Source organism: Bradyrhizobium forestalis (genome assembly GCF_002795245.1).
Taxonomy (GTDB): Bacteria; Pseudomonadota; Alphaproteobacteria; order Rhizobiales; family Xanthobacteraceae; genus Bradyrhizobium; species Bradyrhizobium forestalis.
In genome coordinates, this window is the sequence record NZ_PGVG01000007.1 from 1 (window position 1) to 229,675 (window position 229,675).

The following is a 229,675-nucleotide window of genomic DNA, read 5'->3' on the forward strand; positions in this document are numbered from 1 at the left end:
CTCGTCCGCACAAATCTCATGCACAGACGGCCGATCAACAACTTGCTCGAACTACGGCAATCCGTCCCAATCAACCAAAATCAGTTGAACCTTGGACTATACTTCCAATGAACCGGACAGCCGTGGGTCAAGCCGGGGCATGACAGCGGAGGGCTTGGCACGGCCATCGTACCCCAACGCCGCCCCTTACTCCGCCAGCGCCTTCATCTCCTTGTAGAGATCGGACTTGCCTTCGAAGCCGATGCCGGGGAGATCGGGCATGGTGATGTGGCCGTTCTCGACGCGGATACCGTCGGGGAAGCCGCCGTAAGGCTGGAACAGGTCGGGATAGCTCTCATTGCCCCCTAAGCCGAGGCCGGCGGCGATGTTGAGCGACATCTGGTGGCCGCCATGCGGGATGCAGCGGCTCGGCGACCAGCCGTGGGTCTTCAACACCTCCAGCGTGCGCTGATATTCGCACAGGCCGTAGGAGAGCGCGCAGTCGAATTGCAGCCAGTCGCGGTCGGGGCGCATGCCGCCGTAGCGGATCAAATTGCGGGCGTCCTGGTGGCTGAAGAGATTCTCACCTGTCGCCATGGGGCCGGGATAGAACTCGGCGAGCGCGGCCTGCAGCGCGTAGTCGAGGGGATCGCCGACCTCCTCGTACCAGAACAAGGGATAATCGCGCAGCATCTTGGCGTAGGCGATGCCGGTCTCGAGATCGAAGCGGCCATTGGCGTCGACCGCGAGCTGCGCGTCGTTGCCGATCTCTTCCAGCACGGCCTCGATACGCTTACGGTCCTCGTCGATGTCAGCGCCGCCGATCTTCATCTTCACGACATTGTAGCCGCGGTCGAGATAGCCGCGCATCTCGCCACGCAGCATCGATAAGCCCTTGCCGGGATAGTAATAGCCGCCGGCCGCATAAACGAAGACGCGCGGATTGGCTGTGACGCCGTGGCGTTCGGCGAGCAGACGGAACAGCGGCTTGCCGGCGATCTTCGCCACCGCGTCCCACACCGCCATGTCGATGGTGCCGACCGCAACCGAGCGCTCGCCATGGCCGCCGGGCTTCTCGTTGGTCATCATCGCGGCCCAGACCCTGTCGGGATCGAGATTGTCGCCGGCGCTGTCGAGGAGCGACTTCGGATCGGCCTCGAGAATGCGCGAGGCAAAGCGCTCGCGGATCAGGCCGCCCTGCCCGTAGCGGCCGTTGGAGTTGAAGCCGTAGCCGATGACGCGCTTGCCGTCGCGGACGACGTCGGTGACGACGGCGACGAGGCTGGTCGTCATCTTGGTGAAGTCGATATAGGCGTTGCGGATCGGCGAGGAGATCGGCTTGGTGATCTCGCGGACGTCGACGATGCGGACGGACATGGGGGTGGCCTTTAGTGGTCAATAGAAACTTCGTGACTGTCTCCCCGTCATCCCGAGGTGCTCTCCGTGGGACGCATCGCGTCCCACGGAGGGCCTCGAAGGATGAACGGCCGAGGTGCAGCCGGGCCGTCGCCCTTCGAGGCTCGCCGAAGAGGCGAGCACCTCAGGGTGACGGATATGCATTTGGACGCGCCGCGCCTCTTCATTGTAATGACGGCTTCGCCGTTACTTCTTATCCCTGAAATACGGCTCGACCGGACCGTGCACCTTGATGGTCAGCGGGTTGCCGTAGCGGTCCTTGGCGTTGCCGGCGGTGACGCGGACCCAGCCTTCGCTGATGCAGTACTCCTCGACATTGGTCTTCTCGACGCCCTTGAAGCGGATGCCGACGTCGCGCGCCAGGATGTCCGCGTTGTAATAGGGGCTGTTCGGATCGACCGACAGGCGGTCGGGAAATTCGTCGCTCATGATTGTCTCGCTCACAACAGTGTTTCGATTTGCTGCCGCAACCCCTCGGGCCGGGCGGTCGGCGCATAGCGCGCGATCACCTTGCCGGCACGGTTCACCAGGAATTTGGTGAAATTCCATTTGATGGAGGCGCCCAAGAGGCCGGATTGCTGACGTTTCAGGTACTCATACAACGGATGCGCCTTCGGCCCGTTGACGTCGATCTTCTCGAACAGGGGAAAGGTGACGTCGTAATGGGTCGAGCAGAATTCCTGGATCTCGCTCGCCTGCCCCGGCTCCTGCGCACCGAACTGGTTGCAGGGAAAGCCGAGCACCGAGAAGCCACGCGGAGAGAGGTCGCGATAGAGATCCTCAAGACCGCGATATTGCGGCGTGAAGCCGCATTTGCTGGCGGTGTTGACGATCAAGAGCACCTGCCCCTCGAACCGGCGCATCGGCACCTCCTCGCCGGCGAGCGAGTTGGCCTTGAAGTCGTAGATGGCGGTCATCGCTAGCCCACGGGATCGATCGGCGACGGCGGCACGCCGCCGGCCTCGATCGCTTCGCCCGCGAGCAGGCACAGATCCTCGCGATAGCGGCCGGAGACGATGTGCACGCCGACCGGCGCCTTGCCGACGAGGCCGGTGGAGACGACGAGGCCGGGCAGGCCCATGAAGGGAATGGCGATCTGCGGCAGCTGCGCTTCCCAGACGCGCTTGAAGGATTCGTCGTCCTTGCAATCGAGATGATCGGGGAACGGCAATTCGCCGGAGACCGGCGTCAGCAGCACAGCGTATTTCTCGAAGAACAGCATCCAGTCGCGGGTGAAAGTGGCACGGCGGGTCAGCGCCTTGGCGTAGTCCGCCTGATCCATCGGCGTGACCCTGCCGCGGTTGCCGCGCAGGCAGGCCAGCGCACCGGGATCGCCTTCGCGCTCGGCCATCTCGACCTGCGCCTCATAACCGTCGCCGAGCCACAGCTTGATCTGCCACTCGACCGCCTCACGCATCGGCGGCGTGTCCTCGATGATGTCGACGGTCCAGCCGGCGCGTTCGAGGCGCTTGCCGGCATCGCTCACCGCGGCCTTCACCTCCGGCGTGGTGGCAAGGCCGCCCGGATTGAGGCAGAGCGCGGCGCGCTTCTCCCGTGCCGGGCCTTGCAGCGGCACCGGCACGAACCAGGGATCGCGGATGTCGCGGGCCGACATCGCTTCGAGCGAAATCCGCAAGTCGTTCCCCGTGCGCGCCAGCGGCCCGGCCACCGCCATGATCTGCGGGCCGATCGGGCGCTCCGGCAGCGCCGGGTTGAAGGCGGGGATGCGGCCGAGCGTCGGGCGCAGGCCGTGCACCCCGCAGGCATAGGCGGGATAGCGGATCGAGCCGGCGATGTCGGTGCCGTGAGCAATGTGGCCGATGCCGGCCGCGACCGCCGAGCCGGCGCCGCCGGAGGAGCCGCCCGGCGTCAGCGAGGCATCACGGGGGTTCCTGGTGTCGCCATGAATGAGATTGGTGGTGAACCAGCGGTAGGAGAAGGCCGGGCAATTGGTGCGGCCAAGCAGGACGGCACCCGCCTTGCGGAAATTGGCGACGACCGGATTGTCCTCGCGTGCGATCACGTCGCGCTGCAGCTTGAGGCCGTTGGTGGTGGCAAAGCCTTCCTGGTCGACATTGGCCTTGATGGTGACGGGTACGCCGGCGAGCACCCCGGGATCCTCGCCCCGCGCGATCGCGGCATCGACGGCATCGGCCTGCTTGAGCACGTCCTCCGGCCGGTGGTCGATCACGGCGTTCAGCGCGGGGTTGACCGCATCCAGGCGCGCGAGACCGGCCTTGGCGGCCTCCCTGGCGGACACCTTTTTGGACTTGACGAGGGTGGCGAGGTCGGCGGCCGACAGGCGCCAGAGATCTTGCATGGCTTGCTCCGTATGACCGGCGTCTTTTAGCGCCGGCAACGCGGCAAAGCCATGCGGATTTCGCGGGGGTGAAGGTGTTCACCTCTCCCGTAGGGAGAGGTCGGAGCGCATCGAAGATGCGATCCGGGTGAGGGGTTGCGGTTTCACTGCATGCTGCGGCCCCCCTCACCCGGATTGCTCCGCAATCCGACCTCTCCCCGTCGGGGAGAGGTGGGCACTGGGCGCTTGGCTCGCCCGTGGGCCTCAATGCTTCGTCGCCGACTGGTCCGGCAGGTCCAGCAGGGCCTCGGTGAAGGGAAACTCCAGCACGATCTCGCCGTCGGCGTCGGTCACCTCGATGACTGCCTCCAGCAGGGCCCGTTGGGTGCCTTCCGACTTCACGACTTCAAGGATCATCTGGCGCGCGACCTCCCAGGCGCGGTCGGGGTTGCGCAGGTCCTCGCCGTCAGGATCCACGATCAATTCGTCGCCGATACGGGTGTTGAAGAAATATCTGGGCATGCCTGATCCATTGGGGTCGCCTGTAGCCGAAGAGAAGCCGTCCCATACTCACAACTGGTTTATCCCGACAGGGATCACGACCTATCGGCAATTTTGCGTATGGCTTCGCTCATCTTTACGGCCGCAATGCGCTCTCTTTGCAGTGCAACAATTCTCCCAGCCTACTACCTAGGTCGGGAAAATTTCACTGGCGAACTTTTCCGCCAGCATTAGTTTAACGGGTGGGCGGATACGTCCCTAATTCCCAAGATGGAGAGCCGAAATGGCCTGGAAAGCCCCTAAGATCGTCGAAGTGCCCTGCGGCATGGAAATCAACATGTATGTGAGCGCCACCCGCAAGTAAGCGGTTGGTGAGATCGCGTTCTGCGCAGGTGGGTCTTTCGGTCACGATTCGTTTCCGGAAGACGGGATTGTGTCGGCCTGAGATCCACCTCGCGAATTCGCCTCCAGGAGACGGATCATGCTTCGCGTCGTCGTCCTGGGCGCCGGGGCCGGCGGCGGAATCCCGCAATGGAATTGCGGCTGCGAGGGCTGCCGAGCGGCCCGCAGCGGCGGCCACGAGCTTCAAAGGACCCAAGCCTCGGTCGCCTTCAGCGGCGACGGCGAGCACTGGTTCCTGATCAACGCCTCTCCCGACCTGCGGCAGCAATTGAACGCCACGCCACAGCTGCACCCGAAGGCGGGCGCGCTGCGCCACACGCCGATTGCGGGCGTGATCTTGACCAACAGCGAAGTCGATGCCGTCGCAGGCCTGCTGTCGATGCGCGAGGGCTCGCCCTTTACGGTTTATGCACACGAGAAGGTGCTGGCGATCCTCAGCACCAACAGCATCTTCAATGTGCTGAGTGAGAAGAACGTGCGGCGCCAGCCGATCGCTCTCCGCGAGCCGTTCGAGCCGCGGCTGCCGGATGGTACGCGCTCCGGCCTGGAGGTGCTGCCCTTCCCGGTGCCGGGCAAGTCGGCCTGGTATCTGGAAGGCAAGGTGCATCCGGGCGGCGAGAGCGGCGACGGCGATACGCTCGGCCTGAAGATCACCGACAAGGCCACGGGCAAGTGCTTCTACTTCATCGCGGCCTGCGCCGAGGTCACCGACGCGCTCAAGGCCGAGATCGACGGCGCCGCGCTGGTGTTCTTCGACGGCACGGTCTGGCGCGACGACGAGATGATCAGGGCCGGCCTCGGCCACAAGACCGGCAAGAGCATGGGACATGTCGCGATGTCCGGAGCCGACGGCGCCATCGCGCGGCTGGCCGACCTCAATATCGACAGGAAGCTGTTTCTGCATATCAATAACTCGAATCCGGCGCTGCTGCCCGGCTCGCCCGAGCGCAAGGCCACTGAAGAGGCGGGCTGGCAGATACCCGCGGATGGAACGGAGATCGTGCTGTGAATGCCGCATCATTGACTGGAATGACCGCGCTCTCGATCGGCAAGGATTTGAGGCTCAACTCGGCCGAGGAGCTGGAGGCAACGCTGCGCCATATCGGGGCGACGCGCTATCACAGCCTGCATCCGTTCCATAAGCTGCTGCATGGCGGCAAGCTGAACAAGGGCCAGGTGCAGGCCTGGGCGCTCAACCGCTACTATTACCAGAGCACGATCCCGATCAAGGACGCGGTGGTGATCTCGCGCTTCCGCGACCGCGCCACGCGCCTGGAATGGCGCCATCGGATCGAGGACCATGACGGCGATGTCGGCAGCGAAGGCGGCATCGAGCGCTGGCTCAAGCTGACCGAAGGGCTCGGGCTCGACACCGCTTACGTGGAATCGACCGAGGGCATCTTGCCGGCGACGCGTTTCGCGGTGGAGGCCTACGTGCACTATTGCCGCGAGAAGAGCCCGCTGGAGGCGATCGCCTCCTCGCTCACCGAGCTGTTCGCGCCAAGCATCCACGAAGAGCGCATCGCCGGCATGTTGCAGCATTACGACTTCGTCAATCCTGACATCATGAGCTACTTCAAGCGCCGCCTCACCCAGGCGCCGCGCGATGCCAATTTCGCGCTTCATTATGTCAAGACGCACGCCACGACGCCGGAGCAGCGCGCGCAGGTCTGCAATGCGCTGATCTTCAAGACCAACGTGCTGTGGGTGCAGCTCGACGCACTCCAGCACGCCTATGTCGAGGGCCACATTCCGCCGGGCGCGTTCGTGCCCAAAGCGAGCTGAAGGAGGATCGATGGCTGGGCCGCGGAACATCAGCATCAGCGAGGCAAGCCGCCCCGTGCTGCCGCGGCATGCCAAGCTGAAGTATGACGAGACCCGCAAGGTCTGGGTGATCCTGGCGCCGGAACGGGTGCTGGCGCCGGATGAGATCGCGGTCGAGGTCTTGCAGCTCTGCAACGGTGAGCGCAATGTCGGCGAGGTCGCCGATCAATTGGCGGAGAAATACGCCGCACCGCGCGAGGCGATCCTGGCCGACGTCATCGCCATGCTCCAGGACCTCGCCGACAAGGGCTTCCTGACCGAAGCCCGGGAGAAGACGTCATGAGCGACGTGCTCGGCAACATCCCGCCCGGGATCAGCGACAGCCTCGCGGTGCTGGAGAAGCAGCGCTCGACGGCGGAGACGTTCGGCATTCCGCTCGCCGTGCTGCTCGAGATCACCCATCGCTGTCCGCTGCAATGCCCCTATTGCTCCAATCCCGTCGAGCTTGACCGCTCCGGCAAGGAGCTGACCACGCAGGAGTGGAAGAAGGTGCTGAGCGAGCTTGCCGAGATCGGCGTGCTGCAGGTGCACTTCTCCGGCGGCGAGCCGACCGCGCGCAAGGACCTGGTCGAGCTGGTGAAGCATGCCAGCGACGCCGGCCTCTATACCAATCTGATCACCTCGGCGGTGCTGCTGACGCGCGAGAAGCTCAGCGAGCTCGCGGACGCCGGGCTTTGCCATGTCCAGATCAGTTTCCAGGGCGTCGAGGAAGGCCTTGCCGATCGCGTCGCCGGTTACAGGAACGCTCATCGCAAGAAGCTCGAAGTCGCGAAATGGACGCGCGAGGTCGACCTGCCGCTCACCGTCAACGCGGTGATGCACCGGCAGAACCTGCACCAGCTCCCTGATATCATCCAGATGGCGCTCGATCTCGACGCCGACCGGCTCGAGGTCGCCAATGTCCAATATTACGGCTGGGCGCTGAAGAACCGCGCCGCCTTGATGCCGACGGTAGCGCAGCTCGACGAGTGCACCCGCCTCGTCGAGGAGGCGCGCGAACGGCTGAAGGGCCGGCTGACCATCGACTATGTCGTGCCCGACTATTACGCGCTGCGGCCGAAGAAATGTATGGGCGGCTGGGGCCGGCAGTTCTTCAACATCTCGCCCGCCGGCAAGGTGCTGCCGTGCCATGCTGCCGAGAGCATCACGGGGCTCGATTTCGAATCGGTGCGCTCCAACCATTCGATCGCCTGGATCTGGCAGAATTCCGAGGCCTTCAATCGCTATCGCGGCACCGGCTGGATGAAGGAGCCGTGCAGATCTTGCGAATTCCGCGAGAGCGATTTCGGCGGCTGTCGCTGCCAGGCCTTCGCGCTGACCGGCGATGCCGCCAACACCGATCCGGCCTGCGCGCTGTCGCCGCTGCACGAGACCATCTTCAAGCAGGCCGAGCGCGAGGCCGAGGGCGAGATCAACCGCTTCCTCTATCGCAACTTCGCCGGCGGCACCCTGGAATCCGAGAATGACGCCTGACGCCGACGCGGCCGCATCTGGCAGACGCGCCGACCTCTTTGCGCCGCTGACCTCCGACATGCTCGATGTCGGCGACGGCCACGAGCTCTATGTCGAGAGCATCGGGCGCGCGGACGGAATCCCTGCGATCTATCTGCATGGCGGGCCCGGCAGCGGCTGCCAGCCCGATCATCGCCGGCTGTTCGATCCCGACCGCTTCTGCGCCGTGCTGTTCGACCAGCGCGGCTGCGGCCGCAGCCGTCCCAAGGGATCGCGCGAGCACAACACCACGGCGCACCTGATCGCGGACATGGAGACGATCCGCGAGAAGTTCGGCATCTCACGCTGGATCGTGGTCGGCGGCTCCTGGGGCGCGACGCTGGCGCTGGCTTATGCAGAAGCGCATCCCGAGCGGGTCTCGGGCATCGCGCTGCGCGCGACGTTTCTCGGCACGCGGGCCGAGGTCGAGACGGCCTTCACCTCGCGCCTGTCGGAGTTCCATCCCGCGCTGTACCAGGATTTCCTCAGCGTGCTGCCGCCCGAGGAGCGGGACCGACCGGTGGACGCCTATTGGCGCCGCATCCTCGATGCCGATCCGGCCGTGCACGGCCCGGCGGCGAAGGCCTGGCATGACACCGAGCGCACCTTGTCCGAGCACAAGCCCGCAAGGACGCGGCTCGACCTCGCCGCGCTGAACGTCTGGCGCACCTTGCCGGCGACGCCGTTCATGGAAGCGCATTATTTCGTCAACGACAGCTTCATGACCGAGAACCAGCTGCTGCGAAACGCCGGCCGGCTCGAAGGCATTCCCGGCATTATCGTGCAGGGGCGCTATGATCTGTTGTGTCCTCCCGCGACATCTCAGGCCCTTGCAAAAGTCTGGCCGGGTTCCGAGCTTCGCATCGTGGAAGAGGCCGGACATTCGCTCTATGATGGCGGCGTGAGGGACGCCGTCATGAAGTCGATTGCGGACCTTGCGTCGAAGGCCGCACGCTAATGCGCGAGAAAAGGACAACAAGAAAATGCCGCTCGCCGGGAATGGCATGCTGCTGACGTCGATGAACATCGACGTTTCAGACGAAGCCGATTTCAACCGCTGGTACGATCGCGAGCATCTGGAAGAGCGCGTCGCGATCGACGGATTCCTCGAAGCGCGGCGCTACGTCGCGCATGCTGCAAATCTCAAATATCTGTGCCTGTATTCGACCGCGACGTTAGAGGTGCTCGACAGTCCCGCCTACAAGGCACGGCTCGCGAACCCGACCGACTGGTCGCGGCAGACCATGGCGCGCTTCAAGGACATGCTGCGCGTGGTCGCGCGCATCACCATCAGCAAGGGCACCGGACGCGGGGCTGCGCTCGGCCTGGTACGGCTGCGCCCGCCCCCCGACAATGCCGCGTCCTGGCGTGATGCACTGCAAGACAGGCTGACGCCGGACAAGCGCGACGGTATCATCTCGATGCATCTGCTCGAGAGCGAGCCGGAATTGTCGGGCGCGACGGCGGAAATACCGGCGGCGCGCAACGAGGGCGCGCGCGACTGGTTCGTGCTGATCGACGGCACGCATGTCGGCGCGGTCTCCGCCGTCATCGCCGAGCGCTTCACCGGCCCGGCCGCTGCGCCCTTCCCGCTGCCCATCTCCGTCGGCACCTACTGCCTGACGTGGGACCTCGCGAAGAGCGACATCGCGCGCAGCTGAACCAGCATCCGCATCGCAACATATTGCACCGCACGCACATGGCGCGGGGGCCATTAATGCTGTGCGCGCTTGGCTCCCATGAAAGAGGGGAAGCGCGCAAATTTGCCGTTGTACTTCGGAGCGGTTCTAATAAGCTAACCCAATGACGTCATTCAGAAACCGGATCGAGGCGCAATAAGCGTCCGCCAAGCTCAAGAAAAGGCCGCGGGGTCTTTGAGCCTGCGCGGACAGGGTAGGAATGAAACCGACCGATATCGCGGCCCCCGACTACTTTCACAAAGTGGTCGATTGCCAGTGGGCCTGTCCTGCGCACACCCCGGTTCCCGAATACATCCGACTGATCGCGCAAGGCCGCTACAGCGACGCCTATATGATCAATTGGAAATCGAACGTGTTTCCCGGCATTCTGGGGCGCACCTGCGACCGTCCCTGCGAGCCGGCATGCCGCCGCGGACGCGTCGAGGACAATCCGGTTGCGATCTGCCGCCTCAAGCGCGTCGCCGCCGACTTCAAGGATGACATCAGGCAGCGCCTGCCGAAGCCCAGTCCAAAGAACGGCAAGCGCGTTGCGCTGGTCGGCGGTGGCCCCGCCTCGCTGACGGTGGCGCGCGATCTCGCGCCGCTGGGCTATCACTGCACCGTGTTCGATGCCGACCCGGAAGCGGGCGGCATGATGCGCACGCAGATCCCGAAATTCCGGCTGCCCAATTCGGTGATCGACGAGGAGACCGGCTACATCCTGGGTCTCGGTGTCGACTTCAAGGGCGGCCATCGCATCGAGAGCATGAAGTCGCTGCTGGCGGAGAAATACGACGCGATCTTCGTCGGCTCCGGCGCGCCGCGCGGACGCGAGCTCGACATTCCCGGCCGGAAAGAGGCCGCCGCGAACATCCATATCGGCATCGAATGGCTGGCCAACGTGTCGTTCGGCCATGTCGACAAGATCGGAAAGCGCGTGATCGTGCTCGGCGGCGGCAACACCGCGATGGATTGCTGCCGCACCGCGCGCCGGCTCGGCGGCGAGAGCGTCAAGGTGATCGTCCGCTCCGGCTTCGAGGAGATGAAGGCATCGCCCTGGGAGAAGGAGGACGCGATTCACGAGGACATCCCGATCCTGAACTACATGGTCCCGGTGGCCTTCAAGCACGTCGCCGGCAAGCTGATCGGCGTCACTTTCCAGAAGGTGAAGGCCGAATACGATGCCAAGGGCCGGCGCAACCTGGTGCCGTCGGGCGAGCCCGACGAGACGATCACCTGCGACGACGTGCTGGTCGCGGTCGGCCAGGAGAACGCCTTCCCCTGGATTGAGCAGGATTGCGGCATCGAGTTTGACAAATGGCACATGCCCAAGGTCGACCCCAAGACCTTCGCCTCGACCAACCCGAAAGTGTTCTTCGGGGGCGACGCCGCCTTCGGGCCGAAGAACATCATCTGGGCGGTCGCACACGGCCATGACGCCGCGCTGTCGATCCACAAGATGCTCTCGGGCGAAGACATCACCGAACGTCCGCTGCCGGAGGTGCAAATCTCCTCGCAGAAGATGGGCATCCATGAATGGAGCTATGACAACGACATCTCCAACGACAAGCGCTTCAAGGTGCCGCATCGCGACAAGGTCGTTGCGCTGAAGGACATCCGCGCCGAGGTCGAGCTCGGCTATGACGTCAAGCTCGCACTGGGCGAAGCCGAGCGCTGCCTGAACTGCGACGTGCAGACGGTGTTCTCGACCTCGCTATGCATCGAGTGCGACGCCTGTGCCGACATCTGCCCGATGGACTGCATCACCTTCACGGGCAACGGCGAGGAAAGCGATTTGCGCCAGCGCCTGAAGGCGCCTTCGGCCCATCCGGACCAGGATCTCTACGTCTCCTCGGATCTCAAGACCGGGCGCGTGATGGTGAAGGACGAGGACGTCTGCCTGCATTGCGGGCTATGCGCCGAGCGTTGTCCCACCGGGGCCTGGGACATGCAGAAATACTTCATCGACATGACTCACGCAGGTTCGACATGCCCGACAAAAAGCCGATCAGCAGCGTAAACGACTTCGTCGTCCGCTTCGCCAACGTCAACGGCTCGGGCTCGGCCAGCGCCAACGAGATGTTCGCACGCGCGATCCTGCGCCATGGCGTTCCGGTGAGCCCGCGCAACATCTTCCCGTCCAACATCCAGGGCCTGCCGACCTGGTACGAGGTGCGGGTGACGGAAGAAGGCCATCTCGGCGCCCGCGGCGGCGTCGACATGATGGTGGCGATGAACCCGCAGACCTGGGACAAGGACGTCGCCGGCATCGAGCCCGGCGGCTACCTGTTCTACGATTCCACCAAGCCGATGCCGTCGACCAAGTTCCGCGACGACATCACCGTGATCGGCGTGCCACTCACCGCGATCACCAACTCCACCTATACCGATCCACGCCAGCGCCAGTTGTTCAAGAACATCATCTATCTGGGCAGCCTCAGTGCGTTGCTCGACATGGATCCGAGGCTGATCGAGCAGCTGATCGGCGAGCAGTACAAGGGCAAGGAGAAGCTGCTCTCCTCCAACGTCCACGCGCTGCATCTCGGCCGCGACTGGGCGCTGCAGAATTTGAAATGCCCGATCGGGCTCAGGGTGAAGAAGTCCGACAAGGTCGGCGACCGCATCTTCATCGAGGGCAACAGCGCCGCCGCGCTCGGCGCCGTCTATGGCGGCGCCACGGTGTGCGCCTGGTATCCGATCACGCCGTCCTCGTCGGTGGCGGAGGCCTTCACCGCCCACTGCAAGAAGTACCGGCACGACCCTGAAACGGGCAAGGCGAAATACGCGATCGTGCAGGGCGAGGACGAGCTGGCTTCGATCGGTATCGTCATCGGCGCCTCCTGGAACGGCGCCCGCGCTTTCACCGCGACCTCCGGCCCCGGCATCTCGCTGATGACCGAGTTCATCGGCCTCTCGTACTTTGCCGAGATTCCGGCCGTGATCATGAACATCCAGCGCGCCGGCCCTTCCACGGGCATGCCGACCCGCACCCAGCAATGCGACATCATCGCCTGCGCCTATGCTTCGCACGGCGACACCAAGCACGTGCTGCTGTTCCCGGAAGACCCGGCCGAAGCCTTCGAATTCGCGGCTGCCGCCTTCGATCTCGCCGAGCGTCTCCAGACCACGATCTTCCTGATGCTCGATCTCGACATCGGCATGAACCACCGGCTCTGCCGTCCACTGAAGTGGGACGACGCAAGGCAATATGACCGCGGCAAGATCATGACGGCGGAGATGCTGGAAGAGGGCCGCGACTTCGGCCGCTATCTCGACGTCGACGGCGACGGCATCCCCTACCGCACCTATCCCGGCACGCATCCGACCAAGGGTTCCTACTTCACCCGCGGCACTTCGCGTGATCGCTATGCGCGCTATTCCGAGGAAGGCACGGTCTATGCCGACAACATGCAGCGCCTGGTGCGCAAGTTCGAGACCGCGCAGGACCTGGTACCGCGGCCGCTGCAGGCCAATGCGGAACGGCCGACCAAATATGGCGTGATCTATTTCGGCTCGACCTCGCCGGCGATGGACGAGGCGATCGGACTTTTGGAGGCGCGCGGGCATCAGCTCGATCGCCTGCGCATCCGTGCCTTCCCGTTCCATTCGAGCGTGGCGAGCTTCCTCGCCGAGCACGACTTCGTCTACGTCGTCGAGCAGAACCGCGACAGCCAGCTGCGCCAGCTCATCGTCAACGAGAACGGCATCGATCCCGTCCGGCTCGTTCCGATCGTGCATTACGACGGCACGCCGATCACCGCCCGTTTCATCGCCAAAGCCATTGGCGACCACCAGGACCACCTCAAGGTGACCCCGCTCCGCAAGGCCGTGTCATGACCTACATTGCTAAGCCGAAATTCCATCATCCGGGCCTGAAGAAGAACGCGCTCGGCTACACGCATCGCGACTACGAGGGCAAGATCTCGACGCTGTGCGCGGGCTGTGGCCACGATTCGATCACGGCCTCGATCATCGAAGCCTGCTACGAGCTCTCGATCGAGCCGCACCGGGTGGCAAAAATCTCCGGCATCGGCTGCTCGTCGAAGACGCCGGACTATTTCCTCGGCAATTCGCACGGCTTCAACTCCGTGCACGGCCGCATGCCATCCGTGCTCACCGGCGCCAACCTTGCCAACCGCGATCTGATCTATCTCGGCGTTTCCGGCGACGGCGATTCCGCCTCGATCGGCTTCGGTCAGTTCGCGCATTCGATCCGGCGCGGCGTCAACATGACCTACATCGTCGAGAACAACGGCGTCTACGGCCTGACCAAGGGCCAGTTCTCGGCAACCGCCGACCGCGGCTCGAAGAGCAAGAAGGGCGTCACCAACACCGACAACGCCATCGACCTCGTCGCCATCGCGCTGCAGCTGGGCGCAACCTTCGTGGCGCGCTCGTTCTCCGGCGACAAGAGCCAACTGGTGCCGCTGATCGCGGCCGCGATCGGCCACAAGGGCGCATCCTTCATCGACGTCATCAGCCCCTGCATCGCCTTCAACAACCACGCCGGCTCGACCAAGAGCTTCGACTATGTCCGCGAGCACAACGACGCGGTGAACCGGCTCGACGTGCTGGTCGGCCGCGATCCGATCGCGGTGGACTATGCGCCCGGCACGGTGCAGGTGGTCGAGCAGCATGACGGCAGCAAGATCGCGCTGCGCAAGATCGACGCCGACTACGATCCGCATGACCGGTTAGGGGCTCAGACCTTCCTCGCGCGGCACGCCGCCAAGGGTCAGATCGTCACCGGCCTGCTCTATGTCGACCCCGACGCCGAAGACCTGCACGAGCATCTCAACACGGTCGAAACCCCGCTCAACACGCTGGAAGCGGACACGCTGTGCCCGGGCTCGGCGGTGCTGGACAAGATCAACGCCAGCCTGCGCTGATCAACGGCGCCGCACTGGACCGGGCTGCCTGACCCGTACGGTGATCTTCTCGGACGCGACCGGCGGATCGAAGGGATAGTGCTTCGCATCGCCCAGCACCAGTTGCAGCGTGTGCGTGCCGGGCGGAAGCTCGAGAAACGTCTCGGTTTGCCCTGCTCCGAAATGCAGATGGGACTTGTCCTGCGGGATCGGTTCCTTGATATCGATGGGCTCGTTGACGTCGACCAGCAAATGATGATGACCGGCGTTCTGGTAGTCATCGCCGGCATGCGTCACGCCCATGTTGCGCAGACCGAACCGGACCCAGAACCCGCCACGGATCTTCTGTCCCTCCTGCGGAGTGATGAAATAGAGCTTTGCGTCTTTGGGAGCGGCCTTGCCCTGAGGGCACGCAGCGCTTGGCAGCAACGCGAGCGCCGCCGCCAGCGCGGCGCAGCGAATGATTCTCATCAAACCTACTCCAGCTCTAAAGCGCGATGCGATCAGGATGAATCGTCATCGCGCTTTAGGTTATCGCTTGAGCATGATCTTTTCGGAAAACCGCTGCACACTTTTCCGGATCATGCCTTAGGGACTGAGCGCGACGCGGAATCCATGCGTGGGGTAACGGACATTGGTATCATAGCCGTCGCGGTTGGACGTCCGAACATATCTCGAATCGTTCTTCCAGGAGCCCGAGCGCAGCACGTGCGATGAGCAGTCGCCGCCGGACCATGCCGAGCCGTCGACCGGCGCACCCTGATAATTCTTGTGCCAGCAATCCTCGACCCATTGGTCGACGCCGCCGCCCATGTCGTGGAGTCCGAATGGATTGGGCTTGAAGCTGCCTACCTTCGCCGGTTGCTCGGCCGCGAGGTCGCCGCAATCCTTGCATCCGGCCATGCCCGGCTGCAGCTTGTCGCCCCACCAATACTTGGTTTGCGTACCGCCGCGGGCCGCATATTCCCATTCAGCCTCGCTCGGAAGCCGGTATCGCTTCTTCGTCGCCTGCGACAGGAAGGCGGCGTATTGCTGCGCGTCAGTCCAGCTCACATTGCTGACCGGCGCATCGTCCTTGCCGATCGCGGTGAAAGAGCACGCGTTTGCAGCGGCGCATTCGTTCCACTCCCGCACCGTCACCGGATATTTTCCGATCGAGAACGGCTTGATCGTGACCTGGTGGACGGGACGCTCGGTCGGATCGTCGTTGCTCCCCATCGCGAAACTGCCGCCGCGAATGGCGATCATTTCGGGCTCGCGCACCGCTGGCGCCGATGGACTGGATGCCGGGGATGGTGAAGGCGATGCTGCGGGCGATGGCGTCGTTGTGGGCAACGGAGAAACCGCGGGTGCGGCTTGCGGCGCCGGTACCGCCGGGCTCGGTAACGACGGAACGGATTGCGGCGTCGGCGAAGCTGACGGCGCCACGATCGGAGGAGCGGCAGCCTGTTGCTCCACCCGGCTGCGGTGCTGCACCAGCACGTACCAAAGCACGTAGCCGGCAATCACCAGCAACGTCGTGATCAGAAGAAACAGCAGGACGCTCTCGCGCCGGCTTCTTGTCCTGCCGACCGCATCTGCATCCGGCAGCACGCGATAGACGCGCACGGGATCGGTGATGTTCTTGACCTTGCGGTCGCCGAGCGACTCATAGCCGCACACGATCTTGTGCTTGATCTGCTCGTAGATCGCGCCGGAGATGTAGACCTGTCCCGGCTCCGCGATGCCCTCGATACGCGTCGCGATGTTGACGCCGTCACCATAGATGTCGTCCGGCTCCACGATGACGTCGCCGAGATTGACGCCAATCCGATATTCGAGCCGGGAATGCCTGGGAACCGAGGCGTTGCGACCGACGAGATTTTGCTGGATGACGATGCTGCATCGAACGGCCTCCACGGGACTGTCGAAAATGGCGATGAAGCCGTCGCCGGTCGTCTTCACCAAGCTTCCATGGTGTTCGATGATGCTGGGCTGGATGAGATCCCGCTCGATCCGTTTGACGCGCACATGCGTGCCTTCCTCGTCGGCCTGCATCAACCGGCTGTAGGAGGCGATGTCGCCGACGATGATCGCGGCGAGACGACGAGGCATTCCGCTGTGCGGCGGCGGCTCATCCTGATTTCCGGATCTGAAGTTGCGAATTTCGCCCATGCGGGGGACTCCACAAACTTGCAAGGCAGCCCCAGCCTACGACAGCCAAAGGCGGTCGTCTGTGAAGGCTACCACATTGACGAACCGAGACAATGTTGCAGCGATCGCCGGCGTCGGGTTCCGGAGAATCGGGGCGTCACACCCATTGAACCTTATTGATCGCAGCCATGACTAAGGAGGCCGCTGGCCCGTATCCCCCGCACGGTGGCCGCACGCGCGACATGCGGAGGTTGAACGCGCTGCACTTGGCTCGCGTCTAACAGACAGCAGCACTGCTGTGCTGCGGTGAAACTATCGCGCCCGAGGCCGTCATGAAGCTCTCTGTCATTGCCGCCCTGACTTTCGCTGCGCTGATCAGCGCCGCCCATGCCGACGAGGCCGACAAGGTCCGGGAGACCACAAAGGCCGAAGCCGACGCCTTCAACGCGCGCCTCTATGCGGGCACGCTCACCGACAAGGCCTACGCCTGCTTCGTCCGTCGCTACGATGCCGAGCATCTGGCGCGGCATCCCAAGCAGAAGGTGGCATCCATGAAGCTGCTGGTCTCCGCGGAAACCGACAAGGAAGACAAGCAGCTGCACAATTCCTTCCGCCTGGGCTTCCGCTATCGGCATCGCTCCGGCGATTTCGACTCCAGTGGCTCGTGCGGCAGCCATGCCGTGCTGCTCAGCGAGGGGGACGAGGTCCGCATGGGCTGCGGCGTCGACTGCGAAGGCGGCGGCATCGAAGTGGCGCTGTCCAAGGACAACAAGTCGGCGATCATCCGCCTCGTGCAGATCCGGGTCTGGCAGAACAACAAGCCGGACGACGAGGCCGAGCAAGCGCTGGTCGCCGGCGCCGACGACAAGATCTTCCGCCTCGATCGCACCGACAACAGCGAGTGCGCCTCGCTCGTGACGGACCGCAAGGAACTCGCCGCACTGCGCCACAAGTGATATCTGTCGCGCGAGCTCAGTCCGTCGAAGGAGACTGCCCATGAACCGCCGGAACATCTTGTGGAGCGCCGTCTCGGCCCTGGGCGCGGCGCTTGGCGCCTCCGGCGCAAAAGCCGCGACCGATGCCGGCGCGAGCAGCAAGCTGAAGGTCGTCTATCATCTCAGCGACGCCGAGAAGGTCAATTTCGTGCTCGGCAACATCCAGAACCACATCGACGGCGTCGGCGGGCCCGAGCATGTGACGATCGCGCTGGTGATCCACGGCCCGGCGCTGAAGGCGTTTCACTCGGCTCAGGCCAGCCCCGACATCAGCAAGCGCGTCGGCGATTTCTCCAAGGACGGCGTCGAGCTTGCCGCCTGCGGCAACACGATGAAGGCGCAGAACGTCACGCTGAAGGAGCTGCTGCCGGGCTTCGTCAGCGCCGAGAAAGGCGGCGTGGTGCGTTTGGCCGAGCTGCAGTCGCAGGGGTATTTTTATTTGCGGCCGTAGCAGCCGGGAAATCGGTGCGCTCCCTCCCCCGCCTGCGGGGGAGGGTCGGGGAGAGGGTGTCTCCGCAACGGGATAGTCCCCTAGAGGAAAGAGCCCTCACCCGGCGCGCGGGACGATGCTTCGCATCGCCCGGGACGCGCCGACCTCTCCCGCAAGCGGGAGAGGTGTCCCAAGCCGCTTGACTCATCCATAACCCCACAGTTATGAGTACATCCATAACTTCCCAGTTATGGATCTTTCATGTCCGCCGCACCCGATCTCCTGTTCAGGACGCTCGCCGACCCGACGCGGCGGGCGATCTTCGAGCGGCTGTGCCGCGAGGGGGAGCAGACCGTCGGGGCGCTGACTGCGCGATCCGGAGTGTCCCAGCCGGCGGTCTCAAAGCATCTCGGCGCCTTGAAGCAGGCTGGCCTGGTGCGCGACCGCCATGAAGGACGCCAGACCCACTACAGCGCGCGGCCCGGTGCGCTCAATCCGCTGATCGACTGGACCGGCCGGATGGCCGGGTTCTGGCAGAAGAGGCTCGACGCCCTCGACGATCTCCTGAAGAGGATGGACCAATGAACGAACCTGCCGGGACTCGAACCGTCGTCATCGAGCGCGAATTTGCCTTTCCGGCTGAACGGATCTGGCGCGCGCTGACGCAGCCGCATCTGATCGAGGAATGGCTGATGAAGAACGACTTCAAGCCGACCGTCGGCCATCGCTTCAACCTGCGCGGCGAATGGGGCGGCGTGCTGGATTGCGAGGTGCTCACCATCGAGCCGCAGAAGACGCTCGCCTACACCTGGAATTTCTCGCACGAGGACGCCGCCTTCGATCTCAAGAGCGTGGTGACCTTCACGCTGACGCCGACGGGCGCGGGCACGCATCTGCGCGTCGAGCAGGCGGGCTTCAGCCCGACGCAGAAGCAGGCCTTTGGCGGCGCGCATGCCGGCTGGAAGCAGTTTTTGGCCAAGCTGGACGAAGTACTGGCGCGGCCGGATTGAGCCAGCCATGTCGATCATTGCAGAGGAGGTCCCGTTGAAGATGTGGATTCGACAAATCCATCGCTGGCTGTCCATCGCCTTTACTCTCGCGGTCATCGCGAACATCGTCGCCATGACGATGCAGCTCGATGCCGCCTGGATCGGCTTCCTGGCGCTCGTCCCGCTGATCCCGCTGCTTGCGACCGGGCTCTATCTGTTCGCGCTGCCTTACCTTGGCCGGCGTAGCGGTGCTCACAGCGAGGCCAGGTCATGACGAAAGCGGCGGCGGCGAAGAAAAGCAGCGCGAAGGCGGCGGACGGGGCCTCGCCCTCCAAGCTGATCGACGGCCGGATCAAGGAGCTCGGCGACTGGCGCGGCGAGATGCTGGCGCGGATCCGCGGCCTGATTAGGGAAGCCGACCCTGATGTCGTCGAGGAATGGAAATGGCGCGGCGTTCCCGTGTGGGAGCACGACGGCATCATCTGCACCGGCGAGACCTACAAGGAAGTGGTGAAGCTGACCTTTGCCAGGGGCGCGGCGCTGCAGGATCCCGCGGGCCTGTTCAACTCCAGCCTCGACGGCAACGTGCGGCGTGCGATCGATATTCGCGAAGGCGAGAAGATCAACGAGAAGGCGCTGAAGGCGCTGATCCGCGCGGCGGTGGGGCTGAATGCGTCGAAGGCGAAGAAGAAGCCGGCGAAGCGGTCCGCATAGCGATGCAGCAACGAACGTCTTTCCTTCTCCCCTTGTGGGAGAAGGTGGCATAGGCGGCCTGCAGCCGCCGTTCTTCAGAACGCCGAAGCAGAGCTTCGGCTATGGCGCCGGATGAGGGGTCTCTATCGGCAGGGAAGGTGTGGAGAGATACCCCTCACCCCAGTGAGCTTGTGCCTGCCAGCGTCGCTGCCCTCTCCCACAAGGGGCGAGGGCACATCAACGCGCATTTCGCCTTTTTGCCGGTAAGCCGCCTCACGCCACCGCCGCCGGTATCGGGCGCGGGCTCACGACATATTCGCGCAGGACCTTGTCGTTGGCGTCAACCTCGATCAGCGCGACGTCGTAGGTCCAGAGATCGGCGAGATGCTGCAGCACGCGCTTGGCGTCGGTCTCGTTGAGCTGCGAGCCCTTGATGACGTGGTGATGCAGGATCAGGCGGCGGTCGCCGGAGAGATCGACGTCGACCACCTCGATATTGGCGTCGATGAAGCCGACGTCGTGCTGCCGCGCCAGCTCGCGGCGGACGCGGCGGAAGCCGCGCTCGTCATGGATGGCATCGACCCGGATGCCGGCGCGCTCCTCGGGATCGTCGTGCAGGTGGAACATGCGGAAGTGCCGCATCAACCTGGGACTCAGGAACTGACCGATGAAGCTCTCGTCGCGATAATTGGCCCAGACGTCGCGCAGCACGCCCATGACGTCGTTCCTGCCGGCGATGTCGGGGAACCACTCGCGGTCCTCGTCTTGCGGCCTGGTGACGATGCGCTCGATGTCCTGCATCACGGCAAAGCCGAGCGCGTAAGGATTGAAGCCGGAGAAGCGGGGGTCGTCGAATTCGGGCTGGAACACCACGTTGGTGTGCGATCCCAGGAATTCGAGGAAGTTGCCGTCGCTGATGCGACCCTGCTCGTGCAGCTTGGTCATGATGCGATAGTGGACGTAGGTCGCCGTCCCCTCGTTCATCACCTTGGTCTGGCTCTGCGGATAGAAATATTGCGCGATGTGGCGGACGATGCGCAAGAGCTCGCGCTGCCAGGGCGCCAGCCGCGGCGCGCTCTTCTCCAGGAAATAGAGCAAATTCTCCTGCGGCAGGCCGAGCAGCTTGCGGCGGCGCTCGATGCTGAGCGCGGACCGGCTCTTGGTCGCGCCCTTGGGAACTGTACGCCAGAGATCGTTGAAGACCTCCTCCTCGTGCTGGCGGCGGCGCCCTGCCCGCTTCTCCTCGGCGCGCAGATCGAGCTTCTTCTTGCCGGGATAACGGTCGATGCCGTGCGACATCAGCGCATGCGCGGCATCGAGCGTGCGCTCGACCTCGATGCGGCCGTAGCGATCCTCGCATTGCATGACGTAGTTCTTGGCGAAGTCGAGATAGTCCAGGATGCCGTCGGCGTCGGTCCACTGCTTGAACAGATAATTGTTCTTGAAGAAATGGTTGTGGCCGAAGGCGGCATGCGCGATCACCAGCGTCTGCATCGTCGCCGTGTTCTCCTCCATCAGATAGGAGATGCAGGGCGAGGAGTTGATCACGATCTCATAGGCGAGCCCCATCAGGCCCTTGCGGTAGGACGCCTCATGGAACGCGAAGTGCTTGCCGAACGACCAGTGCTTGTAGAACAAGGGCATGCCGACCGACGAATAGGCGTCCAGCATCTGCTCGGCAGTGATGACCTCGATCTGGTTCGGATAGACGTCGAGCCCGAGATCCTTCAACGCCACCTCCTCGCAGGCATCGGTGATGCGCTGCAAGGTGTGAAAATCCCAATCGGCGCCTTCGAACAATCGTTCCGTCATGGAGCGGTCTTCTCCTGGGCAGTTTCGCGGCGCTGGAACAGGTCGTGGAACACCGGAAAGATCTCGCTGCGCTCCGAGACCTTGCGCATCGAGAGCGGTGCGCCGCTGCTGCGCAGGCGCTCATAGAGGGTCCAGAGCGAGGAGTCGGAGAGATCGAAGGCGCTGCCGCCGGATTCCCCGACCTCGAGATAGGCGAAGAACTGGCAGATCGGCAGGATCTTGTCGGTCAGCAGCAGCCCTGTGAGCTCGCCGTCGGAGTAGGAATTGTCACCGTCGGAGGCTTGCGCGGCGTAGATGTTCCAGTCCGACGGGTTGAAGCGCTCGCGCACGATCTCGTGCATCGCCTGCAGCGCGCTGGAAACCAGCGTGCCGCCCGAGGCCGGACCGTAGAAGAAGGTCTGCTCGTCCACCTCCTCGGCGCGATCGGTGTGGCGGATGAAGACGATCTCGACGTGCTTGTAGCGCCGCTTCAGGAACACGTAGAGCAGCATGTAGAAGCGCTTGGCGAGATCCTTCATGTGCTCGGACATCGAGCCGGAGACGTCCATCAGGCAGAACATCACGGCCTGCGCGACGGGCTTCGGCACCGTCTCGAAGCGCCGGTAGCGGATGTCGAGCGGGTCGATGAAGGGAATGCGCTTGGATTTCGCCTTCAACCTTTCGAGCTGAGCGACCAGCTCCGCGCGCTCGTCCTCGTCCGTGCATGCTTCGACCGCGGCTTCCAGCTCGTCGATCTCCTCCTTGCGGGGACGCTTGAGCGCGATGCGGCGCGCCAGCGCGAGCTTCACCGTCCGGCTCACCGAGATGTTGGCCGGCGAGCCCGACGTGGTGTAGCCGGCGCGCTGGATGCCCTCGCTCTCGGTCTGCGCGATCTTGCGCTTGGCGAGATCCGGAAGCTCGAGGTCGTCGAGGAAGAGATCGACGAACTCGTCACGGCTCAGCACGAAGCGGAAGGCGTCCTCGCTGTCGCCTTCGCCGGGGCCGGAATCCTTGGCGCTGCCCTGGCCGGAGCGCTGGAGATAGTCGCCCTCGACGAATTTCTTGTTGCCGGGCAGGACCATGTCCCGCGTTCCGCCCTCGCGGCGGAACCGCGGCTCGTGCATGCCGTCGAGCGGGATCGTGACCTCACCCCCCTCCAGGACGTCCTTGATGTCGCGTTCCTGCGAGGTCTTCTTGACGGCGCCCTGCACCAGGGATTTGGCCCGACGCAAGAACCGCTGGCGGTTCTCAAGACTCTTGCCGCCTGGATTCAGGCGCCTGTCAATGATGTGAATGGGCACTTTTCCATCCGCCTCCCATCCGCCTCAGCCGGCCTGCTTCACGCGCATGTACCATTCGACGAGCCGGCGAACCTGACGCTCGGTGTAGCCGCGCTCCACCATGCGTGCGACGAACTCGCCGTGCTTCTTCTCCGTCTCGCCGTCCTTCTTCGACCCGAAGGAGATGACCGGAAGCAGGTCCTCGACCTGGGAGAATATCCGCTTTTCGATCACATCGCGAATCTTCTCGTAGGAGGTCCAGGTCGGATTCTTGCCGGCGTTCTGGGCCCGCGACCGTAACGAGAATTTGACGACCTCGTTCCGGAAGTCCTTTGGATTGGCGATGCCGGCCGGCTTCTCGATCTTGGTCAATTCCTGGTTCAACAGTTCGCGATCCAGCAACTGGCCCGTGTCAGGATCCTTGAAGTCCTGATCCTCGATCCACGCATCCGCATAGTCAACGTAACGGTCGAAAAGGTTCTGGCCATAGTCGGTGTAGGATTCCAGGTACGCCTTCTGGATCTCGTTACCGATGAATTCGGCGTAGCGCGGCGCGAGTTCCGCCTTGATGAATTCGAGATAGCGTTTCTCGGTCTCCTCCGGCAGCTGCTCGCGGCGGATCGACTGCTCCAGCGCGTACATCAGGTGCACGGCGTCGGCGGCGACCTCCTGCGGGTCGTGGTTGAAGGTCGCAGCCAGGATCTTGAAGGCAAAGCGCGTGGAAACGCCGTCCATGCCCTCGTCGACGCCGGCGGCATCGCGGTATTCCTGGACGCTACGCGCCTTCGGATCGGATTCCTTCAGGCTCTCGCCGTCGTAAACCCGCATCTTGGCGAACACCGTGGAATTCTCGTGCTTGCGCAGGCGCGACATCACCGAGAACCGTGCCATCGTCTCCAGCGTCGAGGGCGCGCACGGCGCCGACGCCAGTTCGGAGCCCTGGATCAGCTTCTCGTAGATCTTCTGCTCTTCGGTGACCCGCAGCACGTACGGCACCTTGATCACGCAGATGCGGTCGATGAAGGCTTCGTTGTTCTTGTTGGCCTTGAAACTCGCCCACTCCGCCTCATTGGAGTGCGCGAGAATGACGCCGTTGAACGGGATCGCGCCGATGTTCTCGGTGCCGATGTAGTTGCCCTCCTGCGTCGCGGTGAGCAGCGGGTGCAGCATCTTGATCGGCGCCTTGAACATCTCGACGAATTCAAGGATGCCCTGGTTGGCGCGATTGAGGCCGCCCGAATAGCTGTAGGCGTCGGGATCGTTCTGCGCGTAGGTCTCGAGCTTGCGGATGTCGACCTTGCCGACCAGCGACGAGATGTCCTGGTTGTTCTCGTCGCCCGGCTCGGTCTTGGAGACCGCGATCTGGCGCAGCCGCGACGGCTGGATCTTGGCGACGCGGAATTGCGAGATGTCGCCGCCGAAGGCTTCCAGCCGCTTGTAGCACCACGGGCTCATCAGGCCGGTGAGGCGCCGTCGCGGAATGCCATACTTCTCCTCGAGCATCGGCCCGAGGTTATCCGGATCGAACAGGCTGAGCGGGCTCTCGAACACGGGTGAGAGTTCGTCGCCGGCCTTGAGCACATAGATGGGGTTCACTTCCATCAGCGACTTCAACCGCTCGGCGAGCGAGGACTTGCCGCCGCCGACCGGGCCGAGCAGATAGAGGATCTGCTTGCGCTCCTCCAGTCCTTGCGCCGCGTGGCGGAAGAAGCCGACGATGCGCTCGATGGTTTCTTCCATGCCGTAGAAGCCGGCGAAGGCCGGATAGGTGCGGATCGTGCGGTTCAAAAAAATACGGCCAAGGCGAGGGTCCTTGGCCGTGTCGATCGTCTGGGGATCACCGATCGCCGCTAGAAGTCGTTCGGCCGCGTTCGCGTATTTCATGGGATCGCTTCGACACGATTCCAAATATTCCGCCATCGACATGTCGTGCTGGCTTCTCGCCTCGAACGACCGAGCGAAAGCGTTGAACAGAGAATCGTTGTACATGATCCCTCTCCGCGTGAGTTCCGCTACAAGCTGAAACGAAAGCAGTTACCGGACCGTTCCTCAGGCCGTTTCGAATCAGCGTGAGCACATGACGATCATTGGACACCCGGGTGCCAACACGACGCAACGCACAACGTAGGCACTCCATGAGTTACGAACAGGCACATGCCTGTAATTTGTGCGAATCTCTATCTATATTGGCTCATTTCCAGAAAATGTCACTTGGTCGCAACATCCGGGCATTCCCGGGGCTCTGTCCATCCGGCAATGCAGCATAGCGATCCGGGAGCGGCGATCTTATGACACTTGTACGGCGAAGCTTTGGGAGCCGCGTTCATCTTCCTGCTGCAATGCGGTGTGCGCGCTGCTGGCGGCGTGACAGTCGCGACAGGCGCGCAGCAATGTATCAAAATCGGTCGCCAGGGCCTCCGAGCGGATGACGATGCAACCATCCCGCGCGCCCCGGGCCAGGGTGGGGATGGCGCACAGCTGGCGCCGCAATGCCGGCGACGGCGTCAGCACGATCGTCTTTTGGCCGCGGCATTCTTCAGCCGAAATCTCCGCGATCGACTCCCACGGCAGAAATTCATTGCCGATGCGGAGATCGCGGATGCCGTAGGGTGTGACGACCACCACCGCTCCTCGCTCGGCGGGAAGCATCCAGACCAGCCATCCGGTCACCAGGCCGAACACCATGACGCCGGCATAGCCGACCGTCGTGTCATAATTGCCGAGACCGTCCCATAAGTCGAAGGCAAGCCCCGCACTGAGCAGGGTCATGACAAAGCCCGCGGCGACCAGCAGCCGCAGCCGCGTCACGCATCGACTGATTTCGAGATCGCGGGATGCGTCGATGCTCACCGCGGACGCAACCGGTTGCTGGCTGTCGGCGACGACGACGGCCGAACCTTCATGATGGGCGTGCATGCTTTTCCCCCAAGCATGGCCATTCGCGGCCAAGCCACGACGCAACCGCGGATCGAATCCGCCGATGGCACTCCACGCAACCACTGGCTGACGAGGCGAGACGGCTGACGTTACGCAAAGCGACGTTACGCAAAGCGACGCTACGCAAAGCGACTTCGGCCGCGTTCTCCGGCCAAGTTTTACGCAACGCTGCCACTGTCGCCTGGATCGCCATGATCGCGACGGAGTTACACGTAGAGTATGACGCTCATACCCTTGATTGGTTCCCTCCCGGGAGCATGTACGCTACAGGATAGCGCGTCAGGACCGGCGCGGAAACCCCTCGCCCGCAGGCTTGGAGAGAAATAAGCATCATGAATCCCGTCAAAGAACTGGAAAAGCACGGACAAGCGGTCTGGCTGGACTTCCTGGCCCGTGGCTTCATCGCCAAGGGCGACCTGAAGCGGCTGATCGATACCGACGGCGTCAAGGGCGTCACCTCCAATCCGTCGATCTTCGAGAAGGCGATCGGCAGCTCCGACGAATATGACGCCTCGATCGGCAAGGCGCTGAAGCGCGGCGACCGGACCGTGGCCGACCTGTTCGAGGCGGTCGCAATCGAGGACATCCAGAATGCCGCCGACGTGCTGCGCCCGGTCTATGACCGCCTCGAGGGCCGGGACGGCTTCGTGAGCCTGGAAGTGTCGCCTTATCTGGCGATGGATACCGCCGCCACGGTCGCCGAGGCGCGGCGGCTCTGGAAGGACGTCGATCGCCAGAATCTGATGGTGAAGGTGCCGGCGACGCGCGAGGGCTTGCCGGCGATCGAACAGCTCATCGGCGAAGGCATCAGCATCAACATCACGCTGCTGTTCTCGAAGGCAGTCTATCTCGAGGTCGCCGAAGCCTATCTCGCCGGCCTCGAGAAATACGTCGCCGGCGGCGGCGATCCGTCGCATGTCGCGAGCGTGGCGAGCTTCTTCGTCAGCCGGATCGACAGCATGGTCGACAAGCAGCTCGACGAGAAGATCGCCCGCGCCAATGATCCATCGGAGAAGGAGCGGCTTGCTGCGCTGAAGGGCAAGGTCGCGATCGCCAATGCCAAGCTCGCCTACCGGGATTACAAGCGCCTGTTTACAGGTCCGCGCTGGGAGAAGCTCGCCGCCAAGGGCGCCAGGCCGCAGCGCATGCTGTGGGCCTCCACCGGCACCAAGAACAAGGACTACAGCGACGTCCTCTATGTCGAGGAACTGATCGGCCCCGACACCATCAACACCATGCCGCCGGCGACGCTGGACGCGTTCCGCGACCACGGCAAGCCGCGCGACAGCCTGGAAGAGGATGTCGATGACGCCAGGCGCGTGCTGGAGGAGCTGGAGCGCTCCGGCATCTCGCTCGATGCGATCACCGAGGAGCTGGTCAAGGACGGCGTCAAGCTGTTCGCCGATGCCGCCGACAAGCTCTACGGAGCGGTCGCGCACAAGCGCGCCACGGTGCTCGGGCCGGCGCTCGACCGCCAGCAGCTTTCGCTGGGCGACGGGCTCGGCAAGGCCGTCGCCAAGAGCACCGAGGAATGGCGTGCCACCGCCAAGATCCGCAGGCTCTGGCAGCGCGACAAATCGGTGTGGACCGGCACGGACGAGGACAAATGGCTCGGCTGGCTCGACAGCGCCGCCAAGGCCGACATTGCCGACTACGAGGATTATGCCGGCCGCGTGAAGGGCCAGAAATTCTCCGACGCCGTCGTGCTCGGCATGGGCGGATCGAGCCTCGGACCCGAGGTGCTGGCCGAGACCTTTGGCAAGAAGCCCGGCTTCCCGAAGCTGCACGTGCTCGACTCCACCGATCCCGCGCAGGTGCGGGCGATGGAGGGGAAGATCGACATCGCCAACACCGTCTTCATCGTCTCCAGCAAGTCCGGCGGCACCACCGAGCCGAACGCGATGAAGGACTATTTCCATGAGCAGGTCGCCAAGGCGGTCGGGACCAAGGTGAAGACCGGCCATCGCTTCATCGCCGTGACCGACGCCGGCTCGTCGCTGGAGAGGGCGGCGAAGAAGCTGAACTACGCCCGCGTCTTCCACGGCGAGCCCTCGATCGGCGGACGCTATTCGGTGCTCTCGCCGTTCGGGCTGGTGCCGGCGGCGACCGCCGGCATCGACGTCAAGACCTTCGTCAAGCATGCGCTCGCGATGGCCCGCTCCTGCGGGCCGGACGTGCCGCCATCCGAGAACCCGGGCGTGCAGCTCGGGCTCGCCATGGGCCTCGCCGGGCTCGAAGGCCGCGACAAGGTGACGATCCTGTCATCGAAGAAGATCGCCGATTTCGGCGCCTGGGCCGAGCAGCTCATCGCGGAATCGACCGGCAAGGAGGGCAAGGGCCTGATCCCGATCGAGGGCGAGCCGCCGGGCGATCCCTCGGTCTACGACAATGATCGCTTCTTCATCGACATCCGCATCGAGGGCGAAGCGGACGCCGCCCACGACTCCAAGCTTGCCGCGATCGAAGCGGCTGGCCATCCCGTGGTGCGCATCGTCATGAAGTCGATCGACCATCTCGGCCAGGAATTCTTCCGCTTCGAGATGGCCACGGCCGTGGCGGGCTCGATCCTCGGCATCAACCCGTTCGACCAGCCGGACGTGGAAGCGGCCAAGATCAAGACCCGCGAGCTCACCGCCGCGTTCGAGAAGACCGGCGCGTTGCCGGAAGAGCAGCCGGTGGTCAGCACGGATGAGGCCGATCTCTACACCGACGAGGCCAACGCGGCGGCGCTGCGCGCGGCCGGCGCCAACGGCGATCTCAGCTCCTGGCTGAAGGCGCATCTCTCGCGCTCGAACCATGGCGACTATGTCGCCCTGCTCGGCTACATCGCGCGTGACAAGGCGACGATCGACGCGCTCCAGGCCATGCGGTTAGAGGTGCGCGAGAAGCGGCATGTGGCGACCTGCGCCGAGTTCGGGCCGCGCTTCCTGCACTCGACGGGACAGGCCTACAAGGGCGGACCCGACAGCGGCGTGTTCCTCCAGATCACGGCCGACGATGCCAAGGATCTGCCGGTGCCGGGCCAGAAAGCCAGCTTTGGCGTCATCAAGGCGGCGCAGGCGCGGGGCGACTTCGACGTGCTCACCGAACGGGGCCGGCGTGCACTGCGTGTGCACCTGAAGGGCGGGCTCAAGAAGGGTCTCGCGGCCCTCAACGCGGCGCTTAACGAGGCGCTGAACTGAAGGAATAATGCAGATGCAACTCGGCATGATCGGCCTCGGCCGAATGGGCGGCAACATCGTTCGCCGCCTGATGCGCCAGGGACATTCGACCGTGGTCTACGACAAGGATACCAAGGCAGTCGCCGGCCTTGCTGCAGACGGCGCGGTCGGCTCGGCGACGCTGGAAGAGTTCGTCGCCAAGCTGGAGCGGCCACGCACGGCCTGGGTGATGCTGCCGGCAGGGCGCATCACCGAGACCACGATCGAGACGATCGCCGGCGTGATGCAGGCTGGCGACGTCATCATCGACGGCGGCAACACCTTCTGGCAGGACGACGTCCGCCGCGGCAAGGCGCTGAAGGAGCGCGGTATCCACTATGTCGATGTCGGCACCTCAGGCGGCGTCTGGGGACTCGACCGCGGCTATTGCATGATGATCGGCGGCGAGAAGCAGGTCGTCGACCGGCTCGATCCGATCTTTGCCGCGCTCGCGCCGGGCGCCGGCGACATTCCGCGCACCGAAGGACGCGAGGGGCGCGATCCCCGCATCGAGCAAGGCTATATCCATGCCGGCCCTGTCGGCGCCGGGCACTTCGTCAAGATGATCCACAACGGCATCGAATACGGGCTGATGCAGGCCTATGCCGAAGGTTTCGACATTCTCAAGAATGCCAATATCGAGGCTTTGCCGGCAGATCATCGCTACGATTTCGATCTCGCCGACATCGCCGAGGTGTGGCGGCGCGGCAGCGTGATCCCGTCCTGGCTGCTCGACCTCACCTCGACCGCACTCGCCGATAGCCCCCTTCTGTCGGAATATTCCGGCTTCGTGGAGGATTCCGGCGAAGGACGCTGGACCGTGAACGCCGCAATCGACGAGGCCGTGCCGGCCGAAGTTTTGACCGCGGCGCTCTACACACGTTTCCGTTCCCGCAAGGAACACACCTTCGCCGAAAAGATTCTCTCCGCGATGCGCGCCGGTTTCGGCGGCCACAAGGAGCCGAGGCAGCCGGGCGCCTCGAAACCAAAGTAACGAGTCAACCAAGCGAAGGCCGACAATTCGTGACAAAAGACCCGCAAGTAAAGCGCAAGCCGGAAAATTGCGCCTTCGTCATCTTTGGTGTCACCGGCGACCTCACCCATCGCCTGGTGATGCCATCGCTCTACAATCTCGCCGCCGAGCACCTGTTGCCGGAAAAATTCTGCGTCGTCGGCGTCGCCCGCAGGGGCCAGTCGGATGACGAGCTGCGCGACAGCCTGATGCAAGGCCTGCGCGAGTTCGCGACGCGGCCCGTGGACGACGACATCGCCAAGAAGCTGCTGGAATGCGTGACCTTCGTCGAGGCCGACGCAAAGGATCCGCCCTCCTTCGACCGCCTGCGCGCGCATCTGGATTCGCTGGAATGCGCGCAGGAGACCGGCGGCAACCGGCTGTTCTATCTGGCAACGCCGCCCGCCGCCTTCGCGCCGACCGCGCGCGAGCTCGGCCGCACCGAGATGATGAAGGAGAACGGCGCCTGGCGGCGGCTGGTCATCGAGAAGCCGTTCGGCACCGATCTCGCATCGGCCAAGGCGCTGAATGCCGAGCTGCTGAAGATCATGGACGAGCACCAGATCTACCGGATCGACCACTATCTCGGCAAGGAAACGGTGCAGAACATCCTGGTGTTGCGCTTTGCCAACGGCATGTTCGAGCCGATCTGGAATCGCAACCACATCGACCACATCCAGATCACGGTCGAGGAGAAGCTCGGCGTCGGGCATCGCGGCGGCTTTTACGATGCCACGGGCGCGTTGCGCGACATGGTGCCGAACCATCTGTTCCAGCTGATGTCGCTGGTGGCGATGGAGCCGCCGAGCCGTTTCGACGCGCATTCGGTGCGCTCCGAGAAGGCCGAGGTGCTCACGGCGATTCAGCGGCCGAGCCCGGAGGAAGCGCTGAGGAGCTCGGTGCGCGCGCAATATCTCGCGGGCCGCATCGGCGACGAGGAGATCCTGGACTATCGCAAGACCGCGGACGTCAAGCCGGGCAGCACCACCGAGACCTATGTCGCGCTGAAGCTGATGATCGACAATTGGCGCTGGGCCGGCGTGCCGTTCTATTTGCGCACGGGCAAGGCGCTGGCGCACAAGCGCACCGAGGTGGCGATCAAGTTCAAGCAGGCGCCGCTCTCGATGTTCTCAGGCACGGCGGTCGACCGCCTGTCGCAGAACTTTCTGACCATCGGCATCGCGCCGACCGAAACCATCGAGCTTCAGTTCAACGCCAAGATCCCGGGGCCGAGCGTCACGATCGACGGCGTCGAGATGAAATTCCGCTACGGCGACTATTTCCGGGCCGATCCCTCGACCGGCTACGAGACGCTGATCTACGACTGCATGATCGGCGACAACATCCTGTTCCAGCGCGCCGACGGCGTCGAGGCCGGCTGGGGGGCGGTGCAGCCGTTCCTGGACGCCTGGAAGAGCGCGGGCAACAACGGCATCGAGACCTATGAAGCCGGCAGCGACGGCCCCGGCTGCGCCGATGAACTGCTCCGGCGCGATGGGCGAAGCTGGCGGAAATACTCGTGATTGCCGCCGGCCAGCCGAAGCTGATCGTCGAAGCCGACGCCGAAGCTCTTGCCCGCGCCGCGGCCGAACGGGTGATGGCGCGGATCGCGGCCAATCCCGGACGGATCGCGATCTGTCTCACCGGCGGCTCCAGCCCGAAGAAGCTCTATCAACTGCTCGGCAGCGAGGCGTGGCGCGGCAGGATTCCATGGGACCGCGTGCACTGGTTCATCGGCGACGAGCGCTTCGTGCCCGAAAGCGATCCCCTCAACAACATGGCGGTCGCGCGCGCGGCGTTTCTCGACCGCCATGCGCCCGCCGGCCATATCCACCCGATTCCCACCACGGCCGACAATCCCGATGCCGGCGCTGAAGCCTATGCATACGAGCTGCAGGCCTTCTATGGCGCGGACGGGCTCGATCCGGGGCGCCCGCTGTTCGACCTCGTTCTGATGGGCGCGGGGCCGGACGGGCACACCGCCTCGCTATTTCCCGGTTATCCCGAGATCGAGGAGACCCGACGCTGGGTCGTCGGCGTCGCCAAAGCCAATGTCGCGCCGTTCGTGCCGCGGATCTCGCTCACCCTGCCCGTTCTGGCCTCCTGCCGCGAGATGCTGTTCGAGATTGCCGGGCACGACAAGCGGCCGATCTTGACGCGCCTCTTCAATGGCGAGAATCTGCCGGCCTTACGCGCGCGCTCGGATGGCGAGACCGTCTGGCTGGTCGATAGGGCCGCGCTTCCGGAGGAAATTCGTGGGCCGCGCTGAAGCACCTTGTGCATTGATCGTGATGGGCGTGTCGGGTTCGGGCAAGAGCACGGTTGCGAAGGCACTCGGCGAGCGGCTCGGCTGGCGTTTCGAGGACGGCGACAGCTTTCATCCCGCCGGCAATGTCGAGAAGATGCGGGCCGGCCATCCGCTCACCGACGAGGACCGCTGGCCCTGGCTCAACGCCATCGCCGACGAGATCGCGCTTGTGTGCGGACGCGGCGAGCACATCATCATCGCCTGCTCGGCGCTGAAGCACGCCTATCGCGACGTGCTGCTGCGCGGGCGCAGTGACGTCCGCTTCGTGTTCCTGAAGGGGACGAAAGAGCTGATCGCCGAGCGGCTCGCGCTGCGCAAGGGCCATTTCATGCCGCCCGGGCTGCTGACGAGCCAGTTCGAGACGCTGGAGCCGCCGGAAGCGGGCGAGCACGTCATCACCGTCTCGATCGACGAGACCGTCGAGGCGATCGTGGACGGCATCGTGCGGCAATTGAAACTGGGCGGCGCAATACCCAAGGTCCTGCCATGACGCAAGTCTCACTCGTGGTGTCCGACGTCGACGGCACGCTGCTGACCAAGGACAAGACGCTGACCGAGCGCGCGCGGAGCGCGGTGCAGCGGCTGCACCGGGCCGGCATCGGCTTCACCATCACCTCCAGCCGCCCTGCGATCGGCATGCGCTTCCTGATCGAGCCGCTGGCGCTGTGGCTGCCGGTCGGCCCCTTCAACGGCTCCTCGATCATCGATCCCGAGATGCGGCCGGTCGAGCAGCACCTGATTCCCGCGAGTGCGGCCGAGCGGTCCTTGCAGATCCTCCGCGACTACGGCGCCGACATCTGGCTGTTCACCACCGACAAATGGCTGATCGACAACCCCCGCGGCAGCTACGTCGCCCACGAGCAGCATACGATCCGCGCCGACCCCACCATCGTGTCCGATTTCTCACCGTACCTTTCGAGCGCCTGCAAGATCGTCGGCGCCAGTGCCGATGCCGCGGGGCTCGCGGCCTGCGAGAAAGCGATGCAGGAGGCGCTCGGCCGCGAAGCCACCGCGGTGCGCTCGCAGACCTATTATCTCGACATCACCCCGCCCGGCTTCGACAAGGGCACCTTCGTGCAGGCCATGGCCAAGCACCTCGACATTGCCACCGACGCGATCGCCACCATCGGCGACATGCAGAACGACCTCGCGATGTTCCGCGTCAGCGGCGTCTCGATCGCGATGGGCAACGCCGCCGACAACGTCAAGGACGAGGCGACGCATGTCACTGCGAGCAACGAGCAGGACGGTTTTGCCGAGGCGATGGAGATGATCTTGAAGTGGAACGGGGCTGGCTAGAAGCCTGGTGGCCCCAACTATCGCCTGTCGCACGGTATCCACCTCTCCCCGACGGGGAGAGGTCGGATTGCGCAGCAATCCGGGTGAGGGGCCGCAGCGGTCGGTGAGACTGAAACCCCTCACCCGGACCGCATCTTCGATGCGATCCGACCTCTCCCTACGGGAGAGGTGAAGGGCCAGCCGCGCCGATCTACTGCGACCGCTGCATCGCCGGCTTCTCGCTCTTCCGTCTTGCCGCCGAGAGATTATGCGCGGTGTTGATCAGGGCGATGTGGGTCAGCGCCTGCGGAAAGTTTCCGGTCTGGCGCCGCGTCTCGGAATCGTATTCCTCCGCCAGCAGTCCAACATCGTTCGCGACGCCGACCACGCGGTCGAATAATTCCTGCGCCTTGCCGAGGTTGCCCGACAGCACATAGGCATCGGCGAGCCAGAGGCTACAGGCCAGGAACGCGCCTTCGAGCGGCGGCTGCCCGGCAGGCAGCTCGCGCGGATCGTGTCGCAGCACGAAGCCGTCGCGCATCAGGCACTTCTCGACGGAAGCAATGGTGCTGTGGATGCGCGGATCCGATGGCGGCAGGAAGCCGACCGCCGGCAGCAGCAGCACGCTGGCATCGAGCAGTTTTGAGCCATAGGATTCGACGAAGGCGCCCGCCTTTGCGTCAAAACCCTTGTTGCAGACGTCGCGATGAATGGCCTCGCGCAGGGTGCGCCAATGCAGCAGCGGCGCCTTGAAGCCAAACGTCTCGGCGCTCTTGATGCCGCGGTCGAAGGCGACCCAGGTCATCACCTTGGAGAAGACATAATGCTTGGGCTGTCCGCGCCGCTCCCAGATACCATGGTCGGGCCGGTCCCAAACCTCGGCCAGATGATTGAGCACGGCGCATTCCAGCGCCCAGCTCTGCTCGTCGAGCTTGAGCTTGGCCATGCGCGACTGGTGGAGTGCGTCGATCAACTCGCCGTAGACGTCGAGCTGAAGCTGCGCATGCGCGGCGTTGCCGATGCGCACGGGCCGCGCGCCCTCGTAGCCCCTGAGCCAGCCCGCCTCCCATTCCAGCAGCCGCCGATGCCCCCAGATGCCGTACATGATCTGCATGTTCGCCGGCGAGCCGGCAGCGGCGCGCAGCAGCCAATTGTGCCAGGCCAAGGCTTCCTCGGTGTAGCCCGAGTTCATCAGCGCGAGCAGCGTGAAGGTGGCGTCGCGCAGCCAGCAGAAGCGGTAGTCCCAGTTCCTGCTGCCGCCGAGCTTTTCCGGCAGGGAGGTGGTGGGGGCCGCGACGATGCCGCCGGTCGGAGCGAAGGTCAGCGCCTTCAGCGTGATCAGCGCGCGCACGATCAGATCGTGATAGTCGCCGTCGCGGATGCAGCGGCTGCACCATTCCTGCCAAAATTTGTCGGTTTCCGCGAGCGCGAGCTCCGGGTCGATCGGCCCGGGTGGCGGCAGATGCGAGGGGCCGTAGGTCAGCACGAAGGGCACGGTCTCGCCCGCCTCGACCTCGAATTCGGCAATCGTCGTCAGGTCCTCGCCATGGGTCTCGACGGGTGTTCGCAGCACCGTCATGTCCTGGCCGCAGATTGCCAGCAGCGAATGATCCAGTCGCCGCACCCAGGGAATGTCGGCGCCGAAGCCGAAGCGGATGACGAGCTCCATCCGCATCTTCACGGTGCCGCTGACGCCTCGGACCAGCCGCACGATGTCCGAGGCCTTGCCGCGCGGCGGCATGAAGTCGATCAGCGCGACGGTGCCGCTCTTCGTCTCAAAACGCGTTTCGAGGATGAGGGTATTGCCGAGATAGCGCCGCGAGATTCGGAGCGCGTTCTCGCTCGGCGCGATCAGCCAGCGGCCGTTCTTGTGCGTGCCGAGGATGGCGGCAAAGCAGGCGTCGGAATCGAAGGCAGGCCAGCACAGCCAGTCGATCGAGCCGTTGCGCCCGACCAGCGCCGCGGTCTCGCAATCGCCGATCAGCGCATAGTCCTCGATCCTCTGAGACAATGTGGTGCAAGCCTAGCAATCCCGGCTGTCAACTCCCGCCGGGCAATGAACGTTCCCGCGTCGCGGCCGTCAAAGCCGCGAGATCGATCTTGGAGGCGATCTTGTCGAGCACAACAGGAAGGCGCTGGCGCCAGTTCGGATGCTCGTCGATCGTGCCGGGAATGTTGGGCTGGTCGATCACGCCGAGCAGGTCCTCCATGGACACCGCGAGCAGGCGCGAAGGCGTGCGCGACAGGAAGGCGAGCACGGAATAGAGGTCGTTGGCGCCGATGCCGTTCTGGCGCAGGATCTCGTCGAGCCTGCCGAGCGCGTCCCAGCGCGCCTGGTCGTTCTCGCCGGGATCGAGCCCGAGCGAGCGCTTCATCTTGAGATCGCTGAAGGAGCGCCAGCCGGCATAGGTGCACAGGTCATGCGTGTTCAGCGTCACCAGCGCATTGGGCCGGTAGTGGTCGACATTGCGGAAATGGCCGGCATCGTCGCGCTCGAACATCATGACGAGGTAGGACCAGATGCCGAAATCCTGCATGGTCTCGCGAAAGCCTTCCGGCACGGTGCCGAGGTCCTCGCCGATCACGATGCATTTGTGGGCTGCGCTCTCGCGCACCACGGCGGCGAGCAGCGCCTCGAACGGCATCTGCACATAGGCGCCGTTATCAGGCTTGAAGCCGCGCGGCACGAGATAAAGCCGCTTCAGCCCGAGCACGTGATCGAGCCTGATGGCGCCGGCATGGCGCATCGCCGCCGCCAGCATGTCGGCGAACGGCACGAAGGACTGCGCTTCTAGGCCGCCGGCATTGAAGCCGGCGAGGCCCCAGTCCTGGCCGACGGTGTTGAGCACGTCGGGCGGCGCGCCGACGGCGAGATGGCGGGAAATCGCCGTCTGCTCGTTCCAGGCATCGAAGCCATTGGACTGCACGCCGACGGCAACGTCGAGATAAAGCCCGACCCGCATGCCGAGCTGGCCGGCCAGTTCCTTGGCGGCATGCAGCTGGCTGTCGGCTGTCCATTGCACGAACTCGACGAACTCGACCTCGCGCTTATCAGGGCCATTGCGCAGCTCGGCGCATTTCGCCTCATCCGGCTGCTGCCATTCCGCCGGCCATTCCCACCAGGGCGCGGTGTAGCGATGGCGCAGCACCTCGAAGCAGGCAAAGCGGGACAACAGCGGCGTGCGGGCGGCGCGGAAGGCGTCAAACGCCTTGCGGCGCGCCTCGCTCGCGCTTTTCACGAAGCTGTTAAAGGCGGCGCGCAGGGCCAGCCATTTCAACGCCGCCATGTCGGTATAAGGGACGCGATCACCCTCGCGCAGACGGGCGGCCGTCGCGGCCGCGTCGGGCACGAGGTCTGCCGAGAATTCGGGAATCGCCTCGACGTCGATATAGAGCGGATTGAGAAACAGCCGGCTGTTCGGCGAATAGGGGCTGCAATCGGCCGGCTGGTCGTCGAACAACACGTGGAGCGGGTTGAGCCCGACACCGTCGGCCCCGAGCTGCTTGGCAAGCCGGACGAGACCGGCGAGGTCGGTGAAGTCGCCGATGCCCCAATTGCGGTCTGAACGGACGCTGTAGAGCTGCACGGCAAGCAGCCAGCCGCGATCGAAATCGCCGCCGAAGGCGCGCTCGGGCGCCACGATCATCGGCACCTCTTCGGTCACGCCTTCGGCATCGGTCAGCGTCAGGCGGTGATACCCAAGCGCCAGGCCCGCCGGCCAGGCGATCACGGGCTCGCGCGCCTCGCCTGTCGCGATCACATTGCCGTTGCCGAGGATCTTCCATTGCAGCGGTGGCGCGCCAATCGCCGCCAGTTCCGTGCGCGGATGTCCGAGCGCACGCACCACGACCGGCCCGCTGACGAAGCGGTAGACCCGCTTCTCCGGCAGGGCGTCGAGGATGGATTTGAGCGCCTCGGGCGCGGTGACCCGCAGCTTGCCGAGGGCATCGATGAATTCAGACTGAACGCCCTTGATCCGGGCTTGAGCTAAAAGATCCATTCGGCACGCAGCTTGCAGGCCATGGTTTGGCCAGGGGCATCGATTTTAACGAGGTCGCGGAAGAGGTTAGTCACGGGTAACTCGCAAACTGCGCTTGCCGTTCCCGAGGGAACCAATGACACACAAGCGGCTTTCTATAGTGGTACCAAGCGTGGGTTCCCGACAAGGGAAACGGGCTCCTGCTTTCTTGTCAATGGCATCACCGTGAACAAGACAATTCAAACTGTCGAAAGTGCCGCAGCCGGCAGCGCTTTCCTGATCGAGGACGTCTATCCCTTGATCGACGGCGGCCGCTTTGCCGTGAAGCGGATCGCGGGCGAACCGGTCGAGGTCTGGGCCGACATCTACCGCGATGGCGAGGCCGTGATCGCCGCCGCGCTGATCTGGCGTCGCGAGCACGACCGCGAATGGCGGAGCGAGCCGATGAGCCATCACGGCAATGACCGCTGGTGCGGCGCGTTCACGCCCGTTGAGCCCGGCCAATATGTCTATGCAATCGAAGCCTGGACCGACGAGTTCGCCACCTGGTCTCACGCAGTCGCGCGCAAGCGGCGCACGGGAGCCGATGTCAGCCTCGATGCGATCGAGGGCGCCGGGCTCCTGACCAAGGCGCATGGTGCGCGGCAGGACGCGGCAGCGGTCATCATCAGGCAGTGCGAGGATTATCTCAGGAACGGCGACGTCGCTTCACTGCTCGCAGCCGAGCTCGGCAAAGCCATGGCCGAGAGCCAGTCGCGGCCCGACCTCGCGCGCTCGCCGCTCTTCCCGCTGACCATAGACCGCGATAGGGCGCGCTTTAGCGCCTGGTATCAGATGATGCCGCGCAGCCAGAGCGCATTGGCGGGCCGGCATGGCACGCTGCGCGACTGCATCGCGCGCGTGCCCGATATCGCCGCCATGGGCTTTGACGTGCTCTACTTCACGCCGATCCATCCCATTGGCCACACAAGCCGCAAGGGCCGCAACAACGCGCCGGTGGCAAATGAGGGCGAGCCCGGCTCGCCCTATGCGATCGGCTCGGCCGAGGGCGGCCACGATGCGCTGCATCCCGAGCTCGGCACGATCGAGGATTTCCGCGCGCTGGTTGCCACATGTCTCGAGTACGGGCTCGAGCTTGCGCTGGACTTCGCGGTGCAGTGCTCGCCGGACCATCCCTGGCTGACGCAGCATCCGGAATGGTTCAAATGGCGGCCGGACCGCTCGGTGCGGATGGCGGACGGCCCCTATTCCGACATCGTCATACCCGATTTCGCCTCGGTGGATCGCGTCGGCCTGTGGAACGCGTTCCGCGATGCCATGCTGTTCTGGATCGACCATGGCGTGACCATCTTCGCCATCGACAATCACGACACCGCCCCGCTTGCGTTCTGGGAGTGGCTGACCCACGACATCCGCCACCGTCGCCCCGAGGTGATCCTGTTCTCCAAGACCTATGCACGGCCAAAGCTGATGAAGGGCCTCGCCAAGCTCGGCTTTGCGCAATCCTTCACCTATTTCCCCTGGCGCACGGAAAAGTGGGAGCTGGAGCAATATCTCGGCGAGCTGACGCGCTATCCCGAGCGCGATTTCTATCGTCCGCACATGTTCGTCAACACGCCTGACCTATTGCCTTTTCACCTCCAGAGCGGAGAGGCCTGGGCATTCAAGTCGCGCATTGCGCTGGCGGCGACGCTCTCGGGCAATTACGGCATCTTTGGCGGATTCGAGCTGCTGGAGCATGAGGCGATTCCCGGCCGCGAAGAATATCTCGATTCCGAGAAATACCAGATCAGGCAGCGTGACTGGGACAAGCCCGGCAACATCAAGCCCTACATTGCCGCGCTCAACCGCATCCGCAACGAGAACGCGGCGCTTCAGCAGACGGCGAATTTGCGCTTCCTCGGCATCGAGGATGGCGAGACGATCGCTTTCGTGAAGGAGGCGACAGATCCGGCCAACACCGTCGTCATCGTGATCGCACTGTCACGCCATGAGCGCGAATGCTGGCTTCCACTCGGTGACGTCACCGTTGACGCCGGCGGACAGCGACACCATGTGACGACACTCGAAAACCTCCTCACCGGCGAACAGTCCCGCGTCGAATGGGGCGGGGCCAGGTTGCGTATCGATCCCGACCGCGATCCGGCGCTTCTGTTCCGCTGCCTGGCGTAGGGGTTCACGCCATGAATGTTCTGTCTTCCGTCGACACCAAGAAAGTTGAGGCTGCCGAGATCGTGGACGAGCTCTGGTACAAGGACGCCATCATCTACCAGCTCCACGTCAAGGCCTTCGCCGACAGCAACAATGACGGCATCGGCGACTTCGCCGGACTGACCGAGAAGCTGCCCTATCTCCAGGAGCTCGGCGTCACCGCGCTGTGGCTGCTGCCGTTCTATCCCTCGCCCGGCCGCGACGACGGCTACGACATCGCCGACTACGGCTCGGTCAATCCCGATTTCGGGACGATGAAGGACTTCAAGCGCTTCATCCAGGAGGCGCAGAAGCGGGGCCTGCGCGTCATCACCGAGCTCGTCGTCAACCACACCTCGGACCAGCACAAATGGTTCAAGCGCGCGCGGCGCAGCCATCCGGGCTCCAGCGCGCGCAACTGGTACGTCTGGAGCGACACCGACCAGAAGTACCAGGGCACGCGCATCATCTTCACCGACACGGAGAAGTCGAACTGGACCTGGGATCCCGAGGCCGGCGCCTTCTACTGGCACCGCTTCTTCTCGCACCAGCCGGACCTCAATTTCGACAATCCCCGCGTGGTCAGCGCCCTCATCCAGGTGATGAAGCGCTGGCTCGATGCCGGCGTCGACGGCTTCCGCCTGGACGCCATTCCCTATCTCTGCGAGCGCGAGGGCACCTCGAACGAGAACCTGCCGGAGACGCATGCGATCATCAAGCGCCTGCGCCAGGAGCTCGACGCGTATTCCAAGGGCAAGCTGCTGCTGGCCGAGGCCAATCAATGGCCGGAGGACGTGCAGGAATATTTCGGCCGCGGCGACGAGTGCCACATGGCCTACCATTTCCCGCTGATGCCGCGCATCTACATGGCGATCGCGCAGGAGGACCGCTTCCCGATCACCGACATCCTGCGCCAGACGCCGGACATTCCGGCGAGCTGCCAATGGGCGCTGTTCCTGCGCAATCATGACGAGCTGACGCTGGAGATGGTCACCGACGTCGAGCGCGACTATCTCTGGACCACCTACGCCAACGATCCCCGCGCGCGCATCAATGTCGGCATTCGCCGGCGCCTTGCGCCGCTGATGGACAACGACCGGCGCAAGATCGAGCTGATGAACTCGCTGCTGCTGTCGTTCCCCGGCACGCCGATCGTCTATTACGGCGACGAGATCGGCATGGGCGACAACATCTATCTCGGCGACCGCAACGGCGTGCGCACGCCGATGCAGTGGAGCCCCGACCGCAACGGCGGCTTCTCGCGCTGCGACCCGGCCCGTCTCTATGCACCGCTGATCATGGACCCGGTCTACGGCTATGAATCCGTGAACGTGGAAGCGCAGTCGCGCAGCCTGTCCTCGCTGCTCAGCGCCACCAAGCGGCTGATCTCGGTGCGCAAGTCGACGCTCGCCTTCGGCCGCGGCACCATGACCTTCATCCGCCCGGCCAACCGCGCCGTGCTCGCCTATGTCCGGCAATACCGCGACGAGGTGATCCTCTGCGTCGCCAATCTCTCGCGCGCCGCGCAGGCGACCGAGCTCGACCTGTCGCCGTGGAAGGACCGCATCCCGCAGGAGATGCTCGGCCGCACCCGCTTCCCCGCGATCGGCGAATTGCCCTACATGATCACGCTGGGGCCCTACGGCTTCTACTGGTTCCAGCTGCAGGAACGCGACAAATCCGAGCCGGTGACGCCGCGCGCGGTGCCGGAGTTCGAGACGCTGGTGGTGCCGGTGAACTCGAACTGGGTGTCGCTCGCCCGCGAGCGCGGCGTGTTCGAGCGCGACGTGTTGCCGGGCTTCCTGGCGCGGACGCGGTGGTATCCCGAGCACAATCCCAAGCAGATCAAGACCGCGCTGACCTCGGCGGTGCCGTTCTGCGACATCGGCGACAACCGGCCCTGGATCGCGTTCTTCGAGACCAAGCAGGGGGACGCGGCCACGCGCTACGTGCTGCCGCTGCAGATCGAGTGGGTGCGCTTCGATCGCGAGCGCTTCAACCCCAAGGCGCTGGCCGCCGTGCGCCAGGGCGCGCGCGAAGGCACGCTGCTCGACGTCGCGACCGACCAGATCTTCATCGGCCTGTTCCTGCGCAATCTGTCGCAGAATCTCGTGGTGGAAGAGAACAATCTGCGGCTGGACTTCAAGCCCACCAGCCGCTTCGCCGATTACACCATCAAGGAGCCCGAACGCATCCGCGCCATCGAGCAGTCGAACAGCACCGCGCTGGTCGACAACCAGTACGTCGCCAAGATCTACCGCCGGCTCGAAAGCGGCATCAGCCCCGAGATCGAGATCGGCCACTATCTCACCGAAGTCGCGCGCTTCGCCAACACGCCGGCGCTGCTCGGCAGCGTCGAGCTGGTCGAGGGCAACCAGCGCAGCGCGCTCGGCGTGCTGCATGCCTATGTCGAGAACCAGGGCGACGGCTGGACCGTGACCACGGGATATCTCGATCGCTATATCGACGAGCAGCGCGTGGCGCCGGCCGATAAGATGCCACGCGAGACCCAGGAGCAGGCGCCGTATCTGCATTTCATCGCGCAGATCGGCCGGCGGCTCGCCGAGCTGCATGCCGCGCTCGCCGCGGCAAAGCCCGATGATCTCGCCCCGGCGCCGATCGACGCCGCCCAGACCAGGGCCTGGCTGTCCGACTTCAAGGCGCGTGGCGAGCGGATTCTCGAGCGGCTGGCCGACAGCCGCGACGGGCTGCGGGAGGCGGACCGGCCCCTGATCGACCGGCTCACGGCGATGCGCGCGAGCCTGTCCGACGGCCTGAATGCGCTCTTGCCATCCGGCATCGGCGGGTTGAACATCCGCCATCATGGCGACTTCCGGCTCGGGCAAACTCTGATCGTGAAGGACGATATCTTCATCATCGACTTCGACGGCGATCCGCGTGTGCCGCTGGCCAATAAGCGGCGCAAGGCGCCGGCCGCGCGCGACGTCGCCGGCCTGATCCACTCGATTGACCTTTCGGTCAGCGCAGCGCTGAACCGCGCGCTCACGGGCGCTTCCGACGAGCAAGACCGGCTTGCGGCCGCGCTCGACGAATGGCGCGAGCGCGCCACCGCGACCTTCCTGTCCGCCTACCGCGACGCCATGACCGATCGGAGGCTGTGGCCGGAAGATCGGCAATCCGGGGAAGGCCTGTTAAGGTTTTTCCTGCTTGATCAAGCGTTCGATGACGTAGAGTACGAGCTGTCCCACCGGCCCGAGGGGCTCCATGCGCCGCTGACCGGACTGCTTCGCATTCTGTCCAGTGCCGAGAGCGAAGCCCATGCCTAAACTGCCAGCCGAAGCCTACGCGATCATCGAGGGCCGCCACTCCGACCCCTTCCACTATCTCGGGCTGCATCCCGAGGGCGGCAAGAGCGTGGTGCGTGCCTTCCTGCCCGAGGCCACCAATGTCGAGGCGGTCGGCGAGCATGGCGAGGTCGCGCCGCTCGACCGCGTGCACGATTCAGGCCTGTTCATTGGCCCCCTGCCCAATGGCTCGAAGCACTATCAGCTGCGTGCAAAGTTCGGCAACAACGTCGTCGAATTCGAGGATGCCTACCGCTTTCCGCCGATCCTGACCGATTTCGATCTCTACCTGCTCGGCGAAGGCACCCATCAGCGCCTCTACGACAAGCTCGGCGCGCATCCGATGCGGCTCGAGGGCGTCGACGGCATCGGCTTCGTGGTGCTGGCGCCAAATGCGCGGCGCGTATCCGTGATCGGCGACTTCAACTTCTGGGATGGGCGGCGTCACCCGATGCGGGTGCGCGGCAGCGGCTATTGGGAATTGTTCATCCCGCATGCGAAGACCGGCGATCACTACAAGTTCGAAATCATCGGCCCGCACGGCCACCTGCTGCCGCTGAAATCCGATCCGCTGGCATTTGCCAGCGAGCTGCGGCCGAAGACGGCTTCGATCGTGTTCGACGAGGCGCGTCTGGCGCGGCCGCGCCCGGCGCCAGACGGCATCAACGCGCTGTCGGCGCCGATGTCGATCTACGAGGTCCATCTCGGCTCGTGGCGGCGCAAGAACGGCAATGAATGGCTGACCTATCGCGAGCTGGCCGAGCAGCTGCCGGCCTACGCCCGCGACATGGGATTCACGCATCTCGAATTCCTCCCCGTCAGCGAGCATCCTTTCGACGGCTCCTGGGGCTATCAGCCGACCGGCCTCTACGCGCCAACCAGCCGCTTCGGCCCACCCGATGACTTTGCGACACTGGTCGATGCCTGCCACCGCGAAGGCATCGGCGTGCTGCTGGACTGGGTGCCCGGTCATTTCCCGGACGATCCGCACGGGCTCGGACATTTCGACGGCACCTCGCTCTATGAGCACGCCAATCCGCTCCAGGGCCGCCACCTCGACTGGGGCACGCTGATCTACAATTACGGCCGCACCGAAGTGACGAACTTCCTGGTGTCGAATGCGCTGTTCTGGCTGGAGCGTTATGCGATCGACGGCCTGCGCGTCGATGCGGTCGCGTCCATGCTCTATCTCGACTACAGCCGGCCGCCCGACGCGTGGATTCCGAACCAGTATGGCGGGCGGGAGAACATCGAGGCGATCGACTTCCTGCGTCGTTTCAACACGGAAGTGTTCGCCCGCTTCCCGCAGGCGACGACTGCCGCGGAAGAGTCCACTGCCTGGCCTCAGGTCTCGCGCCCGGTCGAGTTCGGCGGGCTCGGCTTCGGCTACAAATGGAACATGGGCTGGATGCACGACACGCTGAACTACATCAGCAAGGATCCGATCTATCGCAAGCATCACCACGGCGAGATCCTGTTCGGCCTGCACTATGCGTTCTCGGAGAACTTCATCCTGCCGCTGTCGCATGACGAGGTCGTGCACGGCAAGCGCTCGATCCTCGGACGGATGCCCGGCGACGAGTGGCAGCGCTTCGCCAATCTACGCGCCTATTACAGCTTCATGTTCGGCCATCCCGGCAAGAAGCTGCTGTTCATGGGCGCGGAGATCGCGCAAAGCCGCGAATGGAATCACGACCAGTCGCTCGACTGGCACCTGCTCGAATACAAATACCATTCCGGCATCCAGGCGCTGATCCGCGACCTCAACCGGCTCTACCGCGCGGTGCCGGCGCTGCACCAGATGGATTGCGACCAGGCCGGTTTCGAATGGCTGATCACCGACGATGCCAACCGCAACGTGTTCGCCTGGCTGCGCAAGGGATTCGACGAGCACGCACGGTGTCTCGTCATCGTCAACTTCTCGCCGAACGTCTACCGGAACTATCGCGTTCGTGTGCCCCTCGGCGGCAAGTGGAAAGAAGTGCTCAACTCGGATTCCGCCCATTATGGCGGCAGCAACGTCGGTAACATCGGCGAAGTTCATGCCGAGAGCGGCGAGCTCCGCCTCACCATTCCGCCGCTCGCCGCGATCTTCCTCGTTCCGGAAAGCTGATCGATGCGCCTGACCGCTGGATCGCCCGCACGGCTCGGCGCAAGCTGGGACGGACGCGGCACCAATTTCGCGCTGTTCTCCGCCAGCGCGCAGAAGGTCGAGCTCTGCCTGTTCGACGCGCAAGGCCGCCGCGAGCTCGAGCGTATCGAGCTGCCTGAGAAGACCGAGGATGTCTGGCACGGCTATCTCAACGACGTCTCGCCCGGCCAGCTCTACGGCTACCGCGTGCACGGCCCCTACGAGCCCGAGCACGGCCATCGCTTCAATGCCAACAAGCTGCTGCTCGACCCCTATGCCAAGCGGCTCGCCGGGCGGCTGGTCTGGAGCGATGCGCATTTTGCCTATCGCACCGGCTCGCCGCGCGAAGACCTGTCCTTCGACCGGCGCGACAATGCGCGCGGCATGCCGAAGGCCGTCGTGGTCGACGAGACCTTCAACTGGGGCCGCCGCGAGATCCGTCCCAACATCCCCTGGGAGGACACCATCATCTACGAGGCCCACGTCAAGGGCCTGACCCAGAAGCGCAATGACGTGCCGCCGAATTTGCGCGGCACCTATGGCGGCCTGTCCTCGCCGGCGATGATCGAGCACCTGAAGAGGCTCGGCGTCACCACGGTCGAGCTGCTGCCGATCCACAGCTTCGTCGACGACCGCATCCTCGTGGAAAAGAAGCTCGCCAATTACTGGGGCTACAACACACTGTCCTTCTTCGCGCCCGAGCTGCGCTACGCCCAGGACAATGCGCTCGATTCCTTCCGCACCACCATGGCGCGGCTGCACGATGCCGGGATCGAAGTGATGCTCGACGTCGTCTACAACCACACCGCCGAGGGCAACCACCTCGGCCCGACGCTGTGCTATCGCGGCATCGACAACGCCTCCTATTACTGGCTGAACCGCGAGAACCCGCGCTACTACGACGACTTCACCGGCTGCGGTTCGTCGGTGAACCTCACCCATCCGCGCGTGCTGCAGATGGTGATGGATTCCCTGCGCTACTGGGTCGAGGTCTGCCACGTCGACGGCTTCCGCTTCGACCTCGCCACCACGCTGGCGCGCGGGCCGAACGGTTTTGACCGCGGCAGCTCGTTCCTGACCGCGGTCCGGCAGGATCCGGTGCTGGCGACCGTCAAGCTCGTCGCCGAGCCCTGGGACCTCGGCCTCGGCGGCTACCAGGTCGGCGCCTTCCCCTCGCAATGGTCGGAATGGAACGATCGCTATCGCAGCGCCATGCGCCGCTACTGGAGCGGCGAAGGCAGCCTGATCGGCGACATCTCCAGCCGCATGACCGCGTCGTCCGACCTGTTCAACCACGACGGGCGGCGGCCGCGCGCCAGCATCAACCACATCACCGTCCACGACGGCTTCACGCTCGCCGACCTCTTCAGCTACAACGAGAAGCACAACGAGGCCAATGGCGAGGACAATCGCGACGGCTCCAACGACAATCACAGCAACAATTGCGGTGTCGAGGGGCCGACCGACGATCCCAACATCATCGCCCTGCGCCGGCAGCTGCGCAAGAACGTGCTGGCCTGCCTGATGCTGGCGCAGGGCGTTCCGCTGATCCTCGCCGGCGACGAGGTCGGCAACTCGCAATCCGGCAACAACAACGCCTATTGCCAGGACAACGAGGTCGGCTGGGTCGGCTGGGACAATCTCGGCAAGGAGGGCGACGACATGGTCGACTTCGTCGCCCAACTCGCCGACATCCGCCGCCGGTTCTCGCAGCTCCGCAGCCATCGCTGGCTCGATGGCCGGCCGAAGGACGGCAGTTCCTACGGCGCGCTGTGGCTGACGCCTGAAGGCAACGAGATGACGGAGAGCGACTGGACATTCCCGGATGGGCGGTTTCTCTCCTATGTGATGGGGCCGATGGAACCGGGCAGGGCTGCGATCTTTATCGTATTGAACGCCGCCCCCGAAGAGATTGCATTCAAATTGCCCCAAATGGCCGAATACAAGAGCTGGCAGCAGATCCTGAACACGACCGATGCCAAATTGAACACGATGGACTTCCTGCCAGGGAGCGACAGCAAGGCGCCGCCGCGCTCCGTGCTCGCCTTCGCGGGGGCGCCATGAGGCCATCCTTCGGGGCGAGGCCGACCAAAGACGGCGTGTCGTTCCGGCTATGGGCGCCCGCAGCGCGCCGTGTCGACCTCCTGCTCGACCGCAGGCACGCGATGCCGCGCCGGCAGGATGGCTGGTACGTCGCCGACATCGCCGGCCTCACCGCCGGCAGCCCCTACAAGTTCAGGATCGACGACGCGATCGACGTGCCGGATCCTGCTTCGGCCTTCCAGCCCGAGGACGTGTTCGGCCCGAGCGAGGTGATCGACCACGACGCCTTCGTGTGGCGCGCGCGCGAATGGCGCGGCCGTCCCTGGGAAGAGACGGTGCTGATCGAGACCCATGTCGGCACCTTCACAGCCGAAGGCACCTACCGCGCCATGATCGACAAGCTCGATCATCTCACGGCGACCGGCATCACTGCGCTGGAATTGATGCCGCTGGCCGATTTCGCAGGACGCCGCGGCTGGGGCTATGACGGCGTGCTGTGGTATGCGCCCGACGGCGCTTATGGCCGGCCCGAAGACCTGAAGACGCTGATCGACGAGGCGCATCTGCGCGGGCTGATGGTGTTACTCGACGTCGTCTACAATCATTTCGGTCCGGAAGGAAACTATCTCGGCCGCTATGCGCCGACCTTCTTCACCGATGCGCACACGCCGTGGGGCAGTGCGATCGATTATCGCGTGCCGCAAGTGCGAGCCTTTGCCGTCGAGAACGCGCTGTCCTGGCTCAGCGACTATCGCTTCGATGGCCTCAGGCTGGATGCCGCCAACCACATCATGGCGATCCCGGGCGAGCAGTCCATGCTGCAAGACCTCAGCGTCGCCGCCGGCGAGCTCGCCAAGGCCACGGGACGCCACATCCATCTCGTGCTGGAGAACGGCGACAACCGCGCCAGCCTGCTCGACGCCGCACAGGAGCCGCCGAACGGAAAATATCGCGGACAGTGGAACGACGATTATCACCACGTCTGGCACGTGATGCTGACCGGCGAGCATGCCGGCTATTATGGCGACTACCAGACGCCGCGCATGGATCTTGCGCGCGCGCTGGCCTCCGGCTTCGTCTATCAGGGCGAGATCTCGGAATTCTGGGGCAAGAAGCCGCGCGGCGAGCCGAGCGGCAAGCTGCCGCCGGCGACCTTTGTCAATTTCCTGCAGAACCACGACCAGATCGGCAACCGTCCGCTCGGCGAGCGGCTGGAAAGCCTGGCATCGCCAAAGCAGATCGAGGCTGCGCTCGCGATCACCCTGCTGGCGCCGATGGTGCCGATGCTGTTTCAGGGTGAGGAATGGGGCTCGACGGTCCCGTTCCCGTTCTTCTGCGATTTCCAAGGCGGACTCGCCGACGCCGTGCGCAATGGGCGCAAACAGGAGTATGCCTGGGCTTACGAAAAATACGGCGATGAGGTGCCAGATCCGTTCGATCCGGCAACGCTGCAATCGGCCGTGCTCGACTGGACTGGCCGCACGGCGGAGCAGGACGCGCGGCTTGCGCTGGTGCGAGAGCTACTCGCGCTCCGCCGCAAGGAGATCATGCCGCGGCTCAAGGGCGCGAGCTTCGGCGACGCCGAGGCGGTCGACGACGGCCTGCTCACCGCGCATTGGCGTATGGGCGACGGCACGGTTCTGCGCTTGACCGCAAATCTCTCGGATCACGAGATCATGTCCGACGTCAGCGCGGGCACGCCGATCTGGGGCGGCGGGGCCGGCGAGCGGCTCCCGCCCTGGTCGGTGGTCTGGCGCCTCGGAGGGTGACATGCCTCCCGCCATTCCGCTCGCGACCTACCGGCTTCAGCTCACCGCGGATTTCGACTTCGACAAGGCTGCCGCAGTTGTGCCTTACCTCAAGGCGTTGGGGGTCACGCATCTCTACGCCTCGCCGGTGATGAAGGCGCGCAAGGGCTCGACCCATGGCTACGACACGGTCGATCACAGCCAGTTCAATCCCGAGCTCGGCGGCGAGCCTGGCTTTGCGCGGCTGAGCGACGCGCTCAACACGCACGATCTCGGGCTCATCATCGATTTCGTGCCCAACCATGTCGGCGTGCATTTCGCCGACAATCCCTGGTGGCTCGACGTGCTGGAATGGGGTCAGGCCTCGCCGCACGCGGCCTCCTTCGACATCGACTGGGATCAACTGGCCTATCGCGCCCGCGGCGGCGTGCTGCTGCCGATCCTCGGCACATCCTACGGCGAGGCGCTGGAGCGCGGCGACATCGAGCTGCGATACGATCCTGACGAGGGAAGTCTCTCCGCCTGGTATTTCGAGCATCGCCTACCCGTCGCCCCCGAGCGCTATGGCGAGGTGCTGCGGGTGGTCGTCAAGGAGGCGGACGCGGCGGAAACGGAGCCCGGCAAGCGCCTGCTGTCGCTCGCGGCGCGCTACACCGGACTGCGCCGTCCCAACCGCAAGGAAGCTCCCGGCTTCAAGACCGAGCTCAAGGAGATCGCAGGCGCCGCCGACATCATCGGTCGCGGTCTCGCCGCCTATCGCGCCGGCAAGGACCGCCCGGCACAGACGCTGACGCTGCATCATCTCCTCGAGCGTCAGCACTACAAGCTCGGGCACTGGCGGCTTGCCTCCAGCGACATCAACTATCGCCGCTTCTTCGACGTCAACGGCCTCGCCGGCTTGCGCGTCGAGGACGCGAGCACATTTGCGGCCACGCACCGGCTGGTGAAGCAGCTCATCGCCGACGGCAAATTGCAGGGAATCCGGCTCGATCACATCGACGGCCTGCGTGACCCCGCACAATATTGCCAGCGGCTGCGCCGGCTGGTGCGCGACGCCCAAGGCAACACAAAGCCCTTCTATACGGCGATCGAGAAGATCCTGTGCGAGCACGAGCGCCTGCCGCATTTCGCCGGCGTCCAGGGCACCACCGGCTATGAGTGGATGAACGTCATCACTCATGTCTTGGTCGATCCCAACGGCCTGGAAGCGCTGGACGAGACCTGGCGCCAGATCAGCAACCGGCCGCCGCGGCTTGCGCCTTACGTCAAGGACGCCAAGCGACGGGTGCTGGAGACGCTGCTCACCAGCGAGTTCACCGTGCTGACGCGCCTCTTGGCGCGCATCGCCAACGGGCACTACTCGACCCGCGATTTCTCCGCCGACAGCCTGCGCCAGGCGCTCGAGCTCTATGTGCTGCATTTCCCGGTCTACCGCACTTACCTCACGACCAGCGCGCCGACCGCACACGATCGCAAGCTGATCGAGGAGACCATCGCGCATGCCCGTGCGGAATGGTTCGCCGCCGACGAAGGCATTTTCGACTTCCTGCGCGATGCGCTGACCATGGACCTGCTCAAGCCCGGCCGTCCTCCGCACAGCACGCCGCGCGTGCGCCGGTTCGCGCTGAAGGTGCAGCAATTCACCGGGCCGGTGATGGCGAAGTCGCTGGAGGACACCGCATTCTATCAATTCCACCGGCTGCTTGCGCTGAACGAGGTCGGCGGCGATCCCGCGAGCGCTGGCCTCACCATTCCCGTCTTTCACCAGGCCATGCAGGCCCGCGCCAGGGAATGGCCACAAGGCATGACCGCGACGGCCACCCACGACACCAAGCGCGGTGAGGATGCCCGCATGCGGATCGCGGGCTTGAGCGAAATTCCCGGCGAATGGACCAGCGCGGTGGCGCGCTGGAAGGTTTTGAACGCGCCGCATCTCACACTCCACGGCAATTTCCGCGCGCCGTCGGCGACGTTCGAGTACATGCTGTACCAGACCCTGCTCGGCGCCTGGCCGCTTCAAGGGACGGCCGATGGCAGCTTCGTCGAGCGCATCCAGGCCTATGCGCTCAAGGCCGCGCGCGAGGGCAAGGAGGAGACGAGCTGGCTCAATCCGCATGAAGCGTATGAGAGCGGCATCCGCGACTTCATCGAGAAGATCCTCGACCCCGCCCGATCCGCAGAATTCCTGGAGGCATTGCAAACCCTGGCTCGCCGTGTCGCGCTGCTCGGCACGTTGAACTCGCTGAGCCAGCTCACGCTCAAGGCGACGCTGCCGGGCGTGCCGGACTTCTATCAAGGCACCGAATTCTGGGACCTGTCGCTGGTCGATCCCGACAACCGCCGTCCGGTCGACTTTGCCGCGCGCCATGCGGCGCTGAAATCATTGGAAGCGCCGGATTGGAGCGGCCTGATCGAGAGCTGGCCGGACGGCCGGCTCAAGCTGGCCTGGACACGGCATCTCCTGCAGTTGCGCAGCGAGCTCGCCGACGTCTTCGCGCAGGGCGACTATCACCCGCTGGCAGTACGGGGCGCACATGCCGGCCACGTCATCGCGTTCGCGCGTCGCCATGGCCGCGCAGTCGCGATTGTCGTGGTCGGGCGTCATTTCGCGCCGTTCACCCAAGCGGGCCGGGAATGGCCGGCATTGGAGGGTTTCGACGCCACGATCGACATCACCGGCTATACCGCGCCCGGCCTTGCCGGTAGCGACTTGCCGCTCGCGCAGGCCTTCCGCGATTTTCCCGCCTCAGCCATCGCGGCCCGAACGGCTAACGCCATCAGACCCCAGCGGGAGCGCGTGCGCGCCTGAAGTTACTTTCTCCCGTCCTTGGTCAGCAGCAATTGGCCGCGCTTCCTGATCGTCGCCTGCGCCATCTCGGCAAAGCGCTGCAACAGCCAGGGCAGCACCACCTCGACCCGGACCTGATCGTCGGCGACGTCGACCTGGCCGGTCGCGACCTGCCCGAGCGCACGGATGCGGAAGTTCATGCTGTCGCCGCTCCAGCGCTCCTCCTCGACCTGCATCACGGGAATGCTCGCCGCGGCGCGGCCAAGCCCTGCCTTGAGCCGGCGCACCGCCTCCTCGCGACCGAGACGATGCGGAATTGAGACGACAAGCGGCGCTGACATGGTCCTAATCCCCAGCTGACTGCCCCTCACCTCATCATGCCAGATGGAAGGGCAAAGGTTCCATGCGAGTTGATCCTGTGACCGGCCCTGTCATGGCCGGAACTATAAAACCTGCGGCAAGTTGCTCCCACACGACGGGACAGGTGCAAACGACCCTTTCAACAAAGGGCTGAGGAGATTCGCATGTCAATCGGCACGATCATTCTGATCATTCTGGTCATCGCCCTGCTCGGCGGCTTCAGCGGCATCGGCGGCGGTCCGTTCTATGGCACCGGCTATTATGGCGGCGGCGGCCTTGGACTTGTCATCGTCATTCTGCTGATCCTGCTATTGATGGGACGGATTTAGTCAGGCGGTCATTCCGGGGCGCGCGCAAGCGCGAACCCGGAATCTCGCGCCGCAAACCTCTGGATTCCGGGTCTGCGCTTCGCCCATCCCGAAATGACGTTTTGGAAAGCGCCTACTTCACCTTCCCCGCCAGCTTCTTCATTGCCGCCTTGATCGATGCGGCGGCATCGTCATAACCCTCCCACGCCTTCGATCGCGCTAGCAGGCCCGGCACGGTGCGCAGCGTGTAGCGCTTGGGATCGAGATCGCTCTTCACCTGCGCCCAGGTCAGCGGCATCGATACCGTGGCCCCGGCGCGCGCACGCGGCGACAATGCGGCAACCGCCGTCGACATGCGGTCGTTGCGCAAATAGTCCAGGAAGATCTTTCCGTTCCGCAGCTTCTTCGACATGTTGAGCAGATAGCGTTCGGGATCGTCATCGGCCATCCACTGGCAGACGCCTTGCGCAAACGCCTTGGCCTCCTTCCAGCTCACCTTGTCGCGCGCGCCATGGAGCAGCGGCACCACGATGTGCAGGCCCTTGCCGCCGGTGGTCTTGCAAAAGCTCTCCATGCCGACGTCGGCCAGCCGCTGCCGCATCTCCTTCGCGGCCTCCACGACATCGGCAAACTCGACGTCCGGCGCGGGATCGAGGTCGAATACCAGCCGGCCCGGCGTGTCATAGGCATGAGGCGCGCAATTCCAGGGGTGCAGCTCGACGCCGCCGATCTGCGCCACCGCAGCGAGCCCCTCGATCCGATCGATTTGCAGGTACGGCTTGCGATCGCCGGAGACTTTGGCGAGCTCGAGCAGGTTCGAGGTTCCCTGCATGGCGTGGCGCTGGAAGAACTTTTCGCCGCCAATGCCGTCCGGTGCGCGCAGAATCGAGCAGGGGCGGCCCTTGATATGCGCGATCATCCAGCCGCCAACCGCTTCGAAGAAGCGCGCGAGATCGAGCTTCGTGACACCCGCGCCATCGCCGCCGTCGGGCCACAGCTCCTTGTCCGGCTTCGAGATCACGACGCCCATCACCTCGGCGATGCCGGCATCCTTCGACCGTGTGCCTGTCTTCGGCACTGCGCGCTTCCTTGCCGAGGGCTTGGCAAGCTCCGTGTCGACAGGCGTCTCGGCCTCGACCTCCTCAGCGGGCTTGTCCTGCCGCAAGCCCTTGAACGCGGCCTGGCGGATATTGCCGTCGGCGGTGAAGCCGGCGAACTCGATCTCGGCGACGAGCTCCGGCTTCAGCCAGTGCACGTCGCGCGTCTTCTTCGGCGCGTTCTTGCCGCCGAACGGACTCTCCTTGACCTCCATCGCCTTCAGCGACGGCATGATGCGCTTCACCTTGTCGGCGCCAAAGCCGGTGCCGACCATGCCGACAAAGACGAGATGTTCACCGCGGTGCACGCCCGCCATCAACGAGCGGAATTTGCCGCTGGTGGTCTTGTAGCCGCCGATCACGACCTCGTGGCCGGCGCGGCATTTGGCCTTGGTCCAGCTCTCGGTGCGACCGGAGCGATAGGGCGAATCGAGCTTCTTCGAAACCACCCCTTCCAGTTCGAGCTTGCAGGCCGATTGCAACACGGCGTCACCACCGCTCTCGAAATGCTCGACATAGCGGATCTGGCTCGATTTGCGCTTGCGCGCCTCCAGCAATTCCTTGAGCCGGGCCTTGCGCTCGCCGAGCGGGAGCCGGCGGTAGTCCTGATTTTCCGCGAACAGGAGATCGAAGGCGAAGAAGATGAGGTCTTCGGTCTTGCCGTCCGACAGCGCGGCCTGGAGCGAGGAGAAGTTCGGCGCACCGTTGTGGTCGAGCGCGACGATCTCGCCGTCGATCATGACGTCCGGCAGTGACGTCGCCTCCTTCGCGATCGAAGCGAACTTGTCGGTCCAGTCGAGGCCCTTGCGTGTCTTCAACGTCGCTTCGCCATCCTCGACCCGGAGCTGCACGCGGTAGCCGTCGAACTTGATCTCGTGGCACCAGCCCGCACCGGCCGGCGGCCGCTCAACGGGTGTGCAGAGCTGCGGTGCGATGAAGTCCGGCATCTCCGCGACCTTCCTGGCGTTCGTGGCCGTCGTCGTCTTCTTTCCGGTCTTTCTGGCCTTCAACGCCGTGCGCGGCGCTGGCTTCACCGTGCGCCCTTTCGTCTCCTCGGCATGGTTGGATTGCCAGACTGCATCGGCCTTGCCCTTGGCGCCCTTGGCCAGCATGAACGGCTTCGGCGCGCGGCCCTTGCCTTCGGCGATCTGCTCCATGGCGCGGCCGGAGGCAACGGACCTGTCCTGCTCGAGAATGTCGTTGTCCGCGCCTTCGCGGACATAGTCGTCACGATGCTTGATCAGGAGCCAGTTGGTCCGCTTCTCGCCGCCGCGGTTGCGCATGCGCACCAGCACCCAGCTTCCCTGCAGCTTCTCGCCGTGCAGGGTGAACTTCAGGTCGCCCTTCCTAAAGCCGGCTTCGGGATCATCGGATTCCCAGGTGCCGCGGTCCCACAGCATCACCGTGCCGCCGCCATATTGCCCTTCCGGAATCGTGCCTTCGAAATCGCCATAGTCGAGCGGATGATCCTCCACCTCGACCGCCAGCCGCTTGTCGTGCGGATCGAGCGAGGGCCCTTTCGTCACCGCCCAGGACTTGAAGACGCCGTCGAACTCGAGCCGGAAGTCGTAATGCAACCGCGTCGCATCGTGCTTCTGGATCACGAAGCGCCGCTGCTTCGAGGGGGCCACTGCGGTCTTGCCCGATGGCTCGGGCGTCTTCTCGAAGTCACGCTTCTGTCGGTAAGTGGAGAGTTTTTGCAGCACGACCGGTCCCGCTTCTCTTTCGGCATTCAAGCCTATCACGGCAAAAGTCCCGCCCGGAACCAAAACCCTATGGGGCGGTTGGGGTTCCAAAACGCCTTGAAAACGCTGGAGAATGGAATGGCCCCGCGCGCCTATTGGAAGGGAACGTTGAAGCTGTCGCTGGTCAGTTGCCCGGTCGTGCTCTATCCGGCGACCACTGCGGCCGAGAAAACGCGGTTTCACCTGATCAACCGTGAGACCGGCAACCGGCTCAAGCAGCAGATGATCGATTCCGAGACCGGCGACGTCGTCGAGAGCGACCAGAAGGGGCGCGGCTACGAGCTGCGCAAGGGCAAATATGTCGAGATCGAGCCGGAGGAGCTCGAAGCAGTCCAGATCGAGAGCAATCACACCATCGACATCGAGAGTTTTGTGCCGAGCGAGGAGATCGATCAGCGCTATCTCAACCACCCCTATTACATCGCGCCGGATGGCAAGGCCGCGGTCGACGCCTTCGCGGTGATCCGCGACGCGATGAAGGACGAGGAGCGCGTCGCGCTCGCCAAGATCGTGCTCACCAACCGCGAGCATGTCATGGCGATCGAGCCGCTCGGCAAGGGCCTGCTCGGCACCACGTTGCGCTTCCCTTACGAGCTGCGCGACGAGGACCAGTTCTTCGACGACATCAAGAGCCCGAAGATCACCAAGGACATGGTCGAGCTCGCCGGCCATATCCTGCACACCAAGGCGGCGCATTTCGACCCCAGCAAATTCAAGGACGAATACGAGGACGCACTGAAGGCACTGGTGAAGCGCAAGGCCAGCGGCAAGAAGATCGAGCTGCCGGAGCCCGAGGAGCGGCCGAGCAACGTCATCAGCCTGATGGACGCGCTGAAGCAGAGCCTGAAAGGACGCGGCGGCAAGAAGACGGCGGCGAAGTCACATGCGCGGCGTGCGACCGGGCGGCATCGTAGCGCGCGGAAGACCCACCGGACCGCGGCGAGGCACAGGAAGGCGGGGTAGCAAGCCCACCGTCATTCCGGGGCGATGCGAAGCATCGAGCCCGGAATCCATCACGCCGGGCGCGACGAGCGGAGAAATGGATTCCGGGTTCACGCTGACGCGCGCCCCGGAATGACAGCGGGGCCTAATCCCCCGCCTTCAGCCGGTACCCGATCCCCGTCTCGGTCAGCACGTATTGCGGGCGTTCCGGATCGGCTTCGATCTTCTGGCGGAGCTGCCGGACATAGACGCGTAGGTATTGCGCGTCGGTCAATTCGTCCCAGAGTTCCTTGAGCAGGAAGCGGTGGGTGAGCACCTTGCCGGCATGCTGCACCAGCACGCGCAACAGGTCATATTCCTTTGGCGAGAGCTTCACGTCCCGATCCCCGACCTTGACGATGCGGCGGACGAGATCGACAGAGAGATCGCCGGTGCGGAACACCGGGCGCTCGCCCTTGACCTGAAGCTGGTGACGCAGCGCGGCGCGCAGGCGCGCCAGGAGCTCCTCCATGCCGAACGGCTTGGTCAGATAATCGTCGGCACCGAGATCGAGCGCCTGGACCTTGCCGGCTTCGTCGCCGCGGCTCGACAGCACCACGATCGGCACGCCGTCGTTGCGGGTGCGGATGGTGCGGAGCAGCTCATGCCCCTGAACGTCGGGCAGGCCGAGATCGAGGATGATCAGCGCCGGCTCTTCGTCGAGCTTCTCCAGCGCAGTCTTGCCGTTCGACGCCTCCAGGATCTCGTAACCTTGCGTCGTCAGCCCCATCCGCAGCAATTTGCGGATCGGCGGCTCGTCGTCGATAACCAGGACCTTGATCGGAGCAGCGCTCATGCGGCGGTATCCAATGCGTGGCTCTCTGCCGGAACGGGCAGGCGGATGGTGAGGACCGCGCCACTCCGCTCGCTGCGATTGGCAGCGGAGATCGTGCCGCGCATCGCCTCGACGAAGCCGCGGGAGATGGCGAGCCCGAGCCCGGTGCCGGGGCCGACGTGATCGCCTTTCTGCACGCGATAGAACTTGTCGAACACGCTCTCGAGCTCGTTAGGCGGAATGCCGGCCCCCTCATCCGCGATCTCAAGCACGACATGGCCGTCGTCGCGCCGGCCGCGGATCGAGATCGTGGTCTCGGGTGGCGAATATTTGGCGGCATTGTCGAGCAGATTGAACAGCACCTGCTCGAACAGCACGGCGTCGAGTTCGAGCATCGGCAGATCGGCCGCCAGCACCAGCTCGACCTTGTGGCGGTTAAGGATCTTGCTGGCACGCCGCAGCGCGCTGCCCACGATTTCACCGAGATCGTGCAGCGCCGTATTGGGCACGATAGCGCCGGATTCGAGCTTGGTCATGTCGAGCAGATTGGCAATGAAGCGGTTGAGCCGCTCGGATTCGTCGATCACGGTGGCGAGCAGGTCGCGCTTCTCGGTGTCGGAGAGGGCGCCGGCGAGATCGCGCATGGTGGAGGCCGCTCCCAACACGGAGGCGAGCGGCGTCTTCAGGTCATGCGAGATCGAGGTCAACAGCGCCGAGCGCAGCCGCTCGGATTCGACGGTGCGCTTGACACGGTCCATGTCCTCGACCAGCAGCACGCGCTCGATCGCGAGCGCGCCTTGGTCGACCAGCGCGTCGAGCAGCCGCCGTTGGTCCGGCGTCAGCAGCGGGCCGGTGCGGTCGTTGTCGATGCCGATCACCCCGATCGGGCCGCGCCCGGTACGCATCGGCAGAAACAGTCGTTTTGCGCCCGGCAACGTGTCCGAGCCGCGGCCGGCGGGGCGATCGTTGCTCCAGGCCCAGTTGGCGGCGGCAAGATCGGCCTGATCGAGCTCGTCCTCGGGCGGATAGCCTGATTTCACCGTGAGCAGGCCTTCGTCCGGCAACAGCAGCACCACGCGCACCTTCAGCATCAATGCGATCTGATAGGCGGTCGCCCACAGCACGTCGTCGAGCGTGGCGGTGCCGGCCAGCTTGCGGCTGAAGGCATAGAGTTGCTCGGTCATCCTGATGCGGCCGATCGCGGCATCGGCCTGCGTGCGCACGCGCGCTGCGACATTGGAGACGATCATCGCCACCACCATGAACAGGATGAAGGCGGCGACGTTGGTCGGATCGGTGATCGTGAAGGTGTAGATCGGCGGGATGAAGAAGAAATTGTAGCAGAGCGACGCCGCCACGGTCGCCAGCAGGGACGGCCATAAACCATAGCGCACGGCAACTGCCACGACCGAGGTCAGCAGCACGAGATCCACGTTCTCGATGCCGAAGTAAGGCTGGATCAGCTTGGCGGCGCCGAGGCCGATCAGCACGATCCCGAGCGCCTTCAGATAAGGCAGGGGGTTGAACGGCTCCGAGCGCGCAGCGGTCTGCACCGCAGTCATGGGCGCGGCCTCGCCGGGCAGCTCGTCACCGGCGATGACGTGGACGGTGATGTTGCCGGCGCGGCGCACCAGATCGTGCACGACGGAGCCGCGCGTCATCTCGAACCAGCGCGAGCGCGTCGACTTACCGATCACGATCTGGGTGACGTTGTTGGCTTGCGCGAAGTTGACGACGTCATCGGCGATGCGGCGGCCGACGGCGGGAATGGTCAAGGCCTCGCCGCCGAGCGATTCCGCCAGCCGCAGCGTGTCGGCCAGCCGGTCGCGCTCCTCGTCGGACAATTGCAGCGAGCGCCGCGTCTCGATCGAGATCGCGGTGAACGGCGCGTGCAGCCGGTCGGCCAGCCGCTTGGTATAGCGCACGAGGCCGGCCGCGCGCGGGTCCTCGCTGACGCAGACCAGGATGCGCTCACCCGCGGCCCAGGGCCCGGGAATCGCATTCGCCTGCATGTGAGTGAGCAGCTGCTCGTCGACCCGCTCGGCGGTGCGCCGCAGCGCGAGCTCGCGCAGCGCCGTCAGGTTGCCCGGCGAGAAGTAATGCTCCAATGCCCGCTCGGCCTGCTTGGGCACGTAGACCTTGCCCTCCTTCAGCCGCTGGATCAGATCGTCGGGCGTGAGGTCGATCAGCTCGATCGCGTCGGCGCGGTCGAATACCGAATCCGGCACGGTCTCGCGCACCCGGACATGGGTGATCTGGGCAACGACGTCGTTCAGGCTCTCGATGTGCTGGATATTGACGGCGGTGTAGACGTCGATGCCGTGGGAGAGCAGCTCCTCGACGTCGAGATAGCGCTTGGGATGGCGGCTGCCGGCCGCGTTGGTGTGGGCGAGCTCGTCGACCAGCGCAATCTGCGGCCGCCGCGCGATCACCGCGTCGAGGTCCATCTCCTCGACAATCTGGCCGCGGTAGTCCAGCCTCTTGCGCGGGACCACTTCCAGCCCCCGCACCAACACCTCGGTCTCGGCGCGGCCATGGGTCTCGACGAAGCCGACCACGACATCGATGCCGGCCTTGCGCTTGGCGTGGGCGCTTTGCAGCATCTCGTAGGTCTTGCCGACGCCGGGAGCGGCGCCGACGAAGATCTTCAGCCTGCCGCTCGCGCTCTCCTCCCGGCGCGCCGCTTCCAGCAGCGCCTCGGGCGACGGACGTTGTTCGGGATCGCGGCGCTCTCGGACCATCTTCCCAATATAATCACCTGTGCACTGCGAGCCTAGACCGCTACTTCGCCACCGCCCGATCGAGCGCGAGATTCAGCGCCAGTACGTTAACGCGGGGTTCGCCAAACAGGCCAAGCAGGCGCCCTTTGGTGTTGGCGTCGACGAGCTGCCTGAGCTGATCCTCCGGAATATTCCGTGCCTTTGCCACGCGCGGCACCTGAAATTGCGCTGCTTCCGGCGAGATGTCGGGATCGAGGCCGCTGGCCGATGTCGTCACGAGGTCGACCGGCACGGCCGCATTCGGATTCTCGGCCTTCAGCTTGTCCACATCTTCCTTCAGCCGGTCGGCCAGCGCCTTGCTGGTCGGGCCGAGATTGGAGCCGCCGGAATTGGCGGCGTTGTAGGGCGCGGACACCGTCTTGGTCGAATCATTCGGGTCCGGCGCCAGCGTCGCCGAGGGACGGCCGTGGAAGTATTTGGCGTCCTTGAATTCCTGGCCGATCAGGGCGGAGCCGACCACCTTGCCGTCCTTTTCGATGAGGCTGCCCTGCGCCTGCACGGGAAACAACGTGCCGGCAATGCCGGTCATGGCGAGCGGATAGGCCAGGCCAGTGATGGCGGTGAGCGCCAGCAACAGGACGATGGCGGGGCGGATTTCTCTGAGCATGTTGGTCTCCTAAATCTTCGTCATTGCGCGCGGCGGCTTGCGCCGCGCGACGACGGTCAAGCCAGGTGCAGGGCGGTGACCACGAGGTCGATCGCCTTGATGCCGATGAAGGGAATGAGGATGCCGCCCAGGCCATAGATCAGCAGGTTGCGCCGGAGCAGCGCGCCGGCGCCGACCGCCCGATAGGCGACGCCCTTCAGCGCCAGCGGGATCAGTGCGATGATAACAAGCGCGTTGAAGATGCTCGCCGACAGGATGGCGCTCTGCGGGCTCGACAGGTTCATGACGTTGAGCACGTTGAGCTGCGGGTAGAACGCCAGGAACATCGCCGGGATGATCGCAAAATACTTGGCGACGTCGTTGGCGATCGAGAACGTCGTCAGCGCACCGCGCGTCATCAACAGCTGCTTGCCGATCTCGACCACCTCGATCAGCTTGGTCGGGTTGGAGTCGAGGTCGACCATGTTGCCGGCCTCGCGGGCGGCCTGGGTGCCGGTGTTCATGGCGACACCGACGTCGGCCTGGGCGAGCGCCGGGGCGTCATTGGTGCCGTCGCCGCACATCGCCACCAGCTTGCCCTTGGCCTGCTCGTCGCGGATCAGCTTGAGCTTGTCCTCGGGGGTTGCCTGCGCCAGGAAGTCGTCGACGCCGGCCTCGGCCGCGATGGCGGCGGCCGTCATCGGGTTGTCGCCGGTGATCATGATGGTGCGGATGCCCATGCGGCGGAGTTCGGCGAAGCGCTCACGAATGCCGCCCTTGACGATGTCCTTGAGCTGGACGATCCCGAGCAGCTTGCCATCCCTGGCGACAGCCAACGGTGTGCCGCCGGACTTCGACACGTCATCGGCAATGGCCTGGATCTCGCGGCCGAGCTCGGAAAGTGCGGCAGGCTGCATCGCCCGCGCCGTGTTGCCGGAGGCAACCGCGGTCGGCGCGCCGCCACCGACATAGTTCAGCATGGCATCGACCGCGCCCTTGCGCACCGAGGAGCCGCCGGCATCGACACCGCTCATGCGGGTCTGCGCGGTGAACGGGATGAAGGTGGCGCCGAGCTCCGCCATGTCGCGGCCACGAATGCCGTATTTCTCCTTCGCCAGCACGACGATGGAGCGGCCTTCCGGCGTCTCGTCCGCGAGCGAGGCGAGCTGGGCGGCGTCCGCCAGCTCCTGCTCGGTGACACCGCGCACGGGACGGAAGGCGGTCGCCTGCCTGTTGCCGAGCGTGATGGTGCCGGTCTTGTCGAGCAGCAGCGTGTCGACGTCGCCGGCGGCTTCGACCGCGCGGCCCGACATCGCCAGCACGTTGAAGCGCACCAGGCGGTCCATGCCGGCGATGCCGATCGCCGACAGCAGCGCCCCGATCGTGGTCGGGATCAGCGTCACGAACAGCGCGACCAGCACGATCACCGAGATCGAGCCGCCGGCATAGGCCGCGTAGCTCGGGATGGTGACGGTGGCGAACACGAAGATGATGGTGAGGCCGGCGAGCAGGATGTTGAGCGCGATCTCGTTCGGCGTCTTCTGCCGCTCGGCGCCCTCGACCAGCTTGATCATGCGGTCGATGAAGGTCGAGCCCTGGGCTGCCGTGATGCGGACGCGGATCCAGTCCGACAGCACCTGCGTGCCGCCGGTCACCGCCGAACGGTCGCCGCCGGATTCGCGGATCACGGGCGCGGACTCGCCGGTGATGGCGGCCTCGTTGACGGAGGCGACGCCCTCGATCACTTCACCGTCCGAAGGGATGGTGTCGCCCGCCTCGACCAGCACGAGATCGCCGACCTTCAGGCTCGTGCCCGGCACGAGCTTGTAGTCGCGGCCCGCGCCGCTCAGGAGCTTGGCCTGGCTCTCGGTGCGGGTCTTGCGCAGCGTCTCGGCCTGCGCCTTGCCGCGGCCTTCGGCCACGGCTTCGGCAAGGTTGGCGAACAGCACCGTGAACCACAGCCAGAGGATGATCTGGAAGGTGAAGGCGAGATTTTCCCCGCCGGTGACGAGGTCGCGGACGAAGATCACGGTGGTGAGCGCGGCCACGATCTCGACCACGAACATCACGGGGTTCTTGATCATGGATCGCGGATCGAGCTTGGTGAAGGCAGCACCAATCGCAGGCAGCACGATTTTCGGATCCAGCATCGCCGAGACCGGCATGCGCTTGTTGGGTTTAGAAACTGGTTCCATGGAGGTCACTCCGAAAGAGCTGGATCAGAAGACGTTGCCGGCGTTCATCGCGAGTTGCTCGACGATGGGGCCGAGCGCGAGCGCCGGGAAGAAGGTCAGGCCGCCCATGATCAGGATGACGCCGACGACGAGGCCGACGAATAGACCCCCGGTGGTCGGGAACGTGCCCATCGACGGCGGGATGGATTTCTTGGCAGCGAGCGAACCCGCGATCGCCATCGCCGGCACGATCATCAGGAAGCGGCCGACGAACATCGCGGATGCGCCCGTGAGGTTATAGAACAGGGTGTTGCCGGTCAGACCCGCGAAGGCCGAGCCGTTGTTGCCGGTCTGCGAGGAATAGGCGTAGAGCACTTCCGAGAAGCCGTGCGGACCGGCATTCGCCATCGAGGCAACGCCCGTCGGCAGCACCACCGCCACGGCCGACCAGCCCAGGATCATCAGCGGCAGGATCAGGATCGCGAGCATCGCCATCTTGACCTCGCGCGCTTCGATCTTCTTGCCGACATATTCCGGCGTGCGGCCGACCATCAGGCCCGCGACGAAGATCGCGAGGATGACGAACAGCAGCATGCCGTACATGCCGGCGCCGACGCCGCCGACGATGATCTCGCCGAGTTCGATGTTGATCAGCGGGATCATGCCGCCGAGCGCGGTGAAGCTGTCATGCATCGCATTGACGGCACCGCAGGAGGCAGCCGTGGTGACCACCGCGAACAGCGAGGAAGCGACGATGCCGAAGCGGACCTCCTTGCCCTCCATGTTGCCGCCGGTCAGGCCCAGCGCGTGCATGGTCGAGGTACCGTTGGCTTCCGCCCAATAGCAGACGCCAACGCCCGCAACGAACAGCACGCCCATCACGGCGAGGATGGCCCAGCCCTGGCGCTGGTTGCCGACCATGCGGCCGAACACGTTGGTGAGCGCGGCGCCGAGCACGAAGATCGACAGCATCTGCACGAAGTTCGACAGCGCGGTCGGATTTTCGAAGGGATGCGCGGCGTTGGCATTGAAGAAGCCGCCGCCATTGGTGCCCAGCATCTTGATCGCGACCTGCGAGGCCACCGGGCCGACCGCAATGGTCTGCTTGGCGCCCTCGAGCGTGGTCGCCTCGATATAGGGGCCTAGCGTCTGCGGCATGCCCTGCCAGACCAGGAACAGCGTGTAGACGATGCAGATCGGCAGCAGGACGTAGAGCGTGCAGCGGGTCACATCGACCCAGAAATTGCCGACGGTGCGCATGGACGCGCGGGCAAAGCCGCGGATCAGCGCCACCGCGAGCACGATGCCGGTCGCCGCCGACAGGAAATTCTGGTGCGTGAGGCCGACCATCTGGGTCAGATAGGACAGCGTGCTCTCGCCGCCGTAGTTCTGCCAGTTGGTGTTGGTGATGAAGGAGACCGCAGTGTTGAAGGACAGATCCGGGGCGACGGCGGATTGATCAGCCGGGTTGAAGGGCAGCATGGCCTGGAGCCGCATCACGCCGTAGATGATGAGGAAGCCGCCGACATGGAACAGCAGCATGGCAACCGTGTAGGTCAGCCAATGCTGCTCGCGCTTCTCGTCGACGCCGGACATCCAGTAGATGCCGGCCTCGATCGGGCGCAAGACGGGCGACAGGAACGTGCGCTCGCCGTTGAACACGCGCGTCATGTACCAGCCGAGCGGCTTGGTCAGCGCGACGACAATCGCACAATAAAGAATGATCTGGAACCAACCGATCACAGTCATGGCATTAACCCTTCAGGCATGGTGGCCGGCGCAATAGCGGCAGGAAGAGCGCAAGCAGGCCGGCGACGAGCACAGCGTCGGCCAGCAGCAATTCGACAAGCAGCAGCACGGGTCAGAACCGCTCGGGCCGCAGCAGTGCGTAGGTGAGGTAGACCAGGAGGCCGAACGAGACGGCGCCGGCAAGGGCATAGTCGAAGATCATGATCCGCTCCGTCACAGCCGTTCGCAGGCGTAGGTGTAGCCGATCGCGAGGGCGAAGAAGACGAAGCCCAGCGCCAGCATCAGAAGGTCCATCATGGCGATACTCCTCAATAGAGACGATTTCCGGCAGAGCCCGTCTCTGGATCCCATCGGGCCGCTTGCTGCGATCGAGCGCGGCGCGGCCGGGAATTTCACCGCGCTGACGTGCCACCGCGCACATAGGTTTTCGAGATGAGGCCTATGGCGACGTTATAGGAATCTCATAAAGGCCGGCACGTCGCGGCGGGGCGACCATGTGACACCGACGATCCGTTCCGAGCGGACGTATCGAGCAGCCAGCGCAGCGACGCCATTCACCCTACTTTCGCCGGCGATTGTTACGGCGGGCAACGGCCGAGGTCTTTCAAAAAGCCCTGCTTCTATAAGCTTCCACCCTCGGCGAAGACGAAAATCGAGGGACCGTCGCGCTGACCCGGAAGAATCCGTGCACTTATGAAATCCCTATATCTCCCGCCCCTTCCCCATCTCGTTTTCAAATGTCCCTCCAGCCATCTTGGGCGCGCCGGCCGACTGACCGACGCCAATTCCAGGAGGCCTGACATGATCGCCGCTCTCCGCCCACTTGATCCCCCCTCGCTCGCCGAGCGGCTGCGCAAGGCACACGCGATGACGCGGCCGCTGATGCTTGACATCATCGCTCACGCCTGCCGGCGCTTTCCCTCGCTCGGCCAGAGCGAGCGCACGGCGCGCGTCACGCGCCTGATCGATGCGGAGGCGTGGGTCGATGCCGTTCTGGCGCTGACGGAGCTCGAGCTGCCGCTCTGGCGGGTCCGCCGCATCGCCTATGACGAGGGTGAATGGCACTGCGCGCTCTCGCGCGATCGCGAACTGCCGGATTGGCTGGACGCCGCGGTCGAGGGGCGCCACGGCGACCTCGCGATTGCCCTGCTGTCGGCGTTCGTCGAGGTCCAGGCGCTGGCCATGGAATCGTCGCGACCGAGCGTTCCCTCGGTGCGCCCGGTGCTGGATCCGCTTTACGAGCCGGTCGCCTGCGACAATTTCGGCTAGCCCCCGCCCGGCGGATCGACTCCATGTCGCAAGCTCCGGACATGCCGCGCATGCCGAGCCCGTCGCGCGTGATCGCGCGCTTCGCCGTCCGCCTCGCGCTGCTCATTGGCTTTGCCGCATTCGCCAGCGTCGGGTTTGGCCGGAGCCTCGCCGCCCTGCTCTGGATGTCGATCATCCTGTGCGCGCTCGCCGGCCTCGTCAGGCGAGAACCTGCGTTCGGCGCAGCGCTCAATCACTGGGACGAAGCTGTCGCCTTCGGGGCGCTGTTCGCGCTGGTCCATATCGCCAACGGTGTGGCCTGAGCCGCCGGCTTTATGACCTTCCTATGAGATCGCTCCGCGCCCGCCCTCGAAATCATATTCGCGACTGAGGATATTGAGCACGCCGGCAAGGATGTGCGTCCGAGGCCGGCATCGTTCGGAAGGAATAAACCTGTGAAACTCGTCGAACCTCCCTCGTGCAGCTCCCCTTCAACCATCGTCTTCATCGGCAGGAATCGCCGGGGACAATGGGTTGCGCAGGAGCAGAACGGCCTCTATGGCGGCCTGTTCGTCAGCCGCGCCCAGGCCATCAAATATGCGCTGTTCGAGAACGGGCAGCATCCACAAACCATCGTCGAGCTGCCGCGCGAGATCGAGCTCGACATGGGCAAGAGCCCCAGCACCATCGTCTCGCAGAGCGCCGCCTGAGCCGGCGCCAACAGGCGAAAAACCATGCTCATCCCTCCCGCTGCCTGGTTCACCGGATTCATTCCGGACCTGCCGACCCCGTTCGACGCGGCAGATGCGATCGACCTCAAGGCGTTTGCCGCACTGTGCGAGCGACAGGTCGCGGCCGGCGCGCCCGCAATCGTGGTCTGCGAAACGGCCGGCGAGGCACCGACGCTCTCGCCGGCCGAGCAGGAGCTCGTCATTCGCACCGCGGTCGACGTCGCCCGCGGCCGCGTGCGCATCATCGCAGGCGCGGTATCGAACGCAACCAACCACGCCATCGAACTTGCCCGGCGCGCGGAAGCGGCCGGCGCCGATGCCGTCATGTCGGTCGTGCCCGCCTACAACAAGCCGATGCAGGAGGGCATGCTCGCGCATTTCCGCACCATCGCCGGTGCGATCGGGCTGCCCGTGATCCTGCACGATAATCCCTCCCGCACGCTGCGCCCGCTCGCCGACGAGACGCTTCTGCGTCTGGTCGAGTCCCGTCAGTTCGTCGGCCTGCGCGATGGGAGCGGCGACATCACCCGTCCGATGCGGCTGTCCCGCAACTTGCCGGCAGGTTTTCGCTTTCTCTCCGGCGACGACACCACCGCGGTTGGTTTCATCGCGGACGGCGGCGACGGTGCGATCTCGGAGGTCGCCAACATCGCCCCGGATCTCTGCCGCACGATCTTCTCACATCTCAGGCAGGGCCGGCTGCAATCCGCCCGTTATCTGCACAAGCGCCTGATCCCGCTCATCGCCTGTCTGTCTCGGGAAAGTCCGGCCGCGCTCAAATGCGCCCTCAACGTCCTTGGCCTGATGTCGGCCGCGACCAGGCTTCCGATTGTGCCGCTGGACGCAGCCGCGCAGAGAGGCGTGGTGCGCGCATTCGCCGCGATCGCGGACGAAGAATTGATCGACAGCGTCGGAGCCTGATGGGCCGAGGCTGTCCGGAATTTCATGCTCAATCGCGTCGATGGATCTCACAAGCTGCTCCACGCCTGGAAGCTGGCGCTGCTGCGCTTTGCCGTGACGCGGGATGAGTCCGACAGCCTCAACGTTGCAGCACTCGCGGCGGAGCTCGATCGCCTCGGCGGGCGGCGCACCGCCGACGAGACGTTCCATTTCTTCCGGCGAACCAGTTCCCAGCTCTGCGCGGCCATCGGCGGGCAGCTACAGAACGCGGCCGACATCCTGGACCGTTTCTGCAAGCAGATCGAGGCGCCGCGGCTCCGCCTCGCCTTTGCCGCAGCGGCCGGAATCACGCATTCGGATCCCGCGCCGTCTCGATCCGCCCGACCGAAGCGGAACCCGGATCTCTTCAGAGGGCTGCCGGCGCGAGGATCGGCGTCTTTATGACATTCCTATGCGGGCGCGCCGGCGCTCATCTCGCAATCCTACGCAACGATCGACATCATAAGCGGCAGATTGGCGCGGCCCTCTCGCCGCGCCAAGGACGAGGACTTCCGCAATGTCGATCCTGACACATGGCTTTGACCGGCCCTTCGGGGCCAAACGCCCGGCGCGCATCTCCGAAGCGCGCAAGGCCCAGCTCAAGCGCGTCGCGCTCCAAGCGCTTGGCCTGCTCTCGATGGGCAGCGTGCTCACCGCGCTGATTGCGCTGAGAACCGCAATCCATGTCTGGCATCTCCCCGCCTGACCGGCGGTGTTTCCGGCCGAGACCTTCGAGCTCGACGTCGAGAGCCAGGGCAATCCGCTGGTCGCGCTGGCGGCACGATGGCTGGGCGGGGTGAAGCGGCGTCTGGCACGCCTTGCAAGGTAACGACATGGTCGAGCTCAAGATCATCATCCTCGTCGCATTGATGGGTGCGTTGCTGCTCGGCATGCGCCTCACTGCGAACCCGGCCTCGGACGCCTAGCATGCAACCCTTCAAGGGATCGCTGGAGCAGGCCATGCGCGTGGCGATCGACCGCGAGCTGACCATGGCTGCCTACGAGGCGAGCAACCGCGCCCGCAGCGCGGTCGCGATGCCCGGTTAGGCCGCGTCGCCTGCGGAAAAGGCCTGCCCGATCTGGCGCAGTTTCACGGAACCGTGTAGAGCGGTTTCATGAGCACCAGCAGCGTCAACGTCGTCACCCACCCCCTGGTCCAGCACAAGCTCTCCCTGATGCGGGAGAAGGACCGCTCGACCAAGAGCTTTCGCGAGATCCTGAACGAGATCGGGATGCTGCTCTGCTACGAGGTGACGCGCGACCTGCCGCTGGAGCTGGTCGAGATCGAGACGCCGATCGCGCCAATGCAGGCGCCGAAGATCGCCGGCAAGAAGCTCACGCTGGCGCCGATCCTGCGCGCCGGCGTCGGCTTCCTCGACGGCATGCTGGCGTTGATGCCTTCGGCGCGCATCGCCCATATCGGGCTCTACCGCGACCCCGAGACGTTGCAGGCCGTGGAATATTACTTCAAGGCACCGCAGGACCTGTCCGACCGCACCGTGATCCTGATGGACCCGATGCTGGCAACCGGCAACTCGGCCTGCGCCGGCGCCTCCCTGCTCAAGGCGCGCGGCGCCCGCGACATCCGTTTCGTCTGCCTGCTGGCGGCGCCCGAAGGCATCGCGCAGTTCCAAAGCGAGCATCCCGACGTGCCGATCTGGACCGCCGCGATCGACGAACGGCTCAACGACCACGGCTATATCGTGCCGGGCCTGGGCGATGCCGGCGACCGGATGTTCGGCACGAAGTAGACAGGTTTGCGCAAGCGGGTTACTCCGGTTGGCATGAGCGCCAACGACTTTTCGCTGCAATCGCTGATCCGGATCGAGACCGCCGCCGATCCTGCCTTCGTATTCGACGGCACGCCCGTCTCTCGCGCGGAATTCTCGACAAAGGTCGGGCAGACCGCCGCCTGGCTCGCGGCCCAGGGCATCGGCAAGGGCGACGTCGTCGCCGTCTGGCTGGTCAACCGGGTCGAATGGCTCGCACTGCTGTTCGCCGCCGCACGGCTCGGCGCGGTCGTCGCCGCCGTCAATACGCGCTACCGCAGCGCGGAAGTCGCGCATCTGCTCAAGCTGTCCGGTGCGAAGCTCATGGTGGTCGAGGCCGCATTCCGCTCGATCGATTTTGCCACCATCCTCGCCGACGTCGCCAAGGCCGAGGTGCCGGCGCTGCAACAGCTTGCCGTGATCGGCGCGGATGCGATCCCGGCGCACTGGCCCTGCGTGCGGTTCGATGCGTTCGAGAAGCCCTATCCACCGGCTCCGCCGACCGAGGATGACGTCGACCTGCCCGTGCTGCTCTACACGACGTCGGGCACCACCAAGGGACCAAAACTCGTCGCGCATTCGCAGCGGACGCTGTCGACGCACGCCGCCTCCGTCGCCCATGCGCTCCAACTCGATCACCGGCGTCATTCGCTGCTGGCGATGCTGCCGTTCTGCGGTACCTTCGGCATGACGAGCCTGCTCGGCTTCATCGCAGCTGGCGCGACCATCCATGTGCTCGACGCCTTCGAAGCCGCGCCGGCCCTGAAGATTCTCAGCGAGCACGGGATCACACATTCCTTCGGCTCGGACGAGATGTTCCGCCGCATCCTTGTGCTCACCGATGCGCCACGCCCATTTCCACATCTCGAAGTCTGCGGCTTCGCCGCATTCCAGCCCGGCTGGCGCGAATTGGCAGCGGAGGCCGAGGCGCGCGGCATCAAGCTGTTCGGCCTCTACGGCTCGAGCGAGGTGCAGGCGCTGTTCTCGATCGGCCGCGCCGGTGATGCCTTCGCCGATCGCATCGAGGGCGGCGGCTGGCCGATGTCGCCCAACGCAAAGGTCCGCGTGCGCGATGTCGAGACCGGCGAGCTTGCGCCCCAAGGCGTCTCCGGCGAGATCGAGATCAGCGCGCCGTCACGCTTCCTCGGCTACTTCAACAATCCCGCGGCAACGCGCGAGGCGATCACCGCCGACGGGTTCTTCCGCACCGGCGACATCGGCCGGCTGCGCGGCGACGGCTCCTTCGTTTACGAGACGCGCGCCGGCGATGCGATGCGGCTCGGCGGTTTCCTGGTCGCGCCCGGCGAAATCGAGGACGAGCTCAAATCCTGCGCCGGTGTCGCCGACGCCCAGGTCGTCGCGGTCGATCTCAAAGGCCAGGCGCGCTGCGTCGCCTTCGTGATCCCGGCTGGAGAGCCACCGCGACAGGACGCGCTGACCGCCCATCTGCGCGAACGGCTCGCCAGCTACAAGGTGCCGGCGCGGATCTATGTGGTGGACACCTTCCCCGTCACCGACAGTGCCAACGGCGTCAAGATCCAGCGCGCCAGGCTTCGTGACATCGCGTTGGAACGGATCGCCGCCGAATAGGCCGGCCTGTCCGATCTAGCCTGCGCAGCCGCGAAGCTGCGCCGACAACGCGTCGCGGTGCTCGGGCGCCGCGATCGCGATCATGCGGCGCGCACGCTCGGCAAGACCACAACCGCGCAGCTCCGCAACACCCCATTCGGTGAGGATGGCATCGACATCGGCACGGGGCGTCGTCACCGTCTCGACATTGGCGACGATCCGGCTGGTCCCGTCGGAAGCCGTCGCCGGCAGCGCGATGATCGCCCTGCCTCCGCTCGATGCATTGGCGCCGCGCACGAAATCGAGCTGGCCGCCGATCGCGCCGATCGCAACGCCGTTCAGCATCTCGGAATTGACGCTGCCGTCGAGCCCGGCCTGGAGCGCCGAGTTGATCGCGACCAGCCGGTTGATCCTTGCCAGCACATTCTGAGCGTGCGTGTAGGACGTCGGCCGCACCGCGACCTGCCGGTTCTGATGCACGAAGCGGTAGAGCCGTTGGGTCCCGATCACCTGGTTGGTGACCGTGGTCCCGGGATCGATCCCCTTCTCCGCATTCGTCACCACGCCGCGCTCGATCAGATCGACGACGGCATCGTTGATCAGGCCGGAATGGATGCCGAGATTGCGCGCATGCGTCAGCGACGAGAGGATGGCGTCCGGAATCCGGCCGACGCCAAACTGCAAGGTGCTGCCGTCGGCGATCAAACTCGCGGCATGCGCGGCGATACGATGGGAGACGTCGTCAAGCGGAGCCGATGCCAGTTCGACCGGCGGGCGGCGCGCGGCGACGCGCATATGGATCGGCACCGGCCATTCCGCCCCGAATGTAAAGGGCGCATCCGGATTGATCTCGGCGATGACGAGACGCGCGCCGCGCGCGGCATCGATGACGTAGTCGTTCGAAAGACTGGCGCTCAAGCAACCGTTACCAGCCTCCGCGAGTTGCACCAGAACGACATCGGCGTTGTGGCTGCCTGCGGCAAAACCGGCACAGAAGGCGCTGTAATTGCTCGGGATGACGTCGAGCCGCCCGGCCCTGGCAAGCCGCCGCGCATTGCCGATCACGCCATAGCTCTGGAACGCCACGTTGGGTGCGCGGCCAGCCGAGAACGTATCCGAAAAGATCGGCCCGACCATCATCCGAAAAGGCGGCAGCTGCGCCGCCTGCGCCATCAGCGCTTCGGTCAGGGTGACCGGCTCCGCCGTCGCCTGCCCGCACAGCACGAGATCGCCCTCACGGATCAGACCGGAGAAATCGATCTGCGGCGAGCCCCCGGACATTTCCGCCTCAGCCCATCGGGGTGAGGCGCGCGGAGGACTCACCGAGCAGCGTGCGCAGCTCCGTCTTCACGATCTTGCCATAACTGTTCTTCGGCAGCTCACTGATGATGTAGTAATGCTTCGGCCGCTTGAAGCGCGCGATCCACGCATTGCACATCTGGTCGAGCTCGTCTCGCGTCACCGCCCTGCCCGCGGCGGGAACGACAATGGCCACGACCTCCTCGCCCCATTCCGGATGCGGCCGGCCGATCACCGAGACCTCCGCCACGGCCTCATGCCGCAGCAGCACCTCCTCGACCTCGCGCGGATAGATGTTGGTGCCGCCGGAGATGATGACGTCCTTGGAGCGATCCTTCAGCGTGAGGAAGCCGTCCGCATCGAAGGCGCCCATGTCGCCGGTATAGAGCCAGCCATCGCGCAGCGTGTTCGCGGTGGCGTCCGGGTTCTGCCAGTAGCCGGACATGACGGTATCGCCACGCACAATGATCTCGCCGATCTCATCCGCCGCAACATCGCATCCCGTCTCGTCCACGGTACGCACCTGCACGACGCCTTGGGCGATGCCGACTGAGGCAAGGCGCTCCTCGTAACGCGGATGCCCGGTATCGACATGCATGAATTTCGGCAGGTACGTGATGGTCATCGGCGTCTCGCCCTGACCATAGATCTGCGCGAATTTCGGCCCGAACACGCCGAGCGCCGCCTTGCAATCGGCGAGATACATGGGGCCGCCGCCATAGATGATGGTCTTGAGCCCCGGCGCGGTCGCGCCAGCAGCTTCCGCCGCAACGGTCAGGCGCCGCACCATGGTGGGCGCAGCGAAGAAGGAGATGCTCTCGCGCTTTGCCGTCAGCTCGAGGATCTCATCGGGCTCGAAGCGGCCGCTCTCCGGAATGATCTGCGCTCCCATGCCGAGCACATGCGGCACCATGTAGAGGAGCGCCAGCGCCTCCGACGCGATATTCGCCATGTCCTCGGTCACGAAGACGAGTGCGGCGCCGGAATTTTCGAGAATAAAGGCGACCTCACGCGGATGCAGTTTTGCGTTGATGGGAACGGCGACCAGTCCGGCATGCCAGCAGGCATAGAGGCAGGCGACATAGTCCGGCACGTTCTTCATCAGCAGTGCAACGCGGTCGCCTCTGGCGAGGCCAAGGCGCTGTTGCAGCGATGCGGCGAGCGACGCCACCGTCGCGGCAAGCCGGCCGTAATTGGCGACCGGCGTCAATCCCTTGAACAGCGCCGGTGCGGACGCGTTGGCCTTGGCGGCACGCAGCAGATGATGAGCGAGGTTCATGGCGATCCTCCCCGAGCGCTGAGCCTAGTACGATTTGGCCAGCCCCAGCACCTTTTCCGCGATGAAGCTGAGCGCGAGCTGCGGGCTGACCGGCGCGATGCGCGGGATCAGCACCTCGCGCAAATAGCGTTCGACATGGAATTCCTTGGCATAGCCGAAGCCGCCATGGGTCATCACCGCCTGCTCGCAGGCCGAGAAGCCGGCTTCGCCCGCGAGATATTTCGCGGCATTGGCCGCAGCGCCGCACGGCATGCCCTTGTCGTATTGCCAGGCCGCCGACATCACCATCAACCAGGCGGCCTCGAGCTCGACCCAGTTCACCGCGAGCGGATGCTGAATGCCTTGATTCTTGCCGATCGGCCGGTTGAACACGACGCGCGTCTTGGCGTATTCGGTCGCGCGTGACAGCGCGAGCTTGCCGAGACCGACCGCTTCGGCGGCAATCAGGATGCGCTCGGGGTTCATGCCTTCGAGGATGTACTGGAAGCCCTTGCCTTCCTCGCCGATCCGATCCTCCATCGGAATTTCAAAGTCCTCGAAGAAGAGCTCGTTGGAATCGACGATCTTGCGGCCCATCTTCTCGATCTCGTGGACCTTGATCCTGTTGCGGTCGAAATCGGTGTAGAACAGGCTGAGCCCGTGGGTGGGCGAGCGCACCTCTTCCAGCGGCGTGGTGCGCGCCAGCAGCAGGATCTTGTGCGCGACCTGCGCGGTCGAGATCCACACTTTCTGGCCGTTGACGATGTAGCGGTCGTTCTTGGCGACAGCGCGGGTCTTGAGCTGCGTGGTGTTGAGGCCGGTGTTGGGCTCGGTCACGGCAAAGCACGCCTTCTCGCGGCCCTCGACCATCGGCGGCAGCATGCGCTTGCGTTGCTCCTCGGTGCCGAACACCACGACCGGATTGAGGCCGAACACGTTGATGTGCACCGCGGAGGCGCCGGACATGCCGGCGCCCGATTCCGCGATCGTGCGCATCATGATCGCGGCTTCGGTGATGCCGAGGCCGGAGCCGCCATATTCCTCCGGCACGCAGATGCCGAGCCAGCCGGCGTCGGCCAGCGCCTTGTGGAAATCGTGCGGGAAACCGCCGTCGTGGTCCTTCTTCAGCCAGTAGGCATCCGGAAAGCCTTCGCAGATCTTGGCGATGGCGTCGCGAATGGCTTCCTGCTGATCGGTGAGCGCGAAATCCATGTTTGTTGATCTCCTTCTTGGGAGCCGCCAGCTCCGATCTTAGCGCCCCATCTGCGAGGGCAGCCAGAGAATGATCGAGGGGAACGCCACCAGGATCGCGATCGCGATCAGATGTGCGACGAAGTGCGGGAAGGTGCCGTGGAACACCTCCGCCACCGGCCGCTTGGCGTAGCGGGCGACGATGAAGCAATTGAGCCCGACCGGAGGCGTGATCATGCCGACCTCCGCGGTGACGATCTTGATGACGCCGAACCAGATCGGGTCGAAGCCGAGCGTTTTGATCAGCGGCAGCACGATCGGCACGGTCAGCACCAGGATTGCGATCTGGTCCATGAAGGAGCCGAGCACGATGTAGCCGAACAGGATCAGCGTGATGATGATCCAGCGCGAAGTCTGCAGCGAGCCGACCCAGGCGACGAGGTCCTGGGTCACATGCGTGAGGGTGAAGAAGTAGCCGAAGATCGAGGCACCGACGAGGATCGTCACGATCATGCAGGTGCCGTGGCAGGCGCTGAGCAGGGCCTTGTAGAGTGACCCGGGCGTGACCTTGCCCTTGGCGATGGCAAGCAGCAGCGCACCCGCCGCGCCGAGAGCCGAGGCCTCGGTCGGCGTCGCCACGCCGAGATAGATGGTGCCGGTGACGAGCGAGAACAGGAGCGCCATTGGGCCGACCTGCCAGAGCAGCGAAAACCGCTCGCGCCAGGAGACCGGCTCGACGCGCGGGGCCCGCGACGGGTCCTGCCAAACCAGGAAATAGATCGTTGCCATGATGGTGGCGGTCACGAGCATGGCCGGAATGATGCCGCCGATCAGGAGCTGTCCGATATTGACCTCGGCGAGCAGGCCGAAGATCACCAGCGCCACGCTGGGCGGGATCAGCATGGCGAGCGTCCCCGAGATCGCGACGACGCCGGCCGCCATCTTGGGCTCGTAGCCCTGGCGGATCATCGCCGGGAGACTTGTCGACGACAGCGTCGCAGCCGATGCCGTCGAGGTGCCGCAGATCGCACCAAAGCCGGCGCCGGCGAGCGCCGTTGCCATGCCGAGCCCGCCGGGGATGCGGCCGACCCAGGCGGACGCCGTCTTGAACATGTCGTCGGCGACGCCCGACAGCAGCACGAGATCCGCCATCAGCAGGAACATCGGGATCGTGATCAATTCGTAGGACGAAACCGTCGAAAGCGGCGCCGTCTGAAGAATGCCGAACAGCGTGCCGGTGCCGCCCACCATGAGGAGGCCGACCGAGCCGGCAAATCCCATGGCGAATCCGACCGGCGTGCCGATCGCAAGCAGGACAAAAAGCAGTCCGAGCACGAGGATGACCGTCATCGATGCCGCCGTTATTCGAAGGAGTGGGCTTCGCCGGTCTCGTTGACAGGCGGCAAAGGAAAGAGGTCTCGCCCGGAGACGAGACTGAGCAGATGACCGACGAGCTGCAGCGCCAGCCGCAGCACCAGCACGCCGCAGCCGAACGGCACCAGCGCGGCCGAGATCCAGGTCGGCCACGGAATGGCGCCGGCAAGCACGTCGTGCTGCTCGTAATTCTCCAGCGCGCGCTCGAACCCGACCTTGCAGATCAGGGCGAACACGAACAGGCCGGTGAGCGCGGTGGCGACTTCCGACAACCGGCGTCCCGCCGGCGGAAAGCGCGAGAGCAGGATGTCGACGCCGACATGCGCATTGACGCGCAGGGTGTCCGACAGCGTCAGGAAGAACACGGCGGCGAGGAGATAGAGCCCGATCAGGTCATAGGTGAAGGAGAACGGACTGTTGAGGACGTAACGCATGAACACGTCGGCGACCACCAGCCCCATGATCGCGAACAGAGAGATCGCTGCGATCACCGTCAGCGCACGCTCCAGCACGCCGAGCACATCCGCTGCCCGCTTGATCATCCCGGGTCTCCCTTTCCGCCTCGATCGCAACGCTACTTCGCCCCGCCGGCAGCAAGCAGGCTCTCGAACTCCTTGAGCGTTGCGGAAGCCTGCTTGCCGCGGCTGTCCAACCCGGCCGCCCATTCCTGCGCAACGCCCTTGAGCTTCTCCTTCATCTCCGCGCGCGTGGCATCGGGAAGCGCCGTGAAGTTGATGCCCTGGTCCTTCATCTTCTGCCGCGTCACGTCCTGCTCCTTGTCGACCTCGGCACAGGCCTTCGGCGTGATCGCTTCCGACGCCTCGTTCATTGCCTTCTTCACGTCGTCAGGCAGCTTGTCCCAGACCGACTGATTGATCGAGTAGGCAACGATGAAGCTGCCGAAGCTGACGCCTTCGGTCGCATGTTTGACGAGCTTGTCCAGGCCGTAGGCGACGACGCTGTCCATGGGGAAGAGCAGCCCGTCCATGGTGCCGCGCGACAGCGATTCATAGGCATCGGGCGCAGCCATGCGCACCGGCACCGCGCCGAGCGTGCGCACGGTCAGATCCTGCGCACCACCGGTGGTGCGCAGCTTCAATCCCTGCATGTCCTTGATGGTCTCGACCTTCTGCTTGGCGGTCCATACCTGATAGGGCGGCAGCACCACGGCCATCAGCAGCTTGATCTTGTTGGGGGCATATTCCTGCTTGGCCAAAATGCCTTCGCGCGCAGCCTTCCAGTAGGCGAGCGTGCCCTGGCAACTCGTCTCGAACGCGCCCGGCAATTGCGCGACCTCCGAGAGCGGCATCTTGTCCGAGACATAGGACGGCCCGATGTAGCCGATGTCGACCACGCCGGACTGAGTGAGGCGCAACATATCGGTGGCCTTGCCGATCTGCTGGTTCGGATAGTGGGTGAAAGTGACGGCGCCGTTGCTGCGCTTGCTGACGTCGTCCATCCAAGGCTTGAGCATCAGGCGAACGAGATAGTGGTCGGCGGGAAAGCTATCGGCGACCTTCAGCTCCAGCGCCTGCGCCGAACGCGTCGCAACCAACAGCGAGAGTGCGAGCGCTGCTGCGGCCCAGACCTGATTTCTCTTCATTGGTTTCTCCTTGACGCGTCCTCTCGCTGAAGGCGGGCAATCAATTGCTGCCAGCCATTCCGCCGCCACGTTTTGCTTGAGGAAAATGTACATATATGTGAATTTATATGTCAAGTATATGAACAATGCATGCAGCTATGCACTCCCGCACGGAGCTGCCGAATTGACACCCATGCTTTCTGAACTCTAACTCCACCTATATGAACATCTCACCGAGGGCTCATGGGACCGCTCGCCGGCATCACCATTCTCGACCTGACCTCCGTGCTGATGGGCCCTTACGGCACCCAGGTGCTGGCCGACATGGGGGCCGATGTCATCAAGGTCGAAAGCCCCGAGGGTGATATCGTCCGCCAGATCGGCCCGGGCCGCACCCCCGGCATGGGCGGCATGTTCCTCAATGCCAATCGCGGCAAGCGCAGCATCGTGCTCGACCTCAAGAAGGCGGAAGGCCGCGAGGCGCTGCTGCGGCTGGCGAGGGGCGCCAACGCGCTGGTCTATAATGTGCGCCCGCAAGCGATGGCGCGGCTCGGCCTCGACTACGAGACGCTTGCCGCGATCAATCCTGCGCTCGTCTATGTCGGTGCGTTCGGCTACGGACAGTCCGGCCCCTATGCGGCAAAGCCCGCCTACGACGATTTGATTCAGGGCGCGGCCACCGTCCCGACGTTGCTCGCAGCCGCTGGCGACGGCACGCCGCGCTACGTCCCCGTCACCATCGCCGACCGCATCGTCGGCCTGATGATGGTCAACGCGATTCTGGGCGGGTTGATGCACCAGCAGCGCACCGGCGTCGGCCAGCGCATCGACGTGCCGATGTTCGAATCGATGACGGAGTTCGTTCTGGTCGATCACCTCGGCGGCCTCACCTATGATCCGCCGCTCGATCACGGCGGCTACGCCCGCCTGCTCTCGCGCTATCGCCGTCCCTACAAGACCAGCGACGGTTATCTCTGCGTGCTCATCTACAACGACAAGCACTGGCGCAGCTTCTTCGAGGCGATCGGGCAGCCGCATTTCCTCGATCAGCCGCGCTTCGCCAACCATGCCGCGCGCACCAGGCACATCGACGAGATCTACGCGGAGATCGGCCAGATTTTCCTGACGCGCACGACCGCGGAGTGGCGCGATCTGCTGGAACGCGCCGACATTCCGGTGATGCCGATGCATACGCTGGAGACGATTTTGGACGATCCGCATCTCAAGGCCGTCGACTTCTTCAGAACGGTGGACCACCCCGTGGAAGGCCGCATCCGGCAGATGCGCGTGCCCTCGACCTGGAGCGTGACCCAGCCGGAACCTGCCGGGCCGGCTCCTGCGCTCGGCGAACATGGCCGCGACATCTTGCGCGAGGCCGGCTTCTCGGCGGACGAGATCGAACAGCTGGCGCAACAGAAAGCAGTTCACCTGGCCGCGCCGCCCTAGCGGCAGCGGGGCCAAAATCGCAACAACAGGGAGGAAACCGCGATGGCCGGACTTTATTTCGAGGACTTTTCCGTAGGCCAGGAGTTCAGGCATCCCCTGACCCGGACCGTCACGGAGATGGACAACACCATGTTCAGCCTGCTGACGCTCAATCCGCAGCCGCTGCACATCGACGCGCATTTCGCCGAAAAGACCGAGTTCGGCCAGCGCATTTTCAACAGCCTTTACACCCTCGGCATCATGATCGGCATGACGGTCTATGATACGACCTTGGGAACCACCGTCGCCAATCTCGGCATGACCGACGTCACGTTTCCAAAGCCGGTCTTCCATGGCGACACGTTGCGGGCCACGACAAAGGTGCTCTCGGTGCGGGAATCCAAATCGCGGCCCAAGGCCGGCATCGTCGAGTTTGAGCACCATGCCCTGAACCAGAACGACGAGATCGTCGGCAAATGCCGCCGCATGGCGATGATGCACAAGAGGCCGGTCTGATGCGTTCGATGCTGTTCGTGCCGGGCGATTCCCCGCGCAAATTCGAGAAGGCGAGCGAAGGCAAGGCCGACGCGCTGATCATCGATCTCGAGGACTCCGTCGTCACCGAGAAGAAGGCGGAAGCGCGCGAGCTGACGCTGGCGATGCTGAAGAGCCGCCCCGGCCAGCATCAGCTCTATGTCCGGGTCAATGCGCTGGATACCGGCATGACGCTCGCCGATCTCGCCGCGGTGATGCCGGGCCGGCCCGACGGCATCGTGCTGCCGAAATCGCAAGGCGGCGACGACGTGCGGCAGGTCGCGACCTGGCTCGAAGCTTTGGAAGCCGCGTCCGGCATCACGGTTGGTTCGACCCGCATCGTCTGCGTCGCGACCGAAACGGCCAGCTCGATCTTCGGGCTCGGCAGCTACAAGGGCTGCTCTCCTCGCCTCACCGGCCTGATGTGGGGCGCTGAGGATCTCTCGGCCTCGCTCGGCGCCACCGAGAAATCGAGCGGCGGCGTGTTTCACAGCCCCTATCGCCTCGCGCGCGATCTCTGCCTGATGGCGGCGGCCGCGGCCGAGGGCGCGCCGATCGACACCGTCTACACCGACATCGACAATCTCGCCGGCCTCGAGCAGGAAACGCGCGCCGCGCGGCGCGACGGCTTTTCGGCGAAGGCGTTGATTCACCCCAAGCACGTCGACATCGTCAACGCGGCCTTCGAGCCGACGGACGCCGAACGGACATGGGCTGAGAAGGTGATCGCGGCGTTCGCGAGCAATCCCAATTCCGGCACGCTGCGGCTCGACGGCCAGATGATCGACAAGCCGCACCTTCGCGCCGCGCAGAAGATTCTCGGCCAGCCCTAGGAAGCAGGACGCAAAGCCCGCCATGATCGTTCGCCAAGCCGCAAACGTCCTGGAGATCATGGAATTCTTCGCGCAAACGAAGAAGCCGGCGACGCTTGCCGAGATCGCCGATCATTTCGGCTGGCCGCGCTCCTCGACCTTCAACCTGCTCGCGACGCTGTCGGAGAAGGGCTATCTCTATGAGCCGCGGCCGCGCGCCGGCTTCTATCCGACGCCGCGATGGCTCGCGATGGCGCGGATGATCTCGGAAGTCGAGCCGCTGCCGCCCTGGACCCATCAGCTGATTGCCGATCTCTCCGCCGAGACCGGCGAAACCGCATCCATCGTGGCGCCGGCCGGCGTGATGGCGGTGTTCATCGACGTCGTCGAATCCCAGGCCGCGATCCGCTATTTCGCGACCATCGGCCATCGCGTGCCGATCCACGCCACCGCCAGCGGCCGCGCGCTGCTGCTGCAATATTCGCAAGAAGAGCGCGACTCGGTCTATCGCAAGATCGAGTTCAAGCAGTACGGCCCCTCGACGCCGATCAGCATCGAGGCCGTCGAGACCGAGTTGCGCAACTCGATCGCGCGCGGCTATTGCCAGAGTTTTGCAGATTACAGCCGCGATCTCGCCGGCGCCGCGATTCCCTTGCCGATCGGCGACCGCCGCCTCTCGGTCGTCGTCGCCGGCCCGGAATTCCGCATTGGCCCCAAGGTCGGCGAGGTCGCCGCGTTGATCGCGCGCACCGTCGATCGGCTGCGCCCGAAGGCGTCGGCTTGAAACAGCGGTCTCAGTCGAATCCCTGAATGGGCGGCGTCGAGGTCTGCGCGGGGGGAGCAGGCGCGGCTTGGACGGGCGCGGCTTGAACCGGCGGGGCCGGATTGCCGACAGCTCTCATCTGGCCGTTGGCTGCCATCGCCTCGCGCGTGCGCGACGGGCCGCCGGTCGCGGCAGCGCGGCGCGGCGGCTGCCGATGCCTTGCCGACTGCGAACCTCTCATGCCCCAGGAGCGGGCGATCGAAGGTCCGGCCGTGTAGCCGATCAAGGCTCCGGCGACCGCACCGACCGGGCCCAGCACGACCGCGCCGGATACCGCGCCGAGCGCCGCGTCGCCCGCGCGCTCCTGCGCAACCGCGCTCGCGGGCACGCAGGCCAGCATTGCGACAGCAGTGATCAGAGCTTTGTTCATCGGAGCGCCTCCCTCACGGGAATTCACTCGTTCTCAAATATGGCCGCAGGAAGTTCGCTTGCCGGCCAACAAAAGGCAATCGCTGGCGGAACCCGGCGATAGAGCAACGATGGCCCCCTCCCAGCGAGCGGCATGGCAATGCATTTGGGAGCGGGTTCCTTGTGGCCATCCTTCGAGACGCCCGCTTTGGGCGGGCTCCTCAGGATGAGGGCGGTACGCGTGGCAGCAGCTTCAACGTAGACAGTGCTGCTTAGCCTCATCCTGAGCCCCCAGCGCCGAAAGCGGGCGCTGCACATGGAACCATGAACCACCTGCGAGACGTCGTCTGACAGGTGGTTCATGGAGAGGAGACCGCTGGAAGCGGTCGTCTCGAAGGACGAGGCGCGCGCTCGAGGTCAGCCCCAAGAGTCAAATGCAATCGCGCCACCGCGTGGGGCGAGGCGATGGCCGCTACACGATCTTGATCGACATGTCGGGCAGGCCCTCGAGCTTGCACAACAGCACGTCGCCACGCGCGACCGGACCGACATTCTCCGGCGTGCCAGAATAGATGATGTCGCCGGCTTTGAGCTCGAACGCTTCCGACAGCTTCGCGATCTGCTCGGCCACGCTCCAGATCATCTTGCTGAGATCCGAGTTCTGCCGCACGGTGCCGTTGACGGCCAGCGAGATTGCGCCCTTCTCGAAATGACCGGTCTTGCTCGCCGGGTGAATCGGGCCGAGCACCGCGGCGTGGTCAAAGCTCTTGCCGATCTCCCAGGGTTTCTTCTCGGCGGCCATGCCGTTCTGGAGATCGCGCCGGGTCATGTCGAGGCCGAGGGCGTAACCATAGACGTGGTCGAGCGCCTTATCGACCGGGATATTGGTGCCGCCGGACTTCAACGCGGCGACCAGCTCGACCTCGTGATGATAGTTCTTGGTCAGCGACGGATAGGGATGATCGGCGACCTCGCCGATCGCGACGTTCTGGATCGCGTCGGTCGGCTTCTGGAAGAAGAACGGCGGCTCGCGGTTCGGATCCGAGCCGCGCTCGATCGCATGTGCCGCATAGTTGCGCCCGATGCAGTAGATGCGGCGAACCTGAAACACCTGGGTCTCGCCGACGATCGGGATCGTCACCATCGGCACCGCAAATATCGGCTTGGGTCCGGCCTGCGCCGCGGCCGGTGCGACCTCGGCCATCGAAACAGCGGCGGCCGCCGCAGCGGCTCCGAGCAGATCACGTCGCGTGGGTGAGGTCCTTTTCATCTCCGGTGCTCCCTTTGTCTTTCCTTGGGCAGCGTCATGCGCGCCGATCCGGCTGATAGTCGATATTTGGTGTACCAGCAACACTGATGGACGCAGCGAGTTGGACCACGGCGCAGCCTGTTTTTGCGCCACACCGGCCGGCGGCGACGGCGAGGTGAAATGGAGATAGAATTGTCGATTTAGGCAGGGCCGCTGATCGCCCCTTAAGCATTCGGACCGCAGTGCGCATGAAGAAACACCGAGCCGCGCATGATGGCCAAGGATCCCGAACGTGCCGGACCGCTCACACGGCAGGCGCGACGCTGATTGCGCTGATCGCCGTCGCAACTTCATGCGCGGTGCGCGCCAGCGACGGGACCATCGCGGCGGCGGAATTGAAGGCGCTCGGAACGGTCGACGCGCGCTTTCAATCCTACAACATCGAGATGGTGGAGGTGACGGGTGGACGGTTCTGGAAGCCGTATCCGCGCACGGAGCGCGCGCCCGACCCGCACGATCGCTACAGTTACAGGCCGCCGATCGATCTTGCCAATGCGCGCCTGCGCCTGCTCGCCGCCGCCTTGTCGCCAGCCTATGTGCGCGTGAGCGGCACCTGGGCCAATGCGACGTTCTTCGCCGAGGCGCCGGGAGAGCCGCCGTCGGGATTCAACTCCGTGCTCAGCCGAGCGCAGTGGCGCGGCGTCGTGGAGTTCGCGCGTGCGGTCAATGCGGAGATCGTCACCTCGTTCGCAATCAGTCCCGGCAGCCGCGATGCCAGCGGCATATGGAAGCCGGATCAGGCGCAGCAGCTGGTCGATACCACGCGCGCGCTGGGCAACCGCATCGCCGCGGCCGAATTCATGAACGAGCCGTCGTACGCAGCGACCAACGGTGCACCGGCGGGCTATGACGCAGCCGCCTATGGCCGCGACTTCAAGGTCTTTCGCGACTGGATGCGCCGCGCCACGCCGGAGACGCTGATCCTCGGCCCAGGCTCGGCCGGCGGCCCATCAGGCTTCGCCATCACGACACGCGATCTGCTCGCCGCATCCGGTCCCGGCCTCGATCGTTTCTCATATCACCATTACAACACGGTCTCGCCACGCTGCGGCGGACACGATGATCCGGCGCAGGCGCTCTCGGAGGAATGGCTGGCGCGCACGGATGCGACACTCAGGACCTACCAGGCCCTGCGCGACGCATTCGAGCCGGCCAAGCCGATCTGGCTGACCGAGGCGGCTGATGCGGCCTGCGGCGGCGGCCGATGGGACCAGACCTTTCTCGACACGTTCCGCTATCTCGACCAGCTCGGACGTCTGGCGAGGGCCGGCGTCCAGGTGGTGATGCACAACACGCTGGCCGCCAGCGATTACGGCCTGCTCGACGAAACGACGTTCCGGCCGCGGCCGAGTTACTGGGCTGCGCTGCTCTGGCGCCGGCTGATGGGAACGGTCGTGCTCGACGCAGGCCAACCTGCTCCGCGCGATCTCCATCTCTATGCGCATTGCCATCCAACGATGGCAGGTGCGGTGTCACTGCTCGCAATCAACACGTCACGCCGCGCACCGCAGGCGCTGACGCTATCGGATTCGGTCGAGCGATACACGCTGCACGCGGCGCGGCTGCAGGGCACGACCGTGCAGTTGAACGGCAAGGCGCTCGCGCTGTCCGCCGATGGCAGGCTGCCCCGGCTCGAGCCACGCGCAATACCGGCGGGAGCTGTCCGGCTCGCGCCGGCAAGCATCACCTTCCTGATGTTTCCGAAGGCCGCAAATCCCGCCTGCTTGTCGCGACGCTCAGGCCTTTAGCGAATGCCGCGCCGTCTCTGGCGCCATCAGCGTCGCGACGATCGTAATGATCGACAGCGCGATGATGTAGACCGACACCGCCCAGTACGAGCCGGCCCATGCCAGCAGCGCAGCCGCGATCAGCGGCGAGAAGCCGCCGCTCAACGCCGCCGCGACGTTGGCGCCGAGCGAGGCACCGCTGTAGCGCACCTGGGTGCGGAACAGCTCCGGCATGAACGCGGCCTTCGGCCCGAACAGCAGCGCATGGGTGAGCGTCATCGTGACGACGAGCGCGAGCGTGATCAGCGCCGGCTCCCTGGTGTCGAGGAACCAGAACAGCGGAAAGGCCAGCGCAACCGAGAAGACGCCGCCGGCGAGATACAGCGCCTTGCGTCCGAAGATGTCGGACAGCCAGCCTGCCAGCGGCAAGGTCGCGAATTCGACGATCGCGGCATAGACCACGGCATCCAGGATCACCTGGCGTGGCAGGCCGAGCTTGGTCGTCGCGTAAACCACCGTGAACACGGTGAGGAGATAAGCGAGCCCAACCTCCGACACCGTGATGCCGATCGCCAGCAGAAAGCTGCGCCAGTCGCGGCGCAGCACTTCGAGGGCCGGCTGCGCCAGCACCTCCTTGCGTTCGACGATCTCCTTGAAGTGAGGCGTCTCCGCGAGCTTGAGCCGCACGATGAAGCCGATCCCGACGAGCAGAATGCTGATCAGAAACGGCACGCGCCAGCCCCAGCTGAGGAAGTCCGCCTCGGGCAGCTTCGTCATAAGGCCGAAGATGCCGGTGGAGGCGGCGACGCCGACGGGAAAGCCGACCTGCACCAGGCTGCCGTAGAAGCCGCGGCGATTGCCGGCGTGCTCGATCACCATCACCACCGCACCGCTCCACTCGCCTCCGAGCCCGATGCCCTGAATGAAACGGAGGATAACGAGCAGGATCGGGGCCCAGACGCCGATTTGGCTGTAGGTCGGCAGGCAGCCGATCAGGAAGGTGCCGAGCCCCATCGCGATCATGGTCGCAACCAGCATGGTCTTGCGGCCGAGCCGGTCGCCGTAATGCCCAATGATCGCGCCGCCGATCGGCCGCGCGACGAAGCCGACCGCGTAGGTCGAGAACGCCGCCAGCGTGCCGACGAAGGGATCGAAGCTCGGGAAGAACAGCTTGTTGAAGACCAGCGCTGCCGCCGTGCCGTAGATCAGGAAATCATACCACTCGATGGCGGTGCCGAGCGCACTCGCCCACACCACATGCGCCGTCGTCGATCTCTCCGCGGAAGCGGAGACCCCCATTGCTGTCGTCATGCCCTGCCCCAAGAATTCCAGAGGGCATCATGGCCAATCGCTATGACGGTTGCAACCTGCCCGCGCACTTGGTCGCGCTCGTGCCCCGGACGCTGCGCAGCACCGGAAGCACGTTTACGCGCGTCTTCGACGCGCTACGGTCATGCGCAGCCGAGCCGGGGCCTATGCTTCCTCGAGCAATCAGTGCCGCATGGGTCCCGGCTCTGCGCAGCAGCGCAAGAGCGCTGCAGCGCGTCAGGGACACGAGAGCGTTGGGTGCCGCAACCGCGGAACTCGCCCCAACCACACTATTCGCTATTGACAAACTAATTAGCTAATATCTAATTCTCTACCAGAAGAGCCTGCCGCGCCAAGCGGCCACGAAGAGAGGGAACGACAATGAAAGGGCTTCTGGCCTGCACCATGCTCGCGGCCATGACTTCGGCTGCCATGACCACAGCAGCGACCGCCCAAGTCTCCGACGGCGTGGTGCGGATCGGCGTGCTGACGGATCTGTCGAGCTGGGGCCGCGACAATAGCGGGCCGGGCTCGGTCGAGGCGGCCAAGATGGCCGTGGAGGAATTCGGGCCCACCGTGCTCGGCAAGCCGATCGAGATCATCAGCGCCGACCACCAGATGAAGACCGATGTCGGCGTTCAGATCGTCCGCGGCTGGTTTGACAACGGCAAGGTCGACGCCGTCGTCGACATCCCCAATTCCGGCATCGCGATCGCCGTGCACAACATGGTGCGCGAGCGGGGCAAGATCGCGCTGCTCTCCGGCCCCGGCGCCAGCTCGCTGACCGACGAGCTGTGCAGCCCGAACACCGTGCATTTCACCTACGACACCTATGCACTGTCGAAGGTGACGGCCTCCGCCGTGATCAAGGAAGGCGGCAAGTCCTGGTACTTCATCACGGCGGATTATGCCTTCGGCCAGCAGCTCGAGAAGGACGCGACCCGCTTCATCAATGAGGGGGGCGGCAAGGTGCTCGGCGGCGTGAAGCATCCGACCAACACCGCCGATTTCTCCTCATTCGCGCTGCAGGCGCAGAGCTCGAAATCCGACGTGGTCGCTTTCGCCAATGCGGGTCAGGACACCGACAACGCCATCAAGCAGTCCGGCGAGTTCGGCCTGGTCCAGGGCGGCCAGAAGCTGGTCGGCCTGTTGATGTTCGACACCGACGTGCACGCGATCGGCCTGAAGGCCGCGCAGGGCACCTACATGACCACGGCCTCCTACTGGGCCATGGATGAGGCCACCCGCGCCTGGTCGAAGAAGTTCTACGAGCGCACCAAGGTGATGCCGACCATGATCCAGACCGGCGTCTACGGCTCGGTGCTGCATTATCTCAAGGCTATCAAGGTGGCGGGCACCGACGAGTCCGCCAAGGTGATGGCCAAGATGCGCGAGCTGCCGATCGAGGATATCTTCGTCCACGGCGGCAAATTGCGCGAGGACGGCCGCGTCATCCGCGACATGTATCTCGCCAAGGTGAAAAAGCCCGAGCAATCCAAGGAGCCGTGGGATTATCTGGACATCGTCAAGACCGTGAAGGGCGAGGATGCCTTCCGCCCGGCCTCCGAATCCAAATGTCCGCTCCTGAAGAAGTGAGGTCCAGATGACCGGCATCGAGCACAACGCAATTGAGACTTACGAGTGCGATGTGCTCGTGGCCGGATCGGGTTGCTCCGGCATGTCGGCCGCGATCACCGCGCGCCATCGCGGACTCGAGGTGCTGATCGTCGAGAAGGAACCGCGCTTCGGCGGCACAACCGCCCGCTCCGGCGGCTGGCTCTGGATTCCCGGCACCTCGCTGGCAAAGGCCTATGGCATCGAGGAGACGCCGGAACAGGCCCGCACATACTTGCGGCACGAGGCCGGCAACAATTACGACGCGGCACGCGTCGATGCCTTCCTGAGCGCCGGTCCCGAGGCGGTCGATTTCTTCACCACCAAGACCGCGCTGCGCTTCGACATGCCGCTGGTGTTTCCGGACTATCATGCCGAGGCCCCCGGTGGCGCGCAGGGCGGGCGCTCGATGGTGACGCGGCCATTCGACGGCCGCGAGCTCGGCGATCAGATCAAGACGCTGGGCATGCCGCTGCCCGAGCTGACCGTGTTCGGCATGATGCTGGGAAGCGGCAAGGAGATTATCCATTTCATGCGGGTGACGAAGTCGCTGACCTCGGCGGTCTATGTCGCCAAGCGACTGTCGCGGCATCTGATGGACGTGCTGCGCTATGGCCGCGGCATGACGCTGACCAACGGCAATGCGCTCGCAGGACGCCTGGCGAAGTCTGCGCTCGATCTGAAGATTCCGATGTGGCTGTCCTCGCCGGTGCGCGAGCTGACGGTCGAGAATGGTGCCGTGACCGGCGCGATCGTTTCGCGCGAGGGACGCGAGGTGCGCGTCCGCGCGCGACAAGGCGTCGTGCTCGCCTGCGGCGGTTTCCCGCACGACGTGGCACGCCGCGGGAAGATGTTTCCGCACGCGCCGACCGGCAATGAGCACTATTCACCAGGGCCAACCGGCAATACCGGGGATGGGCTCCGTCTGGCGGAAGCCGCCGGCGGTCATGTCGAGGACCGCCTGCCGAACGCGGCGGCCTGGGTGCCGGTGTCGCTGACCACGCGCAAGGACGGATCCAAGGGCGTGATGCCGCATTTCATCGACCGCGCCAAGCCCGGCGTGATCGCGGTGATGCGCGACGGCAAGCGTTTTGCCAATGAGGGCAATTCCTACCACGACTTCGTCCAGGCCATGATCAAGGCCGCAAAGCCCGGCGAGGAGATCGCTGCCTTTCTCGTCTGCGACCATAAGACGTTGCGAAGGTACGGCCTCGGCTGCGTGCCGCCTTTCCCGATGCCGCTGGGTCATCATTTGAAGACCGGCTATCTCATGCGCGGCGATACGCTGGAAGCGCTGGCGGCGAAGGCCGGGATTGACGCCAAGGCGTTCGTCGAGACCGTCAAGCAGTTCAATGCGACGGCGCCGCTCGGGCACGATGCCGCCTTCGGCAAGGGCTCGAAGGCCTATAACCGCTACCAGGGCGATGCGCTGCACGGCCCCAACCCCTGCGTTGCGCCGATCGAGAACGGCCCGTTCTACGCCATCAAGATGGTGATCGGCGATCTCGGCACCTATGCCGGCATCGTCACCGACGAGAACGCGCGGGCGCTCGACGCCGAGGGACGGGTGATTCCCGGCCTCTACGCTGCCGGCAACGACATGGCGAGCATCATGGGCGGCAATTATCCCGGGGCCGGGATCACGCTTGGGCCGGCGCTGACCTTCGGCTACATTGCCGGCAGACATCTTGCCGACAGCGCCGCCAGGCGCGACGCGGCGTAAGCAAAACGCCAGGAGGCGCATGAAGAGAGAGAGCCGCGGCATCCAGTCGATCGAGGTCGGCGGAGAACTGCTCCGCGCGCTCGCAAGGAGCGGCGAGCCGATGATGCTGCGCGATCTCGCCCGCGAGGCCGGCATGACGCCGGCCAAGGCGCATCCCTATCTCGCCAGCTTCTCGCGTATCGGCCTGATCGAGCAGGACGAGAGCACCGGCCGCTACGAGATCGGCGCGCTGGCGCTGGAGCTCGGCCTGATCAGCCTGCGCCGCCTCTCCGGCGTGCGCATCGCGCGCCCCAAGATCGCCGGCCTTGCGAGCCAGATCGGCCATGCGGTCTCGCTCGCGGTCTGGGGTACGCACGGTCCGACCGTGGTGCAGCTCGAAGAGCCGGCCCAGCCGGTGCACATCGTGATGCGCGTCGGCTCGGTGATGGCGCTGCTGGAGACCGCGACGGGCCGCGCTTTTGCGGCGTTCCTGCCGGAGAAGACGATCAACGCCGCGCTGGAAAGCGGCCTCGATCGTCATGGCGTCGGCTACAATCCGAAGCGCGCCGTCAAGAGCGCGAAGGTCGCCGAGATGCTCGCCGAGGTCCGCAAGCACGGCCTCGCCCGCGCGCTCGGCGATCCCCTGCCCGGCGTCAATGCGTTCTCCGCGCCGGTGTTCGATCATTCCGGCTACGTCGCGCTGGTCATCACCGCGATGGGGCCGGAAGGCACGTTTGATGCCCGCTGGGACAGCCCGATCGCGCATGCCTTGCGCGACTGCGTCGGCGGCATCTCGAAGCGGCTGGGTCACGGGATGACGATCGCGGCGGAGTGAAAAGGCGAGATGCCCGCACAACCACCGCTGTCATGCCCCGCCTAGTGCGCAATTGCGCACGGGGGCGGGGCATCCAGTACGCCGCAGCCCATCGGTTCTATTATAGCTGTCTCGGAGTCCTGGATCGCCCGGTCAAGCCGGGCGATGACAACGATTGTGGGATGCCCTTCCCAGCCCTACTTCTCCTTCACAGGCACCGTGTAGTTCAGAACCAGCCGGCCGCCATCCGGATAGATCGTCTGCCCGGTGATGTAGGACGCATCGTCGCTGGCAAGGAACGCGACGACGGACGCCACTTCGCTCGGCTCGCCGCCGCGGCCCGCAGGTGTGCGCGACAGCACGGTCTTGCGCGCATCCTCGGACGTGTAGATCGCGGAGGCCACCATGTCGGTCAGGATCGTGCCCGGCCCGACCGCGACGACACGAATGTTGTGCGGGGCGAGCGCGACGGCCGCGACCGACGTCAGCTGCTTCATGCCGCCCTTGGACATGGCGTAGGTCGCCAGCGCCGGGATCGCCAGCAGCGCGTTCACCGAGGACATGTTGATGATGACCCCGCCGCCGCCTTGCGCAATCATCTGCCTGGCGGCCGCCTGCACGCCGAAGAACGCGCCCTTCAGATTGATGCCGATGATTTCGTCGAATTCCTGCTCGGTGATATCGAGGATGTCCCGGTTGCGGGCGACGCCGGCGTTGTTGACCATGATGTCGAGCCGGCCGAACTCCTTCACCGCGGTCGCCACGAGCTGATCCACATCCGTGCGCTTGGCGACATTGCCGACGACGGTGCGCAAGGCATCCGGCCGCCCGAGCTCGGCGGCCGTCGCGGCGAGGCCGTCGGCATCGACGTCCGCGATGACGACCTTGACGCCGTCGTCCAAAAATCTCTTCGCGCAGGCCTTGCCGATGCCGCGCGCCGCACCGGTAATGGCTGCGACCTTGCCGGATAGTTTCATGGGTTCGCTCCCAGGACTTGTGACGATCTCACGGACGGGTTCACGCAAAGACGCGCGGGCGCAGTCCGGCGTGAAACCAGGTGATCATGGAATAGATGTCATAGACCGGCAACCCGACCTCGGCCTGAAGCGCGGCCGCGTAGGGCGGCATGTTGGTGCATTCGAGCACGATGGCGCCGACATCCGGATTTTTGGCGACCAGCTCCTTGCCGGCCTCGACCACGTCACGCTCGGCTTGCGCGATATCCATGTCGTCCTTCTCGGCCTTGATCAGGACACGGAAGAACTCCTTGCCGTTCTCGGTGCCGACCAGCGGCGTGTCGAGCGGCACGCCGGCGCCTACGAGATGGGCCGGCGTCAGCGTCGACCCAGATACCGTGACGAGACCGACGCGCTTGCCGGGCGGCAAGGTCGCCTGCACCCACGGCACCTGCATCAGCGAGGAGGTCGCAACGGGGACGCCGACGGCCGCCGCGATCTCCTTCTGGAACAGCGAGAGGAAGCCGCAATTGGTGGTGATGGCCTCGGCCCCCAGCCGCACCAGATCCTTGGCCGCATCGATGAAGTCGGGCAGCAGGCCGGCCGCGCTCTTCAACACCACCTTCTCCGGCGAGGCCCCGCTCACCACGCGATAGAGCACGGGGAATGGCCAGGTTGTGCCGTTGCCCATGTCGCCGGGAATGCGCGGGAAACGCGCTTCCAGCATCAGGATGCCGAGCGGCGCACCATAGATGGCCTTGCCACCACGGGCGATGCGGGAGGACGAGCTGGCTGAGGTGGTCATGGTGCGCTCTCAGAGGAAACGATCGGGTGCGAACGGCGCGAGTGGAATCTCCGGCGCCTTGCCGCTCACAAGCTGGGCGACGAGGCGGCCGGTGCGGGCAGAGCCGACCAGGCCGACATGGCCGTGGCCGAAAGCATAGACGATGTCGCGGGAGGCGCGCGCGTAGCCGATGCAGGGACGCCCGTCCGGCATGCTCGGACGATGGCCGAACCAGGTTTTGATGCGCGAGGCCGGGATGTCCTTCGGCAATTTCGGGAACAGGCCGAGCAGATGGTTTCGCAGGATCTCGGCCCGCTTCCAGTTCGGCGCAGCCTCGAGGCCGGCGATCTCGACCGTCCCGGCGGCGCGCAGGCCCTTGTTGGTCCAGTTCACCACCATCTTGGCGTCGGATACCATCATCGAGCTGCGCGGACCTACTTCCGGATTCTCAATCATGACATGATAGCCTCGCTCGGTCTCGAGCGGGAGGGAATCGCCGACCGATGCGGCGAGCTGCTTCGAGCGGGCACCCGCCGCGACGACTGCAGCATCGCAAGGGATCTCGCCGGTCTCGGTGAGAACAGAAACGAGCTTGTTGCCGTTGAGCTTCAGACCGGTCGCCTTGGCCCGCACGTGCTTCGCGCCACTGGCGATCGCATGAGCGGCGAGCGCGGCGACATAGGCGCCGGGATCGCGACAGCGCCCGGCCTCCTCCACCACCACGCCAAAGGTGTAGCGCGGATGCAGGTCCGGCTCACGCTGGCGCATCTCGTCAGCATTGAGCTCGAGCCATTCGACGCCGACCTTCTTGCGCAGGCGCCAGCCGAGATCGTTGTCGAAATTGCCGCGCGACGGGAACACATGCATCACGCCGTTGCGCTCGATCAGTTCGGGTACGCCGGCTTCTTCCGCGAGCTTCTTGTGCAGCAGCGGCGCGTCCTTGAGCAGATCGCGCAGCGCAAAGGCCGTCTTCTCGACCCGCGCGTCGGTCCAGCCGGAGAGCAGGTACTTGACCAGCCAGGGCAGCGCCTTCGGCAAGTAAGACCAGCGGATCGCGAGCGGCCCGAGCGGATCCAAGAGATAGCCGGGCACCTTCTTCCAGATGCCCGGCTCGGCCGGCGGGATCACCGAATGCGACGACAGCCATCCCGCATTGCCGTAGCTCGCCGCCTGTTCGCCGCCCGGCTCGCCCGGATCGATCAGCGTGACACGATGACCCTCGCGCAGCGCCTCGATGGCGCTGACCACGCCGACCGCGCCGGCACCTATGATGGCGACGTGACGGCCCTCGGGCATTGCTTACGCCTTCACCTGCGGCACAAAGTCCTTGCCGACCGAGATCGCCCTGGAATCGATGATGCAGTGAAGGATCGACGGCTTGCCCGAAGCGAGCGCCCGCTCGAACGCCGGCGCGAACTCCTCGGTGCGCGCGACGCGCTCACCGTGTCCGCCGAACGCCTTTGCATACATCGCAAAGTCGGGGTTCTTGAGCTGGGTGCCGACGACGCGGCCGGGATAGTCGCGCTCCTGGTGCATGCGGATGGTGCCGTATTGCGAATTGTCGACGACGATGACGATCAGCGGCGCGTCGTATTGCACGGCGGTCGCGAATTCCTGGCCGTTCATCAGGAAGCAGCCGTCACCGGCAAACGCAACGACGACGCGATCCGGATATTGCCGTTTTGCCAGCACCCCCGCCGGCACGCCATAGCCCATCGAGCCCGAGGTCGGCGCCAGCTGCGCGGCAAAGCTGTGGAAGCGGTGATGGCGGTGGATCCAGCCGGCATAATTGCCGGCGCCGGTGCAGACGATCGCGTCCTTCGGCAGGCGGTCGCGCAGCCAGGTCATGACCTGGCCATATTGGAAGGTGCCCGGCAGCTCGCGCGCCTTCTCGGTCCAGGCGAGATAATCGGCATGCGCCTTCGCCGCCTCGCCCTTCCAGGCCACCGGGCCGGAAGGCTTTAGCGTCTCGACGGCGGCGGCGAAGGCGGCCGGCGTCGCCTGGATCGCCAGCGCCGGCTGATAGACGCGGCCGAGCTCTTCGGAGCCCGGATGCACGTGGATCAGCTTCTGCTGCGGGGTCGGAATGTCCAGCAGCGTGTAGGACGAGGACGGCATCTCCGACATGCGGCCGCCGATGAGCAGAATGACGTCGGCGCCCTCGATCCGCGCCTTCAGGCCGGGGCTCGGCCCAATGCCAAGATCGCCGGCATAGTGCGAATGGTCGGCGTCGATCAGCGAGGCCCTGCGGAACGAGGTCGCGACCGGCAGGTCGAAGCGCTCGGCGAAGCGCGCGATGCTCTTCGTCGCCTCATCGGTCCAGCGCGAGCCGCCGAGGATGACGAGCGGCGCCTTGGCGCCCGCGAGCATCGCACCGACGCGTTCGATGTCGGCAGGCGCCGGCCAGCTCACGGCGGGCTCGATGCGCATCGCATCGGCAACAGCCGCGGTCTCGGTCAACATATTCTCCGGCAGCGCGATCACCACGGGACCGGGACGGCCCTGCATGGCGACGCGGAAGGCGCGCGCGACCAGCTCCGGAATGCGGTCGGGACGATCGATCTCGACCGCCCATTTCGCCATGCTGCCGAACACCGCCTTGTAGTCGAGCTCCTGGAACGCCTCGCGCTCGCGCATGCCGGTGTCGACCTGGCCGACGAACAGGATCATCGGTGTCGAATCCTGCATCGCGATGTGGACGCCGTGGCTGGCATTGGTCGCGCCCGGCCCGCGGGTGACAAAGCAGACACCGGGCCGCCCCGTGAGCTTGCCATAGGCCTCCGCCATCATCGCCGCGCCGCCTTCGGCGCGGCAGATCACGACGTCGATCGGGCTGTCATGCAGTGCATCGAGCGCCGCCAGATAGCTCTCGCCCGGCACGCAGGTGACGCGCTCGACGCCTTGGGCGACGAGCTGATCGATCAGGATCTGGCCCCCGGTGCGGGTGTTGCGAATGGTCATGTCGGCTCCCTCAAGGCTTTGGCGATGCGCCCTTATTCGGGAACTGGCGTAGGACAGGGCGAAGGAGCGCGCAAGATCGAAAGGCTTCTCGCAGCCTGCGCAGGCGTCATGCCCGTCCCGCGGCGCGCGTCATCCCGGCTGTCATTCCCCGCGAAGGCGGGGAATCCAGTACGCCGCGGCCCATCGATTCAATCACAACCGCCTCGGAGTACTGGATCACCCGCCTTCGCGGGTGATGACACCGAGAAGGCGGCAGCGTAGCCGCGCATGCGAAGAAGCGACCCTCACCGATGCTCGATCGCCCGGATCGCGCCGCGCAGCTCGGCGAGGCCGCGCAGGCGGCCGATCGCGGTGTAGCCGGGGTTGGTGCGTTTGGTGGCGGCGAGGTCGTCGAGCATGCGGTGGCCGTGATCAGGGCGGAACACGATCCTCTTGTCCGGCGAACGCTTGGCGTTCTCCTTGAGCAGCGCTTTCAGCACCGCGACCATGTCGACGTCGCCGTCGAGATGATCGGACTCGTAGAACGACAGGCCATCGGCCTCGCGCTTGGTCGCGCGCAGATGGGCGAACGCAATGCGCGGGCCGAAGCGTTCGGCCATTTCGGGCAGATTGTTCTCCGCGCGCACGCCGAGCGAGCCCGTGCACAGGCAGATGCCGTTCGCCTTGGACGGTACGGCGTCGAACAGCGCCTGATAGTCGTCGGCACTGGATGCGATGCGCGGCAGGCCGAACAGCGGCCGCGGCGGATCGTCCGGATGCAGCGTCAGGGAGACGCCGAGCTGCTCGGCGACCGGCGCGACACGCGTGAGGAACTCGGCCAGATGCTGCCGCAGGATCTTTGGCGTGATGTCGCGATAGGCCTCGAGCCGATCGCGGAATTGCGGGATCGTCATCGGCTCCGTGGTCGAGCCCGGCAGCGCACTGGCGATGACCATGATGAGATAGTCGATATCGGCCTGGCTCATCTGGTCGAACAGCTTTTTCGCGCGCGCCTGCGCTTCCTGCGAATACTCCTGAGCCGCCGCCGGGCGCTTCAGGATATGCAGCTCGAACGCGGCGAAGCGGTCCTGGTCGAAGCGCATGGCGCGGGCGCCGTTGGGCAGCTCCCATTCCAGATCAGTGCGGCACCAGTCGACCACGGGCATGAAATTGTAGCAGATGATCTTGATGCCGCTGGCGGCCACCGCCTCCAGGCTCGCGATCCACGCCTCGATCGACTTGATCGCCTTGCCGCCGAGCCGCTTGACGTCGTCGGGGATTGGAATCGATTCCACCACCGACCAGGTCAGCTGCGAGCGGCCGGGCTGACCATTCTCGATGAAGTTCCTGCGCTCCTCGACCGCCTTGCGCGTCCAGGCCTCGCCGATCGGCACCTGATGCAGGGCCGAGACGATATCGCTCGCCCCGGCCTGCCTGACATCATCGAGCGACACGGGGTCATCCGGCCCGTACCAGCGCCATCCCTCGAGCATCATCGAAATTCTCCCGGATCAGTTCGCGGTCAGCACCACCTTGACGCTCTGCGAGCGGTCCAGCGCCAGCCGCAGCGCATCCGGCGCGGTGGACAGCGGCCGCTCGGCGGTCACCAGCGACAGCACGTCGACGCTGCCGTTGCCGATCAGTTCCACCGCAGTCATGAACTCGAAGCCGAACCGGAACGAGCCGCGCAGGTCGATCTCCTTGGCCATCACCGCATTCGACGGCGTCGGGATCTGGCCGCCCGGCAGATTGCCGATCTGCACCACCACGCCGCCGCGCCTGACGATGCCGATGGCGCTGGCAAGACCCGCCGCCGTGCCCGAGACCTCGAACGCGACGTCATAGGGTCGCGACGCAGCCTGCGCCTTCAGTCCTTCCTCGCCACCGGAGACATTCTCGACATGCGAAGCCCCGAGCCGGCTGGCGAAGGCGAGCGGCGTCGGCGCGATATCGGCGACCGTGATATCAGCCATGCCGGCGCGGTGCGCGGCAAGCATGGTCAGAAGTCCGATCGGGCCGGCGCCGAAGATGATGCCGCGCTTGCCCTCGATGGCGCCGGCGCGCGCGACCGCATGCAGGCAGACCGCAAGCGGCTCGGCCAGCGCCGCGGCCTGATACGACACATGATCGGGAATCTTCACGCACTGCGCCGGGATCGCGTCGAAATAGTTGGCGAAACCGCCCTGCATGTGCGGCGTCTTCGAGGCCGAGCCCATGAAATAGATGTTCTCGCACAAGTTCGGTCGGCCCTCGCGGCAGGCGACGCAATGGCCGCACCAGCGCGACGGGTTGACGGCAACGCGGTCGCCGACCTTCAGGTTCGCTGCGGTGCCCGAGATCTCCACGACCTCGCCCGAGATCTCATGTCCCAGCACCAGCGGCGACTTCACCACGAAATCGCCAGTGCGGGCATGGCGGAAGTAGTGCATGTCCGAGCCGCAGATGCCGCCGGCGCCGAAGCGGATGCGCACCATCCCGTCTGCGAGCTTGTCGAGCGGATGCTCGATCATGCGCAAATCTTCGGGGCCGAACAGGGTCGCGGCGAGAGCGGTGGAGGTCATTTGGAGAGTCCCATGTATTTTGGCAGCCAGAGGGTCAGGTCGGGAATGTAAGTGATCGCGATCAGCGCGAGCAGCAGCGGCACCAGCCAGGGCAGGATCGCCACCGTCGTGCGCTCGACCGAGAGTTTTGCCACGCGGGCAAGCACGAACAGCACCATGCCGAGCGGCGGATGCAGCAGGCCGATCATCAGGTTGAGCGTCATGATCAGGCCGAAATGAATGGGATCGATGCCGAGCTTGAGCACGATCGGCAGCAGGATCGGCACCAGAATGGTGATCGCCGCGGTGGTGTCGATGAAGCAGCCGACGAACAGGATCAGGACGTTGGCGAGCGCCAGGAACACCCATTTGTTGTGGGTGACGCTGAGCATCCAGTCCGAGAGCGTCTGCGCGGCCTGCGACACCGTCAGCAGCCAGGCGAAGATCGAGGCCGCCGTGACGATGAACAGCACCGACGCCGTGGTCTCGATCGTGTCGAAGGTCGCCTTCGCCACCGTCTGCAGTGTCATGGTGCGGTAGCGGACGAGGCCGAGGAACAGCGACCAGATTACCGCGGCAACCGCAGCTTCCGTCGGCGTGAACCAGCCGAGGGTCATGCCGCCGATCAGGATCACCGGCGCCATCAGCGCCATCACCGCCGAGAAGTCGAAGTACCAGTCGATCACCAGCAGCGTGCCGAGACCGATGACCACAGCCACGTTGACCGAGAGGCCGGCCATCACCATCAGCCAGATCGCGAGCGGGAACGAGAGCACGATCACGATCTCGAGGCCGGCCGAGCCGAGTTGCGGCCAGGAGAACGGCGTGTCGCTGCCCCATTTGTTCTTGTGCGCGAAGTAGGTGACGGTGATCATCATGAACAGCGTCAGCACGACGCCGGGAATGACGCCGCCGAGGAACAGCGCGCCGATCGAGACGTTCGCCATCATGCCGTAGATCACGAAAGGCAGCGACGGCGGAATGATGGGCCCGAGCGTCGCCGAGGCCGCGGTGACACCGACCGAGAACTCGGTCGAGTAGCCGTGGTCCTTCATCGCCTTGATCTCGATGGTGCCGAGACCGGCGGCGTCCGCGATCGCGGTGCCGGACATGCCGGAGAAGATCACCGAGCCGATGATGTTGACGTGGCCGAGACCGCCGCGCATCCACCCCACCAGGGCGACGGCGAACTTGTAGATACGCCCCGTCACACCGGCGATGTTCATGAGGTTGCCGGCCAGGATGAAGAACGGCACGGCGAGCAGCGGAAAGCTCTCGACGCCGGCGATCATGCGCTGTGCCAGCGTGACGTCGGGCGTCACGCCGCTGACCAGGATGTAAAGCAGCGACGACGCGGCCATGGCAATCGCCACGGGAACGCCGAGCAGCATCAGGACGAGGAAACCTCCGAGCAGCAGCAGCATGATGTTACATCTCCGATCCGTCGTAGGCACCGGGACGCTCGAGCACCGAGTAACCCTGCCGCCAGTGTTGCACCGCCGCCTGCAACGAGCGCAGGAACATCAGCACGAAGCCGAGCAGCACGGCGTAATAGACGAGGTTCTTGGGAAAATTGATCGTGGTCATCTGCTCGTCGCCGATGACCTGGATGTAGACCCAGACCAGCTTGGTGGCGTAGCCGAAGAAGGCGATCCGGATCAGGTCGATCATGGTCGAAAGCGCGCGCCCTACGGGTCGCGGCAGATAACGGTAGACGAGGTCGACCTGGATGTGCCGCGACAGCCGCACGCACATCGAGGCGCCGATGAAGACCACGCCGATCAGGCAATAGGTCGCGATCTCCTCGGTCCAGGCGTAGCTGTCGTTGAGCACATAGCGGGTGAAGAACTGGAGGAAGACGGCGAGCGCCATCACCCAGAAGATCGCAAGTGCCACCCAGTCCTCGAACGCGTAGATGCCGAGATCGACCTTCGGCGTCGCCTCCTCCTCGAAGGTATGGGCGATCTCCTCCGCGGTGATCTGCCGGTGGATTTCGGCGATGGACATGGGGTTGCTCCTCTCCAAATCGTCGTTCCGGGATGGCGCGCTAGAGCGCGGAATGGCTTTAGGTTGAACCGATTGTCGTGGCTCGCTCACCTCTCCCGCTTGCGGGAGAGGTCGGCGCGGAGCGCCGGGTGAGGGTTGTCTCCTCTTGGGGACTGTCCCATTGCGGAAAAACCCTCTCCCCAACCCTCTCCCGCAAGCGGGAGAGGGAGCGCACCTCCGTTGAAGCAATCAAACCTGATCCCATCACGCGCGAGCACCAGACCCTGAACCTCAAGATTCTCGGCTGCGCAATTGCGCACCTTAGTTTCGGTCCTGCGGACCGCCCCGGGATGACGACGACGTCGTCATTTCACCGCCTGGATCTTTTCCCAGTCGGCCTTGCGATAACCGAAGGTCTCGAACGCCACGTTCTTCAGCACGGTGTCGCGGAACTCGTTCTTGTCGACCTCGGTCACGGTCAGCCCCTTCTCCTTGAAGAAGGCGACCAGCTTGGTTTCGTTCTGCTTGATCTCTCCGGTCGCCTTGGCGGCCGCCTCCTGCGCGACGTCGGTGAAGATCTTCTTGTCCTCGTCAGAGAGCTTCTTCCACAGCGCGCCGGCGATCACGGTGTTGAGGTGGTCCACGATATGGCCGGTCAGCACGATGTGCTTCTGGACCTCGTAGAACTTCTTGGCCTCGATCGTGGTCAGCGGATTCTCCTGCGCCTCGACGGTGCCGTTCTGGAGCGCCAGATAGACTTCGGCGAAGGCGATCGGCGCGGTGTTGGCGCCGCAGGCGCGAGGCATTGCGAGGTAGGCCGGCACGTCGGGCACGCGTATCTTCAGGCCCTTCATGTCGGCGCAGGTCTTGATCGGCTTGTTCGACGAGGTCTGGCGCACGCCGTAATAGGTCACCGCGACGATGTGGTGGCCACTCTTGTCCTCGTAGCCCTTGGCGAGCTCCTTGAAGATGTCGCTCTTGGTGTAGGCGAGGAGGTGATCGGCGTCGCGGAAGGTGTAGGGATAATAGGTCACACCGATCGGCGCGAAGCTCTTGGCCGCGAAGCTCGAGCCGGAGATGATGATGTCGACCGAACCGAGCGAGAGGCCCTGGTTGATGTCGGCTTCCTTGCCGAGCTGGGAGGCCGGATAGACCTCGATCTGGTAGCGCCCATTGGTGCGCTTGCCGATCTCCTGCGCGGCCCAGACCGAGGCAGTGTGGAACGGCTCCGACGTCTCGTAGACATGGGCCCATTTGAGCTTGGTCTGCGCCATGCCGGCGCTGGTCGCTGCCAGCAGCGTGGCGGCGGAGATCACTGCTGCAATCGTCATCTTCTTCAACATCGACTTTTCCTCCATCGTTCAAGTCTGCTTCTTGTTCGCCCGCGCCCGAAGCGGATGCGGGCCGCCCAATCTCATCGCCGCCTGGCGCCGCTGCTCGCGGCTGGCTTCTTGTTCGGCGCATGTTTCGGTTTCGACGGTTTTGCCGCCGATCGCACCGCGCGGCTTTGCGCCGAAGCCGATCCCGCCGCGGTCTCGGCACCGAAGTTTTGTGCAAAGCGTTCCTGGGATCGCGCCAGATGAGCGCGCATGGCTTCACGCGCGGCGTCGGGATCATGCGCTGCGATCGCGTCGCGCACGGCGCGATGCTCGTCCAGCGCCGTGCGCCACGTGCCCGGGCTCTCGAAATAATGCGCGAGCTGCGCGAAATAGGGATTGAGACGCTGGTCGAACAGCTCGCCGACCACGCGCACCAGAACGGCATTGCCGAGACTTCCGGCGATCGCGACGTGGAACGCGCGGTCGTGGACCATCGAGGCTTCGCCGGGATGCTCGACATTCTCCATCGCGACAAGAGACGCATCGATGCGGGCGAGATCGTCCTTGGTCGCGACGCGCGCGGCCTGCTCGGCGATGGCGCTTTCCAGGAATTCGCGGGCGCGCAAGAGCTCGAACGGCCCCTCGATGACGGAAGCGGGTGCGGGCGCGGCCACGGCGGCGGGCTCGATCACATAGATGCCGGAACCGACGCGGATGCGCAGGCGGCCTTCGACCTCGAGCGCAATCAAGGCTTCGCGCACCGTGGGCCTGGATACCTGGAGCTGCTCGGCGAGCTCGCGCTCGGTCGGCAAGCGGCTGCCGACCGCGTACTCGCCGCTGTCGATCAGGCTTCGCAATTGATCGGCGACCTGGCGATAGAGCCGTCTCGCCTCCACAGCTTCCAGCGGCACGCTGGTCCTCCCGAAAGGGTCTCGCGCGGCGCCTCCCGGCGCCCGCGGCCCGCCAATTTTGGAAAATTGGTCTTACCAATTGACCGGAGCATTGACCTGATACGGGCGCCATGTCAAGCAGCGGCCAAACACAGGGAGAGACGACCATGCGCCTTGGCCGCGCCAATCTCGACCGGCTGCCGCCAGCCATCCACCGCCCGGCCTATGATCGTTCGCGCGTCACGCCCGGCATCGTGCATCTCGGCCTCGGCGCGTTTCATCGCGCGCACCAGGCGGTTGTCATCGATGACTGCCTTGCCAGCGGCGCCACGTCCTGGGGCATCGTCGGCGCCAGCCTGCGCAGCCCGGATACGCGCGACGCCCTCGCCCCGCAGGACCATCTCTACACAATTGCCGTACGCGCCGCCGAAGGCACCGAGCACCGCGTCATCGGCGCCCTTCTCGACAGCGTCGTCGCGCGCGAGAAGCCGGCAGCGCTGGTCGAGCGCATGGCCGATCCCGCCACCCGCATTGTCTCGCTGACGGTCACCGAGAAGGGCTATTGCCACACGCCGCAGACCGGCGACCTCGACGAACGGCATCCCGATATCGTGCATGATCTCAACAATTTCGATGCGCCGCGCTCGGCGCCCGGCTTCATCGTCGCCGCGCTGGCACGCCGGCGGGCGCTGGGCGCCACGCCGTTCACCGTGCTGTGCTGCGACAATCTCGCCGCCAACGGCCACACCGTGCAGCGGATCGTGACGCAGTTCGCCGCGCTGCGCTCGAAGGATCTCGGCAAGTGGATCGCGGATGCGGTCGCCTTCCCCTCGACCATGGTCGACCGCATCGTGCCGGAGACGACGGATCGCGACCGCGATGCGGTCGCATCGGCGCTGGGCATGCGCGACGCCTGGCCGGTGATGACCGAGCCGTTCACGCAATGGGTGGTCGAGGACCGCTTCACGGCGGGCCGGCCGGATCTCGCCGCTGCGGGGGTCGAGCTCGTCACTGACGTCAGGCCGTTCGAGTTGATGAAGCTGCGGCTGCTCAACGCGAGCCATTCCGCGCTCGCCTATCTCGGCTATCTCTCAGGCTACGAGACCATCGCAGACACCATGCAGGATCCGCATTTTGCGCGCCTTGCTGCGCAGGTGATGGAAGAGGCCGCGGTAACGCTGACGATGCCCGCGGGCACCGACCTCGCCGCCTATCGCGCCTCGCTGCTGAAGCGCTTCGCCAATCCGGCGCTGCATCACCGCACCTGGCAGATCGCGATGGACGGCTCACAAAAGCTGCCGCAGCGGCTGCTCGGCGCGATGCAGGATCGCCTCGCCAGGAACCTGCCGGTCGCAACGCATGCGCTCGCGGTGGCTGGCTGGATGCGCTACGTCACCGGCCGCGACGAGCAGGGCCGCGCCATCGACGTGCGCGATCCACTCGCCGGCGAGTTCGCCGCGCTGGCGCGCGAGGCGGGCCCCGTCGCCGAGCGGCTCGCGCCCGCACTGCTCGGCGTGGCAAAGGTGTTCGGTCCGCTCGGCGCCGAGCCGCGCCTGCGCGAGGCCGTCACCGCGGCGCTCGGCCGTCTCTACAAGGATGGCGCGCGGCAAGCCGTGGCGACGCACGTCTCGGCGTGACCCACTGAGCGGGCAGCATCTTGAATGCTGCACTGCGGCCAAAATCGACGGAAGTTGCGCTTGATTTTTGCCAGTCCTTGCCCCACCCGAGAGCGATGGGAAAGGACAGCAAGGTCATCGCCGCCAACGCGGCCTTCTACGCCGCGTTCTCAACGGGCGACTTCGCCGGCATGGAACGGATGTGGGCGGACGACGACTCCATCTCCTGCATCCATCCCGGCTGGCCGGCCATCATCGGGCGCGCCACCGTGATCGGAAGCTGGCGCGATATCCTGCAAAATCCGCAGCGGCCGCAGATCGTCTGCGCGGAGCCGCAGGCGATCGTCGACGGCGACAGCGCCCGCGTGCTCTGCATCGAGATCGTCGACGGCACCGCCTTGGCCGCCGCGAACCATTTTCGCCGCGTCGGCGACGACTGGCGCCTGGTGCACCATCAGTCGAGCCCGATCGCGCAGATTGTCGAGCAAGCCGAAGACGATAGAACCAGTCACCGCGTCCACTGACGGCGACGATCACGCGAGCGTGATCTACTGTGCATGGGGTTGTTTTTCAGTTTTTGTTTGGGCGGTCCAAAAGTTCCGACAGATCGTCGAGCACAACCCGCGCCGCGGCGAGGTCATCGTCCGCAAAGAACATGCTGCGCGTGATCAGAACCGGGATGCCGGCGCGCGAGGCCGCAATCAGGCCGTTGGCGGAATCCTCGATCGCAACGCACTCGGCGGCGTCGAGCTTCAGCCGCGCCAGCGTTTCGAGATAGACGTCCGGCGCGGGCTTCTTGTGCCTGACGTCATCGCCGGCGACGATCGCCTCGAAATCCGAAGCCCAGGTCGTCCCCAGCGCCTGCGAGAGCAGCGCATCGATATTGCCGTGCGAGGTGGTGGTCGCGATCGCAAGCCGCTGGCCCCGCGCCCTCGCCGCAGCGAGCAGATCCGCCACGCCCGGCCTTAAGGGGCAGCAGCCGGTCTCGACCAGCTCGGCATAATACGCGGTCTTGATGCGGTGGAGCCCTGCAAGGTCCATGTCCGACAAGGGCGGAGCGGTCCCCAGCCTCTTGTGGTAGGCGCGCATGCGCTCCTTGCCGCCGGTCACGCGCAACAGGTCCTTGTAGACGGTGCGATCCCACTGCCAGTCGAGACCGTGGCGGGCGAAGGCGAGATTGAAGGCCTGCCGATGCAGCTCCTCGGTCTCGGCGAGCGTGCCGTCGACATCGAAGATCAGCGCAGCCGCGCGCCGGATCAGCTCGTTGGCGTCGCATCGCGCTGTCGCGGGCGCCTCCGTCTGCGTGATCGACCCGATCGCCAACAACGCCTCCCTCCCGACCTACCCGTGACGGGCGAGCATCCCGCAAAGTGGCAGGCGAGACAAATCGCAATATCTTTTGTCGGACCCAAAAATCTCTTATGAGCGAAAGGCGCAGCTGGCGCGAACCGGAACTCCGACGGAAGACGCATGCGGCTCTTCATCCTTGGCCTCGGCTACAGTGCCCGACACTTCGTCCGCAAGCACGGCGACAGCTTCTCGCATGTCGCCGGAACCGTGCGCGATCCCGCGCAGCGGAACGATCTCGCCGGCCTCGAGGCGCATCCGTTTTCGGGCAGCCGTCCGTCGCGCGAGATGGTTCAACGGATTCGCGACGCCGATGTCCTCCTGGTGTCGATCCCGCCCGGCAGCAGCGGCGATCCCGCGATCGCGGCGTTCGGCGACGTGCTGCAGGGAAGCCGACGTAGGGTCGTCTATCTCTCCACCATCGGGGTGTACGGTGATCATGGCGGTGCATGGGTCGACGAGAGCACGCCGCCGCAGGCCACCCTCGACCGCACGCGCATGCGGATTGCGGCGGAGCAAGCCTGGACCGAAGCGACAGGCGGCGATGCGGCCATCCTCAGGCTCGCCGGCATCTACGGTCCCGGCCGCAATGCGCTGGCGACGCTGCGCGCAGGGACGGCGAGACGCATCATCAAGCCGGGACAGGTCTTCAACCGCATCCACGTCGACGACATCGCAAGCGCAATCATGGCCGCTGTTCATCACCCGGGCGGCGGCGTTTGGAACGTCTGCGACGACGAGCCCGCGCCGCCACAGGACGTGATCGCCTACGCGGCGAAGCTGATGGGCGTGTCGCCGCCGCCTGAAGAAGCGTTCGCGACTGCCGAGATGTCGGCAATGGCGCGCAGCTTCTATGCCAGCAGCGCCCGTGTCTCCAATGCGAAACTGAAGCGCGAGCTCGGAATCGCGCTGGCCTATCCCACCTATCGGCACGGCCTCGACGCGCTGTGGCGCGCGGGTGAAGGACGATAGGGTTCCTGCGCGCCGACGCGTCCCAGACATGCCCCGCTCGCGGTTGACTTCGTCTCAGTGCGGTCGTGATCTAGGGATCGAGCGAGCCACCGCAAAACGAGCTCGCGTCTTGGGAGGATGCAATGAACAAGACGATCGCCATGATCGCGACGGCGGTTGCCGTCATCACGCTCGGCGCAACGCGCGCCGCACCGCTACCCGAAGCCAATCCCGACGATGTCGGATTCTCGAAACAAGGCCTTGCACGGCTCGATGATTTCTTCGCGCGCGAGATCGCGGCCAAGCGCGTGCCCGGCGCAGTGGTCGCCATCGCACGTGACGGCAAGCTCGTGCATTACAAGGCCTATGGCCTGCTCGATCCGGCCAAGGGCACGCCGATGCAGGTCGATGCGATCTTCGCGCTGGCCTCGATGACCAAGCCGATGGCCGCGGTCGCCGGCCTGACGCTGATGGAGCAGGGACGGCTGCCGCTCCAGGCCAAGCTGTCCGACTACTACCCGGGCTTCGCCGACATGAAGGTGGGCGCGGCCCAGGCCGACGGATCCCTCAAGCTCGAACCGCAGGCCTCGCCGATCTTCATCCATGATCTCTACCGGCACACGTCCGGACTGATGTATGGCGGCCGTCCGGACAGTTCGAGCCCGGTGGCGCGGCAATATCCCGATGGCATTGCGCCGGCGATCGAAGGCGACACCCACGCCTTCATCGATCGCATCACCAGACTGCCGCTGGCGCATCAGCCCTCGACCGAGTTCGAATATGGTTTCTCGATCGATGTGCTTGGCGCCGTCGTCGAGAAGGTCAGCGAGCAGAAACTCGGCGAGTATCTCATCGCCAATGTCTGGCAGCCGCTCGGCATGAAGGACGCGACCTTCCACCCGACCGACGCCCAGCGCCCTCGCCTCGCCCGCCCGTTCGCGAACGATCCGCTGACCGGCAAGCCGCAGGCCATCAAGCTCTTGGACACCCCAACCAAGTTCGATTGTGGCGGCGCCTGCTCGTTTGCGACGGTCGGCGACTACATCCGTTTCGGGCAGATGCTGCTCAATGGCGGCGAGCTCGACGGCCAGCGCATCCTCGGACCGAAGACCGTGCATCACATGACGACCAACCATCTCGGCCCCGAGATCAAGAACAACGTGGCGAACGTCGAGCCGCATCGCGGCGGCTTCGGCTTCGGCCTTTCGGTTGCGGTCCGGACCGGCGAAGGATTGTCGTCAGTCCCCGGCAATCCCGGCGAGTTCACCTGGAATGGTGCCTACGGAACGCAGTTCTTCTGCGATCCCAGGGAGCGTCTCGTCGTGGTGGTGGGGACGGCGGCGCCGGGTGAGCTCAGGAAATATTATCGCGAGCAGGTCCAGGACATCGTCTACGGCGCGATGACGGAGTGAGATCGGATATGAAAGAGAGAGGGCGGACGCTCTGGCCGCCCTCTCGATATCCAAACGTCAGCCCAACACGCCGTATTTCTTGAACCAGGCCTCGGCCCGCTTCCAGGCATCTTCCGCGGCGTCCTTGCGGTAGCTGCCGCGATAATCGGCATGGAAGCCGTGCGGCGCTTCGGGATAGATCTTGAACTCGGCCGTCTTCTTGCTCTGCTCGAGCGCTGCCTTCATCTGCTCGACCTGGGCGACGGGAATGCCGGTATCGGCGCCGCCGTAGAGGCCGAGCACCGGCGCCTTCATCTGGGGCGCGAGCTGCATCGGGCTCTTCGGCCACAGCGGATTGGCAGGATCGACCAACGTACCATAGAAGGCAACGCCCGCCCTGAGAGCGCCGCTGTGGGCAGCATACTCCCAGACCGTGCGGCCGCCCCGGCAGAAGCCGATGATGCCGAGCCTGGCGGCGTCACCGCCTTGCGATCCTGCCCATGCCACCGTTGCATCGAGATCCGACCACAGCTCGGCGTCCGGCTTCGCATTCACCACCGGCAGCAGGTCCTTGACGTCCGAGACCTTGGTGAGGTCGACGCCCTTGCGGAAATAATAGTCGGGCGCGACCGCCAACGCGCCGAGCTTGGCGAGGCGCCGCGTCACGTCCTTGATGTATTCGTGCAGGCCGAAGATCTCCATCGCCACGATGATCATCGGCGCCTTGGTGTTGCCCGCGGGGCGGGCGACATAGGCGGGCATCTCCTCGGAGCCCACCTTGATCTTGGCATCGCCGGCCTCAAGACCATTGGTGTCCGTCGTGACCACTTCGGCGCACACCGGTCCGGCCGCAAGCGTATAGCCCGCCGCCACGGCCGCGGTGGCACTCATGAATCCGCGGCGTGAGACCGGGGCGCTCTTGGTCAGCCCGACGACGTCGGATGGCATGGTGGTTTCGAAGCTCATTGGCCCAATCCTTCCTGATGATTGCCATCCCGCCCGGGGGCGACGCATTCGCCAATAGTTACCGGCGGAACGCAAATCACCAGCCTGCGAGCACGCTCGCTTTCACGCCAAGCCAAGAGGGCCGGAGATCGCGCGAGCCGCAGCTGCATGAAGTCGTCGAATTCGACGATGTTGCCAAGCGTGGCTGCCAATGCGGCACGATTGACGTTGAACGGCGCTGGACTCCCAACGACACTCCGACGTTCCCTGGATCGCGCGTGTGCCGAACTTAACCGTCTAGCTGCATTGCATCGCAACATCCATTAACCGAAAAATGCGGTTCTTTCCCTACTGGCCGGACCGTCAGACGTCGCATGCAATGCTCGTGTTCGCGCACTCGACAGGCTCGGCCGCAACAAATGGCAATCGCAGTAGCGACAATGACACATCATGTTGCTTGCGCATCGGACATCATCGCCAATCCCCGCGCGGACCGTCGTCATTTGATTGAAATTTTCAGAGGATCTGGGCCGCGCGATTTACTCGAACTTTCTTTGTGACACCGTAGTTCCACGGCCGGAAGTTCCATCTCCGGAAACGGAGAAGCTTCCTCCCGACGCGCGATCGGCCGCCCGGCAACGGACGAAGGAGCGCACGGGGTTTCATTCCCGTCCACTCAGATTGCGCTACCCAAGGCTCAATTGAATAAACGTTTATCCGACCTGGAACCGAAATGAATTTGGCTCGCGAATCGATTGAACTGTTGGAGCAGGCCGCGCGAATCCTGTGGTTCGAAGGCACCAAGCACGGTTTGCGCGACCGCGAATGGATGGCGCTCCGGTTCCTCTCCCGCGCCAACCGGTTTTCCCGAACGCCGTCGGCGCTGGCTAGTTACGTCGGCACCACGCGCGGCACCGCCTCTTTCATCATCGGCGAGCTCGAGCGGCTCGGTTATCTCGAACGAAAGCGCTCGGCCACGGACAAGCGGTCGGTGATGTTGAGCGTGACGCAGCAGGGCAAGAAGTTCCTGGTGCGCGACCCCGTCAATGTCCTCGTCGAGGCGATTGCCGTTCTCGACGACGACATCAAGATCCGCTTCCGCGACACATTCCGGCACGTGCTGGACCACTCGGATGCTGCCGAGCAGCGGCACCACACCGACATTTGCAAGCGGTGCATCTTCCTGCGGGAAGATCGCACCACCACCGACAGCAAGACGACCGTCGAGTTCAGCTGCCGTCTGTTTCGCGCGCCGATCGCGGAGGCGGAGGTCGATCTGCTATGCACCAGCTTCGAGCATCACCGACAATAGAGGGCGGCTCGATCAAGGCGTTGCCTTGCGTGACGAATAGATGACGCCACCGCTGGATTCCACCACGAGGCGCCCGTTCTCGCTCCTGATCTCTTCGATGCGGCCAAGACCGGGCACCTGTTGCCCGAGCACGGCCTCGATGACGCCGTTTGGGCCTTGCAGGATCGCAATCCCCTCATAGGCCTGGCGGACCGACCAGCCCTTGATCGTCTTGCGCGGCGCCGACGCACGCTCGGGCGCAGGCACCGATCCCGTGAATTCGGGCGCTGCGACCGAGGCCATCATCGGCCCCTGCTGCGACACGGGCTGGGATTGCACCATTGTCGGCGCGGGAGCTTGGGCCTGCACCTGAGCGAGCTTGTCGAGCTTCACTGTGGAGGACGAGCTCACCCGCTCGATCCGGTCCAGGTTCTCGGCAAACCTGCCGAAGCGATCATTCGTCACCTTGCTCGATTGATCGACCGCTGTACGCAAACCGTCGAGATTTTCGGACACGCCCGACACCTGCTTGCGCAGCTGCGCGACGGTTTCGCGCAGAATTCTGATCTCCGCATTGGCTGCAGCGTTGTTCTGAGCGGGCTGGGTGGTGAGATAGGCGATCACGCCAGTGCAGGCGCAGACCACCAGCATGGCAGCGACCGCCAGAGTTGCGAGCGGCGCGACCCATGTCGGGCTCGGTGGCGGCGGCTTCGCCACGATCACGGCCGGCTTGATCACGGTCGGCGCGGGTTTCGGGATCGCCATCTTGTCGAGGCGGGCCTTGGCGCGAATGCGCTTCAAGCCCTCGAGTGCCTCCTTTGCGAGAGCTTCGTCGCTCGCCGCGGCCGATACACGCTTTGCGCTCGCAGCAGGCTTGGTCGCTCGCGTAGCATTGTCCTTTGTATCGCTCGCCTCCGGAGCCGGCTTCGCCACCGCGGAAGCATCCGCGGTCCCGTTGGGGCGAGCTTGTCCATCGGACAACATGTGAAAATGCTCCGTTCGTTTCGATCTATCGAACGGTGACGTTATTTGCCGAAGCTTGCCTGAACCGTGCGCATCGGAAACTTTTCATCGCGCGCGATGCGACGCCGCATGAGTCAATCGCGCCATACACGTGGCGATAGTGCGACTCGAAAGACACACACACGCCAAGATTTCACCAAGCTGGAGTCGCGATGCCGGACATGAGTCGAATTGTCGCATGTGGAAAAGCGAGCGCCGGAGTCAATCCGGGGTTGAAAACCCCTCAATTTGCCCGACCCGGAGCATCCTCAAAATAGCTGTAATTGTACGGGGATGCGGAACTTTACAACCGGCACGGTGCAAAACTAGTTTAAGATCCAAATCAACTGATGCGATTGAATACATCAAGAAACAACCCGAAACGAATCAACAGCATCAAGCACGTGTAGCAATCGCTTTCTTACGCACGCTTGATCGGAAATCGGCAATTGTTACGGTCCTACTCAAGTGATTCTCGCCAGTTGGCGAGGAGATCGACACAGTTCAGCAGTGTTCGGACGCGATGAGCAACTTGGCACAACTGTTCTAGGTCGTTTCTCAATCCCTCCGCGAGGTGATCCGTAAGACACCCGCCGAGCCTCACGCAGTAAGCGTTTCAGTATCGAGTTGAAGTAACAGGCCTGCGAGACGCAGGCACTGAATGCGTAGGGCTGCCCGCGAATATCGAAATCATAACAACGGTTCGCGGGATGGAATGTCGTCAAACAGCATCGTTGCCGAGCCGGGGCATCACAACCACCAACCGGCCGCAACAAGTGCGAAACAGGGGCGAAAGACTGATGTATATTATCGTTGATGATCGCGAGAGCGTCGCGAACAGCTACGTCGGAGGGCTCGTTCGCGAAGGCGTATCGTCGATCGGCTTCTCCTCCGGAGAATTCTGGGACTGGCTGCAATCTGCGAGTGAATCGGATCTGGCGGCGGTAGACGCCTTTCTGCTCGGGGATTGCGATGCCCGCGGAAGCCTGCCGCGGGCGATGCGCAAGCGCTCCTCGGCGCCCATCATCGCCTTGAGCGGCCAGAAGATGCTCAAGAACACGCTGGAGCTGTTCGAATCGGGCGTCGACGACGTCGTACACGTGCCGATTCACCTGCGCGAGATCCTCGCCCGAACGGCCGCAATCGCGCGCCGCCGGGTGGGCGAACTACCGAGGCCCTGCGAGAGCAGGATCCAGGTCTTCTTCAACGGCCGTGACCCCGAGATCGCGGGCCACGCCCTCACCCTGCCCCGCCGCGAACTGCGCATTCTCGAATATATGGTTGCCAACCACGGCAAGTGGATCACCAAGACGCAGATCTTCAACGCAGTCTACGGCATCTTCGAGTCCACCTTCGACGAGAGCGTAATCGAGAGTCACGTCAGCAAGCTGCGCAAGAAGCTCCGCGACCGCCTCGGCTTCGACGCGATCGTGGCCCGGCGTTACGTCGGATACCGCCTCAACATCCCAGCCGGCGAAACCCTCGACGAGCCGGTGCAGGAGCTCGACGACGTCGGCATCCTCCTGAACAGAGCGCATGCCGCCCCGGCGGCATACCCGGCCGGAAACTGACGGCAAGGCACTGCCACGAAACCGGCAACGGCCTCTGCGAACACTCTTGCAGAGGCCGTTGTACTTTCAGCGGCAGAGACGGCAGGACACATGCCTGCATTCGCGACGCAACCGTCGTGGCGCCGGCCTGAGGTGGCCACTGGGCACGATCCTTCCGGAAATGGTATTTCCGAACGGCCTGCTCTACGGCTTCTGCTGGAATTCTTCCTTGGACACGTAGTTGAAGTCCTCGACCAGGACGTCCTGGACGATGTCAGCCTGCATCCGTTCGTTGACGCGCTGCTTGATCGCCGTCGTCAGAATGGAGAGGTCGTAACGGGCGAGCCTCCTGAAGTCGAGACGCTCGTCGGCATAGATCCTGCGGAAGGCCTCGTCGACGACGAACGGCTCCGGCGGAACGTTCAGCTGATGCATGGTCCGCGCCTCCACGGTGTAGACGAAGCGCGCGACGATGTAGCCCTGCACGTTGCCGTTCTCGACCATGGGCACGCTCAGGGCTCGCGTCTTCTGATATTGCAGCCCATCGAGATATTCGTCCTTCGCCGGCAGCAGGCTGCCGTTCTCCTTCCAATAGGCGACGGCATAGCTCGTGCCCGCGGTGAGGATGCATACCCAGAGCCCGGCCAGCACCAGTCTGATCATTTTCCGTCCTGCACTGTGCGACCGGTATAGGTGCCGTCGGATTCGGCTTCCTTGACCGCCTTGACGATGATGCTCGCGACCTCACGCACCGCGTCGTAGTGCATTTCCAGAATGGAACGATTCCGCTCGAGCTTCTCCCGCAGCCGCTGAATCTCCTCGGTGATCTCGATTTCGGCGCCGAGGTGCATCCGCGCCCGCATCAGGCGGACGAATTCGAGCATGCTCCGGCTCTTCCGGGCGCTGAAGTCGTCGAAATCGATCTTCTGTCCCGTCGCGAGCGCGACCGTCTCCTCCTCGACGATACTCGCGAGCCGGCGGATTGCGGCCAGGAGGCCACGCACCTCGTCCGATCTCACCGCATCCGCTGCGTCGGCCATCGCCTCGCCATTCGCGATCGGCAGCAGGACGGGCAGCAGTGCATCGCTTGCTGCCGCTTCCGTCGTCATCACCTCGGTCTCCGCGACCGCCTGGTCGATCGCCATGGCCGTCGCGCCTTCTAGTACCTGCATCGGAAATTCACCCCTCAACTTCTGTCACTCGTTCGCGGACCGTCATCCGGCCTTCCCCGCGGCGCCCGGTCCGGCCGGATGTGCGGCGGCGAGCTGCTTGGCGATGCCAATGCCCTTGCCCTTTGCCAGCTGGTTGCCGAGCTGCTCTGCCAGCATCGACTTCCAGACGCCGCCGGCGGTGCCCTTGCCAAAGACCTCCTCCGACTCCTTCGGCAGCATCGTCTCGACGAAGGTCTGGAGGATGAAGGCTTCGAACTTGCGGTAAACCTCGCCGGATGCCGGCGCCTTGATCACCTGCACCGGCGCCCCGTTCACTGCACCCGACTGCGCTTCGGCGACCTTCGCCGCAGATTGATCGGCAGCCGCCGCGGCCTTGCCGACCTCCGCGTCCATCGTGGCGGCGAAATCGGCGTCCGACGCTTTCAGCGCGTCGAGCTTCGCGGTCGCCGCGCGCTGCGTCACGGGATCGGCGGCTTCGAGGACATCGAGAACGAGGTCGGGCGTCGCTGTCACGATCATGTCTTGTTCCGGTTGGCTGGCTGTGGCGTCCACGCGCGCACGGTAAGGCTCGTTCCCGTCATTTCCTCGAGCGAGCGCTTCTCGGCGTCGCGGAGCTTGTCTGCGAGCGCGGCCTTCGCGACCTCCTCGAGCTGCTTCACGCGGCGGGTCTCGCGACGAACCTGGTCGAGCTGCCGCGAGGCCTGCTCGTTCACGGCGCGCGCGCCGACGCTCGTCCTGTTGAGCCGCCGCGCGATCGATTCGCTCGATGATCCCGCCGGCGGCGTTCCGTCGTTCAGGGCTCCGACCAGCCATTCCTGCTCGTGCTGCAGGCTGCGCTCCTGCTGCCGCAATTGCGCGAGCTGCCATTCGGACAGCCGGAGCTGGAGCTTCACCAGCGAGACCATCCGGCCGAGCTTGTCCGCACGCGAGGTCATGACCGATCACTCCGCCAGCCACGACGAGACGCCCAGCATGAACTGCGTCAGCAGCTCGTCGCTAGTGAGGTAGAGCAGCAGGAAGCCGCCGAACAGCACGAAGGGCACCGAGATGAAATAGACCGGAATTGCCGGCGTCAGCTTGTTGATCAGGCCGACCGCCAGGTTGACGATGACGGAGTAGACGATGAAGGGGCTCGTGATCCGCAGCGTCAGCACGAACGCTTCCGACAGGCGGCCGACGAGCAGGTCGAGCGCCATGCTGCCGCCGAGCCTGTTGCCGGGATGCCAGACGTCGTAGGAGTTCATCAGCCCGCGCAGGACCTGCCAATGCTGGTCGGTCATGAAGAACAGCGTGGTGACGGCCGCCATGATCAGCGGCACCAGGGCCGGCGCCGGATCGGTGTCGCCGACTGGTGTGCCCGGGATGTTGCTCAGCCCGATCGCACTCGCCATCATGGTCGCCATGGTCTGGAGGGCGAGGAAGAACACGCGCCCGCCGAGCCCGATGACGCTGCCGACCACGAGCTCGGAGCAGATCAGGAGCGCCAGCGTCAGCGGCGCAGCGTTGTCCGTGAGCGGCTTCAGGACTGTGATCAGGATCGGCGTCAGCGCAAACGTCGTGACCAGCGCGACGAACAGGCGCACCTGGGGCGGAACGTTGACGCTGGAATAGCCGGGCACCAGCATCAGGCAGGCGCCGATGCGGCAGAACACGATGAACGTCACCAGCACGCTGTCGGCGAGCCCAGAGATCACGATATGGCTCCGAGTGCCCTGATCTCGGCGCTGCGCGCGACTTCGACATGCGACAGGATCGGCAGGGTCGGGAACACCCGCTCCAGGATCATCCGGACATAGGGCCGCGCTTCCGGCGTCACCGCCAGCACCACGCTGGTGCCGCTCTCGGTGAACTTGCGGATCGCAGCGCTGGCTTCGGTCGCGAACTGCTCGATCAGGCGCGGGTCGGCGTCGAACTCGACGACGTCGCCCTTGGCGTCGCGCTTCAGGCTCTGGTGGAAAGCGAGGTCCCAGCGGTTGCCGAGACGGACGACGTTGAGCACGCCATTGTCGGAGAGATCGCCGCAGATCTGCTGGGCAAGACGCGTGCGCACATGCTCTGCGACCTGCTCGGAGCGCCGCACATGCGGCGCGATCTCGGCGATCGCCTCGAGGATGAGGTGAAGGTTGCGAATGGAGACTCGCTCGGCCAGCAGGATCTTCAGGATTGCCAGCAGGCCCGAATAGGAGATTTGCGACGGACAGAGATCCTCGACCAGGCGCTTGTACTCGGGATCGAGCCGGTCGAGCAGGGCGCGCATGTCCTTGTAGGACAGGAGCTGGGCGAGGTTCGCCCTGATCACTTCGCTCAAATGCGTGAGCAGCACCGACAGGTTGTCGACCGGCTTGCAGCCCTGCCGCTTGACTTCGTCGGTGAAGGCTTCCGTCACCCATAGCGCCTTCATGCCGAAGGCGGGCTCGATCACCTCGTCGCCCGGCACGTCCGGCTTGCCGTCCTTGTCGACCAGCACCAGCACCTCGCCGAGCCTGAGCTCGCCATGGGCGATGCGCGTGTCGTGAATCCGGATCTGGTAGCTCTTGGGGTCGATCGACAGATTGTCGGTGAGCTTGATCTCGGGAATGACGAATCCGTACTGCTTGGCGAACTTCTTGCGGATCTTGGCCACACGGTGGGCAAGCTCGGTGCGCGAGCCCAGGAGATGGACCGAAAGGTGGCCGCCGAGCGCCAGCTCGATCTCGGCGGTCTTGAGCTGCTCCTTGACGGATTCCTTGGCCTCGGTCTGGGCACGCTCGTCGGCCCTGCGCGCATCCTCCTTCTGTTTCAGCGCGGCCTGCCGCTTCGGCAGCGAATAGCCGACGAAAGCCATGACACCCCCAAGCAGCACGAAGGGCGCCATCGGCAGCCCCGGCATCAGGGCGAGCACGAACATCATCAGCGCGGCAGCCGACACCGCGCGCGGATAGCCGCCGAGCTGCCGCAGCACCGCCTGCTCCGCCGAGCCCCTGGTACCGCCCTTGGAGACCAAGAGGCCCGCCGACAGCGAGACGATCAGCGCCGGCATCTGCGACACCAGACCGTCGCCGACCGAGAGCTTGGTGTAGACGTCGGCGGCGCGGGAAAGAGTCAATCCGTGATGGGTGACGCCGATGACGATGCCGCCGAAGATGTTGATCGCGGTAATGATGAGGCCGGCAATGGCGTCGCCCCGAACGAACTTCGAGGCGCCGTCCATGGCGCCGAAGAACGCGCTCTCCTCTTCGAGCTCGCGCCGCCGGCGCTGGGCTTCCTTGTCGTCGATCAGGCCTGCGGACAGGTCCGCGTCGATTGCCATCTGCTTGCCGGGGATAGCGTCCAAGGTGAAGCGGGCGCCGACTTCGGCAATGCGCGTCGCACCCTTGGTGATCACGACGAAATTCACCGTAACCAGGATCGCGAAGATGATCAGGCCGATGACGAAGTCACCGCCCATGACGAACTTCGAGAAGCCGGCGACGACGTGGCCTGCGGCCTGCTCGCCCTCCCCGCCCCGCGACAGGATCAGGCGCGTCGTCGCGATGTTCAGCGCCAGGCGCAGGATCGTCGCGATCAGCAGCACGGTCGGGAAGGCCGAGAAGTCGAGCGGCCGCTGAATCCACAGCGCGACCATCAGGATCAGCGCCGAAAGTGCGATCGAGAACGCGAGGCCGAGATCGATCAGGATCGGAGGGATCGGCAGGAACAGGATCGTGAGCATGGTCACGATGCCGCCAGCGAAAAAGGCATCCGCCCCGAGGCGGCGCGGATTGGGCAGGCTAGCAGCTAACGTATCGGCCATGGGTCACCGGCAGAGGGTCCGCCCGTAATCTGCCGCGCAAAGCTTACGCGAGGGTGGTGCCGGGGCCGGCGCGGATCAGAAGCCGTGCTCGATCCGCGAATAGACCATCTCGGTGAAGGTCGACAGATGTGCGCCGATGAAGGAGCCGGAGACCGCAACGACCAGGAGAATGACGATGATCTTCGGAACGAAGGTCAGCGTCACCTCCTGGATCTGGGTCAGGGCCTGGATCAGCGCGATGACGGTGCCGACCAGCATCGCGGCCCCGACCGCAGGCCCGGAGGCGACGATGATGGTCCAGATCGCCGCCTGGACGATATCGAGGGCGTCCCGCTCGTTCATGACTGGCTGATCGTGAGCCCCGGTCCGACCGCGACCTTCGTGCCGTCCTGAAGGGTCGCGATGGAGCCGTCGCTGTTGATGGAGACCGAGACGACCTTGCCGGAAAAACTGGCGCCGGTCGAGTCGGTGAAGCTGACTGTCTTCCCGATCAGCCCGTTGGCCTGCGACAGGGACTGCGAGGACAGCAGCGCGTCCAGCTTCGAATTCGTCTGCATCGCCTGCTCGACCGTCGAGAGCTGGGCGAACTGGCTCATATATTGCGAGGTATCCATCGGATTGGTCGGATCCTGGTTCTTCATCTCGGCGACGAGGAGCTGAAGAAACGTGTTGTAGTCCACGCTGTTGCTCGACGTCGCCGAGGTGGTGCCTGTCGAACTGGACGACTTGCCGGTCGTGTCGGTCGCGCTGGTGACGTTCATCTAGCCTCTCCGCTGTCAGGCAGCCTCGAATGGGGAAACGGTGGCGGCGCCCGCCAAGATGGCCTGCTCCACCGGGAACAAGGCCCGAATCCGCTTGAGCGCCTCGAAGTAGCGGGTCGCCCCGACCAGTTCGTCGATTGCGCCGAGTCCATCCAGCATCTCGCGGTTCTCGCACACCGCACACAGGGCTGCGTGATGCTGCGCGTAGAGCGCCGCAGCGTCGCGGACGTCGGTCGGGTTCATCAGCATGAGCTGGACCATGAAATAGAGCTGTCGCAGCGCCGTGGTGGCGTCGGAAGCCTGCATGACCTGCGCTTCAAGCAGGAACATCACGTCGTTGACGAGCTCGACGGAGACCTTGCGGTCCACGCGGAGCACCGCGCCGTTGATGTAGATCCGTTCGCCCGCCCGCAAGGAGATCTTCATTAAAGCGCGTCTCGGATCAGGCGGTTGATTTCGATGAGCTGCACCACGTCGCTCGACCGCTGTTCGCGGAGGCGGTCGGCTTCCTTGACGACCCACAAGCCGATCGAGATGATGTCGGCACGCAGCTTGTCCGGGAGCCCGTTCTCCGGGTGCGCGAGATCCTCGATGAAGATCGTCCACAGCCGCCGCACATAGAGCAGGCTCTCGACCAGATCCTCGAGGCTGAAACGCCCCTTCTGGATCCGCTCGAGCCGGTCGATGCCGAGGCTGAGCGCCTGCCGCTCGCGGCTTCGCGCCTCATAGCCACTTTCGTCAACGACCGCTTCATAGGCTTCAAACGTCATCAGGACCACTCTTCGCAGGAGACCGAACAACTGGACAAAGGTTACAAGCCCCGGCTCAGAGATAATTGATGAGGCTGATCTTCTGGAGCTGCGAGGTGAGCGCCAGCGCCGTCTGGATCTGGGTCTGCAGGGTGTTGACCCGGACCGAGGCTTCGGTCGGGTCGACCTTCTCCATACCGACGATCTGGTTGTTCAGAATGTCCTGCTGCGTCTTGAGCTTGGCGGTTGCGGTGGTGAGCCGCTGCTGGACCGTGCCGACACTGCCGCCGAGCGCAGCGAGGTCGTTGATGGCGTTACCGACGAGCCCGATGGCCTTGTCCACGACGACCTGAAACGTCTCTTGGCTCAGGTTTACATTCCCGAGATCGGCCATCATGGTGTAGGCCTCGGCGAGCTTGCGGAAGCCGGTCTGGTTGGCGCTCACGGACGTATCGGCGATCTCGGTCGTGGAGATGCGGCTTTGCATGGTCTGGTCGGTGGCCGATGACCAGTTGGTGTTCCAGGCCGGACTGGCAAACTCGGCATCGAAGGTGGTGTCGAGGAACGTCTGCATCTGGGCCGGGGTAATGGTGCCCACGCTGGGCGAGGATTGCGAGAAGCCGAAGCTCGCGAGAAAATCGGCGTCGACCTGGTTCTTGCTGGCCGAGCCCGCAGTGTAAGGCGTGATGGGAGCGTTCTGCGTGTTGATGCCCGAGAACAGATACGAGCCGTTATAGGACACGTTCAGCGCGCCGATGAGGTCCTGGAGATTGGAGGCCGCAGGCGGCAGGATGACCCGCCCGCCACCGTCGGTGCTGCGGGCCGCGATCAGATCCTTGAGGAAGTCCGTCGCGGTCTTGTTGAGCTGGGTGATCCGGTTCTGCGTCACGTCCAGGCGTCCCGAGACGAGCCCGTTGGTGTCGACGAGCTGATCGGCGAAGCTGAAGTCAGCCCGCAGCGTGAGGTCGCTTCCCGTTGTGGCACCAAGCTCGAGGCCGACATCGGCGAAGCGGCCGGTGGTCGCCTCGGTCGAGGCCTTGCTCAGCGCCGCCTGGTTGCTCGTGATCGAATACCTCAACGACGAGGACAACATCAGGGTGGAAATGTAGTTCGCGCTCATCATGACTTAATTCCCCACGGCAGCGAGCAGGCTCTGCAGCATTTCATCGACGGTCGAGATGATCTTTGACGAGGCCGAATAGGTGCGCTCGACCTGGAGCATCAACGCCATCTCGTCGTCCATGTTGACGCCGTTGACGTTCGACAGCGCCGTGATGCTGCGGTTGAGCAGCGTGCTCTGGTACTCGGAGTTATCGTTGGCGGTCTTGCGCTGGTTCTCGATCCAGCTCGCCGACGACGACGCGAAGTCGATCAAGCTGCCGCTCGGCTTGCCTTGCGTGGTTGCATCGAACGGCTGCGACGCGTCCATGCCGCCGATGAGCTGCTGCAGCCGGACCGAATAGCCGCCGTTGCCGGCGGTGTTGTATTGGTAGGCTGGGTTGCCGCTGATCGCGCCGTCGCGGAGCAGATTGGGGTTGCCGCCCTGGGCCGGATCGACCGATGCAGCGACCGAGATCGTGCCGGCGAGGCCCACCGAGACCGTTGCGCTCGCGGGCATCGCCGGCGCGCCGGGATAGGTGAAGAGACCGGGAACGTCGGGCAGCGCCGCGGCCGTCTGATCGCTTTCCCTGAAAGTGTTGATCAGGCCACGCGCGATTTCGTCGAGCTGGCTCTGATAGGTGACGGTGTCCTGATCACGCAGCTGAGCGAGGCCCGCGAGCTTGCCCGACTTCAGCGGCATCACCGAATTGGCACCGGTCACGGGGACGCCGTCGATGTAGACGGCATTGCCCGTGGTGCCTGCGGTGTAGGCATTCGTCGGCGCAAAGCTCACCGACCGCGCCGTCTTGTCGAACAGCACGACGCCACTGTCGGTGTAGAGCGCCGCGTCACCGTTGGTGCGGATCGACATCGAGACGCCGACCTCCTGCGACAGCTTCGAGACGATGTTGTCACGCTGGTCGAGGTAGTCGGTGATGTCGTCGCCTGAGATCGTGCCCTTCACGATCGCGGTGTTCACGGTCTCGAACTGGGAGAGCAACTGGTTGATGTTCTGAACCGACGTCTTCATGTCGGCATCCGCGCCCTCACGGACGGACTGCACCGTCCGGGTCGCCTGGTTGAGCGCGTTCGCCATGTCCTTGGCGGACGTGACGGCCGCCTGCGCCAGCGTGGTGTTGTCCGGGGCGTTGGCGTATTTCTGCAACGCCTGCTTGAGCGCATTGAGCTGCGCCGTCGGCGACTGCTCGAGCTCGGGATCATCGACGGTCGATGCCGCGATCTTCTGAAGACCGTCATAGACCACGCTTTGCTTGGCGGACGCCGAGGTCGCGGTCAGGACGTTAGTGAACAGGCCGCCGCTCGCGGCGCGCTGGATCGCCGCGACATAGACGCCGGCATTCGGCAGATTGTCCAGCACGGCGATCTTGCGCGAATAGCCGGCAGCGCTGGCACCGGCGATGTTGCGCGAGATCGTCGAGGACTGAATGCCCGACGCCATGAGCGAAGCGCGAGCGGAGTCGAGGGCGGCGGTAAGGGACATGGTTTGCTCTTGCCCGGAATGGGCGCTGAAGAATTCAGCGCTTCAAGTTGACGACGACGTCGAGCAGGTCGGCACCGGTCTGGAACGATTTTGAGTTCGCGGTGAAGCCGCGTTGGGCCTCGATCATCCCGGTGAGCTCGTCCGCGAGGTCGACATTGGAATCCTCTAGGGCGCCGGACTGGATCGTGCCGAGTCCGCCAGTGCCGGCATTGCCGGCCTGCGCATTGCCGGAGTTCATGTTGGTCGAATAGACGTTGCCCGGCTCCGGCGTCAGATTGTCGGGGCTCGCGACATCGGCGAGCATGATCGTGTAGAGCGTCATTTGCTGGCCGTTCTTGAGGATTGCCGTCACGTGGCCCGCCTCGTCGACGTCGACCTTGTCGATGGCCGAGGGAGCACTGCCGTTGACGGTCGCCTTGAAGCTGAAGTCGGTGCCGGCCTGCGTCATGTTCGACAGGTTCATGGTCAGCGCCGCACCGCCCGGCACGGTCACGGTGAGACCGGTCGGGCTTGCGGCAGCCAGCGCGCCCTTGCCGGCCGCCGTGGTGTCGAAGGTGAAGGTGGTGGCGGGGGCGAGCGAGGTACCGGTCGCGGAATCGTACACCTGGATCTGCCAGGTGTCCGAGCCGGCCGCCGTCGCGGTGTGAGACATATAGACGTCGAGCGTGACGGGCTGGCCAATATTGTTGTAGGCCACGATCGAGCTCTTCGAGGAATAAGATGCCGGGCCGGGTGGACCGGCAATAACAGCCGCGTTCGGATCCAGATTCCCGGCCGTCAGCGTTCCCGCGGTCGACGGCACGGGCACCTGCGAGACCTGGGCGACGTTCACGATCTGCATGCCGGCCAGGCTATTTTGCGAGAAGTTGGTCACGAGGCCCGGCTGGCCCAGAAGATAGTAGCCGGCCGCGTTGACCAGATTGCCCTGACTGTCCGGCACGAAGGAGCCGGCGCGCGTCAGATACTGCTGCGTGTTGTTGGCGTTCGACACCACGAAGAAGCCATTGCCCTGAACGGCGAGGTCCGTGCTCGACGTGGTGAACTGCGTATGTCCGGGATCGGTGATGGCGTAGCGGACCGTGGTCTCGACGGCGCCGGAATCGTAGTTGCCGGAGCCGCTCTTCAGGATCAGCGAGGAGAACTCCGTGGAAGCCCGCTTGTAGCCGGTCGTGTTGACGTTGGCGATGTTGTCCGAGACCGTCGACAGCTTGTTGGACTGCGCAGACATACCGGAAACACCGGTGCGCATAACACCATACAGGCTCATGAATTGGGCTCCTTTGGTAGGTTGCAGCTACAATGGGGGGTCTTGCTTGCGCGGGGCTGATGATTGGAAGCGATGCACAACTTCATGTTGTCAGGTCGTTTTCGGCTGACAGAACGAGCGCGCCTTGTCGGTCCACGCGCCGAAGCCGCTCGAGACGAGATGAGCGACGATGTGACAGACGTAGCGCTTCTGCGCCGGCTGGTTGTTGGGACCTGCATTGTAGCGGGCGACTGCCATGGTCCAGCTGCCTTCGCGCTGCTTCAGCTCCTTGAGAAAGCGCGCGGCGTAGTCGACGTTCCTGGCGGGATCGAACATCGCCCGGACCGAAGCGAACTTGTCACCGTGATAATAGTGGTTGATCTGCATGCAGCCGAGGTCGATCAGCTTGACGCCCTTGCCGCGCATCGCTTCGAAATTCGCGATTGCATCGTTCATGTCCTTGGCGAACACGGTCTGGCCGTCGGCACCGAGGGCATAGGGATGGAGCGCGCCGCGCCGACCGGTCTCGGTGAGACCGACCGCATAGAGAATGCCGAGCGGAATCCCGTGCTGCTGGGCCGCGCGCGCCATCTCGCGCTCGCAAGGGCGCGCAGTTTCAGCGGCCGCCAGGGCAGCGCTCACGTTACAGATAAACAGGGCCGCGACGATGCTGCGGCGCCACGTCCTGATCATGACGCGTCTCCTGATTGAGCTGGCGCTCCTGGCGGGCCTGCTTCGCGCCGCCGTCGGATTGCCCCGACGACGTGCTGGCCCCGCCGAACGTGCCTTGCGACTGCGGCGAGGACTGTTGCTGGCCCGAGAGCTGCGGCTGCGATTGGCCGGAGCCGCTCTGGAATCCGTCCAGCGAGCCGTGCTGGACCGGCGCGACGTCGGCGACATAGCCCGCCGACTGCATGAGATCGCGGATCTGGTCGCGCTGCTGGTCGAGCATTTGGCTCGTGTCCTTGCGCTCGGCCGCGAGCTGGACGGACACTTCGGTGCCGACGAGCCGTAGGCGCACGGTGACGTTGCCGAGCGCGGGCGGTTCGAGATTGACGGTCAGGATCTTGAGCGGCTGATCCGGCGCATTGGTCTGGGACGCTGCAAGATCCGGCACTGCGGACGCGGCCGGTGCCGAGGACTCCTTCAGCTCGGCTACGACTGCATTGGCGACCTGTTGCGGAGCGTTGAACTGCGCCGGCGGCAGATGAGTCTCCTGCTGGACCACGGTGACCTTGGTCGTCTCGGGCAGCACGTCGCGCCCTGAGGCCTTGGCAGCGCGCTCGACATTGGCCGTAACCGCCTCAAAGCCAGGCATTGCGCTCGAAGCCTCCGTGCCTTGCGTCGGTGCCGACTGCGCCGCGGCCATCGCTTGCGAAGCCGCAGCCTGCGAGCGCGCGGCGGTCGGAGCGACGCTGGATGGGGCGGTGTCGACCGTCGCCGCCTTTGCCCCGACCGTGGCGAGAGCCTCGCGCTTCGCCATGGAGGACCGCTCGTCGCGCGCGGACGCGTCCTTGTCGGCGGACTGCAATTGCATCTGCGGCTTCACAGGCGCGACAGCAATCTCCTGCCCGACCACGACGGCAATGCCCGATTGACCCTGGATGTCGGCCCCGGCGGCATGATCCACCGGACGCAGTTTCTCCGACGGCCTGTCGGCCTTCTTCTCGGAGGATTCCTCTGTGGACTCTGGTCCCGCCGTCGCGTTCTTCGGCCTCTCCTTCTCGGTCGGGTGGGCCAGGCGCGTCCGCAGCGTACCGGCCTTCGCGGTTGTTTTGCTGCCATCATCGCTCAGTGCCTGTTTCGCGAGGTTCGAGACGGTGTGGAGCAGATCGTTGAACGACGAATTCGACTGCGATTTGGTCCCGGCGCTCTTTGCGGAACGCGACGTCCCGCGCATGTTGAGACTCTCGGCGAGACCCGAGAAGAGCTGTCCGGAAGTTCCACTGAGCTTGGTCATGGACGGCGGTCCCTGGTCAGGAGTTCGAGTTCGCCGAGCTGCTTCTGTGCGCGCGCCAGCGTCACGGTCGACGACGCCAGATCAAGTCGCGCCGGCGTTGCCGGAGGCTTGTCGGCTGCGGCAGCGGGTCCGCCCGCGAACGGCTTGCGGACGTCGAGCGCGAGCTGCACCGTGGCATTCAGGAGGGGGACGTCGCGCTCGGGCAGCTTCGACCGGTCGAGCGCCTTCAGCTCGGCAAGACCTCCGTCATATTCGTCGGTGAGCGCCCGCGAGGCGCCGCGGAAGAAATGGGCCCGCTCGCGCTCCGCCGAGGCATCCGCGCTGAGCGTCAGCGCCCGCTCGCCGGCAAGGCGGGTCACGGCCAGCCGTCCGCGCACCATCGCGGCGCGCGCGATCACGAGATACAGCTTGAGGCGGCTCGTGCGATCGATCTGCTCCAGCAGGGCTGTGATCCGCGCGAAGCGGCGCTCGTCGAGTGCCAGGCTCGATTGTGTCAGCCCCGCGGAGAAGCGCTGCCAGAAATCACCGGCATAGATCGAGTTGCGGTAATGGCGGATATAGGCCAGCGTCAGGAACTCGAACTTCTCGAACTCCTCCGCCTGCCCCACCAGCAGGATCTCGCGCCGCAGCGCCGCCTCCTCGACGAGGGTGCCGGGCAACAGCAGGCGCGCGTCGTCCAGACGCTCGATCGCGAGCGATGCCTCAGCGCGCGCGAACAGCGCACCTTGGACCAGCGCGACCTGTCCGCCGAGACCTGAGGGAATCGTCCGCGGCTTGACGTCCTTGAGCAGCTCCCGCGCTTCGTCCTGACGACCCTCGACATAGGCGAGCGCACCATTGAACAGCCGCTCGTCGACGTTCATCTTGTCGCGCGGCAGCTTGCGGACGACTTGCGGCGCACCGCCACTGAGCAGATAGATGACCACTGCCTGGCTGTTCTGCGGATTGCTCCACACGACGGGATCGGCAGCGAGAAACTTCTCGCCGATCTGCCGTATCAGCGCGATGTGACTACCGTGCGCCGCGGTGTCGCCGTTGGCGATGCCGTCCTGCACCGCCTGCAACGCACGGACGAGCTCATAGGGTTCGCCGGACTGGGGCGCAGGCTGGGCAAGCGCGTTCGCCGCCGTGAACGGCAGCAGCAGCAAGGCGGCGCGGCGCAGCAGCCTGATCAAGGACGCTTCTCCCGGATCAGGATCTCAATCCGACGGTTCTGTGCGGCCGCCGGATCGTTCGGAAGCTTCGGCCGCCGGTCGGCGTAACCTTCGACATGCTCGATCCGCCGCGCGTCGACGCCGGAGCGGACCAACATGTAGTAGGCCATCTGCGCACGAGCGGTCGACAGTCGCCAGTTGTCGTAGGTCTCCGAACGATACGGCCGATTGTCGGTATGGCCGCGGACGATGATCATGCCCTGCCGCTTCGTCAGCAGCGGCCCGATCTTGTCGATCACGCGGATCAGCTCGGGCCGTGGCTCGGCCGAGCCGACCGCGAACATGCCGAAGCTCGCATCGTCGGTCAGGCTGACCAGGAGTCCTTCCTCGACCTGACGCACCTCGGCCGCCGGCCCCGCGCCGGCTTTGATGTCCGACAGCGCGTCGGCGATCGCGGATTGAAGCTGCTTGAGGGTCGGCTGCTGCGTCTGCGCCGCATCGCGCGGCTCGGACTCCATCGCCGTGTCGTTGGGACGCGCCTGCGGGGCGGCGTTGGCCTGAACACCAGCTTGGCCGTTGCCCTCGCGCGAGGATTGCGTCGCTGCAGGGCCCGGCGGCAGCAGGGGCGAGAGGCTTGCGGACGAGCCATCGGCGTTCGGCGCCACGCTTCCACCGGCATCTTCCGTCTTGGTCCGGCGCGGCTGCGGCTCGCCGGGATTTGCTCCGGCTGCGCTGTCGCGCGCGGAGGCATTCGGCTTCGGCTCGCCGTCGATGAAGCGATCGGCGTCCTTGGACGCCTGCGGCGCCAGCTTCCAATAGCCGGGATCGAAGGGATCGCGGTAGGCGTCGCCTCCCTTGAGCCCGTCCTCTTCGGCGGACGTCAGAGCGCCGGCGCGCCGCTGGCCCGTGGACTGGTTCGCGCTATTGGCGATCTCGGCGAGCGTCGCATAGGGATCGCGGAACAGGACCTTCTCCTCATAGGAGGCCGGCTTCTCGGCCGTTGGGGAATCACCGCGACGTTCTTCGTTCGGCCCGGCCGGCTGACGCTTGCCATCCTGACCTTCGAACGACGACGGCTCCTTCTTGGAGAGATCCTTCAGACCCTTCGGAGCAGGTGCGTTCTCCGCGAGCTTGATCGGGTTGAAATAGCTCGCGACCACCTGCTTCTGGTCCTGGTTGAGCGCATTGAGCAGCCACATGACCAGGAAGAACGCCATCATTGCGGTCATGAAGTCCGCATAGGCGATCTTCCAGACGCCGCCGTGATGCGCCTCCTCGGCGAAGGCGCTGCGCCGGCGGATGATCACGAGCTCATGCTTGACCTCTTCCATGGCGGACTACCGACGTGCTTCCTTGAGGCGTTCACTCCAGGCGGAGATCTGCGTCTCGATCACGGTCTGGTCGGCCACAACGCGGACCTCGGAGATGTCGGCGGCCTCGTACGCGATGCCCGTTCGCCTGGACGCTTCGAGCTGCGTCTTCACGAGGTCGAGCAGCTCGCTCGGGCCGGTGACCTTGAACACCGGCACCGGAGAATTGCCGGTCAGCGCCGCGACCTGCTCGACCAGCGATCCGATTGCCTTGTCGCGCACCGCCTCCGTGAGGAACGGCAGCAAGATCCGCGCAACGGAGCTTGCGATGTTGGTCTCGATCTCGCGGCAGGCCGCCTCGAAGCCGCTGACGATCGCGACCGCCTGCTGGTCTGACCATTTGGCCCGCTCTTCGCCGAGCCGGATCGCGCTGCGAACGCGCTCCTCGGCGAGCTTGGCGTCGCCTTCCGCGACGCCGGCCGCATGGCCGCGCCGATAGGCATCGTCCAGGAGATTGATCGACGGAGCTTCCGTCGCGGGCGCCGGAGACGGCGCCTGAAGCTGCGTCTGGACCTGCGGCTGCGGCTCGCGCCGGGCTTCCTTCGGCCTGGTCAGCACGTCCTGAATTTTCGGCGGCGGAGGCGGCGCCGACTTGACGCGGCCATTCGCATCGAACTGCGTCAGGAGTTTTCCGATTGCCGCGTTCATGCCGCCTCCTCGCGCCGCATCCAGTCTTTAAGGATCGCTGCCGCCTGCATCTGATCGAGCCGGACGATCTGCTCCAGCCGCTTCTGCGGCGTTCGCTGCATCTTGCCTTCGAGGTCTTCGACGAGGTTGAGCTCGGCCTCCTCGCTGTCGGCCAGCGCAAGGGCCGCCGAAGCCTCGAGTTGGGCGGTCTCGGCCGCTTCGGCCTGCTCCTGCTCCGCGCGATGGGTCAGAATGCCGTTGACCGCGGGCCGCAGCCCGAACCAGACCAGCATCGAAGCAACGGCCAGGATCGTCACCGCGTTGATCACGCTGCCGAGCTGCTTGTTGATCATCTCGACGAAGCTGATCGGGGGTACCGGCGCCAGCTCGCGCGAGCCCTCGATGAAATCGACGGCCGTCACCTGGATCTGATCGCCGCGCGCCTTGTCCAGTCCGCCCGCCGTCGCCGCGAGCTGACTGATCTCGGCGAGCTTGCTGTCGACGATGGCCTGGTTGCTCTTGTCGCCGAGATCGGCGACCAGCCGCGCGCGGTTGACCAGGACGGCAATGAACAGCTTCTTGACCGAATAGCCGTCGCTCACCGTCGTCGTGGTCTTGGACGAGACCTCGAAATTGGTGACGTCCTCGCGGCGGGTCTTGTCCTCGCTGGAGTTCTTGCCGCCGCCCGCATTCACCTGCTGGTCGGGGAGATTCTGCTGCACCGTGGTCGGCGTCGAACGGTCGGCGTTCTGCGAGGATTCCTTCTCGCGCACGTTCCGCACCGAGCGCTCGGCGCGGTTCTCGGGATCGTAGACCGTCTCGTTGATCTGCCGCTTGTCGGTAGACAGCTGCGGAGCGACGCTCACCTCGAAATTGTCGAGGCCGAGATACGGCGTCAGCGCCTTGCGGATGTTCTCCTGCACCATGCCGCTGACTGTCTTCTGCAGGCTCGCCATCTTGGTCGGCGCGGCGCTTGCCTCGTCCTCTTCGGCGAGTAGCATCGATCCGTCGGCATCGAGCACCGTCACCTTGTCGCGGCTCATGCCGGGGATGGCGGCGGCGACGAGATGACGGATCGACTGCGCCGTGCGCGCCTCGATCGCGCCGTCGGTGCGCAGCACGACCGACGCCGAGGGCGGCTGCTGCGTCGCACGGAACGAGCCGCGCACCGGCAGCACGATATGCACCCGCGCCGCCTTCACGCCCTTCATCAGCTGGACCGTGCGCGCAATCTCGCCTTCCAGTGCCCGGAGCTTGGTGACCTCCTGCATGAACGAGGTCAGGCCGAGCGAGCCGATCTTGTCGAACAGCTCGTAACCGGAATTGGCGCTGGTCGGCAGCCCCTTCTCGGCAAGCAGCATCCGCGCCTGCATGGTCTGGCTCGGGCGCACCGAGACCGCATCGCCGGCGGAATTGACGTCGAAGGTGATGTTCTGCTCGCGCAGCGCCGCGCCTATGCGCGTCACGTCCTCGCGGGTAAGGCCGGTGTAGAGCGTTTCGAACTCGGGCCGGCTGAGATAGTAGGCGCCGCCGACGACGGTGACGAGAACTGCAAAGCCGATCAGCCCCAAGGCCATCAGGCGCCGCGGCCCAAGCTCCAGCAGATTGTTGAGCAGTTGCTGTACCTGCGCACGACTGAGCATATGACCTCGTACCAATGCGAACGTAGAGGACACTCAGCTGCCAACCTTGTCTGAAGGTTGCGCAAGGCCACGAATGTGTCGGTTCGCTGGCGAGGCGTTGCAATTTTACAAGAAGCCTGGGCGACGCAATCAGTTCGACGGCCACAAGCGGACGCTCGGGCGCATGGCAGCGCGATCGGCTGCGGCGTGTTGCTCGAAGTCTGGCGTCGGGAGGTCGATTGCCGGCACGTCTTGTGCCGTCGCGTCCGCCGATCATGGCGGGGACCGTGCTCCACGAGGGAGCACGGTCGGTTTCGAAAGCGCCGCTTAGCCGCGGAACAGCGACAGGATGCTCTGGCTGTTCTGGTTGGCGATCGAGAGCGCCTGAACGCCGAGCTGCTGCTGGGTCTGCAGAGCCTGGAGGCGGGTCGATTCCGCGTTCATGTCGGCGTCGACGAGCTGGCCGACACCACGATCAACCGAGTCCATCAGGGTCTTGACGAATTCCGTGTTGGTCGAGATGCGGTTCTTGACCGCACCGAGATCGGCAGCGGCAGAGCTCACCGAGTTGATCGCAGCGGTGACCTGCGCGATGTAGCCATCGAGCGTGGTCTGGTCAGCGGCCGAGTCCGTCAGCGCGGAGATGTTGATCGTGTTGACCGACGCACTGCCGCTCACGGTGTCCAGAATACCGGTCTGCGTGGTGGAGTAGAGCGTGTAGTTGGCGGTCGTCACGGTGATGGAGCCGATCGTGGGCGTGCCGCCGACACGCGAGTAGGACGAAACGAGGTTGAAGCTCGTCGGCGTGGTGCCGGTCGTCGTGCTCAGCCAGTTGATGCCGTTGAAGGTGGCCGAATTGGCCTTGAGCTGCATGTCCTGCTGGATCTGGGTGATGTCCGCCTGGATCTTGGTGCGGTCGATACCCGCGGTCTTGGCTTCGACCAGCAGTGCCTGGAGCTTGGTCAGACCGGATTCCTTGTCGCCGATCACCGAGGTCAGAGCGGTGTATTCCGTGTCGACGGTCGCGGCCGACAGACCGAGCGAGTCGGACACCGCAGACAGCGCGGCGTTGTCGGAGCGCATCGACGTCGCGATCGACCAGTAGGCGGCGTTGTCCGAAGCGGTGGACACGCGCTGACCGGTGGAGATCCGGTTCTGCGTGGTGGCGAGTTGCGCGCTGACAGACCGCAGGGTCTGGAGCGCGGTCATGGCGGAGGAGTTGGTGAGGAGACTAGAACCCATTTTGATGTCCCTTTGAAGATTGAATCGAGCTTAGGGGACATACCGGGCTTGCACCGGTACGACAGAGCGGCGTCATGCCTTTGGGCTTTCCGCAAACGCGGCTTTCAAGGCCCAATCTGTCGTAACGGCGAGGTTAGCGAGCGAAGCTTGTGCGGGGCTTGTGGCTCTGTGCTCCAGCTGCAACAGGTAGCCGAAATGACGGCGTGCGCAGCGTCACACCAAACGAAAGGGGCCGCGCTTCGCGAGAAGCGCGGCCCTCCTCCGATGACTTGAGCCTTAGCGGAACAGCGACAGGATGCTCTGGCTGCTGTTGTTGGCGATCGAGAGCGCCTGAACACCGAGCTGCTGCTGGACCTGAAGCGCGGCCAGGCGGGTGGATTCCGCATTCATGTCCGCGTCGACGAGCTGACCGACACCGCGGTCAACCGAGTCCATCAGCGACTTCACGAACTCCGTGTTGGTCGAGATACGGTTCTTGACGGCACCGAGATTGGCGGCGGACGCGGCCACCGAGTTGATGGCGGTCGTGACCTGCGCGATGTAGCCATCGAGCGTGGTCTGGTCAGCTGCCGAGTCCGTCAGCGCGGAGATGTTGATCGTGTCGACCGACGCACTGCCGCTCACGGTGTCCAGAATGCCGGTCTGCGTGCTGGAGTAGAGCGTGTAGTTGGCGGTCGTCACGGTGATGGAGCCGATCGTGGGCGTGCCGCCGACGCGAGAATACGACGACACGAGGCTGAAGCTCGTCGGTGTGGTGCCGGTCGTCGTGCTCAGCCAGTTGATGCCGTTGAAGGTCGCGGCATTGGCCGTGCTCTTCATCTGTTGCTGGATCTGGGTGACGTCCGCCTGGATCTTGGTGCGGTCGATACCCGCGGTCTTGGCTTGGACCAGCAGCGACTGGAGCTTGGTCAGACCGGAGTCCTTGTCACCGATGACCGTGGTCAGAGCGGTATATTCGGTGTCGACGGTCGCGGCCGACAGACCCAGCGAGTCGGAGACCGCGGAGAGCGCGGCGTTGTCGGCGCGCATCGAGGTAGCAATCGACCAATAGGCGGCGTTGTCCGAAGCGGTGGCCACGCGCTGACCGGTGGAGATCCGGTTCTGCGTGGTGGAGAGTTGCGAACTCACAGACCGCAGGGTCTGGAGTGCGGTCATGGCAGTCGAGTTCGTAAGCAGGCTTGACATTGCGAATGTCCCTTTTTTGTACGCGATACATTTTCACGAGGGGACATACCGGGCTTTCACCGGTACGGAGGGACGGCATCATGCCTTTGGACTGATGTGGGTGGGGTCCAACCCGCCGTGCCGCATTGCTAGCACGCCGAGTCTTGCCTGCGGATTAAGATCGGCTTGAATTTCGCAGCAAAATCATATGGTTAACATTACTCACCGCTAACCATAACCAGCACGTTTCGCTTAACCATAGCCAGCCGCTCAGCGATCGCGGCGGCTACGAGAACGAGCGTACCAGTCCGGAGGCGAGCAGGTTCCAGCCGTCGATCAGCACGAAGAACAGCATCTTGAACGGCAGCGCGAGGATCGTCGGCGGCATCATCATCATGCCCATCGACATGGTCAGCGTCGCCACGATCATGTCGATCACCAGGAACGGCAGGATGATCAGGAATCCGATCTCGAACGAGCGCCTGAGCTCGGAGATCATGAAGGCCGGAATGATGACGCGCAGATCGATCCGCTTGTCGTCGAACTTCTTGCGGAAGCTCTCCGCGGCGAGCGCTTCGAAGGTCTGGAGATCCTTGTCGCGGACATGGGCCAGCATGAACTCGCGGAACGGGTCGGTGATCTTCAGATAGGCTTGCTCTTCCGAGATCTCGTTCTTCATCAGCGGCTGGACGCCGGTCTCCCAGGCCCTGTCGAAGGTCGGCGCCATGACGTAGAAGGTCATGAACAATGCGAGACTGATCAGCACCAGGTTGGCAGGCGTGGTCTGGAGGCCGAGACCGGCGCGCAGGAACGACAACGCCACCGCAAATCGCGTGAAGCTCGTCACCATGATGAGCAGCCCCGGCGCCACCGACAACACCGTGATCAGTGCCATCAGCTGGATGATCCGGCCGCTGGTCGAGCCGTTTCCCGGCGGCAACAGCGAGTTCAGGTCCGGAATCTGGGCCAACGCCGCTTCGGGCAGCACGACCAGAATCAACGCGAGCAGCAGGACTCTCGCTCTCACTGGATCACCAGCGTCTCGATGATCAATTCGCGGACCTTGCCAGACGAGCGGATGTTGGCGCGCTCGGTCAGGTCGTCACGCAGATGCTGCAGCCCGCGCGAGCCCTCGAACTGCGCAACCGTCGTCGACCGCAGATAGGTGACGATGTCCTCGCTGATGTGCGCGGCCAGAATGCCGGCGTCCTCGTCGCTCATGCTGTCGGTCACCATGGAGGCTTCGATCCGCGCCCAGTTGTTGGCCGGCGCGGCGAGATTGGTCACGATCGGAGATAGTTTCCGGAGCCGCGCGCTGCCGGCGTAGCTCGATGCGATCGGCGGCGGCGTCACGCTCTTCTTGGCATCGGCAACGCGCTCGGCGGTCGCGATCAGATGCAGGCCGGCAAGGGCGCCCGCGCCGATCGCGATCAGGGTCAGCACGACGATGGCGGCGATCAGACGCATGGCGCCCCCTGCCGTCGCGGTGCGACCCGATCGGCGCGAGCCTCAGAATGGTGCCACGGCGTCATAGATCCGGTGTCCCCATCCAGGCTGCTGCACGTCCGACAGATTTCCGCGCCCGCCATAGGACACGCGCGCCTCTGCGATCTTGTCGTAGGTGATCGTGTTGGCTCGCGAGATGTCGCGCGGACGCACGATGCCGCCGACATTGAGCACGCGCATCTCGGTGTTGACGCGAAATTCCTGCGATCCGCTGATCATCATATTGCCGTTCGGCAGCACGTCGGTGACGACGGCCGCGATCGACAGCTTGATGTCCTCGGTGCGGTCGATCTGGCCGTTGCCCTTGATCTGGGTGTTGGTGCTGAGGTTGGCGTTGGCCTGGCCCTTGTCGCTCCATCCTGCGACGTCCATCAGCCAGTCGAGCCCGAACTTGACCTGGGAATCGCGGGAGCGGCCGGTCTTGTTGTCGAGCTTGGCCTTGTCCTGCATCGAGATGATCACCGTCACGACGTCGCCGGTGCGCCGGGCCCGGGGATCGCGGTAGAGATCGGTGCCGTCGTCCCACGTCGAGCGATAGCTGACAGGCGTGCGCATGCGCGGCGTCACCGGGATCGGATCGGCCTGCGTCCTCAGGCCGCTGCCGACGGGTGACATCTGCGGACCGGTCAGGACTTCGGCCGGATCATGGAAGCATCCGGCCAGGAGCACGGATGCCGCCAGCAGCGAGAGGATGAGGATCGGCTTGTTCATCTATTTGGTCTTTCCGTCATCCACGCGACGCATGCCGCCGAGCAGGTCGGCGAGGTGCGCCGCGCGTGCCGTATCCATCTCATTGAAGATCGCGCTCGAGCTTCTCGGGCTGAGCTTGGCGAGCACGGCGGCGGCGGTCTCGTCGGCCATGCCGGCGATCTGGGTCGCCGCAGCTTCGGGCTTCATGCGCGAATAGATCTCGACCACGCTCGCTTCGGCCTTCTTCAGGAAGTCGTCGCGCAGCGCCATCCACTTCTCGTATTCGGCGCGCTTGGCCTCGACTTCGGCGATGCGCTCGCGGAGCAGGCTCTCGGCCTTCTCCAGCTCCTTGAGCTGCCAGGCCAGCCTTGCGTCGACGGCGGGATCGGCGACGTTGCTGCAGAACAGGGCGATTTCGTTGTCCGGGGCCGGCGCAGCCTGCGGCGGCGCAGGCTTGGGCGGCGCCGTGACGCTGCCGGGCTTGGCCGGACGTACCGGCGCAGGTGCGGGCGCGGGTGTCGGCGCCTCCGGAGCCGGCACCGCACCGGTGATCGCCGGTCCTGAATCTTCGGCCGCCCATGCCGTCGCCCGGACCGAAGCATTGTCGCCTGGTATCGCGGTGGCCGGCGGCTGCGGCTTCTGCGGTCCGCCCGCGCGGGCGCGCGCGAAGGAGAGCAGGTTGAGCGGCTTCGACGGCTTGGCCTCGTCCAAGGCGAGCACAGGCGAGGCGCTCGCGAGCACTGATGCCGCGGCCAGCAGGAAGAGTTTGGCTTTGTGATCCAGCTTCAGCATCGGGCCGCGTGCGATTCTCGCTTCAGACCTGAGCATTGAGCGACCAAGCTTGCACGACGCTTGTGCATCATTGCACGATGACGTCGGCCTGGAGCGCGCCTGCCGTCTTGATCGCCTGGAGGATCGCAATGATCCCTGAGGGCTTCAGGCCGATCTGGTTCAGTCCGCGCACCAGGCGCTGGAGATCGACCCCGCTCAGGATCGCCACCTGCGATCCGGCCTCGTTGGCCTCGACCACGGTCTGCGGAACGACCACCGTCTGCCCTCGCGAGAACGGCGCCGGCTGCGACACAACCGGCATCTCCGTGACACGAACCGTCAGATTGCCGTGGGTCACCGCAACAGTCGATATCCGGACGTCGCGCCCGATCACGACCGTGCCGGTGCGCTCGTTGATGACGACACGCGCCGGCGTGTCCGGCTCGACCACCAATTCGCCGATCTCAGCGAGGAAGCGGACAGGGCCGATATGGCGCGGCTTCGACAGCACGATGGTGCGGTAGTCGCGCTCGAAGGCAATCTGCGCGCGGTAGCGACCGCCGGCGTAGCGGTTGATGGCGTCGAGAATGCGCGTTGCGGTGACGAAGTCCGGGTTCTTCAGCTGTAGCACCAGGAACTCCATCTCGTGGAGGCTTCCCTGCACCTCGCGTTCGACCAGAGCACCGTTCGGGATGCGCCCAGCCGTCGGCGTGCCCTGGCTGACGTTCTGCGCTTGGCCTCCGACGCTGTAACCGGCAACCGTGATCGCACCCTGCGCCACGGCGTAGACGGCGCCGTCCGCAGCGCGCAGCGACGTCATGACCAGCGTGCCGCCGAGCAGCGATGTCGCATCGCCGAGCGACGACACGGTGACGTCCATGCGCTCGCCGGGCCCGATCGAGGGCGGCAGATCCGCGGTCACCATCACCGCCGCGACGTTGCGCGTGCGCAGCGTCGTCGGACGCGGGGGGTTGTTGGTGCTCGTGGTCTCGTTCCTGACGTTGATGCCCATGTTCTCGAGCATCGATTGCAGGGACTGTTCGGTGAACGGAGCGTTGCGAAGCGTGTCGCCCGTGCCGTTCAAACCGATGACGAGGCCGTAGCCGACGATCTGGTTCTCGCGCAGACCCTTGATGTCCGCGATGTCCTTGATCCGGACGGCGGCCTCGGCGCTGGCGGCCCACACGAGCAGGACGAGCGCAAGCAGGACTCTGGTCATGACCCGTCCACGACCTTGACGGTGCCGTCCGGCTGGACGACGCCCCTGATGATCACCCCGGTGTCCGTATTGCGCACCGGGATCAGCGCGCCGGCCGCACCCGACTGCATCGCCGAGCCGTAAGTGACGATGGACAGGCCGCTGTCCTCGACCACGACCTTGACCATGGCGCCGCGGGCGACGGTCCAGGGGTCCTCCACCGCATTGGTCGGGATCGGCTGGCCGGGCAGCAGCGCACGCCGGGCCATGCGACCGACCAGGACCTGGCGCCCTTCGATGAACATGGCGACGCCGAGCAGGCTCGGCGCGAAGGCGCGCTCGGTGATCATCTCCTCCCGGATCAGCTCGCCGGCGCGGATCGAGACGGCCGGCACGGGAAGCCGCTTCTCCTCGGCCACAGCGACCCGCGCCGTGGCGAGAACCAGCAGCACGGCGGCCAACCCGCGCATGATCAGGCCCACCCAGTTCAACATCGAGACACCGGAGCTAGCGCATGCCCTTCGAGACCGTCTGGGCCATTTCATCCGAGGCCTGAATGACCTTGGCGTTCATTTCGTAGGCGCGCTGCGCCGAGATCAATTCGGTGATTTCCTTGACGGGGTCGACGTTCGAGGCTTCGAGCCATTTCTGGTTGATCTTGCCGTAGCCCGCATCGCCCGGCAGACCGACGACCGGCGTGCCGGATGCCGTGGTCTCCTTGTAGAGATTTCCGCCCAGCGGCTCCAGGCCGGCCTCGTTGGCGAAGTTGGCGAGGTTGAGTTGGCCGATCTGCCGTGGATTCACTTCCGTGTCGAGCTTGGCAAACACCTGGCCGGTCTGGTTGACCGTGACCTCGACCGTCCCCTGCGGGATGGTGATCGCGGGATCCAGCAGGTAACCGTCAATCGTGACGAGCTGGGCGTTGGCGTTGACGTTGAACGAGCCCGCACGGGTGTATTGCACCTCGTTGTTGGGTCCGAGCACCTGAAACCAGCCGCGGCCGTTGATCGCGAGGTCGTAGGGATTGCCGGTTTGCGTCAGCGCGCCCTGGATGTGCAGCTTGCGGATCGCCGCCGACTTGACGCCGAGGCCGAGATTGGCGCCTTCCGGAATCGGCGAGGAGCCGTTGGTGTTCGCAACACCCTGCATGCGGTCCATCTGGTAGAACAGGTCCGTGAACTCGGCGCGCGCCCGCTTGTACGAGGTCGAGTTGATGTTGGCGATGTTGTTCGCGATGACTTCGATGTTGGTCTGCTGGGCATTCATGCCCGTGGCCGCAATGGCGAGCGATTTCACTTAACCCACTCCTTCAGGTCAGATCGACATCCGAACGACTTCTTGGTAGGCCTGCACGACCTTGTCGCGAACGGCGACCGCCGTCTGCAGGGCCTGCTCGGCCGACATCAGCGCCTCCACGACGCGGCGCGTCGATTCCTTGCCCTGCATCGCCGAGATCGACGCCGCTTCGCCCGCCTTCAGCGTTCCGATCGCGTCAGTCGTCACCTGCTTCATCACCGATTCGAAGCCGGCGTCGTCACCGGTCTGGATCGCGGTGGTCGCCGCCGGCGAGATAGCCTGCGTCTCGGTTGCGCGGGTCGTCGCCTGGCCGGCGGATATCGCCGTGGATGAAATCGCCTCAAGCATTGTCAGCTCCTTAAGAGGTCGATGGTCATGCCGAGCATGGACCTCACCTGCTTCACGACCTGGAGATTGGCTTCATAGGACCGGTTGACCTCCCGCATGTCGGCCATCTCGATCATCATGTTCACGTTCGGCAGCTTGACGTAGCCGGCCTTGTCGGCAGCGGGATGCCCCGGATCGTACTCCACGCGATACGGCGTGGTGTCGACCCCGATCTCCTTGACCTTCGCGAGCTGCGCGCCCGAGGCGCGGTCCATCGCGGCGTCGAAGGTGATGGTCTTGCGCTGATAGGGATCGGCGCCGGCGGTACGCCCGGTCGAGGTGGCGTTCGCGAGGTTCTCCGAGACGATACGCATGCGCGTCGACTGCGCTTCGAGCCCGGAGCTCGCGACCGTCAGAGAGGCGCTCAATGAGTCCAGCATGTCAGTTCACCTCAGGCCTTTGCACTCGACAGGACCATGCGATGGAACGACCGCACGATCGCCGAATTCATCGAATAGTCGCGGCTGACATCGCTGCCCTTGATCATTTCCTGCTCGAGGCTGACGGAGTTTCCGGAGTGAACCACTTCCCAGCTGTCCTTCTTCGCGGTCGCCCGCGTGTCGGTCTCGGCTGCGGACAATTGCATGTGCGATGGCGATGTCGTCGCGAGCCTGACCGGCATGCCGTCGAGCACCTTGTTGAACGGCTCGACGTCGCGCGCGCGAAAGCCCGGCGTGTTGGCGTTGGCGACGTTGGTGGCGATGGTCGACTGGCGCAGTTCGAGGTACCGCGCCTGCGACGATGCGAGTTCGAAGAGATAAAGCGGTCCCACGACGGCCCCATTCTGATCCATTCGGGGCAAGCCTAGGGCGTTAAGCTTTCGTCAAGCTGTTGCGCGAAGCGCCATCCTCGAAAATCTACTGAACCTTCTCGGGCCGCGGCGCCTGCTTGGATTGGAGGAAATAGATGATCTCGGCGACGGGCCGGAAGAATTCCGCCGGAATCACCTGATCGACCTGGACCGCCTCGTAGAGCGCGCGCGCCAACGCCTTGTTCTCGATGACGGGGATTCGGTTCTGCTCGGCGACTTCGCGGATCTTCAGCGCGATCACGTCCATGCCCTTGGCCACGACGAGCGGCGCTGCGTTTTCCTCGCGCTTGTAGCGCAGCGCGATCGCGAAATGTGTCGGGTTCGCAATCACCAGCGTCGCGCGGGCGGCGGAAGCGATCATGCGTTGGCGCGAACGGTCGCGCGCCAGCGAGCGCAGGCGCGCCTTGATCAGCGGATCGCCCTCCGCCTGCTTGTGCTCGTCCTTGATCTCCTGCCGCGTCATGCGCAGCTCGCGTCGCCAGTGGAAGCGGGCCCAGGCGAGATCGATCGCCACCAGGACGATGGTCGCGATGCAGATCGCAGACACGATTCGCATCGCGATGTTGAGAATCATCTCCGGCAGAGCGACCGGATCGGTGTACATCGCCTCGAACGCCCTCGCTTCGGACGAGCGCAGCACGAAGGCGACGACGGCGGTCACCGCGGCAAGCTTGAACAGCGACTTGGCGAACTCGATCAGGCCCTGCGTCCCGAACAACCGGCTCCAGCCGCTGACCGGAGAGATTCGCGACAAGTCCGGCTTGATGCGCTCGAGCACCAGGCGCGGCGCGTTCTGCAGCAGCGAAGCGGCGAGCCCGAACACCACCAGGATGACGACCAGCGGCACCAGGAACCGCAGTGCCTGGAGGCCGACCACGGTGAGCAGGTTCTGCGCGTCAGCGCCCGTGCTGAGCGGGAAGCCCTCGGGATCGTCGAGCAGGCTCTTCAGCGTCGGCGTCAATTGCTGCACGCCCTGGCCGATCAGGAATGCCTGGATCACCATCAGCGCGGCCATCGAGGCGAAAATGGACGCCTCCCGAGAGACCGGAATCTTGCCCTGTTCGAGCGCATCGCGGACTTTCTTCTCGGTCGGCTCTTCTGTCTTGCTCTCCTGATCGGATGTTTCTGCCATGCCCGTTCAGCGGTCAGCGGAAGACCAGCTCATCCTCCTGCTCGGGGTTGAGCTCGATTTCGCCCTTCTCCGCCAGTTCGAGCGCGAGGTCGGTGATCACGCGTCGCGCCTCCAGCACGTCGCGCTGGTTGGAGGGCTCGCCGATGGCGAGCTCGTGCTCGACGACGCGGCGGACGCGCGAGGCGACCGATGACAGGATCAGCTCGCGGAAGTTCTTGTCGGTACCCTTCAGCGCGACGACGATGCGATCGGTCGGCACCTGGTCGAAGATCATGGTGCGCGCCTTCGGCGTCAGATTGACCACGTCGTCGAAGGTGAACAGCAGCTCCTTGAGCACTTCGGCCGACTTCGGCCGCTTCTCCGACAGACTCTTCAACATGTCCTCGATGTGGCCGCGTTCCATCTTGTTGATGATGTCGGCGACGCGGGCGTAGGTGTCGGCGCCGAGGTTGCGGGCGAAGTTCAGCGTCAGGTCCTCGTGCAACGTCTTCTCGATGATGCGCATGGCGTCATCGACGATCGGCTTGAGGCTCAGGACACGCCGCATCAGCTCGTTGCGCAGGCTCGAGGGCAGCTGGCTCATGACCTTGGCGGCGCAGGCCGGCTTGACCTTGGACAGGATCAGCGCGGCGGTCTGCGGATGCTCCTTGGACAGGTAGCTCGCCAGCGAGTTTTCCGACACCGACGAGACGCGGTCCCACACCGACCGGCTCGAATTGCCGAGCAGATCCGACATGATCTGCGAGACCTGGTCGGCCGGCAGCACGTCGCCGAGCACGGCCTCCAGACCGCCGAGCGTGCCGAGAATGTTCGCGCCCATCGAGAACTGCTGGGCGAACTCCTCGACGATTCCCTCGAGCTCCTGCGCGGTGATCGGCCGCAACTCCGCGGCCGCCTTGGTGACGATGCGGATCTCCTGCGGCTCGAACTGCTGCAGCACACTCGCCGCCGCCTGCCGGCCCATCGCCAGCAGGAGCGCGGCGACCTTTTCCGTGCCGCCCAGCGTGGTAACGCCTCGCTGCTTGACGGGTGCGATGCCGACCGGTGCCGCCATGGTCAGGTATCACCCTGCCCCAGCGGCCCGACGATCTCGGTGAGCGAGACGCCGAAGCGGGAATTGTCCTCTTCGACGACGACCACCTCGCCACGGGCGACGATGCGGCCGTTGACGACGACATCGACGGGCTCCCCGACCCGGTGATCGAGCGGAACCACCGCGCCGCGGCCGAGCTTCATCAGGTTCGCCACCGGAATGGTCGCCGATCCCAGCACCACCTGCATGGTGACGGGAATGCGCAGGATGGCGTCGACATTGGCGAACTTGCCGGTCTCCTCGGCCGTGCGCTGGGCGATCTCCGCCAGCCGCTCCAACGGAGACGTCTCGGCCTCTGCCGATGCAGGTGCAGACTCATAGTCGAAGGATTGCGCCATTTGGTATCGCCTCTTGGTATTTCCGCTCCCGGAGCGCCGTGGCGTTCCGATCGTATTCGCTCCGCCGGCTTCGGCTTCAATGCTTGTTCAGGTCGGCCCCTGCGGTCGCGGCGGGTGCGAGCCCGCTCCGCGCATCGAGCGCCGCGATCGCCTCGTGGGCCTGGTCGATCTTCGTGCTCAGCACGTTGGCGAGCCGTCCGAGATTTGCAGTGGAATCGTGCGCCGCATTGATGACCGTGTCGAAGGCGCCCGCCGTCTCGTGGACGATGGTCGAGAATTCACCCTGGTAGCTGCGCAACCGCGCCAGCTCGCGGTGCATCCTGGTCACCCGCATGCTGGTGAAGGCGAGCGCGATCAGCAGCACGGCATCAACGAGATAGGATATCATCGACGAACTCCCGTTTCTGATCGACGGGATCTGCCACCTGCATGGCGTAATAGCCATCAAGCTGGCCGATCTGACACCAGAACAGCACCTGATTGTTGCTTTCGAGACGGGCCAGCGTGCGCGGCGTGGCCTCGAGCTCGAGCACCTGCCCGACCTCGAACTTCACGACGTCGCCGAGCGTCACCATCTTCTCGTCGAGCACCGCGCTGAGCGTCACCTCGGTCCGGTGAACCTCGCTCTCCATCTGCTCGCGCCAGCGCGGGTCGGCCGCGCGACCGTCGCTGACGACGACATGAGCGAGCTTCTGGCGGAGCGGATTGAGCGCGGAGTGCGGAATGATGAGGAACATCTGGCCGCCGCGGTAGAGCGCCTGCAGCATGATGTTCGCGCAGATCGACATGTTGCCGCTCCGCCCGATCGCCAGCGACGCCATCGCCGTCTCGACCCGCTCCACGCGAAAGGTGACGTTCGACGTGCCGGCGAAGGCGGATTGCAGCGCCTTGGCGAACCGTTCGAACAGAGCCTGCACCAGGCGGAGCTCGATGTTCGAGAACGCGCGCTCGACGTCGAGCGGCGGCTCGGCGCCATCGGAGCCGAACATCGCCTCGACCATCGTGAACACGAAGTCACGGTCGAGCATGATGATGACGCGTGAGTCCCACTGCTCGGCATAGAGCACCGCCGCGACCGCGTTGGCCTCGTAGTCCTTGATGATGTCCCCGACCCGGTCGTTGGTGATGCCGTTGACCGAGAAATAGCAGGGCGTTCCAGCCATCGGCTGCAGGCTGTCGGTGCACGATGCCGCCATGCGATCGAAGATCACATTGAGCATCGGCATACGATCGATCGATATGCCGGCGGCGTCCAGCAGGTAGTTCGGCAGCTGCTTGCGCTGATCGACTTCGGCGTCTTCCATCATCATGCGCGCGCCGCCTTGGGTTCGGCATCGGCAACGACGGCCTTGGGACCTGCGATCGTCTCGTTCTCGACGACGTCGATCGAGGGACGCTCGCTGCTGGAGATCATCTTGCGGCCGTGCTCGACCGCGATCTGCGGCATGGCGCCGTTCATGAACGCCAGCAGCGTCTGCTTGACGATGATGTAGGGCCGGCACTTCTTCTCGCGCGTCATCTTGATCTTGATCGCGAAGGGCGAAATGATGCCGTAGGACAGGAAGATGCCGGCGAAGGTGCCGACGAGAGCGGCGCCGATGAAGCCGCCCAGCAGCTTCGGCGACTGATCGAGCGCGCCCATCGCCTTGATGACGCCAAGCACCGCGGCGACGATGCCGAGGGCCGGCATCGCCTCGGAGACCGTCACCAGCGCATGGTAGGGTGCCAGCTTGCCCTTCACGATGGTGTGGATCTCCTCGTCCATCAGCGCTTCGATCTCATGCGTGCGCGCGTTGCCCATGATGATGAGACGGACATAGTCGCAGATGAACTGGAGCAGCGAGGGGTCGCCGAGCACGCTGGGGAATGCCTTGAAGATCTCGGACGACGAGGGATCGTCGATATGCGCCTCCACCTCGTTGCGGCCCTTGCCCCGCAGCTCACGCATCAGGGCGTGCAGCGCCCCGAGCAGGTCGAGGTAATAGCGCTGTCCCGGCACCGCGTTGGTGATGGCCTGCATGCAGGCGACCCCGCTGTCGACGACCGTCTTCCACGGATTGGCCAGGATGAAGGTGCCGACCGCGGTGCCTATGATGATGACGAATTCCCACGGCTGCATGAGCACGGCCAAGTGCCCGCCCATGGCGGCAAAGCCGCCGAGCAGCGCCGCGACCGTGATGAAAATCCCCACGAAACTGCCCAACACGCCGCTCCATCGCCGATCCCACTGGGAATACCTAGTCGGCGACGCTTGCGCGAAGCTGGCTTCTTGGTCGCCAGCCCCGCGCAAGCAATTGGCGGCAGCTTGAAGCGGTGTCGCAACGGCGGCCAGAGGGGCGCGTGTCATGCTATCCACCATCGCGGACTACACCAGGCTGACCAAGGACATGGGCAAGTCGCTGACGCAGGTTGCACAGCAGCCGGACGTCAGCCGCGAGACCGATTATTTCCTCAGCCATATCGGCAAGGTGAAGACCATCGACGATTTCCTGAAGGACTATCGTCTCTATTCCTACGCGATGAAGGCCTATGGCCTCAGCGACATGACCTATGCCAAGGCGTTCATGCGCAAGGTGCTGACCGAGGGGGTTGCGAGCAAGGACGCCTTCGCCAACAAGCTGACCGACACCCGCTACCGGCAATTCGCAACCGCCTTCAATTTCGCCGCGCTCGGCGACAAGGCGACCCAGACCGCCGCGGCCACGACCGGCACCGCGACCCAATACGTCACGCAGACGATGGAGGAGAAGGCCGGCGATCAGAACGAAGGCCTGCGTTTGGCGCTGTATTTCACCCGCAAGGCGTCCACGGTCACGACCGCCTACCAGATCCTCGCCGACAAGGCGCTGACGCAGGTGGTGCAGACCGCGCTCGGCCTGCCGTCGACGATCAGCTCGGCCGATATCGACGCCCAGGCCAAGATGATCGCGGACAAGATCAACCTCACCGACTTCCAGGACCCGGCCAAGGTCACCAAGTTCGTGCAGCGCTTCGCGGCGATGTGGGATGCGACCCAGGCCCAGAGCGACAGCTCGACCAATCCCGCGCTGGTCCTGATCGCCGGCGCCGCGACGTCGATCAGCATGGATACCAACATCCTGACGACACTTCAGAACATCAAGTTCAACAGGTAAGTCATGCAATCGGCTCTCTATGTGGGATTGTCGGCGCAGGTCGCGCTGGAAAAGCGCCTCCAGACGATCGCCAACAACGTCGCCAACGTCAACACGGCGGCGTTCCGCACCGACGTGGTGAAGTTCGAGACCGTGCTGTCCAAGGCGGGCCCGACCCCGGTGGCGTTCTCCTCGCCCGGCGACAACATCATCTCGCGCGAGATGGGCAACATTACCGAGAGCGGCAACCCGCTCGACGTCGCCGTGGTCGGCCAGGGCTGGATCGCCTTCGCCGGTCCGAACGGCACGGTCTACACGCGCGACGGCCGCCTCCAGATCGCCCCCAACGGCGATCTTCAGACCGTGAGCGGCTTCCCCGTCGTCGATTCCGGCGGCGCGCAGATCACGCTCGATCCGAACGGCGGACCGATCTCGATCGCGCGCAGCGGCGCGATCACCCAGGACAACAACGAGATCGGCACCATCGGCCTGTTCAGCATTCCGGCCGACGCCAATCTCGAACGTTACGGCAATTCCGGCGTGACACCCGACCGGCCTGCGACCGCCATCGCCGATTTCTCCCGGGACGGCTTCAAGCAAGGCTATGTCGAGGGTTCCGGCGCCAATCCGATGCTCGAATTGACGCGGCTGATCTCGGCCTCGCGCGCCTTCGACGGCACCAACTCGATGATCGAAGGCACCGAGAGCTCGCTCCAGAACGCGATCCGGACGCTCGGCGAACCCGGCAAGTAGACTGCGCCTCGTGCGCACTAGGATTGAGGTTGGACGGTTTCCTTGAACGCTCTTCGGCAACTCGAGTGGGCGCTGCTGGAGCTTCAGCAGAGCACTCCCCTGGCAAGCGTCAGCGGCGCGATCTCCGAGATCGCGCCGACGCATTTCCGCGTCTCCGGCCTGTCGCGCTTCGTCAGGCTCGGCGAGCTCATCGGCGTCAATTCGGCCGGCAAGCGCCAGATCGGCGAGGTGGTGCGGATCGATAGCGACGGCATCGTTGCCAAGCCGTTCGACCGGCAATTTGCCGGCGGGCTCGGCTCGGTCGCCTACCGGATGCCACCTCTGTCCTTCGCACCCGATCCGAGCTGGAAGGGCCGCGTCATCAACGCCCTCGGCGCGCCGCTGGACGGACAGGGGCCCCTTACCCAGGGATCCCAGGCGGTCTCGGCGGAGGCGGAAGCGCCGTCGGCCATGAAGCGCGCCCGCGTGCACAAGCCGCTGCGCACCGGCGTGCGCGTCATCGACTTGTTCGCGCCGATCTGCGCCGGCCAGCGTGTCGGCATCTTTGCCGGATCCGGCGTCGGCAAATCGACGCTGCTCGCGATGCTCGCCCGCAGCCAGGGTTTCGACACCGTCGTGCTGGCTCTGGTCGGCGAGCGCGGCCGCGAGGTGCGCGAGTTCATCGAGGACGTGCTGGGCACCGACCGTCACCGCGCGGTCACCATCGTGTCGACGGGCGACGAAAGCCCGATGATGCGGCGGCTGGCGCCGAAGACGGCCATGGCGGTCGCCGAATATTTCCGTGACCGCGGCGATTCGGTCTTGCTGATGGTCGATTCGATCACTCGGTTCGCCCATGCCGCTCGCGAGGTCGCGCTCGCCGCAGGCGAGCCCGCGGTCGCGCGCGGCTACGCGCCGACGGTCTTCACCGATCTGCCGCGCCTGCTGGAGCGCGCCGGGCCCGGCGAGGAAGGATCCGGCACGATTACCGGCATCTTCTCCGTGCTGGTCGACGGCGACGATCACAACGAGCCGATCGCGGACACGATTCGCAGCACACTCGATGGGCACATCGTGCTCTCCAGGCACATCGCCGACCAGGCGCGCTATCCGGCCGTCGACGTTCTGGCCTCGGTCTCCCGCCTCGCCCATAACGTCTGGGACCCCGAGGAGCGCGAATTGGTGAGCAAGCTGCGCGCCATGATCGCGAAATACGAGGACACGCGCGACCTTCGCCTGATGGGCGGATATCAGTCGGGGCGTGATTCGGGCCTCGACCAGGCGGTCGAGATGGTTCCGAGAATCTACAGCGCGATGCGACAAGGTGCTTCGGCCCCGCCGAGCGCCGATCCGTTCCGCGAGCTCCGGGACATGCTCAAGGGCGAATAGCAGGCGGAGAGGGTGAGACGGCGCGAGCGCCGCCTGCCGCCCGCCCTGCTCGTGGTTTTCGACAGCAGATTGCGCATGTCGCCACGCCTCCAGCGCATGCGGGCGTACATCCGTCACCGATTTCCGTCGTGATTCCCATCCACCGTTCGGGTGAGCGCAATGCGCGGCCGCGGCGCAAGCGATCGAGCGGACGATTCCGCGGACACGGCAACGACAACCGACGCGTGCAATTCCTGCGAGTTCCCCCGGCGCTTCTCCGGCAGTACGCACAAGTTGTGGATGACCTGCCGGCAAACATGATCGTCGTGCACAAGCTTCGATCAATTTGCGTCAGCGACGGACAACAACGTGCCGTGCAATCAAACCTTCGTACAGTAGAGCGCATGCTGCCCGTCAGGCAGCGTATTGCGTTCACCATCATGTGTCCCGAACAGCGAGATTGCCTTGAACGTTACATTCGCTTGCAACGACATCCAGTCTCCGCGAGGGTCTCTACTTGATTTTGTTGAGAAGCTCATTCATCGTTTCCGTGGAATAGAAGAAACGTCTGCTTGTGACTTGAACTTTGGGGGCTTCGGTTGAACTACTCCGATCCACCGTCTGCTGGCGACGGCAACCCGGGCTCCCGCGCGACGACGACGCTGTTGGCATGCCATCGGCGACGCAGCCTCTCGCTCCGGACGATGCGACGCGCCTCGGCCAAGGTTCGGCGCGTTGCGGTCCGTGCCTTTGAACGAGAGTTCGACACGACATGCTGGTCGGACACTCAAGGCGCAAAGCGGCTTCGGGACGCCGCAGACGAAGTTCCGGGGACGAGGTAGATTCATGCCATTGGCGCGAGAAGCCGTCGAGCTGCTGGTTCAGGCGGCGAGGGCTTGGTATTTCGAAGGCAATCAGCATGGATTGCGCGATCGGGAGTGGATGGCGCTGCGCTTTCTCGGCCGCGCCAACAGGTTTTCGCGCACCCCGTCCGCGCTGGCCGGCTTCATCGGCGCCACCCGCGCGACTGCATCGCAGATCGTGAAGACTCTGGAGAGCAAGTCCTTTCTGGTGCGAAAGCCGTCGCATGAGGACAAGCGTTCCGTCGTCCTGCACGTCACCGCTCAGGGCGAGAAATGCCTGAATCAGCACGACCCGATCAACCACGTGGTGAATGCGGTCACGGCGCTCGGGACCGACGAGTGTGTCAGGCTGCGCGACTCTCTCCGCGAGATCCTCAATCATCTCGACGCGGCCCATCAGCGGCTCGATGCCAGCATCTGCCGGGACTGCATGTTTCTCGCGGAGCGCGGCCCGGCTACCTCCAAGGGACGTGGAACCGCCGAATTCATGTGCCGGCTCTATCGTGCTCCGATCTCGCTCGAGGAGACCGAGCTGCTCTGCACCAGTTTCGAGCGCACGCGTGACCGCCCCAAGATCGAGCAGCATCTCGACCGCGCGCGCGTGGCGAGCCAGGGCTGAGACGCGCGCCGGACAAGCTGCAACGCGTGAAGCGTTGCGGCGCAGAGCCGGGACCCAGGGCAACACGGCACGGTGCGGATAGATGGGCCCCGGCTCTGCAGCGCACCGTCGAAGGGACGCTGCGCTGCGTCCGGGGCACGAGAGCGGAGTGAGACGCTCGCTCGCAATGACGGAGTGTGAGGCGACGGCGCGTTCCCCAAGTATCACTGTCATTCTCCGCCTTGTGCGCAATCGCGCACTGGGGCGGGGAATCCAGTACGCCGCGGCCTCTCGATTCAATCACAAACATCTCGGAGTACTGGATCGCCCGGTCAAGCCGGGCGATGACAGCGAATGTGTGGCCGCAGACATGCATATTCAGCCTCGCGGCTTGTTTCGCCCGAGCTTTGCTTCGTCGCTCCACCCTCTAAGCCCAAGAGGGCGCAGGGAAGACCGGGTGCGGACCTTGCACCCGCGGTCCGCTGCGCTAGAGCACACGCAGGAAGAACCGCACAGCGGCATACAGGTGTGGCCATCACTCGGCCTTCCCTGCGCGATGGTCGGACGGCTTATGCCGTGCTCTCCCGGGAGCCGAGTTCCTTCTGGCCTCCCTCGCCCTCACGAAATTCACCGGCACCCGCGCCGGTTGACGCAGATGCCGCATCCGCTAGAGCTTGACCGTAGCAACGACGGCCAGGACCACACGGTTTTGCCGTACGCACGGCCCGCCATTTCGCCGCAGTTTTCCCGACCCTGTCGACAAAGCCAGAAACTTACAAACGAGACGAACCTGACAGCGCCGCTCGTCCGCACGAAGCCTTTGGGCTCACGGAGAGCAATCCGCCCTGCCCTTGACATCTCGCACACGACGCTGCCGCGTCCACCGCAAGCCCGGCTCGCGACAATGACGACCTCATGATCGCCCCTCAAGAATGAGCCGGGATGGGCGACACATACGCCATTTCCGAATTTCGGTAAAGCGGAATATTTTTATGCGAGCGGGTTGACAGAGGGCGACACAGGGCGAGACCTGTAGCCCCGGATTACGCTTTCGCTCCATGCGGGCTACGGGGCCGGCGGATATCACGCAGAATGCACAAAAAAACACCCGGCGGTTTCCCGCCGGGTGCTGGTCGAAATGCTTCGACAGGTCTTACCAGTTGCGCTGAGCGCGGAGGAGCAGGGTGAACGAGTCCTGATCCTTGAGCTCATACGCTGCGGTCGGCTTGGCAGTGTTGGCAGCCGGAGTGATGACGGCAGTGCCGGCATACTTCTGATCCAGACGGGTCCAGTTGAAATCCGCCGAGAAGGTCAGATTCTTGACGGGAGTCCAGCGGGTGATGACACCGACCTGGCCGATATTGAAGTCGGGATTACAGCTGGTAACCCCGGCCACCGCCATGACACCGACGAAGCCGCCGCCGCCGCAGATGGCGTTCTTGGCCAGCGAACCAAACTGGGCCGCTGCATAAGCACCGTAGAGCGCCGTGTTCCAGTAGGGATCCCAGTTGTGGGTGTAGGCGCCACGGAAGCCCCACGTCTTGACGCTTTCCTGCGCGCCGCCGGTCACGAACACCGTGTCCGGAGCATTGGCGAAACCGATGCTCTGGTAAGCAAGCGGGTTACCCGTGCTGCCGTACATCGCGTAGGAGCTGCCCGCCAGGTTCTGGAAGTTGTAGCGGGTCGCACCGTCGGTGTAGACGCCCTGGATGTTGATCACGTCACCCGCACCGGTCGGGATGTTCTTGATCGACAGAGCGAGCTGAACCGCCCAACCCCACTTGTCGTCGGGGTGGCCAGTGGTCTCGGTCGCGCCGTAGTAGGCAACGTGGTTGTCATGCGCGGCAACCGACGCCTGGAACAGGCCCCAGGCCTGGTCGACGCGAACCTGAGCAACGAGGTTCGGCGAACGCGAGCCGCCGATGGCGTTGGAGCCGTACGAACCGCCAGCGATGCCAGCAACCGTGGCGCCCGTCAGGTTCAGATTGCCTGCCTGATAATAGGCAGTCGCGTCTTCCGCCGAGAACGACGCCGTGATGCCCTGACCAAAGTCAGCGGTGTAGGTGAACTGGTTCACGCCAGTGACCGTGCCGCTGCCGCCGACGAGGCTGTCGATGTTGTTGCCGGGATAGTTGGTCCAAGGCGCGTCGAACTGCGACACGGCCTTACCCATGGTGAAGCCGGCGAACTGGATGAAGGCGTAGTAGACGCCGAGCGAGCCGCCCGAGGTACCACCGTCCGTCGAGTTGATGGTGGTGGTGCCAGCCGTCGTGGCCGTGTAACCAGTCGTGCCCGTAGCGGAGCCCGTGCCGACGTAGCCACCAGTGGTCCAGGTGAAGACCGCGTCGAAGTAGGTGCGGACGACGCCGTATTCGGTGGCGGTGCGCGTGTCGATGTTGAGATCTTCACGAGCGCGCATCTGGTAGTAGTTGCTCAGGCGGTTGTGCGCACCGGCGGGAGCGCCGTTCGAGATGCCGTAGTTGCTGTTGGTGTTGAACGCGACTTCAGCGCGCAGATAACCACCCAGCTTGATGCAGGTGTCGGTGCCCGGGATGTAGTAGAAACCGGCGCCGTACAGCGAGCAGATCTTCACGTATTCGACCGCCTTGGCCTTCACGGGAAGATCGGCTGCGAACGCGCCGGAGACGGCCATCAGGCCGGCTGCCGAGCCGAGAAAGAGCGTCTTCGTCAACTTCATTAGTTAAAACCTCCAGGTCGGTTCAGGGGGCTCGGCTCCTCGGCGGACGCCGCTTTACCCGCTTTAATTTCCGTTCAATTCAGGTCCGCACTGAAGGTCCGGACTGAAACGACAGTGAGGTGCCCCCCCTCCGTCGTAGCCTCACATATAGTTTATAAAAACAATGGCCTCAATTTATTGATTTAGTGAATCTAAAGTTCGGCGCGGGATGTTGCCCGAGAGCAACAGGCGATCCGAACGAGCTGACAAGCAATTGTCATAAAAGAAAAAACCCTCAGGGGGCATCCCGAGGGCTTTCTTGGAGGTCTCACATCGCTGCCTGTTGCAATGGTCAAGAGCAGCAAACTCTGAGTACGACGAGACGTAATTTAATTAATTGCTTTTTGCAAGTACCAAATGAACCGGCTGTTTCCGCAATGCTGTGTCTGGTGCCGTGATCCTTGCGCGATATCCGAGACGTCCTCCCGAGATCCCGGTAAAAGACTGATTCAAGAAACAATAAGAAGACGGTCAAAGCCAAAACGGGGGGCCACATGATCGAGAAGAGACTCGACAGGGCGATTACGGACTTCATCTGGAACGTCGTCGAAATTCACGCTCAGTTGGAGGACATTCACACCAGCTGGGCCGGACTGCTGGGCATTACCCAGCCGCAATGGCTGATCCTGATGGCGATCACCGAACTGGACGAGGGGCGCGGCGTCGCCGGCATCGACATCGCCAACAAGCTGAGGGTCCACCCGGCCTTCGTGACCAACCAGACCAAGACCCTCGAAAAGGGCGGCCTACTGTCGCGGCGACCCGCTGCGGACGATGCCCGCTTCGTCCTGATGTCGCTCACGACGAAGGCGACGACGGAGATCGAAAAATTGTCGAAGAGAAAGCTTGCCTTGAATTCGACGATGTTCAACGATTTCGACGAGAAGGCGTTGGCGGAATTGAACGCCTCGCTCGCAACCATCGCCAAGAACGCCCGGCTGGCTGCGCGATTGCTGGCTATCGACGCGTCCTGATCCGCTGATGCCGGGCGTACAATGAGCGCCCGAGCCGGCGCTGTGGTCGTCGCGCCAGGTCCTCCGGTGCCCGCAGGCCAAGCTAGAGGCGGGTCACGGGATCAAGCTGACGGGCAGTTCCAAGCTTGCTGTCGAGCCACTCGAAAATGAAGTCGTCAACCGCGATGAAATTCTCGACCTCGCCGAGCGGGTGCGGGACGTTGTTGGGCACCACGACCGTGCAATCAGCTCCAATCTGCCGATAGTCGGCCTGCAGCTCGAGGGCATCCTGCTCCCACATCATGGAGCGGCTCCCGACGACCATGAGCAGCGGGCACGGGACGCGACGCTGTGGCAGCAACGCCTCCCGCGAGGCCGCATCAGGGACGGCCTGCTCGAAGCCGGTCATCCAGCGAAGTGCAGCCTGACGCATGACCGGCATTGCTAGCCCGCCGTCGCACACGGCGGCAGCGATCCTGCGGTCCGAAAGGGCAAGGCGGGAGGCATGACAGGCGCCCGCCCCTTCGCCATAGATCGCGATCCGCCGCGCGTCGACATCGGGGCGAGCTTCCAGATAGTCCAACCAGAACTGAAGCCTGTGCTCCGGCTTGAAGGAGCGATGAACAGTTGAATTGCCGGCGTCAATGAGCAGCAGCGACATGGCCCCGCAGAGCGAGGCTGGCAACAGCCTGCTCATCATCGAGCCCAAAGTGGCGTCCTCGTCACCGACGCAGATCACCGCCGGCGCGGCAGATTCGCGACGGAACGCCGGCAGAAAGAAGCCAGCCAGCGCCCCTTGGTCGAAGCAGTCGATCTTGACGCGCTCGATCGCCAGACCAGCCTCCGTCTCGAGACCTCTCAGGCTGGTGCTGACCTCGTCTGCGAGGTCAGCACTTTCGGCATCTCCCGGACAAGACAGACTTCTGACCACTTCAAGGGCCGTCAACGAACATAGCCACGCTTCCCCGGCAATCGGGGAGGAACGCGTTTCGCGCGCAGATTCGGCCAATGTCCGATAGTCGTCTGCGACCCTCAACCAATCTGAAATCCACAGATGCCGGTGCCTCTCACGCGCAAGCTCTGCGACGGACAGGCTTTCGAAGAATTGCGATGCGCGATCCCGCAAACGTGCCAGATTTCGACCGGCGCCGTCGCACGAGCGGTGAGGCCAATGATCACCTTCCATGTCAGTCCCCCGAACGGCGCCGTCAACGGTTGCCCGGACTTGCGTCCAGATCTGCCGGCTTCGCGTCCTGCGCAGCGCCGTGCACGCCTGCTCGATGCGATCGCAGGCGCGCCTGATCGCGTCCTTTGCGCCTGCGACTGGCGATGCTGCCCGCCTCGGTCATTCCTTTCGCCGCCATCTCGGCGCCACGCGGCGAAGCGGGCCGATACCCGGTGTTCGGTCCATGCTTTGCTGCAATGAGACCCGGCTCGCTGATCGTTCTGTCTTCGCCTTGCGCAGCGAAGTTACAGCGCGACGCAGCCTGAATTCCAAACGAGCGGGCTCGGACACAAAGTCCAGGCCGGCTCACCCCAATCGTCACGTCCCAGCTCCTCGCTGATAGACAGTTTATCGCCGCGCACCCTGCCAGTTCTTGCGATGCGGGCTTCGTCGTTTCTTGTTGCGATCAGCAAGACAAAAATACTTCGTGCCGACAGAAGAGACATGCCTGTGTAGGCCGCGATTGTGAAAGCACGATATGGTGAAGGATGCGGCGCATTGCCACCGCATCAATGCCGAGTGCCGAGGTGGCAGGAAAACCGCCAAGACCCGACACGATGTCGCTGATCCGTGCGCGACGTGTGACAACAACGGTCGCGCCTGCGGTGAGCTGGAATGAGCCGAGACACCCTGAAAATCCCAATCCGAAAAGCTCGATATCCTCGAACGAACAAGAACCCGAGCCTTTTTGCCCCCGGCCGGGGGGGGCACCTGGCATTGCCTTGTATGCATTATCCCAGTTGCCATCCCTGCGCAGTTCGCTTTACATGCCGGCAACTCGCCCGCGGATGACGGCCGGGGCGCAAAAATCACACAAATTGTCAAAGGGACGGAGCATGGCGCGCAACATATTGATTCTCGGAGCTTCTTACGGCTCGCTGCTGGGCACAAAGCTGCTGATGGCGGGGCACAACGTGACCCTGGTCTGCCGCGCCAAGACCGCAGAGCTGATCAATCGCGACGGTACCGAGGTGCGCATCAAGTTGCGTGACGAGGCGGCGCACCGCGCCATCTTCTCGCGCGACCTGCCCGGCAAGCTCGATGCGGTGACGCCCGCCAATGTCGATCTTTCCCGTTACGATCTGGTCGGCCTTGCGATGCAGGAGCCGCAATACACCAATCACACGGTGCGCGTTCTCATGGTCAAGATTGCCGCGGCGAAGCTGCCGTGCCTTTCGATCATGAACATGCCGCCGCTGCCCTATCTGAAGCGGATTCCGGCGCTCGCGGACATGGATCTCGAGGAGGCCTATACCAATGCGCAGGTGTGGGAGCGGTTCGAGCCGGGGCTGGTGACGCTGTGCTCGCCCGATCCGCAGGCATTCCGTCCGCCGGAAGAGGCCGCCAACGTGCTTCACGTCGGCCTTCCCACCAACTTCAAGGCATCGGTCTTTGCCGACGAGAAGCACAACAAGCTGCTGCGCGAGCTAGAGGCCGACATCGACGCGGTGACGCTCGACGGCCACGACGTGCCGGTCAAGCTGAAAGTGTTCGACTCGTTGTTCGTGCCGCTGGCGAAATGGTCGATGCTGCTCACCGGCAATTACCGCTGCATCACGCCCAATGAGCCGCAGTCGATCCGCGACGCCGTGCATGGCGATCTCAAGCGCTCGCAGACGATCTACGACCATGTCGACGCGATCGCCCGCCGACTCGGCGCCGATCCACAGGACCAGGTGCCGTTCGCGAAATATGCCAAGGCCGCCGAGAGCCTGCTCAAGCCGTCCTCGGCCGCGCGCGCGGTCGCGAGCGGCGCGCCCTTCATCGAGCGCGTCGACCTCCTGGTGAAGCTGATCTCGCATCAGCTCGGCGTGCCCAACGCCGAGATCGACCGCACCGTCGACACCGTGGACCAGAAGCTGAACGAGAAGATCGTGCAGGGCGGATCCGGCGCGCAGTAGCGCGCCGGATCAGAAAAGTCATACGGTTGGATAGCGGGTCTCGCGCTCACGGATCTTGATCTGCGTCATTCCGTGCCGCGGCGTGGGATCGCCTCTCTGCATCGCCGCGCACCTGGTTCGGCGCGGCACCGTTCCCAGTGTGGCGCAAATTCAACGATGGTCGTTGCACCTTCATTGGCCACGCGATCGGGTCGCACTCACATCGCGCAGCACTGATATCACGACTGCGTGAGACGACCGCATGCCGCTCGTCATATCCCGGCGCTTCGCGGGCAAAGCGAGCCGATTCCGGCGCGAAATGAGCTTCTTCACATGTAGGCCCTTCATTCGCGCAAACGTTGCATGCGCGCGCGACGGGCTCGGCTTCTTGCCCAGCCACAAGGAGATGAGCACCATATCTTTCCAAATCAGGTTTCTGAGACCTGTTTGCCGGTCTGTTGTCCGGCGCGATCGCAATTGCACGGCCGAGAGAACCAAGAACAACAAGAATGGACCAGGCGATGCTGAGCGTCGTCCGCGCAGTCGAGGCAGGCGCGACGACGATGAAAGGCGTGATCGACGCCACCGGACTATCCCGCCTCAAGATCGAACGTGCGTTGACCGCGCTGGAGAAGCAGAAGCTGCTGATCCGTGACGGCCAGGGCTTTCGCGCGACCGGCCTGCCGAAGGCCGCGCGTCCCGCCCGGCAGTGCGGCTCGTGCAACGCCTGCTGCGATATCCTCGAAGTGACCGCCGTCGACAAGCCGGTGAACCAGCTCTGCCGGCATTGGCAGAAAGGGACTGGATGCACAATTTACGACCGCCGCCCGCAAATGTGCCGATCGTTCACTTGCGCCTGGCTGCAGGGCCATCTCGATGACGACTGGTTCCCCGACAAGGCCGGCCTCGTGGTGCATTTCAGCCAGGACGCCGTCAATGTCACCGTCGACGACGATTGCCCGGAGCGCTGGCGCGACGAGCCGTATTTCAGCAAGCTCGCCGAATGGTCGCTGAACGGCATCAGGCGGATCGGAAACCGGGGCTATGCCACCCTCGTCGTCTCCGGCACTGAGCGCTTCCTGCTGCTTGGACGCACCGTCGTTCCCGAGCCGACGCCGTTCGGCACCGCGTTCGTGCCGCTCACGGCCGACACTTTCCGATTCTGGAAGGCGACGTCGCAGGAGCATCTGCAGCGGTTGCACGAACGAATCGCCGAGATTGAGCGCATAAGGCAGGAATTCGGCTCCTGCGCTATTCCGGAGAGCGAGGACGACGATCCGCAAGCCCCCTATCGGCCTGCACTTCTACGGCAATCGAATCACGCCTGAACGCGTCGTGGGCAACGCCGCCTGATCCGCGCTGGAGCGCTCGACGCGCCCCGGCCGGATTGGTAAGCCCCTGTCCGCGAATGGAAGGGCTTGAGTCGGGGACATGACGGTTGCGATCGAGATGGGGCAGACCACGGCAGGCGCCGCGGCCGCCATGGACCTCGAGGAACTGCTGGCGACCCGCCTCCTGGTGCAGGGCAATTCGGGCTCCGGCAAATCGCATTTGTTGCGGCGGCTGCTGGAGCAGAGCGCGCCCTGGGTGCAGCAGGCCATCATCGACCCCGAAGGCGACTTCGTCACGCTGGCCGAGCGCTTCGGCCATCTGGTGATCGAGGCCGAGGACCACACCGAGCGCGGCCTTCAGGTCGCCGGCGAGCGCGCGCGGCTGCATCGCGTCTCCACCGTGCTCAATCTCGAAGGTCTCGATGCCGAGAACCAGATGCGCCGCGCCGCGGCGTTCCTCGGCGGCCTGTTCGACGTCGACCGCGACCATTGGTATCCGATGCTCGTCGTCGTCGACGAAGCGCAGCTGTTCGCGCCGGCGGTGGCGGGCGAAGTCTCGGACGAGGCGCGCAAGCTGTCGCTCGGCGCGATGACCAATCTGATGTGCCGCGGCCGCAAGCGCGGGCTTGCCGGCATCATCGCGACCCAGCGGCTGGCGAAGCTCGCCAAGAACGTCGCGGCGGAAGCCTCCAACTTCCTGATGGGCCGCACCTTCCTCGACATCGACATGGCGCGCGCCGCCGACCTGCTCGGCATGGAGCGGCGACAGGCGGAAGCCTTTCGCGATCTCGAGCGCGGCCAGTTCATGGCGCTGGGACCTGCGCTGTCGCGCCGTCCGCTGCGTCTGAACATCGGGCCGACCGACACGAGCCCGCGCAATTCGACGCCGCGGCTGATGCCGCTGCCGGAGGCGACGCTGGAGGATGCGCGCGCCGTAATCCTGGCGGCGCCGCCGCCGGATGCCAGCAGGCCGCAGCGCCGGCCGGCGCCGGATCTGCTGGAGCAGCTGCGGGCGGCGAAAGCCGCCGCCGTGCCGGAGATCCGGCCCGAGGTGGTCGAGGTGCCGGTCAGCGCCGAGGAACTCGCGGAGCGGCGCGAACGTGTCGACCGCACGTTGCGCGCCGTGCTGGCCGAGCCCGACGCCGGCTTCCGCGCCATCGGCGTGCTCTATCAGGAATTCGTGGTCCGCTGCCGAATCGAAGGTCTTGGCTCTGCGGTGCCTGACCTCAACGAATTCCGCCGCATGCTGACGCATGCGCGCGCCGGGCTCGGCACCGATCTCGCCGACGACGACGCCTGGCAGGACGTCTCGCTGCGCGCCTCGATCCTGCCCGACGACATGCAGGGCGTGTTCATGATGATCGCGCGCGCGGCGAAAGAAGGCTGGCCGTGCCCAGGCGATGCCGCGATCGCCCGCGCCTACGGCTCGCATTCGCTGCGCCGCGCGCAGCGGCTGCTCAGCTATATGGAGGAGCAGGGCCTGATCGTCTGTCAGCTCGACGGCGGCGGACGCCGGATCGTGACGCTGGTGGAGCTGGCCTGGGCCACGGCGCCGGGCGATCCCAATGGCGATGATGTGCCGATGGAGCAGGTAGCGAGCGCGGCTTCGCGCTGAGCTCTCGATTCAGAGGCGCCTCATCCTCACGCCGCCTCGGTCGCACCGAAACCGCGGGCCGCATCGGGCGAACGACGCGCCTCGTCCGCAAACATGCGGCGATAGAGCAGGACCGAGACGAGCCAAGCCAGCGCGAACAGCGCGATCACGACGAAGCCGACATTGGCCAGCGACTCGTTGAGGCCGTCGACCACCGCCCACATGCCGCCGGAGAGGCCGAGCCGATCCGCGATCAGGCCGAACGCCTCGACGCCGCCGATGAACAGCGCCACCGCGACCGAGGCGCCCGTGATCGTGAGATTGTACCAAAGCTTGCGCAGGGGATCGACGAAGGCCCAGCGATAGGCGCTGACCATCAGCGCGGAATCGGCGGTGTCGACCAGCGCCATGCCTGACGCAAATAGCGCGGGAAAGACCAGGACATCGGCGAGCGAGGCGCCGCGCGCGGCTTCGCTGGCGGAGATGCTGAGCAGGCCGATCTCCGTTGCGGTGTCGAAGCCAAGCCCGAACAGGAATCCAAGCGGATACATATGCCACGGCTTCGTCACCAGGCGGAACATCGGGCCGAGCAGCCGCGCCAGGACGCCGCGGCTGGCAAGCAGTGCGTCAAGCTGCGCAGCGTCGTGAACGCCCTGCTCCCGCGCCGCACGAAACGTCCGCCACAGGCCGGCAAAGATGGCGAGATTGATGGCCGCGATCACCAGCAGGAACAGTGCCGACACCGATGTGCCGATGAAGCCGCCGATCTCCTTGAGCAGGCTGTCGCCGCCAAGGCTGACCACACCGAGCGCCAGCAGCATGGTTGCAACCACGACCACGGTGGAATGACCGAGCGCGAAATAGAGGCCGACGCTGCGCGGCGCGCCGCCCGCCTGCATCAGCTTGCGCACGACATTGTCGATCGCGGCGATGTGGTCGGCATCGACGGCGTGACGCAGACCGAACACCCAGGCCAGCAGCGCCGTCGCCATCACCGTCGGCCGGTCGCCAAACAGCGCGAAGGCCCAGGCCCACGCGGCAACATTGGCGGCGATGAGCCCGCCGAACAGCAACGTCACCCCGGGCTCGACCGCCCGCAAAGACCATCTCGTCACGACAACCATTCCGTCCGCTGCACGCCCCGTCGCGCCACCGGTATGATATTTTCACAGGATGGTCATACTGACCAGTGCAATTCCAGACCACCCAAACAAGTCTTCCGCAAACCTACGCCGCCTCGGACCCACCCAAATAGGCGTCGCGGACGCGAGGATCGTCCTTCAGAGTCCGCGCCGGGCCTGAGAGCACGATCCTGCCGGTCTGGAGCACGTAGGCTTCATGCGCGATCTCGAGCGCGAGGCTGGCGTTCTGCTCGACCATGAACACCGAGACGCCCTCCTGGTTGATGGTGCGGATCAGCTCCAGCACGCGATCGACATAGAGCGGTGACAGGCCCATGGTCGGCTCATCCATCACGATCATGCGGGGCCGGCTCATCAGTGCGCGCGCCATCGCCACCATCTGCTGCTCGCCACCGGACAAGGACCCGGCGCGCTGCGACAGCCGCTGGCCAAGCTTCGGAAACAGCGTCAGCATCCTGTCGAGGTCCTGCGCGACAGCATCGCGGTCGTTGCGCACGAAGGCACCCATCAGGATGTTTTCGCGCACGCTCATGTCGGCGAACAGCCGCCGCGCCTCCGGCACCGAGGCGATGCCGCGACGGACGATCTGCGGCGTGGAGAGCCCGATCAGCGAGGCTCCGTCAAACGTCACCTCGCCCGAACGCGGCTTTACGAGACCCAAGATGATCTTCATCGTCGTCGACTTGCCGCTGGCATTGCCGCCGAGCAGGCACGCGATGTGGCCGCGCGCGACCGTGATCGACAGGTCGAAATGCACCTGGGCCTGGCCGTAGAAAGTGTTGACGTTGGATAGCGCCAGCAGCGGTTCGGGTGCGCTCGTCATGCCGCGCTCTCCTCCGTCGCCCCTGATAGCCCGTGGCCGAGATAGGCCTCGATCACCTTGGGATCACCACGCACCTCTTCGCCCGGCCCTTCCGCGATCTTCTTGCCTTCGTCCATGACGATGACGCGGTCGGACAGGCGCATCACCATTTCCAGCTTGTGCTCGATCAGGAGGATGGTCAGTCCTTCGGTTTTCAGCTCGGCGACGAGCGCCTGCATTTCCGCGGTCTCGGTCGGGTTCATGCCGGCGGTCGGCTCGTCGAGCAGCAAGAGGCGCGGCTTCAGCGCGAGTGCACGCGCGATCTCGACGCGGCGGCGGTTGGCGTAGGACAGGCTATACGCAGGCTGGTCGATGCGCGGCAGCAGCCGCTCGCCGAAGCGCGCGAGGATGGCCTTCACCTCCTCGCGCAGCCGCTCCTCTTCCGCCTTGACGCTCGAGGGACGAAGCAGTGCCAAGCCCAATTCCAGCAGCGGGCCAATCACCGGCACCGCCGGCTTCACGGCGCGCAAGCGCGTGTGGGCGCCGATCAGGACATTGTCCATGACGCTGAGATTGCCGAACACGCGGCCGAGCTGGAAGGTGCGCGCGATGCCTTCGGCCGCGAGCCGTTCCGGCGAGAAGCCAGTGATGTCCTGACTTCCGAAACGGACAGTGCCGGCGTCGGGCCGATCGAGCCCGGTCACGAGATTGAACAGCGTCGTCTTGCCGGCGCCATTCGGCCCGATGATGCTGATCAGCTCGCCCCTGGCGAGGTCGAGGTCGATGGCATCGACCGCGGTGAGGCCGCCGAAGCGGCGCGTCAGCCCGCGCAGGGACAGCATGGGATTGTGCTGCTCTCCCATCAGATCGTCCCCAGCAGGCCCTGCGGCCTGAACCGCACCAGCAGCAGCAGCACGACGCCGTAGATCAGGATGCGATACTCCGCCGCGATCCGGAAGACCTCGGGCAAGCCCACCAGCGCCACGGATCCGACGATGGCGCCGACCACGTTGCCGAGGCCGCCGAGGATGACGACTGTCAGCGCCAGGATGGATTGCTGCGTGTTGAAGGTCTCGTGGTTGATGTAGGAGTAGAGATGCGCGGCGATGCCGCCGCTGACGCCGGCGGCGAAGCCGCCGAAGATGAAGGCGAGCGATTTGTAACGGTTCAGGCTGAGACCATAGGCGCGTGCGGCGATATCGTCGTCGCGGATGGCGCGGAAACTGCGCCCGAGATGCGAAGTGAGCAGCCGCCCCTGCAGCAGCGCGAGCGCGACCATCACCACAAGGCTGAACCAGTAGATCGACGTCGGGCTGATCAGGTCATAGCCGAACAGCGATAGCGGCGGGATGCCGGAGATGCCGATCGGGCCGCGGGTGACGCTCTCCCAGTTCAGGATCACCAGCGAGACGATCTCGCCAATGGCGAGGGTGGCGATCGAGACATAGTGACCGCGCAGGCGGAAGGAGGGCGAGATCAGGAGCGTGCCGAGCGCAGCGCTCATCAGGCCGCCGCCGATGACAGCGAGGCCGACAGGGACGGAGAGCGCCAGCGACAGCAGCGCAGAGGTATAGGCGCCGATCGCGAGCAGCGCGGCATGGCCGAGCGAGACCTGGCCGATCGTGCCTGCAACCAGCGTCAGGCTGAGCGCGAGCATGCCGAGCAGCCAGGCATTGATCAGGGTCTGGAGCACGTAGAAGGACACCGGGAACAGCGGCAGGATCGCAAATGCCGCAGCCGCGACCGCAAGAGCCCAGCGCGGAATGCGGACGGGGCGGCTTGGCGCAATGAAAGTGCCGGTGAGCGGCTCGGGCGGCGCCTGCCGCGCGCTGGCGAACAGGCCGTTCGGCCGCAGCACGAGCACGACGACCAGCAGCAGGAACGCGAACAGGTTGCGATAGCTGGTGCCGAACACGGCGACGCCGTAGCTCTCCACCAATCCCAGCAGCAGGCTGCCGATGACGGCACCGGGTACATTGCCGGCGCCACCGACCACTTCCGCGACGACGCCCTTGAGCGTCGCCTGAAGGCTCATCGCGGTGTCGATCTGATTGTAGTACATGCCCACCAGCATGCCGGAGACGCCGCCGAGCGCGGCCGCAATGCCGAACACCGCCTGATTGACCCGGTTGACGTCGACGCCCATCTGCATCGCGGCATCGCGGTCCTGTGAGGCGGCGCGAACCGCCCAGCCGAGCTTGCTGTAGCGTAGGAACACGAACAGCAGCAGCGCGCTGGTGATCCCGACCCCGGCGATGAGCAGATCAAGCGGGCCGATCGTGCCGCCGCCGAGCTGGAAGCGAATGTCCGGCAGCTGGCTCGGCAGCGCGCGCGGGTTGGGCGAGAAGGTCAGCATCACCAGCTGATCGAGCACGAAGCTGATGCCGATGGTCGCGAGCAGCGGCGCGATGCGCACCGAGTTCTGCAGCGGGCGCAGCCCGAACCGCTCGAGGATCAAGCCGACCACCGCCGCTGTCGCCGCCACCACGATGATGGTGAGCGGCAGCGGCGTATGCAGCTGCACCACCGCGACCCAGCCGATATAGGCACCGACCAGATAGATCGAGCCTTGCGCGAAGTTGATCAGCCGGCTGACGCCGAAGATCAGCGCGAGCCCGACCGCAACGAGGGCATAGACATTGCCGACGATCAGCCCGTTGATCGTGTAGTCGAGCCAGGAAGACAAACGATGATCCCCGCGTCGAGAGAAGAGCGGCCGGAGCGACCGCTCCGGCCATCAGGTCAGGTCGGCTTGCCGTCCCAGAGCGCGAACTGGCCCTTGCGCACGACGAGCTCGGCGTTCATCGCGCCCTTGACGCGGCGGCTCTCGACGTCGAACGTCGCCTGGCCGAAGATGACGCTGGAGACGTCCTTCACCTTGGCGAAGGCGTCGCGGATGGCGCGGCGGTCGGTGCCGCCGATCTTGACGACGGAGGCCGCCATGTTCATCGCATCATAGGAATAGGCGTTGAAGGCGTCGGGCTCCTGACCGTTGTACTTGGCCTTGAAGCCAGCGATGAATTTCTTGACCTCGGGTCTGGGATCCTGGGGGAAATAACGCGTGCCGAGATGGACGTCCTCGACCGCCTCGCCGCCGAGCTCGAGGAATTTCGGCGAGTACACCGAGCTTGCCGCGCAGATCGTCTGTTTCAGACCGACCTGGCGGGCCTGGCGCGCGATCAATGCGCCGTCCGAATAATAGGAGATCAGGATCAGCCCGTCGGGATTGGCGTCGCGCACGCGCACGAGCGTGGAGCGGAAGTCGCGCTCCTCCGCGATGTAGCCCTCGGTGACCGCGATCTCCGCGCCGTAGTCCTTGGCCGCCTTGACGAAATGATCGCGGCTGGTGCGGCCCCAATCGGTGTTGAGGTGCAGCACCGCAAGCTTCTTCAGGCCGAGCCGCCTCACGGCATAGGACGCTAGCAGCGGCTGCTCGTCGGCCTGGCTCACGGACGTGCTCCACATGAAGTCGCCGCCCTTGGTGAAATCGGGATGTGAGTTGGTGAAGCCGAACTGCACAAGGCCGCCGCGCTGATAGATCGGGGAGGCCGCCATCGAGGCGGGACTCGAGAAATCGCCGAGCTCCAGGACGATGCGGGGATCGGAGACGAATTTCTGGGCGATCGCCACCGACTGGCGCGGATCGCTCTGGCTGTCCTCGAACTGGTAGGCAAGCTTGCGGCCATTGATGCCGCCGGCGGCGTGAATCTCGTCGAGCGCGAGGTCAAAACCCTGTTTCCACTGAGCGCCATATTGCGCATTCGGGCCCGTGAGGGGACCGCTGACGCCGAGCAGGATCGGCTCGGAGGACTGCGCCAGCGCGGCGCGCGAGAAGGCTGCTCCGGCCACCATGGCGGCGAGAGAGCCCCTGACCAGGGTACGGCGATCAATGTTGCTCATGCACGGCTCCATCCACTCAATGTTGAAACAAGCAGCAATTCTTGTGCCGGTGAGATTGCCTATTTCGAGGGCTCGCCGAGCGACAGCATCAGCCGGTTCGCCCAGTTGAAGAACGAGGCGCCGTTGATGACGTCGACGATCTCGGCATCGTCGAGACCGACGCGGCGCAGCTCCGCGATATTGTCAGGACCGAACGCGATCGGCGTTTCGGCCAATGCCACCGAGGCCTTGACCACCGCGTTCCAGCGTTCGCCGAGATCGGCACCAACGCCCTCATCCAGCAGGCGCTGCACGTCGTCGCGGCGCTTGGAATAAGTGCTGGCGAAACGCGCATGCACGGAGGCGCAATAGATGCAGCCGTTGTAGCGCGAGGTCGCAGCCGCTGCGAGCTCGCGCTCGGCGCGGGGCAGGCCGTCGGCCACGTTGTAGAAGATGTCCTTGTCGGTCTTGGTGCGGGCTTCGAGGACCTCAGGGTCGCGCACCAGCAGGCGGAAATAGTCCGACTTGGCACGGGCGCGGTCGACGAGACCGGCGTAATGGCGCTCGGTCAGCTCGGCCTCGGGCAGCGGATCGATCCACGAGACCCAGCCGAGCTCATCCTGGGTGAAGACGACGGGCGGATTGACGGTGCTCATGATTGGGCCTCCGACGCGCTTGCCGCTGCGAGCATGCGCAAGCCGCTGACGACGCGCACCTGAAACGACAGGAACGCAACGAGCTGAGAGAACGTGACGATGCCGGCGGTCGACCAGCCTGCGGCCAGCAGCGTCTTCATGTCGGCGGATGCGGCATCGCGCGGGCGGAACACCAGCAGATGCGCATGCTCGAGCGCCGCGACCAGCCGGTTGCCGAGCCCGGGCTTGCGCTCGGCACTGACGCGGTAGATCAGCCCGGCCTTGTCCTCGACCGATAACGGACCGGCCGGAAAGGCGCCGTATGGGCCCGACGTCTTGCCGCGCTCGATCTCGGCCTTGATCGCTTCGAGCAAAGGCGCGCCATCCACGTTCGCGGCAAGCTTCTCGCGATAGAAGGCGGCGACGGGGGACTCGCCGTGGAGCCCGGTCACGAAGGCCGCGACCGCGGCGCGTTCGGCCAGCGAAAAATCGCCGGCGTCGATCGGCTCGAACAGCGAGAGATAGCTCTTCTGCGCGTTCTCGCGCGCCTGCAAGCGGCGCGCGCGGATGGCGTCCAGCGCCGATCCCGGCTCGATCCCGGCGAGCGTGTCGATGATATCGTTCGTACTCATCAGTCAGCCTCATCCAATTCCGTAAAGTCGCGGCTAGCCCGCCAGCGCCACGTCGGGTGCGGCTGTCCTGATCCAGCCCAGCGCCGGGGCCACCTTCTCGGCGGCCAGCTCGATCGAGCGCAGGACATAGGGATGCGGCGCATCGACCGAATGCACCTGGAACACGAGATCGGTCACCCGCTCCAGCGTGGCGTCGGTGCGGAGCGAGGCGATCACTTCGTCGGCGGCGCCGACATGGGTGTCGAACGCGGTGATCATCTCTTCCAGCGTTTCGCCCGGCTTGGCGTGGCCGCCCTTGAGGAACTGCGGCAGCGCGCGGCGCAGTCCGATGTCGGCGAGGCGCATCGCCTCACGATGGTCGTCGGCGACGAAGACGCTGCGCGAGGCCATGATGCGCGGCTCGCAGCCCGGCGGCAGCGCTGCGAGATAGGCGTCGATGATCGGATTCTGGATCTCGGCCAGCGTCGCCTTCGGCGCGTCCTTATAGCGCGGCTGGGCGCGCGAGAGCAGGAGGCCGTCGCCGGCCTTGCCGGCCCGGGCGCCGCCGGCGACGGAGAATGTCGCCTGCCAGATGCGCTTGTCCAATTGCGGCCGCTGCGGATAGAGCGTGTCGCCGCCATCGAGCGGCTTGCCGGTCAACGCCGCACGGACGACCGCCAGATTGCGCGCAAAGATCTCGTTGCGCTGGGCGCTGTCGAGGCCGAAGGCGGCAAAGGCGGACGGGTTGCCGCCGGTGCCGACGCCGAGCTCGAAGCGGCCGTTGCAGAGGAGATCGAGCACCGCGGCATCCTCCGCCACCCTCACCGCGTTCTCCAGCGGCAGCGTCACGATGCCGGTGCCGAGGCGGATGCGCGAGGTCTGCGCTGCGACGTAACCCAGGAAGGTGAAGGGCGACGGCAGGCCGCCCTCGCGCTCGTGGAAATGATGCTGCGCGATCCATGCGGAATCGAGCCCCGCCTGCTCGGCGCGAACGATCTGCTCGGCGGCGAAGCGATATCGCTCGGCGGCCGGGGCCTCGTCGAGGAGCCGCGTGAAGAATCCCAGGCGTTTCAGGTTTGCAAAGCGTTTCATACGACCCCTGTCGGGCGAGAATGGCCACGGCCCGATGATGTCGGTTGCCGCAGCTCCAGACAAGCGGACATTGCGCAAGGCTCATACGCAAGGCTGCCCGCCGGATCGTCCTTACATGGACTTTACGCAGGCAAACTGCCTACCAGCTCGGCAGCACCGCGCCCTTGAACTTGGTCAGGACGAACTCCTTGACCTCGGGCGTGTGATAGCTGTCCACGAGAATCTTGACCCAGGGCTTGTCCTTGTCGGCCGTGCGCACCGCGATCAGGTTGACATAGGGCCCCTTCGGATCCTCGCGCAGGATCGGATCCTTGACCGGATCGAGGCCGGCCTGGGTTGCATAATTGGTGTTGATCGCGGCCGCGTCGACGTCGTCGAGCGCGCGCGGCGCCTGCGCCGCGTCGACCTCGATGAATTTCAGCTTCTTGGGGTTCTCGGTGATGTCGAGCACGGTCGGCTTGAACCCGACCCCGTCCTTCAGCTTGATCACGCCCTTGTCGCGCAGCAGCAGCAGCACGCGGCCGCCATTGGTCGGGTCGTTCGGGATCGAGACCTTGCCGCCCTCGGGGATGTCGGCGAAGGCCTTGTGCTTCTTCGAATAGACGCCGATCGGGAAGTTCACGGTCAGGCCGACCGCCTCGATCTTGTAGCCGCGATCGGCCTTCTGGTTGTCCAGATAAGGCTGGTTCTGGAACGAATTGGCCTGGATCTCGCCGGCATCGAGCGCGGCGTTCGGCACCACGTAATCGGAGAACTCGAGCAGCTGGATGTCGAGCCCATTCTTCGCCGCGATCGGCTTCACCGCTTCGAGGATCTGCGCATGCGGGCCTGGCGTCACGCCGATCTTGATGGTCTCGGCTGAAGCTCCGGCCGACCACGCGGCCAGCACGGCGGAGAGAATCAGGGGAAGGCGAAACGACATCTTGGTCTCCATGGAATCTGCGGTAACGGAACCGTATTCCCTTTTCTGCGCTGCGAAATCAATGAAATGGAAATCCATATTGGCCGGCCATCGCGGGCAGCCCTTCTCCAATCGGCCTCAAACGGGAAACGATTGCGAAGAGGCGGCAACCTGCACGACGAGCGTGACGGCATCGCGGCAAAGCGGCGCAGCCCCCGCGCACCGGTCTCGGAGCGCCGAAGATCCGGGCTCCCCTCTTTGACTCCACCACGCCCGGCGTGCTGAGTTAGAGTGCACGCAGCCAGTGACGACGTTTCTTCGCGAGGTGGAGGTCATCTGATGAACGAGAACGAAATCCGCAATCTGGTCGCGGAGGTGAAGCAAGGCACGTTGTCGCGACGCTCGTTCATCCAGAAGGTTGCCGCGATCGGGATCGCCGCACCGATCGCGAGCCAAATCCTGGTCTGGCACGACGTGGCGATGGCGGACGCCACGCTGCCGTACAAGCCGACCAAGGCCGGCGGCGGCGGCACGCTCAAGATCCTGCTCTGGCAGGCGCCCACCCTGCTCAATCCGCATTTCGCCCTCGGCACCAAGGATCAGATCGCATCGCGCGTCTTCTTCGAGCCGCTCGCCGGCTGGGACAAGGAGGGCAATCTCATCCCCTGCCTGGCCGCCGAGGCTCCGACCAAGGCGAACGGCGGCCTTGCGGCCGACGGCATGAGCGTGATCTGGAAGCTGAAGCGGGGCGTGACATGGCATGACGGCAAGCCCTTCACCGCCGACGACGTCGTCTTCACCTGGCAGTATGCCGCCGACCTTGCCACCGCGGCCTACACCACGGGCTCCTACAAGGATATCAAGGTCGAGAAGCTCGACGACCACGCCGTCAAGGTGATCTTCCGGGCGCCGACGCCGTTCTGGGCCGATCCGTTCGTCGGCTCGGTCGGGATGATCCTGCCAAAGCATCATTTCGGCGACTATGTCGGGGCCAAGTCGCGCGAAGCGCCGGGGAATCTGAAGCCGGTCGGCACCGGCCCATATAAATTCGTCGAGTTCAAGCCGGGCGACATGATCCGCGCCGAGCGCAATCCCGACTACCACATCAAGAACCAGCCGCATTTCGACCTGCTCGAAATCAAGGGCGGCGGCGACGCGGTGTCTGCGGCGCGCGCCGTGCTGCAGACCGGCGAATACGACTTTGCCTGGAACATGCAGGTGGAGGAGGAGGTCCTCAAACGCATGGAGGCAGGCGGCAAGGGCAAGCTCGACATCACGCCGTCAGGCAATGTCGAGTTCATCATCCTCAACACGACGGACCCCTGGACCGAGGTCGACGGCGAGCGCTCGAGCGTCAAGACCAAGCACCCGACGCTGTCCGATCCCGCCGTTCGCCGCGCGCTCAATCTCCTGATCGACCGCGATTCGATCCAGAAGTTCATCTACGGCCGCGGCGCCATCGCCACCGCGAGCTTCGTCAACGCGCCCAAGCAGTTCAAGTCCCCGAGGCTGAAATACGCGTTCGACATCGACAAGGCCAACAAGATCCTCGACGAGGCCGGCTGGACCAGGGGCGCGGACGGCATCCGCGAGAAGGACGGCAAGAAGCTCAAATACGTGTTCCAGACCTCGACCAACGCCCCGCGGCAGAAGACCCAGGCCATCATCAAGCAGGCCTGCCAGAAGGCCGGCATCGAGATCGAGATCAAGGCGGTCACGGCCTCGGTGTTCTTCTCCTCCGACGTCGGCAACCCCGACACCTATTCGAAATTCTACGCCGACATGGAGATGTACAACACGACGCAGCCGCAGCCCGATCCGGAGCGCCTGCTGAACCAGTGCGTCTCCTGGGAGATCGCCACCAAGGACAACAAATGGCTGGGCCGCAACAATTCGCGCTATTCTGATCCCGAAGCCGACAAGGCCTACAAGGCCGCGCAGAACGAGCTCGATCCCGTCAAGCGCGCCGCGCTGCTGATGAAGGTCGACGAGATCTTCTGCGAGGCCCACGTGTTCCTGCCGCTGCTCTCGCGCCACATCGTCAATGCCGGCGCCAACAACCTGATGATCGACATCTCGGGCTGGGACACCATCACGTGGAATCTGGCGGCGTGGTATCGGAGCTGACGGGAGCTCGGCGAGAACTCTCATATCCGGACAAGCTGCAAACGCATCGCGCATGGAATCCCTTCCACTGTGTGCTCCAGATCACAGCAGAATAACGCCCCCTCCCCTACAAAGATCGGGCATGGCCGCAAACAAGGTAACGGCGGTACGCACAAGGCTGGGAAGACGATCAACAGCTACGGACTTTGCGACGCCGCCAGGGTGAAGAACCCGGCGGCTTCTTCTCTTTTTGCAGACTCGCAAGGATGGGTGAGCGAAGCGAAACCCATCAATATATCCCGAACGCTGACGCATGATGGGTTTCGCAAGGGCTCTACCCATCCCACGCACCACCACTTCGAGTCGGTGCCTCTAGTGCCACGTCGTGTCCGCTTCGACGATCACCACTCTGATTTCGGGGTCTTCGGCCGTGTTGCAAGCGCAGGGCATGCCCTCGCCGCAGCGGCAGCCGCCCAGCTTCTCGCTCCAGACCCGGAGCGGATGGTTTTCGCAGACCCATCCGAGACCCTGGCAGAACGGGCAGGTCTTGTCGGTCACAGCGTATCCGGCGTCCGCATCGTGCTCGACTTGTCCTCGTTGCGCAGCTCCTGCTCGGCCGCGCGCCAAAACTCCTCTTCGCGGCCTTCGGGTTCGCCGGCTTGCTCCCACAATCGGTGCGCGCGTTCTCGGATGGCTTGCTCGGTCGGCTCGGACAATTGCACCTCCTGCGTGGGAAGCACGGCCCCACCCTGGGGGGTACGGGGGGCTTGGAGGCGGGGCCGTGCAGGCCAGCCATCGGCGGCGACGCTGGCCCGCGGAGTCAATCTTCGACCATATGCAAGAGTTCCTGCGCGCCGGGCGCCGCCGGGCGGAATTCATTCTGACCGACGAACCTGCGGCTGGCCTCGGTTGTCGGGTGCTGGAACGCGAATTGGCCTACTTCAGCGAAATCGTTATCGCGCTGAGATTGGCGGCCATCTCCAGCCCGGCCTTCGGCCCTTGCAGCACCATCACGACGCCATTGTCGTTTCGCAGGTGGACGCCGCCGATACCTCCGACCAGGGCGGCGCCACCGCCTACGGAGCTGTAAGTGCCGGCGAAATCGCTGATATCCCTGATGCCGGAGGCCCAGCCTTCCAGGCGGCCGGCAGTCGCGCCGGCCGTGATCCCGAGGCTCATTCCTGTGACGCGAAAGGGGTAGTTGCGACCGCGATAGGTCAGCACCCCGTTGCCGGCACCTCCGCCGACGAGCAGGCCTGCCTTCACGATCTTGACCCGCACGTGCCCGGCGGCTTGTGCGAAGGACGGAGTAGCCGGAATCGTGAAAGCGAGGAATGTAATCGCCGCAAGGCGAACGAACCTCGTGCGGAAGCTCGCGCTCATATCATGGCTTTTGCGCATCGATTTTCTTCCAGGTCTGGTCCGGGTCGAACAATGTCGTGCGCTGGGCGATGAACTCGGTCCGTCGCCCCAGGTCTTTCTGATAGACAACGCCAGCGTGATTGACGAGGAAGGTCATCACACCGGAATTGCCGTATTCGGCGGGCCAAGCGATCAGCGCGAAGCCGCCGATCATCTTGCCCTTGACGACGTAGTTCAGCGCGCCGCCCGGGGCATCCGGCCCCTGCCCCTTCAGGATGCGAAAGTAGTAGCCGTGATAGGGCGTCATTGCCTCGCCGGCTTTGTAGCCCTCACGCGAGGCTTGCGCGGCCACGGCTCCGAGCGGACTGGGATCGCTGTCGTCGCGCCAGAACAATCCATCCTTCTTGCCGGGGGAGGAGACGATGCGCTGTGCGTAGACGCCGGCGCCCTCGCCGCGGTCCTTGTCCGCATATTCGTTCTGCGCGTCGACGAAAGCGAGCGCGGTCTGGATCGCGTCGAGCTCGTTGCGCCCGATGCGACGGCGAAGCACTTCGATGCGTCCTTCGTCGGTGTCGAATTCCCAACCCGCCTTGGTATTGATCAGCGGAATCGGGAACGGGAAATCGTCGGGCCCCAGGATGAGGGTCGCGCTCTTGTTGCCCTCCGCCTTGATGCCGTGCTTGGCGTCATACATCGAGGTGAAGCGCTGGCGGATATCGTCGTCGGCGATCTCGTCACCGGAGGAGACGATGTCCTCGGCCGCGCCGCCGAGCACTTTCAGGATGTCGCGAGGTCCGCTCTTGACCGCCGCGGCCAGCGCTGCGGCCGCGTCCTCCGGCGTTTTGTAGGATTGCTGTGCCTCGGCCGCAGAGCCAAGCAGCGCCAGCACCATCATGCCCGGCAACACCGTGCGGCGAAACAACGTCAGACCGATCATGGCATCACCTCCGCGGGGAGCTTCGCGCCGCCGGCGAGCCAGTCGCGGTAGGTGCGGAATGTCAGCCCAAGCTTTTCATAGTAGACGCGCAGATAACCATCGTTGCCGCGGGCCACAGCGTCGGGCATCACCTGCTCGACCTCCTGAGCCATCACGCCGACATAGGCCTTGTCGCCGCCGATATAGCTGAAGCGATAATAGCCGAGGCCGTTGGCGAGGTGGCCGAGCAGGACGATGTCGTGCTTCAGCGCGATGTCGGAGCGCCGGCCACCGCCACCACCTCCGCGGAAACCGCCGCCGCCACCGCCACGCATTGCCATTCCGCCTCCGCCACCTCGGCCGGCCATGCTCGGACCGCCGCCGCCACGCGGCATGCTCGCCATGCTGGACCGCCCGCGCGCTGATGCCGCGGCCGCCGATCGACCGGACGACACGTTCATCGCGCCACCGCGATTGCCGCCACCGCCGCGGCTCGCTGCACCGCCGCCGCGGCTCGCGGCTTTCGCGCGATCGCCGCCGCCCTTGGCGCGATCCGCGGCACCAGCACGGTCGCCGCCGCCAGGCCGATCGCCGCGATCGCCTGCGCGATCTCCTGCCCGGTCGCCAGCACGGTCACCCGGTCCGCCACGATCACCAGCGCGGTCGCCTGCGCGATCTCCCGCACCCTGATCGGGACGCAACACCTGCTGTCCGTCACGTCCGCGGAAATCCATCCTGTCCGATGCGCCGGCCTTCAGATTGTTGTTGCCGAAGCGCTGCTGAACATTGGTGTTGTTGTAGCGCACGCCCTGACGGTGCGCCGGATTGTGCTGCCAGCCGGTGTTGATGTTGGCGGTGCGGTGGTTGACGTAGACGTTGCGATTACCCCAGTTGCAGCCGCCGCCCCAGTAATTGCCCCAGCGTCCGATCGCCCAGGCGGTGCCGAAGGCGATGCCGGCGGCCACCACGCCGGCGCCGATATAGGACGGATAACCGAAATAGTATGGCGGATAGGCCTCATAGGGCCACGCGCCGTAAACCGTCGCCGGATCGTAATAAGGCACGTAGATCGCCTGCGGATCGGCCTGCTCGATCACCACCACCTGCTTGCTTTCCTGGGTCTGGATGCTGACCCTCTGCTGCTTGGTCGTGACCAGCTTCTTGTTGTCATAGGCCTTGGTGCGCAGCCGCTGGATCGCGTCCATCACGTCGGGCTGCTGCGCGAGGAACGCATCTCCGAGACTCTTGGTCCAGTCGAGCTTGTCGCTCATCATCGTCAGGACATCCGCGGTGCTCGCGAGCGCCTTGACGCTGTCGTCCCACGACTGCTTCTCGACTTCGGTCCTGAGCGCATCTCCCCTCAGGCTCTTGCGCTCCTTCAGCCAGCGATCGGCCTGCACCACCTCCAGCGGATACGTCGAGGCCGCCAGCACGTTCGCAAGGAGTGTGTCGGGATAAAGAGCGATCGGCGCGACCAGGGCTTCGAGCTGCTCGGGCTTCAGCAATTCGGCAGCCGGCGCCGGTTGCGTCTGGGGAGCAGGCGCGGCCGGCAGGGTCGTCTGAGCACAGACTCCCCCCGGCACGGCCAGCAACAGCGCAAGCGCGATCAACGTCTTGCCGCAGCGGATCATCGCGTCCTCCATCACAGTCATTCTAAGAACATGAGACCGCGAAAGACGCATTCATTGACAAAGATCAAGGAAACGGCCGCGGGCCCGACGCCTGCCTGCCGCGGCGCAAGAACCTAAAGCGCGATGAGATTAGGATGAATCGTCATCGCGCTTTGGGTTATTGTCTGAGCATGATCTTTTCGGAAAACCGCTGCACACTTTTCCGGATCATGCTCTAGTGCACGATCGGAAGCCGGATCGTGAACAGGGCTCCCCCGAAGGGCTGGTTCTCGGCGGAAATCGTCCCGCCATGCGCTTCGACGATGCTCCGGACGATCGTCAATCCCATGCCCATGCCCAGCGGCTTGGTTGTGAAGAATGGCTCGAAGATGCTCTTGAGATCGTCGACGGCAATACCGACTCCGGTGTCACTGATCCTGATCTCGGCAAGATGGCCCGCACGGCTGGTCATCACGCTCACCTCGCGCTTTCCGGACTCCGCTTCAGAGATCGCATCGAGCGCATTGAGGATCAGATTGAGGATGACCTGCTGAAGCTGGATGGGATCACCCTTGACGCACAGAACATTAGCGGGAGGAGCATAGAAGCTCAGGGCGACATCGCGTCCAGCAGCCACGTCGGCGACAAAACCCATCACCTCGCTCACCGTCTCGTTCAGATCGATGCTCCGGACTTCGAACGGCGTCCTCTTCAGCACACTGCGCAGGCGGCGGATCACCTCGCTGGCTCGCTGGTCGTCGCGCCTGATATCGGCGAGAATTTCGCGGAGCTCCTGGAGGTCCGGCGAGGTGCCCTTCAACATCAGTTCCGCCGTCTCGGCGTTGGTGAGGATAGCGCCGAGCGGCTGGTTCAGCTCATGCGCGATCGACGTCGTCAGCTCGCCGACAGCTGCGTAGCGGTTGACATGCGCAAGCTCTGACAGCCGCTGCCGCGACTCGACCTCGGCCATGCGCCGCCGCCGGCGCTCATGAAGCAAACCGCTGATGAGACTCGCCTGGATCAGGATCACCGCGGCAATCGATGCCATCTGCCAGCGGTATCTCTCCCAGATGCCCGGCTCGCGAAACAGGATCTCGCTGCCCTGCGGCAGGTTGCTCTCCTCGATTCCCCAGCGCTGCAGTTCGCGCCAATCGTATTTCGGGGTGGCGTATTCAATCGGCTCGACTTTGACATTGGCAGGCTTCTCGCCGCCGAGAATGCGGAGCGCCGCATCGACGGTCTTCTGGGCCAGTTCGGGAATCGAATGCATGGGACCGCCGACGATATCGCGTCCGAAAAATGCTTCCTCAAAGCAGAAGATCGGCGCATTCGCGACGGCATGGAGGCGATGGAGCGCGACATTGCCGTCGTGAACGACGCCAGCCGCGTCGACCGACATCAGGCCCCAGAACAGGACCGTATGCTCCGGGAGTCTCGATACCTGCTTCAGGATATCCTCGAAAGGCAGGTCTCCGTACCAGATGAACGACACCCGGCCTTCGAGCGGCCTGGCATCCTTCTTGACCTCCTCCAGCCAGAATTTCTCCAGCGCCGATGCGCCGATGACGAGGGCAATCGCTCGAGTATCCGGCAGAACCTGCAGGACGTTGCGGAACGCCACGATGAAATCGTTACGGACCGGAACAACGGTATCGTTGTCAGTGAGACCCGCTCTGTCGATCAGCCGCTCCTCGACCGTCGTCAGCACCATCGGCGCCTTCGGAAACAGCTCGCGGCGATGCCTTTGAATGAAGCCCGCCGCCGGCCCTCCGACACTCATCACGATGTCCGGCGGGCGGCCCTGATAGAGTGAGCGCAGATATTCGACGAACGGCCCTTCGGGGCCCGGCGCGGTGAACCGCGCGGTCAGCAGCGTGTGTTCATGAATATCGAGTGGCCATGGGGATCGCTGCTCGAGATTGGCCTTGATGCTGCGGGCATACTCGCTCCAGGGCAGGAAGTCGCGACCGAAGGAATGCAGCAGGAGAACTCGCTTCGGCTCGGCGCCAATGGCCAACGTTGCCGGAAATGTCGCAACGGACAGCAAGCAACAAAAAGCCAGGCACAATCCCCACGAGCGCCATCCCCGCGCAATCATGACGACATGCCCGATCATCCTGTCTCCCACATCGGGCTGGCGCGATGCAAACGAGCAACGCGCCAGATCTTGTCAATGTCCGCTCAGTACCAGCGTCTTGATCGGCAGCAGCAAGGCCTGGATGCGCAGCAACAGCGCGTGCACGAGGCCGACGCCGTCAACGACATGCAGCGCGATCGCGCGGCCGGTCGAGGTGCCCTTGGCGTTGATCTCCTCGTGATTGCTTGTGTAGGCATTGACGATGCACGCGCTGCCGGGCGTCACGCCATCGAGCCCGCCTTTGTAGAGCGGCTCCAGAAACGCGAGGATCGTGCCCGGCTTGACGGCATTCTGCGCCTCGAGCAGTTGCTGGCCGGCCTGGAACTGTCCGGCGGCGATGTAGTCCTGAACGGTCGTGACCACCATCGGGATGATGACCCATGGCTTGGAGATGCAGGTCGCTTCCGCGACCATGCCTTCCTTCATCACCTGGGCCTCGATCTGGCCGAAGCCGGCTTGCAGAACCTTCCGCCCCGCACCTTCCGGGATCAGCACGCCGGCAGGACGCATCAGCTGATTGACGACGTCCCCTGGCCGGACCAGAAACTGCTCGACGCGTCCGTCCACGCCGGCGCGGACGACGGTCTTGTCGAGATCGACCTGGGCTTGGTCCAGCGCCGCCACGGCACTCGCTTTCTGCGCGGGCAGCAGCGTCGAGACTTGCAAGGTGGCCGATTCCTTGGCGGCCGCTGCGGCATCGATACCCGACTGCCGCTGACTGACCAGGACCTGGAGCTTTTCAATATCGCGTTGCGGAACGATACCGGGATTGCGGCGCTGCAGATCGGATTTGGTGTCCAACTCATCCTTGGCCTGCTGGTAATTCGCCTTGGCTTCCTCGGTCTGCGCCTCGGCCTTGACCACGTCGGCCTTGGCCGCCTCCATGGCAGCCTCCACCTCGGCAATCTTGCGCCTGGCAGTTTCGACCGCGGCCTGCTGTCTGGAGCTGTCCAACGTGAACAGCACCTCGCCCTTCCTGACCGCCTGGCTCAAGCCGACCTTGACCTCCGCAACCCGCCCCGAGCCCTCGGGCAGGACCGGCACCGTCCGGTAATAGAGCATCGCCGAGTCGGTTGCCGGGTGGAAATAGAAGATCATCGTGATCAGAGAGACCGTGAGCATCAGGCAGCCGGTGATCCCCCACCTCAGCTCGTACCATACGGAGAAGAAGGTGATCTCTTTGCCGAAGCGCTTGCCCTGGACGTAGCGGCGGCAGAGGTAATCGGGCAGGATCGTGAGCAGGGAGCAAAACATGAGCTCAAACATGGCTGGGCTCCCTTTCCCTGACGACATCCGGCTTGTCCGGCGGCGCGCTTGCTTGCGGTGTCGCCGGCTCCTCTCCCGGCGTCGCGTCCGCGATCTTCTCGACGGAATCGGCGATGCTGCGCAGCGGTGTGCCGAAATCGGGAATGTCGATCAGCGCGAGCAGCAAGCCCGCCACCCAGAAGATATGCATATGGGTAAAGAGCGAGATCAGGCCGAGCACGGCGACGAACTCGAACTGCAGCTTCTGCGACTTGTGCGCCATGCGCTCGGGCAAGCTGTGCAGCTTCCAGTAGAGCGTGCCGACCCAGAGCACGATTCCGACCAGGAAGATACTCATGATCACCATCAATGTGTCGGTCCCGCTGCCGGGCGCGAGAAAGAACGGCAGATGGTGCGGGGCCATCGGATGAAGCTGCTCGCTCAATGGTCTCTCCCGATCAGGATTCCGGCCCTAAGCAGGGGCCGAGCGCAGTGGCAGTGTGTAAAGGCCCATTGCGGGTTGCTTGATTTGAATCAAGGGAATGCCGCCTGCCGGACCTAGCCTAACGCGGAACACTGAATTGCAACAGCCACTTTAGGAGCCGCAAGCCATGCCCGGTCTCGATGAGCTCATTCCCAGCGCCACCCAGATCCGCAAAGAGGCAGCCCTCAAGGAGGCCGAAAAGGCCGAGGAGTACGCCCGTCTTGCCGCCGCCGCGGAAGCGGAGAAGCGCGCGCTGATCGAACGGCTGGGCAAGCCGTCCGGCAAGACCGAGGAAGAGAAGATCAAGCTCGCTTCGACCATCATCCAGCGGGCCGTCCGCAACGGACTGACCGAGGTGCACGTCTATCGCTTCCCGAATACGCTTTGCACCGACAAGGGCCGCGCGATCAATCAGCAGGAGGCGGGCTGGGAGAACACCCTGACCGGCATTCCGAAGGAAATCTTCCAGCTCTGGACCGATTATCTGAAGCCACGCGGCTATCGCATCGCCTACCAGATCATCGATTTCCCGGGCGGCATGCCCGGCGACGTCGGCATCACGATCTCCTGGGGCGACTGAGCCTCGCCTCGTCGCTGTCAGCCAGAAAGGGTGCGCATGGCCAAGGACGGGTCTGACGGTCGAATGAAGCGAAAGGCCTATGAGAAGGAGCTGGCAAAGCTCCAGGTCGAGCTCTGCCATCTCCAAGATTATGTGAAGGCCAACAAGCTTCGGGTCATCGTCCTGTTCGAGGGCCGCGATGCCGCCGGCAAGGGCGGAACCATCAAGGCGATCACGGAAAAGGTCAGCCCGCGCGTGTTCCGCACCGTCGCGCTGCCCGCGCCATCCGACCGCGAGAAGACGCAGCTCTTCTTCCAGCGCTACATGCAGCAATTCCCGGCCGGTGGCGAGATCGTGATCTTCGACCGCAGCTGGTACAACCGCGCCGGCGTCGAATACGTCATGGGCTTCTGCACGCCCGCCGAGCACGAGCGGTTTCTCACGCTGTGTCCGCAAATGGAGAAATACATCATCGACGGCGGCATCATGCTGATCAAGATCTGGCTCGAGGTCGGGATGGACGAGCAGGAGCGCCGCTTCAAGGCCCGCATCGACGATCCGGTGCGGCAGTGGAAGCTGAGCCCGATGGATCTGGAATCGTTCCGGCGGTGGTATGACTATTCGCGGGCGCGCGATCTGATGCTGAAGAAGACCAACACGAGGGATGCGCCCTGGTACATCGTCCGCTCCGACGACAAACGAAAGGCGCGGCTGAACTGCATCGCCCACATTCTCGGCGCCATCCCCTACAAGCGCATCAGGAAGGACAAGGTCAAGCTGCCGCAGCGCGCCGATAAGGGACGCTACAACGACCAGACCAGCCTGAAGGGAATGAATTTCGTCGCCGAACGATATTGAAAGACGAGCGGGCTGCGGTGGCGCAGCCCGTCGCCTGTTCGGATCACTTCAGACGGATCGTGACGCCGCCGACGGCGGCCGACACTTCCGCCCCGACGCGCGGTCCGCTGAGCTGGAGGATCACGCCATTGCTGTTCTGCAGCTGGACGGCACCAGCACCTGCGGCGACCGCCCCACCCGCTCCTCCCACGGCATACGACCCTTCGATGGATGCCGGCCCCTTCAGATTGAGCGCGCGGCCGACGAACTTGGTGGTCGATGCTCCCACCGTCAATCCGACGCTCATGCCGGAGACGGTGAACGGGTATTTCTTGCCCCGGTATAGCAGGACGCCCTCACCGCCGCCCACGCCGACGATGAAGCCGCCCTTGGTGAAGACGACAGCGACCTGGCCGGTATCAGCACGCGACGGCGTGCTGATACCGGCAACACCGGCGAGCAGGGCGGCAAGAGCGAGGCGTGTAGCAAGTTTTCTCATGAGTTCTTTCCCCTGTGTGGTCACGCTGATTACTGAGCCAAGATCATTGCGAAGTAGCCGAACACGGTGAGCAGGATGCCCGAGACGGCGTAGCCGACCGGGAATCCGATCCAGGGCACGTGAGCCGAAACCCTGCACTCCGCTGTTGATCGAGATCAACGAGATCTATTTCAAGCCCCTCGCGTGAAGTGGGATCGCGCCGCTCACCCCACTGGGTCGGCGTCATTGTGCGACCGGCGTAATTCCGGCGCAGGCCTTTTCGATCGACTCGATCAGCGTGTGCGCGGCAAACGGCTTGGTGAGATAGGCCGCGCATCCCGACTCGATCGCGGCCAAGCGATTTGTAGGACTGTCGTTTCCCGTGATGAAGATGACCGGCAGTGAAACGCCATCATCTGTCAGACGCCGGCGCAGATCGATGCCCGAATGATCACCCAGGTTGATGTCAAGGATTGCGCAGATCGCGTCGTCCAGGTCACCATGCTCAAGCAGCGCGTTCGCCGATTCGAACAGCATGACGCTGAAGCCGTGCTCGCGAAGCAGCCGCTTCATGCTGATCCGCACCGACGGATCGTCATCGACGACGAAAATGCACTTGTTTCCGGGCAATTTGGTCGGCCTTCGTTGGACGCATTGCCAGACATCATCAGCTCTGGCTCTGATCGCTATTGTCGGCCGACAGCTAAGACATTAGCTCACCCCCTCCCGCTACCTGTCAATAAAGTATGATGTTGTCCCTTGGTACAGGTCATGCGGTTGGCACCGCGAGCCGACAACCAGCCTTCCTAAGCCTTGTCGGCATCGAGCAAGCCGAGCCGCTCCGCGATCGAAACCAGTTCCGCCAGCGAGCGCACCTGCATCTTCTCCATCACCTGATGACGATGAGCCTTGATGGTGCGCTCGGTCGTTCCAAGCTCGTGGCCGATCTGCTTGTTGATCTTGCCCCGCACGATCAGATCGAACACCTGATGCTCGCGCGGCGTCAGCGTCGCAACGAGCGCGCGGAGCGATTCGAGCTTCCGGTGATGATGCCGGCCGGCCTCCTGCCGGGCCAAAGCGCGCTCGATCGCGTCGATCAGCTGCTCCGACGATACCGGCTTGGTCAGGAAATCCTCGGCACCCGCCTTGATGGCCCGGACGGTCGTCGGCGTATCGGCGTATCCGGTCAGGAATACGATCGGGACCGTCGAGCCGAGCTCGATCAGACGGCTCTGTAGCTCCGGTCCGCTCAGCCCGGGGATCCGCACGTCCAGCAGGATGCAGCCGGGCCTGCTGTCGTCCGGCAGGCGGTCGAGCAGGTCCTGCGCCGATGCATAGGTTGCGACATCATAGCCGGAAAGCTTCAGGCGCCGCTCGATCGCCGTGCGAAACGAGGCGTCGTCGTCAACTACGTGAACGAGGCCAGGCAAATTGCCCTCTTCAAACCAGAACCCTTTTGATGCCGATCATATGCCCAATTTCGCAAACCGGAGCAGAAAGGCTGACGTTTTTCCCACGGAGCGCACCATCCCTGCCGCACTGTCCTTTGGTACAATGAACACTCGGACAATGGTCTGAAATAACTCCCTGGTCGAACATCAACTTCAGCGGGAGTGGGATAGCGCGGCGCATTCCCGGATGACAATTCCAAGTCCAATTCAGCGATTCCTCCTGAGGAGTTGGCCCATGTTCTTACGCATCACGACCGCCCCGCTCTCTCTTCCCAATTCGCTCAACGACTTCGGAATGACAAGTAGCTCAAATCCGATCGTGAGCTTAAACGAATTTACTTACAAAAAGGGCACCGAGATCTACGGCGAGAAGGAATCGGCCGAGTACGTCTATCAGGTCAAGACGGGCGCCGTCAGGAGCTACAAGCTCTTGTCGGATGGGCGCCGCCAGATCGGCGCATTTCACCTCGTCGGCGACATCTTCGGACTGGAGAACGGCGCTTCTCATCGCTTCACTGCCGAAGCCATCGTGGAAACGACCGTCCGCCTGATCAGGCGCCAGAGCCTGGAAACCGTAGCCGATAGCGACGTCATGGTAGCCAAGAACCTGCTCTGCATGACCACGAACAACCTCCAGCATGCCGAGGACCACATGCTGCTCCTGGGCCGGAAGACCTCGCTTGAACGGGTCGCGGCTTTCCTGCTCGAAATGGACAAACGAATTGCGGCCTCCGCCGTCATGGCGTTGCCGATGTCGCGGCGCGACATCGCCGACTACCTCGGCCTCACGCTGGAGACCGTCTCGCGCGCCCTGTCGCGTCTGCACGAGCTCGGCGTCATTGGCTTCCTCGGCAATACGCAGCGCCAGATCGTGCTGCTGGACCGGCAGCAGCTCGCGACTATCGATCTTCAGGACTGAATCCGGGTGCATCGACCGCCGCAAGGTGCTCCAGCGTCTTGCGCAGAACCTCGAACAGGACGGCGGTCGACCAGCCGAACAGCAGGATGCCGTTCATCGCGGTCATCGGGCCTAGCAGCCGCCAGTCCTGCACCGGCGTGATGTCGCCGTAGCCGAGCGTGGTGTAGTTGACGAAGGTGAAATAGAGCAACTCGCTGCCCGGGGGCGCCGCGCCGACGATGCGATAAGCCAACGCCCAGACCAGGACCTCCAGCGTGTGCGCCAGCATCAGCGCCGTGGCGGTGGCGACCATGACGGCCATCAGGTGTAATCTCGGCCGCACCGTGTGCCGATACCCGGCGGCTCGGGCGATGCTGATGGCTCCCACGGTCACGAGCGCGTGGATCATGATGTTGATCGCGCTGACGAGCGCGACGAGCAGGAATTGAAGCGCCATGCCGGACCGAACCGGCTTCAGCTGCGCTTGCGCGGTGGCTGGTCCAGGCGCCGCCTCTGAGCTCTCATGCGCTTGATTTCTTCGCTGAGCTCCTCAGTCCTTTCGTCGCGACGCTGGCTCCTCGAGTTGACGTGCTCGCTGCTTCGCAGCCTTTCCAGCGCCTTTTCAACCGAGAGCTTGGTCGTATCGGCCATCACAGTCTCACCCCCTTGTAACATCGCACTCTTTCGAAAGTCCTCCGAACCAGGCCCCGAAATAGCCGGCATAGAGCGCCGACAATTCGAGATTCATGGAATGACCGATGCCGGGCACCACCACGAGCCGGCTGTCGGGCATCGCTGCCGCCATGGTGCGCAAATCCGCCGACAGGATCTGACGATAGCGCGGCGAAGCCTTGACGCAGATCAAGGGAGTGGAGAGCCCGCTCGCCAACATCGGATCGAGGAACAGACTGGAGGGTCGACCATGAAGGCCGTTTCCGTCGAAGAAGCCGTCGCGATGATCCCGGATGGCGCCAGCGTCATGGTCGGCGGCTTCATGGGGGTCGGAACGCCGGAGCGCCTGCTCGACGAGGTGGTCCGGCAGAAGAAGGGCAATCTGACCGTCATCTGCAACGACGCGGCAACGCCTGGAAAAGGCGTGGGCAAGCTGTTCGATGCGACGCTCGTCTCGCGGTTGACCGCAACGCATATCGGGCTCAATCCCAAGGCCCAACAGCAGATGCTGGCCAACCGGATCGCCGTCGATCTGATTCCACAGGGCACCTTCGCCGAGCGCATTCGCGCCGGCGGCTGCGGCCTGGGCGGGGTGCTCACCCCAACCGGCGTCGGTACGCTGGTCGCGGAGGGCAAGCGGCAGATCGAGGTCGATGGCAAGCCGTATCTGCTCGAGACCGCGCTGCGGGCGCAGTTCGCGCTGGTGCACGCCTTCCTCGCCGACTACCTCGGCAACCTCGCTTATGCGCTGACCTCCCGCAATTTCAATCCGGTCATGGCGATGGCGGCGGACACCGTGATCGTGACCGCGGAGCACATCGTGCCGGTGGGTGTCATCGCGCCCGATCACGTGATGACGCCCGCGCCGCTGGTCGACTACATCATCACAAATTCGAACGGGTGATCCATGGATGCACAGGAGATCATCGCCCGACGAGTCGCGCAGGAGCTGCGCGCCGGCAACCTCGTCAATCTCGGCATCGGCATTCCGACGCTGGTCGCCAACTACGTGTCGCCCGATCTGAAGGTGTTCTTCCAGTCGGAGAACGGCCTGATCGGCACCGGTCCGATCCCCGAGCAAGGCATGGAGCACCCGCTCCTCACCGACGCCGGAGGTCGGCCGATCAGCGCACTGCCTGGCGCCTGCACGTTCGACAGCGCGATGTCGTTCGGATTGATCCGCGCCGGACATGTCGACGTCACCGTCCTCGGCGGCCTGCAAGTCGATGCGCATGGGCTTCTCGCCAACTGGATGATCCCTGGCAAGATGGTGCCGGGCATGGGCGGCGCGATGGATCTCGTGAGCGGCGCCAAGCGCGTCATCGTCGCCATGCAGCACGCAGCCAAGGGCAAATCGAAGATCGTGAAAAAGTGCAGCCTGCCCCTGACCTCGGCACGGCCAATCGATCTGGTCGTCACCGATCTCGCCGTGATCGGCTTCCCCGACGGCAAAGGGACGCTGCTCGAGACGGCACCCGGCGTCAGTGTCGGCGAGGTCATGGCGGTGACGGAGGCCGAGCTCGTCGTTCCCGACAAGGTCCCGGAAATGAAGCTCTGAAGAGGCCAGAAGCATGCGGATATTCAGCGATTTCAAGGAAATCAAAGCCGCGGTCGGTACCGAGATCGGCGTCAGCGACTGGATCGAGATCACCCAGGATCGTATCAACAAGTTCGCGGATGCGACCTGCGACGAGCAGTGGATCCACGTCGACCAGGAGCGCGCCAAGGTGGAGATGCCTGGTGGAAGGACCATTGCTCACGGGCTGCTGTCGCTCTCGCTCGCGCCAATGTTCGTCCGCTCCGTAATGGGCCTGAAGGGCCTGCGCAACACGCTCAACTACGGAGCCGACCGGATCAGATACCTGGCGCCGGTGCCGGCGGGCTCGCGGGTGCGCGGCCGCGTGACGATTGCCGAAGCCGAGGACGTTCCGCCCGACGGCCTGCGCGTGAACTACCACCTCGTGATCGAGATCGAAGGCGGCAAGAAGCCGGCCTGCGTGGCCGAGCTGATCGCCCTGCACTATCGCTGATCGGTGTGCGCAAATTCTGAAAAACAACCCCATGCAAAGTAGCCCGAGTTGGCCGGGCGATGGTCTGCGTCTTCTCCGAACAATCTGACGCGTCGGGCAGATCAGGGTATTGCGCCATCATCGGCAGCAGGTGGCAGCACGATGCCGTCGCCCGGATGGAGCGAAGAAAGCGTGTATCGGAGCAAGTCCCTTCCCGGACTTCGCTCCAACCGGGCTGCGGCAAGGCATTCAATCGATGATGTGATAGCCGCCGTCGATGTAGAGCACGCCACCGGTGATCAGCTTGGCGCCGTCGAGCGCCAGGAAGGCGGTGGCGTTGCCGACATCATCGATGCTGACGAGGCTGCGCGATGGTGCCTTGGACTGCGCCTTGTCCATCAGCTCGTCGAACTCGGGAATGCCCGAGGCCGCGCGCGTGGCAAGCGGGCCCGGGGAGATCGCGTGCACGCGGATGCCTTTGGGCCCGAGTTCCGCGGCGGCGTAACGGACGGCGGCTTCCAGCGCGGCCTTGGCGACGCCCATGATGTTGTAGTTCTCCACCACCATCTGGCTGCCGTAGTAGGTCATCGTGAACATGGTGCCGCCGTTCTTCATCAGCGGCTCGGCCAGATGCGCCATCCGCAGGAACGACCAGCAGGAGACCTCCATGGTCTTGAGGAAGCCGTCGCGGCCGACATCGACGACACGGCCGTGCAGCGCCTCCTTGGGTGAGAAGGCGATCGAATGCAGCAGGAAATCAAGCTGGCCCCACTCCTTCGCGATCCTCGCGAACACCTGCTCGGTCTGGCCTTCGGTCATGACATCGAGCGGCATGAAGATCGGCGCCTGCAGCGCCTGCGCGAGCGGTTCGACATGCTTCTTGGCGCGGTCGTTGAGGTAAGTCACCGCAAGCTCCGCACCGAGCGCGCGAAACGCCCTGGCGCAGCCCCAGGCGATGGATTGATCGTTGGCGATGCCGACGACGAGGCCCTTCTTGCCCTTCAGCGCGATCTTGGTCTCCGGATAGACGGGAATCATGACGCCCTCGCTTGTTGGGGGTGGCTCGACGGTCTGTTCATGAGGAGCGACAAGGTATGCTGCGCGATCATCAGCTCCTCGTCGGTCGGCACGACGTAGACCGGAATGGAACCGTCGGACCGCGAAATCAGGCGCGCGTGCCTGGCGTTTTCCGTCTGGTCGAGGGTCATCCCGAGCCAACCGAGCTGGGCGACCACGCGTGCGCGAATGGTCGCGGAGTTCTCGCCGATGCCGGCCGTGAAGACGAAGGCGTCCAGACCCTGCAAGGCCGCCGCGAGCATGCCCGTGTTAAGGCCGATCCGGTAGACGAAATGGTCGATGGCCAGCTTCGCTTTGGGATCCTTGCTCGCTTCCAGCTCGCGCATGTCGTTGCTGACGCCGGAAAGCCCCTTCAAGCCGCAGTCGCGGTAGAGAAAATTCTGCATGTCGGAGGCCGACATACCCTTCTCGGTCATGAGATAGAGCACGACGCCGGGATCGATCTGGCCCGGCCGGGTGCCCATCGGCAGTCCGTCCAAGGCGGTGAAGCCCATGGTGCTTTCGACGCTTCGTCCGTTCTTGATCGCGCACATCGAGGCACCGCTGCCGAGATGCGCGACAATCACCCGCTGCTTCGCGAGGTCGGGCGCGATCTGCGATAGGGTCTTGGCGATATACTCGTAGGACAGTCCGTGAAAGCCGTAGCGCCGCACGCCCTCCGCATGGAGCTGGTGCGGGATTGCATAGTGATCGGCGACGGCAGCATGCGTGCGATGGAAGGCGGTATCGAAACAGGCGACCTGCGGCAGGGACGGGAAATTTGCGAGAACCGAGCGGATCGGCGCCAGATTGTGCGGTTGGTGCAATGGCGCGAGGCTGATGAACCGTTCCAGGCGGGCGACCACGCCGTGGTCGATCAGCACCGGCCGCTCATAGTCCGGCCCGCCATGCACGACGCGATGTCCGACGGCGATCGGGTGGATGCGAAGCTCCTCGCGCAGCCAATTGCCCGCAAGCCCCATCGCGGCCGGCACGTCCGCGACCGCCTCGATCGGGTACGCCCGATCGGCCATGGGATCGCCACTCGTCCCGCTGGCCCGCAACCGCGGACGGCTGCCGATGCCGTCGACCTGCCCCTTGATCTGTCGCCGCAGCCTGCCCTCGCCCTCGATCGAAAAGACCTGGAACTTGACGCTGGAGGAGCCGGCATTGACGACGAGGATGGTGTCCATGGCGGTCACGCGGCAATGGTTGGCGAATGCTGGCGCCGTCCGTGAGCGTAGAGTGCGGCCACCGCACAGGACGCCATCCGGGCGCGCGGGCTGTCCGCTCGCGAGGTGAGCACGACCGGCACGCGCGCGCCGAGCACGATGCCGGCACCGTCGGCCCTGGCGAAATAAGCGAGATTCTTTGCCAGCATGTTGCCGGCTTCGAGATCGGGAACGACCAGGATCTGCGCGCGGCCTGCGACCTCGGACTTGATGCCCTTGATGCGCGCCGCCTCCGGATCGATGGCGTTGTCGAAGGCCAGCGGTCCGTCCAGCAGCCCACCGGTGATCTGTCCGCGATCCGCCATCTTGCACAGCGCCGCCGCCTCGATCGTCGAGGGGATCTTTGCCGTGACGGTCTCGACCGCCGACAGGATCGCGACGCGCGGTTGCTTGCCGAAGCCGGTCTGGGTGTAGAGATCGATCGCGTTCTGGATGATGTCGCGCTTGGCATCGAGATCGGGGAAGATGTTGATGGCCGCATCGGTGACAAAGATCGTCTCGGCATAGGCCGGCACGTCCATCACGAAGACATGGCTGATGCGGCGCTTGGTGCGCAGGCCTCCAACCTTCGCGGTGACGGCCCGCATCAGCTCGTCGGTGTGCAAGCTTCCCTTCATCAGCATCTCGCCGCGGGCCGCGTGGATCAGCTCGACGCCTTTGGCGGCGGACTCATCACTGTGGGCGGCGTCGACGATCTCGAACCCCGCGACGTCGAGACCGAACTTCTTCGCCGTGTCCCCAATCTTGCCGGCGGGACCGACCAGGATCGGGCGAATGATGCCGGCCTGCGCACTGTCGATCGCGCCGCGCAGCGAGGTCTCGTCGCAGGGATGCACCACGATGGTCGGCATCGGTGGCAGTGCCTTCGCCGCCGCGATCAGCCGGTCATACTTGCTGGGAGATGGTGTTGCGTCCGTTGACATGATGCTGCTCCCGCTCCTCTCCCCGGCCGCTACGATGCTCTTGCCTTTGGATCGAAAGGGGCGACGTTCGACGACGCCTCCTCGTCGACGCCGAACAATGCGACAATGCGCTGGAGCCGGCTCGCACGTTCACCCGTGATCTCGCCGCTGGCTGACAGCACCTCGCGCATCGCGCCAAGAACCGCGCGCCGCTTGTTGAGGTCCTCCGGCAGCATCTTGGGAATCGCGGCCAGGGCTGCTTCGCGATCGAGCAACAGCAGGAAGAACTGCTCGCGCACCAGCATCTTGAACTGCGTCAGGGTCAATTGCGGACCGCTGTAGTCCCGGCGAACCTGCCGCAGCGCCTCGATGCTTCGTTCATCCACCATTCCCCGCGCCGAGCCAATGTAGAGCAGGCTGCGAATGGCCGCTTCGCGCAAGCCTCCCTCGCCAATCTTCGATTTCAGCTCGGCAATCTTCCCTTCGAGCATCGCACGGTGCTCCGCCGACATTTCGCGCCGGCGCGACGGCTCCGACTTCGGATCGATCCCGAGCGCCGCCTGCAGGGCCGGCGAACCGTACACGTTGAGGAAGACCGCCTCGCTGAGAGCTTCAGTCGCATCGCGCCAGCTGTCGAGGGCATGAACGATCTGCTTGGACATGTGCTCCTGGAAGGCCAGGAACGGATTGTCCTTCGACACCGGCTTGCGGTCGTCCTCGATCTCGTCGGCGGCCGACTTCACCGCGTTCATCAGCGGGTTCTTGCTGCTGAGCGCCTCGTACTGGAACCGCAGGGGATGCAGGTTGCGCATCGTCTCCGCCATCTCAGGCGTCACCATCTTCCTGATCCAGGGCTGAATGAATCTCTGATAGGCGGCCAGATTGATCTCGGAGACCCGCTTGGCGGCGGCAAATCGCCGCTCGTCCTCCGGCGAATTGCCACCCATGGCGCGGATGTCCTCGATCGTACGTGCCTCGCAGCGCATCACCCAATTGCCAACGACCATGTCCGAGCTCGCCGTCTCCTCACCCTTGGCTTCGAACGTCGCCTCGTAGAGCCCCGGCGGAAGCACGTCGATCAGGTCGATATTGCTGGAGAATTCAGCATGCTCCTTCTTGGCCACACCGCCGGAGACGAAGATGCCGAGATGGCCGATGCTTTCGTGAACGGTGTAGACGATGGTCTGCCCATAGGCCCTGATCTCGTCGACATCGGCGTAGCAATCGAGGATCCAGCCAAGCGCCTGTTGCGGCGGGGTGATGTTGTCGCCCTTCGAGCAGAACACCACGATCGGCGAGCGGATGTTACGCAGATCCACCTTCTGGCCGTCGGACATTTCGATCTTGCCGGCCGCGAGATTGTTGCCCACGAAAAGCTCGTCGACGATGAACTGGATCTCCTCGGCGTTCAGGTTGACGTGCCCGCCCCACCAGCGCTCGAATTCGAGGTAGCGGTCAGCCTCGCTGTCCACCTTGGAATAGACGTTGTATTGCTTGGTCCACAGCGTGTTCGATGGATTCTGGTTCTCGAAGTTCTGCACCAGCCACGCGCCGTCGAACTTGCCGCCGCCAAGATCGCTGGCGAGCGCGGTCAGCCAGCTTCCACCGAGCAGGCCCCCCGAATAACGCATCGGATATTTGCCGTGCACACCGGCCCAATAAGCGAGCGGCGCGCCGGCGACGATCAGCGGCCCGAACAGCTCCGGCCGCAGCGAGGCCAGGATCATGACGGCCCAGCCGGCCTGACAATTGCCGATCACGCAGGGCTTGCCGTCGGCCTTCGGATGCAGGCTGATGACTTTTTCGATGAAGAGCGCTTCGGCGCGCGCGATGCGCTCGATGGTCTGTCCCGGCATGGGCTCCGGCAAGAAACCGATGAAGTAGCAGGGATGCCCCGCCTTCATGGCGACGCCGATCTCGCTGTCGGCCTTGAAGCCGCCGATACCAGGGCCGTGGCCGGCGCGCGGATCGACGATGACGAATGGCCGCCGTTCAAGATCGAGTTCGACCCCCTTGGGCGGAATGATGCGGACCAGCGCATAATTGACCGGTGGATCAAGCCTGCGGCCGTCGATGATCAATTCCGCGGCAAATTGCAGAACGTGCGGCGCGGTCTGGGCGACGTGCTCGCGATATTGGTCCCCGCGCCGGCGCATGATGTCCAGGAACAGCACGCTGCGCTGTCCGGCATCGATCATGTATTCAACGGCCGAGGCGACGAGCCCGGAGATGGGACCGCCCGGTAGGCTTGGAGTTTCCATCGACATGTTCCGACCTCGCTCGCGTTTCGCTGCATACAAGGCGCGCTGCGCTGCGAAACGTTGATTTAGGTCAACAGGTCAAGATTTGGCGATCACGTTCGATGCCGCGCGGTCGAGGCGGATCCAGGCGACCGCAAGCTCCCAGCTCACCGATAGAATGATCGGTCCGATGAAAAGGCCCACCATGCCATGCGCCAACGTGCCGCCGATCACGCCGATCAGGATCACCAATGTCGGTGTGGTCAGGCCGCGCCCCATCACCAGCGGTTTCAAGATGTTGTCGAGCACGCCGACGATTCCCAGGAAAAGCGTCAGCAGCAGTGCCGTGGTGACGTCCTTCGCTGCCCAGATCCAAATGATCACCGGCAGCATCACGATCGCTCCGCCGATCTGTACGATAGACAGCAGCAATACAATGAACGCCAGAAGGCCGGCGATCGGAATGCCGGCGAGCTTGAATCCGATTCCGGCCAGCAGAGCCTGGATGACCGCGATACCGATCACGCCCTGCGATACCGCACGGATAGTTCCGCCTGCGAGGTCCAAGAAATGCTCGCTCTGCTCGGGAACGATCCGCGACAGAAATCCCCTGCCGGCCGCCACAAGATGTTGCCCATAAGGTAACATCAGTCCGGCCACCGCCACCGACAACAGGAACTTGATTGCGCCTACACCGGCATCGCCGGCAAGCCCCAATAGCGGGCCGGCGAACGGCTTCAGATAGGGCGTGATCTGGCGAAGTACAGAGCGGAGATTGGTCGAAGCCTCGTCCCAAAACGTATAGAGCTGCGGTCCAACCAGGGGCCAGCTCTGGATATTTTCGGGCGGCGACGGGATGGCGATCTCGCCAGCAGCCAGCTGCCCGGCAAAATCCTTGACCCCATCCACCGCGCCCATTCCAAGCCAGGTCGCCGGACCGATGAGAATCGCGAGACTGATTGCGGTGAGAAGCCCTGCCGCGAGCTTCGGGCGACCGCCTAAGGCCTTGGCAAGCAGCACGAAGACCGGATTGAGCGCGACCGCAAGCACGACGGCCCAGGCGAGGATCGTGACAAACGGTCGGATCAGGACGAGGGTCCAGATGATCAGAACAGCCAGCAGCCCAAGCCGGACGACAAGCTGGATCATGTCTTCGCCGGTCACCAGCTGACGAAGTGTCTTCACGGCCGCGCCTTTATTCCCGTCGAACGGCACACACGATCCGCACCCTAGCCGGCGCCTTTACAAAGCGATCTTGATCCAGATCAAGCGATCGAGCCGGCAAGAGGCCTGACTTGGGGCGCAGGCTTGGAAACCATCCGAGGTCGTCGTCGGAGATGGACGCTATGGACGAATACGGCGGTAAAGGGATTCTTGATCCGCAGATCGCGGCGGAGATCGAGCCGCTCGAGCCGCCTGACGAGCGCTCGAAGGACCGCCGCGGTCTTCGCTCTATCAGAGCTAAGCGGCCATTCGCAGCAAATCGACGATGTCGCCTTCGCCATTGAACGGACGCGGATTGGCTTTCACGAAGCGATGATTGATTGCGATCTTGCTGATCCCCTCGAACTTGTCCTCTCCGATGCCGACATCTGCAAGACGGCCAGGCAGTCCAAGTGTTCTGGCGAATTCCGAGAAAGCATCTGCGGCATCGCCGCCGGGGGCTCCGAGCGCCGCCGCCAAGCGCTTCTGCGCATCCTCGGTGAATGGCTTGTTGTAGCGAAGAAGGCTCGGCATGATGACTGGCGTGCAATAGTAGTGGGGAACGTCGAAAGTCCCTCCAAGCACGTGACCGATGCCGTGACTTGCCCCCATGGGAACGCGCGCCTGCAGCCCATATGAGGCAAGCCATGAGCCGTACTGAGACAGGCGACGAGCCTCGACATCATCGGGGCGATGCAGTGTCTGGAGCATTCCTTCGCGCAGGGCTCGGATACCCGCGAGCACGACTTCGTCCGCCAACGGGGTACCGGCAGGCGAGCACAACGCCTCGATGCCGTGATCCATCGAGCGCGTGCCCGATCCCATCCAGAGTTTTGAAGGGGTATGAAGCGTGAGGACGGGGTCGAGGATGATCGCCACCGGCATCATGTGGGGGTGAAAGAAGATCTGCTTCAGCTTGCTGCGCTCGTCGGTGACGAGCGCCGCGGCATTGTATTCGCCGCCATTCAGCGTGGATGGCACTGCGATCTGACGGACTGTCGGTGGGCGGAACGGAGAAACGCTCGCGCCTGGCCCCATTGGAAAGGGATCGAAGCCTGCTTCATCGCGGATGTCGTGCTCCATGGCCATGATGACGATCTTGGCGAGATCGACGGCAGAGCCACCACCGACAGCCACGACCAGGTCGGCCTGCGTCTCCTTTGCGTGGCGGGCAACCTCCGCAGCCTGCTTGCGCGTCGTATGCTGCGCTATCCCGTCGAAAGTCGCCACATGCTTGTCGCCGAGCGTGCGCCGGATTTTCTCGATCTCACCGGTCTGGGCATTCAAGGTTCGACTGACGATGAGGAAGACGCGCTTTGCCGTGAGCCGCTCCGCCTCTTCGTCGATGGCTTCAGATGCCGCTTTTCCATAGACGACGCGATCAATTGCGGGAAAATTGTGTACACCGGTCTTGCGCATTCTTGTCCTCCCATCGGAACGCTTGTCGAAGTCGAGATTATTGATCGATGACAATCGTCATTCTATCTTTCGCGATGCCGGACCCCGCGGAGCAACTCATTCGTGCCGGTGTCGACCTCGATCCGATCTTCTGCCACCCGCCTCGCTGCGTCGCGCGCCTTTAGGCTACCTTCAGAGCTTCCTCGCTGTCGGCGTCCAGGAATCCCGTAAGCCGCTCCCTGATCAGCCGCTCGGCATCCGCCATGATGCGGTCGATCAGCTCCTTCACCGTCGGAATGTCGTGAATGAGCCCGACGACCATGCCGCAGCTCCAGGCGCCCGCATCCATCTCGCCGTCGATCATCACCCTGGGATAGACGCCCGCCACCTGGTCATGGATGTCATCGATCTTGAGGCTCTTGCCCTTCTCTCGCTCGACATCGAGCAGATGCTCAACGCCCTTGTTATTCAAGACCCGCTCGGTATTCCGGAGCGCCCGCATCACCAGGCGTGTGTCGAGCTCGGATGCGGCGACCAACGCGTTCTTGACGTTCTCGTGCACCGGCGCTTCCTTGGTGGCGATAAAGCGCGTGCCCATGTTCATTCCCGCGGCGCCCATTGCGAGCGCCGCAACCAGGCTCCGCGCGTCTGCCATGCCGCCGGACGCAACGAAGGGAATCTTGAGTTCCTCGGCGGCACGCGGCAGCAGGATCATGTTGGGAATGTCGTCCTCCCCCGGATGACCGCCACACTCGAACCCATCGACGCTGACGGCATCGCAGCCGATCTGCTCGGCTTTCAGCGAATGCCGGACCGACGTGCATTTGTGGATCACCTTGATGCCGCCTGCCTTGAGCGCCGGCATGTACTGTTCGGGGCTGCGCCCGGCCGTTTCGACGATCTTGACACCGCCTTCCCTAATGGCCGCGATATATTCCGGATAGGGCGGCGCGCTGAAGGTCGGCAGGAAGGTCAGATTCACGCCGAACGGCTTGTCCGTCATGTCCCGGCAGCGTGCGATCTCCTTGGCCAGCAGCTCCGGCGTACGCTGCGTGAGGCCGGTGATCAGGCCAAGACCGCCCGCGTTCGACACTGCAGCCGCCATCTCGGCGAAGCCGACATAGTGCATGCCGCCCTGGATGATGGGATGCTCGATGCCGAACAGTTCAGTGATCGCTGTCTTCACGAAAGACCTCCCCGCGTTTCCGCTTACTGAATGATTTCAAACAGACCGGCCGCGCCCATGCCGCCGCCGATGCACATGGTCACCACGCCGTATTTCGCCTTGCGCCGGCGGCCCTCGATCAGGAGATGGCCGGTGAGGCGCGAACCGGTCATGCCGTAGGGGTGTCCGATCGCGATCGAGCCGCCATTGACGTTGAGCTTGTCGGGATCGATGCCGAGCTTGTCGCGGCAATAGATCACCTGCACCGCATAAGCTTCGTTGAGCTCCCAGAGATCGATGTCGTCGATCCTCAAGTTGTGGCGCTTGAGCAGGCGCGGGATCGCGGCGACCGGGCCGACGCCCATCTCGTCCGGCTCGACGCCGGCGGCGACGAAGCCGCGAAAGATGCCGAGCGGCTTCAGGCCCTTCCTGGCCGCGATCTTGTCGCTCATGATCACGCAGGCCGAAGCGCCGTCCGAAAGCTGGCTCGCATTGCCCGCGCTGATGGTCTTGCCTTCGAACACCGGCTTGATCTTGGCGAGGCCTTCGGCGGTGGTTTCCGGACGCGGGCCTTCGTCTTTGGTGAGCGTCACCTGCTCGTAGGTGATCTCCTTGGTGTCCTTGTTGACGAGCGCCATCCTGGTCGTGAAGGGCACGATCTCGTCGTTGAAGCGGCCGGCCTGCAACGCCGCGCCGACGCGCCGCTGGCATTCGAGGCTGTATTCATCCTGCTTGTCGCGGCCGATGTTGTAGCGCTCGGCGACGACCTCCGCCGTCTCGAGCATCGACATGTACATCTCGGGCTTCATCGCCATCAGCTCGTCGTCGACGGCGTGGAACTTGTTCATGTGCTCGTTCTGCACGAGGCTGATCGACTCGATCCCGCCGCCGATCGCGACCTCGACCCCGTCGAGCATCACCGACCGCGCGGCCACCGCGATGGCCTGCAGGCCGGACGCGCATTGCCGGTCGATGGTGGTGCCGGCGACCGTGACGGGCAGTCCGGCGCGGATCGCCCCCTTGCGCGCCACGTTCATCACCATGGTGCCCTGCTGCATGGCACAGCCCATCACCACGTCTTCCACCTCGCCCGGTGCGATGCCGGCGCGCTTCACCGCCTCGGCCATCACATGGCCGGCCATGGTCGGGCCATCCGTGTTGTTGAGGGCGCCGCGATAGGCCTTGCCGACGGCTGTCCTTGCGGTGGAAACGATGACTGCTTCAGTGGCCATGCTCGCCTCTTCTGTTTACGCGGCCGCGTCCAGCTGCGCGTAACGCAGCACATGGAACGCGGGATCGCCGAACTGGATGTTGATGGAGGAGATTCGCTTGAAATAGTGCCCGACGTTGAGCTCGTCGGTCATTCCCATGCCGCCGTGAAGCTGCACCGCCTGGTCGGCAACGAACTTGCCGGCATAGCCGATCTTCGACTTGGCGCCGGAGGCGAGCCGCGACAGGCCGGAATCACCGGCGCTGAGGCTGAGGCTGAAATGCTGCATCAGGGAGAGCGCCTCCTGATGAGCGATGAACATGTCGACCATGCGATGCTGGAGCACCTGGAAGGAGCCGATGGTGGTGCCGAACTGCTTGCGGGTCTTCGAATAGTCCAGCGTCGCGGCGTTCAGTTCGCCGATGGCGCCGACGGCTTCCGCGCACAGCGCGCCGATGGCGCGGTCGCGACCGGCTTCCAGCGCGGCAACGCCCTCGCCTTCCAGCCCGAGCAATTGCGCGCGGACCTCGCGCAGGCCGATCTCCGCGGCCCGCCGGCCGTCGATGGTCTTGAAGCTCTGGAGATCAAGGCCAGCGGCGCGGCGGTCGACCACGAACAGGCTGACGCCGCTGCGGTCACGGTCCTCGCCGGAGGTCCGCGCCGAGACGATGAGATAGTCCGCCCAGGGCGCCGCGAGCACCGTGGTCTTGGCGCCGCTCAGAACGTAGCCGCTGCCCTCGCGCCGTGCTCTTGTCGTGACATTGGCGAGGTCGAAACGGGATCCCTTCTCGGCCCAGGCCAGCGTCCAGATCTTGCTGCCGTCGATGATGCCCGAGATGAAGCTTTGCTGCTGTTCCGGCGTGCCGACGCGCTCGATCAGGCCGCCGGCCAGCACCACCGTCTCGATGAAAGGCTCGACGACGAGGTGACGGCCGAACTCATGCATGATGATCATGGTCGACAACGGACCGCCGCCGAGACCGCCGGCGTTCTCCGAGAACGGCGCGGCGAGCAGGCCGAGCTCGGCGAAGGCGTCCCATTGCTCGCGGCTGAAGCCGCCCTCGCTCGCCACGATCTTGCGCCGCGTCTCGAAATCATACCGGTCGCGCAGCAGGCGCTGGACGCTGGATCGCAGCAGCTCCTGCTCTTCCGTGAACTGAATATCCATCCGATCCTCCCGATCCGCCGTGGCTAGAGCCCGAGCACGGCTTTGGCGATGATGTTTCGCTGGATCTCGTTGGATCCGCCGTAGATGCTGAGCTTGCGCGCGTTCAGATATTTCTCCGAAGCGGTATGGCCGTAGTCGGGACCCGGCATGAAGTGGTTGGCGCTGACCGGATGCTCACGGATGGCAAGGCCGTAATTGCCGATGGCGCGATGGGTGAGCTCCGTGATGGCTTGGAAGATTTCGGTGCCACGGATCTTGAACAGCGAGGCCGCCGGACCGGGATCGATGCCGCGCGCCATCCGGGCGATGACGCGCAGCTCCGTCGCCTCGAGCGCCAGCACGTCGAGCTCAATGCGAGCGATGTCGCGTAGAAATTCGAGATGCGCCGGATCATCGGCCGGTATCTCGGCCTTCACGATCTGTTTCAGCTTGCCGATATAGCGAGTGGAGCGGCCGATGCCGGCCATGCTGGTGCGCTCGTTGCCGAGCAGGAACTTGGCGTAGGTCCAGCCCTTGTTCTCCTCGCCAACCAGGTTCGCGACCGGCACGCGGACATCCTCGAGGAAGACGTCGTTGACCTCGTGGCTGCCGTCAATCGTGATGATCGGCCGCACGGTGACGCCGGGCGACTTCATGTCGATCAGCAGGAAGGAGATGCCGGATTGCGGCTTGGCCTTCGGATCGGTCCGCACCAGGCAAAAGATCCAGTCGGCATGCTGCGCCAGCGTGGTCCAGGTCTTGTGGCCATTGACGATGTAATGATCACCGTCGCGCACCGCCTTGGTTCTGACGGTCGCGAGGTCCGAGCCGGAGCCCGGCTCCGAATAGCCCTGGCACCACCAATCCTCTCCGGACAGGATCCGCGGCAGGAATTTTTTCTTCTGCGCCTCGTTGCCGAAAGTGTAGATGACCGGGCCGACCATGGTGACGCTGAACGCCAGCGGCGGAAGCGTCCCGGCCCGGGAGGTTTCCTGCTCGAAGATGAAGCGCTGCGTGATCGACCATCCGGGGCCGCCATACTCCTTCGGCCACAGCGGCGCGAGCCAGCCCTTCTTGTAGAGAATGCGATGCCAGAGCAGCGACTGCTCCTTGCTCAGATCGGTCTCGGGGTTCGGAACGCGCATCTCCGCCGGATAATTGTCCGCGATGAAGGCGCGCACCTCATCGCGGAAAGCCGCGTCCTCTGCAGACAGCGCGAGCTCCATCGCCGATCCCTCACCACTTCTCGCCGAAGGGACGGATTTCCAGCTCGAACGTCCATGCGCTCTTCGGCTGCTGGTAGAGTTGCCAGTAGGACGCGGCGACCGATGCCGGCGGCATCAGGGCGTCCGGATCATCGAGTGCATTGGGACCGAGCGCCTCGAGCCGACGCTGCCGCACCCATTCCGTATCGACGCCGGAATCGATGATGAGGTGGGCGACGTGGATGTTCTTCGGACCCAATTCGCGAGCCATCGCCTGCGCCACCGCACGGAGGCCGAATTTCGCACTGGCAAAGGCGGCATAGCCGCTGCCGCCGCGGAGCGATGCCGTCGCGCCGGTGAAGAAGATGTTGCCGCCGCCGCGCTGCAACATCAGCCGTGCCGCCTCGCGGCCTGCCAAGAAGCCGGAATAGCAGGCCATCTCCCATACCTTCCGGAACACGCGTTCCGTGGTCTCCAGAATCGGGAAATTGACGTTCGCACCGATGTTGAAGATACACACTTCGAGTGGCGCATGCTTGTCTGCATCATTGAGGAAGGAGATGATCTCCTCCTCCTTGCGCGCATCCAGGGAGCGGGCATGGATCTCGCCGCCGGCGGCCTCGATGTCCTTGACCAGTGGCGCCAGCTTGTCGCCGTTGCGGCGACCGGCGAACACAGTGAATCCCTCGGAGGCGAACTTCTTGGCGATCTCGCCGCCGATATAGTCGCCGGCACCAATCACTGCCACTGTCGCGTTTCTCTTCTGCACGGGTCGTCTCCCGGTTAGGTTAGATCTGTCGAAGCTGTTTTGCCCGCACCACAGCACCCGGCTCGATGCCGCGGCCTTACCATGACCATCCGACTGCTCGCGGCATCGACCGCGCCTGGAATGTCCGCCATGGTCACCTCCCAAATGATTGAGCCGGCGCGTACACCGCCCCATGCACAATGGGGATTTAACGTTCTTTTTTAGAACTCGTCAATCGCTAAATTCTGAAAGCCGGCTGTACGAGAACCGGGCAGTTTTACTGCCGTTTTAGACGATCCAAACGATTCATTTACAGCGCGACGGGAACGGTTGCTAATAAGTTCGAAATTAGAACTCATAGGAGGAGCAGCATGGGAGAGGGTTGCAGGATGGCGATCCTGGTGGGTGCGGGCGATGCGATCGGCGCGGCGCCGAAGGCGGCTATACCGTATGCATCCGCCGGCGCGACGCCGGCAAATCGCAACGGCTTGTGGACGAACTGACCGCTGCCGGCCGGCTGTCGCGCAACTACGCCGGCGACGGCGATCAGCAGCACACTGCTCGCCGTCCCAAGCTTCAGAGCGGCGACGATTTCCTCCCGGGCTGGCTCATGTATTCACCTTCGATTTTCTGCGGAGGGGACTGAGGCTTGTTCGCGCAGCCCTGAGTGGGCGGCTTCGTCGTCGGCGCTACGCCCTCTCACGGGCAGGCAACCTGGTCTGCTCAAGGATGGACTCCTCGACGTCGCGGAGCTGGTCCTTGCCGAAGAACATTTCCTTTCCGACGAAGAAGGTTGGCGAACCGAACGCTCCCCGGCTGACTGCGTCGTTGGTCAAATCGATCAGCCTCTTCTTGACGTCATCCTGCTGCGCACGGGCGATTAATCGATCGATATCGACGCCGGAGGAGATGAAGGCACTCCTGAAGATCTGGAGATCATCCATCTTCTTCGGCTCTTCCCACATATGGTGGTAGGCGGCTCGGAAATACGGCTCGAACATGCCTTCGAATTGGGCCGCGACGGCGCCGCGCATCAGCATCAGCGTATTGACGGGGAAGAACGGATTCTGGCGAAACTTCGTGACATTGTGGCGGCGGATGAACCGCTGGGTCTCCAGCGCCTGATATTCCGGCTTGTTCTTGATCCCGCGAAGCGAGTCGAATGGCGACATGTTGCCCGTCGCCTTGTAGATGCCGCCAAGCAGTACGGGGACGTAGTCGAACTTCACGCCGGTGCGCTGCTCGATGCCTGGGATAGCCACCTCCGCCAAATAAGCATTCGGGCTGCCGAAATCGAACTGAAATTCCACCTTCAGGATCATGTCGGCTTCCTCCGAGACCGTTGGCAAAATGCTGGCATCCGGGGCTCAGCACCTCAACCATATAGTTCTAAAACAGAACTGTCAAATCGCCCGGGAATGGCCCGTTTTGCCTGATCTGGAGGGGGATTGTTTGAAATTTAGTACCTATCTAGAATGCAAGAAGGCCGTGCCGGCCTCCCTGACGATTCGCGCCCCGCGACGGGCCGCTGGAGTTGAATGAATGAAGTGGAAGGAGCTCGAGGAAGAGCCGTGTTCGATGGCCCGCACCATCGGCGTGATCGGCGATCGCTGGACTCTTCTGATCTTGCGCGAATGCTTTCTGCGCACCCGCCGCTTCGAGGGCTTCCAGTCGGCCCTCGGTATCACGCGCCACCTGCTGGCCGAGCGGCTGAAGAAACTGGTACGGCAGGGCATTCTGCGCCGCATTCCCTACCAGGAATCCCCCAAGCGCCACGAATACATCCTGACTCAAAAGGGGCTCGATCTGTATCCGATCATGATGGCGATCGTGCATTGGGGCGATACCCACATGGTCGACGAGCGCGGCAGGCCGTTGCTGCACCAGCACCGCAAGTGCGGCAAGGACTTCGATCCGGTCATGGTGTGCTCCGAGTGCGGCGAGCCGCTTTCGGCCAAGGAGGTCCACACCCACCCGGGGCCGGGCGCCCGTAGCACCCCACCGAACCCGGCGTCCGCGGCCTCGAAGGCGAAGGCGCGCTCCCGCGCCGCTTAAGGCGCGCGGATCCATGATCTCTCGCCAGCTGTAACAGGCGGGCAGCCGATGTCGCCCCTATACCCGGATTACATCTGGAGCCGGTTCGCGCGTGTAGAGACGTTCAACTTGTTCGGATCGGACCTTCAGCACGGCGCGCTGGTTGACATAGGCCTTGTCGGTGATCTCTCCTGCCGCCATTGATGGCGGATCTTTTAGCAGGATGAAGGAGCAGATCTTTTCACTGCTTCCGGTGGTCTCGTTGTAGTCCCGAAAGCGATCCTTCAGGAACTGAATGACGAGAGGATCGCAAGTCAGATCCCCGGCTGGAGCCGCCGAGATCCGGGCCGCCTCGGTCGGGTTCAACCAGCACAGCAGCCCGCATGCCTCGCGATTCTCGCCGGCAACGACAATGTCCAGCAAGACTCCGCGCGTCGCGGCCAGGATCGCCGCGCGCATGTTTCCGATCGAGACCCAGGTGCCGTTCGCGAGCTTGAAATTCTCCGAGATTCGCCCTGTAAAGCGCAGCCCCAGCTCTGGCCGATCCGGGTCCAAGAACGAGACCGTATCCCCGATCCTGTAGAAGCCTTCTTCATCGAATGCCCTTTCCGTCAAATCCGGCCGGCCGAGATAACCAGGCGTGACGTTGGGCCCCTTGACCCTGGCCTCGTACGTATCGGAAACGGGAAGCAACTTGAGCTGAAGTCCCGGCGCGGGAAGCCCAATCTCCCCCGGACGGTCCGTCGCCCAATGCGTCGTACTGATCGTCGGCGCCGTTTCGGTCGTGCCGTACCCCGACATCACCGGAATCCGCCGTCCGGCTATTGACGATGTCAACCGATACAGTTTCTCAAGCGTGTCTTGCGAGATTGCAGCCCCCGCATAGGTCATGCGATCCATCCGCTTGAACACGCTGGCGCCGAGCTCGGGGTCTTTCTCGATTGCGTCGCAAAGCAGATTGTAACCGGCAGGTACATTGAACATGGCGGTCGGCGAAATCTCCTTGAGATTGGCAAGCGTCTTGTGAAACAGCTGCGGCACCGGCCGCCCATCGTCGATATAAAGCGTCCCGCCGTTCTTGAGGATGCCATGAAGAATGACGTTGCTGCCCATCGTGTGGTGCCAGGGCAACCACTCCACCTGGATCGGCGCCGCCGGAGGTGACACCAACTGAGTGCTCATTTGCAGCGAGCTTGCCATCATGCGGTGGGTGTTGAGCACCCCCTTCGGAGAGCCCGTCGAACCTGACGTGAAGAGAATCTTGGCAACATGGTCGCAAGAGACTGCGCGGGAAGCCTGGGCAAATCCCTCATTCCCGGCTCCGTCAGTCAGGGCACGGAAAGGTACGGTGTCTGGCGCGCCGTCTACACTGATCCATGTCGCGGTTGCCAGCTCGGGTATGGAGCGGCCGGCGGAGAAGTCACGTCCGCTTTGAGCAAACACGAAATTCGGCCGCAGCACTTCAGCCACTTCCTTGAGACGCGCAAGTCCCCCGGGCATCAGCGTGTAGTTCGGCGATATCGGCGCCAGGATAACTCCCATCGACATCGCCGCAAACGAAATCACCGCGTTCTCGATCGAGTTTCCCGACAGGATTGCCAGCTTGTCGGCCGGCTTGGCACCCATATCGATCAGGCTCTGGCCGACCGCCTGAACCCGAGACCATGCCTCACCGTAGGTGATCTCGTCCCATCCGCCCTTCACATCGCGCTGCGCGAGGAAAACCCGGTTCGGAGCGGCGTCGGCCCATCTCGGCAGAAAATCGGTGATGCGCCAGTCACAGGGCTTCCATTCAAGAGGAGAGCTCAACACGAGCGTGCCGTCGGACCGGCGTTCGATTCGGAGCTCCCTTGGCGCAAACTTCAGTGCCGTCGTCGACATCGCAATGATCTCCTGAATTTCCGGAGGCCGATTCCGCGCGCTGCACGCGTCATGTTGCGCAGGCGCCGGCGGCCGCTGCAGTTATCGATACGTCCGTCACAATGCCTGCTGCGGGCTCATTCGGACCTGGCGTCCAGCACATCCCCGAAGGCTTCCCAGGTGGCGCCGTTCCATCGCTGCAGACGCATCTGCGTCCAGATCATGTTCTCGGTTTCGCTGGTGTTGACCTTGATGCCCGGCAGCGCGGTGGGAACGACGAAATCCCTGAGATTTTTGGCTTGCGCCAGGATGTTCTTGCGAGAGAGATCATCTCCGCATTGCTTGAGGATCTGCTCGAGCAGGATGCCCTGCTGGTAACCGGTCAGATAGCTGCCGTTGGTGATATCGACGCCGGACAAATACTTGTCGACAAACGCCCGATATGCCCGCATGCCAGGATCATCCTTCCACGTGGGATCCACGACATCCTTGTTGATGGTTCCAACGATCACTCCGACCGATTTGTCGAGCCCGGCCGGAGTGAGAGTGCCCCCAACCGAACTGGACGGAAAGTTGACAACGACAGTTGCTTTCCAGCCGATCAAAAAGGCTTGCCGGATCGCCTGTGCCGCGAACTTCGGCGTGCCAGCGATCAGCAGGGCCTCGGCACCGGAGCTCTTGAGATTGGTGATCTGCGAATCGACAGTCGGTTCGGTGACCTCATAAGACGCGGTGACGACCTTGCGATCGTAATCCTTGCCGAGAAACGCCTTGAAGGCATTGACATAGTCTTTGCCGAGGTCGTCGTTCTGGTAGAGGATCGCATATTTGGCGTTCGGCAGAGCCTTCGTCAGGTACTTGGCGTAGATCTTTCCTTCCGTATCGTAGCTGACGAGACCCGTCGTGATCAGCGGGTAATTGGCGACGTCGGTGAACTTGGACGATCCGCTGACGATCGCGATGCTGGGTACCCCTTTCGACTTCAGGTATTTTGCCGTCGCCGAAATGGCGGGAGTGCCGAGCTGACCGAACATGAATGCAATTTCATCGCTCTCAACGAGCTTACGAACTTGCTCCACCGCCTTCGGCGGGCTGTACGCATCGTCATAGGCAATGTAGTTGATCTTGCGTCCGTTGATGCCGCCGCGATCATTCACCGATTGAATGTAGGCGATCAGGCCCTTGCCCACGAGGCCTATCGATGATGCCGGTCCACTAAACGGAAACACCCCGCCGATCTTGATCTCGGTCGCCGTGACCCCGGGCTCGTCAGCTGCTAACGCCGGCCCGCTAAAGAGCAAAACCAGAGCAGCAAGCACCTTCCACTTCGCCAACATTGCCTATCCTCCCTTGATGCCTATCTGCCCGGGCACGTCGTTGCTTTTGTGGCGCCGCTGATCGCCCTGCCTCGCCGCCGAACCAAGCCTGCGGCCGTTGAAGCTCGGCCGTCTTACCTGAAATCATACAGTTCTTTTTTAGAACTGGTCAAGCACTTAGATGTCGTCCGGTTCAGCGACTACGAGCCTGCTTGCTGGTGGTCGGCGAGCCGCCGTTCTGACAGATTCATCAAGGATATAAGCCAATTTTTTAAGCTTATAGGATGTGCTGACAAGCCAATCCGCCGATCGAGAGACGCACCGGCAATTGCCAATTCTTAAATTCTATTATGAAACGATATCGGCTGGCACAAGCACCTTGGCCCGGGACAGCTTCGCACCATTTGCCACACGCCAACCAGGCGATAGCCGCGGCCGACCGTGGCGACGAGCATGTCGCGCGCAGAGCCAAAAGCCTTCCGGATCGCCGCGATGTGCACGCGGAGCGCGCTCTCCTCGACGAAGGCTCCCTGCACGATCGCGCGATCGAGTCTGACATCGGTGACAGGATTGCCTGCGACAACGCACAAAGTATTCGTCGATAGACTGGCCACTATGTCCTGCAGTCGGCCATCTTCTCGCGAGCGTGATGCACACGCACGAGTTTTGCCCGCCGGACGACCTATATATCTCGGCATAGAACATAATTCCGGAAACGCCATCAGCCGAGCAGCGATCTCTCGCCTAGCGACTCCGCACGAGACAACAATGGAGAATCGCTATGAACGCATTGAAGATCCTGATCGCTGCGGCACTGATCTCAACAGCGACACTGTCGTCCGCCTCCGCCGCCTGGTCCTTCGCCGACCAGGAGCCGGCGGCCTATGCCTCGATGTATCCCGACCGCGACGTGCTGAATGGCGGCGCGTTGACACCGGCAGGACGGATGGGCCTCGAGCGCCCCGGTGGCGCAGCTCCCGTGTTTGGCGCGGGTCAGGTGCACGGCTACAACCGGCGCCGATGACAAGGTGGAGCGAGCAGACATGATGCAGCCTGCAGGTGCAGGCGACCATCGTCCGCGATCACGAACGGAGTACGTCCGCGTCATGCGCGCGCAATCGCCACGAATATCGCGCGCATGACTCCGTGCAAAGACGAAAATGATCGTTCGATTGATACTGCAGATCCAGCACACGCATACACATGTCTGGCGAGCGAGCCGAGGCGTTCCCGGCATCGCTTTGTCAAGGAGACGTACGATGACTACACTGAAGCTGTTTTCGGCCGGACTGATCGCTGCGGCGATGGTTGCCTCCCCTGCGATTGCGCGCGAAAGCAATACGAACGCGCGGCGGACGAACGTCGATGCCTACGCATCGGCGCAACGTGTTCCGGTCACTTCCAAGCGCGGCTGCACGCGGGCTCCGGACGTCGGCGCCTATGCAACTGCCCCGTGGCGCCGTCCGCCCTGCGAGCCCACGTCCGGCTATTGAGCGCTCGAACCGGACGAGGCCCTTTCGGCCGACGCAGTCGGGCACACTGAGCCGAAGCGGTTCGTCACACGGTCTCGAGGCTTTTCGTCTCAAGCGGGAAGGAGGAATGGCAACTCTTCGTGACGCTGTCATTCCTCCTGCGGCTATGCGAGCTCCGCACACTTCTCGACGAGCTTCGGACGCACGACGGGCACGACACCGAGCGCATATCGACGGCTGCACGCTTCTCCCGCCGGATTGCGGGACGCTGGCGCAGCGCGGGCCGAGACGCCGGCGGATATTTGCGCGGCCCGATCAGGCGATTGCGCTGCACGCTTCACCCTCAGCAGCCCGGCGGCAAAATCGGCGATACGCCGGGCGTTGGCGCCGCACCTGTTGCGTTGGCCGGCATCACTGTCGCAGGCGACGCCAGATTCATCGTCATACCTTCCGCACATGTCGACGTGTTGGGGCTCGGCGCGACCGCGGCATTTGGATCGATGCCCGTGCCGCCAGCGTCAGTGATGACCTGTGGGATCGTGCCGGGCGAGGGTCCGGTCGGCACGTCCGCAATCAAGAGCGGCAAGGATGCAGCGCTCGCGACGGCTCCGCCTGGTGTTGAACTGCACGCGGTGGTCGCAGCCGTCCCCGCCGGCGCAGCCGCGGGAACGGTCCCGATCGAGCTGGTGTTCTGCCCCATCGCCGGCACGATCGGGACCACACTGCCAGACGCCGGCAAACCCGTGTTCGATACGATCGGGGTCGCCGGCACCGGCGTCGGAGACGCCGATGGTGGCGCACAGACGACGACCGTACCCGGCGTCGTCGGATCCGAGGCAAGCGGAACGGGTGCCAGCGTGGTATCGGGCGCGCCCGGCACGGTCGCTGCGGAAAACGGCCCCGGGCTATTGAGCGGTGCGGTGACGATCGCACCCGGCACGGTCGGAAGGTCCATCGCCGTGCTGCCGGTCGTCGCCACCTGGGCTTCACTTGCAGAGCAGCCGAGCAACAGGGCGGCGACCGCCGCACACGCGATCCGGATCATGTCTGCGTCCCCTGGCTCGCATCCTGCTTGCGGATGGCGACCTTGCTGCCCTCGACCAGATTGACCGGCGGATTGAGCACGACCTGGTCGCCGGGCCGCACACCCTCGCGCACTTCAATCGACGTGCCGAAATCCCGCGCGATCGAGACCTGCTGCAAATGAACGGTGCCGTTGCGCACGACCGCGACATGGAGACCGTTCTGGTCGAAGACCAGCGCGTCGGCCGGAACCGACACCGACGGCGTCTTGCGCGGGATCGACAGCTCGACCGTGCAGTAGATGCCGGGATTCAAGGCGCCGTCAGGATTGGGAACGTCGATCTCGGTCAGTAACGTCCGGCTTCCCGGCTGCAGCGCGGTGGCGATGCGCGTGACCTTCCCCGGAAAGGTCCGGCCCGGGATCTCGGGGACGCGAATGTCGGCATCGACGCCCGGCGCGACGCCGAAGGCCTCGTCCTGCGGCACGAAGACCTGCGTTCGGATCACGTTCGAATGCATCAGCGTGAACATGAAGGTCGATCCGGCCGAGACGAGGCTGCCATTGTCCACGTTGCGTTGCGTGATCACGCCGTCGAACGGCGCCACCACGCGCTGGTAGGCCTTCTCCTGCTGAAGCACGCGAATCTGCGCCTCCTGCGCCGTGATGTTCGACTGGGCCACGTTCACGGCGGCCTGCTGAGCGCGCAGGGTGAGACGGTCGTTATCACCCTGCTGGGCCGTCAACCAGCCCTGCTTGACCAGATTGCTGTCCCGCGCATTGGTGACGTCGGCAAGCTCCCGGCTCGCTTGCGCCTGCTGCAACGCAGCCTGGTTCTGCGTCAGCGTCGCCTGCGCCTGCGCGATCTGCTGGTCGAGCTCCGGCGCGGTGATCTCGGCAAGGAGATCGCCCTTCTTCACGCGGTCGCCGATATCGACGTAGCGCTTCTCGATGTAGCCGCTGGCCCGCGCGAAGATGTTCGCCGCCTCGAATGCCGTGGTGGTCGCCGGCAGCGTGACCTTCATGAGGTCGCCGCTGGCACGGACCGTCGCCACCCGAACCTCCGGAATGGCGGTCCTGGTCTGCTGTGTCGATACGGCCAGATCGCGTGCGGCCTGATAGTGCCGCCAGCCGCCCACGCCGAGCCCGCCGGCAAGGAGCAGAAGCGCGGCGCCGCCGAGCCATGCGCCGCCGTATCGGCGTCGCGGCTGTGCCTCCTTGCCGGGCAACTCCACGATGCGGCAGCTTTCCGCATCAGGCCGGTCGCTCACGTCGTCGCTATTGGTCCGCACGCGAACATCGCTCATTCCGGTTGCTCCTCGAATACGCCGTGGTGAGCCTTGCCGTCATTGCCCTTGCGCAGCCAGGCGAAGAGATAAGGCACGATCAGCAATGTCGTCGGCGTCGCGAACAGCAGCCCGCCGATGACGGCGCGGGCGAGCGCCGCGTTCTGCTCCTCGCCCGGGCCTCCGATCGCCATCGGGATCATGCCCACGATCATCGCGGCGGCCGTCATCAGCACGGGACGGATTCGCGTGCGGCCTGCGCTCAACGCAGCCTCGAACGCGGACTGTCCTCTCAGCTGCGCCTCACGCGCGAAGGTCACGAGCAGAATGGAATTGGCCGACGCAACGCCCACCGCCATGATCGCGCCCATCAGCGAAGGCACGTTCAGCGTCGTCCCGGTGATGAACAGCATCGTCACGATGCCGCAGAAGGTCGCCGGCAGCGCCATGATGACGACGAAGGGGTCGCCGAAGTTCTGGTAGTTCACGACCATCAGCATGTAGACCAGGATGGCGGCAAACAGCAGTCCGATCCCGAGATCGCGGAACGATTGATGCATGCTCTGGATCTGTCCCAGGACCTGAATCGAATTCCCCGGCTGGAGCTGCTTCTGAAGCGTCGACGTCACCTTGTCGATGTCGGCCGCGACACTGCCGAGATCGCGCCCCTGCACGCTCGCATAGACGTCGAATACCGGCTGGACATTGGCCTGGTTCAAATTGGTCGACACGGTCCCGCGCTTGAAGGTCGCGACATTGCTGAGCAAGCCCGGCACCGTCTGTCCGCTTGCAGCGAGCGAAGCCGACACCGGCGTGTTCCCGAGTGCGTTGAGCGAATTGGCCCTGTACTCCGGCGTCTGCACGGCCAGATAATAGGGAATACCCGACGTCGGGTCGGTCCAGAAGTTCGGCGAGACCTGGGCTGACGAACTGAGGCTGACATTGATGTTGGTCGCCACCGTGCTGGCATTGAGTCCCAGCTGAGCGGCCCGGGTCCGGTCGATGTCGGCATAGAAAGCCGGTGCATCGACCTCCTGCTGGAGATGCGCATCGACCACCCCTGGAATGGCCGCCAGGCTCTTCTGCAGCTCCTTCGCCACGGACAGATTGTTGGCGCCGTAGCCGACGGTCCGGACGTCGATCTGTGCCGGCAGGCCGAAATTCAGGATCTGGGTGACGATATCGGCCGCCTGGAAGTAGAAGGTGTCCTCCGGGAACGCCGCCGGGAGGACCTGGCGCAGCTTCTTGACATAGTCCGCGGTCGGCCTGTGGCCGTCCTTGAGCGATACGAGGATCGTGCCGTCGTTCACGCCGATCGTCGAACCGTCGGTGAAAGCCAGATTATAGGGACGCGCGGGCAGTCCGATATTGTCGACGATCAGCCCGCGATCCCAGTCCGGAATGACTTGGCGGATCTTGTCCTCGACCGCCTGGAAGATCGCCTCGGTGCGCTCGATGCGGGTGCCGGCGGGCGCTCGAACATGGAGCTGGATCTCGCCGCCGTCGATCAGGGGATAGAAGTCCCGGCCCACGTAGACGAACATGACGGCCCCGAGAGCCAGCACGAGCACGACCACGACCGGCACGATGCTGCGCCGGCGGAGTAGAATCATCAGGAGCGCGGAATAGCCATCGCGCAGGCGCTCGAAGGCGCGCTCGAACGCCGCAGAGGCGCGCGAAAACACGCCGGACGGGGCCCCGCCCTCGCCATGGCGCCGCTCGCCCTTCAGCAACAGGCCGATCGTGATCGGCGTAAGGGTTCGCGACAGCACGTATGAGGCCAGCATCGCAAACACCACGGCAAGGCCGAGCGGCGTGAAGAGGTATTTGGCCGGTCCTTCCAGGAATACGACGGAGGTGAAGACGCAGCTGATTGCCAGCGTGGAAACGAGCGTCGGCACGGCGATCTCGGCCGCACCGTGCAGCGTCGCTTCCGACAGCGGCATCCCCTCCTCGGTCCAGAGCCGATGCGTGTTCTCGATCGTCACCGTGGAATCGTCGACCAGGATGCCCACCGCGAGTGCCAGCCCTCCCAGCGTCATCGTGTTGAGAGTCTCGCCGAGGAAGTGCAGCACGATGAGCGAGGACAGCATCGCGAGCGGGATGGAGATCAGGACCACGAGCGTCGACCGCCACGATCCCAGAAATACCAGGATCATCAGCGCCGTGAGACCCGCCGCGATCGCGCCTTCGCGCAGCACGCCGTCGACCGAATGGGTGACGAAGACCGACTGGTCGAACAGTTCGCTGATCTTCAGCCCGGCAGGGGCCGACGCCCGGATCGACGCCAGGGCATGCTTGACGCCGTTGACGACGGCGAGCGTCGAGGCATTGCCGTTCTTGATCACGCTGAGCAGGACCGCGCGATGACCGTCCTCGCGCACGATGTTCTGCTGGACCTGCGATCCGTCGCGGACCTGGGCGACATCCTTGAGCAGGATGGTCGCGCCGTTCGCGAACTTGACCGGGATATTGTTGAGATCCTTGATCGAGGCCGGCGTCGCGTTGGTCCGGATGGTGTACTGGGTGTCACCGATCTTCGCCGTGCCGGTCGGCAGCGTCAGGTTCTGGGTGTTCACCGCATTGACGATGTCGAGCGGTGTCAATCCGCGCGACAGCAGCTTGTTGGGATCGATGTCCACCATGATCTGCCGGTACTTGCCGCCCGCAGGCGTCGGCAGCGTCACGCCCGGAACAGGGGCCAGCTGCTGCCGGATCCGGTAGATGCCGAAATCGTACAATTGCTGCTCGTTCAGTTTGTTGGACTCGAGGCTGAGCTGCAGCACCGGCACGCTCGAGGCATTGAACTGCACGATGACGGGCGGCTGGATGCCCGGCGGCATCAGCGCGCGGATGGCGTTGGTTGCCGAGACGATTTGCGAGATCGCGAGATCGAGATTGACGTCCGGCTGGAAGTAGATCTTCTGAACCGACAGGCCGTTGAGCGTCTGCGCTTCGATGTTCTTGATGCCGCTGACATTGGCGCTGATCGAGTACTGGCTGTACGTGGAGACGCGCTGCTCCATCTCCGGCGTCGAGAGGCCGGTATAGCTCCAGATGACCGTGACGACGGGAATGCGGATCTCGGGAAAAATGTCCGTCGGCATCGACCAGACCGCAATGCCGCCGAGAAACAGGATCAGCGCCGCGAGCACATAGAAGGTGTGCGGAAAGCGGAGCGCAAAGCGGACAATTCCCATGATGGCGCCTGCCTGGAGGTTGCGCGAGGTCTCTGTTCAGATGGCGGCAATGCGCGACCGTTCAAATGAAAACGAGTTCAGCATCGCTGGCGGTTGGCACCAGGGACGGCGACTGCGTGGCACGGATCGCGGCTTGCCGGACCTTTGCAAAGGCGCGAAGCTCGATCTGGCGAACGCGTTCGCTGGAGATCGAAAGCTCGCGGGCGAGCTGATCGAGCGTCGGGGGATGCTCAGCGAGCCGCCTTGCCTCCAGCACGCGCCGCTCGCGCCCCGTGAGAGTCTTGAGCGCAGCGCGCAGGGCGCCGGTCCGACGCTCCGTCTGATCCCGATCGGCAAGGGTGGTCTCGGCGTCGCTCGCCTCGTCCACGAGCAGGGCCTCCCACTCGGCACCTTGCTCCTCGCCGCCGACCCGCGCGTTCAGCGACAGGTCGCCGCGCAGCCGGCAATCCATCTCGATCACGTCACGCGCGGACACGTCGAGCTTGGCGGCAATCGCCTCGGCAACGTCAGGCGTGAGCCCCGCCATCGCGCCGCCGGCGGTCTTTCTCATCTCGCCGCGGAGCCGGAAAAACAGCTTCTTCTGGGCCGCCGTCGTTCCAATTCTGACCAGCGACCAAGAGCGCAGGATGTATTCGTGAATGGCGGCCTTGATCCACCATGTCGCATAGGTGGAGAATCGCGAGTTTCGATCGGGCTCGAACCGTGACGCGGCAATCACGAGCCCGAGATTGGCCTCGGCCATGAGGTCGGCGAATGGCAGACCGTAGCCCCTGTAGCTCCGCGCGATCCTGGCGGCGAGGCGGAGATGGCTCGTGACGAGCGTATTCGCGGCATCGCCGTCCCGCGTCTCCTGCCAGCGACGCGCAAGCTTCTGCTCCTGCTCGCGCTCGAGCAGGTCGTAGCGGCCGATCACTGCGGAATACGGATTGGCCACGCCGGCCGCTGTAGGCCTGGCCGGCAGGGCGAAATCGATCTTGCTCAAACCCGCGTGACGCGTTGGCATCTCTTGCTCCCACATTCGAACCGGCGAACGGAGCGTAAGAGGCCTCCGACTGACGGCGCCAGTAAATTGGACTTAACAAGCCTGAATTCGCTTTCAGATATCTCGACGTGATTTCCGCTTCGCACGTATCGCGCGCGCCCCTCGCGGTCACATCGGCGCGAGGCTGGCGTGACGCGAGCGAGCGAGGTCGGATGCCGCGGCCCCGCGTGATGTCGCTCCCGCCGCGGCGAGGATCTCCACCCGTCCGCCGGGCGCCGAACAAATGGTCAGGCGGAAGCCGTGCAGCTTGACGATGGCGGCGACGAGGCTCAGTCCCAGCCCCACGCCCGGCGTGTTGCGCATCTTGTCGGAGCGATAGAACCGCCGCAGCACCGCCTCGCGCTCCCCCTCGCCGATGCCGGGGCCGGTATCGCTCACGCCGACGCGCACGGTCTTGTCGTCCGACGCCAGCTCGAGCGTCACCCTTCCGCCGCGCGGCGTGAACTTGACGGCGTTGTCGACCAGGTTGGCGATCGCCTCGAACAGCAGGTCCGGGTCGCCCCGCACCTCCGCCTTGCGGTCGATGGCGACGCGAAGCGCGATGTCCTTGTCTTCGGCGATCGGTTCATAGACGTCGCACACCTGCCGCAGGATCTCGTCGAGCGCGACGTCACCGAAGCCGGCCGTGCGGCTGCTGCTCTCGATTTCGGCCAGGCGCAGCAGCGCGGTAATGATCGCGAGCGACTGGTCGATGCCGGCGATGGACTTGTCCACGACGTCCTGAAGGTTCTCCAGCGTGGCTGCGTGTGTGCGGCCGCGCTCCAGCGCCAGGCGGACCCGCGTGAGCGGCGTCCTGAGATCGTGGGCGATGTCGTTGCCGACGCCGGCCAGCGCGTTGATCGTCGTCTCCATCTCGTCGAGCATGCCGTTGACGATCCTGGCCAGTCGCGCCAACGGATCGTCCGCATTGGTCTGCGGCAGCCGCTCACGGAGATCGCCGGCCACGATGCGCTGAACGTGCCGGTTCACCTGCTCGACGCGTCTCTCGGCACGGATGCTGAGCCAGGCCCCGGCCAGCAGGCAGAAGCAGAATGCCGGCAGCAGGCCGAGCAGCAAGGCCTGCCCGACGACGCTGGAGATCTCGCGCGTCTCATCGACATTCCGCCCCATCACGAGAATGCGGCCGTTGCCGAGTTGCCGGCCCGCGGCCTTGACGACGGCATCGCGAACCGGCGGCGACCCGACCCGGGCGAGCCGCATGCTCCGGACCGGCCCGCCGAGATCGAGATGCGGCGGCAACCGTTCGATGTTGCCGGCAAGCCGCGCGCCTGCGGCATCGAACAGGCCGGCATATTGCACGCCCCTGGAATCCTGCTTGAGATGATCGGAAATCGCGTCGGTGAGACGGCCGGGCGGCAGCTGGGCCAGGAAGTTGAGCTGCGTTGCGATCATGCGATCGGACCGCATGATCAGGTAATCATCGATCTTCCAATAGATGAAGGCGAACAGGGCGGCGACGAACAGCGCCAGCGCGGCGGCAACCGCTGCGGCCCAGAGGAACGTGTTCGAACGGATGAACTCAATCTGGCGCATGATCCGCCGGACCTGTCAGCGAACGCGGAGGATGAATCCTGAGCCGCGAACGTTGTGGATGAGCTGCGTTTCACCGGGACCGTCGACCTTGTGGCGAAGACGGCCCATGTGCACGTCGATGAGATTGGTGGTCGCCGGGACGAATTTGTAGTTCCAGACCTCCTCGAGCAGCATCGCCCGCGTCAGCAGCTGATCGCTCCGCCGCATCATGTATTCGAGCAGACGGAATTCGCGCGGCAGCAGGTCGATCTCGCGCTCGCCGCGCCGGGCGGTCCGCTCGATCAGGTCGAGCTCCAGCGGCCCGGCATGCAGCGTGGTCTCACGGTTGTCGATCGGACGGCGCAGCAGCGCCTCGATCCGCGCGACGAGCTCGACCAGCGCGAACGGCTTGGTGAGATAGTCGTCTCCGCCGACGCGCAAGCCGCGCACCCGGTCATCGACGGCGCCGAGCGCGCTCAGCACCAACACCGGCGTCCTGACCTGATCCTTGCGCAAGGCCTCGATGACGGTGAGCCCATCCATTCCGGGCAGCATGCGATCGACGATCAGGGCATCGGGCGAGGATTCGCGCGCGCGGTCGAGACCGCCGATGCCGTCGGGCGCCCATCGCACCTCGAAGCCGTGCTCGGTGAGCTCCGACACGATCGCGTCGGCAGTCTCGGTGTCGTCCTCGATCAGGAGAATCCGCGTCATTGTGCTGGTCCCACGTGCTGCGAGACGTTGAGGCCGGCGGCGAGGCATGGGCTCGCTGGTCCGCGACGACATGTTCAATGCCCCTCCGGGCCGAACATGCGGGGCCGCACCGTCATACGACGCGCCGCCGGCTCGTCATGCAGATAGTCCCGCGCGGGACCGAGCACCATTAAATAGCATGTCAGGGAGACCGGACGCGCGGCCACCGCCGGCGGCGCGAGCGCGATCGGATGTGCTGTCGCCGCGATCATCTCTCATCTCCATGCAGCAGGACGCTCTTAGAGATATGTCCTTCGCGAGCCCGTTGTTACGCGCCTGGCACCGCGAACGTTGCTGGATTGCACGATCGTGCTTGCCGGCAACGCCGGGATCACGGGCCGTTGAAGGCGGGTGAGCAATTCGTGCGTTTGGTTCGCGCGCGACCATACGCACCTCCTTCGCAGGCCGGCGTGGACTGCCTGCTGTCACACAAGGAGAATCCCAATGACCACTCTCAAGCTGTTGTCGAGCGGACTGATCGCTGTCGCCATGCTCGGGGGACCCGCCATGGCGCGCACCAGCCATGCGGTCACGCATCCGTCCGCCATGCAGGCCGATCCGGTCGCATCGGAGGGACTCGCCTATCAGGGCGAGCGCGCCTGCGTTCCGGCCCCGCGTGTCGGCGCATTCGCGACGGCGCCGTGGACCGGCAACAACGTTCCCTGCGAGCCGGGCACCGGCAGCTTCTGATCGCGGCGACATCGCGGCCGGCCAGGCGAGCGCCTCGCCCGGCCGCCGCAATTCGATGATTCACGCGGGCCCGATGTTCGGGCCCGCTTGCGTTTAGTGACGCGCGCCGGTGAGCGGCCGGATCATCTCGCCGATAAGCAGGGCCCCGCCTGACATCGAATTCAGTGGGAGTGACGCGCGGGCTTCCTATCTGTCTTCACGATAGGGCTTGCCGACGGCACGAAGCGCAAGCGAACGCATCGGCCGCCGCGCATCCGGACACGAAAGGAGTCCCTCATGAAACGAGCATTGATGATTCTGGCGACAGCGGCGCTTGCTTCCACACTGGCTGTCGGAACGGCCGAGGCGCATGGCGGCGGTGGCGGTGGCCATGGCGGCTTTGGTGGTGGCCATTTCGGCGGTGGCGGCCATATGGGCTTTGGCGGCGGCGCGCATTTCGGCGGCATGGGACATGCCGGCGGATTCGGCGGCGGTGCCCGGTTCGGTGGCGAGCACCTCGGCTTCGGTGGCCATGCCGGCGGCCTCCGCCAGCACGCGTTTCACCACTTCGGCCGCTTCCGGTCCGGATATGGATTCTACGGCGCCTATCCGGATTGCTATGACTGGTACGCGTTTCATCCCGGCCAGCCGTTGCCGCTGAGCTGCAGCTGAGCCTGCATGCGATGCCGATCGGTCCGGAATGCGCAACCTCGCAGTGCCGGCCGATCGCACCGCAGTTGGGTAGCATGGTTGTGGACCGGCGTTGCGCAGCTTCGCGTTCTCGCGGCCTGTTTCGCCCGAGCTTTGCTTGATCTCGCCGCCCTCTTGTCCAAGAGGGCGCAGGGAAGACCGGGTGCTGACCTCGCACCCGCGGTCCGCTGCGCGAAAGGTAGCGCAAAAGAACCGCACAGCAGCATACAGGTGGTGCCAATCACTCGGCCTTCCCTGCGCGATGGTCGGACGGCTTATGCCGTGCTCTCCCGGGAGCCGAGTTCGTTCTGGCCTCCCTCGCCCTCACGAAATTCACCGGCACCCGCGCCGGTTGACGCGACTGCCGCCTCCGCAAGCGCTTAGCCGTAGCAACGACGGCCAGGACCACACGGTTTTGCCGTACGCACGGCCCGCCATTTCGCCGCAGTTTTCCCGACCCTGTCGACAAAGCCGGAAACTTACAGACGAGACGAAGCCTAGCAGCGCCGCTCGTCCGCACGAAGCCTTTGGGCTCACGGAGAGCAATCCGCCCTGCCCTTGACATCTCGCACACGACGCTGCCGCGTCCACCGCAAGCCCAGCTCGCGACAATGACGACCACATGATCGCCCCTCAAGACTGAGCCGGGATGGGCGAGACATACGCGATTTCCGAATTTCGGCAAAGTGGAATATTTTTGCGGAGAGGGGTTGACGGGGTGGAGGGTGTTTTGCCCGACGGGACAAGCGGCAATCCTCGGCAATCCGGTCCCTTAGGTGGGAATTTCAATGAGGAAGAGAGCTTTTTTCAGTCCGTAGTACGTAGGTAGGATGGGGAGAGCGAAGCGAAACCCATCAAGGGTCTATCCGCGGACGAGGTATGACGGGTTTCGCAAGTGCTCTACCCGTCCTACGACCTACGTCGGTCCGATCAGCTGAGCGATCTCCCAAACATGACCTGAAGGATCGGCGAAAGATGCGGTTCGCCGTCCCCATGGACGGTCGATCGGGCCATTGAGCAGATCGACACCGATCCCCCGAAGGGCGAAGCACACCTCATCGACGTCAGCGACCCTGATCGTCAACAGCGCGCGGGCCCCTGCGGAAGACGGCCCAACCGGCAACGGCGCGACAAGCGGAGGCGCCTGAGAGACGTCGAGAAGATTGATCAGGAGGCCGCCGAATCTTAAGACAGATGAGACGGCATCCTCCCAGACTATCTCGGATGCGAAAACCTTGGCGTAGAACGCCTTCGAAGCCGCGATGTCATCAACGAACAGCGTGATGACTTCAACTTCGCTTGGCAGACCTTTGATCATGTCGCCGCACTCCCCCACCGTTACGGCGCGTGCTTGCAGACAGCACAAGCGGCGCGCCGGCGCCATGCATCAGGATCGGCTGAGGTCTACCAATCTATCAAATGGGAGCTTGGGGTCAAGATTGGTAGCGGGGGAGCGCTACCGCCTTTCCCCACACCAGCCAAACTTACGATATCTCATCCAATCCTTCGCATGAAGCAGTTCTTGAGCCTGGAAGCCAGCGCAGTATGCCGAGAGAATCATCGCGATCGTGATCGCGCGGTGACGACCGAACTTCATCGCGACTTCATTTCCCAGAATGCTGGCGGGCAGGGAGAGGACCGCGAAGACGAAGCTCACAAGGACAGGCGACAACCATGAGGGGGTGCCCTGATGCCCGATCACCAAGGTCCAAAATCCGACGAGCCAGGTCCGGATGCCGTAGAGTTCGAAGCAGTGAGCCCAGGTCCCAGCGCTCTTTTATGTGACGAACTTGCATTCCAGATGACTAGTGTCCTGAGTCACAAGTTCGCAATCGTAAAATTGCATTAGATTCGCGTGGTTGTGCCAGAGATGGTTGCTGGAACAACGACGGAGGATTTGATGTCGGTCCAGCGACTTGCGCCCCTGATATTGAGCGATGATGAGCGTGCCGAACTGACGTCGCTGACGAAGCGGCGGAAGACGGCGCAGGCGCTTGCTCTGAGAGCGCGGATCGTGCTGACCTGTGCCGAGGGAGGACAGAACAAGAAAGTGGCGGCCGAGATGGGCCTGGAGCGGGGGACGGTAGGCAAGTGGCGGCGCCGTTTTGTAGAGCGGCGCGTGGCTGGGCTTCACGACGAGCCGCGTTCCGGGGCTCCGCGCACGTTGACGATGCCCGGGTCGAAGCCGTGATCGTGCGAACGCTGGAGAACTGCCCCGAGAACGCCACCCATTGGAGCTCCCGCGGCATGGCAAGGCCAGCGGCCTGTCGGTGTCGACGGTGGAACGCATCTGGCGGGCCTTCGGGCTCCAGCCGCATCGGATGGAGACGTTCAAGCTCTCGACCGATCCGAACTTTGTGGCCAAGGTCCGCGACGTTGTCGGCCTTTACGTCTCGCCGCCGCAGCACGCCATCGTTCTGTGCGTGGACGAAAAGTCTCAAATACAAGCTCTGGACCGCAGCCAGCCGATGTTGCCGATGCGTCCCGGCCAGCCGGCCCGAAGGAGCCATGACTACAAAAGGCATGGCACCACCTCGCTGTTTGCGGCCCTCGACATCGCGACCGGACGGGTTATCGGCAAGTGTTACGGACGCCATCGTGCCGCCGAATTCCGCAAGTTCCTCGACGAGATCGAGGCTGCCGTGCCGCACGGGCTCGACGTCCATCTCGTCATGGACAACTACGCTACGCACAAGACCCCGCTGATCCGGCGATGGCTGGCTAAAAGGCCGCGATGGCATGTGCACCTGACCCCGACCAGTTCGTCATGGCTCAATCAGGTCGAGCGCTTCTTCGCGCTCCTGACCGACAAGAAGATCAGGCGAGGCGTTTATCGGAGTGTCGCCGCCCTTAGGGCGGACATCGCTTCATTCATCGAAAGGCACAACACAAATCCTGAACCATTCCGATGGACCAAGTCCGCCGATGACACCCTAGCTTCAATCGAGCTCCTCTGCCGATACAACGCCCCAGAAAACGCCAACGGCGGGGTTGCGAACTTCTGGTTCAGGACACTAGGATCCATGCTGGCGCGTTCACGTTCGAACCGAGAAGCGGAGCTAACGCCATAGCCGAGGATGTAACCGAGCGCCTCGGGATTCGTGAAGACAGGCTTGAAATTTAAAAGATGCCAGTGCTTGGGTTCCGGATGGCGCGCGTCCATCAGCAGACATGCGAGCACCTTTACGACCGGCCCCGCGCCCGTGAGCACGAATGCCCAGCGCCAGCCCAAGGCGTCTGCGACCACCTAGGAAACCAGGAAAAGGCCCCCCAGCGAAAAGCTCGATGTATAGAGCGTGACCGCGTGCGACGTGTCGCCGGCCGGCAGCCGATCGGTGAGAGCCTTGAGGCCCGGCATGTACGCGCCGGCGAAACCGAGACCCGCCAAAGCCCAGATCACGGTGCCCGACCAGAAACCATTAGCCAACAAGCCGAATGCGATCGTCGCGAGGCCGCTAACGATCAATCCACAGAACAGGACGAGGCGTGCGTCGATCCTGTCGGCGAGCGTCGTTAACACCGGGACGGTGAGCATGTAGCCGAACGCATAGCCACTCGCCATCAGGCCGCCCTCGCTCACCCCCCAAGGCCGGCATAAGATGTTGGGCGAGATTGGCCTAGAGCGTGACGTGCGGCAGGAGATTACCGATCTGCCCGAGGTACATCGCGGCAATCAACGACCGCTCGTTCAGGACAACAGTCCGACCGCCATCTTCTCGCCTGGCCGACCATGAACATCCGCAACCCACCGCGCCGGCTTGCTTCGCACCCTCATCGGCGGCGCAGCAGGCGGACGCATCCTGCTTCGCAGGACCGCCGCAGCATCCGGCAGCGTAGAACCGCGAAAGCCCTAAGAGGGTGAGCGCGGCAGGGGAGCCCAACATGGCGCTGCGCCTTCGTCGGACGCAGGCTCAGATTGGGTCTGTCTTCCAAGGTTTGCAGCGATTGAAGGCCTCCTCATCTTCGTAACAGGCGCCTGAAAAGTCTCGAAAGCGAGGAGAAGGCGTACCTTACGCTCATCGGAAATCCAATGAATGACGTTGCAAACATCCTACAATAGAGGTCGGACGCTACCATCCAGCGCGGTGCATCGGAGAGAACAGCAATTTGGTGTGTAAATCGTGGCCAAGCGGAGGCGGTGCGCAGGCGATCGGACATGAACGACATCGCCACCGGCTCATGCCAGGAGGTCGAGCTCGAAAACCTGCCCGTCGCCACCGCGCGTCTTGCCTGCTCCACCTGTGCCTCGCCGCAACGCGCGGCCCACGATCCGGATCGGGGGCCTGGGATTCGATGACCTCGATCGGTGTGTTGGCGAGATTGCTGGGAAAGCTCAGCGCGGGCAGGCCGTCTTCCTTCGCGCCGGCGCGTTGACCGCAATTGCGAAACAGCGTCAAGGCGGAGCGCCGGCCCTCGTGCGCGCCGGCAAGCTGCACGGACCGGGGCGGCGATCCCGCAGCAGCACGGACACGGTGCGGAACCGTCCACTGCCATAGTATTCCCGCTCCGACATGAGACCTTTCATCGTCGGCATCGCCAGCTACGGTCCAGCCAAACCCCGTCGGCGGCTCTCTTGTTTACCCTGTCGGGCGCTTGATGATCAAAGTCATTCTGTATTGTAAAGCTCACCAGCAACGAGCTGATAGCTATTGCCACAGACCTCATGCATGGGTTTTGATCTACTTCTGCGAGCGACATTCGGAGGAACGATCGATGGCCAACTTGCCCGCCGTCCACAAGACTCAGTTGCTTAATCCACACATTGGCGCACGAGCGGCCCAATATCTCCGTATGTCGACAGACCGGCAGCAATATTCGATCCAGAATCAAGCGGCTGTGATCGCGGCATACGCTCATGCTCACGATCTCACGATCGTTCGAACTTATCGCGACGAGGGTGAGAGCGGTCTACTCATCAAGAATAGGGCCGGCCTCATCCAGCTCATCGATGATGTCCAAAGCGGAGAAGCCGATTTTGGCCACGTGTTGGTCTATGATGTAAGCCGATGGGGCCGCTTTCAAGACCTTGATGAGAGCGCGCATTACGAGTTTGTCTGCAAGCAAGCGGGCATCAAGCTAGCCTATTGCGCCGAGCAGTTTGATAATGATGGCAGCATGCTTTCCAGCATTGTCAAGAACATCAAACGTGCCATGGCTGCGGAGTACAGTCGTGAGCTTTCGGCAAAGGTTCACGCTGGGCAATGCCGATTCGCACAACTTGGATTCAAGCTCGGAGGACGTCCCGGCTATGCTCTCTTACGGGAGCTCGTCGATTCGAGCCAGCAGTCAAGAGGCGTGCTGAAAGACGGTGATCGGAAGTACGTCACCACTGATCACATCCGGCTTCGGCCTGGCATTCCCGAACAAATTGCCATAGTGAGATGGATCTTCGAACGATTCCTTGAGGGGAAGTCCGAAGCCGCGATCGCCAGAGAGCTAAATCGGAAAGCCATACCCACGAGCACAGGAACGCGATGGAAGCGCGCAGCAGTTAACAGGGTTCTTCGGAACGAAAATTACATCGGAAACCTGACGTTTAACCGCCGATCGCGCAAACTGCGGCGGACCTGCAGCACCGACAATCCGCCGGAGCTTTGGATTACGAGCGAGGGCTGCATCGAGCCGATCATCGATCGTGAAGTATTCATAAAGGCCAACAAGATCATTCAGGAGCGACGCGTCGATATCACAAGAGAGGAGATGCTTGCGCGATTGCGCCGAACGTTGTTCAAGGAAGGACGCCTGAGCCCCGCTATCATAGAAGGGACGAGCGGCCTTCCCTGCGCCTCCACGTATCGAACGCACTTTGGTAGCATCAGGAACGTGTATCGGCTGATAGGCTACACGCCTAAACGGAACTACGAGTACATTGACTCGCGGCCGCTTTGGGCCGAGGAAAGGGCTAAACTTGCCTCCGAAATCGCTGTGGCAATCAAAAAGGCGGGAGGATCTAGCACCCCTGGCTTAACGGATTGCTTGCGCGTGAATGGATCAGGCAGCATCTCAATTCGAGCGGCGCGCTGCTGTACTAAGAAAAATCGAGCTCCATATTGGACCATTCGGCGTGAGGCACGCTTGCCTCGTGGTTGGATAGCCGCTGTGAGGTTGACCGAGCATAACAACTCCTTTCTGGATTATGTGCTGCTCTCAACCGATGGGAACGTAGTACAGACCATAGCATTTTCCGAGAGAGCTCGCGCGCGCCGTGGAATAGTTCGCTTCGAGACTCGTGATGCTTTGGCACGGGCAATTGCAAAGCAAGTAACCAGGAAAATCCGTGCTTCCGAACACACCGCTGCTCGACAGACCAACCGATCGAGATCGAGTTCGCCGAAGTCCAAAACTGTGAGCGCAAGGCGCTCGCACTACTAGCGCGTTCGCCCTTCCTCACGGCGCCAGCTCGAGGAGGAGAAAGCCAAGCTCAAGCGGATCGTTGCCGACCTGGCGCTCGACAAGGCCATGCTTCAGGATGTGCTCTCAAAAAAGCTCTGAAGCCTGGCCGCAAGCGGGAGCTTGTCGACAAGGTGCGGCGCGACTGGAAGGTTTCGATCAGGCGGGCCCGCTCAGTTTCAGCTTTCCTCTTCGACAGCCGCGTTCAGGCAAGAGCCATCGCTCGCCTGCCGCAAAATGCAGCGGACGTAACTCTTCAGTCGGGCTTGGCCTGATTGGCGCTTTAGTGCCGGTGCGCTAGAGCCACAGCGTGATCTGCCTTGCGACCTCTGCGGTGGAAATCCCGTAGCGGTCGTGCAGTGTCGGAAGTGCGCCGGCGTCAAGAAACTCGTCCGGCAATGCAATCTGGCGGAAAGACGGATGAACGCCTGAACGCATCAGAAGTGCGGCTATGGCCTCGCCAAGGCCGCCGATTGTGGTGTGGTTTTCGGCCACGACGACCAGGCGGCCTGACTTGCCAGCTTCACGCAGTATCGTCTCGGCGTCGAGCGGTTTGATGGTCGGAACATGCAGCACCGCAGCATCGACGCGGTCGTTCTTCAGAGTTTGCAAGGCCTCGAGCGCACGCATGGTCATGATGCCGGATGAGATGATTAGAACGTCCTTCCCGTCGCGGATCAGCTTGGCTTTGCCCAACTCGAACTTGTAGTCGTACTCGTCCAGCACCACCGGTACCTGGCCACGAAGAAGGCGCATGTAAACGGGCCCCTGATGCGCTGCGATCGCAGGCACCAGCTGCTCGATTTCGTGGGCGTCGCATGGGTCGATGACAGTCATGTTCGGCATGGCGCGGAAGAGCGCGAGATCCTCCGCGGCCTGATGGCTCGGGCCATAGCCCGAGGTCAGGCCGGGCAATGCGCACACGATCTTCACGTTGCGGTCTTCCTCCGCAATCGTCTGATGTATGAAATCGTAGGCACGGCGGGATGCGAACACGGCGTAAGTGGTCGCGAACGGCATGAAACCTTCGGCAGCAAGGCCCGAGGCGGCGCCGAACAGAAGCTGCTCCGCCATGCCCATCTGGTAATAGCGGTCCGGAAATTCCTTGGCGAAGATGTGTAGATCGGTGTATTTGCCGAGATCGGCCGTCATGCCGACCACATCGGGACGGCTGCGCGCGAGCTCGACCAGCGCATGGCCAAAGGGCGCTGGCTTCGTTTTCTGTCCCCCGGCCGCGATCGAGGCGATCATGGCTGAAGTGGTCAGGCGCGGCATGCCCGGCTGGGGCGCTGATCTGACGGTCTTCATGCCTGCCTCCCGGCTTCCAGCGCGGCAAGCGCGAGCTGCCATTCGTGCTGCTCGACGCGGATGAAATGGTTCTTCTCGCGCTGCTCCAGGAAGGGAACGCCCTTGCCCATCAGCGTGTCGGCGATAATCATCCGAGGCTTCGGCGCAGGATGAGACTTGGCGGCATCGAACGCGGCAACCACAGCATCGAGATCGTTGCCGTCGATCCGCTGCACGAACCAGCCGAAAGCCTGAAGCTTCTCGGCTAGCGGCTCGAACGCCATCACCTGCGTCGAAGGACCGTCCGCCTGCTGATTGTTGACGTCGACGATGCCGATCAGATTGTCGAGCTTGTAATGGCCCGCCGACTGGATGGCTTCCCAGACCGAGCCCTCGTCGAGCTCGCCGTCGGAGAACAACGTGTACACCCGCGCCTCGGATTTCTTGCGCTTCAGCCCCAGGCCCATGCCGACGGCGATGCTGAGCCCAAGCCCGAGCGAGCCGCCCGACATTTCCATTCCGGGCGTGTAGGAGGCCATGCCCGACATCGGCAGGCGGCTCTCGTCGCTGCCATAGGTTTCGAGTTCTTCCTCGGGGACGATCCCCGCCTCGATCAAAGCCGCGTAGAGAGCAATGGCATAGTGACCATTGGAGAGCAGGAAACGGTCGCGCTCCTCCCATGACGGATCTTCCGGGCGGTAGCGCATCGTGTGAAAATAGGCCACGGCGAGCACGTCGGAGATGTCCAGCGCCTGTGCGATATAGCCCTGGCCCTGAACCTCGCCCATGCGCAGCGCATTGCGGCGAATGTTGTAGGCGCGATCCGCCAGCTTGGGCGTGTTGGTCAGCGTTTCCATCGATCTGGATCCTATCTCGCCTGCTCAGTGGATGAGCATGCCTCCGTTGACGTCGATCACGGCACCGGTCACGTAGGCGGAGAGATCCGACGCCAGGAAGGTGTAGATGCCGGCAACGTCGTCTGCCGTGCCGAGACGATTGAGCGGAATGCCTTCCAGGATCTTCGCCCTCATCTCGTCGGTCAACTTGCCGGCGGTGATATCGGTGCCGATCAGGCCGGGCGTGACGCAGTTGACGCGGATGCCATCCGGGCCGAACTCGCGGGCCATCGCCTTGGCGAGACCCAGTACGCCGGCCTTCGCCGCCGAATAATGCGGACCGCCAAAAATGCCGCCGCCCCGCTGAGCCGAGACCGACGACATGCATGCGATCGATCCGGACTTCCGTGCGCGCATGTGCGGGATCACGGCCTGGGAGAGGAACAGAACCCCTTTCAGATTAACGTCTTGGATGCGATCCCAATCCGCCGCCGTAATTTCCAGGAGCTTCACCGGCTGGGTGATGCCGGCGTTGTTGATGAGAATATCGATGCTTCCGAAGGATTCGATAACGCGAGCGACGGCCTGCTGGCAGGATGATTTGTCGGCGACATCGCATCGCAGCCCAATGTGGGACTTGCCAAGCGATGCCGCGGCGTCCCCCGCCGCGCTCGCGTCAATGTCGAGAATGGCGACCCGAGCGCCCTCGGCGGCAAACCGCCGTGCGGTGGCAAGCCCGATGCCGCGCGGCGATGCCGCGCCCGAAATGATGGCCGTCTTACCGCTGAGCAGCATCAGTTCCTCCCGCAAATTGTTTTTACTTGGCAAGGCCAGGAATGAACCGCGGAGGCGCAACAGACAAACGCGCAGTTGTCACGGATCGATGAATCTGGTTCACTTATGGAATGCTGTCGAATGTCCCGATATCGGCAATTCGCGCCTTTGAAGCCGCCGCTCGCACGGGATCATTTCGCGATGCGGCGAATGAGCTTCACCTGACGCCGAGTGCCGTCAGTCATGCCATCCGCAAGCTGGAGGACACGCTTTGCACCGTCCTGTTCGAGCGCAGTGCGCGGTCCGTACGGCTCACGCCGGCTGGCGAAAATCTGATGCGCCACACGGGAGCGGCCTTCGATCAGCTTCGCCGTGGCCTCGAGGAAGTCGCTGCGCGCGGACCGCAATTGGTGCGCGTCCACTCCGCGCCAAGCTTTGCCGCGCAATGGCTGGCGCCGCGGCTTGCACAGTTTCTCGCCGCTTATCCGAAGCTCGAAGTCCGCCTGGCTGCGAGTACGGACTACGCGCGCTTCAGCAACGATGATTTTGATATCGACATCGTCTACGGTCCGCCGCGCGCCGAGGGCGTCGAGGTGGTTCCTCTCCCGGAGGAGACGGTCACTCCGCTCTGCTCGCCTGCCCTTGCAAAATCGATCAGGAAGCCCGCCGATCTCCTCGATCGCACGTTGATCCGCTCCGACGTGAAGCAGGTTCAGTGGCACCAATGGTTCACCGCCAACGGATTGGAGGCCCCTGCACTCCACGGCATGAGGTTCGATCGCAGCTTTCTCGCGATCGCGACAGCCGCGGAGGGATTGGGAGTAGCGTTGGAATCAACGCTTCTGGCCGAACGCGAACTGGCGAGCGGGCGATTAGTTGCGCCACTGGCAGGACGCGCCAACGATATCCGCTACGTCGGCCATCGTCTGATCTACCCCCGCGCCAGCCGACAGAGATCTGCGGTACGAGCCTTTGCAGATTGGCTCGTGGCGCAACTCGCTGGCAAGACCGCAGGTTCCTCGCACTAAGACCGAAGTCAAGCCGAGCATCACCGCCCTCGAGCTGCGATGGTCGCGTCTTCAACGCATAGAAGTCGGCGCCAAAAGCAAACGGGCCTCCATACATGCTCGCAATCGTCCCATTCGCGCCCATTATCCGAGGTGCTACCATCGGGAGTAGGCGATGGCAGAAGATCGTGTGGCGTGCAAAATCGTGCGATTGGTATCGGGCCCCACCAGCCAAACAAAATACGGTCCAATTTTACGCACGAGGCAATCTGTCAGGTCTGCAACGCGCTGAACTCTATAGTCCCGGAGACGTACTTTGAAGGTTTGGCGAACCTCGGTATCCGGGCAAAGCGGCTGAACTCGCGAAAGATCGATGGTAGCGCATGTTCGTCGTCATCAAGCAGAGATCACGTCCATTGGCTTATCCGGAAAGCACCCGGTGCCTCGCGCCTCGACCGACTGTTGACCTCCGAAGGCAAAGGTCACACGGCGAATCGTGTCGCCGATCCAGCACGATGTCCAAATGGTCGTCCTTGCGCCGGCTCAGAGCGGTGTTGCTCCTGCTCGCTCCGTCCGTTGCCTCGGGCGACGGCGTTGCGTCGGACCGGACCGCGGCAGCGCGCGCACGCCGCCGCCCCCCGCGCGTTCAGGCCGGCGAACGCTGGCCTCCCCCCGCAGAGTCGCTGCGGTACCGGCTCGCCGAGGTCTGGTAGTACCGCGCGCAGATGGCCACCATGGCCTCGATCAACGATCCCCACGGCGCCGGAAAGCGCTCTTCAGCCATCACCCGGTGCAGCATGCGCGTATAGCCGGCCAGCTCGTCGTTGAGGAACTCCACCGCAGGCATAGCTGGATAGCACTGCAGCAGCAGGATCGCCGCGTTGTCGGCCTCGCCGGCCGACCTGTCCACGTCCCGTCCGTGCAGATCGTTCTGCAGGCGTCCTATCGCGGAGATGAGCCGCAGGACCTGGCGAAACGCCGGACGCGCGCGCAAGGTTGCCATGTCCAGCCCCCACAGCAACGACAGGCAACAGAACACGTTCGCGTAGGCTATCGAATCGATGCCGTTGTGCAGGTACTCGGCGTAGGACCAGCGTTCCGGCCCTGCCGTCTGCGCGTGTCCGGCGCGCAGCGCCGCGCAGTAGCGCCGGGTATCCTCGAGAAGCTGAGCGTAGTCGCGACGGTCGTAGGCGAGCGCAGCCAGCGAAGCTCGCAGCACAGCGCAGCCCTCGAATCCGGGGAGCGCGCACGGCTCGCCCTGCCCCAGCGCCTGCTCCACCGCGGCGAGCTGCTCCGGCAAGATCAGGCCAAGGTCGTTACAATCGTCGAGCCAGAACAGCAGCGCCAGTTCGCGATAGAACGCCAAGATCAGTGTTTCGTCCTGCGGATCGCGACCGGTGCGGACGCTGATGTCGCGCAGGCTCGGGCGGATACGCTGCAGAATGTACTGGCCGCCGTTGACCGCTTCCACGGCATGCTCGTCAGCGAAGCCGGTCAGGGAACGCCCCCACTCCAGCACCTGATGCAGCGCGCGTTCTGGTTGGATCATGGCGCCGCTCCTGCTCGCTCGTTACGACGCGGCGCCCCAACGAAGCGCCAGCCACAACCCGGCGAGTTCGGCCACGCGCACGACCCGAGTGGGGCAATACAGTTCCTTGCCGATCCACAACGGCGTTTTCGGCAATGCATGCGCCGCATGGCGGGCGAGCATCCACTCCAGCGCACGCGCCACCACCTGCGCGATGCGCCGGCGCCCTGTGGTCTCTTCGCTCTCGTCCATCACGCGTAACGCGAACAACGCATAGGCGGTTTCCTCGAAGGTGGACGCGCGACCGGCGCCCCAGCCGCCGTCGCCGCGCTGCGCCTGCAGCAGCGCCGCCAGCGCGCGCTCGTCCCGCCACTGGGGCTCGCCTTGCGCCAGCGCAGCGACCGCATGCGCGGTGGGATACAGCCACGAAACGTGCCATTTTTCGTTGTCCCATAGACCGTGCGGGTTGCGATTGGCCTCGACGTAGGCGCTGGTGCGGGCGGCGGGCTTTCCCAACAGTCGCAACGCATGCAGGGCGTGGATGTTGGTCGACACCGAGGGATTGCGCTCGCCGGGGAAGGTGACGAAAAGCTCGCCGATTTCAAAATGGCGCAACGTATCGACCGCCGCGTCGCGGCCTGCAAGGTGCAGGACGCATAACGCAACGGCGGTGTCGTCCGCATCAGCCGCGAAATGCAAGGCCGGGCCCAGACCGCGCACGCTCAGGCGGACGGCGAGCTGCGCGACAATCACGCGGACCGGCTCGGCGAGCGCGGGATGCGCGAACAGCCCGGCCAGATACAGGGTGTACAGCGACCAGCATGGCTCGAATACATTGATCGGCCACACGTTCGGAAAGACGCCTTCGATGCCGCTGCGCGTCGCCCGCGATGCCATCTGGAGATACGCATCGGCGCGCCCGACCTCCGGCGTGCTTCCCCGAGTCACGGCGTGCGCACGCCACGCGGTGGTGGCCGCCGGACTGATGCCGATGCTGCCCTCGTCATCCGGGCATGCGGTCATCGGCGACGTCCCCCAGGCTTCCCAGGAGTGCAGCAACGGATGACCGCTCGGCAACATCGCCACCGCCCCCAGCTTGTCCAGGCGCGCTTGCCGCAACGGCAACAGCGCTGGATGGCGCGGAAACGCTACGCCACCCAGCAAGGATGCGGCCTCACCGCAAAACTGCGGCAGGATCAGCTCCGCGCCGATCGGCGCGTCTTCCGGCACCGCATGCGCGTAGGGATCGGGCTGGACCTGGAGGAACCGGGTTGCAGCCTGGACTGCGTCGGCAGCACCGGGAAGAGGATCGGCACGCTGCAATGCCAGTAACGCTGCCCAGGTGGGCGCATGCCGGAACAGCGGGAAGTCTGCGCTTCCCCATCCGCCGTCGGCCTGTTGCTGCGCGATGAGCCACGCGTAAGCGTCCTGCCGTCCGGTGACGTTGCCGTGGAAGCGCAGCGCCCGCGCCGTGTCGTAGACAGACGGACCGACGCTGCCGCCATCGCTCATTTCGCTCAGCAGGCCGCGCAATTCGGAAAGGATCTGTTCGGAGAGCGCGTTCACGCTGATTTTCCTTATGCAGGCGCTTGATGAGAACCGGGATCGGACAGACGCTGCGCATGTGGCCGCAAGCTCGTCGCATAGGCAGCGCTGGACGGACGCCCTGCTCCGGCGCGGCGAGGTCCCCGATGCTGGCGCCGGTCCACCGCGTAGGCTTGCGCGCGGGGCGCCGCGTGCGCCGGGGCGGGCAACCGCTGCGATCGGCACCGCGACTCGGACAAAGTGCAGCATGTACCTCTGTCGCCGGTCGATTGCAGCGGCAAAGGGGGCGTCTCCATGCGGACGGGCGCGCTCATGTGCATGGCGCGTACTTGAATAGATACCCATTGGCCCGCTGTAGGAGTTGCGCCAATCGTGCCGCACGCGGCCCCAGCGGCGCGATGGCCTCCCCGGCATCGCGCAACAGATCCAGCGCGAACTGGCGTGCTGCCTGAAGTCCCATGATCGACGCGCAGGTCGGCTTCTGCGCCGCCGCGTCCTTGCCGGGTGTCTTGCCCAGCGTCGCGGTATCCGCTGTCACGTCGAGAATGTCGTCGATCACCTGCAACGCCAGGCCGAAACAGGCGCTGTAGTGATCGAGCGCACAGTACAGCGCTGCGTGCGCGGCATTCTCCGCGAGAGCGCATAGGGCGCCCATGCGAACGGACGCGCGCACTAGCGCTCCGCTCTTCATCCGGTGCATCGTCACGATCCTGTCCAGCTCGACGTGCTTTCCCACCAGAGACAGATCCATGGCCTGCCCGCCTGCGGCACCGTGGGCTGACACCGCCCGCGCCAGTTCGCGCACGAGCGCGATACTGTTGTTGCCAGGCGCATCCAGGCTCGCAAGAGTGAGGAAGGCGTGCGCCTGCAGCGCATCGCCGACCAGGATCGCAGTAGCTTCGCCGAACTTGACGTGCACGGTCGGAAGGCCGCGGCGAAGCACGTCGTCGTCCATCGCGGGCAGATCGTCATGGACCAGGGTGCTGGCGTGCATCATCTCGATGGCGGCGCCGACGTCATCGAGCATGTGCGCCGGCGCGTCGGCCAGCGTGCCGGCAGCCAGACAGAGCAAGGCGCGGGTGCGCTTCCCGCCCTGCAAGGTGGCGTACCGCATCGCCGCCATCAGCTCGGTCTCACCGTCATGTTCGGCGCAGAGAAGACGCGCCAGCACCTGTTCGACCCGGTTTGCGCCCTCATGCATCCAGATCTCGGGCAGCGGCCTGCCGGATGCGCCGCCCGCCTGCGCGCCCAATCTGCCGAGCGCGGAATTACCAGCTCTGTCATCGTGTGGCGTAGAACCGGTCTGCATGTTGTCCATGTCCTTGCCCCTGACAGGCGAGCCGCCGCAGTGTTGTCTGCGTCGCACCGTGCGCGCGCCGCGTGCAGCAATGCCGCGCGTCGCCGACGCCACTGCCTCGCCACAGGGGCATGTAATGCCAGCTCATGAGAATCCGATGCGCATAGTCATGGACGGATGTGCGGTCGGGTAATAGCGCCGGCCTTTTTCGACGCCGCTCAGCAACCGCGGCCGCGCCCCGCCCTTGTGCATCGTCAGTGCCAAGGCGATGCAGAACTGCACCAGTTCCAGACATGCCAGGTGGTAACCGATGCAGACGTGTGGACCGGTACCGAACTGCAGCATGTCCGCCGGCCGGATCGGCTCGGTGCGTTCCAGCCACCGCGCCAGGCGAAACTGATGAGGCGCCTCGTGCAGCAGCGCCGAGGTCGAGAAATGCAGCAGCGGGATGCACAGATCGGTGCCCGCGGGAATGCGCCGTTGGCCGAGTCGCAATTCACGCACTGCGCGACGCACCAGGAGCGGCGTCGGCGGATGCATGCGCAGCGTCTCGCGGAACAGCGCCTCGGCGACCGGACACTCCGCCAAGTCGGCGTGCCGCGTCGGCACCGCGCCCACGCGTTGCGCCTCCTCGACCAGAGCGTCCCACAGCCCAGGCTGCCGCGCCAGCTCGATCACCATCCAGGCCATCGTTGAGGCGGTGGTGTCGTGACCACCAAGCAGCAGCAAGCGGATATTGGCGACGAGGACCTCATCGGAGAGCGCATCGTCGCTGCGATCGAAGGCGCTCACCATGTCGTTGATCAACCCGGTGCGCGCGGCATGTTCGCGCGCGTCGCGAACGAACTCGCGCAACCGCGCATCGATCCAGTCGCGGGCGGCGCGACCGCGCCGCAAGGGCAGTCCGGGCAGGTCGACCGGGGGCGCGACGATCAACTGCAGCAGTTGCCGGTACTTGCGACGCCATTCCGGCAGGTCCTCCGCGGGGATTCCCATGAGGCTGAAGATGAGCTTGAGCATCAGATCGCCGGTTTCGCGCAGGATGGTTACGTCGCCGCGGTCGCGCCACCTCTGCACCCGCGCCCGGATGACGGGCGCGAACAGCTCGCCGACGCCGGCCTGGGTCAGCCCCTTGGGCAGGAACGCCGCCTGGATCGCACCGCGCGCCTGCCGGTGCGCGCCGCCGTCCTGGGCGACCAACGTTCCGCCAAACAATTCGGGCGCGATATCTTCGATCAGCGCCGAGGACACGTCCTTGTGCCGGAGCAGTGCGATCGCATCCGGATCCAGACAGGTCACCATGTGTCCGGCAGGGCCGAAGTCCAGCCAGAAGTGGCTGCCCAGCGTCCGTTCCGCGCGCCGCAGCAGGCGCGGCAGGTCGCAGACGATGGCGGGAAGATGCCCGACCAAGGGGAAAGCGCCGGGCACGACCGGGATGTCGTGCCGCAGCCGATCTCGGCGGTTCAGCGGGTTGAGCAGCATGTCCATCAGCAGCGCGGCGACGCAGCCGCTTCGGCGGTCTCGCCGGAATGCCGCGCGGCGCGGCTGTTCCCACCGTCGGCGTACGTCGGCACATGCGCCAGCATGCCGCCGTCGATGCACACCACTTGTCCGGTGATGAACGCAGCATCGTCGGAGAGCAGGAACGCCACCAGCGCGGCCACGTCCTCGGGGCGGCCGACGCGCGGCAGGAGCTGGTGCCGGCGCAGATGCCGTTGCATGCACTCGTCGAGCTTGGCCAGGAGACGCTCGGTCATGATGAGACCCGGCGCAACCGCGTTGCAGCGGATCTGCGCATGACCGTACTGGGTGGCGAGCGAGGCCGATAGCATGTTCATCGCCGCCTTCGATGCGGCGTAGGACGTCAGCGCAATGTCACCGCTGAGCCCCTGGCAAGACGACATGTTGACGATCGCGCCACCGCCGCGGGCGATCATCCCTGGGATGGCCTGCCGGCAGCAGAGCAATGTGCCGCGCAGATTGGTTGCCATGGTCTCATCCCAGACCGCCAGGTCCAGGTCGAGGATCGCGCGGTCGCGCGGAGTCAGATGCATGGCGCCCGCGTTGTTCACCAGGAGATCGACCGCACTGAAGTGCCGCTCCGCCGTATCGAACAGCGCTGCCACAGCCTGCGCCTCGGCGATGTCGATGGCCAGGGCGAGCGCGCGACCCGCCTCGGCCGCGATTTGCGCGGTGCACGCCGAGGCCGCCGAGCCATCGATGTCGGCGACCACCACTCTGCCGCCCTCGCGCGCGATGGCGAGGGCGCATGCCTTGCCGATCCCGGCGCCGGCGCCGGTCACCACGGCTACCTTGCCTTCAAACCGTCCCATGGTGTCCTCCTGGATTGCGTTGATCTCGCGCGGCATGCCGCTCCGCCTCCGCCGGAGAAGGCGCACTGTCGGCGCTGGCGCGCTCGTCACCGCCAGCTTCGCTTCTGATGACGCGAATGGCGGCGACCGGGCACTGGCTGGCTGCGAGCCGCACGGCGACGTGCAGCGCCTGCGGGATTGTCGCCCCGCACACTTCGGCGACGCCGTCCGGTTCGCGCTGGCGAAAAGTACCCGGTAGCGTCAGCACGCACTGTCCGCTGGTCCCGCACAGATCTTGGTCGACCACCACGCGCATCTCAGCCCCC

At 64.4% G+C, this 229,675-nt stretch carries 211 protein-coding genes and 7 pseudogenes (1 of these 218 cut by a window edge); 78 read left to right on the forward strand and 140 right to left on the reverse strand.

Features of this window, described 5'->3' with window-relative positions; genetic code table 11:
- Positions 1–186: 186 nt before the first annotated feature.
- From tarD to CVM73_RS10530, 5 genes are all read right to left on the reverse strand, one after another.
- Positions 187–1,356, reverse strand: coding sequence for a D(-)-tartrate dehydratase (gene tarD, locus CVM73_RS10510; protein WP_100231940.1), 1,170 nt, complete (start codon positions 1,354–1,356; stop codon positions 187–189).
- 225 nt (positions 1,357–1,581) lie between these two features.
- Complete coding sequence (locus tag CVM73_RS10515; RefSeq protein ID WP_167406761.1) at positions 1,582–1,824, reverse strand: DUF3297 family protein; 243 nt, start codon at positions 1,822–1,824, stop codon at positions 1,582–1,584.
- Positions 1,825–1,835: 11 nt separating this feature from the next.
- A complete protein-coding gene (locus CVM73_RS10520; protein ID WP_100231942.1) occupies positions 1,836–2,312 on the reverse strand; it encodes a glutathione peroxidase in 477 nt (158 codons plus the stop codon).
- A gap of 2 nt (positions 2,313–2,314) precedes the next feature.
- Positions 2,315–3,715 carry an amidase family protein gene (locus tag CVM73_RS10525; RefSeq protein ID WP_100231943.1) on the reverse strand — a complete coding sequence of 467 codons (1,401 nt, stop codon included), beginning with the start codon at positions 3,713–3,715 and terminating at the stop codon, positions 2,315–2,317.
- Between the two features lie 243 nt (positions 3,716–3,958).
- Positions 3,959–4,216: a DUF6894 family protein gene (locus CVM73_RS10530; RefSeq protein WP_027572690.1), complete on the reverse strand. Its 258-nt coding sequence runs from the start codon at positions 4,214–4,216 to the stop codon at positions 3,959–3,961.
- Between the two features lie 262 nt (positions 4,217–4,478).
- On the opposite strand from CVM73_RS10530, the gene pqqA reads away from it, so the two are divergent.
- The 10 genes from pqqA to CVM73_RS10580 all read left to right on the forward strand — a co-directional run bounded on the left by pqqA (position 4,479) and on the right by CVM73_RS10580 (position 14,480).
- Positions 4,479–4,559, forward strand: a complete 81-nt coding sequence (pqqA, locus tag CVM73_RS10535; protein WP_007595659.1) for a pyrroloquinoline quinone precursor peptide PqqA — start codon at positions 4,479–4,481, stop codon at positions 4,557–4,559.
- Positions 4,560–4,676: 117 nt separating this feature from the next.
- On the forward strand, positions 4,677–5,606 hold the full coding sequence (pqqB, locus tag CVM73_RS10540) for a pyrroloquinoline quinone biosynthesis protein PqqB (RefSeq protein ID WP_100231944.1): 930 nt from the start codon (positions 4,677–4,679) through the stop codon (positions 5,604–5,606).
- Between the two features lie 20 nt (positions 5,607–5,626).
- On the forward strand, positions 5,627–6,382 hold the full coding sequence (pqqC, locus tag CVM73_RS10545) for a pyrroloquinoline-quinone synthase PqqC (RefSeq protein ID WP_249139850.1): 756 nt from the start codon (positions 5,627–5,629) through the stop codon (positions 6,380–6,382).
- A gap of 10 nt (positions 6,383–6,392) precedes the next feature.
- On the forward strand, positions 6,393–6,704 hold the full coding sequence (gene pqqD, locus CVM73_RS10550; RefSeq protein ID WP_100231946.1) for a pyrroloquinoline quinone biosynthesis peptide chaperone PqqD: 312 nt from the start codon (positions 6,393–6,395) through the stop codon (positions 6,702–6,704).
- Positions 6,701–7,894, forward strand: a complete 1,194-nt coding sequence (gene pqqE, locus CVM73_RS10555) for a pyrroloquinoline quinone biosynthesis protein PqqE (RefSeq protein ID WP_100231947.1) — start codon at positions 6,701–6,703, stop codon at positions 7,892–7,894. Before pqqD ends, pqqE begins: the two co-directional genes overlap by 4 nt.
- The gene (gene pip / locus CVM73_RS10560) at positions 7,884–8,870 is read left to right on the forward strand and encodes a prolyl aminopeptidase (RefSeq protein ID WP_100231948.1); all 987 of its coding nucleotides are present in this window, start codon (positions 7,884–7,886) and stop codon (positions 8,868–8,870) included. Before pqqE ends, pip begins: the two co-directional genes overlap by 11 nt.
- Before the next feature lie 25 nt (positions 8,871–8,895).
- Entirely contained in the window at positions 8,896–9,573 is a 678-nt protein-coding gene (locus tag CVM73_RS10565) for a DUF4286 family protein (protein WP_100231949.1), read from the forward strand.
- 238 nt (positions 9,574–9,811) lie between these two features.
- Positions 9,812–11,611: an FAD-dependent oxidoreductase gene (locus CVM73_RS10570; protein ID WP_100231950.1), complete on the forward strand. Its 1,800-nt coding sequence runs from the start codon at positions 9,812–9,814 to the stop codon at positions 11,609–11,611.
- On the forward strand, positions 11,581–13,428 hold the full coding sequence (locus CVM73_RS10575) for a 2-oxoacid:acceptor oxidoreductase subunit alpha (protein WP_167406762.1): 1,848 nt from the start codon (positions 11,581–11,583) through the stop codon (positions 13,426–13,428). The genes CVM73_RS10570 and CVM73_RS10575 overlap by 31 nt, the downstream gene beginning before the upstream one ends.
- Positions 13,425–14,480 (forward strand): 2-oxoacid:ferredoxin oxidoreductase subunit beta, encoded by a 1,056-nt coding sequence (locus tag CVM73_RS10580; RefSeq protein WP_100231952.1) that lies wholly within the window; start codon positions 13,425–13,427, stop codon positions 14,478–14,480. Before CVM73_RS10575 ends, CVM73_RS10580 begins: the two co-directional genes overlap by 4 nt.
- On the opposite strand, the gene CVM73_RS10585 is transcribed toward CVM73_RS10580, so the two are convergent.
- A complete protein-coding gene (locus CVM73_RS10585) occupies positions 14,481–14,930 on the reverse strand; it encodes a DUF4399 domain-containing protein (protein ID WP_100231953.1) in 450 nt (149 codons plus the stop codon). It abuts the gene before it with no gap.
- Positions 14,931–15,047: 117 nt separating this feature from the next.
- Positions 15,048–16,613, reverse strand: a complete 1,566-nt coding sequence (locus CVM73_RS10590; RefSeq protein WP_100231954.1) for an SUMF1/EgtB/PvdO family nonheme iron enzyme — start codon at positions 16,611–16,613, stop codon at positions 15,048–15,050.
- Positions 16,614–16,924: 311 nt separating this feature from the next.
- On the opposite strand from CVM73_RS10590, the gene CVM73_RS10595 reads away from it, so the two are divergent.
- From CVM73_RS10595 to CVM73_RS10620, 6 genes are all read left to right on the forward strand, one after another.
- Positions 16,925–17,548, forward strand: coding sequence for a hypothetical protein (locus CVM73_RS10595; protein ID WP_100231955.1), 624 nt, complete (start codon positions 16,925–16,927; stop codon positions 17,546–17,548).
- 40 nt (positions 17,549–17,588) lie between these two features.
- On the forward strand, positions 17,589–18,038 hold the full coding sequence (locus CVM73_RS10600) for a DsrE family protein (protein ID WP_100231956.1): 450 nt from the start codon (positions 17,589–17,591) through the stop codon (positions 18,036–18,038).
- A 240-nt stretch (positions 18,039–18,278) separates the two neighbouring features.
- A complete protein-coding gene (locus tag CVM73_RS10605) occupies positions 18,279–18,602 on the forward strand; it encodes an ArsR/SmtB family transcription factor (protein ID WP_100231957.1) in 324 nt (107 codons plus the stop codon).
- Positions 18,599–19,027, forward strand: coding sequence for an SRPBCC family protein (locus tag CVM73_RS10610; RefSeq protein ID WP_100231958.1), 429 nt, complete (start codon positions 18,599–18,601; stop codon positions 19,025–19,027). Before CVM73_RS10605 ends, CVM73_RS10610 begins: the two co-directional genes overlap by 4 nt.
- Positions 19,028–19,067: 40 nt before the next feature.
- Positions 19,068–19,280, forward strand: coding sequence for a hypothetical protein (locus CVM73_RS10615; protein WP_100232150.1), 213 nt, complete (start codon positions 19,068–19,070; stop codon positions 19,278–19,280).
- Complete coding sequence (locus CVM73_RS10620; protein ID WP_100231959.1) at positions 19,277–19,720, forward strand: DUF1801 domain-containing protein; 444 nt, start codon at positions 19,277–19,279, stop codon at positions 19,718–19,720. The genes CVM73_RS10615 and CVM73_RS10620 overlap by 4 nt, the downstream gene beginning before the upstream one ends.
- A 252-nt stretch (positions 19,721–19,972) precedes the next feature.
- Here the strand turns inward: CVM73_RS10620 and CVM73_RS10625 are convergent, their stop codons facing one another.
- From CVM73_RS10625 to CVM73_RS10640, 4 genes are all read right to left on the reverse strand, one after another.
- A complete protein-coding gene (locus CVM73_RS10625; protein ID WP_100231960.1) occupies positions 19,973–21,511 on the reverse strand; it encodes a SpoVR family protein in 1,539 nt (512 codons plus the stop codon).
- Complete coding sequence (locus CVM73_RS10630) at positions 21,508–22,785, reverse strand: YeaH/YhbH family protein (protein ID WP_208639193.1); 1,278 nt, start codon at positions 22,783–22,785, stop codon at positions 21,508–21,510. Before CVM73_RS10630 ends, CVM73_RS10625 begins: the two co-directional genes overlap by 4 nt.
- 30 nt (positions 22,786–22,815) lie before the next feature.
- On the reverse strand, positions 22,816–24,759 hold the full coding sequence (locus CVM73_RS10635; protein WP_100231962.1) for a PrkA family serine protein kinase: 1,944 nt from the start codon (positions 24,757–24,759) through the stop codon (positions 22,816–22,818).
- A 297-nt stretch (positions 24,760–25,056) separates the two neighbouring features.
- Positions 25,057–25,686, reverse strand: a complete 630-nt coding sequence (locus CVM73_RS10640; RefSeq protein ID WP_100231963.1) for an STM3941 family protein — start codon at positions 25,684–25,686, stop codon at positions 25,057–25,059.
- A gap of 353 nt (positions 25,687–26,039) precedes the next feature.
- Here CVM73_RS10640 and CVM73_RS10645 point away from each other — a divergent pair, with 353 nt between their 5' ends.
- The 6 genes from CVM73_RS10645 to CVM73_RS10670 are packed head-to-tail and all read left to right on the forward strand — an operon-like array spanning position 26,040 to position 33,526.
- Positions 26,040–28,889, forward strand: coding sequence for a bifunctional transaldolase/phosoglucose isomerase (locus tag CVM73_RS10645; protein ID WP_100231964.1), 2,850 nt, complete (start codon positions 26,040–26,042; stop codon positions 28,887–28,889).
- Between the two features lie 13 nt (positions 28,890–28,902).
- Entirely contained in the window at positions 28,903–29,901 is a 999-nt protein-coding gene (gnd, locus tag CVM73_RS10650) for a phosphogluconate dehydrogenase (NAD(+)-dependent, decarboxylating) (RefSeq protein WP_100232151.1), read from the forward strand.
- Positions 29,902–29,930: 29 nt separating this feature from the next.
- Entirely contained in the window at positions 29,931–31,442 is a 1,512-nt protein-coding gene (gene zwf / locus CVM73_RS10655) for a glucose-6-phosphate dehydrogenase (protein ID WP_100231965.1), read from the forward strand.
- Positions 31,439–32,188, forward strand: a complete 750-nt coding sequence (gene pgl / locus CVM73_RS10660) for a 6-phosphogluconolactonase (RefSeq protein ID WP_100231966.1) — start codon at positions 31,439–31,441, stop codon at positions 32,186–32,188. Before zwf ends, pgl begins: the two co-directional genes overlap by 4 nt.
- Complete coding sequence (locus CVM73_RS10665; protein WP_100231967.1) at positions 32,175–32,717, forward strand: gluconokinase; 543 nt, start codon at positions 32,175–32,177, stop codon at positions 32,715–32,717. The genes pgl and CVM73_RS10665 overlap by 14 nt, the downstream gene beginning before the upstream one ends.
- Positions 32,714–33,526 (forward strand): HAD family hydrolase, encoded by an 813-nt coding sequence (locus CVM73_RS10670; protein ID WP_100231968.1) that lies wholly within the window; start codon positions 32,714–32,716, stop codon positions 33,524–33,526. Before CVM73_RS10665 ends, CVM73_RS10670 begins: the two co-directional genes overlap by 4 nt.
- A gap of 190 nt (positions 33,527–33,716) precedes the next feature.
- Here the strand turns inward: CVM73_RS10670 and CVM73_RS10675 are convergent, their stop codons facing one another.
- Positions 33,717–35,516 (reverse strand): glycoside hydrolase family 15 protein, encoded by a 1,800-nt coding sequence (locus tag CVM73_RS10675; protein WP_100231969.1) that lies wholly within the window; start codon positions 35,514–35,516, stop codon positions 33,717–33,719.
- 28 nt (positions 35,517–35,544) lie between these two features.
- Positions 35,545–37,506, reverse strand: coding sequence for a 4-alpha-glucanotransferase (gene malQ, locus CVM73_RS10680; RefSeq protein ID WP_100231970.1), 1,962 nt, complete (start codon positions 37,504–37,506; stop codon positions 35,545–35,547).
- A gap of 204 nt (positions 37,507–37,710) precedes the next feature.
- Between malQ and CVM73_RS10685 the strand changes: the two genes are divergently transcribed.
- The 6 genes from CVM73_RS10685 to treY are packed head-to-tail and all read left to right on the forward strand — an operon-like array spanning position 37,711 to position 51,711.
- Positions 37,711–39,657 carry a maltotransferase domain-containing protein gene (locus CVM73_RS10685; protein ID WP_100231971.1) on the forward strand — a complete coding sequence of 649 codons (1,947 nt, stop codon included), beginning with the start codon at positions 37,711–37,713 and terminating at the stop codon, positions 39,655–39,657.
- A gap of 11 nt (positions 39,658–39,668) precedes the next feature.
- Positions 39,669–42,962: a maltose alpha-D-glucosyltransferase gene (treS, locus tag CVM73_RS10690; protein ID WP_100231972.1), complete on the forward strand. Its 3,294-nt coding sequence runs from the start codon at positions 39,669–39,671 to the stop codon at positions 42,960–42,962.
- On the forward strand, positions 42,955–45,093 hold the full coding sequence (gene glgB, locus CVM73_RS10695) for a 1,4-alpha-glucan branching protein GlgB (protein ID WP_167406764.1): 2,139 nt from the start codon (positions 42,955–42,957) through the stop codon (positions 45,091–45,093). Before treS ends, glgB begins: the two co-directional genes overlap by 8 nt.
- 3 nt (positions 45,094–45,096) lie before the next feature.
- The gene (gene glgX, locus CVM73_RS10700; RefSeq protein ID WP_100231974.1) at positions 45,097–47,175 is read left to right on the forward strand and encodes a glycogen debranching protein GlgX; all 2,079 of its coding nucleotides are present in this window, start codon (positions 45,097–45,099) and stop codon (positions 47,173–47,175) included.
- Positions 47,172–48,923 (forward strand): malto-oligosyltrehalose trehalohydrolase, encoded by a 1,752-nt coding sequence (gene treZ / locus CVM73_RS10705; RefSeq protein ID WP_100231975.1) that lies wholly within the window; start codon positions 47,172–47,174, stop codon positions 48,921–48,923. The genes glgX and treZ overlap by 4 nt, the downstream gene beginning before the upstream one ends.
- 1 nt (position 48,924) lies before the next feature.
- Positions 48,925–51,711, forward strand: coding sequence for a malto-oligosyltrehalose synthase (treY, locus tag CVM73_RS10710; RefSeq protein WP_100231976.1), 2,787 nt, complete (start codon positions 48,925–48,927; stop codon positions 51,709–51,711).
- A 2-nt stretch (positions 51,712–51,713) separates the two neighbouring features.
- Here the strand turns inward: treY and CVM73_RS10715 are convergent, their stop codons facing one another.
- Entirely contained in the window at positions 51,714–52,031 is a 318-nt protein-coding gene (locus CVM73_RS10715) for a polyhydroxyalkanoic acid system family protein (protein ID WP_100231977.1), read from the reverse strand.
- Positions 52,032–52,214: 183 nt separating this feature from the next.
- Between CVM73_RS10715 and CVM73_RS10720 the strand changes: the two genes are divergently transcribed.
- Positions 52,215–52,379: a DUF3309 family protein gene (locus tag CVM73_RS10720; protein ID WP_018318514.1), complete on the forward strand. Its 165-nt coding sequence runs from the start codon at positions 52,215–52,217 to the stop codon at positions 52,377–52,379.
- Positions 52,380–52,491: 112 nt separating this feature from the next.
- Here CVM73_RS10720 and ligD read toward each other — a convergent pair whose 3' ends face one another.
- On the reverse strand, positions 52,492–55,161 hold the full coding sequence (gene ligD / locus CVM73_RS10725) for a DNA ligase D (RefSeq protein WP_100231978.1): 2,670 nt from the start codon (positions 55,159–55,161) through the stop codon (positions 52,492–52,494).
- Positions 55,162–55,278: 117 nt separating this feature from the next.
- On the opposite strand from ligD, the gene ku reads away from it, so the two are divergent.
- The gene (gene ku, locus CVM73_RS10730; protein ID WP_100231979.1) at positions 55,279–56,163 is read left to right on the forward strand and encodes a non-homologous end joining protein Ku; all 885 of its coding nucleotides are present in this window, start codon (positions 55,279–55,281) and stop codon (positions 56,161–56,163) included.
- Positions 56,164–56,287: 124 nt separating this feature from the next.
- Here ku and CVM73_RS10735 read toward each other — a convergent pair whose 3' ends face one another.
- The 6 genes from CVM73_RS10735 to CVM73_RS10760 all read right to left on the reverse strand — a co-directional run bounded on the left by CVM73_RS10735 (position 56,288) and on the right by CVM73_RS10760 (position 64,447).
- Entirely contained in the window at positions 56,288–56,977 is a 690-nt protein-coding gene (locus CVM73_RS10735) for a response regulator (protein WP_100231980.1), read from the reverse strand.
- Positions 56,974–59,697, reverse strand: coding sequence for a sensor histidine kinase (locus tag CVM73_RS10740; RefSeq protein ID WP_100231981.1), 2,724 nt, complete (start codon positions 59,695–59,697; stop codon positions 56,974–56,976). Before CVM73_RS10740 ends, CVM73_RS10735 begins: the two co-directional genes overlap by 4 nt.
- A gap of 40 nt (positions 59,698–59,737) precedes the next feature.
- The gene (locus tag CVM73_RS10745; protein WP_100231982.1) at positions 59,738–60,343 is read right to left on the reverse strand and encodes a K(+)-transporting ATPase subunit C; all 606 of its coding nucleotides are present in this window, start codon (positions 60,341–60,343) and stop codon (positions 59,738–59,740) included.
- 56 nt (positions 60,344–60,399) lie between these two features.
- The gene (gene kdpB, locus CVM73_RS10750; protein WP_100231983.1) at positions 60,400–62,517 is read right to left on the reverse strand and encodes a potassium-transporting ATPase subunit KdpB; all 2,118 of its coding nucleotides are present in this window, start codon (positions 62,515–62,517) and stop codon (positions 60,400–60,402) included.
- Positions 62,518–62,541: 24 nt separating this feature from the next.
- A complete protein-coding gene (gene kdpA / locus CVM73_RS10755; RefSeq protein WP_100231984.1) occupies positions 62,542–64,245 on the reverse strand; it encodes a potassium-transporting ATPase subunit KdpA in 1,704 nt (567 codons plus the stop codon).
- Between the two features lie 112 nt (positions 64,246–64,357).
- Positions 64,358–64,447 (reverse strand): K(+)-transporting ATPase subunit F, encoded by a 90-nt coding sequence (locus tag CVM73_RS10760; RefSeq protein WP_018641117.1) that lies wholly within the window; start codon positions 64,445–64,447, stop codon positions 64,358–64,360.
- A gap of 599 nt (positions 64,448–65,046) precedes the next feature.
- Between CVM73_RS10760 and CVM73_RS10765 the strand changes: the two genes are divergently transcribed.
- From CVM73_RS10765 to CVM73_RS10800, 8 genes are all read left to right on the forward strand, one after another.
- The gene (locus tag CVM73_RS10765) at positions 65,047–65,514 is read left to right on the forward strand and encodes a hypothetical protein (protein ID WP_167406765.1); all 468 of its coding nucleotides are present in this window, start codon (positions 65,047–65,049) and stop codon (positions 65,512–65,514) included.
- A 23-nt stretch (positions 65,515–65,537) separates the two neighbouring features.
- Entirely contained in the window at positions 65,538–65,816 is a 279-nt protein-coding gene (locus CVM73_RS10770; protein ID WP_167406766.1) for a hypothetical protein, read from the forward strand.
- Between the two features lie 132 nt (positions 65,817–65,948).
- Positions 65,949–66,203 (forward strand): hypothetical protein, encoded by a 255-nt coding sequence (locus tag CVM73_RS10775; RefSeq protein WP_167406767.1) that lies wholly within the window; start codon positions 65,949–65,951, stop codon positions 66,201–66,203.
- Between the two features lie 24 nt (positions 66,204–66,227).
- Positions 66,228–67,145, forward strand: coding sequence for a 4-hydroxy-tetrahydrodipicolinate synthase (dapA, locus tag CVM73_RS10780; protein ID WP_100231987.1), 918 nt, complete (start codon positions 66,228–66,230; stop codon positions 67,143–67,145).
- A 24-nt stretch (positions 67,146–67,169) separates the two neighbouring features.
- Positions 67,170–67,568, forward strand: a complete 399-nt coding sequence (locus CVM73_RS10785) for a hypothetical protein (protein WP_100231988.1) — start codon at positions 67,170–67,172, stop codon at positions 67,566–67,568.
- Positions 67,569–67,680: 112 nt separating this feature from the next.
- On the forward strand, positions 67,681–67,869 hold the full coding sequence (locus CVM73_RS10790; protein ID WP_100231989.1) for a hypothetical protein: 189 nt from the start codon (positions 67,681–67,683) through the stop codon (positions 67,867–67,869).
- A 409-nt stretch (positions 67,870–68,278) separates the two neighbouring features.
- The gene (upp, locus tag CVM73_RS10795; protein WP_100231990.1) at positions 68,279–68,914 is read left to right on the forward strand and encodes a uracil phosphoribosyltransferase; all 636 of its coding nucleotides are present in this window, start codon (positions 68,279–68,281) and stop codon (positions 68,912–68,914) included.
- Between the two features lie 33 nt (positions 68,915–68,947).
- On the forward strand, positions 68,948–70,522 hold the full coding sequence (locus tag CVM73_RS10800; RefSeq protein WP_100231991.1) for an AMP-binding protein: 1,575 nt from the start codon (positions 68,948–68,950) through the stop codon (positions 70,520–70,522).
- 15 nt (positions 70,523–70,537) lie between these two features.
- Here CVM73_RS10800 and CVM73_RS10805 read toward each other — a convergent pair whose 3' ends face one another.
- The 6 genes from CVM73_RS10805 to CVM73_RS10830 are packed head-to-tail and all read right to left on the reverse strand — an operon-like array spanning position 70,538 to position 77,226.
- A complete protein-coding gene (locus CVM73_RS10805; protein ID WP_100231992.1) occupies positions 70,538–71,782 on the reverse strand; it encodes an acetyl-CoA hydrolase/transferase family protein in 1,245 nt (414 codons plus the stop codon).
- 7 nt (positions 71,783–71,789) lie between these two features.
- A complete protein-coding gene (locus tag CVM73_RS10810; protein ID WP_100231993.1) occupies positions 71,790–73,079 on the reverse strand; it encodes a class I adenylate-forming enzyme family protein in 1,290 nt (429 codons plus the stop codon).
- Positions 73,080–73,103: 24 nt separating this feature from the next.
- Positions 73,104–74,270 (reverse strand): acyl-CoA dehydrogenase family protein, encoded by a 1,167-nt coding sequence (locus CVM73_RS10815; protein ID WP_100231994.1) that lies wholly within the window; start codon positions 74,268–74,270, stop codon positions 73,104–73,106.
- A gap of 39 nt (positions 74,271–74,309) precedes the next feature.
- Positions 74,310–75,599, reverse strand: a complete 1,290-nt coding sequence (locus CVM73_RS10820; RefSeq protein ID WP_100231995.1) for a TRAP transporter large permease — start codon at positions 75,597–75,599, stop codon at positions 74,310–74,312.
- Positions 75,600–75,610: 11 nt separating this feature from the next.
- Positions 75,611–76,165: a TRAP transporter small permease gene (locus CVM73_RS10825; RefSeq protein ID WP_100231996.1), complete on the reverse strand. Its 555-nt coding sequence runs from the start codon at positions 76,163–76,165 to the stop codon at positions 75,611–75,613.
- Between the two features lie 32 nt (positions 76,166–76,197).
- Complete coding sequence (locus CVM73_RS10830; RefSeq protein ID WP_100232153.1) at positions 76,198–77,226, reverse strand: TRAP transporter substrate-binding protein; 1,029 nt, start codon at positions 77,224–77,226, stop codon at positions 76,198–76,200.
- Positions 77,227–77,448: 222 nt separating this feature from the next.
- Here CVM73_RS10830 and CVM73_RS10835 point away from each other — a divergent pair, with 222 nt between their 5' ends.
- The 4 genes and pseudogenes from CVM73_RS10835 to CVM73_RS10850 all read left to right on the forward strand — a co-directional run bounded on the left by CVM73_RS10835 (position 77,449) and on the right by CVM73_RS10850 (position 80,760).
- The gene (locus CVM73_RS10835; protein WP_100231997.1) at positions 77,449–78,651 is read left to right on the forward strand and encodes a CaiB/BaiF CoA transferase family protein; all 1,203 of its coding nucleotides are present in this window, start codon (positions 77,449–77,451) and stop codon (positions 78,649–78,651) included.
- A gap of 27 nt (positions 78,652–78,678) precedes the next feature.
- Positions 78,679–79,146, forward strand: a pseudogene (locus CVM73_RS10840) (MaoC family dehydratase); the annotation flags it as partial.
- On the forward strand, positions 79,146–79,997 hold the full coding sequence (locus CVM73_RS10845) for an HpcH/HpaI aldolase/citrate lyase family protein (RefSeq protein ID WP_167406768.1): 852 nt from the start codon (positions 79,146–79,148) through the stop codon (positions 79,995–79,997). The pseudogene CVM73_RS10840 and the gene CVM73_RS10845, both read left to right, overlap by 1 nt.
- A gap of 22 nt (positions 79,998–80,019) precedes the next feature.
- Positions 80,020–80,760: an IclR family transcriptional regulator gene (locus CVM73_RS10850; protein ID WP_100232000.1), complete on the forward strand. Its 741-nt coding sequence runs from the start codon at positions 80,020–80,022 to the stop codon at positions 80,758–80,760.
- 10 nt (positions 80,761–80,770) lie between these two features.
- On the opposite strand, the gene CVM73_RS10855 is transcribed toward CVM73_RS10850, so the two are convergent.
- Positions 80,771–81,169 (reverse strand): hypothetical protein, encoded by a 399-nt coding sequence (locus CVM73_RS10855; RefSeq protein ID WP_167406769.1) that lies wholly within the window; start codon positions 81,167–81,169, stop codon positions 80,771–80,773.
- A gap of 450 nt (positions 81,170–81,619) precedes the next feature.
- Complete coding sequence (locus tag CVM73_RS10860; protein WP_100232002.1) at positions 81,620–82,417, reverse strand: fumarylacetoacetate hydrolase family protein; 798 nt, start codon at positions 82,415–82,417, stop codon at positions 81,620–81,622.
- A gap of 227 nt (positions 82,418–82,644) precedes the next feature.
- Here CVM73_RS10860 and CVM73_RS10865 point away from each other — a divergent pair, with 227 nt between their 5' ends.
- Positions 82,645–84,204, forward strand: coding sequence for a glycosyl hydrolase family 79 N-terminal domain-containing protein (locus CVM73_RS10865; protein WP_100232003.1), 1,560 nt, complete (start codon positions 82,645–82,647; stop codon positions 84,202–84,204).
- On the opposite strand, the gene CVM73_RS10870 is transcribed toward CVM73_RS10865, so the two are convergent.
- On the reverse strand, positions 84,193–85,494 hold the full coding sequence (locus CVM73_RS10870) for an MFS transporter (protein ID WP_100232004.1): 1,302 nt from the start codon (positions 85,492–85,494) through the stop codon (positions 84,193–84,195). The genes CVM73_RS10865 and CVM73_RS10870 overlap by 12 nt on opposite strands.
- A 378-nt stretch (positions 85,495–85,872) precedes the next feature.
- On the opposite strand from CVM73_RS10870, the gene CVM73_RS10875 reads away from it, so the two are divergent.
- From CVM73_RS10875 to CVM73_RS10885, 3 genes are read left to right on the forward strand one after another with little or no spacing between them, the layout of a single operon-like run.
- The gene (locus CVM73_RS10875) at positions 85,873–87,087 is read left to right on the forward strand and encodes an ABC transporter substrate-binding protein (RefSeq protein WP_100232005.1); all 1,215 of its coding nucleotides are present in this window, start codon (positions 85,873–85,875) and stop codon (positions 87,085–87,087) included.
- A 7-nt stretch (positions 87,088–87,094) separates the two neighbouring features.
- Positions 87,095–88,828, forward strand: coding sequence for an FAD-dependent oxidoreductase (locus CVM73_RS10880; protein WP_100232006.1), 1,734 nt, complete (start codon positions 87,095–87,097; stop codon positions 88,826–88,828).
- A gap of 19 nt (positions 88,829–88,847) precedes the next feature.
- Positions 88,848–89,642: an IclR family transcriptional regulator gene (locus CVM73_RS10885; protein WP_100232007.1), complete on the forward strand. Its 795-nt coding sequence runs from the start codon at positions 88,848–88,850 to the stop codon at positions 89,640–89,642.
- A 176-nt stretch (positions 89,643–89,818) separates the two neighbouring features.
- On the opposite strand, the gene CVM73_RS10890 is transcribed toward CVM73_RS10885, so the two are convergent.
- The 10 genes from CVM73_RS10890 to CVM73_RS10935 form a co-directional block, all read right to left on the reverse strand.
- Complete coding sequence (locus tag CVM73_RS10890; protein ID WP_100232008.1) at positions 89,819–90,598, reverse strand: SDR family NAD(P)-dependent oxidoreductase; 780 nt, start codon at positions 90,596–90,598, stop codon at positions 89,819–89,821.
- A 40-nt stretch (positions 90,599–90,638) separates the two neighbouring features.
- The gene (locus CVM73_RS10895) at positions 90,639–91,382 is read right to left on the reverse strand and encodes an aspartate/glutamate racemase family protein (protein ID WP_100232009.1); all 744 of its coding nucleotides are present in this window, start codon (positions 91,380–91,382) and stop codon (positions 90,639–90,641) included.
- Between the two features lie 9 nt (positions 91,383–91,391).
- Positions 91,392–92,657: an NAD(P)/FAD-dependent oxidoreductase gene (locus CVM73_RS10900; protein WP_100232010.1), complete on the reverse strand. Its 1,266-nt coding sequence runs from the start codon at positions 92,655–92,657 to the stop codon at positions 91,392–91,394.
- A 3-nt stretch (positions 92,658–92,660) separates the two neighbouring features.
- Positions 92,661–94,322, reverse strand: coding sequence for a thiamine pyrophosphate-binding protein (locus CVM73_RS10905; RefSeq protein WP_100232011.1), 1,662 nt, complete (start codon positions 94,320–94,322; stop codon positions 92,661–92,663).
- A 284-nt stretch (positions 94,323–94,606) separates the two neighbouring features.
- Positions 94,607–95,797, reverse strand: coding sequence for a mannonate dehydratase (gene uxuA, locus CVM73_RS10910; protein WP_100232012.1), 1,191 nt, complete (start codon positions 95,795–95,797; stop codon positions 94,607–94,609).
- A gap of 15 nt (positions 95,798–95,812) precedes the next feature.
- Positions 95,813–96,862 carry an L-idonate 5-dehydrogenase gene (locus CVM73_RS10915; protein ID WP_100232013.1) on the reverse strand — a complete coding sequence of 350 codons (1,050 nt, stop codon included), beginning with the start codon at positions 96,860–96,862 and terminating at the stop codon, positions 95,813–95,815.
- A complete protein-coding gene (locus tag CVM73_RS10920) occupies positions 96,859–98,265 on the reverse strand; it encodes a TRAP transporter large permease (RefSeq protein ID WP_100232014.1) in 1,407 nt (468 codons plus the stop codon). Before CVM73_RS10920 ends, CVM73_RS10915 begins: the two co-directional genes overlap by 4 nt.
- Before the next feature lie 4 nt (positions 98,266–98,269).
- Entirely contained in the window at positions 98,270–98,848 is a 579-nt protein-coding gene (locus tag CVM73_RS10925) for a TRAP transporter small permease (protein WP_100232015.1), read from the reverse strand.
- Between the two features lie 344 nt (positions 98,849–99,192).
- The gene (locus tag CVM73_RS10930) at positions 99,193–100,158 is read right to left on the reverse strand and encodes a sialic acid TRAP transporter substrate-binding protein SiaP (RefSeq protein ID WP_430641296.1); all 966 of its coding nucleotides are present in this window, start codon (positions 100,156–100,158) and stop codon (positions 99,193–99,195) included.
- A gap of 83 nt (positions 100,159–100,241) precedes the next feature.
- On the reverse strand, positions 100,242–101,057 hold the full coding sequence (locus tag CVM73_RS10935; RefSeq protein WP_100232017.1) for a FadR/GntR family transcriptional regulator: 816 nt from the start codon (positions 101,055–101,057) through the stop codon (positions 100,242–100,244).
- Positions 101,058–101,203: 146 nt separating this feature from the next.
- Here CVM73_RS10935 and CVM73_RS10940 point away from each other — a divergent pair, with 146 nt between their 5' ends.
- Both CVM73_RS10940 and CVM73_RS10945 read left to right on the forward strand, forming a co-directional pair.
- On the forward strand, positions 101,204–102,673 hold the full coding sequence (locus tag CVM73_RS10940) for a mannitol dehydrogenase family protein (RefSeq protein WP_167406771.1): 1,470 nt from the start codon (positions 101,204–101,206) through the stop codon (positions 102,671–102,673).
- 95 nt (positions 102,674–102,768) lie between these two features.
- Positions 102,769–103,176, forward strand: coding sequence for a nuclear transport factor 2 family protein (locus CVM73_RS10945; RefSeq protein ID WP_100232019.1), 408 nt, complete (start codon positions 102,769–102,771; stop codon positions 103,174–103,176).
- A gap of 46 nt (positions 103,177–103,222) precedes the next feature.
- Here CVM73_RS10945 and CVM73_RS10950 read toward each other — a convergent pair whose 3' ends face one another.
- A complete protein-coding gene (locus tag CVM73_RS10950) occupies positions 103,223–103,969 on the reverse strand; it encodes an HAD family hydrolase (protein WP_208639194.1) in 747 nt (248 codons plus the stop codon).
- 153 nt (positions 103,970–104,122) lie between these two features.
- On the opposite strand from CVM73_RS10950, the gene CVM73_RS10955 reads away from it, so the two are divergent.
- The gene (locus tag CVM73_RS10955) at positions 104,123–104,971 is read left to right on the forward strand and encodes an SDR family oxidoreductase (protein WP_100232020.1); all 849 of its coding nucleotides are present in this window, start codon (positions 104,123–104,125) and stop codon (positions 104,969–104,971) included.
- 122 nt (positions 104,972–105,093) lie between these two features.
- Entirely contained in the window at positions 105,094–106,362 is a 1,269-nt protein-coding gene (locus CVM73_RS10960) for a serine hydrolase domain-containing protein (RefSeq protein ID WP_100232021.1), read from the forward strand.
- 57 nt (positions 106,363–106,419) lie between these two features.
- Here the strand turns inward: CVM73_RS10960 and CVM73_RS10965 are convergent, their stop codons facing one another.
- Positions 106,420–107,307, reverse strand: a complete 888-nt coding sequence (locus CVM73_RS10965; RefSeq protein ID WP_100232022.1) for a dienelactone hydrolase family protein — start codon at positions 107,305–107,307, stop codon at positions 106,420–106,422.
- Positions 107,308–108,019: 712 nt separating this feature from the next.
- On the opposite strand from CVM73_RS10965, the gene CVM73_RS10970 reads away from it, so the two are divergent.
- Positions 108,020–108,598, forward strand: a complete 579-nt coding sequence (locus tag CVM73_RS10970; RefSeq protein WP_100232023.1) for a MarR family winged helix-turn-helix transcriptional regulator — start codon at positions 108,020–108,022, stop codon at positions 108,596–108,598.
- Positions 108,599–108,610: 12 nt separating this feature from the next.
- Here the strand turns inward: CVM73_RS10970 and CVM73_RS10975 are convergent, their stop codons facing one another.
- Positions 108,611–109,561 carry a hypothetical protein gene (locus CVM73_RS10975; protein ID WP_100232024.1) on the reverse strand — a complete coding sequence of 317 codons (951 nt, stop codon included), beginning with the start codon at positions 109,559–109,561 and terminating at the stop codon, positions 108,611–108,613.
- Between the two features lie 818 nt (positions 109,562–110,379).
- On the opposite strand from CVM73_RS10975, the gene CVM73_RS10985 reads away from it, so the two are divergent.
- The gene (locus CVM73_RS10985) at positions 110,380–111,150 is read left to right on the forward strand and encodes a winged helix-turn-helix domain-containing protein (protein ID WP_167406783.1); all 771 of its coding nucleotides are present in this window, start codon (positions 110,380–110,382) and stop codon (positions 111,148–111,150) included.
- A 183-nt stretch (positions 111,151–111,333) separates the two neighbouring features.
- On the opposite strand, the gene CVM73_RS10990 is transcribed toward CVM73_RS10985, so the two are convergent.
- The 37 genes from CVM73_RS10990 to motA all read right to left on the reverse strand — a co-directional run bounded on the left by CVM73_RS10990 (position 111,334) and on the right by motA (position 141,995).
- Positions 111,334–111,792: a hypothetical protein gene (locus CVM73_RS10990; RefSeq protein ID WP_100232025.1), complete on the reverse strand. Its 459-nt coding sequence runs from the start codon at positions 111,790–111,792 to the stop codon at positions 111,334–111,336.
- Positions 111,789–112,301 (reverse strand): flagellar biosynthesis protein FlgN, encoded by a 513-nt coding sequence (locus CVM73_RS10995; RefSeq protein ID WP_100232026.1) that lies wholly within the window; start codon positions 112,299–112,301, stop codon positions 111,789–111,791. The genes CVM73_RS10990 and CVM73_RS10995 overlap by 4 nt, the downstream gene beginning before the upstream one ends.
- A gap of 42 nt (positions 112,302–112,343) precedes the next feature.
- Positions 112,344–112,820, reverse strand: coding sequence for a rod-binding protein (locus CVM73_RS11000; protein WP_167406772.1), 477 nt, complete (start codon positions 112,818–112,820; stop codon positions 112,344–112,346).
- The gene (locus CVM73_RS11005) at positions 112,817–113,236 is read right to left on the reverse strand and encodes a hypothetical protein (protein ID WP_100232028.1); all 420 of its coding nucleotides are present in this window, start codon (positions 113,234–113,236) and stop codon (positions 112,817–112,819) included. Before CVM73_RS11005 ends, CVM73_RS11000 begins: the two co-directional genes overlap by 4 nt.
- A 6-nt stretch (positions 113,237–113,242) precedes the next feature.
- Positions 113,243–113,995, reverse strand: a complete 753-nt coding sequence (gene fliR, locus CVM73_RS11010; RefSeq protein ID WP_100232029.1) for a flagellar biosynthesis protein FliR — start codon at positions 113,993–113,995, stop codon at positions 113,243–113,245.
- Positions 113,992–116,073, reverse strand: a complete 2,082-nt coding sequence (gene flhA, locus CVM73_RS11015) for a flagellar biosynthesis protein FlhA (RefSeq protein WP_100232030.1) — start codon at positions 116,071–116,073, stop codon at positions 113,992–113,994. The genes fliR and flhA overlap by 4 nt, the downstream gene beginning before the upstream one ends.
- Before the next feature lie 75 nt (positions 116,074–116,148).
- Positions 116,149–116,415, reverse strand: a complete 267-nt coding sequence (fliQ, locus tag CVM73_RS11020; protein ID WP_027572776.1) for a flagellar biosynthesis protein FliQ — start codon at positions 116,413–116,415, stop codon at positions 116,149–116,151.
- Positions 116,412–116,834: a flagellar hook assembly protein FlgD gene (flgD, locus tag CVM73_RS11025; protein WP_100232031.1), complete on the reverse strand. Its 423-nt coding sequence runs from the start codon at positions 116,832–116,834 to the stop codon at positions 116,412–116,414. Before flgD ends, fliQ begins: the two co-directional genes overlap by 4 nt.
- Positions 116,835–116,849: 15 nt before the next feature.
- Positions 116,850–117,260: a flagellar biosynthesis repressor FlbT gene (gene flbT / locus CVM73_RS11030; RefSeq protein WP_100232032.1), complete on the reverse strand. Its 411-nt coding sequence runs from the start codon at positions 117,258–117,260 to the stop codon at positions 116,850–116,852.
- Positions 117,260–117,604, reverse strand: coding sequence for a flagellar biosynthesis regulator FlaF (flaF, locus tag CVM73_RS11035; RefSeq protein ID WP_167406773.1), 345 nt, complete (start codon positions 117,602–117,604; stop codon positions 117,260–117,262). The genes flbT and flaF overlap by 1 nt, the downstream gene beginning before the upstream one ends.
- A 55-nt stretch (positions 117,605–117,659) precedes the next feature.
- Entirely contained in the window at positions 117,660–118,706 is a 1,047-nt protein-coding gene (locus CVM73_RS11040; protein WP_100232034.1) for a flagellar hook-associated family protein, read from the reverse strand.
- A gap of 3 nt (positions 118,707–118,709) precedes the next feature.
- On the reverse strand, positions 118,710–120,185 hold the full coding sequence (gene flgK / locus CVM73_RS11045) for a flagellar hook-associated protein FlgK (RefSeq protein WP_100232035.1): 1,476 nt from the start codon (positions 120,183–120,185) through the stop codon (positions 118,710–118,712).
- Between the two features lie 34 nt (positions 120,186–120,219).
- Positions 120,220–121,452 carry a flagellar hook protein FlgE gene (locus CVM73_RS11050; RefSeq protein WP_100232036.1) on the reverse strand — a complete coding sequence of 411 codons (1,233 nt, stop codon included), beginning with the start codon at positions 121,450–121,452 and terminating at the stop codon, positions 120,220–120,222.
- A 90-nt stretch (positions 121,453–121,542) separates the two neighbouring features.
- Positions 121,543–122,124 carry a transglycosylase SLT domain-containing protein gene (locus CVM73_RS11055; protein WP_100232037.1) on the reverse strand — a complete coding sequence of 194 codons (582 nt, stop codon included), beginning with the start codon at positions 122,122–122,124 and terminating at the stop codon, positions 121,543–121,545.
- On the reverse strand, positions 122,075–123,391 hold the full coding sequence (gene fliK, locus CVM73_RS11060) for a flagellar hook-length control protein FliK (RefSeq protein ID WP_100232038.1): 1,317 nt from the start codon (positions 123,389–123,391) through the stop codon (positions 122,075–122,077). The genes CVM73_RS11055 and fliK overlap by 50 nt, the downstream gene beginning before the upstream one ends.
- Positions 123,388–124,566, reverse strand: a complete 1,179-nt coding sequence (locus CVM73_RS11065) for a chemotaxis protein (protein WP_100232039.1) — start codon at positions 124,564–124,566, stop codon at positions 123,388–123,390. Before CVM73_RS11065 ends, fliK begins: the two co-directional genes overlap by 4 nt.
- Positions 124,563–125,876 carry a MotB family protein gene (locus CVM73_RS11070; protein WP_100232040.1) on the reverse strand — a complete coding sequence of 438 codons (1,314 nt, stop codon included), beginning with the start codon at positions 125,874–125,876 and terminating at the stop codon, positions 124,563–124,565. The genes CVM73_RS11065 and CVM73_RS11070 overlap by 4 nt, the downstream gene beginning before the upstream one ends.
- Before the next feature lie 6 nt (positions 125,877–125,882).
- Positions 125,883–126,563: a hypothetical protein gene (locus CVM73_RS11075; RefSeq protein ID WP_100232041.1), complete on the reverse strand. Its 681-nt coding sequence runs from the start codon at positions 126,561–126,563 to the stop codon at positions 125,883–125,885.
- Positions 126,560–128,185, reverse strand: coding sequence for a flagellar basal-body MS-ring/collar protein FliF (gene fliF, locus CVM73_RS11080; RefSeq protein WP_167406774.1), 1,626 nt, complete (start codon positions 128,183–128,185; stop codon positions 126,560–126,562). The genes CVM73_RS11075 and fliF overlap by 4 nt, the downstream gene beginning before the upstream one ends.
- 306 nt (positions 128,186–128,491) lie before the next feature.
- Entirely contained in the window at positions 128,492–129,406 is a 915-nt protein-coding gene (locus CVM73_RS11085) for a flagellin N-terminal helical domain-containing protein (RefSeq protein WP_100232043.1), read from the reverse strand.
- Positions 129,407–129,682: 276 nt separating this feature from the next.
- Positions 129,683–130,591: a flagellin N-terminal helical domain-containing protein gene (locus tag CVM73_RS11090; protein ID WP_027572790.1), complete on the reverse strand. Its 909-nt coding sequence runs from the start codon at positions 130,589–130,591 to the stop codon at positions 129,683–129,685.
- A gap of 265 nt (positions 130,592–130,856) precedes the next feature.
- A complete protein-coding gene (gene fliP / locus CVM73_RS11095) occupies positions 130,857–131,597 on the reverse strand; it encodes a flagellar type III secretion system pore protein FliP (protein WP_100232044.1) in 741 nt (246 codons plus the stop codon).
- Positions 131,594–132,037, reverse strand: a complete 444-nt coding sequence (locus tag CVM73_RS11100) for a flagellar basal body-associated FliL family protein (protein ID WP_027572792.1) — start codon at positions 132,035–132,037, stop codon at positions 131,594–131,596. Before CVM73_RS11100 ends, fliP begins: the two co-directional genes overlap by 4 nt.
- 42 nt (positions 132,038–132,079) lie before the next feature.
- Entirely contained in the window at positions 132,080–132,787 is a 708-nt protein-coding gene (gene flgH, locus CVM73_RS11105; protein ID WP_100232045.1) for a flagellar basal body L-ring protein FlgH, read from the reverse strand.
- On the reverse strand, positions 132,788–133,558 hold the full coding sequence (locus CVM73_RS11110; RefSeq protein WP_167406775.1) for a MotE family protein: 771 nt from the start codon (positions 133,556–133,558) through the stop codon (positions 132,788–132,790).
- Positions 133,559–133,625: 67 nt separating this feature from the next.
- Positions 133,626–134,756 carry a flagellar basal body P-ring protein FlgI gene (gene flgI / locus CVM73_RS11115; RefSeq protein WP_100232047.1) on the reverse strand — a complete coding sequence of 377 codons (1,131 nt, stop codon included), beginning with the start codon at positions 134,754–134,756 and terminating at the stop codon, positions 133,626–133,628.
- Positions 134,753–135,229 (reverse strand): flagellar basal body P-ring formation chaperone FlgA, encoded by a 477-nt coding sequence (gene flgA, locus CVM73_RS11120; RefSeq protein WP_167406776.1) that lies wholly within the window; start codon positions 135,227–135,229, stop codon positions 134,753–134,755. Before flgA ends, flgI begins: the two co-directional genes overlap by 4 nt.
- Positions 135,230–135,242: 13 nt before the next feature.
- The gene (gene flgG / locus CVM73_RS11125; RefSeq protein WP_100232049.1) at positions 135,243–136,031 is read right to left on the reverse strand and encodes a flagellar basal-body rod protein FlgG; all 789 of its coding nucleotides are present in this window, start codon (positions 136,029–136,031) and stop codon (positions 135,243–135,245) included.
- Positions 136,032–136,049: 18 nt separating this feature from the next.
- Positions 136,050–136,379 carry a flagellar hook-basal body complex protein FliE gene (fliE, locus tag CVM73_RS11130; RefSeq protein ID WP_100232050.1) on the reverse strand — a complete coding sequence of 110 codons (330 nt, stop codon included), beginning with the start codon at positions 136,377–136,379 and terminating at the stop codon, positions 136,050–136,052.
- Between the two features lie 2 nt (positions 136,380–136,381).
- Positions 136,382–136,798: a flagellar basal body rod protein FlgC gene (gene flgC / locus CVM73_RS11135; RefSeq protein ID WP_018641261.1), complete on the reverse strand. Its 417-nt coding sequence runs from the start codon at positions 136,796–136,798 to the stop codon at positions 136,382–136,384.
- A gap of 11 nt (positions 136,799–136,809) precedes the next feature.
- Positions 136,810–137,211: a flagellar basal body rod protein FlgB gene (flgB, locus tag CVM73_RS11140; RefSeq protein WP_100232051.1), complete on the reverse strand. Its 402-nt coding sequence runs from the start codon at positions 137,209–137,211 to the stop codon at positions 136,810–136,812.
- 64 nt (positions 137,212–137,275) lie between these two features.
- The gene (flhB, locus tag CVM73_RS11145; RefSeq protein ID WP_100232052.1) at positions 137,276–138,361 is read right to left on the reverse strand and encodes a flagellar biosynthesis protein FlhB; all 1,086 of its coding nucleotides are present in this window, start codon (positions 138,359–138,361) and stop codon (positions 137,276–137,278) included.
- 13 nt (positions 138,362–138,374) lie between these two features.
- Positions 138,375–139,415: a flagellar motor switch protein FliG gene (locus CVM73_RS11150; protein ID WP_027572801.1), complete on the reverse strand. Its 1,041-nt coding sequence runs from the start codon at positions 139,413–139,415 to the stop codon at positions 138,375–138,377.
- A gap of 2 nt (positions 139,416–139,417) precedes the next feature.
- Entirely contained in the window at positions 139,418–139,792 is a 375-nt protein-coding gene (gene fliN / locus CVM73_RS11155; protein ID WP_027572802.1) for a flagellar motor switch protein FliN, read from the reverse strand.
- Positions 139,793–139,868: 76 nt separating this feature from the next.
- Positions 139,869–140,180 (reverse strand): hypothetical protein, encoded by a 312-nt coding sequence (locus CVM73_RS11160; protein ID WP_100232053.1) that lies wholly within the window; start codon positions 140,178–140,180, stop codon positions 139,869–139,871.
- Positions 140,161–141,102, reverse strand: coding sequence for a flagellar motor switch protein FliM (locus CVM73_RS11165; RefSeq protein ID WP_100232054.1), 942 nt, complete (start codon positions 141,100–141,102; stop codon positions 140,161–140,163). The genes CVM73_RS11160 and CVM73_RS11165 overlap by 20 nt, the downstream gene beginning before the upstream one ends.
- Positions 141,099–141,995, reverse strand: coding sequence for a flagellar motor stator protein MotA (gene motA / locus CVM73_RS11170; protein ID WP_027572805.1), 897 nt, complete (start codon positions 141,993–141,995; stop codon positions 141,099–141,101). The genes CVM73_RS11165 and motA overlap by 4 nt, the downstream gene beginning before the upstream one ends.
- A gap of 142 nt (positions 141,996–142,137) precedes the next feature.
- On the opposite strand from motA, the gene CVM73_RS11175 reads away from it, so the two are divergent.
- The 4 genes from CVM73_RS11175 to CVM73_RS11190 all read left to right on the forward strand — a co-directional run bounded on the left by CVM73_RS11175 (position 142,138) and on the right by CVM73_RS11190 (position 146,487).
- Positions 142,138–142,926, forward strand: a complete 789-nt coding sequence (locus tag CVM73_RS11175; protein ID WP_100232056.1) for a DUF1217 domain-containing protein — start codon at positions 142,138–142,140, stop codon at positions 142,924–142,926.
- A 3-nt stretch (positions 142,927–142,929) separates the two neighbouring features.
- The gene (flgF, locus tag CVM73_RS11180; protein ID WP_061020715.1) at positions 142,930–143,658 is read left to right on the forward strand and encodes a flagellar basal-body rod protein FlgF; all 729 of its coding nucleotides are present in this window, start codon (positions 142,930–142,932) and stop codon (positions 143,656–143,658) included.
- Between the two features lie 42 nt (positions 143,659–143,700).
- Positions 143,701–145,026 (forward strand): flagellar protein export ATPase FliI, encoded by a 1,326-nt coding sequence (gene fliI, locus CVM73_RS11185; protein ID WP_100232057.1) that lies wholly within the window; start codon positions 143,701–143,703, stop codon positions 145,024–145,026.
- Positions 145,027–145,851: 825 nt separating this feature from the next.
- Complete coding sequence (locus CVM73_RS11190) at positions 145,852–146,487, forward strand: MarR family winged helix-turn-helix transcriptional regulator (RefSeq protein WP_100232058.1); 636 nt, start codon at positions 145,852–145,854, stop codon at positions 146,485–146,487.
- Positions 146,488–147,619: 1,132 nt separating this feature from the next.
- Here the strand turns inward: CVM73_RS11190 and CVM73_RS11200 are convergent.
- Positions 147,620–149,164, reverse strand: coding sequence for a porin (locus tag CVM73_RS11200; RefSeq protein WP_100232059.1), 1,545 nt, complete (start codon positions 149,162–149,164; stop codon positions 147,620–147,622).
- 533 nt (positions 149,165–149,697) lie between these two features.
- On the opposite strand from CVM73_RS11200, the gene CVM73_RS11205 reads away from it, so the two are divergent.
- A complete protein-coding gene (locus CVM73_RS11205; RefSeq protein WP_100232060.1) occupies positions 149,698–150,177 on the forward strand; it encodes a MarR family winged helix-turn-helix transcriptional regulator in 480 nt (159 codons plus the stop codon).
- Between the two features lie 82 nt (positions 150,178–150,259).
- Here CVM73_RS11205 and CVM73_RS11210 read toward each other — a convergent pair whose 3' ends face one another.
- A complete protein-coding gene (locus tag CVM73_RS11210) occupies positions 150,260–151,342 on the reverse strand; it encodes an alpha/beta hydrolase family protein (protein WP_100232061.1) in 1,083 nt (360 codons plus the stop codon).
- Between the two features lie 875 nt (positions 151,343–152,217).
- Here CVM73_RS11210 and CVM73_RS11215 point away from each other — a divergent pair.
- The 3 genes from CVM73_RS11215 (at position 152,218) to CVM73_RS11225 (ending at position 156,207) form a co-directional block, all read left to right on the forward strand.
- Positions 152,218–153,282, forward strand: a complete 1,065-nt coding sequence (locus CVM73_RS11215; protein ID WP_100232062.1) for a ketopantoate reductase family protein — start codon at positions 152,218–152,220, stop codon at positions 153,280–153,282.
- Positions 153,283–153,770: 488 nt separating this feature from the next.
- Entirely contained in the window at positions 153,771–154,589 is an 819-nt protein-coding gene (locus tag CVM73_RS11220) for a YkgJ family cysteine cluster protein (RefSeq protein WP_100232063.1), read from the forward strand.
- Positions 154,590–154,692: 103 nt separating this feature from the next.
- Positions 154,693–156,207, forward strand: a complete 1,515-nt coding sequence (locus tag CVM73_RS11225; RefSeq protein ID WP_100232064.1) for a helicase HerA domain-containing protein — start codon at positions 154,693–154,695, stop codon at positions 156,205–156,207.
- A gap of 26 nt (positions 156,208–156,233) precedes the next feature.
- Here CVM73_RS11225 and CVM73_RS11230 read toward each other — a convergent pair whose 3' ends face one another.
- The 9 genes from CVM73_RS11230 to CVM73_RS11270 form a co-directional block, all read right to left on the reverse strand.
- Positions 156,234–157,310: a HoxN/HupN/NixA family nickel/cobalt transporter gene (locus CVM73_RS11230; RefSeq protein WP_100232065.1), complete on the reverse strand. Its 1,077-nt coding sequence runs from the start codon at positions 157,308–157,310 to the stop codon at positions 156,234–156,236.
- A gap of 103 nt (positions 157,311–157,413) precedes the next feature.
- Positions 157,414–158,151: an ABC transporter ATP-binding protein gene (locus tag CVM73_RS11235; protein WP_100232066.1), complete on the reverse strand. Its 738-nt coding sequence runs from the start codon at positions 158,149–158,151 to the stop codon at positions 157,414–157,416.
- Positions 158,148–158,993, reverse strand: a complete 846-nt coding sequence (locus CVM73_RS11240; protein WP_167406777.1) for an ABC transporter ATP-binding protein — start codon at positions 158,991–158,993, stop codon at positions 158,148–158,150. Before CVM73_RS11240 ends, CVM73_RS11235 begins: the two co-directional genes overlap by 4 nt.
- Positions 158,993–160,816: an ABC transporter permease gene (locus CVM73_RS11245; protein ID WP_100232068.1), complete on the reverse strand. Its 1,824-nt coding sequence runs from the start codon at positions 160,814–160,816 to the stop codon at positions 158,993–158,995. Before CVM73_RS11245 ends, CVM73_RS11240 begins: the two co-directional genes overlap by 1 nt.
- A 56-nt stretch (positions 160,817–160,872) precedes the next feature.
- Complete coding sequence (locus CVM73_RS11250; protein WP_100232156.1) at positions 160,873–162,030, reverse strand: ABC transporter substrate-binding protein; 1,158 nt, start codon at positions 162,028–162,030, stop codon at positions 160,873–160,875.
- Between the two features lie 59 nt (positions 162,031–162,089).
- On the reverse strand, positions 162,090–162,665 hold the full coding sequence (locus CVM73_RS11255; RefSeq protein WP_100232069.1) for an alkylhydroperoxidase domain protein: 576 nt from the start codon (positions 162,663–162,665) through the stop codon (positions 162,090–162,092).
- On the reverse strand, positions 162,662–163,276 hold the full coding sequence (locus CVM73_RS11260; RefSeq protein ID WP_167406778.1) for a CMD domain protein: 615 nt from the start codon (positions 163,274–163,276) through the stop codon (positions 162,662–162,664). The genes CVM73_RS11255 and CVM73_RS11260 overlap by 4 nt, the downstream gene beginning before the upstream one ends.
- A gap of 33 nt (positions 163,277–163,309) precedes the next feature.
- Positions 163,310–164,347 (reverse strand): putative FMN-dependent luciferase-like monooxygenase, encoded by a 1,038-nt coding sequence (locus tag CVM73_RS11265; RefSeq protein ID WP_100232071.1) that lies wholly within the window; start codon positions 164,345–164,347, stop codon positions 163,310–163,312.
- Between the two features lie 139 nt (positions 164,348–164,486).
- Positions 164,487–165,281 carry a MetQ/NlpA family ABC transporter substrate-binding protein gene (locus CVM73_RS11270; protein WP_100232157.1) on the reverse strand — a complete coding sequence of 265 codons (795 nt, stop codon included), beginning with the start codon at positions 165,279–165,281 and terminating at the stop codon, positions 164,487–164,489.
- Positions 165,282–165,587: 306 nt separating this feature from the next.
- Between CVM73_RS11270 and CVM73_RS11275 the strand changes: the two genes are divergently transcribed.
- A complete protein-coding gene (locus tag CVM73_RS11275) occupies positions 165,588–167,375 on the forward strand; it encodes a peptide ABC transporter substrate-binding protein (RefSeq protein WP_100232072.1) in 1,788 nt (595 codons plus the stop codon).
- Positions 167,376–167,726: 351 nt separating this feature from the next.
- On the opposite strand, the gene CVM73_RS11280 is transcribed toward CVM73_RS11275, so the two are convergent.
- The 8 genes from CVM73_RS11280 to CVM73_RS11315 all read right to left on the reverse strand — a co-directional run bounded on the left by CVM73_RS11280 (position 167,727) and on the right by CVM73_RS11315 (position 175,048).
- Positions 167,727–167,912, reverse strand: coding sequence for a hypothetical protein (locus CVM73_RS11280; RefSeq protein ID WP_027576674.1), 186 nt, complete (start codon positions 167,910–167,912; stop codon positions 167,727–167,729).
- The gene (locus tag CVM73_RS11285; RefSeq protein WP_100232158.1) at positions 167,909–168,070 is read right to left on the reverse strand and encodes a DUF2934 domain-containing protein; all 162 of its coding nucleotides are present in this window, start codon (positions 168,068–168,070) and stop codon (positions 167,909–167,911) included. The genes CVM73_RS11280 and CVM73_RS11285 overlap by 4 nt, the downstream gene beginning before the upstream one ends.
- A gap of 220 nt (positions 168,071–168,290) precedes the next feature.
- On the reverse strand, positions 168,291–168,755 hold the full coding sequence (locus CVM73_RS11290) for a hypothetical protein (protein WP_100232073.1): 465 nt from the start codon (positions 168,753–168,755) through the stop codon (positions 168,291–168,293).
- Entirely contained in the window at positions 168,739–169,653 is a 915-nt protein-coding gene (locus CVM73_RS11295) for a DUF2950 domain-containing protein (protein WP_100232074.1), read from the reverse strand. Before CVM73_RS11295 ends, CVM73_RS11290 begins: the two co-directional genes overlap by 17 nt.
- On the reverse strand, positions 169,650–171,263 hold the full coding sequence (locus CVM73_RS11300) for a DUF3300 domain-containing protein (protein WP_167406785.1): 1,614 nt from the start codon (positions 171,261–171,263) through the stop codon (positions 169,650–169,652). Before CVM73_RS11300 ends, CVM73_RS11295 begins: the two co-directional genes overlap by 4 nt.
- Positions 171,264–171,477: 214 nt before the next feature.
- Entirely contained in the window at positions 171,478–173,358 is a 1,881-nt protein-coding gene (locus CVM73_RS11305) for a sensor histidine kinase (protein ID WP_100232076.1), read from the reverse strand.
- Positions 173,359–173,412: 54 nt separating this feature from the next.
- The gene (locus CVM73_RS11310) at positions 173,413–174,645 is read right to left on the reverse strand and encodes an HlyD family secretion protein (protein ID WP_100232077.1); all 1,233 of its coding nucleotides are present in this window, start codon (positions 174,643–174,645) and stop codon (positions 173,413–173,415) included.
- Entirely contained in the window at positions 174,638–175,048 is a 411-nt protein-coding gene (locus CVM73_RS11315; RefSeq protein ID WP_100232078.1) for a hypothetical protein, read from the reverse strand. Before CVM73_RS11315 ends, CVM73_RS11310 begins: the two co-directional genes overlap by 8 nt.
- Positions 175,049–175,235: 187 nt before the next feature.
- Here CVM73_RS11315 and CVM73_RS11320 point away from each other — a divergent pair, with 187 nt between their 5' ends.
- Both CVM73_RS11320 and ppk2 read left to right on the forward strand, forming a co-directional pair.
- Positions 175,236–175,688, forward strand: coding sequence for a hypothetical protein (locus tag CVM73_RS11320; protein WP_100232079.1), 453 nt, complete (start codon positions 175,236–175,238; stop codon positions 175,686–175,688).
- Positions 175,689–175,724: 36 nt separating this feature from the next.
- Entirely contained in the window at positions 175,725–176,525 is an 801-nt protein-coding gene (ppk2, locus tag CVM73_RS11325) for a polyphosphate kinase 2 (RefSeq protein WP_100232080.1), read from the forward strand.
- 43 nt (positions 176,526–176,568) lie between these two features.
- On the opposite strand, the gene CVM73_RS11330 is transcribed toward ppk2, so the two are convergent.
- The 3 genes from CVM73_RS11330 to CVM73_RS11340 all read right to left on the reverse strand — a co-directional run bounded on the left by CVM73_RS11330 (position 176,569) and on the right by CVM73_RS11340 (position 178,412).
- A complete protein-coding gene (locus CVM73_RS11330; protein WP_100232081.1) occupies positions 176,569–177,003 on the reverse strand; it encodes a hypothetical protein in 435 nt (144 codons plus the stop codon).
- A 222-nt stretch (positions 177,004–177,225) separates the two neighbouring features.
- The gene (locus CVM73_RS11335) at positions 177,226–177,612 is read right to left on the reverse strand and encodes a response regulator transcription factor (protein WP_100232082.1); all 387 of its coding nucleotides are present in this window, start codon (positions 177,610–177,612) and stop codon (positions 177,226–177,228) included.
- A 176-nt stretch (positions 177,613–177,788) separates the two neighbouring features.
- Entirely contained in the window at positions 177,789–178,412 is a 624-nt protein-coding gene (locus CVM73_RS11340) for a response regulator transcription factor (protein ID WP_100232083.1), read from the reverse strand.
- Between the two features lie 256 nt (positions 178,413–178,668).
- Between CVM73_RS11340 and CVM73_RS11345 the strand changes: the two genes are divergently transcribed.
- Entirely contained in the window at positions 178,669–179,352 is a 684-nt protein-coding gene (locus CVM73_RS11345) for a helix-turn-helix domain-containing protein (RefSeq protein WP_100232084.1), read from the forward strand.
- On the opposite strand, the gene CVM73_RS11350 is transcribed toward CVM73_RS11345, so the two are convergent.
- The 3 genes and pseudogenes from CVM73_RS11350 to CVM73_RS11360 all read right to left on the reverse strand — a co-directional run.
- On the reverse strand, positions 179,333–179,788 hold the full coding sequence (locus CVM73_RS11350; RefSeq protein WP_100232085.1) for a potassium channel family protein: 456 nt from the start codon (positions 179,786–179,788) through the stop codon (positions 179,333–179,335). The two genes, CVM73_RS11345 and CVM73_RS11350, sit on opposite strands and share 20 nt — an antisense overlap.
- A gap of 17 nt (positions 179,789–179,805) precedes the next feature.
- A complete protein-coding gene (locus tag CVM73_RS40290) occupies positions 179,806–179,982 on the reverse strand; it encodes a hypothetical protein (RefSeq protein ID WP_167406779.1) in 177 nt (58 codons plus the stop codon).
- Between the two features lie 7 nt (positions 179,983–179,989).
- Positions 179,990–180,151: pseudogene (locus CVM73_RS11360) on the reverse strand (alpha/beta fold hydrolase); the annotation flags it as partial.
- Between the two features lie 102 nt (positions 180,152–180,253).
- Between CVM73_RS11360 and CVM73_RS11365 the strand changes: the two are divergent.
- Genes CVM73_RS11365 through CVM73_RS11375 form a run of 3 tightly spaced genes read left to right on the forward strand, consistent with a single transcriptional unit; the run spans position 180,254 to position 182,033 of the window.
- Positions 180,254–180,907, forward strand: coding sequence for a CoA transferase subunit A (locus CVM73_RS11365; RefSeq protein WP_100232087.1), 654 nt, complete (start codon positions 180,254–180,256; stop codon positions 180,905–180,907).
- A 3-nt stretch (positions 180,908–180,910) separates the two neighbouring features.
- Positions 180,911–181,561, forward strand: coding sequence for a 3-oxoacid CoA-transferase subunit B (locus CVM73_RS11370; RefSeq protein ID WP_100232088.1), 651 nt, complete (start codon positions 180,911–180,913; stop codon positions 181,559–181,561).
- Positions 181,562–181,574: 13 nt separating this feature from the next.
- Positions 181,575–182,033 carry a MaoC family dehydratase gene (locus CVM73_RS11375; protein WP_100232089.1) on the forward strand — a complete coding sequence of 153 codons (459 nt, stop codon included), beginning with the start codon at positions 181,575–181,577 and terminating at the stop codon, positions 182,031–182,033.
- Between the two features lie 228 nt (positions 182,034–182,261).
- On the opposite strand, the gene fabI is transcribed toward CVM73_RS11375, so the two are convergent.
- From fabI to CVM73_RS11440, 13 genes are all read right to left on the reverse strand, one after another.
- Positions 182,262–183,050 carry an enoyl-ACP reductase FabI gene (fabI, locus tag CVM73_RS11380; RefSeq protein WP_100232090.1) on the reverse strand — a complete coding sequence of 263 codons (789 nt, stop codon included), beginning with the start codon at positions 183,048–183,050 and terminating at the stop codon, positions 182,262–182,264.
- A complete protein-coding gene (locus CVM73_RS11385; protein ID WP_100232091.1) occupies positions 183,047–184,261 on the reverse strand; it encodes an acetate/propionate family kinase in 1,215 nt (404 codons plus the stop codon). The genes fabI and CVM73_RS11385 overlap by 4 nt, the downstream gene beginning before the upstream one ends.
- A 5-nt stretch (positions 184,262–184,266) precedes the next feature.
- Positions 184,267–185,223, reverse strand: coding sequence for a phosphate acetyltransferase (locus CVM73_RS11390; protein WP_100232092.1), 957 nt, complete (start codon positions 185,221–185,223; stop codon positions 184,267–184,269).
- A 29-nt stretch (positions 185,224–185,252) separates the two neighbouring features.
- The gene (locus CVM73_RS11395; protein ID WP_100232093.1) at positions 185,253–187,469 is read right to left on the reverse strand and encodes a DUF3141 domain-containing protein; all 2,217 of its coding nucleotides are present in this window, start codon (positions 187,467–187,469) and stop codon (positions 185,253–185,255) included.
- Between the two features lie 72 nt (positions 187,470–187,541).
- Positions 187,542–188,591 carry an AI-2E family transporter gene (locus CVM73_RS11400; RefSeq protein WP_100232159.1) on the reverse strand — a complete coding sequence of 350 codons (1,050 nt, stop codon included), beginning with the start codon at positions 188,589–188,591 and terminating at the stop codon, positions 187,542–187,544.
- A 312-nt stretch (positions 188,592–188,903) separates the two neighbouring features.
- Entirely contained in the window at positions 188,904–190,064 is a 1,161-nt protein-coding gene (locus CVM73_RS11405) for an iron-containing alcohol dehydrogenase (protein ID WP_100232094.1), read from the reverse strand.
- A gap of 160 nt (positions 190,065–190,224) precedes the next feature.
- Complete coding sequence (locus CVM73_RS11410) at positions 190,225–191,229, reverse strand: NAD(P)H-dependent flavin oxidoreductase (RefSeq protein ID WP_100232095.1); 1,005 nt, start codon at positions 191,227–191,229, stop codon at positions 190,225–190,227.
- 23 nt (positions 191,230–191,252) lie between these two features.
- Complete coding sequence (locus CVM73_RS11415) at positions 191,253–192,440, reverse strand: acetyl-CoA C-acyltransferase (protein ID WP_100232096.1); 1,188 nt, start codon at positions 192,438–192,440, stop codon at positions 191,253–191,255.
- 15 nt (positions 192,441–192,455) lie between these two features.
- Positions 192,456–193,586, reverse strand: a complete 1,131-nt coding sequence (locus CVM73_RS11420; RefSeq protein ID WP_100232097.1) for an acyl-CoA dehydrogenase family protein — start codon at positions 193,584–193,586, stop codon at positions 192,456–192,458.
- Positions 193,587–193,609: 23 nt separating this feature from the next.
- Positions 193,610–194,791 (reverse strand): acyl-CoA dehydrogenase family protein, encoded by a 1,182-nt coding sequence (locus tag CVM73_RS11425; protein WP_100232098.1) that lies wholly within the window; start codon positions 194,789–194,791, stop codon positions 193,610–193,612.
- A gap of 10 nt (positions 194,792–194,801) precedes the next feature.
- Positions 194,802–195,539 carry an SDR family oxidoreductase gene (locus CVM73_RS11430; protein ID WP_100232099.1) on the reverse strand — a complete coding sequence of 246 codons (738 nt, stop codon included), beginning with the start codon at positions 195,537–195,539 and terminating at the stop codon, positions 194,802–194,804.
- 334 nt (positions 195,540–195,873) lie between these two features.
- Entirely contained in the window at positions 195,874–196,074 is a 201-nt protein-coding gene (locus CVM73_RS41625) for a hypothetical protein (RefSeq protein ID WP_158237564.1), read from the reverse strand.
- Between the two features lie 133 nt (positions 196,075–196,207).
- Complete coding sequence (locus tag CVM73_RS11440) at positions 196,208–196,840, reverse strand: 2-hydroxychromene-2-carboxylate isomerase (RefSeq protein ID WP_100232100.1); 633 nt, start codon at positions 196,838–196,840, stop codon at positions 196,208–196,210.
- A gap of 220 nt (positions 196,841–197,060) precedes the next feature.
- On the opposite strand from CVM73_RS11440, the gene CVM73_RS11445 reads away from it, so the two are divergent.
- Entirely contained in the window at positions 197,061–197,573 is a 513-nt protein-coding gene (locus CVM73_RS11445) for a winged helix-turn-helix transcriptional regulator (protein WP_100232101.1), read from the forward strand.
- 57 nt (positions 197,574–197,630) lie between these two features.
- On the opposite strand, the gene CVM73_RS11450 is transcribed toward CVM73_RS11445, so the two are convergent.
- Both CVM73_RS11450 and CVM73_RS11455 read right to left on the reverse strand, forming a co-directional pair.
- A complete protein-coding gene (locus tag CVM73_RS11450; RefSeq protein ID WP_100232102.1) occupies positions 197,631–199,433 on the reverse strand; it encodes an AMP-binding protein in 1,803 nt (600 codons plus the stop codon).
- Between the two features lie 116 nt (positions 199,434–199,549).
- Positions 199,550–200,749, reverse strand: coding sequence for an ABC transporter substrate-binding protein (locus CVM73_RS11455; RefSeq protein ID WP_100232103.1), 1,200 nt, complete (start codon positions 200,747–200,749; stop codon positions 199,550–199,552).
- Positions 200,750–201,509: 760 nt separating this feature from the next.
- On the opposite strand from CVM73_RS11455, the gene CVM73_RS11465 reads away from it, so the two are divergent.
- The 3 genes and pseudogenes from CVM73_RS11465 to CVM73_RS41730 form a co-directional block, all read left to right on the forward strand.
- Positions 201,510–201,752 carry a hypothetical protein gene (locus CVM73_RS11465; RefSeq protein WP_100232105.1) on the forward strand — a complete coding sequence of 81 codons (243 nt, stop codon included), beginning with the start codon at positions 201,510–201,512 and terminating at the stop codon, positions 201,750–201,752.
- 235 nt (positions 201,753–201,987) lie between these two features.
- Positions 201,988–202,221 (forward strand): hypothetical protein, encoded by a 234-nt coding sequence (locus CVM73_RS11470; protein ID WP_100232106.1) that lies wholly within the window; start codon positions 201,988–201,990, stop codon positions 202,219–202,221.
- A 147-nt stretch (positions 202,222–202,368) separates the two neighbouring features.
- A pseudogene (locus CVM73_RS41730) lies at positions 202,369–202,425 on the forward strand (hypothetical protein); the annotation flags it as partial.
- A gap of 118 nt (positions 202,426–202,543) precedes the next feature.
- Here CVM73_RS41730 and CVM73_RS39705 read toward each other — a convergent pair.
- The 7 genes from CVM73_RS39705 to CVM73_RS39710 all read right to left on the reverse strand — a co-directional run bounded on the left by CVM73_RS39705 (position 202,544) and on the right by CVM73_RS39710 (position 211,226).
- Positions 202,544–203,245 (reverse strand): hypothetical protein, encoded by a 702-nt coding sequence (locus CVM73_RS39705; protein WP_158237565.1) that lies wholly within the window; start codon positions 203,243–203,245, stop codon positions 202,544–202,546.
- Positions 203,242–204,528: an efflux RND transporter periplasmic adaptor subunit gene (locus CVM73_RS11485; RefSeq protein ID WP_100232107.1), complete on the reverse strand. Its 1,287-nt coding sequence runs from the start codon at positions 204,526–204,528 to the stop codon at positions 203,242–203,244. Before CVM73_RS11485 ends, CVM73_RS39705 begins: the two co-directional genes overlap by 4 nt.
- Positions 204,525–207,707 (reverse strand): efflux RND transporter permease subunit, encoded by a 3,183-nt coding sequence (locus CVM73_RS11490; RefSeq protein ID WP_100232108.1) that lies wholly within the window; start codon positions 207,705–207,707, stop codon positions 204,525–204,527. The genes CVM73_RS11485 and CVM73_RS11490 overlap by 4 nt, the downstream gene beginning before the upstream one ends.
- A 61-nt stretch (positions 207,708–207,768) precedes the next feature.
- Positions 207,769–208,710, reverse strand: coding sequence for an RNA polymerase sigma factor RpoH (gene rpoH, locus CVM73_RS11495; protein ID WP_100232161.1), 942 nt, complete (start codon positions 208,708–208,710; stop codon positions 207,769–207,771).
- A gap of 147 nt (positions 208,711–208,857) precedes the next feature.
- A complete protein-coding gene (locus tag CVM73_RS11500) occupies positions 208,858–210,282 on the reverse strand; it encodes a sensor histidine kinase (RefSeq protein WP_100232109.1) in 1,425 nt (474 codons plus the stop codon).
- Positions 210,283–210,297: 15 nt separating this feature from the next.
- Positions 210,298–210,975 (reverse strand): response regulator transcription factor, encoded by a 678-nt coding sequence (locus tag CVM73_RS11505; RefSeq protein ID WP_100232110.1) that lies wholly within the window; start codon positions 210,973–210,975, stop codon positions 210,298–210,300.
- A 74-nt stretch (positions 210,976–211,049) separates the two neighbouring features.
- Positions 211,050–211,226, reverse strand: coding sequence for a hypothetical protein (locus tag CVM73_RS39710; RefSeq protein ID WP_158237566.1), 177 nt, complete (start codon positions 211,224–211,226; stop codon positions 211,050–211,052).
- Positions 211,227–211,458: 232 nt separating this feature from the next.
- Between CVM73_RS39710 and CVM73_RS11510 the strand changes: the two genes are divergently transcribed.
- Positions 211,459–211,704, forward strand: coding sequence for a hypothetical protein (locus tag CVM73_RS11510; RefSeq protein ID WP_100232111.1), 246 nt, complete (start codon positions 211,459–211,461; stop codon positions 211,702–211,704).
- A 276-nt stretch (positions 211,705–211,980) separates the two neighbouring features.
- Positions 211,981–212,355, forward strand: a complete 375-nt coding sequence (locus CVM73_RS11515; protein WP_100232112.1) for a hypothetical protein — start codon at positions 211,981–211,983, stop codon at positions 212,353–212,355.
- Positions 212,356–213,289: 934 nt separating this feature from the next.
- Here CVM73_RS11515 and CVM73_RS11525 read toward each other — a convergent pair.
- Together CVM73_RS11525 and CVM73_RS40865 are read right to left on the reverse strand one after the other, a co-directional pair.
- Positions 213,290–213,691, reverse strand: coding sequence for a VOC family protein (locus CVM73_RS11525; protein ID WP_100232162.1), 402 nt, complete (start codon positions 213,689–213,691; stop codon positions 213,290–213,292).
- 219 nt (positions 213,692–213,910) lie between these two features.
- Positions 213,911–214,141: pseudogene (locus tag CVM73_RS40865) on the reverse strand (MFS transporter); the annotation flags it as partial.
- A 132-nt stretch (positions 214,142–214,273) separates the two neighbouring features.
- Here CVM73_RS40865 and CVM73_RS11535 point away from each other — a divergent pair.
- Positions 214,274–215,330: pseudogene (locus CVM73_RS11535) on the forward strand (IS630 family transposase); the annotation flags it as partial.
- A gap of 290 nt (positions 215,331–215,620) precedes the next feature.
- Here the strand turns inward: CVM73_RS11535 and CVM73_RS40870 are convergent.
- On the reverse strand, positions 215,621–215,935 hold the full coding sequence (locus CVM73_RS40870; RefSeq protein WP_245452281.1) for an MFS transporter: 315 nt from the start codon (positions 215,933–215,935) through the stop codon (positions 215,621–215,623).
- A 594-nt stretch (positions 215,936–216,529) separates the two neighbouring features.
- Between CVM73_RS40870 and CVM73_RS40875 the strand changes: the two genes are divergently transcribed.
- From CVM73_RS40875 to CVM73_RS11550, 3 genes and pseudogenes are all read left to right on the forward strand, one after another.
- Positions 216,530–216,670, forward strand: a complete 141-nt coding sequence (locus tag CVM73_RS40875) for a hypothetical protein (protein ID WP_245452282.1) — start codon at positions 216,530–216,532, stop codon at positions 216,668–216,670.
- A gap of 416 nt (positions 216,671–217,086) precedes the next feature.
- Complete coding sequence (locus tag CVM73_RS11545) at positions 217,087–218,745, forward strand: recombinase family protein (RefSeq protein ID WP_100232113.1); 1,659 nt, start codon at positions 217,087–217,089, stop codon at positions 218,743–218,745.
- Between the two features lie 21 nt (positions 218,746–218,766).
- Positions 218,767–218,933: pseudogene (locus CVM73_RS11550) on the forward strand (IS3 family transposase); the annotation flags it as partial.
- Between the two features lie 127 nt (positions 218,934–219,060).
- On the opposite strand, the gene CVM73_RS11555 reads toward CVM73_RS11550, so the two are convergent.
- From CVM73_RS11555 to CVM73_RS11565, 3 genes are read right to left on the reverse strand one after another with little or no spacing between them, the layout of a single operon-like run.
- Positions 219,061–220,071, reverse strand: a complete 1,011-nt coding sequence (locus CVM73_RS11555; RefSeq protein WP_208639191.1) for a transketolase family protein — start codon at positions 220,069–220,071, stop codon at positions 219,061–219,063.
- On the reverse strand, positions 220,068–220,907 hold the full coding sequence (locus CVM73_RS11560; protein WP_100232115.1) for a transketolase: 840 nt from the start codon (positions 220,905–220,907) through the stop codon (positions 220,068–220,070). The genes CVM73_RS11555 and CVM73_RS11560 overlap by 4 nt, the downstream gene beginning before the upstream one ends.
- A 24-nt stretch (positions 220,908–220,931) precedes the next feature.
- Complete coding sequence (locus CVM73_RS11565; RefSeq protein WP_100232116.1) at positions 220,932–221,681, reverse strand: SDR family NAD(P)-dependent oxidoreductase; 750 nt, start codon at positions 221,679–221,681, stop codon at positions 220,932–220,934.
- Between the two features lie 110 nt (positions 221,682–221,791).
- On the opposite strand from CVM73_RS11565, the gene CVM73_RS11570 reads away from it, so the two are divergent.
- Positions 221,792–222,688 (forward strand): LysR substrate-binding domain-containing protein, encoded by an 897-nt coding sequence (locus tag CVM73_RS11570; RefSeq protein ID WP_100232117.1) that lies wholly within the window; start codon positions 221,792–221,794, stop codon positions 222,686–222,688.
- 625 nt (positions 222,689–223,313) lie between these two features.
- Here the strand turns inward: CVM73_RS11570 and CVM73_RS11580 are convergent.
- From CVM73_RS11580 to CVM73_RS40885, 7 genes and pseudogenes are all read right to left on the reverse strand, one after another.
- Entirely contained in the window at positions 223,314–224,216 is a 903-nt protein-coding gene (locus tag CVM73_RS11580; protein ID WP_100232118.1) for a terpene synthase family protein, read from the reverse strand.
- 21 nt (positions 224,217–224,237) lie between these two features.
- Complete coding sequence (locus tag CVM73_RS11585) at positions 224,238–225,761, reverse strand: hypothetical protein (protein WP_100232119.1); 1,524 nt, start codon at positions 225,759–225,761, stop codon at positions 224,238–224,240.
- A gap of 289 nt (positions 225,762–226,050) precedes the next feature.
- The gene (locus CVM73_RS11590; protein WP_167406787.1) at positions 226,051–227,049 is read right to left on the reverse strand and encodes a polyprenyl synthetase family protein; all 999 of its coding nucleotides are present in this window, start codon (positions 227,047–227,049) and stop codon (positions 226,051–226,053) included.
- Positions 227,050–227,181: 132 nt separating this feature from the next.
- Complete coding sequence (locus CVM73_RS11595; RefSeq protein ID WP_100232121.1) at positions 227,182–228,525, reverse strand: cytochrome P450; 1,344 nt, start codon at positions 228,523–228,525, stop codon at positions 227,182–227,184.
- The gene (locus tag CVM73_RS11600) at positions 228,525–229,370 is read right to left on the reverse strand and encodes an SDR family oxidoreductase (protein ID WP_100232163.1); all 846 of its coding nucleotides are present in this window, start codon (positions 229,368–229,370) and stop codon (positions 228,525–228,527) included. Before CVM73_RS11600 ends, CVM73_RS11595 begins: the two co-directional genes overlap by 1 nt.
- Complete coding sequence (locus CVM73_RS40880; protein ID WP_167406786.1) at positions 229,357–229,665, reverse strand: ferredoxin; 309 nt, start codon at positions 229,663–229,665, stop codon at positions 229,357–229,359. Before CVM73_RS40880 ends, CVM73_RS11600 begins: the two co-directional genes overlap by 14 nt.
- A gap of 6 nt (positions 229,666–229,671) precedes the next feature.
- Positions 229,672–229,675, reverse strand: a pseudogene (locus tag CVM73_RS40885) (cytochrome P450) (its annotated part continues 1,280 nt past the right edge of the window); the annotation flags it as partial.

Bases quoted from the DNA above. Each gene is read 5' to 3' on its own strand.
- CVM73_RS10520 (WP_100231942.1), bottom strand. From the start codon at position 2,312: ATGACCGCCATCTACGACTTCAAGGCCAACTCGCTCGCCGGCGAGGAG.
- CVM73_RS40290 (WP_167406779.1), bottom strand. From the start codon at position 179,982: ATGGCCGATACGACCAAGCTCTCGGTTGAAAAGGCGCTGGAAAGGCTG.
- CVM73_RS11190 (WP_100232058.1), top strand. From the start codon at position 145,852: ATGCCATTGGCGCGAGAAGCCGTCGAGCTGCTGGTTCAGGCGGCGAGG.
- CVM73_RS10915 (WP_100232013.1), bottom strand. From the start codon at position 96,862: ATGACCTCCACCGCTCTCGCCGCGACCCTGTTCGGCCCCGAAGATTTG.
- CVM73_RS11295 (WP_100232074.1), bottom strand. From the start codon at position 169,653: ATGATCGGTCTGACGTTGTTTCGCCGCACGGTGTTGCCGGGCATGATG.
- fliK (WP_100232038.1), bottom strand. From the start codon at position 123,391: ATGACCAAGCTCAGTGGAACTTCCGGACAGCTCTTCTCGGGTCTCGCC.
- CVM73_RS10855 (WP_167406769.1), bottom strand. From the start codon at position 81,169: ATGAACAAAGCTCTGATCACTGCTGTCGCAATGCTGGCCTGCGTGCCC.
- CVM73_RS11110 (WP_167406775.1), bottom strand. From the start codon at position 133,558: ATGCTGAAGCTGGATCACAAAGCCAAACTCTTCCTGCTGGCCGCGGCA.
- CVM73_RS10760 (WP_018641117.1), bottom strand. From the start codon at position 64,447: ATGATCTTCGACTATGCCCTTGCCGGCGCCGTCTCGTTCGGCCTCCTG.
- CVM73_RS11040 (WP_100232034.1), bottom strand. From the start codon at position 118,706: ATGATGAGCGCGAACTACATTTCCACCCTGATGTTGTCCTCGTCGTTG.
- CVM73_RS11385 (WP_100232091.1), bottom strand. From the start codon at position 184,261: ATGGACACCATCCTCGTCGTCAATGCCGGCTCCTCCAGCGTCAAGTTC.
- CVM73_RS10565 (WP_100231949.1), top strand. From the start codon at position 8,896: ATGCCGCTCGCCGGGAATGGCATGCTGCTGACGTCGATGAACATCGAC.
- CVM73_RS10875 (WP_100232005.1), top strand. From the start codon at position 85,873: ATGAAAGGGCTTCTGGCCTGCACCATGCTCGCGGCCATGACTTCGGCT.
- CVM73_RS11570 (WP_100232117.1), top strand. From the start codon at position 221,792: ATGCTGTCGAATGTCCCGATATCGGCAATTCGCGCCTTTGAAGCCGCC.
- flgK (WP_100232035.1), bottom strand. From the start codon at position 120,185: ATGTCCCTTACCGCCGCCCTCGACTCCGCTCGCGCTTCGCTCATGGCG.
- CVM73_RS10530 (WP_027572690.1), bottom strand. From the start codon at position 4,216: ATGCCCAGATATTTCTTCAACACCCGTATCGGCGACGAATTGATCGTG.
- CVM73_RS10850 (WP_100232000.1), top strand. From the start codon at position 80,020: ATGATCGTTCGCCAAGCCGCAAACGTCCTGGAGATCATGGAATTCTTC.
- CVM73_RS10890 (WP_100232008.1), bottom strand. From the start codon at position 90,598: ATGAAACTATCCGGCAAGGTCGCAGCCATTACCGGTGCGGCGCGCGGC.
- CVM73_RS11595 (WP_100232121.1), bottom strand. From the start codon at position 228,525: ATGGACATGCTGCTCAACCCGCTGAACCGCCGAGATCGGCTGCGGCAC.
- CVM73_RS11455 (WP_100232103.1), bottom strand. From the start codon at position 200,749: ATGTTGGCGAAGTGGAAGGTGCTTGCTGCTCTGGTTTTGCTCTTTAGC.
- CVM73_RS11490 (WP_100232108.1), bottom strand. From the start codon at position 207,707: ATGGGAATTGTCCGCTTTGCGCTCCGCTTTCCGCACACCTTCTATGTG.
- CVM73_RS11470 (WP_100232106.1), top strand. From the start codon at position 201,988: ATGACTACACTGAAGCTGTTTTCGGCCGGACTGATCGCTGCGGCGATG.
- CVM73_RS11230 (WP_100232065.1), bottom strand. From the start codon at position 157,310: ATGGTTGTCGTGACGAGATGGTCTTTGCGGGCGGTCGAGCCCGGGGTG.
- CVM73_RS10975 (WP_100232024.1), bottom strand. From the start codon at position 109,561: ATGTTGTCCGATGGACAAGCTCGCCCCAACGGGACCGCGGATGCTTCC.
- CVM73_RS11330 (WP_100232081.1), bottom strand. From the start codon at position 177,003: ATGAGAAAACTTGCTACACGCCTCGCTCTTGCCGCCCTGCTCGCCGGT.
- CVM73_RS11390 (WP_100232092.1), bottom strand. From the start codon at position 185,223: ATGTCAACGGACGCAACACCATCTCCCAGCAAGTATGACCGGCTGATC.
- CVM73_RS11085 (WP_100232043.1), bottom strand. From the start codon at position 129,406: ATGGGTTCTAGTCTCCTCACCAACTCCTCCGCCATGACCGCGCTCCAG.
- CVM73_RS10995 (WP_100232026.1), bottom strand. From the start codon at position 112,301: ATGCAGGTACTAGAAGGCGCGACGGCCATGGCGATCGACCAGGCGGTC.
- CVM73_RS11090 (WP_027572790.1), bottom strand. From the start codon at position 130,591: ATGTCAAGCCTGCTTACGAACTCGACTGCCATGACCGCACTCCAGACC.
- CVM73_RS11395 (WP_100232093.1), bottom strand. From the start codon at position 187,469: ATGTCGATGGAAACTCCAAGCCTACCGGGCGGTCCCATCTCCGGGCTC.
- CVM73_RS10820 (WP_100231995.1), bottom strand. From the start codon at position 75,599: ATGACGGTCATCCTCGTGCTCGGACTGCTTTTTGTCCTGCTTGCGATC.
- pqqD (WP_100231946.1), top strand. From the start codon at position 6,393: ATGGCTGGGCCGCGGAACATCAGCATCAGCGAGGCAAGCCGCCCCGTG.
- CVM73_RS11075 (WP_100232041.1), bottom strand. From the start codon at position 126,563: ATGAACGCGGCAATCGGAAAACTCCTGACGCAGTTCGATGCGAATGGC.
- CVM73_RS11555 (WP_208639191.1), bottom strand. From the start codon at position 220,071: ATGAAGACCGTCAGATCAGCGCCCCAGCCGGGCATGCCGCGCCTGACC.
- CVM73_RS10920 (WP_100232014.1), bottom strand. From the start codon at position 98,265: ATGCTGCTGCTGCTCGGAGGTTTCCTCGTCCTGATGCTGCTCGGCGTT.
- CVM73_RS11305 (WP_100232076.1), bottom strand. From the start codon at position 173,358: ATGATCGGGCATGTCGTCATGATTGCGCGGGGATGGCGCTCGTGGGGA.
- CVM73_RS11400 (WP_100232159.1), bottom strand. From the start codon at position 188,591: ATGATCCAGCTTGTCGTCCGGCTTGGGCTGCTGGCTGTTCTGATCATC.
- CVM73_RS11345 (WP_100232084.1), top strand. From the start codon at position 178,669: ATGTTCTTACGCATCACGACCGCCCCGCTCTCTCTTCCCAATTCGCTC.
- CVM73_RS11405 (WP_100232094.1), bottom strand. From the start codon at position 190,064: ATGCGCAAGACCGGTGTACACAATTTTCCCGCAATTGATCGCGTCGTC.
- CVM73_RS10885 (WP_100232007.1), top strand. From the start codon at position 88,848: ATGAAGAGAGAGAGCCGCGGCATCCAGTCGATCGAGGTCGGCGGAGAA.
- CVM73_RS10800 (WP_100231991.1), top strand. From the start codon at position 68,948: ATGAGCGCCAACGACTTTTCGCTGCAATCGCTGATCCGGATCGAGACC.
- treS (WP_100231972.1), top strand. From the start codon at position 39,669: ATGAATGTTCTGTCTTCCGTCGACACCAAGAAAGTTGAGGCTGCCGAG.
- CVM73_RS10625 (WP_100231960.1), bottom strand. From the start codon at position 21,511: ATGACGGAACGATTGTTCGAAGGCGCCGATTGGGATTTTCACACCTTG.
- CVM73_RS10810 (WP_100231993.1), bottom strand. From the start codon at position 73,079: ATGAACCTCGCTCATCATCTGCTGCGTGCCGCCAAGGCCAACGCGTCC.
- CVM73_RS10805 (WP_100231992.1), bottom strand. From the start codon at position 71,782: ATGTCCGGGGGCTCGCCGCAGATCGATTTCTCCGGTCTGATCCGTGAG.
- CVM73_RS11525 (WP_100232162.1), bottom strand. From the start codon at position 213,691: ATGATCAAAGGTCTGCCAAGCGAAGTTGAAGTCATCACGCTGTTCGTT.
- CVM73_RS10585 (WP_100231953.1), bottom strand. From the start codon at position 14,930: ATGAGAATCATTCGCTGCGCCGCGCTGGCGGCGGCGCTCGCGTTGCTG.
- CVM73_RS11515 (WP_100232112.1), top strand. From the start codon at position 211,981: ATGAAACGAGCATTGATGATTCTGGCGACAGCGGCGCTTGCTTCCACA.
- CVM73_RS10745 (WP_100231982.1), bottom strand. From the start codon at position 60,343: ATGCTCAGAGAAATCCGCCCCGCCATCGTCCTGTTGCTGGCGCTCACC.
- CVM73_RS10765 (WP_167406765.1), top strand. From the start codon at position 65,047: ATGATCGCCGCTCTCCGCCCACTTGATCCCCCCTCGCTCGCCGAGCGG.
- CVM73_RS10515 (WP_167406761.1), bottom strand. From the start codon at position 1,824: ATGAGCGACGAATTTCCCGACCGCCTGTCGGTCGATCCGAACAGCCCC.
- CVM73_RS11415 (WP_100232096.1), bottom strand. From the start codon at position 192,440: ATGGCCACTGAAGCAGTCATCGTTTCCACCGCAAGGACAGCCGTCGGC.
- CVM73_RS11445 (WP_100232101.1), top strand. From the start codon at position 197,061: ATGAAGTGGAAGGAGCTCGAGGAAGAGCCGTGTTCGATGGCCCGCACC.
- CVM73_RS11050 (WP_100232036.1), bottom strand. From the start codon at position 121,452: ATGAGCCTGTATGGTGTTATGCGCACCGGTGTTTCCGGTATGTCTGCG.
- CVM73_RS10940 (WP_167406771.1), top strand. From the start codon at position 101,204: ATGCGCCTTGGCCGCGCCAATCTCGACCGGCTGCCGCCAGCCATCCAC.
- rpoH (WP_100232161.1), bottom strand. From the start codon at position 208,710: ATGCCAACGCGTCACGCGGGTTTGAGCAAGATCGATTTCGCCCTGCCG.
- CVM73_RS10615 (WP_100232150.1), top strand. From the start codon at position 19,068: ATGTGGATTCGACAAATCCATCGCTGGCTGTCCATCGCCTTTACTCTC.
- flgI (WP_100232047.1), bottom strand. From the start codon at position 134,756: ATGACCAGAGTCCTGCTTGCGCTCGTCCTGCTCGTGTGGGCCGCCAGC.
- CVM73_RS10595 (WP_100231955.1), top strand. From the start codon at position 16,925: ATGAAGCTCTCTGTCATTGCCGCCCTGACTTTCGCTGCGCTGATCAGC.
- CVM73_RS10570 (WP_100231950.1), top strand. From the start codon at position 9,812: ATGAAACCGACCGATATCGCGGCCCCCGACTACTTTCACAAAGTGGTC.
- CVM73_RS11580 (WP_100232118.1), bottom strand. From the start codon at position 224,216: ATGATCCAACCAGAACGCGCGCTGCATCAGGTGCTGGAGTGGGGGCGT.
- CVM73_RS10960 (WP_100232021.1), top strand. From the start codon at position 105,094: ATGAACAAGACGATCGCCATGATCGCGACGGCGGTTGCCGTCATCACG.
- tarD (WP_100231940.1), bottom strand. From the start codon at position 1,356: ATGTCCGTCCGCATCGTCGACGTCCGCGAGATCACCAAGCCGATCTCC.
- CVM73_RS10600 (WP_100231956.1), top strand. From the start codon at position 17,589: ATGAACCGCCGGAACATCTTGTGGAGCGCCGTCTCGGCCCTGGGCGCG.
- ppk2 (WP_100232080.1), top strand. From the start codon at position 175,725: ATGGCCAAGGACGGGTCTGACGGTCGAATGAAGCGAAAGGCCTATGAG.
- CVM73_RS11055 (WP_100232037.1), bottom strand. From the start codon at position 122,124: ATGATCAGGACGTGGCGCCGCAGCATCGTCGCGGCCCTGTTTATCTGT.
- CVM73_RS11160 (WP_100232053.1), bottom strand. From the start codon at position 140,180: ATGATATCCTATCTCGTTGATGCCGTGCTGCTGATCGCGCTCGCCTTC.
- CVM73_RS11270 (WP_100232157.1), bottom strand. From the start codon at position 165,281: ATGGAGACCAAGATGTCGTTTCGCCTTCCCCTGATTCTCTCCGCCGTG.
- CVM73_RS10955 (WP_100232020.1), top strand. From the start codon at position 104,123: ATGCGGCTCTTCATCCTTGGCCTCGGCTACAGTGCCCGACACTTCGTC.
- CVM73_RS10640 (WP_100231963.1), bottom strand. From the start codon at position 25,686: ATGCACGCCCATCATGAAGGTTCGGCCGTCGTCGTCGCCGACAGCCAG.
- CVM73_RS11425 (WP_100232098.1), bottom strand. From the start codon at position 194,791: ATGGAGCTCGCGCTGTCTGCAGAGGACGCGGCTTTCCGCGATGAGGTG.
- CVM73_RS10720 (WP_018318514.1), top strand. From the start codon at position 52,215: ATGTCAATCGGCACGATCATTCTGATCATTCTGGTCATCGCCCTGCTC.
- CVM73_RS10860 (WP_100232002.1), bottom strand. From the start codon at position 82,417: ATGAAAAGGACCTCACCCACGCGACGTGATCTGCTCGGAGCCGCTGCG.
- CVM73_RS10815 (WP_100231994.1), bottom strand. From the start codon at position 74,270: ATGGATTTCGCGCTCACCGATCAGCAGGAAGCCATTCGCGACGCCATC.
- CVM73_RS11235 (WP_100232066.1), bottom strand. From the start codon at position 158,151: ATGACGAGCGCACCCGAACCGCTGCTGGCGCTATCCAACGTCAACACT.
- CVM73_RS11175 (WP_100232056.1), top strand. From the start codon at position 142,138: ATGCTATCCACCATCGCGGACTACACCAGGCTGACCAAGGACATGGGC.
- CVM73_RS11310 (WP_100232077.1), bottom strand. From the start codon at position 174,645: ATGTTTGAGCTCATGTTTTGCTCCCTGCTCACGATCCTGCCCGATTAC.
- dapA (WP_100231987.1), top strand. From the start codon at position 66,228: ATGCTCATCCCTCCCGCTGCCTGGTTCACCGGATTCATTCCGGACCTG.
- fliE (WP_100232050.1), bottom strand. From the start codon at position 136,379: ATGCTTGAGGCGATTTCATCCACGGCGATATCCGCCGGCCAGGCGACG.
- CVM73_RS11300 (WP_167406785.1), bottom strand. From the start codon at position 171,263: ATGATCCGCTGCGGCAAGACGTTGATCGCGCTTGCGCTGTTGCTGGCC.
- CVM73_RS11150 (WP_027572801.1), bottom strand. From the start codon at position 139,415: ATGGCGGCACCGGTCGGCATCGCACCCGTCAAGCAGCGAGGCGTTACC.
- CVM73_RS11545 (WP_100232113.1), top strand. From the start codon at position 217,087: ATGGCCAACTTGCCCGCCGTCCACAAGACTCAGTTGCTTAATCCACAC.
- CVM73_RS11205 (WP_100232060.1), top strand. From the start codon at position 149,698: ATGATCGAGAAGAGACTCGACAGGGCGATTACGGACTTCATCTGGAAC.
- CVM73_RS10770 (WP_167406766.1), top strand. From the start codon at position 65,538: ATGTCGCAAGCTCCGGACATGCCGCGCATGCCGAGCCCGTCGCGCGTG.
- flbT (WP_100232032.1), bottom strand. From the start codon at position 117,260: ATGAAGATCTCCTTGCGGGCGGGCGAACGGATCTACATCAACGGCGCG.
- uxuA (WP_100232012.1), bottom strand. From the start codon at position 95,797: ATGATGCTCGAGGGATGGCGCTGGTACGGGCCGGATGACCCCGTGTCG.
- CVM73_RS10715 (WP_100231977.1), bottom strand. From the start codon at position 52,031: ATGTCAGCGCCGCTTGTCGTCTCAATTCCGCATCGTCTCGGTCGCGAG.
- CVM73_RS11290 (WP_100232073.1), bottom strand. From the start codon at position 168,755: ATGCGCAAAAGCCATGATATGAGCGCGAGCTTCCGCACGAGGTTCGTT.
- CVM73_RS11070 (WP_100232040.1), bottom strand. From the start codon at position 125,876: ATGGAAGAGGTCAAGCATGAGCTCGTGATCATCCGCCGGCGCAGCGCC.
- flgC (WP_018641261.1), bottom strand. From the start codon at position 136,798: ATGCTGGACTCATTGAGCGCCTCTCTGACGGTCGCGAGCTCCGGGCTC.
- CVM73_RS11240 (WP_167406777.1), bottom strand. From the start codon at position 158,993: ATGGGAGAGCAGCACAATCCCATGCTGTCCCTGCGCGGGCTGACGCGC.
- upp (WP_100231990.1), top strand. From the start codon at position 68,279: ATGAGCACCAGCAGCGTCAACGTCGTCACCCACCCCCTGGTCCAGCAC.
- CVM73_RS10925 (WP_100232015.1), bottom strand. From the start codon at position 98,848: ATGTCCATCGCCGAAATCCACCGGCAGATCACCGCGGAGGAGATCGCC.
- CVM73_RS10945 (WP_100232019.1), top strand. From the start codon at position 102,769: ATGGGAAAGGACAGCAAGGTCATCGCCGCCAACGCGGCCTTCTACGCC.
- CVM73_RS10990 (WP_100232025.1), bottom strand. From the start codon at position 111,792: ATGATCAGACTGGTGCTGGCCGGGCTCTGGGTATGCATCCTCACCGCG.
- CVM73_RS11210 (WP_100232061.1), bottom strand. From the start codon at position 151,342: ATGGAAGGTGATCATTGGCCTCACCGCTCGTGCGACGGCGCCGGTCGA.
- CVM73_RS11350 (WP_100232085.1), bottom strand. From the start codon at position 179,788: ATGGCGCTTCAATTCCTGCTCGTCGCGCTCGTCAGCGCGATCAACATC.
- CVM73_RS10865 (WP_100232003.1), top strand. From the start codon at position 82,645: ATGAAGAAACACCGAGCCGCGCATGATGGCCAAGGATCCCGAACGTGC.
- fliN (WP_027572802.1), bottom strand. From the start codon at position 139,792: ATGGCGCAATCCTTCGACTATGAGTCTGCACCTGCATCGGCAGAGGCC.
- CVM73_RS10575 (WP_167406762.1), top strand. From the start codon at position 11,581: ATGCCCGACAAAAAGCCGATCAGCAGCGTAAACGACTTCGTCGTCCGC.
- CVM73_RS11370 (WP_100232088.1), top strand. From the start codon at position 180,911: ATGGATGCACAGGAGATCATCGCCCGACGAGTCGCGCAGGAGCTGCGC.
- CVM73_RS11440 (WP_100232100.1), bottom strand. From the start codon at position 196,840: ATGATCCTGAAGGTGGAATTTCAGTTCGATTTCGGCAGCCCGAATGCT.
- CVM73_RS10985 (WP_167406783.1), top strand. From the start codon at position 110,380: ATGTATATTATCGTTGATGATCGCGAGAGCGTCGCGAACAGCTACGTC.
- CVM73_RS10740 (WP_100231981.1), bottom strand. From the start codon at position 59,697: ATGGTCCGAGAGCGCCGCGATCCCGAACAACGTCCGTCGCCCGAGGCG.
- CVM73_RS11250 (WP_100232156.1), bottom strand. From the start codon at position 162,030: ATGAGCAACATTGATCGCCGTACCCTGGTCAGGGGCTCTCTCGCCGCC.
- CVM73_RS11600 (WP_100232163.1), bottom strand. From the start codon at position 229,370: ATGGGACGGTTTGAAGGCAAGGTAGCCGTGGTGACCGGCGCCGGCGCC.
- treY (WP_100231976.1), top strand. From the start codon at position 48,925: ATGCCTCCCGCCATTCCGCTCGCGACCTACCGGCTTCAGCTCACCGCG.
- CVM73_RS11510 (WP_100232111.1), top strand. From the start codon at position 211,459: ATGACCACTCTCAAGCTGTTGTCGAGCGGACTGATCGCTGTCGCCATG.
- pqqB (WP_100231944.1), top strand. From the start codon at position 4,677: ATGCTTCGCGTCGTCGTCCTGGGCGCCGGGGCCGGCGGCGGAATCCCG.
- gnd (WP_100232151.1), top strand. From the start codon at position 28,903: ATGCAACTCGGCATGATCGGCCTCGGCCGAATGGGCGGCAACATCGTT.
- CVM73_RS11265 (WP_100232071.1), bottom strand. From the start codon at position 164,347: ATGAAACGCTTTGCAAACCTGAAACGCCTGGGATTCTTCACGCGGCTC.
- CVM73_RS39705 (WP_158237565.1), bottom strand. From the start codon at position 203,245: ATGATCCGGATCGCGTGTGCGGCGGTCGCCGCCCTGTTGCTCGGCTGC.
- flgD (WP_100232031.1), bottom strand. From the start codon at position 116,834: ATGAACGTCACCAGCGCGACCGACACGACCGGCAAGTCGTCCAGTTCG.
- CVM73_RS11260 (WP_167406778.1), bottom strand. From the start codon at position 163,276: ATGAGTACGAACGATATCATCGACACGCTCGCCGGGATCGAGCCGGGA.
- ku (WP_100231979.1), top strand. From the start codon at position 55,279: ATGGCCCCGCGCGCCTATTGGAAGGGAACGTTGAAGCTGTCGCTGGTC.
- fliQ (WP_027572776.1), bottom strand. From the start codon at position 116,415: ATGAACGAGCGGGACGCCCTCGATATCGTCCAGGCGGCGATCTGGACC.
- CVM73_RS11225 (WP_100232064.1), top strand. From the start codon at position 154,693: ATGACGGTTGCGATCGAGATGGGGCAGACCACGGCAGGCGCCGCGGCC.
- flgA (WP_167406776.1), bottom strand. From the start codon at position 135,229: ATGTTGAACTGGGTGGGCCTGATCATGCGCGGGTTGGCCGCCGTGCTG.
- CVM73_RS11315 (WP_100232078.1), bottom strand. From the start codon at position 175,048: ATGGCCCCGCACCATCTGCCGTTCTTTCTCGCGCCCGGCAGCGGGACC.
- CVM73_RS10590 (WP_100231954.1), bottom strand. From the start codon at position 16,613: ATGGGCGAAATTCGCAACTTCAGATCCGGAAATCAGGATGAGCCGCCG.
- flgB (WP_100232051.1), bottom strand. From the start codon at position 137,211: ATGGATCAGAATGGGGCCGTCGTGGGACCGCTTTATCTCTTCGAACTC.
- flgF (WP_061020715.1), top strand. From the start codon at position 142,930: ATGCAATCGGCTCTCTATGTGGGATTGTCGGCGCAGGTCGCGCTGGAA.
- fabI (WP_100232090.1), bottom strand. From the start codon at position 183,050: ATGATTCCCGTCTATCCGGAGACCAAGATCGCGCTGAAGGGCAAGAAG.
- CVM73_RS11200 (WP_100232059.1), bottom strand. From the start codon at position 149,164: ATGAAGTTGACGAAGACGCTCTTTCTCGGCTCGGCAGCCGGCCTGATG.
- CVM73_RS10965 (WP_100232022.1), bottom strand. From the start codon at position 107,307: ATGAGCTTCGAAACCACCATGCCATCCGACGTCGTCGGGCTGACCAAG.
- CVM73_RS11255 (WP_100232069.1), bottom strand. From the start codon at position 162,665: ATGAGCACCGTCAATCCGCCCGTCGTCTTCACCCAGGATGAGCTCGGC.
- CVM73_RS10790 (WP_100231989.1), top strand. From the start codon at position 67,681: ATGTCGATCCTGACACATGGCTTTGACCGGCCCTTCGGGGCCAAACGC.
- CVM73_RS40880 (WP_167406786.1), bottom strand. From the start codon at position 229,665: ATGCGCGTGGTGGTCGACCAAGATCTGTGCGGGACCAGCGGACAGTGC.
- CVM73_RS10845 (WP_167406768.1), top strand. From the start codon at position 79,146: ATGCGTTCGATGCTGTTCGTGCCGGGCGATTCCCCGCGCAAATTCGAG.
- kdpA (WP_100231984.1), bottom strand. From the start codon at position 64,245: ATGACTGTGATCGGTTGGTTCCAGATCATTCTTTATTGTGCGATTGTC.
- CVM73_RS11365 (WP_100232087.1), top strand. From the start codon at position 180,254: ATGAAGGCCGTTTCCGTCGAAGAAGCCGTCGCGATGATCCCGGATGGC.
- CVM73_RS10635 (WP_100231962.1), bottom strand. From the start codon at position 24,759: ATGTACAACGATTCTCTGTTCAACGCTTTCGCTCGGTCGTTCGAGGCG.
- CVM73_RS11320 (WP_100232079.1), top strand. From the start codon at position 175,236: ATGCCCGGTCTCGATGAGCTCATTCCCAGCGCCACCCAGATCCGCAAA.
- fliF (WP_167406774.1), bottom strand. From the start codon at position 128,185: ATGCTCAGTCGTGCGCAGGTACAGCAACTGCTCAACAATCTGCTGGAG.
- CVM73_RS10610 (WP_100231958.1), top strand. From the start codon at position 18,599: ATGAACGAACCTGCCGGGACTCGAACCGTCGTCATCGAGCGCGAATTT.
- CVM73_RS10605 (WP_100231957.1), top strand. From the start codon at position 18,279: ATGTCCGCCGCACCCGATCTCCTGTTCAGGACGCTCGCCGACCCGACG.
- CVM73_RS11590 (WP_167406787.1), bottom strand. From the start codon at position 227,049: ATGCAGACCGGTTCTACGCCACACGATGACAGAGCTGGTAATTCCGCG.
- CVM73_RS10580 (WP_100231952.1), top strand. From the start codon at position 13,425: ATGACCTACATTGCTAAGCCGAAATTCCATCATCCGGGCCTGAAGAAG.
- CVM73_RS10525 (WP_100231943.1), bottom strand. From the start codon at position 3,715: ATGCAAGATCTCTGGCGCCTGTCGGCCGCCGACCTCGCCACCCTCGTC.
- flhA (WP_100232030.1), bottom strand. From the start codon at position 116,073: ATGGCCGATACGTTAGCTGCTAGCCTGCCCAATCCGCGCCGCCTCGGG.
- kdpB (WP_100231983.1), bottom strand. From the start codon at position 62,517: ATGGAACCAGTTTCTAAACCCAACAAGCGCATGCCGGTCTCGGCGATG.
- CVM73_RS11005 (WP_100232028.1), bottom strand. From the start codon at position 113,236: ATGACCTCGCGTGCGGACAAGCTCGGCCGGATGGTCTCGCTGGTGAAG.
- CVM73_RS11505 (WP_100232110.1), bottom strand. From the start codon at position 210,975: ATGACGCGGATTCTCCTGATCGAGGACGACACCGAGACTGCCGACGCG.
- glgB (WP_167406764.1), top strand. From the start codon at position 42,955: ATGCCTAAACTGCCAGCCGAAGCCTACGCGATCATCGAGGGCCGCCAC.
- CVM73_RS10930 (WP_430641296.1), bottom strand. From the start codon at position 100,158: ATGACGATTGCAGCAGTGATCTCCGCCGCCACGCTGCTGGCAGCGACC.
- CVM73_RS10645 (WP_100231964.1), top strand. From the start codon at position 26,040: ATGAATCCCGTCAAAGAACTGGAAAAGCACGGACAAGCGGTCTGGCTG.
- CVM73_RS10785 (WP_100231988.1), top strand. From the start codon at position 67,170: ATGCTCAATCGCGTCGATGGATCTCACAAGCTGCTCCACGCCTGGAAG.
- CVM73_RS10900 (WP_100232010.1), bottom strand. From the start codon at position 92,657: ATGCCCGAGGGCCGTCACGTCGCCATCATAGGTGCCGGCGCGGTCGGC.
- CVM73_RS11450 (WP_100232102.1), bottom strand. From the start codon at position 199,433: ATGTCGACGACGGCACTGAAGTTTGCGCCAAGGGAGCTCCGAATCGAA.
- CVM73_RS10735 (WP_100231980.1), bottom strand. From the start codon at position 56,977: ATGAGCGCTGCTCCGATCAAGGTCCTGGTTATCGACGACGAGCCGCCG.
- treZ (WP_100231975.1), top strand. From the start codon at position 47,172: ATGAGGCCATCCTTCGGGGCGAGGCCGACCAAAGACGGCGTGTCGTTC.
- malQ (WP_100231970.1), bottom strand. From the start codon at position 37,506: ATGGATCTTTTAGCTCAAGCCCGGATCAAGGGCGTTCAGTCTGAATTC.
- CVM73_RS10970 (WP_100232023.1), top strand. From the start codon at position 108,020: ATGAATTTGGCTCGCGAATCGATTGAACTGTTGGAGCAGGCCGCGCGA.
- flhB (WP_100232052.1), bottom strand. From the start codon at position 138,361: ATGGCAGAAACATCCGATCAGGAGAGCAAGACAGAAGAGCCGACCGAG.
- CVM73_RS11165 (WP_100232054.1), bottom strand. From the start codon at position 141,102: ATGATGATGGAAGACGCCGAAGTCGATCAGCGCAAGCAGCTGCCGAAC.
- CVM73_RS11275 (WP_100232072.1), top strand. From the start codon at position 165,588: ATGAACGAGAACGAAATCCGCAATCTGGTCGCGGAGGTGAAGCAAGGC.
- pqqC (WP_249139850.1), top strand. From the start codon at position 5,627: ATGACCGCGCTCTCGATCGGCAAGGATTTGAGGCTCAACTCGGCCGAG.
- CVM73_RS11215 (WP_100232062.1), top strand. From the start codon at position 152,218: ATGGCGCGCAACATATTGATTCTCGGAGCTTCTTACGGCTCGCTGCTG.
- CVM73_RS11420 (WP_100232097.1), bottom strand. From the start codon at position 193,586: ATGGATATTCAGTTCACGGAAGAGCAGGAGCTGCTGCGATCCAGCGTC.
- CVM73_RS11220 (WP_100232063.1), top strand. From the start codon at position 153,771: ATGGACCAGGCGATGCTGAGCGTCGTCCGCGCAGTCGAGGCAGGCGCG.
- CVM73_RS10825 (WP_100231996.1), bottom strand. From the start codon at position 76,165: ATGATCAAGCGGGCAGCGGATGTGCTCGGCGTGCTGGAGCGTGCGCTG.
- flgH (WP_100232045.1), bottom strand. From the start codon at position 132,787: ATGAACAAGCCGATCCTCATCCTCTCGCTGCTGGCGGCATCCGTGCTC.
- CVM73_RS11500 (WP_100232109.1), bottom strand. From the start codon at position 210,282: ATGCGCCAGATTGAGTTCATCCGTTCGAACACGTTCCTCTGGGCCGCA.
- flaF (WP_167406773.1), bottom strand. From the start codon at position 117,604: ATGACGTTTGAAGCCTATGAAGCGGTCGTTGACGAAAGTGGCTATGAG.
- CVM73_RS11565 (WP_100232116.1), bottom strand. From the start codon at position 221,681: ATGCTGCTCAGCGGTAAGACGGCCATCATTTCGGGCGCGGCATCGCCG.
- CVM73_RS10835 (WP_100231997.1), top strand. From the start codon at position 77,449: ATGGGACCGCTCGCCGGCATCACCATTCTCGACCTGACCTCCGTGCTG.
- CVM73_RS11465 (WP_100232105.1), top strand. From the start codon at position 201,510: ATGAACGCATTGAAGATCCTGATCGCTGCGGCACTGATCTCAACAGCG.
- CVM73_RS11375 (WP_100232089.1), top strand. From the start codon at position 181,575: ATGCGGATATTCAGCGATTTCAAGGAAATCAAAGCCGCGGTCGGTACC.
- CVM73_RS10880 (WP_100232006.1), top strand. From the start codon at position 87,095: ATGACCGGCATCGAGCACAACGCAATTGAGACTTACGAGTGCGATGTG.
- pip (WP_100231948.1), top strand. From the start codon at position 7,884: ATGACGCCTGACGCCGACGCGGCCGCATCTGGCAGACGCGCCGACCTC.
- CVM73_RS10870 (WP_100232004.1), bottom strand. From the start codon at position 85,494: ATGACGACAGCAATGGGGGTCTCCGCTTCCGCGGAGAGATCGACGACG.
- CVM73_RS11000 (WP_167406772.1), bottom strand. From the start codon at position 112,820: ATGATCGTGACAGCGACGCCCGACCTCGTTCTCGATGTCCTCGAAGCC.
- pqqE (WP_100231947.1), top strand. From the start codon at position 6,701: ATGAGCGACGTGCTCGGCAACATCCCGCCCGGGATCAGCGACAGCCTC.
- glgX (WP_100231974.1), top strand. From the start codon at position 45,097: ATGCGCCTGACCGCTGGATCGCCCGCACGGCTCGGCGCAAGCTGGGAC.
- CVM73_RS10905 (WP_100232011.1), bottom strand. From the start codon at position 94,322: ATGACCATTCGCAACACCCGCACCGGGGGCCAGATCCTGATCGATCAG.
- CVM73_RS10670 (WP_100231968.1), top strand. From the start codon at position 32,714: ATGACGCAAGTCTCACTCGTGGTGTCCGACGTCGACGGCACGCTGCTG.
- CVM73_RS10620 (WP_100231959.1), top strand. From the start codon at position 19,277: ATGACGAAAGCGGCGGCGGCGAAGAAAAGCAGCGCGAAGGCGGCGGAC.
- CVM73_RS40875 (WP_245452282.1), top strand. From the start codon at position 216,530: ATGAACGACATCGCCACCGGCTCATGCCAGGAGGTCGAGCTCGAAAAC.
- CVM73_RS39710 (WP_158237566.1), bottom strand. From the start codon at position 211,226: ATGATCGCGGCGACAGCACATCCGATCGCGCTCGCGCCGCCGGCGGTG.
- CVM73_RS11485 (WP_100232107.1), bottom strand. From the start codon at position 204,528: ATGAGCGATGTTCGCGTGCGGACCAATAGCGACGACGTGAGCGACCGG.
- CVM73_RS10895 (WP_100232009.1), bottom strand. From the start codon at position 91,382: ATGACCACCTCAGCCAGCTCGTCCTCCCGCATCGCCCGTGGTGGCAAG.
- pqqA (WP_007595659.1), top strand. From the start codon at position 4,479: ATGGCCTGGAAAGCCCCTAAGATCGTCGAAGTGCCCTGCGGCATGGAA.
- CVM73_RS10830 (WP_100232153.1), bottom strand. From the start codon at position 77,226: ATGAAGAGAAATCAGGTCTGGGCCGCAGCAGCGCTCGCACTCTCGCTG.
- CVM73_RS11560 (WP_100232115.1), bottom strand. From the start codon at position 220,907: ATGGAAACGCTGACCAACACGCCCAAGCTGGCGGATCGCGCCTACAAC.
- CVM73_RS40870 (WP_245452281.1), bottom strand. From the start codon at position 215,935: ATGGCGAGTGGCTATGCGTTCGGCTACATGCTCACCGTCCCGGTGTTA.
- CVM73_RS11100 (WP_027572792.1), bottom strand. From the start codon at position 132,037: ATGCGTCTGATCGCCGCCATCGTCGTGCTGACCCTGATCGCGATCGGC.